This window comes from Pseudomonas sp. MPFS, assembly GCF_022537035.1.
GTDB classification, from domain to species: Bacteria; Pseudomonadota; Gammaproteobacteria; order Pseudomonadales; family Pseudomonadaceae; genus Aquipseudomonas; species Aquipseudomonas sessilinigenes.
Genome location: NZ_CP066123.1, coordinates 6,268,230 through 6,498,915 on the forward strand (window position 1 = coordinate 6,268,230; position 230,686 = coordinate 6,498,915).

The following is a 230,686-nucleotide window of genomic DNA, read 5'->3' on the forward strand; positions in this document are numbered from 1 at the left end:
CTTTCGACGACGAAGCTGTTGAAGCGGCCGACCACCAGGGCATAGCGGCCTTTAGGGGCGATGAAGGTACCTTCGATGGTCTTCAGGGTCATTCGACAAATCTCTTAAAGAGCCGGAGCGTGTCTAGTACACGCTCCTGAGTGATATTTGAACCGCGAATTTCAAGCTGGCGGCGGCCGGCTTTTATTCGGAGGGCACGTATTCTACAACTTCCAGGTCGAAACCGGATATCGCATTAAACTTCATCGGTGCGCTCATCAGGCGCATCTTGCGCACGCCCAGGTCACGCAGGATCTGCGAGCCGGCGCCCACGATGCTATAGGTGGTCGGCTTCTTCGCAGGCGCGTGCTCGGCGGTTTCCCGGATGTGCGCCAGCAATACGTCGCCATCCAGCGGATGACCCAGCAACAGCACCACGCCACTGCCGGCCTCGGCCACGGTAGCCATGGCCGCGCGTAGGCTCCAGCGCCCCGGTTGCTTGACCATCAGCAGGTCGCGCAGCGGGTCCATGTTGTGGACCCGCACCAGGGTCGGCTCCTCGGCACAGATCTCGCCCAGGGTCAGGGCCATGTGCACGTCGCCTTCCACGGAATCACGATAGGTCACCAGGTTGAACTGGCCCAGTTCGCTGTCCAGGGGCTGCTCGGCAATCCGCTGAACGGTACGTTCGTGGATCATCCGGTAGTGGATCAGGTCGGCGATGGTGCCGATCTTGATGCCGTGCTCGGTGGCAAACGCCTCGAGTTCGGTGCGCCGGGACATGGTGCCATCGTCGTTCATGACCTCGCAGATCACGCCACTGGGCTCGAAGCCCGCCATGCGCGCCAGGTCACAGGCCGCCTCGGTGTGGCCGGCACGGGCCAGGGTACCGCCGGGCTGGGCCATCAGCGGGAAGATATGGCCTGGGCTGACGATGTCCTCGGCCTTGGCGTCCTTGGCCGCGGCGGCCTGCACGGTACGCGCCCGGTCGGCAGCGGAGATGCCGGTGGTCACGCCTTCGGTGGCCTCGATGGACACGGTGAACTTGGTACCGAAGCCACTACCGTTGCGGGGCGACATCAGTGGCAGCTTGAGCATTTCGCAACGCTCGCGGCTCATGGGCATGCAGATCAGGCCACGGGCGTGCTTGGCCATGAAGTTGATGTGCGCAGCCGTGCAGCACTCGGCGGCCATGATCAGGTCGCCTTCGTTCTCGCGGTCTTCGTCATCCATGAGGATGACCATCTTGCCTTGGCGGATGTCTTCGACCAGTTCTTCGATGCTGTTGAGCGCCACTCGGCACCCCCCTTCTTTCAAAATTTGAGGTTCAGGATTTGAGATAGCCGTTAGCGGCCAGGAAGCTTTCGGTAATGGTGCTGCCCGAGGCCTCGGCGGCCTTGTCACCCAGCAGCAAGCGCTCCAGGTAGCGCGCCAGCAGGTCGACCTCGAGGTTGACCTGACGGCCCGGTCGGTAGTCGGCCATGATGGTTTCCGCCAGCGTGTGGGGCACGATGGTCAATTCGAACTCGGCGCCATTCACCGCGTTGACCGTCAGGCTGGTGCCGTCGACGGTGATCGAGCCTTTATGGGCGATGTACTTGGCCAGCTCCTTGGGAGCGCGGATGCGGAACTGGATGGCCCGGGCATTCTCTTCCCGGCCCACGACCTCGCCGACACCATCGACGTGACCGCTGACCAGATGACCGCCCAGGCGAGTGGTCGGGGTCAGGGCCTTCTCCAGGTTGACCCGGCTGCCGGCCTTCAACTGGTTGAAGGCGGTGCAATCCAGGGTCTCGCGGCTGACATCGGCCCAGAAACCATCGCCGGGCAATTCGACGGCGGTCAGGCAGACGCCGTTCACCGCAATGCTGTCGCCCAGCTTGACGTCGGCCAGGTCGAGCTTGCCGGTTTCTACATAAACCCGCACATCTCCGCCTTTTGGGCTCAATGCGCGAATGCTGCCGATGGATTCGATGATGCCGGTGAACATGGAGTCCTCCTCGAGAACAGGGCCGCCGGATAGGCGAAAGTCGGGAATTATACGCTCGCTGGCGGGGCCGGGATGGCAGTGACTCGCCAGTCATCGCCCACTGCGCGCATTTCGATGATCTTGAGCAATGGCGCCTCGCTCATCCGCGCCAGGGGCCAGTCCAGCAAAGGCCGGGCCGTGGACCCCAGGAACTTGCCAGCGACGAAGATCTGGTACTCATCCACCAGCCCTTGCCGGGCGAACGCTCCAGCTAGGCGCGGGCCGGCTTCCACCAGCACCTCGTTGACGCCGCGAGCGGCCAGCTCCTGGAGCAGGCGGTGCAAGTCCACCTGGCCATCGGCGCCAGGTACATTCAGGCACTCGGGACCATTGGCATGTTGCTCCTCGACAGCCGCACAGGTGGCTACCAGGGCGGGCCCGGCCTTGAAGAACGGAGCCCCCAGCGGCACTCGCAGGCGACCATCGACCAGGACTCGCAGCGGCGGCCGGCTCATGGCCAAGGCCGTCTGCTCGGGGTCCAGGCCCAGTTCGCCAGCGCGTACAGTCAACCGGGCATCGTCTGCCAGCACCGTGTCGGCACCGGTCAAGACCACACTGGACTCGGCGCGCAGGCGTTGCACCGCCGAGCGTGCCGCGGCTCCGGTGATCCACTGGCTTTCGCCGCTGTCCATGGCAGTACGACCATCCAGGCTCATGGCCAGCTTGACTCGCACATAAGGCAAGCCATGCTCCATGCGCTTGAGGAAGCCCTTGTTGATCGCTCGCGCCTCACTCTCCAGCACACCGCTCTGGACGGCAATGCCGGCCTCGGCCAGGCGTCGCATGCCACGACCGGCGACTTGCGGGTTGGGGTCTTGCATCGCCGCGACCACCCGCGCAACCCCGGCACCGACCAGGGCATCGGCACAAGGCGGGGTACGACCGTGGTGGCTGCAGGGTTCGAGGGTCACGTAGGCGGTGGCGCCACGGGCCTTTTCCCCGGCGGCGCGCAAGGCATGCACCTCAGCGTGAGGTTCACCGGCCCGCACATGCCAGCCTTCGCCCACCACTTCGCCGTCGCGCACGATGAGGCAACCGACACGAGGATTGGGATGGGTGGTGTACAAGCCCTTGCGCGCCAGTTCCAGCGCGCGGGCCATGTAGTGGGCGTCGAGGATCGCTTGTTCCGCTGGCTGGCTCATTGCTTGGCCGGCTCACGGGCAAGGCGATCGATCTCTTCGCGGAATTCGTCGAGGTCCTGGAAGCGCCGGTATACCGAGGCGAAGCGGATGTAGGCGACTTCGTCGAGCTTTTGCAGCTCGCCCATCACCAGTTCACCCACGACCAGGGACTTCACCTCGCGTTCGCCAGTGGCACGCAGCTTGTGCTTGATATGGGCCAGCGCCGCTTCCAGGCGCTCGACGCTCACCGGGCGTTTTTCCAGGGCGCGCTGCATGCCCGCGCGTAGTTTGTCTTCGTCGAAGGGCTGGCGGCTGCCGTCGGTCTTGATCAGACGCGGCATCACCAGTTCGGCAGTTTCGAAAGTAGTGAAACGTTCACCACAGGCCAGGCATTCACGCCGGCGACGAACCTGTTCGCCCTCGGCGACCAGACGCGAGTCGATGACCTTGGTGTCGTTGGCACCGCAGAAGGGACAGTGCATGGTGGCAGGCAACAAAAAAAGGGAGGGCCATGGTAGCGCATCCCACTGGCAAGACAAGCCATAGCCTTTACGGTATACAGACCGACTATTATGTTTCGCACATGGAAACCTGCCTTGTTGGAGCTTCAAATGCCGCTCAGACCGCTTGTTCTGCTCAGTCTTGTCAGCCTGCTGGTCGCTTGCAGCAGCGATGCCCCGAAACCCGCGGCGCCCACTTCCTCGCAGCAACAGTCGGTGAAAAAGAACCAGGAACCTGTCGATCTCGGCCCCTTGCCGGCCTATCAGCGCGAGTTGAGCGGCAGCCTTGACGGCGTACCAGCCGGCGCCGATGTCGAGCTGGCCCTGCTGGTGATCGATGAGCGCGGGCGTCCGCAACGCCTGCTGGCCAGTAGCAACCTCACCGGCACCAGCCAACCCCTGCCATTTCGCCTGCGCTTCGCTCCCGAGGCCTTTCCGGCCGGCGCCAGGGTCGAGCTGCGTGGCCGTGCCAGCCAATCCGGGCAGTTGATCCTGCACCTGCCGGCACGCCGTATCGACCAACCCACCACCCAGGCCCTGGGGCAATTGCAGCTCGTCAAAGCCCCATGAACGTACCGCTCGACCTACAAGACGCCCTCGGCGAGCTGCTGGGTGACTCACGATTGGTAGCTTGCGAATTGCCCGAGACCGAGCTCCGGCTCTGGCTGATCGATGCCCAGAACATGGACCGCGCCTTCACCCCCGAGGAGACCCGGCGCATCCTTCACGAACCGCCCTACTGGAGCTTCTGCTGGGCCAGCGGCCTGGCCCTGGCCCGCTACCTGGCGGCCCACCCGCATTGGGTGCAAGGCAAGCGGGTGCTGGACTTCGGTAGCGGCTCCGGCGTAGCGGCTATCGCCGCGGCCAAGGCTGGCGCGCTGGAAGTGGTGGCCTGCGACCTCGACCCCCTGGCCATTGCCGCCTGCCGGGCCAATGCCGAGCTCAATGAGGTGGAACTGGGCTACAGCACCGACTTTTTCAACGAAGCCGATCGCTTTGACCTGATCCTGGTGGCCGACGTGCTCTACGACCGCGCCAACCTGCCCCTGCTGGATGAATTCCTCAGTCGTGGCCGTGAGGCCCTGGTGGCGGACTCCCGGGTCAGGGACTTCCAGCATCCGCTGTACCAACGCCTGGAAATGCTCAATGCCCTGACCCTGCCGGACCTGGCCGAGCCCTGGGAATTTCGCAATGTGAGCCTGTACCACGCACAACGGCCATTGGCCCGGGCAACGGTCGCGCCAGCGATGGCGATCACCCCCGAGCACGCTTTATAGTGGCGCCATAACCGCATATTCGAGAGACCCAATGAGTCAGGACACGCCGTACATCTTCGATGCCCATACCGCTGATTTCGACCAGTCGGTGATCGAGAACTCCTTCCACAAGCCGGTCCTGGTGGACTTCTGGGCCGAGTGGTGTGCGCCCTGCAAAGCGCTGATGCCGATGCTGCAGCAAATCGCCGAGAGCTATCAGGGCGAACTGCTGCTGGCGAAGGTCAACTGCGACATCGAGCAGGACATCGTCGCCCGCTTCGGCATCCGCAGCCTGCCCACCGTGGTGCTGTTCAAGGATGGCCAGCCAGTGGATGGTTTTGCCGGTGCCCAGCCCGAATCGGCGGTCCGGGCCATGCTCGAGCCTCATGTGCAGATGCCCCCACCGGCGGCGGCCGATCCGCTGGAACAGGCCGAGACCCTGTTCAGCGAGGGCCGTATCGGCGACGCCGAAGCCCTGCTCAAGGCACTGTTGAGCGAAGACAACAGCAATGCCAAGGCCCTGATCCTCTACGCCCGCTGCCTGGCCGAGCGCGGGGAGCTGGGCGAAGCCCAGACCGTGCTCGATGCGGTCAAGAGCGATGAGCACAAGGCCGCCCTGGCCGGGGCCAAGGCGCAGATCACCTTCCTCAAGCAGGCCGCAAGCCTGCCGGATGCCGCCGACCTCAAGGCACGCCTGGCCAAGGACCCTCAAGACGACGAAGCGGCCTACCAACTGGCCATCCAGCAACTGGCCCGCCAACAGTACGAGGCCGCCCTGGAAGCCCTGCTCAAGCTGTTCGTGCGTAACCGCAGCTACAGCGAAGGCATTGCCCACAAGACCTTGCTGCAAGTCTTCGACCTGCTGGGCAACGATCACCCGCTGGTGACCACCTACCGGCGCAAGCTGTTCGCCGCGCTGTATTGATCCTGCCGGGGCCGACCGGCCAGCTGAAAGGCCTGGCCGGCCCGGTAATCCATACCCTTAGGGTACCCAATGGTAGATCGGGGTATCCGCGCCGCTGATCACCTTCACCTGGGCACAGTGGCGCAGGCGTACCAGCAAACGCTTGCCTGCCGCCGCGCTGCCAGTCAGCCCCTCCAGTTGCTCCAACAACTCCGGCCCGCTCATCTGGCCGGCCTGGCACAGCAGGTCCTTGGCGGTCTGCCACAGGGTGTCATCCTGGCTCGCAGGCTTGCTGGCCATGCCAGTGGCCACCGGTTGGGCCGCACTGCCGGCCTGCAATTGCCCTCCCAACTGCCCGGCCAGTCGCGCCCAATCGTCCTCGTCCAGCTCCAGGGTCAAATCCACCGGCCAGTCGCCGATGCTTCCGTGAATCCGCACCATCGCTGTGCTCCCAAAATTTTCTGACGAGCATGCTCCCACGCGTCTTGCGCAACGCCAAGCGGGCAGTCAAACTCTGCCGGCAATATCGTTATAAGATTACATAACATTTATTTCATCTTCGCCTCGGAGACTCGCCATGCGCCGCCTGCTACTCGCCTTGCCGTTCGCCCTGTTGCCACTGGTCGCTGCCCAGGCCGCGCAAGCCCATGAACACGAGCATGAACACGGCAGCCTCGGAACCCACGAACATGGCGTGGCTCGCTTGAACGCAGTGCTCGACGGCCAAGCCCTGGAGCTGGAACTGGAAAGCCCGGCGATGAACCTGGTGGGTTTCGAACACGCCCCGAGCACCGACGCCGACAAGGCCAAGGTGGCCGCCGCTCGCAAGCAACTGGAACAACCGCTGGCCCTGTTCAACCTGCCCTCCGCAGCCAGTTGCAGTGTGGCCAAGCAGGAGCTGGAAAGCCCGTTGTTCGGCGACCAGCCCGCCGCCGATCATGATGATGACGAGCACGAAGAAACCAACGACGGCCACGCTCATCACCATGAACACAGTGAGATCCACGCCCATTACCAGTTCACCTGCACCCAGCCGGGAGCCCTGAAGGACCTCGACCTGGCACAGGTCTTCAAGACCTTCCCCGCTACCCAGAAAATCCAGGTACAACTGATTTCGCCAAGCGGCCAGCAGGGGGTCGAAGCTACCGCCAAGGCCGCTACGCTGAAGTTCTGAGCGCCACTCCCGGCGATATCCACTTGCTGATCGGCTGAACATGACCCAAGCACTCATCGAACTGTCCGACCTGGGCTTCAACTGGCCCGGGCATCCACCACTGCTGGATATCCCGGCCTTTGCCCTGGAGGTCGGCGAAACGCTGTTTCTCAAGGGCCCCAGCGGGAGCGGCAAGACCACCTTGCTGGGCCTGCTCGGTGGCGTGCAGAAACCCAGCCGGGGCAGCATCCGCCTGCTGGGCCAGGAGTTGACCGAACTGTCCGCCGGCGCCCGCGACCGCTTTCGTGTCGATCACACCGGCTACATCTTCCAACAATTCAATCTGCTGCCCTTCCTTTCGGTGCGCGAGAACGTCGAGTTGCCCTGCCACTTCTCCAAACTGCGGGCCAGCCGCGCCGTGCAGCGCCACGGCAGTGTCGACCAGGCCGCAGCCACCCTGCTGGCCCACCTGGGCCTGAGCGATCCTGGCCTGCTCGGCCGCCGCGCCGATTCGTTGTCCATCGGCCAGCAGCAACGGGTCGCGGCGGCCCGGGCATTGATCGGCCAGCCAGAGCTGGTGATCGCCGACGAACCCACCTCGGCACTGGACCATGACGCCCGCGAGGCCTTCATCCAGTTGCTGTTCACCGAATGCCGCGAGGCCGGCGCCAGCCTGCTGTTCGTCAGCCACGACCAGAGCCTGGCTCCCCTGTTCGATCGCAACCTGTCGCTGGCCGAACTCAATCGCGCCGCCAAGCCTGCCGAGGTCTGAGATGTATCTGTTCCGCCTAGCCATGGCCAGCCTGGCTAACCGCCGTTTCACCGCATTCCTCACGGCCTTCGCCATCGCCCTTTCAGTCTGCTTGTTGCTGGCGGTAGAACGGGTGCGCACCGAAGCCCGGGCCAGCTTCGCCAGTACCATCAGCGGTACCGACCTGATCGTCGGCGCCCGCTCGGGCTCGGTGAACCTGCTGCTGTACTCGGTGTTTCGTATCGGCAACGCCACCAACAACATCCGCTGGGACAGCTTCGAGCACTTCGCCAGCAACCCGAAGGTGAAATGGGCAATCCCGATTTCCCTGGGCGATTCCCATCGCGGCTATCGGGTCATGGGGACCACCGAAGCCTACTTCCAGCACTACCAATACGGCCACCAGCAGAACCTGCAACTGGCGGTGGGCCGGGCCTTCGCCAGCGATCCATTCGAGGTGGTGCTGGGAGCCGAAGTCGCCGAGGCGCTGCACTACAAGCTGGGGGACCAGCTGGTACTGGCCCATGGCGTAGCGGCCATCAGCCTGGTCAAGCACGATGACAAGCCCTTTACCGTCGTGGGCATCCTCAAGCGCACCGGCACCCCCGTGGACCGTACCCTGCACATCAGCCTGGGCGGCATGGAGGCCATCCACATCGACTGGCACAACGGCGTGCCCGCTCGCGGCGAAGGACGCATCAGTGCCGACCAGGCTCGTAACATGGACCTCACGCCCCAGGCCATCACCGCGTTCATGCTTGGCCTGAACAGCAAGATCTCGACCTTCGCCCTGCAACGCGAGATCAATGAGTTTCGTGGCGAACCCATGCTGGCGATTCTCCCCGGCGTGGCCCTGCAGGAACTCTGGAGCCTGATGGGGACCGCCGAGAAGGCCTTGTTCGTGGTCTCGCTGTTCGTGGTTCTCACGGGCCTGATCGGCATGCTCACGGCGATCCTCACCAGCCTCAACGAACGCCGTCGGGAAATGGCCATCCTGCGCTCGGTGGGCGCCCGCCCCTGGCATATCGCGACCCTGCTGGTACTGGAAGCCTTTGCCCTGGCGCTGGCAGGCGTGCTGGCCGGGCTGGGCTTGCTCTACCTGGGCATCGCCCTTGCCCAGGGCTACGTGCAGTCGAACTACGGCCTGTACCTGCCGCTCTCGTGGCCGACCCAGTATGAGTGGACGCTACTGGGCGCTATCCTGATCGCCGCGCTGCTGATGGGTTGCGTGCCGGCATGGCGCGCCTACCGGCAATCCCTGGCCGATGGCCTGTCGATTCGTTTGTGAGCACCGATTGATGAAGAACCAACGCCTGTCGGGCCTGCTGCTTGCCCTGTCCTTGCTGGTCAGCCCACTGCTATGGGCAGGCGCCCCCCGGGACCTGACCTGGGTGGAAATGATCCCGGCCGACGCCCCGCCGGAAGTACCGAACATGAAGCCCCTGCATGACCTGTCCCAGATGAGCGATGCGCTGTCCGCCGAGTCGGCGCCCGCCGCCAAGCAGGAGTTGCCCGACGCCCCGGTGGTCAAGAGCCTCGATGGCCAGTCAGTGCGCCTGCCCGGCTACATCGTGCCCCTGGAGGTGAACGAAGAAGGCCGCACCACGGACTTCCTGCTGGTGCCGTACTTCGGTGCCTGCATCCATGTACCACCGCCCCCGTCGAACCAGATCGTCCACGTCACCAGCGAGCTGGGGGTCAAGCTCGATGAGCTGTACCAGCCTTACTGGATCGAAGGCGCCATGCAGGTCAAACCCTCCACCAGTGAACTGGCGGATGCCGGTTACCAGATGGCGGCACAGAAAATCTACGTCTACGAACTTCCGGAGTGACTACAACGGCGTCAAGGGCGAACGGCAAAAGAGTGCGGGGCAAAAGAATAGTTCAGGCGCTGGCTGGGGGTTCGCAATTTCATTGAGCTGAGTCAAGGCGATCAACTTGACGGTCCTTACCATTGGACATAGCCAATTTGAATCGTCCTTTGGAGCTCCCATGCACAAGTCACTGCTTAGCGCTTCCCTGATTGCGCTCGCACTCGCCGCCCCGATTGCCAACGCCCACGATGCTGGTGACATCATCGTTCGTGCCGGTGCGATCACCGTCAATCCAAAAGCCAACAGTTCCGACGTCAAGGTCGACAGCGGTCCCCTGGCCGGTGCCAACCTGGGCGGCAAGGCGACCATGAGCAGCGACACCCAGCTGGGTCTCAACTTCGCCTACATGGTGACCAACAACATCGGTATCGAACTGCTGGCCGCGACTCCGTTCGAACATGACGTGAAAATCAAGGACACTTCTCTGGCCCCGGCCAACGGCAAGCTCGGTACCCTCAAGCACCTGCCACCTACCTTGAGCGTGGTGTACTACCCACTGGACCACAAGTCGGCGTTCCAGCCTTATGTCGGTGCCGGTATCAACTACACCTGGATCTATGACGAACACGTCGGCAGCCGTGCCCAATCCGCAGGCTTCGACAACTTCCGCGCCAAGAACTCCTGGGGCCTGGCCTGGCAGGTCGGTGCCGACTACATGCTGACCGACAACATCATGCTCAACGCCCAGGTGCGCTACATCGATATCGATACCCGGGCCTATGTGGATAACAATGCCCTGGCCGCCGGCACTCGTGCCAAAGTCAACGTCGATGTCGACCCTTGGGTCTACATGGTGGGCCTGGGCTACAAGTTCTAAGCCCGGCAGACACGAAAAAGGCGCCTTTGCAGGCGCCTTTTTCATGACTGCGAAAAACCTCAGCGCCCGAGCAAGCGGGCCAGGCCGACCTTCATCGGAGTGGGCTCGGCAAAGGTAAAGCGCTGTAGCAACCGTTGGTTGTTGGCTCGCGAATGCCGAATATCGCCGGAGCGGGCCGGACCGTAGCTGATCGGGGGCAGCTCACCCACGACCTCGGCCAGGGCCGCGAGCATCTGCTTGAGGCTCAGCGCCTGGTTCAAGCCGACGTTGACGGCCCCCACTTCCAGCCGCGGAGCCTCGATGGCCTGCACCAGTACATCCACCAGGTCACCCACATAGACAAAGTCCCGGGTCTGCTCGCCATCGCCGAACACGGTGATCGGCAGGCCCTGCTCAGCCCGTTCGCTGAAGATGCTGATCACCCCGGAATATGGCGACGATGGGTCCTGGCGCGGGCCGAAGATATTGAAGAAACGGAAGACCGCAGGCTCCAGGCCATGTTGGCGCCGGTAGAAGTCGAAGTAGTGCTCACTGGCCAGCTTGTCCGAAGCATAAGGCGTCAACGGTGCCTTGGGCGTGTCTTCATCGATGGACTGGCCTTCGCCATTGTTGCCATAGACCGCCGCGCTGGAAGCGAACAACACCCGTTTCACACCATGCTGGCGCATGGCCTCGCACACATTCAGGGTGCCGATGAAGTTGCTCTGGTGAGTCTGTACCGGATCGTCCACCGAAGCCTGTACCGAAGCCACGGCAGCCAGGTGGGCCACCGCACTGCAGCCCTGCATGGCCCGGTTCACCAGGGCCGCATCGGCGACATCGCCTTCGATCAGTTCAACCCGCGGGTTATCCAGCGGCAAGTTGCTTGGTTTGCCAGTGGACAAGTCGTCCAGCACCCGCACCCGATAACCCTTGGCCAACAGGGCGTCGGTCAGGTGCGAACCAATGAAGCCGGCACCGCCGGTGATCAATACAAGGCCATCAGCCATGACGATAGAACCTATCCAGTAAACTCGGGAGCGCGGCACGCCAGGCCCGCGGCTTGATTCCGAAAGTGTGAAGAATCTTCTTGCAGGCCAGCACCGCATGCTGCGGCTCTTCGGCAGCATCGGCGAACGCCGCGTGGGCCTGCGCGGTGGGCGCCTCCACAGCCAGCGGACGCAATTGCCGTGCCTCGCTGAGCACCGCCTGGCCCAAGGCCAGGGGCGTGGTCGCTTCCTGGCCCGCGTAGTGGTAGGTGCCCCACAGAGGCGCAGCGCAGTCGAGTTGCTTGAGCACCGAAATGATCACCCTCGCAGCGTCGTCCACCGGCGTCGGATTGCCCCGGCGGTCATCGGCCATGGGCAACGCCTGCGGCGACTCGGCCAGGGCCAGGAAACGCCCGAGGATACCCTCGGCACTGTCATCCAGCAGCCAGCCGAAACGCAGCAGTACATGCTGCGGGCAGGTGGCGCGCACGCTTTGCTCGATGCGCCACAAGGCCTGGCCGTGCAACCCCAGGGGTACGGGCTCGTCCTTCTCGCTATAGGCCGTGGCCCGGGAACCATCGAATACCCGGTAGCTGGAAGGCTGCACAAGGATGATGTTGTGATGCTGGCAAAGCTCGGCCAGCCGTTCGACCGCCCGTTCCTGGCCGCCCAGGCGCTCCTCGCTCACGGCCTCCGCCTGAAACCAGTCGAAGTAGTAAGCCAGGTTGATCAAGGCATCCGGGCGGGTGTCATCGAGCAGTTGCGTGAGACTCGCGGCGTCCCAACCGTCTTGCGGGGGACGAGGCGCGAGGAAGTTGATGTCTTCCTCCGCACCCAGGCGAATCAGCGCCTGCCCAAGGGCATTTCCGCCGCCCAGTAACATAAGGCGCATTCGCATAGAGTCAGCAGGCCCAGTCTGTTCAGAACGATGGTTTGGATTGGCCGATCTTAGGGGATCGGCCGTCAAGAATTGCCAGAATCGTTGCATTTTGCGGGTTTGTGGCGCAACCGTCACTGAGAATGTGTCGATGCCTCCCAACGGCGATAGCCGCTGCTTGCAAGTTGCCCCGGACGGCCGCATAACTTCTGCCATGAACCTTGCCGAATCCGCGAACCTGGCACTGGACGGTTTTCACCCGGCCGTGCGTGCCTGGTTCCAGCATACTTTCGCCGCCGTGACCACGGCCCAGGCCCAGGCCTGGCCGCTGATCGCCCAACGGCGCTCGACCCTGATCGCCGCACCGACCGGCTCGGGCAAGACCCTGACCGCCTTTCTCGCGGTCATCGACGAGCTGGTGCGCCAAGGCCTGGACGCGGGCGGCCAACTGCCGGATGCCACCCTGGTGGTCTACGTCTCGCCGCTCAAGGCCCTGAGCAACGATATCCAGGTCAACCTGCAAGCGCCCCTGGCCGGGATCACCGAACAACTGCGCCTGATGGACCTGCCACAACTGGCCATTCGCACTGCCGTACGCACCGGCGACACCCCGCAGAAAGAGCGCAGCGCGATGCGCAAGAAGGCTCCGCAGATCCTCGTCACGACCCCCGAATCCCTCTATGTCCTGCTGGGCTCGGACTCCGGACGACAGATGCTGGCCACTACCCGCACCGTGATCGTCGATGAGATCCACGCGCTGGCCGACAGCAAGCGCGGCAGCCATCTGGCCCTGAGTCTGGAGCGCTTGCAGGCGCTCTGTAGCGAACCCTTGTTGCGCATTGGCTTGTCTGCCACGCAAAAACCCATCGAGGCGGTCTCGCGCTTTCTCGCCGGCCAGGGGCGACCCTGCGAAATCGTCGATATCGGCCATGCCCGTCCCCGGGACCTGGCGATCGAAGTACCACCGGTGCCGCTATCGGCGGTAATGGCCAACGATATCTGGGAGCTGGTCTACGAGCGCCTGTGCAGCCTGGCCCGGGCACATCGCACCACCTTGATATTCGTCAACACCCGGCGCCTGGCCGAACGCCTGGCCCGGCACCTGAGCGAGCGCCTGGGCAAGCAGGCGGTAGCCGCGCACCACGGTAGCCTGGCCAAGGAACAGCGCCTGGAAGCCGAGCAGCGGCTCAAGTCTGGAGACCTGCAAGTGTTGGTCGCCACGGCCTCCCTGGAACTGGGCATCGACATCGGCGATGTCGACCTGGTGTGCCAGATCGGTTCGCCGGGCTCGATTTCGGCGTTCCTGCAACGGGTCGGGCGCTCCGGGCACCAGGTAGGCGGCACGCCCAAGGGCCGCCTGTTCGCCCTGACCCGGGACGACCTGGTCGAGTGCACCGCCCTGCTCGATTGCGTGCGCCGGGCAGAACTGGACAGCCTGTCGATCCCCCGGGCGCCGCTGGACGTACTGGCCCAGCAGATCGTCGCCGAGGTCAGTTGCCAGGAATGGCCGGAAGCCGCCCTGCTGGACATGCTACGCCGAGCCACGCCCTACGCCGACCTGGACGCGCAGCACTACCAGGCGCTGCTGCGGATGCTCGCCGAAGGCTTCAATGCCCGCCAGGGCCTGCGCAGCGCCTACTTGCACAGCAATAGCGCCGAGCACATCCTGGTCCAGGCACTCCTGGATGCCCCGCTGTTCGGCGTGCGCTGGCGCTGGAATGCCGGTGTAGCCCTGGCCCTGCCGCGCTTCAGCGGCGGACGCAAGGTGGCGCCGCAGATCCAGCGGATGAAAAGCGAAGACCTGATCGCCAGCGTGTTTCCCGACCAGATCGCCTGCCTGGAAAACCTCGCCGGCGAACGACAGATTCCCGACCATCCGCTGGTGGAGCAAACCCTGGACGACTGCCTGCACCAGGCCATGGACTGTGAAGGCTGGCTCGGACTCCTGCGTCGCATGGAACAGGGCCAGGTCCGTCTGCTCAGCCGCGAACTGCCTGCTCCTTCGCCGCTGGCAGCCGAGATTCTCAACGCCAAGCCCTATACCTTTCTCGACGACGCCCCTCTGGAAGAACGCCGGACCCAGGCTGTGCTGGCGCGGCGCTGGAGCGATCCACAAGCCAGCGACGACCTCGGCGCCCTGGATGCCGACGCGATCAAGGCCGTGGCCGCCGAGGCCTGGCCGACACCAGGCAGTGCCGATGAAATGCACGAAGCCCTGATGAGCCTGGGTTGCATCAGCGCCACCGAGGTCCAGGCCAACCCCGGTTGGAACCAGTGGCTGGAAAGCCTGGCCAGCCAGGGCCGCGCCTGCGCCCTGCAACCGGACCCCGAGCACAGGCTATGGCTGGCCCTGGAGCGCATCAACTGCCTGCAAGCGGTCTATCCAGGGCTCCCTGTGCAACCGTCACTGCAACCGCTAGCGGGTTTCGACCAGGCCTGGGACGCGCAAGACGCGCTGGTGGAGGTGGTCCGCGCGCGGCTCAGTGGCTTCGCCCCACTGACCCTGGAGCAGATCGCCACGCCCCTGGGCCTGGCAGCCGGGGAAATCAGCCAGGCCCTGGTCCAGCTCGAGACTGAAGGCTATGTGCTGCGCGGTCGCTTCAACCCCGGCAGTCGCCAGGAACAATGGTGCGAGCGGCACCTGCTGGCGAGGATCCACCGCTATACGGTGAAGCGCCTGCGCCGGGAGATCGAACCCGTGGCCCTGCAAGACTTCATGCGGTTCCTGTTCGACTGGCAACGCCTGTCCCCGCACACCCAGGGCCAGGGCAGCGCCATGCTGGCCGAAGTGGTCGGCCAGCTCGAAGGCTATCCGGCCGCTGCCTCGGCCTGGGACAGCGACCTGCTGCCCATGCGCCTGAAGGACTACAGCAGCCGTTGGCTGGATGAGCTGTGTCGCAACGGCAAAGTGGCCTGGAGCCGGATCAACGCCAGTGGCAAGCCTGCCAGTGCGGCCTTGCGCAGCACGCCGATCGTGCTCCTGCCCCGGGCCCAGGCGCCTCTCTGGAACAGCCTGGCCAACCCCACCGGCGCCACGCTGTCGGCCAAGGCACAAAAGGTTCACGACGTGCTCGGCCAGCAGGGCGCGCTGTTCTTCGATGAACTGCTGCATGAAAGCCACTTGTTGCGCAGTGAACTGGAAAACGTGCTGCAGGAGCTGGTGGGCGCAGGCCTGGTCAACGCCGATAGCTTCGCCGGCCTGCGGGCCTTGATCACGCCCGCGAGCAAACGCCAGAGCCGCAGCGGCCGGCGTGGCCGTGGAGCCTTGATCGGCGGCATGGACGATGCCGGGCGCTGGGCGCTGCTACGCCGCTCATCGAGCCAGGACCCGGCGATCACCCTCGAGCATGTGGCCATGACCCTGTTGCGGCGCTACGGCGTGGTGTTCTGGCGCCTGCTGGAGCGCGAGGCCGATTGGCTGCCCACCTGGCGCGAACTGCTGCGCACCCTGCATCGCCTGGAGGCCCGGGGAGAAATCCGCGGCGGGCGTTTCGTCAGTGGCCTGGCCGGCGAACAGTTCGCCCTGCCAGAGGCCATTCCAGTGCTGCGCCAAGTACGCCACCGCCCCCACGATGGCAGCCTGGTAGCGGTGTGCGGCGTGGACCCGCTGAACCTGGCCGGGACCCTGCTGCCGGGCCCCAAGGTCCCGGCCTTGAGCGGCAACCGCCTGGTGTACCGCGATGGCCTGCCGGCCGCTGCCGAGATCGCCGGAACCCAGCACTTCTGGCTGGAACTGCCCCCCCAGGACGCCCAGGCCCTGCGCAACAAGCTGGTACGGCACGCCCTGTAGCCTCACCACCAACGGGGGCCAGGGCTCACTGCGGACGCGGTGCCTCGGGCAACAGCAGGGCCGACTCCTCCTGCTCCGGTTCATCCTCATGGCTGCGTCGCGCTGGCAACATCACCTGCTGTGGATAAGTCTGGGCGAAATGCACCCAGGGCGAGTTATCCACAAGCTTCTTCAAGCGCTGGTTGAACGCCCGGGTCACCGCGTACTGGCCGCCGGACACCGTACGAAACTGCGCCGTCAGCACCACGCCGTTGAGGTCCATCTTGTCCACCCCAAACACGTCCAGGCCGCCTTGCAGGCTGTACTTGAGGAATGGATCGTCGCTGATGGAGCGGCCAGCCTCGCGGATCAGCTCGATGGCCTTGTCGACATCGGAGTCGTAGGTGAACTGCACCGAGAAGAAGGCGAAGGCGAACTGCCGCGATTGATTGGTGACCGCCTTGATCTGGCCGAACGGCACCGAGTGCACGAAGCCCTTGCCATCGCGCAGGCGCAGCGTTCGGATGGTCAGGCCCTCCACCGTACCGGCATGGCCGGAATCCAGCACCACCCAATCACCGATGGACAGCGTGTCCTCGATGATGATGAACAGGCCGGTGATCACGTCCTGTACCAATTGCTGGGAACCGAAGCCAATGGCCAGGCCGACCACCCCGGCACCGGCCAGCAATGGCGCCACGTTGATCCCCACATTGGCCATGGTGGTGATCGCGCAGATCACCACCAGGATGATTTTGATCGCGTTGCGCAGCAACGGCAGGATGGTCTTGACCCGGGTGCTGGGCTGGCGCGCGGCGCGTTTGTTGAGGGGCGGCTTGAGGGCCTCCTGGATCGCGGTATCCAGCACCACCCACAAAAGCCAGGTCACCAGGAAGATCAGGCCGATGCTGCTCAACGAGTCGCTGATGGCGCGGCCCACGGCGTTGCGTTGGGCGAACTCGAACAGCGAGAGCCCCCAGATACGCCCGAGTATTTCAATGAAGGCAATCGCCATGACAATCCTGAGCAAGGCGTGTAGCAGGCTGAGGAAGCGCTCCTTGTAGGCGCTGCTGCGCTGGATCGCCGCGGCACTGCGCGACTTGAACACGTGTTGCAGCAGGGTGCTGAGAAAGACCGTGGCAATCAGCAAGGCGGTGGTCAGCAAGGCGCAGCGCAAGGTCTCCTGGCTGTCCTCTCCGGCGCCGATCAAATTGACCGCCGAGACCAGCACCATCAGCAGGATCGGCCAGTACCAGAGCCCGGAAAAGATCCGCAGCGACTCCTGCAATGCAGGTTGGCCAAGACGCTGGGACAGCGGACGGTTGCGAATCAGCTGCGCCACCGGTCGGCGCAAGCGGACCACCAGCATGGCGAAGAACACCGAAGCCAGGAGGCCGGTGGCCACCGCCACGCTGCTGGTGATGTTGCCGCCCAGTTGGCGAGCGATCTGTGGACTGGCCAGGGCATCGCTGAGGGCCGCAAGGAACCCCATGAGAAACAGCGGCTTGGGACAGTAGCCGCGGATCACCCGGACCGCCGGGCGCTTGTGCCCCACGTTGAACAGCACGATCAGGCACAACAGCACCGAGGTGGAGACGATCCCGCTGCTGGTGGCATAGGCCAGGCACAGCGCCAGGGCGCGCCCCACCGAACCTGCCAGTGAATGGCTGGCGTACAGCGTCAACGGCAGGCTGATCAACGCCGGCAAGGTGTAGGGCAACAGGTACTCCAGCAAGGCCCGGCCCCGTGGGCGCGCCAACAGCCAGTGCTGCTGCGCCAGCCGTCGTACCAGCCATCCTCCCGACAGGGTGAGCAGGGCGAAACTGGCCAGCCAGGCTCCGGACAGCACCAGGAAATCCCAGGCCACGCTCCAGCCCGAGCGGTCCGATGGCTGGCTGACCAGGCGCCCCACCTCATCGGCGGCACGGTCGGCCCGCAAACGCCAGGCATCGATCAGGTTCTGGTTGAGATCGAGCTTGTCCTGAACCTCATCGATGCTCGAACTGATGGCCCCCAACAGCCCGCCCTCCACCAGCAGCTCCGGCTTCTGCGGGGCTGGTACCGGGTCGGTTGCCGCAGGAGCGGCATCCAGCTCGCTGCTGCCCAGCAAGAGCAGCACCCCGAGCAGAATCGCGGTCTTGAAATTCAACACGACGCGGGGCTCCTTCAGCAGGGTCTGTAAGGAGCTGATCAAGAAATGGCCAGCAAGTTCGCATTTTTTTGCCCGGCCAAGTTCACCCCGGCATCACCGCCCCAGGGAAATACTTGATCAAGACGCAAATATCTTGTGCTGATAGGGCTATTTTTCCGCACGAGTCAAAACCGGACACTGCGCGCCATTCAACTTCAACCGGAGTCGCAGTGATGCCCATTGCCTTGCTCGCGCTGACCCTCAGCGCATTCGCCATCGGAACGACCGAGTTCGTCATCGTTGGCCTGTTACCCACTATCGGCGCCGACCTTGGGGTCAGCCTGCCATCCGCCGGGCTGCTGGTGAGCCTCTACGCCCTGGGAGTGGCCATCGGCGCCCCGGTGCTCACCGCGCTGAGCGGCAAGGTTGCGCGCAAGCTCCTGCTGCTGTCGCTGATGGTGCTCTTCACCCTTGGCAACCTGTTGGCCTGGAAAGCCCCCAGCTATGAATCCCTGGTGCTGGCGCGCATCGTCACAGGCCTGGCCCATGGGGTGTTCTTCTCCATCGGCTCGACCATCGCCACCAGCCTGGTGTCCAAGGAAAAGGCCGCCAGCGCCATTGCCATCATGTTCACCGGGCTGACGGTGGCCCTGGTCACCGGTGTGCCCCTGGGCACCTTTATCGGCCAGCACTTTGGCTGGCGCGAAACCTTCCTCGCCGTTTCCGCCCTGGGGGTGATCGCCTTTGTCGGCAGCCTGCTGTACGTGCCGAAGAACATTGCCCACAGCCGCCCGGCCTCGTTGGTGCAGCAGTTGCAAGTACTGAAACAGCCACGCCTGCTGCTGGTGTATGCCATGACGGCGGTGGGCTACGGCGGTTCGTTCATCGCCTTCACCTTCCTGGCGCCGATCCTCCAGGACATCTCCGGCTTCAGCGCCAGCACCGTCAGCCTGGTGCTCCTGATCTACGGTGTCTCGGTAGCGGCAGGCAATATCTGGGGCGGCAAGCTGGCCGACCGTCGCGGTCCGATCGGCGCGCTGAAGATCATCTTCACCCTCTTGGCCGGCGTATTGCTGTTACTCACCTTCACCGCCGGCAACCCGTGGCTGGCGCTGCTCACCGTGCTGGTATGGGGGGCAGTGGCCTTCGGCAACGTGCCTGGCTTGCAAGTCTATGTCGTGCGCCAGGCCGAGCATCACACGCCGCAAGCGGTGGACGTGGCCTCGGGCTTGAACATCGCGGCCTTCAACCTGGGGATCGCTGGCGGTGCCTGGCTGGGTGGCCTGATCGTCGCCCACCTGGGACTGATCCATACCGCCTGGATCGGCGCACTGGTGGTACTGGTGGCCCTGGCCCTCACCGCCCTGAGCGGGCGCCTGGATCGCCAGGACCCGGCATTCACCGCAACCGCCGACAACGCCCGGGGCCTGGCCAGTCACTGAGGCTGCAGGCCGGTCACTGGCCCCGGCTGGCGCCGAAGCGATTGCGGTATTCGCTGGGCGCCAGGCCGGTGATCTTCTTGAACAGACTGCGAAAGGTCGCCGGGTCCTGGTAACCCACGGTCCAGGCGATATGGTCGATGGTACCGTTGCTGAATTCGAGCATTTCCCGCGCCTTGCCCACCCGCAGGTGCTGGCAGTACTGGGTGGGCTTGAGGCCAGTGGCGGTGCGGAAACGCCGCAGCAGGGTGCGCTCTTCAAGTCCCGCCTCCCGGGCCATCGCCGCCAGCGAAACATCCACCGCACCGTTGGCCTGCAACCAGTGCTGCAGCTTGAGAATGGCGGCATCGCCATGGCTGAGGATCGGGGCGAAGTTGCTACCGCACTGGCTGGCGCTGTCGCTGTGCTCCATCACCAGAAAACGCGCCGTGGCCCTGGCCACACCCGGCCCCAACAGGCGATCCACCAGGCGCAACCCCAACTCCGCCCAGGCCATCAGCCCGGCCGTAGTGATCAGGTCGCCATCGTCGACTATGGGTTGGTCAGCCTCCAGCCGCACCTGTGGATAACGCTCGGCAAAAGCCTTGGCCGAGGTCCAGTGGGTGGTGGCGCTGCGCCCGTCGAGCAGGCCGCTTTCGGCCAGCAGGATCGAGCCCACGCACACGCCGCCCAAGGTCGCCCCGGCGGCATGTTGCTGGCGCAGCCAGGTGGCCAGCCCCACGCCGGACTGGCTGGTGCAAAAGCCGCCCAGCGAAGGAGGAATCACGACCGCCAGCAGACTTCCAGGAGGATGCACCAGGCTATCGTAGACCCGTACCGGAGCGTGCTCGCCGTCGGCCTGCCAATGGCTGACCCGCAACCTCGGCAATGGTGCCTCGGCTTGTTCGGCGGCCACGCGATTGGCCACTTCGAACAGATCGGTCAAGCCATGCACCGCCGCCATTTGCACACCTGGATAAAGCAGTACGCCCAGTTCGGCGACCGTGCCGTGAATGCCCACTGTCAGTTTTCCCCCTGTTTATGTCGGTGCGGCCAATCCTCGAAGCCACACGAGGTGCCGATACTGGCCTCCACATCGAACACTCACTTGGAGGCAACATCCATGGCCAGACAGGCGCTCATCGTAATCGATATCCAGAACGACTACTTCGCCGGCGGCAAATGGCCGCTGGTCGGGGTCGAGGCCGCGGCGGACAACGCCGCCCGGCTGATCCAGGCCTTCCGGCACAGGAGCACACCAGTGGTGCATATCCGCCACGAGTTCGGCTCCGACGACGCGGCCTTTTTCACCCCCGGCTCCGTGGGGGCGCAATTGCATGCCAAGGTCCGCAACCAGGGAGATGAGCCGGTGGTGCTCAAGCATTTCGTCAACGCGTTTCGCGAGACCGAACTGCAAGCGATCCTCCAGCAAAGGGAAATCGAGGAACTGGTGATCGTCGGCAACATGAGCCACATGTGCGTGGAGGGGACCGCCCGGGCCGCCGCCGACCTTGGCTATCCGGTCCGGGTGATCCATGACGCCTGTGCCACCCTGGACCTGGAGTTCAATGGACAACGAGTACCGGCGGCCCAGGTCCAGGGCGCCGTGATGTCGGCCCTGGCCTTTGCCTATGCCAGCGTCCAGTCCACCGAGGAATTCCTCGCGGCGAATTGAACCGGCACGTCCTGCCGCTTAACTTGCCGTACGCTTCGAAGGTTGCCTGGTAGTCGACGGGCAACCTGGCTCGAACACTCTCCCAACGCTCCTTGAACCGTCACGGGTCTAATGCTCATTGAACGCGCGATCAACTAACCGCAAACATTGCGAATGCTTCGCATTTATTTGAAGTGCAACTATAAACCAACATATTAGTTAGCAAATGTTTTCCAAAAAAATCAATCGAATAGCGTAAATACAAACAACAAACTCAATAGCCAACTAATAGTTAGTTAGGCCTTAATTCGCTATTTTAAAACTATCATTTGAATTCACTCCCCTCTGCCAACCCAACAGGCCCAAGGCACTTGTAACACTGGTGATACACTTTCCCAAGAGGCCAGAAAATTGCATTACGAGCCAGCTAACATGGCTCACTTGCAAAACCCGATGCCTTGACTAACTTGATAGCTACTCGCCACTGAAGTGCTCTTCAGCCGCCAGAAAACCAATAAAAAACAGTCGAGGGCTCAACTAACCGCACGCCTATCCGCCTTACTACGCTGACACCGACACGGAACTTGTCATATCAATCAAGAGGGATACTTGATGAAGCGCAGTGCGTTGCTTCGTGCCTTTTCGTTGAAGGGTACAGCCGAGAACTATTGGCTCTCGTTATTATTGTTTACAGCACTGGTCATCAGCAGTTTCCTGCTGTTCGAACAACAGATCCAACAGTTGCTCGAACACTTGGCCAACTTCCTTCCCAGCGATCCTCTGCAACGTACCAGCCTGGCCTTGCTCCTGGTCACTTTGTTGGCACTGGATGTACTGCTGCCAGTGCCATCCAGCCTGGTGGCCTTGCTGGCCGTCGCCGCCCTGGGTGCCGTTGGAGGTTATCTGGTGATCTTCGTCGGCCTGTGCCTGGGCGCCATCCTGGGCTATTGGCTGGGGGCCGGGTACTTCCGCTTGCTGTCCAACTGGCTCGGCCTGCGGAGCTGGCAACCCGGGCAGCTGGCTTATCGCCTCAGCACCCTGTCGCTGATCTGCCTGCGCGGTGTTCCGGTCCTGGCGGAAACCTCGGTGCTGGCCGCCGGCATGCAGCGCTATCCACTGCTCCAGTTCCTGTTGGTCACCACCCTGGCCAATGCCGGTCTGGCCCTGGCCTACGCGGCCATCGGCAGTCTTTTGGTGGAACAGGACGCCCTGCTGGCAACCCTCCTGGCGAGCATGGTGCTACCGGGGTTGTTCCTCGGTGCCCGCAGCCTGCTCAAGCCTCGCGCCGCACGCCCCTGCGCCGACCAGACACAGGCACTGCAGGGGCGCTTCGAAGTCAGCTACCACTACCCGGTGCTGTTCACTGAGCACATTTTCCAAGTCGATAACCCCTGCCTGTATCGCCAACTCCTGCAGCCCTCCGGGCAGGCCACGGTGCTGGTCTTCGCCGATGAGCACCTGCTGCTCTGCTGCCCGCAATTGTCCCAACAGATCGACGACTACTTCGCCGCCCATGCTGGCGAGCTGCACCTGAAGGCAGCGCCGATCCCGGTTCCGGCGGGCGAGCTGAGCAAGACTCCCGAGGTGCTCCAGCAACTGTATGCACAGATGCTCGAACACGGCCTGGATCGCCACTGCCATGTCCTGGCCCTGGGGGGAGGCGCCGTGCTCGATGCCGTGGGTTATGCCTGTGCCACCTTCCACCGGGGCATGCGCCTGATCCGCATCCCCAGCACGGTCCTGGCGCAAAACGACGCGGGCATCGGGGTGAAGAACGGCATCAACGCGTTCGCCCAGAAGAACCTGCTGGGAGCCTTCTACCCAGCCACCGCCGTGATCAACGACTTCCAACTGCTGCGCAGCCTGGGGCAACGCGACCAGATTGCCGGCCTGGCCGAAGCGGTGAAGGTCGCGGTGATCAAGGACGTAGACTTCTTCCAGTGGATGGAGCAACACGCCACCGCCCTGGCAAGCTTCGAACATGAGGCCAGCCGCTACGCCATCCACCGCTGCGCCGAGTTGCACCTGGGCCATATCACCGGGGCCGGCGACCCCTTCGAACGCGGTAATGGCCGCCCTCTGGACTACGGCCATTGGGCCGCCCACAAACTGGAGAACCTCAGCCAGCACCGGTTGCGCCACGGCGAGGCGGTAGCCGTGGGCATGGCCCTGGATGCGCTCTACGCCAACGCCATCGGCCTGCTGAGCGACGGTGAGGCCCAGCGCCTGCTGCGACTGCTCGAACGACTGGGCTTCAACCTGTGTCCTCCAGAACTGGGCCTGCGGGACACCCAGGGTCGCTCGCCGGTCCTGCAAGGGCTGGAGGAGTTCCGCCAGCACCTGGGAGGGCAGCTATCGATCCCGATGCTCAAGCGCCTGGGGCAATCCATCGACCTGCACCAGATCGAGTTGCCAGTGATGGAGCAGGCATTGCTGCGCCTGGCCAGTTTCGGCGGGCCGGATTTCATCTGGACCCAGGAGTGCGCGCGATGAGCCATGCCTCGCTGAACACCTGGCTGACCCTGGGACGGGTCTCCAACTTGCCGACGGTGTGGACCAATGCCATCGCCGCCGCCCTGCTGGCCAGCAGCGCCACCACCCTGGCACCGCCCTCCCCGCTGGTCTGGACCCTGCTGCTGGTAGCGCTCTCGGCGTTGTACCTGGCGGGCATGTTGCTCAACGACCTGCTGGACGCCGATTGGGATCGACGCCATCAGAATCCACGCCCCATCGTGCTGGGCCTGGTCAGCCATGCCCAGGTACGCCTTGCCACCCTGGCCCTGCTGTTGCTGGCGAGCCTGTCGGTACTCGGGCTCAGCCAGTTGATCAGCCAGCCCCACTGGTTGCTGGCCAGCGCCGGGTTGCTGTTGCTGTTCATCCTGGCCTACGACCTGCTGCACAAGAAGTACCCCCACAGCGTATGGCTGATGGGTGGCTGCCGCTCCGCCCTGTACCTGACCGCCGCCGCCAGCCTGGCCATGCCGCCCCAGCCGCTGTGGCTGTGCGCCGCCTTGTTGGGCACCTACATCGCCGGCCTGACCTACCTGGCCCGGCTCGAGCATCGCAACCAATTGCTCAGCCGCTTGCCGCTGCTGCTGATGCTCAGCCCACTGGCCCTGGCCGCCTACGCCGACAACGGCGCGTTCTGGCTGGTGCTGCTGCTCTGGCTGGGCTGGCTGGGCTGGCACTACCAACGCCACCTGGCCAACCCGCGGGAACGGCAGATCCGCGCCTTCATCGGGGCAGGCCTGGCGGCCCTGCCGTTGTTCGACGCCCTGGTGCTGGCCCTGGCCAACCAACCGCTGGGCAGCCTGCTGTGCGTACTGGTGTTCTTCCTGCTTCCCCACCTTCAACGCTGGATCAAGCCGACATGACCATGGACGTCACCGCCCCCTCGCCAACCCTCGTCATTCGCCATGAGGCCTTTGCCGAGCGCCGCCGGCTGCTGGAGCAGCCGTTGGACACCGATACCCGCGCCTGGTGGCAGCAGGCCCTGGAGCAACTGGCCGCCCAGCCATCGGCCAATACCCTGGTACTGCTCAGCAGCCAGTGCCGGCGCCGCCTTGGCGATATCCCTGTCAGCCCCGGCTGGAACCGCACCCAGCTGGCTCGCGCGGTACTGCTGGCCGAACTGCTGGAACACCAAGAGGTTGCCGGGCAACAGCCGCTGCTGCGCCAGCTGTTCCTGTGGGGCGACGATCAGGAAAAGTGCGTCCTGCTCAAGGTCCTGGACGACCTCGACAGCCAGGGCTGCTGCCTGGAGCTGGCTTTGCAGGCCGGGCGCACCAACAACCGAGAGGTGTTCGCCGCCATCGCCCTGGACAACCCCTTCGTCGCGCTCCACTACCAGGACCGGGCCTTCCACCAACTGCTGCTCAAGACCCTGGGCATGGGCCTGGACTGCGGCCGCATCGCCGGCCTGGAGCAGCGGCTCAGCGTCGACCTCAACCAACTGGCCCTGGAACACATGGAAGAGCACCTGGCAGCAGGGCGCAGCGTCAGCGACAGCCTGCCCCAGGCCATCGCCTTCGATTTGCTGAGCCAGGCCCAGCACCAGCGCCTGCGCGGGTTGTGCCAGCAACAACGCTTGCCGGCGCACTGGCTCGGGCATCTGCAACCCGGCACTTGAAACGCTCGCACCCGCGTTCAACGACATTCCACTACCACTAGCGCAAGGACTCACCATGGCGAAGTACTTCGATCCGCATATCCATATGGTCAGCCGTACCACCGACGACTACCAGAACATGGCCGCCGCCGGAATCACCGGTGTAATCGAGCCCGCCTTCTGGCAGGGCCAGGCGCGTACCAGCGTTGGCAGCTTCATCGATTACTTCGACACGCTGCTGGGCTGGGAGCGCTTTCGCGCCAGCATGTTCGGCATCCACCATTTCTGCACCATTGGCCTGAACCCCAAGGAAGCCAATGACCTGTCGGTGGCCAACGAGGTGCTGGAGATCCTGCCGCGCTATCTGGTCAAGGACGGCGTGGTGGCGGTTGGGGAAATCGGCTACGACGACATCACCCCGGAAGAGGACCGTTTCCTCGCCGCACAGCTGGAGCTGGCCAGGCAATTCAACCTGCCGGTACTGGTGCATACCCCGCACCGCGACAAGATCGGCGGCACCAAGCGCACCCTGGCGGTGATCCGCGAGGTAGGCATCGCCGAACACCTGGTGATCATCGATCACCTCAACGAACTGACCTTGCCGCTGGTACTGGACAGCGACTGCTGGCGCGGACACTCCATCTACCCCAACACCAAGATGTCCGAGCAGCGCATGGTGGCCCTGCTGCAGCAGTACGGCACCGAGAAGATGGTGGTCAACAGCGCCGCCGACTGGGGCATCAGCGACCCGCTGAAGGTGCCCAAGACCGGGCAGGCGATGCTCGCGGCGGGCTTCAGCGAAGCCCAGGTGGAACAGGTGCTGTTCCATAACCCAGTGGACTTCTTCGCCCAGAGCGGACAGTTGGACAAGCAACTGGTAGGCACTGCGCTGCCCATCGACCAGCGCCGCCAGTGGCAGGACAACTCGGCCCTGCGCGGCCAGGAACCGGTGGTCAAATGAGTCCCCAGGCTGGCTGGAGCGCCGCACAACTGGGCTACTGCGGCAACGTGCACCCGGCCCGGGACGTAGCGGCACTGCGCGCCTCGATCCAGGAGCAGTTCCAGGCCGTGCGCCGCCAGCGTGGGCTGGCGGTCCAGGACAGCGGCCTGTGGATCAGTGCCCAGGCGGCCGCCGAGTTGCAGCAGCCGGAGGTCCGCGAGGACTTCCTCGATCTGCTGCACGATTGCGGGTTGCGCCTGACGTCCCTCAATGGCTTTCCCTATGGCCAGTTCCATGAGGGCGCGGTCAAGGCCGAGGTCTACCGACCAGCCTGGGCCGAACCGCAGCGCCTGGAATACAGCCTGCAATTGGCACATCTCTTGGCCGCGGCCCTGCCCCTGGACTGCCACCAGGGGGTGATCTCCAGCGTGCCCCTGGGGTATGCCGCCACCTGGGATTCGACCCAGCAGCGGCTGGCCGAGGAGCAGCTGCGCCAACTGACTGCACAGCTTGCCAGCCTGCACCAGCAGACCGGCAAGAAGATCCAGGTGTGCCTGGAGATGGAGCCGGATTGCGTGCTGGAGAGTACCGCGCAGGCCATCGCCTTTTTCAAGCACTGGCGAGCCAGCGATCCCCACCACGGCTACCTGGCCTTGTGCTTCGATGTCTGCCACCAGGCCGTCATGTTCGAGGACTGTTTCCAGTCCCTGAAACAACTGCTGGAAGCCCGGGTCCCGGTGGGCAAGATCCAGCTGTCCAACGCCCTGATCTGCCAGTTGCCATTCGCCGACCGCCAGCGCCGCCGGCAGGTACTGCAAGCATTGGGCACCTTCGCCGAGGCCACCTACCTGCATCAGGTCAAGGCCCTGGATGCCCAGGGCCGGTTGCAGGCCTGGGACGACCTGCCCACGGCGCTGATGGCCGTGCAGGAGCACTGCGCCGAACTGCGGATCCACTTCCATGTGCCGCTGTTCAGCGAACAGTTCCTCCTGGACGAACTCAGCGGCAGCCAGCAGGCGTTGCTGCAAACCTTCGACTTCCTGGCCAGGCACCGGTACTTCCAGCCAGTGCTGGAGGTCGAGACCTATAGCTGGAACGTGCTACCCGGCAACCTGCGTCCGGACACCCAGCAAGCCCTGCTGCGGGGGATCGCCGCCGAGCTGCAGTGGGTCGAGGAACAGTTGCGCCAGCGCCATTTGCTGCGCACGCAGAACACCACCCTGGAGGCGTCTGCCCATGTCTACTAGGACCGTGCGCCAACCGTTGCTGCTGATCAACGTGGTCGGCCTGACCCCCAGCCTGCTGGGAGAGGCCACGCCGCGAATCAACGCCCTGCTGCAACGGGCGCAGATGGCCAGGCTGCTACCGGTGTTCCCGGCCGTGACCTCAACGGTACAGGCCTCGATCCTCACTGGGTTGCCGCCTTCGCAACATGGCATCGTCGGCAATGGCTGGTACTTTCGCGACCAGGCCGAGGTGCGCTTCTGGCTGCAACCCAATGCCCTGGTCCAGGGTGAGAAAGTCTGGCAAACCCTGCAGCGAGAAATCCCAGGCCTGCGCTGCAGCCAGTTGTTCTGGTGGTTCAACATGTACGCCGGGGTGGACGCAGCGATCACTCCGCGCCCCCACTACCCGGCCGACGGTCGCAAGCTGTTCGGCCTGTACTCCTCCCCCGCGGACCTGCACCAGCGCATCGAACAGCAGATCGGCGAATTCCCCTTCCCGGGCTTCTGGGGACCGGCCGCCGGGATCGCCTCCAGCCGCTGGATCGTCGACTGCGCCATGGCCGAGTTCCAGATCACCCGCCCCGACCTGCAACTGGTCTACCTGCCGCACCTGGACTACAGCCTGCAACGGGTAGGCCCCGAACATCCGTCCATCGCCGATGAAGTACGGGCCATCGACCATGAGGTCGGGCGTTTGCTGGACTTCGCCCAGGCCCAGGATGCGGCGGTGATGCTGATCTCCGAATACGGCATCGAGGCGGTGCAGCAGTCGATCTCCATCAATCGGGTGCTGCGCGAGGAAGGCTTGCTGCAAGTGCGCCACTCCGTGGCCTGGGAGCTGCTGGACCCCGGCGCCAGCGCCGCCTTTGCCGTGGCCGACCACCAGGTCGCCCATGTGTATGTGCGCCGTCCCGAAGACGTGGCCCGGGTCAAGGCCCTGCTCCAGCGCCAGCACGGTATCGAGCAGGTCCTGGACAAGACCGAACAACGGGCCTGGCAGCTCGACCACCCGCGCAGCGGCGAGCTGGTGGCGGTGGCCGCAGCGGGGTTCTGGTTCGATTACTACTACTGGTTCGACGACCGCCTGGCCCCCGACTTCGCCCGCACCGTGGATATCCACCGCAAGCCGGGCTACGACCCGCTGGAGCTGTTCGTCGATCCGGCAATCCGTTTTCCCAAGCTGCGAGTGGCGCGCCGCCTGCTGCAGAAGAAGCTCGGCTTTCGCTACTACATGGACCTGATTCCCCTGGACACCGGACTGATTCGCGGCAGCCATGGACGCTTGCCGAGCCACGCGCAGGTCGGGCCCCTGTTGATCACCGATTGCGATTTACCACTGCCGGAGCAGTTACCGGCCACTGCGGTAAAGCACCTGCTCCTAGCGCATTTCCTAGGGCGCCTCTATGACGATACGGCTCAGGCCAAGGAGATTCCATGCGGCGAACCATCCCTATAGCAGTGCTCGGTATGTTGGGTTGCCTTGCGCAAACCCAGGCAGCGAGCGCCTTCGACTGCAACGACTTCCTCAACTTCTCAGGTGACACGGCGGGCACCTACAAGAGCTTCCAGCAGAACCCGGACGCCATGGCCTGGAACTGGTTTGTATGCCTCAACAAACCCAATCCGTCGAAGAGCTCGCAAGTGGTCTGGGAGTCCTTCAAGCCGTCCGATGAGGTGTACCTGAGCAACGGCGGGCCACCCCTGCCGTACAACATGCCTGCCACCGTCCCGATCCAGGTGACCCAGGCAGCCCAGGGCATCCCTGGAATGGACCCCAATGGGCTGTTCCTGAACCTGGGCGACGACCGCGACGGCAGCACCAACAACGGTGTCCAGCAGGTCGATGGCCTGGCTCTCCACATGGGCAACAAGGTGCCGCCGGCACAGAATGGCCAGCCGGTACGCTTTCACTTGTTGATGGGCGAGCAGACCTACGACTACATCCTCAAGCAGAAGGTCTACAACCGTAACGGCCTCTCCGAGCTGACCCACGAACTGAGGTTCCCCGACACCGCTTGGGAGCTGAAGACCTCCTGGTTGTGGATCGGTAGCGACGCCGCCTTCAAGCAGCAGTTGATCGACCAGGGCTACTACATCGCCCAGGGCTATTACATCGACAAGGACAACAACTATCACACGGGGTTTGCCGGGCTCAGCGGCATGCATGTGATCAACCGGCTGACCGAAGGCTGGGTCTGGACCACCTTCGAAAACCGCCACAACCCCGACTACACCGTGACCAACCAGCCCAAGCCCCAGCCGATGACCAACAGCACCGGTCCGACCGAGGCCGCCAGCAAGGTGAACCCGCAGTTCCAACAGCAGAATCCGACCCTGGCCAACTACGAGCTCATCGGTGTGCAGTACAACCCTGACCAGCCAGCGCCCAAGCTGCTGGCCAACTCGCAGTTGGAATCGGCGTTCCAGGACAGTTCGTCGTGCCTGGCCTGCCACAACACCGCGGCCTATTCGCCGAAGAGCAACAGGTTCTTCTCCTTCAACCTCGATCAAAACGGCGGAATCCTTTACCCCACCACCGTACTGCCGGAAACCAACTTCATCGGTTATCAGAAACTGGACTACGTCTGGTCGCTCAAACGCGCCCAGTGGAAACGCTAAGGAGAGCAGATCATGAGCGTCTTGAACTTTCCCCGGATCTACCTCAACGGGTTCATGTACTGGAACCCACCGACCTTCAACAACAACGATTTACTGCCGCTGTACGACGCGGTGCAGATGCAGATGAACTGGCGCTTCCTGAACAAGTACGGGATCAACGAGCTCAATGCCTCCGAGACATTGATGCCGTGGGCCATCACCCCACTGGCCTATGACCAGATCCCGGACTATGTGCTACAGGTGCCGACCAACGGCAAGCAAGGCAACTTCCCCATGTTTCCCGCCGAATGGGACCTGTTCGGCGACAACTCCTGCGGCACCATCAACTACCAGCAGGCCCGCTCGGTGATCATTGGCGGTGAGACCACGGTCAACAGCTACATCGACACTGATCCACTGGTGAACAAGACCTACCAATTGCTGGGCAATCCATTCGGCAACCCGGCCCCCACTCCGGCACGCTTTGTCGATATCAGCCCCTGGCAGAACAACTTCACCGCGCTGTACTTCGACAAGATAGTGCTGGGCGATGCCGCCTGCGGCGTGACCCTGAAAAACGGCTGTCGCATGCTCAACCGCTTCCTGGACTTCAACTGGGCGGCGACATTCCACGGCCTGGTCTATGTAACGTGCACCTGGCAGTCCTGCTTTACCAAGGACCAGGTGGACTGGGTCATTGGCGGCTCACAGTTGCTGCAGAGCCTGCAGGATGAAATGAACAGTAATCCGGATGCCCAGGGGCTGATGCTCAGGTTCACCACTTACCTGACCGTCTATGACAAGAACGGTGTGTTCAATGACTACAAGGTGGTCGATAGCCACTCCCAGGCGCCCTGGGACATGTCCAGGCTGCAGATGCTGTACCAGATGGGCCTGGATAAGCCGACCGAGATCTTCTACAACCCGGCCCATAGCCGTACGTCCGGCATCCTGGGCCTGTGGCTGAAAAACGAGTTCCCCACTGCGCCAGCCGGCCAGCGCCTTGCGCCCAACAAGGATGTGAAGGTGCCGTACTACAAGGCGACACGGGGAGACATGGACAGTACTCCCGACAATCCGGCCACGGTCAACCTGGGAGTACTCAGCGCCGAGCTGCATGGCAATACCCTGTCCCTGGACCTGGGCAATACCTTCCCAATCTACCCGACGCCCCATGACGGGGCGGTCGACCCTGATCCGCAACGGCTGAACACCGGCCTTCCGGTGGCGGGCAAATTCAACGTTGGCGACTATGAACTGGGCGTGCTGGCCTCGGACGACAAAACGTTCACCCCCCTGGCCCGCTTCGGCTTCGAGCAGTATCAGCAGACGGCGTTCGACAAACGTTCCGGCCTGCTGGACCTGCCCCTGGACGCCGCGGCCCAGGCCAAGCTGCAACAGGGCAACCTGGCGCTGCGCCTGCAAGACACCGACACCTTCGCCGCCAAGCAGCAGTTGTGGACCGCTGAAGTGATGGAAAGCGGCAGCTTCATCGATGTGGGTGACAGCCGCACGCTGAACATCATGGTGCAGAAAAATGGCCAGCCCGCACCGGCCGGGACCACCCTGTGGGTCGCTGAGTACAACAACGCCTACATGCTGACCACCAGCGACTATTACCTGGCGTTCAACAACAAGGCGGACTTCTACCTGTTCAACAACTATCCGAAGGAAATGGGGCGGAACGAGTCGATCAAGCCGCAGTTCGTCGGAGCCCCACCGCAGGCCAATGTGCATCGGGTGGGCAGCGGCCGGACCCTGAACACCATCACCCGGAACCTTGAAAAGACAGACCCACCGGGCATGGAGCCTGTCAGCTACCAGAGCTACCTGTCATGTGCGGCGGCAGTGAATCTGCGACCCTGCCTGGCGTTCGATCAGGCCCAGGACAGGATCGGCAAGATCAATGACGATCTGGGCAGTACCGTCAGCTACACCGTGACCAGCATCCAGACCAATGCCGCCGGCATCGCCCAACTCACGGTGAGGGCGGTGGCGGCAGGTTTCCCCACCGTGCGTTTCTTCATCCAGGAAAACTCGCAGAACCCACCGCCCATTCCGTTCAGCTTCTCCTACACCGACGCCTTCACCGACTTCCTGTCGCCATTGCGGGTGCTGCCGCAGGATCCGCTGATACTCCCGGACTTCATCAGGACCTGGAACCAGATGTGCAAGGAAACTAACGCCAGTACGCGGATCTGGAACGAGTTCATCTTCCCGAAAATCCTCCGGCCCTTCTATTACCTCTACCCGATCATGAACAAGTTCATGCCGCTCGATTCCCTGCTACGCATCGAGGGCGCCATCGGACAGTTCATCACCCTGATCAGCAAGGAATACCAGGAGGCCAGCACCCTGGCCATGCCCATCACCCGGGACCTGCCACAGAGCCGTCGACAGGTACTGGAGATCTGGGCCAAGGACCTGGTGAGTGCTGGTTACCCGCCCATGCCGCTGGATATCAACAACTACTCACACAGTTGAGCAACCGCCCTGTAACGGCACGCCGGACGCCCCATGGCGCCCGGCTTTGGCCAAGGAGAGTCAGATGAACGCCAGTTTCCTCAAGCGCCTGCTGCTATCGGCCCTGCTGCTGTGCAGCAGCCAGGTACTGTGGGCCGACCAGAGCAGCGACAACGTGTATTTCACCATGGGCGTGCACAACGACAAGGGGTGCACCATTGCCAACAACTATTGCGTCGCCAAGCGCAAGACCGGCGAGCCTAGCGATCCGTCGTTCCCGGCCACCTGGATCAGCGACTGGACCATGTACCGGGTCTTCAACAACTACAAGGACAATCCACCGCCCTACAGCAACCCGCCCAGTACCCTGAAGCCGGCCGACTACACCGTGTCCAAGGGCAGCACCTACTACGACATCAGCTATGTGCCCAAGGACGGCGACGGCCAGGGCGCGATGATGGAGCACTACGAGAAGTATTGCCTGCCGATCTTCCCGATCAAGGACAACAACTACACCTGCTCCTTCGTCTCCCTGGGCAACAAGGCCTACTTCCTGACCTATCCCGAGGACCGTCCGAAGGACATGCCCGCCTGCTGCATGTTCTCGCCCATGAACCATCCGCCAGCCCAGGACTTCATCAGGCACCTGCCCTACGACGCCCGCCGCAGCCAGAACATCGGCGCCAGCGTGCAGGCCTATGCACTGGAGATCCCGGCCAAGAACAGTGCCCCCGTCCTGTTCGGCTATGCCTTCAACAAGCAGGCCACCAGCGACGGTTCCGGCCAGCCGGCGTTCCGCCACCCGCAGTCGTTCTATTTCTCCGGCGATGTCAGCGATGCCAATGCGCCGATCATCAGCCAGAACTACGTGAACTTCCGTGTCGCTAAGCCAGACCCGGCGACGACCTGGGACCAGGTGGCGCAGATGTGCCCGAACAATCCCCCGCCCTGCAAGTTGTTCAACCCGCCTTCCTCGCTGAGCAACGGCAAACGCGCCCAGTGGAACCAACTCACGCCCGAGGGCAAGTGACAGGAGCCTCCTCATGAAGAACTGGAGCCGTTGCACCGCCCTGTTGCTATTGGGTGCGGCCAGCTTGCCGGCCATTGCCCTGCAGCCCACGGCAGCGACCTCGCAGACCGTCGGCCAATGCCCACCGCTCCCAATGGTCCCTGCGGCCGGAGCGTCGCAGCAGGCCTTCGATCAATACAGCTGGCAGATGTTCATCGCCTTGAACTGGCCGGCCCTGGCCGGGCAGCGCGGCTCCCCGGATTGCAACAAGCCTTTGGGCAGCGCTGGCGATACCGTGTGGCAGAGCTACAAGAGCATCGCCGAGACCTTCCTGCCCGAGGGCCAGGACCCAGGCCCCTGGAACACTCCGTCCAAGACCCGGAACCTGAGCCTGATCAACATCGCCGCGGTGAAGAACAACCAGGTGGTGCAATCGGACCTGCAGGCCGTGGGCGGCTGGCTGATCGACCAGCGCCAGAACCCGACCTACTACGACATCGCCACCAACCAGGTGTCCTACAGCTACATCGTCGACAACCAGTTCTACAACGCCGATATCGTCGAGGCGGCCCAGAGCATCAAGTTCCCCAGCAACGCCACGGAGGTCAAGTCCAGCTGGCGCATCATGACCACCAACGACGACACCAGCCGCTACCTGACGATGCAGGCCCAGGTCACGAAGTTCGACGACCAGGGCAAGCCCATTGGCGTGATGGACGCCAACCTGGGGCTGGTGGGGCTGCACATCATCACCAAGGTGGATGGCTTCCCGCAGTGGGTCTGGTCGACCTTCGAGCAAGTCGACAACGTGCCGCCCAAGGTCCAGCAAGGGAACCAGTGGGTGGATCAGCCGGCAGCCGGCGTCTTCTACTCCTACTACGATGCTTCGGCCCCGGCGGACAAGGTCAACCAGTCGCCCTGCAACTGGCAGCCGGTGAGCTCGGGCATGGTGTGCCAGCCCAAGCCCGGCGCCAGCTTCAAGACCCCGGACCCGCTGAACCGCTACACCCCGATCACCGCTGATACCCAGCAGGTCAACGGCCAGTTCCAGAGCAGCCCGCCTGTGCAGTCCAGCGTGTTCAAGCACTACCAGCTGATCACTACCCAACGGCCGCAGCAGCCCAACAACCCGGGTAACCCGCAGGGCTCACCGACGCCGTCGCTGTCGGCCAACGTCACCATGGAGGCCTATATCCAGCCCAGCAGCAGTTGCATGAACTGCCACACCATGGCGACGCCGCTGAACAGCCTCAGCAAGAGCGATTTCTCCTACGTGTTCCGTTTCGCCAAAGCCCCTGCAACCGCCAGCCACCAGGCCAAGGAATAGACCATGAGCATATTGAACGGACCCCGGCTGAACTTCTGGGGCGGCATTTCCACCGATGTCAGCGTGCCCAACAACTCGCCGACGTTGCCCACCGGCGCGACCAGCACGATGGATCTGTTCGACCTCACGACCTCGATCATGTCCCCCGCCGCCAAGGACTACAGTGACGATCAGTTGTATGCGTTGATCAACGCCCCCGATCCCGAGATCGGTCCCCAGAGCCGCTACACCGCGGGCGGCTGGAATCACTACGGCGACCATGTGGTGAGCCTGCAGAATGCACGGATCAGCTCCCAGGGCACCCCGGGCAACATCGAGCCCAGCGGCGACCTGGTCGGCCAACCGGTGTACCTGCTCGGCTCCCTGGTCCCCGGCACCGGGCAAGGCCCCTACTCGGGGCCGATGATGGTCGACCTGGACCCGACGGCGACCACCACCACGCAGATTTTCGTCGGTGGCCTGCAGATCGGCGATGGCGACACACCCCAACTGCTGATTCGCTGGGACAGCGTGTGCAGCAGTTTCGACGTCAACACCCGGGTACTGCTGCCGCGCACCATGGACTCGCCCGGCTCCTTCCATGGCAGCGGCACCTTCCAGCTGACGTTCCCCCTGAGCAGCATCGTCAGCTACAACCACGCCAGCCCCGGGCTCAAGGCGCTGATCGAGGATCCACGCGCCACCGGCCTGGTCCTGCGCTTCGTGATGTTCGAAATGTGCCCGACCTTGACCACCGCGCAACTGAACGCCGACTACGCGGCCAATCAGTTCAGCCCCAACCCGAGCATTGGCCGGGTCATCGGCACGCTGGCCACCGCCTATGCCAACGAGCCGCAGATCTGCCCGCCAGGCCGGCAACTGGTCAATGCCGATGAGAACATCGGCAGCGTCGCCTATGCCGAGGTCGCCAACGACCTGCTGAGCCTGGACATGGTCAACCTGATCCCCAAGCAGACCTTCAGGGCCCGGCGCGACGACATCACCAGCCCCATAGGTCCCAATGTCAACTACGGCACCGTCACCATCGCGGCGGGCAACACTTCCCTGGCCATCTACCAGCCCGATGATCCAATGTTGCTCGACTACTACCTGTACGGGGGCATCATCGACGTGCCCCTGAACGCCACCTTGTTGCAGCAGGTCCAGAGCAATCCCTTGAACATCTCTGCCCCCGGGACGGCCGGCAGTGGAGCGCTGTCCGCCCCCGAGATTGCCTATCGGGTCTACACCGATCAGCGCAACAGCTACTTCGATCCCAACGACCGCAGCATCCAGGTCACCTTGCAAGCCCGCTATCTTGGCGGCCCGATGCCGGAGGACATTCAGATCGGCATCACGGCGGCGGCGACCAACACTTACCAGGGCAAGCGGTACTGGGATTTCCTGCAGTTCCCGAATTCGTTGACGGTTCCGGCTGGCCAGTCCTCGGTGAGCTTTAACATCAGTCCGCAGAGCGGTTCCAGCGGCCTGGCCGGTTTCACCACGCTGACCTACATCATCAACAACGACACCACTTATCCGACCTACAGCAACTTCCGCAAATACTCGCGCACCGATTTCGGCATCCCGGCCGGCAGCCAGGTCACCTGGGACCAGGTCTACGAAAACGTACTGCGCTTCCATTACCTGGCCTTCCCGGCCATGTCGCGCTACATCCAGCTCAACCAGCCCGACGCGGTAATGGGGGCCAAGCAGGCGATCCTCGCGCGGATCTCTCCCGACTACCAGAACACCACGCTGTACATGTCGGTGGTGCGCTCGATGTCGCCGAGCCAGCGCGCGTTGCTCACCGCCTGGCTCAACGGCACCCCATGGCAGCCTTGAAGGAGAAGACGCCCATGCCCGTTGCCCTGCATATCCCCGCACAGCCGGAACAGCATCTGCGCCCCAGCCGCATCGTGGCCCAAGGCCTGCTCAACCCTCGTGGCGCCTGCCTGCAGAAAGATGGCAGCCTGCTGCTGGCCGAAGCCGGCTCGGGGTTGCCCGAGCAGCCCTTCAGCGGTCGAATCAGCTGTCTGCGCCCGAACCCGCAAGCTCCCGGCGAATACTTGCCACCCGAGGTCCTGGCCCAGGGCTTTCGCTCGATGAACATGCAATCGCGCATGTTGCGCGATGAAATCATGGGCCTGTCGGACATCGCCCTCGGAGCCGGTCGCTGCCTGGCCAGCCAGACCGACTACGTCGCCGGCTCGAAGCTCATCGACCTGCAATACAGTCCGCCCGAGCCACTGTTCCACAGTCGCGGCAACCTCAACTCGCTGTGTTATCACCCCGGCCGCCAGAGCTGGCTGTCGGTCAAGCCCGATACCAATCAACTGGTGGAGTTCGCCGGTGATGGCGAACAGGTACTGGCCCAATTGCCCGACCTGGACCAGGGCCAGGAAGCGGTGCCTGTGACCCTGGTGTACGAACCACAGACCGGGGCGGTGCTGATCAGCCTGTTTTCCGGTGAACTGCGCCGCGATCCGGCACGCCAGGGGATCGAGTTCGCCGACAAGGCCGGCCAGGTGATCCGGGTATGGCCTGAAAACGGGCGGATCGAGGTGCTGGTACGCGGGCTGCAACTGCCCACCGGCCTGGCCCTGGACCCACAGGGACGGGTCCTGGTACTGGAGTTGTGCGACCGGTTGTTGCAGCCGTTGCAGCCCGACTGGGCAGGCGAGGCCTTGCATGGCGGGTTCGCCCGTTTCAGCGGGCGCCTGCTGCGCTGCGACCTGCGACAGCGCAGCGTGCAGGTACTGGCCAGCGGCCTGGATACACCCTCCAACCTGTGTTGTGTCGAGGGCGCGGTGCTGGTCAGCGAAGGCATGGGACTGAGTGGGCGGGCGATTCCCACGCCGGACCAGCGGGTGGTCGCACTGGATGGGCGCCTGCGGCGGGTGGCGTTATAGGGGCCCGGTCGGTCGGGCACCCGGGCTGGCCAAAGCCGTAAGCTGGCTGTGCGCTACGGTCGTCTTCAGGGGACCGTAGCGCACAACGCATCAACGAAATCGAGCGGCGATGGTCAAGGGATACAGCGCAAAGTTGACGATGAACGCCAGCAGGCTCAGGTGCCATTCGGGCTTGATCCGGTACAGCGCGGTGAAACCCGCTCGGGTGCGCCAGTACCAGGTGGCGAGGTCGCAAGGTCGCGGTCCATCCGCATTACGCGGCGAAACCGGGCTGCGCACCAGCGCGGTCAGGATCAAGGCCAGGATCACGGCGACGGCATTGAGCCAGAGCGTGCCCAGTACACCGAGCGGCCCCAACAGGATGCCGGCGGCCAGCGGTCCGATCAGTGCCGAGGAGGAGCCGACGAGGCTTCTCAGGCGCACGGCATCCGTGATTCGTTCAGCGGCGACCAGGCCGGGGGTCAGGCTCATCTGGACCGGCTCGCGAATACCGATGCTGATACCGGAAATCGCCAGGCAGATACCGATCGCCAAGGGCTGGTAGAGATCCAGCGTCCCCAGGCCTGCCAGCACCAGCGTCACGGCCGTGCTGACGGTGTAACAGCCAACCAGCAGGCGCTGGCGGTCATACTCATCGCCCAGCCAGCCGCACAAGGCCCGGGACAACACATCGGCGAAGGTGGCAATGGCAACGAAGACAGAAAACAACAGCGGATCGCCCGTCTTGTCCAGGACCCACCAGGCAATCGCCAACGGGCCGCAACGGGCCCCCACGGCATTCAGCAAGGCCGCGAGCTGGAGCAAATAGAAGCTGCGCCCCAGGCCACTGAACGACGATGCGGTCATCGCGCCTGGCGTCCGAGGGCGATACCGGTGTCCAGGCCAATCGCCAGATGGTGGCCTGGCGGCCCACCCACGATGCCCCCAGGCAGCCGCTTGCAGCGCCTCATGTAAGACCTCCATCCATAGTGTCTTGCTCAAGCCCCCGGAACACCTTGCCAGGTACCGCAGGTTGTATATCGGGCAAAAATGAAAACCCCCGCGAGGCGGGGGTTTCGTAGGAGACTTCAGTGAGAAGTTCCGGGGAGCGGCTTAGAACGGAATATCGTCATCGAAGCTGTCGAAGTCCGGTGCCGGCTGCGGCGCAGGCTGTTGTGGCGCTGGACGCTGTGGAGCCTGTTGCGGGCGTGGCGCCTGCTGGCGAGGTGCGGACTGCTGGTAGTTGTTGCCGCCGCCCTGTTGGTCGCCCTGTTGGGGACGGCCACCCAGCAGCTGCATGGTGCCCTGCATGTCGACGATGATTTCAGTGGTGTAGCGCTTGATGCCGTCTTTTTCCCACTCGCGGGTCTGCAGCTTGCCTTCGATGTAGACCTGGGACCCCTTGCGCAGGTACTCGCCGGCGATCTCCGCGACCTTGCCGAACATCGAAACGCGGTGCCATTCGGTGCGCTCGACCTTCTGGCCGGTTTGCTTGTCGGTCCACTGCTCGCTGGTGGCCAGGCTCAGGTTGGTCACCGCGTTACCGTTAGGCAGGTAGCGAACTTCGGGATCCTGGCCGCAAGTGCCGACCAATATGACTTTGTTAACCCCACGGGCCATAACGTTCTCCTAGGCTTCGCGCGGCGACGGAGCTGAATTGACCAGCTGCTCGAGGGTCGCGCGATCCAATAATTCGGTATCCAATTTGATGTAAATGGCAGCCTCCTCGGCCACCACCACGGCATCTGTTACTCCAACGACGGCCTTCAGGCGCTCGACCAGGCCGGCTTCGCGGATCGCTTCGGGCGATAACGGCAAGCGCAGGCTCGTCACATACGGAGGCTCGCGCATGGTAACAGCAAAGGTTAGCCAGAGTGCAGCCAGAGCTGCGCATCCGAGGAACACAACCGACAAACCGCCATGCTGGAACAACCAACCGCCGAGGATGCCGCCCAGTGCGGAACCCAGGAACTGGCTGGTGGAATACACCCCCATCGCCGTGCCCTTGCCGCCTGCCGGCGAAACCTTGCTGATCAGCGACGGCAGGGAGGCCTCCAACAGGTTGAAGGCGGTGAAGAACACCACCGTGCCGATCACCAGCGCCTGCAAGCTGTTGCCGAACTCCCAGAAGAATAGCTCGGTGAGCAGCAGCGTACCGACCGCGCCCAGCAGAACTCGTTTCATTTTGCGTTTCTTCTCGCCATAGATGATGAACGGGATCATGGCGAAGAAGGAAATCAGCAGCGCGGTCAGGTACACCCACCAGTGCTGGTCCTTGGGCAGGCCGGCTTTCTCCACCAGGGCCAGGGGCAAGGCGACGAAGCTCGACATCAGCATCGCGTGGAGCACGAAGATGCCCAGGTCCAGGCGCAGCAGGTCGGGGTGCTTGAGGGTAGGCAGCAAGGCCTGGCGGGCCACGCCGGACTCTCGATGCTGCAACGTACCGGTAGAGCGCGGAACCATGAAGGCGATGATCAGGATGCCCACCAGGGCCATGGCCCCCGTGGCCAGGAACAATCCAGAGAGACCGAAGCTACGGGTCAGCAGTGGACCGACCACCATCGCCACCGCGAAGGACAAGCCGATGGTCATGCCGATCATCGCCATGGCCTTGGTCCGGTGCTGCTCGCGCGTCAGGTCCGACAACAGCGCCATCACCGCCGCGGAAATGGCTCCTGCCCCCTGCAGGATACGTCCGGCAATCACGCCCCAGATCGAATCGGCGTTGGCCGCCAGCACGCTACCCAGGGCGAACACGATCAGCCCGAGGTAAATGACCGGGCGCCGACCGATGCGGTCGGAAATGATCCCGAAGGGAATCTGGAACAGCGCCTGGGTCAGGCCGTAGGCGCCAATCGCCAACCCGATCAGGGCCGGGGTCGCTCCTGCGAGATCCATTCCATAGGTTGCCAGGACCGGCAGGACCATAAACATGCCAAGCATACGGAAGGCGAACACCAGGGCCAGACCGCTTGCTGCGCGGGTCTCGCTACCGCTCATGCGTTCGCTGTGGGGATCGTGCATGGAAAAACCTCGTGTGAACCGGCGGCGATTCTACCAGTCCCATCGATAGAGGGGATATATGGCGACGCTTTGCCGCGCAGCCTCTTCCAGTGATCGAAAAAGCACCGCCAATAGTGTGCATCCATCCAGTGTTTAGTTTTATACTCCTGCCTTTACGCCCGCCGATCGAGGCCTCTTTTGGACAAGATTCTGATTCGTGGGGCCCGTACCCACAACCTGAAGAACATCGACCTGACCCTGCCCCGGGACAAGTTGATCGTCATCACCGGGCTGTCTGGGTCCGGCAAGTCGTCCCTGGCCTTCGACACGCTCTATGCCGAGGGCCAGCGCCGCTATGTCGAGTCGCTATCGGCCTATGCCCGACAGTTCCTGTCGATGATGGAAAAGCCCGATGTAGACACCATCGAAGGGCTCTCTCCGGCGATTTCCATCGAACAGAAATCCACCTCCCACAACCCTCGCTCCACTGTCGGCACCATCACCGAGATCTACGACTACCTGCGCCTGCTCTATGCCCGCGTCGGTACTCCACGTTGCCCGGACCACGACATCCCACTGGAGGCCCAGACCGTCAGCCAGATGGTCGATCTGGTATTGGCCCAGCCCGAGGGTAGCAAGCTGATGCTGCTGGCGCCGGTGATTCGCGAACGCAAGGGTGAGCATCTCTCGGTATTCGAAGAACTGCGCGCCCAAGGCTTCGTTCGTGCGCGGGTCGACGGCAAGTTGTTCGAGCTGGATGAAGTGCCGAAGCTGGATAAGCAGAAGAAGCACTCGATCGATGTCGTGGTCGATCGCTTCAAGGTCAGGGCCGACTTGCAGCAGCGCCTGGCCGAATCCTTCGAGACGGCGCTGGGCCTGGCCGACGGTATCGCCCTGGTGGCGCCGATGGATGATGAACCTGGGGAGGAGATGATCTTCTCTGCGCGCTTTGCCTGCCCGATCTGCGGTCACGCCATCAGCGAGCTGGAACCCAAGCTGTTCTCCTTCAACAACCCTGCCGGCGCCTGCCCGACCTGCGATGGCCTGGGGGTCAAGCAGTTCTTCGACGTCAAGCGCCTGGTCAATGGCGAGCTGACCCTGGCCGAAGGCGCGATCCGAGGCTGGGACAGGCGCAACGTCTATTACTTCCAGATGCTCGGGTCACTGGCCGCCCACTACGGCTTCAGCCTGGAAGTGCCGTTCAACCAGCTACCGGCCGACCAGCAGAAGGTCGTCCTCAACGGCAGCGGCACGCAGAATGTCGACTTCAAGTACCTGAACGACCGGGGCGATATCGTCAAGCGCTCCCATCCGTTCGAAGGCATAGTGCCGAACCTGGAGCGCCGCTATCGGGAAACCGAGTCGGCTACCGTGCGCGAGGAGTTGGCCAAGTTCCTCAGCACCCAACCTTGCCCGGATTGCCGCGGGACTCGCCTGCGGCGTGAGTCGCGACATGTCTGGGTCGGGGAGAAAACCCTGCCGGCGGTCACCAGCCTGCCCATCGGCGACGCCACCGATTACTTCGCCACCCTCAAGCTCACCGGGCGCCGTGGCGAGATCGCCGACAAGATCCTCAAGGAAATTAGCGAGCGCCTGCAGTTCCTGGTCAATGTCGGGCTCGACTACCTGACCCTGGACCGCAGTGCCGACACCCTCTCCGGCGGCGAGGCCCAGCGGATTCGCCTGGCCAGCCAGATCGGTGCCGGCCTGGTAGGGGTGATGTACATCCTCGACGAGCCTTCCATCGGCCTGCACCAGCGAGACAACGATCGCCTGCTCGGAACGCTCAAGCACCTGCGTGACATCGGCAACACCGTGATCGTGGTCGAGCACGACGAGGATGCCATCCGACTTGCCGACTACGTGGTGGATATCGGCCCGGGCGCCGGGGTGCATGGCGGCCAGATCGTCGCCGAAGGTACTGCCGCCGAAGTCATGGAGCACCCCGATTCCCTGACCGGCAAGTACCTGTCGGGCCGGGTGAAGATCGTGGTCCCGGCCAAGCGCACGCCACGCAACAAGAAGCTGTCCCTGACCCTCAAGGGTGCGCGCGGCAACAACCTGCGCAATGTCGACTTGGAGATTCCGATCGGCTTGCTGACCTGCGTCACCGGGGTCTCGGGCTCGGGTAAATCGACGTTGATCAACAACACCCTGTTCCCGTTGAGTGCCACTGCGCTGAACGGCGCCACCACCTTGGAGGCGGCTGCACACGACAGCATCAATGGGTTGCAGCACCTGGACAAGGTGGTGGACATCGACCAAAGCCCGATCGGTCGTACGCCTCGCTCCAACCCAGCCACCTATACCGGGCTCTTCACGCCTATTCGCGAGCTATTCGCCGGGGTACCGGAATCGCGCTCCCGTGGTTATGGCCCGGGGCGCTTCTCCTTCAACGTCAAGGGTGGCCGTTGCGAAGCTTGCCAGGGCGACGGCCTGATCAAGGTGGAGATGCACTTCCTGCCGGACATCTACGTGCCTTGCGACGTCTGCAAGAGCAAGCGCTACAACCGCGAGACCCTGGAGATCAAGTACAAGGGCAAGAGCATCCACGAGGTCCTGGAAATGACCATCGAGGAAGCGCGTGAGTTCTTCGATCCGGTACCGGCCCTGGCGCGTAAGCTGCAGACGCTGATGGATGTGGGCTTGTCCTACATCAAGCTCGGCCAATCGGCCACGACCTTGTCCGGCGGAGAGGCACAACGGGTCAAGCTGTCCCGCGAGCTGTCCAAGCGAGACACCGGCAAGACCCTGTATATCCTCGATGAGCCGACCACCGGCCTGCATTTTGCGGATATCCAGCAGTTGCTGGACGTCCTGCATCGCCTGCGCGACCACGGCAACACCGTGGTGGTGATCGAGCACAACCTGGATGTGATCAAGACCGCCGACTGGCTGGTGGACCTCGGCCCGGAAGGCGGCTCCAAAGGCGGCCAGATCATTGCGGTAGGGACACCGGAACAAGTGGCTGAGATGCCTCAGTCGCACACCGGGCATTATCTCAAGCCATTGCTGATCCGCGATCGGGCCTGACGGCCATGAAAAAGCCCCTGGTACCGTGTGGCACCAGGGGCTTTTTTTGTTTCTGGCATCCGCTGGGGATTCGCCAATGCGGCCTGCGATCAGAACTGCGATTGCAGGTAGTTCTCAAGGCCGATGGACTTGATCAGGCCCAGCTGCTTCTCCAGCCAGTACGTATGGTCTTCCTCGGTGTCCGCCAGCTGGACCCGCAGGATGTCACGGCTGATGTAGTCCTTGTGTAGCTCGCACAGCTCAATACCCTTGCACAGTGCGGCACGCACCTTGTATTCCAGGCGCAGGTCACTGGCCAACATGTCAGGCACCGTGGTGCCAGTATCCAGATCATCAGGGCGCATGCGCGGCGTACCTTCGAGCATCAGGATACGTCGAATCAAGGCGTCGGCGTGTTGCGCCTCTTCCTCCATCTCGTGGTTGATACGCTCATAGAGCTTGGTGAAGCCCCAATCTTCGTACATCCGCGAATGAATGAAATATTGGTCACGTGCTGCCAGTTCGCCCGTCAGCAACGTGTTGAGGTAATCGATTACGTCCGGGTGACCTTGCATCGCCCTACATCTCCCTGCTTGAAAGTGGATAGTTTGAACCAAGCTGACTCGCAGGTCACTTAAAAACAGCATGAAAAGTGAAGATTATCTGAGAAAAGCAGTACAAATAACGCAAAAACCGCCCAAATGAGGGCGGTTCTGCTTCTTATTTAGACTTAGTTGATCGATACACCCAAGGCCTTGGCGATACCTTCGCCATAAGCTGGGTCCGCCTTGACGAAGTGCTGCAACTGGCGCTGCACCACATCGGCGGTCACCCCGGCCATGGCGCCGGCGATATTGCTGATCAGCAGGGTCTTTTGTTCATCGTTCATCAGGCGAAACAGGGCTCCGGCATGGCTGTAGTAATCGCTGTCTTCACGATGGTCATAGCGATCGGCTGCGCCACTGAGGGCCAAGGCCGGCTCGGCGTAGCGTGGCGCCTGCTTTGGTGCATCGCTGTAGCTGTTGGGTTCATAGTTCGGAGCTGCACCACCATTGGCACCAAAGGCCATCGCACCGTCTCGCTGATAGCTGTTCACGGGGCTCAGCGGGGCGTTCACCGGCAATTGCTGGTGATTGGTACCAACGCGGTAGCGATGAGCATCGGCATAGGCAAATACCCGGCCCTGCAGCATACGGTCAGGCGACAGGCCAACGCCCGGAACCATATTGCTTGGACCAAATGCCGCCTGCTCGACCTCGGCGAAATAGTTCAGCGGGTTGCGGTTCAACTCCAGCTCACCAACCTCGATCAGTGGGAACTCTTTTTGCGACCAGGTCTTGGTCACATCGAAGGGGTTCTCGTAATGCGCTGCTGCCTGAGCCTCGGTCATGACCTGAATGCAAACGCTCCACTTGGGGAAGTCGCCACGCTCGATGGCACTGAACAGATCGCGCTGGGCATAGTCCGGATCGGTACCAGCCAGACGAGCAGCCTCTGCCGGAGCCAGGTTCTTGATCCCTTGCTTGGTCTTGTAGTGCCATTTGACCCAGTGCCGCTCGCCCTTGGCATTGATCAGGCTGTAGGTGTGGCTGCCGAAGCCGTGCATATGACGGTAGCCATCTGGAATACCCCGATCAGAGAAGAGGATGGTGACCTGGTGCAGGGCTTCTGGCGAATGCGACCAGAAGTCCCACATTGCCTGGGCGCTCTTCAGGTTGCTTTGAGGGAGACGCTTCTGGGTGTGGATAAAATCCGGAAACTTCAGCGGGTCGCGAATGAAGAACACCGGTGTGTTATTACCGACGATGTCCCAGTTGCCTTCCTCGGTATAGAACTTGAGAGCAAAGCCACGAGGATCGCGCTCGGTATCAGCCGAACCCCGTTCACCACCCACAGTAGAGAAGCGCAAGAAGGTAGGAGTCTTTTTACCTACTGACTCGAACAGCTTGGCACTGGTGTACTGCGTGATGTCTCGGGAAACCGTGAAGGTGCCATAGGCACCCGAGCCCTTGGCGTGCACACGGCGCTCAGGAATGTTTTCGCGGTTGAAATGGGCAAGCTTTTCGATCAGGTGGAAATCATCGAGAAGCAGCGGGCCACGTGGGCCGGCAGAGCGGGAATTCTGGTTGTCAGCGACAGGAGCGCCACTTGCGGTCGTAAGAATTTTGGTCTGGCTCATGCTCAATATTCCTCTGTCAGTCTGGGAACTGCCGGCTAATCGGCTGACAAAGAGTATTGACCATCAACATTACAACATCCAATGCATTACATTTCGAAACTCAATAGAAATTTGCAATGGATATAGAAACAAAAAACCGGGCACTAGGCCCGGTTCTTTGTTTCAGACTGACGTCTTACTCAGCGGATACAGCTTCGCCGCCGACAGCACGATCAACCAGTTCAACGTACGCCATAGGAGCGTTGTCACCAGCGCGGAAACCGCACTTGAGGATGCGCAGGTAGCCACCCTCACGGGTAGCGTAACGCTTGCCCAGGTCGTTGAAGAGCTTGCCAACGATAGCTTTCGAACGAGTACGGTCGAAAGCCAGACGACGGTTAGCAACGCTGTCTGTCTTGGCCAGAGTGATCAGCGGCTCGGCAACGCGGCGCAGTTCTTTGGCTTTTGGCAGAGTAGTTTTGATCAGCTCGTGCTCGAACAGCGACACCGCCATGTTCTGGAACATGGCCTTGCGGTGCGAGCTGGTGCGGCTCAGGTGACGCCCACTTTTACGATGACGCATGGTTCATTCCTTACCAAACACAACGTTCGGTGATTACGACGATCAGGCAGTCGCCTTGTCGTCCTTCTTAAGACTTGCAGGCGGCCAGTTATCGAGGCGCATGCCGAGGGACAGACCGCGGGAGGCCAGAACATCCTTGATTTCAGTCAGGGATTTCTTGCCCAGGTTCGGAGTCTTCAACAGTTCTACTTCGGTACGCTGAATCAGGTCGCCGATGTAGTAAATGTTTTCCGCCTTAAGGCAGTTAGCCGAACGTACAGTCAGTTCCAGATCGTCAACCGGGCGAAGAAGGATCGGATCGATCTCGTCTTCCTGCTCGACTACCACTGGCTCACTGTCACCTTTGAGGTCGACGAACGCAGCCAACTGCTGTTGCAGGATGGTTGCAGCACGACGGATAGCCTCTTCAGGATCCAGGGTACCGTTGGTTTCCAGATCAATAACCAGCTTGTCCAGGTTGGTACGCTGCTCGACACGGGCGTTTTCCACCACGTAGGCGATACGGCGAACCGGGCTGAACGAAGAGTCAAGCTGCAAGCGACCAATGCTGCGGCTTTCGTCTTCATCGCTTTGACGCGAGTCGGCCGGCTCATAACCACGACCACGAGCTACTACGAGCTTCATGTTCAGAGCGCCGTTAGACGCCAGGTTAGCGATTACGTGATCGGGGTTAACGATCTCGACATCATGATCCAGCTGAATATCGGCAGCGGTAACCACCCCCGAACCCTTCTTCGACAAGGTCAGCGTAACTTCGTCACGGCCGTGCAGCTTGATAGCCAGACCTTTAAGGTTCAACAGGATTTCAATTACGTCTTCCTGTACACCTTCGATGGCGCTGTACTCGTGGAGCACACCGTCAATCTCGGCCTCGACTACTGCACAGCCGGGCATTGAGGACAACAGGATGCGGCGCAGCGCGTTGCCCAGGGTGTGGCCAAAACCACGCTCGAGAGGCTCGAGGGTGATCTTGGCGCGGGTTGGACTGACAACCTGCACATCAATATGGCGGGGTGTCAGGAACTCATTTACCGAAATCTGCATGGATGCACCTATTTTCTAGCCCTTACTTGGAGTAGAGCTCGACAATCAGGCTTTCGTTGATGTCGGCGGACAGATCACTGCGAGCTGGAACGTTCTTGAAAACGCCCGACTTCTTCTCAGTGTCTACTTCTACCCATTCTACGCGGCCACGTTGGGCACACAGATCGAGAGCTTGGACAATGCGAAGTTGGTTTTTTGCTTTCTCGCGAACAGCAACCACGTCACCAGCACGAACCTGGTAGGACGGAACGTTAACGGTCTGACCGTTTACGCTGATCGACTTGTGCGATACCAGCTGACGGGATTCGGCACGAGTAGAACCGAAGCCCATGCGGTACACAACGTTGTCCAGACGGCATTCAAGCAGTTGCAACAGGTTTTCGCCGGTTGCGCCTTTCTTGCCAGCTGCTTGCTTGTAGTAGCCGCTGAATTGACGCTCCAGAACGCCGTAGATACGACGAACTTTTTGCTTTTCACGCAGCTGGGTACCGTAGTCGGATTGACGACCACGACGCTGGCCGTGGATGCCAGGAGCTGCTTCGATGTTGCACTTGGATTCGATAGCGCGCACGCCGCTCTTCAGGAAGAGATCGGTGCCTTCGCGACGAGCCAGTTTGCATTTTGGACCAATGTAACGAGCCATTCTTTACAATCTCCTGGATTACACGCGGCGCTTCTTCGGCGGACGGCACCCGTTGTGCGGGATTGGCGTCACGTCGGTGATGCTGGCGATCTTGTAGCCACAGCCGTTCAAAGCGCGGACTGCGGATTCACGACCTGGACCTGGACCCTTGACGTTAACGTCGAGGTTCTTCAGGCCATATTCCAGCGCAGCTTGGCCAGCACGCTCAGCAGCTACTTGAGCAGCAAACGGGGTGGACTTACGAGAACCGCGGAAACCCGAACCACCGGAGGTTGCCCAGGAAAGAGCGTTACCTTGACGGTCGGTGATGGTCACGATGGTGTTGTTGAAAGACGCGTGGATATGGGCGATGCCATCAACCACTGTCTTTTTGATTTTCTTACGAGGACGAGCAGCAGGTTTTGCCATGACTAAATTCCTGTCGATTCGCTGGTGCGATTACTTGCGGATCGGCTTACGCGGACCTTTGCGAGTACGCGCGTTGGTCTTGGTACGCTGACCGCGTACTGGCAGACCACGACGATGGCGCAGACCGCGGTAGCAGCCCAGATCCATCAAGCGCTTGATTTTCATGTTGTTTTCGCGACGCAGATCACCTTCAGTGGTGAACTTCGCCACTTCGCCACGCAGCTGTTCAATTTGCTCGTCGCTCAGATCCTTGATCTTCGCAGCTGGGTTTACCCCAGTCACTGCACAGATTTTGTGTGCAGTAGTGCGACCAACACCATAGATGTAGGTCAGCGAGATAACAGTATGCTTGTTATCTGGAATGTTAACGCCTGCAATACGGGCCATTCAGTGGGACTCCAATTGACAGCTACCTACGCCCCGGAAGCCAAGAAATAGGGCGCGAGATAATATCGCTGTAATAACAAATAATCAACCCGGCAGCGCACTAGCTGCCGGGCTTGAAGCACAATCACACTCAGCCTTGGCGCTGCTTGTGACGTGGTTCCGCGCTGCAAATTACTCGAACAACACCTTCGCGGCGAATAATCTTGCAGTTACGGCACAGCTTTTTCACCGATGCACGAACTTTCATCACCAACTCCTCGAACCTTATGGATTAACGCAGCATGCCGCTGCCGTAACCCTTCAGGTTGGCTTTCTTCATCAGGGATTCGTACTGGTGGGAAACGAGGTGCGATTGTACTTGCGACATGAAGTCCATAACAACCACGACCACGATCAGCAACGAGGTCCCGCCAAGGTAGAACGGAACGTTTGCAGCAACCACCAGGAACTGTGGCAACAGGCAGACGGCCGTCATATATAGAGCACCGAACATGGTCAAGCGGGTCAGAACGCCATCAATGTAGCGCGCCGACTGCTCACCTGGACGGATACCCGGAATAAAGGCACCGGACTTCTTCAGGTTTTCCGCTACGTCTTTCGGATTGAACATCAACGCCGTATAGAAGAAGCAGAAGAAAATAATCCCTGCACTAAACAGCAGAATATTCAACGGCTGACCAGGAGCGATCGACTGCGAGATGTCCTGCAACCAGCCCATACCTTCAGACTGACCGAACCAGGCACCCAACGAAGCCGGAAACAGCAAAATGCTGCTCGCGAAAATAGCAGGAATAACACCGGCCATATTCACTTTCAGCGGCAAGTGGCTGGTCTGCGCAGCAAACACCTTACGGCCCTGCTGACGCTTGGCGTAGTGAACAGCAATACGACGCTGGCCACGCTCAATGAACACCACAAAACCGATAATCGCTACTGCCAGCAAACCGATCGCAACCAGGGCAAAGATATTGATATCACCCTGACGTGCAGACTCGAAAGACTGCCCGATCGCTCTCGGAAGACCGGCGACGATACCTGCGAAAATCAACATCGAGATACCGTTGCCAACACCACGCTCAGTAATCTGCTCACCCAGCCACATCATGAACATCGCACCAGCCACAAAAGTGGATACCGCGACGAAATGGAAGCCAAAGTCACCAGTGAACGCAACGCCCTGCCCTGCCAGACCAACGGACATGCCGATGGCCTGAACCAAAGCTAGGACGACAGTGCCGTAGCGGGTGTACTGGCTAATCTTACGACGGCCAGATTCACCTTCCTTCTTCAACTGCTCCAGCTGTGGGCTGACAGCGGTCATGAGCTGCATGATGATCGATGCCGAAATGTACGGCATGATCCCCAATGCAAAAATACTCATGCGCTCCAGCGCACCGCCGGAAAACATGTTGAACAAGCTAAGAATGGTCCCCTCACTCTGTCGAAACAGGTCTGCGAGTCGATCAGGGTTGATACCTGGAACCGGGATGTGTGCGCCAATCCGATAGACGATAATCGCCATGAACAGAAAACGCAGACGAGCCCAGAGTTCAGACATACCGCCTTTGCCGAGCGCAGAGAGAGCACCTTGCTTAGCCATTTATTCCTCGAACTTGCCGCCAGCTGCTTCGATAGCCGCACGCGCACCTTTGGTGGCTGCGATACCCTTGATGGTCACAGCGCGAGTAACTTCGCCGGACAGCATGATTTTCACACGCTGAACGTTCTGGTTAATCACGTTGGCATCTTTCAGGGACTGCACGGTAACGATGTCGCCTTCCACTTTAGCCAGCTCGGACAGACGCACTTCTGCGCGATCCATGGCTTTCAGGGAAACGAAACCGAACTTCGGCAGGCGACGATGCAGCGGCTGTTGACCGCCTTCAAAGCCTGGAGCAATGGTGCCACCGGAGCGGGAAGTTTGACCTTTGTGACCACGGCCACCAGTCTTACCCAAACCACTACCGATACCACGGCCCGGACGATGCTTTTCGCGACGGGAACCCGGCGCTGGACTCAGATCATTGAGTTTCATCGATTAACCCTCGACACGCAGCATGTAGTAAGCCTTGTTGATCATCCCGCGGTTCTCGGGAGTATCCTGGACTTCTACAGTGTGACCGATGCGACGCAGGCCCAGACCCTTAACGCACAGCTTGTGGTTAGGGATACGGCCGGTCATGCTTTTGATCAGCGTTACTTTAACGGTAGCCATGATCAGATGATCTCCTGGACGCTTTTGCCACGCTTGGCGGCAATGGATTCAGGGGACTGCATTGCTTTCAAACCCTTGAAAGTGGCGTGAACCACGTTTACTGGGTTAGTCGAGCCGTAGCACTTGGCCAGAACGTTCTGAACGCCAGCAACTTCGAGAACAGCACGCATAGCGCCGCCAGCGATGATACCGGTACCTTCAGAAGCAGGCTGCATGTACACCTTCGAAGCGCCATGGGCGGACTTCATTGCGTACTGCAGAGTAGTGCCATCCAGATCAACCTGGATCATGTTGCGACGAGCAGCTTCCATTGCCTTCTGGATCGCAGCAGGCACTTCACGCGACTTGCCACGGCCGAAGCCAACACGGCCCTTACCATCACCAACCACGGTCAACGCGGTGAAAGTGAAGATACGGCCGCCTTTAACGGTTTTGGCTACGCGGTTAACTTGAACCAGCTTCTCGATGTAGCCTTCGTCGCGCTTTTGGTCGTTATTGGACATAACTTAGAACTCCAGCCCAGCTTCACGAGCAGCCTCAGCCAGCGCCTTGACGCGGCCGTGGTACTTGAAGCCAGAGCGGTCGAAAGCCACCTGCGAGACGCCAGCGGCTTTTGCACGCGTAGCGACCAGCTGGCCAACCTTAGTGGCCGCGTCGATGTTGCCGGTGGCACCATCACGCAGTTCTTTATCCAAAGTCGAGGCACTTGCCAGGACTTTGTTGCCGTCGGCCGAAATGACCTGGGCGTAGATGTGCTGCGAAGAGCGGAACACGCAGAGACGCACGACTTCGAGTTCGTGCATTTTCAGGCGTGCTTTGCGAGCGCGACGCAGTCGAGTAACTTTTTTGTCGGTCATTTGCTATGCCCTACTTCTTCTTGGCTTCTTTACGACGGACGACTTCGTCCGCGTAGCGCACACCTTTACCTTTGTAAGGCTCTGGTGGACGGAAGTCGCGGATCTCAGCGGCCACTTGACCTACCAGCTGCTTATCGATGCCCTTGATCAGGATATCGGTCTGGCTAGGAGTCTCAGCGGTAATGCCTGCCGGCAGTTCGTAATCCACTGGATGCGAGAAGCCGAGGGCCAGGTTCAGCACTGTGCCTTTTGCTTGTGCCTTGTAACCAACACCGACCAGCTGGAGCTTACGCTCGAAGCCTTGGCTTACGCCTTGGACCATGTTGTTTACCAGTGCACGGGTAGTACCGGCCATTGCGCGAGTTTGTTGGTCGCCGTTGCGAGCAGCGAAACGCAGCTCACCAGCTTCCTGAACAATTTCAACGGAGGCGTGTACGTTCAGTTCGAGAGTACCCTTGGCACCCTTCACCGAAAGCTGTTGGCCGGCGAATTTTACTTCGACGCCAGCTGGCAGCTTAACGGGGTTCTTAGCGACGCGAGACATGCTTATCCCCCCTTAGAACACAGTGCAAAGAACTTCGCCGCCGACACCGGCAGCGCGCGCAGCACGATCAGTCATCACACCTTTGTTGGTGGAGACGATAGACACGCCAAGGCCGCCACGTACTTTCGGCAGCTCTTCAACGGACTTGTACTGACGCAGGCCTGGACGGCTAACGCGCTTCACTTCCTCGATGACCGGACGGCCTTCGAAGTACTTCAGCTCGATGGACAGCAGAGGTTTGATTTCGCTGCTGATCTGATAACCCGCGATGTAACCTTCGTCCTTCAGGACTTTTGCTACAGCCACCTTCAGCGTGGAAGACGGCATGCTTACGACGGACTTTTCAGCCATCTGGGCATTACGGATTCGAGTTAGCATGTCCGCTAACGGGTCCTGCATACTCATGGGCTAGATGCTCCTGATACAAAAAGAATTAGCCTTGCGGCTACAACTATCGCCGAGAAATCCCGGGCAAAAAAACACGGGCTCAGGCGAGCCGGTCATTCTAGACACACCCCAGAAATGAATCAAGCCCCATAAGGGGCTTGATTCACACTCAAGACCACCGGCGATCGGGTTCTCTCGACCCCGACCACGGCAGCTTTGATGTCATTACCAGCTGGCTTTGACCAGACCTGGTACGTCACCACGCATGGCAGCTTCACGCAGCTTGTTACGGCCCAGGCCGAACTTGCGGTAAACGCCGTGCGGACGACCGGTCAGGCGGCAGCGGTTACGCATGCGCGATGCGCTAGCGTCACGTGGCTGCTTCTGCAGAGCGACAGTAGCTTCCCAACGGGCTTCTGGACTTGCGTTCAGATCCACGATGATAGCTTTCAGCGCTGCACGCTTGGCGGCGTACTTGGCAACGGTGAGCTGACGCTTCAGCTCACGGTTCTTCATGCTCTTCTTGGCCATTTTCCTACTCCAATCAGTTGCGGAACGGGAATTTGAAAGCACGCAGCAGAGCGCGGCCTTCGTCATCGTTCTTGGCAGTGGTGGTCAGGGTAATGTCCAGACCGCGGAGAGCATCGATCTTGTCGTAATCGATTTCCGGGAAAATGATCTGCTCTTTCACGCCCATGCTGTAGTTGCCACGACCGTCGAAGGACTTGGCATTCAGGCCGCGGAAGTCGCGAACCCGAGGCAGGGAGATCGACAGCAGACGATCCAGGAACTCGTACATACGCTCACGACGCAGGGTCACTTTGACACCGATCGGCCAGCCTTCGCGGACTTTAAAGCCAGCGATGGATTTACGAGCGTGAGTCACAACGACTTTCTGGCCGGTGATCTTTTCCAGGTCAGCAACAGCGTGTTCGATGACTTTTTTGTCGCCGATCGCTTCGCCCAGACCCATGTTCAAGGTGATCTTGGTAACGCGCGGAACTTCCATCACGTTCGAAAGCTTAAGTTCTTCCTTAAGTTTCGGAGCGATTTCCTTCCGGTAAATCTCTTGTAGTCGTGCCATGGTCTTCTACCTAGCAGTGTTCAAGCATCAACCGCTTTTTGGGTCGACTTGAAGACACGAATTTTTTTGCCATCTTCTACTTTGAAACCAACGCGGTCAGCCTTGTTGGTTTCGCTGTTGAAAATAGCGACGTTGGAAGCGTGCAGTGGCGCTTCTTTCTCGACGATACCGCCCTGTACGCCCGACATCGGGTTAGGCTTGGTATGGCGCTTGACCAGGTTCAGGCCACCAACGACCAGACGGTCGTCAGCCAGAACCTTAAGCACTTTACCGCGCTTACCTTTGTCTTTGCCGGCGATCACGATGATCTCGTCGTCACGACGAATCTTTTGCATGTCGGATCTCCTTACAGCACTTCTGGGGCGAGCGAGACGATCTTCATGAACTTCTCAGTACGAAGTTCACGGGTCACTGGCCCAAAGATACGGGTGCCGATCGGTTCTTGCTTGTTGTTCAGCAGAACAGCAGCGTTGCCATCAAAGCGGATGATCGAGCCATCTGCACGGCGAACGCCGTGACGAGTGCGGACTACGACAGCAGTCATCACTTGGCCTTTTTTCACCTTACCGCGAGGAATTGCTTCCTTGACGGTAACCTTGATGATGTCACCGATACCAGCGTAACGACGATGGGAGCCACCCAGCACCTTGATGCACATAACGCGGCGAGCGCCGCTGTTATCGGCCACATCGAGCATGGATTGAGTCTGAATCATATAATTTCTCCGACCCCTAGCCCTTAGACTTCCACAGCGCGTTCGAGAACATCAACCAGGGCCCAGGACTTGGTCTTGGCCATCGGACGAGTTTCACGAATAGTGACCTTGTCGCCGATGTGGCACTGGTTGGTTTCGTCGTGCGCGTGCAGCTTAGTCGAACGCTTAACGTATTTACCGTAGATAGGGTGCTTAACGCGACGCTCGATCAGAACGGTGATGGTCTTGTCCATCTTGTCGCTGACAACACGGCCAGTCAGCGTACGGACAGTTTTTTCGGCTTCAGCCATGATTACTTACCTGCCTGCTGGTTGAGCACAGTCTTCACGCGAGCGATGTCACGCTTAACTTGCGAGAGCAGATGAGACTGCCCCAACTGGCCAGTTGCTTTCTGCATACGCAGATTGAACTGGTCGCGCAGCAGGCCGAGCAGTTGCTCGTTCAGCTGCTGTGCGGATTTTTCACGAAGTTCATTCGCTTTCATCACATCACCGTCCGCTTAACAAAGGAGGTGGCGAGCGGCAGCTTTGCAGCAGCCAGGGCGAAAGCCTCACGCGCCAGCTCTTCAGAAACACCCTCGATTTCATACAGGACTTTGCCTGGCTGAATCTGGGCAACCCAGTATTCGACGTTACCCTTACCTTTACCCATCCGAACTTCGAGTGGCTTCTTGGAAATAGGCTTGTCCGGGAATACACGGATCCAGATCTTACCGCCACGCTTTACGTGACGGGTCAGGGCACGACGTGCCGACTCGATCTGACGAGCGGTGAGACGACCACGAGCAACAGACTTCAGCGCGAACTCGCCGAAGCTGACTTTGCTACCGCGCAGCGCCAGACCACGGTTGTGGCCGGTCATTTGCTTGCGGAACTTCGTACGCTTTGGTTGCAACATTTGGCGTACCCCTTACTTAGCAGCTTTTTTACGAGGCGCTGGTGCTTGTGGCTTCAGCTCTTCTTGGCGACCACCAATTACTTCGCCTTTGAAGATCCAAACCTTCACACCGATCACACCGTAGGTGGTGTGAGCTTCGTAGGTGGCATAGTCGATATCGGCACGCAGGGTGTGCAGTGGCACACGACCTTCGCGATACCATTCAGTACGTGCGATTTCAGCACCGCCGAGACGACCGCTCACTTGGATTTTGATGCCTTTGGCACCAATGCGCATGGCGTTCTGTACGGCGCGCTTCATAGCGCGACGGAACATTACACGACGCTCCAGCTGCTGAGCTACGCTCTGGGCAACCAGCATACCGTCGAGCTCCGGCTTGCGGATCTCTTCGATATTGATGTGCACAGGCACACCCATTTGCTTGGTCAGGTCCTGACGCAGTTTTTCAACATCTTCACCTTTCTTGCCGATCACGATGCCGGGACGAGCGGTGTGGATGGTGATGCGTGCAGTTTGAGCCGGACGATGAATATCGATACGGCTTACGGACGCGCTTTTTAGTTTGTCTTGGAGATACTCACGCACATTCAGATCTGCGAGCAAATAGTCCGCATAAGTCCGACCGTCTGCGTACCAGACGGAGGTGTGCTCCTTGACGATTCCCAGGCGAATGCCAATGGGATGTACTTTCTGACCCATCTCTTCGACTCCGTTACTTGTCAGCAACCTTGACAGTGATATGGCAAGACCGCTTGACGATGCGATCAGCACGGCCTTTGGCACGTGGCATGATGCGCTTCAGCGAACGCCCTTCGTTGACGAAAACGGTGGAGACCTTCAGGTCATCAACGTCTGCGCCTTCGTTATGCTCGGCGTTGGCTACGGCCGACTCCAGCACTTTCTTCATGATCTCGGCGGCTTTCTTACTGCTGAAAGCCAGCAGGTTGAGCGCATCGCCCACCTTCTTCCCGCGGATCTGGTCGGCGACCAAGCGGGCTTTCTGGGCGGAGATTCGAGCGCCCGACAACTTAGCGGCTACTTCCATCGTTCCTTACCCCTTAACGCTTGGCTTTCTTGTCAGCCACGTGCCCGCGATATGTACGGGTACCGGCGAACTCGCCCAGTTTGTGGCCGACCATGTCTTCGTTCACGAGAACTGGAACATGCTGACGACCGTTATGCACAGCAATGGTCAGACCGACCATTTGTGGCAGGATCATGGAACGGCGCGACCAGGTCTTAACTGGTTTGCGATCGTTCTTTTCCGCCGCCACTTCGATCTTCTTCAGTAGGTGAAGATCAATAAAAGGACCTTTTTTCAGAGAACGTGGCACTGTCGTATCCCTCTATTTACTTGCGACGACGGACGATCATTTTGTCGGTACGCTTATTACCACGAGTCTTCGCGCCCTTAGTCGGGAAGCCCCATGGCGATACCGGATGACGACCACCGGAGGTACGACCTTCACCACCACCATGTGGGTGGTCAACCGGGTTCATGGCAACACCACGAACGGTTGGGCGAACGCCACGCCAGCGTTTGGCACCAGCTTTACCCAGCGAACGCAGGCTGTGCTCGGAGTTCGAGACTTCGCCCAGGGTCGCGCGGCACTCAGCCAGCACTTTACGCATTTCACCAGAGCGCAGACGCAGGGTCACATAGACACCCTCGCGAGCGACCAGCTGAGCCGAAGCACCAGCGGAACGAGCGATTTGCGCGCCTTTACCCGGCTTCAGCTCGATGCCGTGTACGGTGCTACCAACTGGAATGTTACGCAGCTGCAGAGCGTTGCCCGGCTTGATCGGTGCCAGAGCACCTGCGATCAGCTGGTCGCCAGCGCTCACGCCTTTAGGGGCGATGATGTAGCGACGCTCGCCATCTGCATAGCACAGCAGGGCGATGTGAGCAGTACGGTTTGGATCGTATTCGATACGCTCGACGGTGGCAGCGATGCCATCCTTATCGTTGCGACGGAAGTCGACCAGACGGTAATGCTGCTTATGACCACCACCAACGTGACGAGTAGTGATACGGCCATTGTTGTTACGACCACCAGACTTCGATTTTTTCTCGATCAGCGGTGCGTGAGGAGCGCCTTTATGCAGCTCCTGGTTGACCACCTTGACCACAAAACGGCGGCCAGGGGAAGTCGGTTTGCATTTAACGATTGCCATGATGCGCCCCTTCCTTACTCAGCACTGCTGCTGAAATCGAGATCTTGGCCTGGCTGAAGGGAGATAACTGCCTTCTTCCAGTCATTACGCTTGCCCAGACCGCGAGCGGTACGCTTGCTCTTACCCAGAACATTCAGGGTAGTAACGCGTTCCACTTTCACGCTGAACAGGCTTTCGACGGCCTTCTTGATTTCCAGCTTGGTTGCATCGGTAGCAACCTTGAAAACGAACTGGCCTTTCTTGTCTGCCAGAACCGTAGCCTTCTCGGAAACGTGCGGGCCAAGCAGAACTTTAAATACGCGTTCCTGGTTCATCCCAGCAGCTCCTCGAATTTCTTCACGGCCGACACAGTGATCAACACTTTGTCGTATGCGATCAGACTAACTGGATCGGAACCTTGCACATCACGAACATCAACGTGCGGCAGGTTGCGAGCAGCCAGGTACAGGTTCTGATCAACAGCGTCAGACACGATCAGAACGTCGGTCAGACTCATGCCGTTCAGTTTGCCCAGCAGATCTTTGGTTTTTGGAGTTTCAACAGCGAAATCCTGAACCACGACCAGACGATCAGTACGCACCAGCTCAGCAAGGATGGAACGCATTGCTGCGCGATACATCTTCTTGTTCAGCTTCTGGGAGTGATCCTGTGGACGAGCTGCGAAAGTGGTACCGCCGCCACGCCAGATTGGGCTACGGATAGTACCGGCACGAGCACGGCCAGTACCTTTCTGACGCCATGGGCGCTTGCCGCCACCGGAAACGTCGGAACGGGTCTTTTGCTGCTTGCTACCCTGACGGCCGCCGGCCATGTAGGCCACGACTGCTTGGTGAACCAGCGTCTCGTTGAATTCGCCGCCAAATGTCAGTTCGGAAACTTCGATCGCTTGAGCGTCATTTACATTTAATTGCATGTCAGCTTCCCCTTAACCGCGAGCCTTGGCAGCCGGACGCACAACCAGATTGCCGCCAGTAGCGCCAGGAACGGCACCCTTGACCAACAACAGATTGCGTTCAGCGTCGACGCGCACTACTTCCAGGGACTGTACGGTCACGCGCTCAGCGCCCATATGACCGGACATTTTCTTGCCCTTGAATACACGACCAGGAGTCTGGCACTGGCCAATAGAACCCGGGACGCGGTGGGAAACGGAGTTACCGTGGGTGTTATCTTGACCGCGGAAATTCCAACGCTTGATGGTACCGGCGAAGCCTTTACCCTTCGACTGACCGGTAACATCTACCAGTTGGCCAGCAGCGAAGATTTCTGCATTGATCAGATCGCCAGCTTGGTACTCGCCTTCTTCAAGACGGAATTCCCAAACGCCACGACCGGCAGCAACGTTCGCTTTAGCGAAGTGACCTGCTTGAGCAGCAGTCACGCGCGAAGCACGACGCTCACCTACAGTGACTTGCACTGCACGATAGCCATCGGTTTCTTCAGTTTTGAACTGGGTGACGCGATTCGGCTCGATCTCAATGACCGTGACCGGAATGGAGACACCTTCTTCGGTGAAAATACGGGTCATACCGCATTTACGACCGACTACACCAATAGTCATGTTGTAAACCTCATGAGTGTACGGGGCTTTCACCCGCTATGGCCGCCCATTTCAGAGCGTTACACGACTAAGACCGAGTCTTAGCCGAGGCTGATCTGCACTTCCACACCTGCCGCAAGATCAAGCTTCATAAGAGCATCAACGGTTTTATCCGTTGGCTGGACGATGTCCAGTACACGCTTATGAGTACGGATCTCGTACTGGTCGCGCGCGTCTTTGTTGACGTGCGGAGAAACCAGAACGGTGAACCGCTCTTTACGAGTAGGCAGTGGAATTGGACCACGCACTTGAGCACCAGTACGTTTCGCGGTTTCCACGATTTCCTGGGTGGATTGGTCGATCAGGCGATGGTCAAAAGCCTTCAACCTGATACGGATTTGCTGATTTTGCATTGGATTTCAGACTCCAGGCTGCTATTCCCACCGGGCGCAATACGCCCGTTAAAAGGAGGCGCAATTCTATAGACGGCCCCACAGAGTGTCAACCCAATAAAAAAGCCCCCGCAAGCGGGGGCTTCTTTATGAGTCGTCGATTACTCGATGACTTTGGCTACGACGCCAGCGCCGACGGTACGACCGCCTTCACGGATAGCGAAACGCAGACCATCTTCCATCGCGATGGTTTTGATCAGAGTGACAGTCATCTGGATGTTGTCACCTGGCATTACCATTTCAACGCCTTCTGGCAGTTCGCAGTTACCGGTCACGTCAGTAGTACGGAAGTAGAACTGTGGACGGTAGCCTTTGAAGAACGGAGTATGACGGCCGCCTTCTTCTTTGCTCAGAACGTAAACTTCAGCGGTGAACTTGGTGTGCGGCTTAACGGTACCTGGCTTAACCAGAACCTGGCCACGCTCAACGTCGTCACGCTTGGTGCCACGCAGCAGAACGCCGCAGTTCTCACCAGCACGACCTTCGTCCAGCAGCTTACGGAACATCTCAACGCCGGTGCAGGTAGTTTTCTGAGTATCGCGCAGACCAACGATCTCAACTTCTTCCTGGATGCGAACGATACCACGCTCAACACGGCCAGTTACCACGGTGCCACGACCGGAGATCGAGAACACGTCTTCGATTGGCATCAGGAACGGCTTGTCGATAGCACGCTCTGGCTCTGGGATGTAGGTATCCAGAGTTTCTACCAGACGCTTAACAGCGGTGGTACCCATTTCGTTGTCGTCTTGGCCGTTCAGAGCCATCAGAGCCGAACCGATGATGATCGGAGTGTCGTCACCTGGGAAGTCGTAAGTGCTCAGCAGGTCGCGCACTTCCATCTCAACCAGTTCCAGCAGCTCAGCGTCGTCAACCATGTCAGCCTTGTTCAGGAAGACAACGATGTACGGAACGCCTACCTGACGGGACAGCAGGATGTGCTCACGAGTTTGTGGCATCGGACCATCGGCAGCCGAGCAAACCAGGATCGCGCCGTCCATCTGGGCAGCACCAGTGATCATGTTTTTTACGTAGTCGGCGTGACCTGGGCAGTCAACGTGCGCGTAGTGACGAATGTTCGAATCGTACTCTACGTGTGCAGTGTTGATGGTGATACCACGAGCCTTTTCTTCTGGGGCGCTGTCGATCTTGTCGAAGTCAACACGAGCCGAACCGAAAACTTCGGAGCAAACGCGAGTCAGAGCAGCGGTCAGAGTGGTTTTACCGTGGTCAACGTGACCGATGGTGCCAACGTTGACGTGCGGTTTGTTACGTTCAAATTTTTCTTTAGCCACGACAATTAACTCCTAGCCTAAAGGGGAGGCTGAATCAGCCTTGTTTTTTAACGAGAGCTTCGACGATGTTCGACGGAGCTTCGGCGTATTTGGAGAATTCCATGGAGTAGCTCGCGCGACCCTGAGACATGGAACGAACGTCGGTTGCATAACCGAACATCTCACCCAGTGGCACTTCGGCACGAATCACCTTGCCGGACACCGAGTCATCCATACCCTGGATCAGACCACGACGACGGTTCAGGTCACCCATCACGTCACCCATGTAGTCCTCTGGGGTTACTACTTCAACCTTCATGATCGGCTCAAGCACAACACCGCCACCCTTCTGGGCCAGCTGCTTGGTCGCCATGGAGGCCGCTACCTTGAACGCCATCTCGTTGGAGTCGACGTCGTGGTAGGAACCATCAAACACGGTAGCCTTCAGGCCGATCAGCGGATAGCCGGCAACGACGCCGTTCTTCATCTGCTCTTCGATACCCTTCTGGATAGCCGGGATGTATTCCTTAGGAACCACACCACCAACAACTTCGTTGGTGAAGACCAGGCCTTCGGTAATGTTGCCGTTCGCATCGACGTCTGGCTCCGAGAAACGGATCCAGCAGTGACCGAACTGACCGCGACCGCCGGACTGACGAACGAACTTGCCTTCGATCTCAACGTTGCTCTTGCTGATCTTCTCGCGGTACGAAACCTGCGGCTTGCCGATGTTGGCCTCGACGTTGAACTCGCGCTTCATGCGGTCAACGAGGATGTCCAGGTGCAGCTCACCCATACCCGAGATGATGGTTTGACCAGTCTCTTCGTCAGTCTTGACGCGGAACGACGGGTCTTCCTGAGCCAGCTTGCCCAGTGCAATACCCATCTTCTCCTGGTCCTGCTTGGTTTTCGGCTCTACAGCTACCGAAATCACAGGCTCAGGGAAGTCCATACGCTCAAGGATGATCTGCTTATCGAGATCGCACAGAGTGTCACCGGTGGTGACGTCCTTCATGCCGATCAGAGCAGCGATATCGCCTGCACGTACTTCCTTGATCTCTTCGCGTTGGTTGGCGTGCATCTGCACCATACGACCAACACGCTCTTTCTTGCCCTTGACCGAGTTGATCACGGAGTCGCCCGAGGTCAGGAAGCCCGAGTAAACGCGCACGAAAGTCAGAGTACCAACGAACGGGTCAGTGGCAATCTTGAACGCCAGAGCAGAGAACGGCTCAGCATCGTCTGCGTGACGCTCGTCGTAATCCGCGTCAACCAGCTCGTCCTTCGGCTTCTCAATGAGGTCCGGATGGATACCTTTGATCGCAGGGATCTCGGTAGGAGCAGGCAGGAAGTCGATGACAGCGTCGAGAACCAGGGGAACACCCTTGTTCTTGAACGAAGAACCGCAGACAGCAGGAACGATCTCGCTGGCCAGGGTACGAGCACGCAGACCGGCCTTGATTTCTTCGGCGGTCAGGTCACCTTCTTCAAGGTACTTGTTCATCAGCTCTTCGTTGGCTTCGGCAGCAGCTTCAACCATGTTGGAGCGCCACTCGTTGGCCAGGTCCAGCATATCGGCAGGAATTTCTTCCTCGCGATAGGTAGTACCCTTGTCGTCGTCGTTCCAGTAGATCGCCTTCATCTTGATCAGGTCGACCTGACCCTGGAAGTTATCTTCCGAGCCAATAGCCAACTGAACCGGAACCGGGGTGTGACCCAGGCGGTTCTTGATCTGGCCAACTACACGCAGGAAGTTGGCACCGGCGCGGTCCATCTTGTTCACGTAAACAACACGTGGGACACCGTACTTGTTGGCTTGACGCCATACGGTTTCAGACTGAGGCTCAACACCGGAAGTACCACAGAACACAACGACCGCGCCGTCGAGTACGCGCAGAGAGCGCTCTACTTCAATGGTGAAGTCTACGTGACCAGGGGTATCGATAACGTTTACACGATAGTTATCGTATTGGCCGCGCGACCCTTTCCAGAAGGTAGTAACAGCAGCGGAGGTAATGGTAATACCACGCTCCTGCTCCTGCACCATCCAGTCTGTAGTAGCCGCGCCGTCATGCACCTCACCCATCTTGTGGCTGAGACCTGTGTAAAACAGGATCCGCTCGGTAGTGGTAGTCTTGCCCGCGTCAACGTGAGCACAGATACCGATGTTACGGTAGCGGTTGATTGCTGTAGTACGAGCCATAAAGCCCTCGCAAATTGAATGATGCCGATATTAGAAGCGGTAGTGCGAGAAAGCCTTGTTGGCTTCAGCCATACGGTGAACGTCTTCACGCTTCTTAACTGCAGCACCTTTGCCTTCGGCAGCGTCCAGCAGTTCGCCAGCCAAACGCAGAGCCATAGACTTCTCGCCGCGCTTGCGCGCGAAGTCTACCAACCAGCGCATTGCCAGAGCGTTACGACGGGACGGACGAACTTCGACCGGAACCTGGTAAGTAGCACCGCCTACACGGCGCGACTTCACTTCGACCAGCGGAGCGATGGCGTCGAGAGCTTTCTCGAAGATTTCCAGGGGATCGCTGTTCTTGCGTTCTTTAACTTTTTCCAGCGCGCCATAAACGATACGCTCGGCAACGGCTTTCTTGCCGCTTTCCATTACGTGGTTCATGAACTTGGCGAGGATCTGGCTTCCGTATTTCGGATCGTCCAGAATCTCACGTTTGGCTGCTACGCGACGTCTTGGCATTGATAAGCCCTCAAACGGTCTTCAGGTTAGCTCGGGACAGCTACCAACAAAGGAGACGTGCCCGACCTTACTCTTATCGACTCAATATAAATAAAATCTGCAAAACGACCGATTACTTCGGACGTTTGGTACCGTACTTCGAACGGCCCTGGTTACGACCTTTAACGCCGGAGGTATCCAGAGAGCCGCGAACGGTGTGGTAACGAACACCTGGCAAGTCTTTTACACGGCCGCCGCGAATCAGTACGACGCTGTGCTCTTGCAGGTTGTGGCCTTCACCACCAATGTACGAGGAAACCTCGAAACCGTTGGTCAGACGCACACGGCATACTTTACGCAGTGCCGAGTTAGGTTTTTTCGGCGTAGTGGTGTACACGCGAGTGCACACGCCACGACGCTGCGGGCAGTTCTGCAGCGCAGGCACGTCGGATTTCTCGACGATACGCTTACGCGGCTGACGTACCAGCTGGTTGATAGTTGCCATCTACTAGCTCCACTGTTGTCTTTCGACATAAACAAAATGGCGAAGCATACACTCCACCAATTTTAGGGGTACAAGAGTCTAAAGAGGATCTTACCCCCAGTCAAGACAAGGCCCCGAACTCCCCGATCAGTGAACCTCAACAAGAATGTCGAGGTTCTCAGTCGGAGAAATCGGGGCCTAGTCTCAATCTATTACTGGCATCAGCTACCGCTGGAGTTCAGCGCTTCTGTCAGTGCTGCTTCGACTTCACTTGCACTTACGCGCAGAGGTTTGTCGGCATCACGACGACGCTTACGCTCGCTGTGGTAAGCCAAACCAGTACCGGCCGGAATCAAGCGACCCACGACCACGTTTTCTTTCAAGCCGCGCAGATAGTCGCGCTTGCCAGTTACCGCTGCTTCAGTCAGTACACGCGTGGTCTCTTGGAAAGAGGCCGCCGAGATGAACGACTCGGTAGACAAGGACGCCTTGGTAATACCCAGCAACACGCGGGTGAACTTGGCGATGAACTTGTCTTCGGTGCTCAGGCGCTCGTTTTCTACCAGTACCTGAGTCAGCTCCATCTGGTCGCCCTTGATGAAGCTGGAATCGCCAGATTCAGCGATCTCAACTTTACGCAACATCTGACGCAGAATCGTCTCGATGTGCTTATCGTTGATCTTCACGCCTTGCAGACGGTAAACGTCCTGGATCTCGTTAACGATGTACTTGGCCAGCGCACTGACACCCAACAGACGCAGGATATCGTGCGGATCGCTTGGACCGTCGGAGATAACTTCGCCGCGGTTCACTTGTTCGCCTTCGAAGACGTTCAGGTGGCGCCACTTTGGAATCAGCTCTTCATACGGATCGCTACCGTCGTTCGGGGTAATGACCAAGCGGCGCTTGCCCTTGGTTTCTTTACCGAACGCGATGGTACCGCTGACTTCTGCCAGGATCGACGCCTCTTTCGGACGACGAGCCTCGAACAAGTCGGCAACACGCGGCAGACCACCGGTGATGTCACGGGTCTTCGAGGTTTCTTGCGGGATACGAGCGATAACATCACCGATCGCAATCTGCGCACCGTCGGCAACACCAACCAGGGCGTTGGCCGGCAGGAAGTACTGGGCCGGTACGTCGGTACCTGGCAGCAGCAGATCCTTGCCATCCATGCCAACCATCTTCACAGCAGGACGAATGTCCTTACCGGCAGCCGGGCGGTCTTTGACATCGAGCACTTCGATGTTGGTCATACCGGTCAATTCGTCGGTCTGACGCTTGATCGTGATGCCTTCTTCCATGCCCACGTAGGTCACGGTACCTTTCATTTCGGTAACGATTGGGTGGGTGTGCGGGTCCCACTTGGCCACGATGGCACCAGCGTCGACCTTGTCACCTTCCTTCACCGAAATCACGGCGCCGTAAGGCAGCTTGTAGCGCTCACGCTCGCGACCGAAGTCGTCGGCGATCGCCAGTTCACCGGAACGGGATACCGCAACCAGGTGACCGTCGACACGCTCTACGTGCTTCAGGTTATGCAGGCGCACAGTACCGCCGTTCTTCACCTGGACGCTGTCGGCCGCCGAGGTCCGGCTTGCCGCACCACCGATGTGGAACGTACGCATGGTCAGCTGGGTACCCGGCTCGCCGATGGACTGGGCAGCAATAACGCCGACCGCCTCACCGATGTTCACCAGGTGACCACGGGCCAGGTCGCGACCGTAGCACTTGGCGCAGATACCGTAACGGGTTTCGCAGCTGATCGGCGAACGTACAACCACTTCGTCGATGCTGTTGAGTTCGATGAACTCAACCCACTTCTCGTCTACCAGGGTGCCGGCAGGAACGATGACGTCCTCGGTACCTGGCTTGAATACGTCACGGGCGATAACACGACCCAATACGCGCTCACCCAGAGGTTCTACTACGTCACCGCCTTCAATGTGCGGAGTCATCAGCAGACCGTGTTCGGTGCCGCAATCGATCTCGGTTACAACCAGGTCTTGCGCTACGTCTACCAGACGACGAGTCAGGTAACCGGAGTTCGCAGTTTTCAACGCGGTATCCGCCAGACCTTTACGAGCACCGTGAGTCGAGATGAAGTACTGGAGTACGCTCAAACCTTCACGGAAGTTCGCAGTAATCGGCGTTTCGATGATGGAGCCGTCTGGCTTGGCCATCAGACCACGCATACCGGCCAGCTGACGGATCTGTGCTGCGGAACCCCGCGCACCCGAGTCGGCCATCATGTACATCGAGTTGAAGGACTCTTGGTCGACTTCGTCGCCATTGCGGTCGATGACCTTCTCTTTCGAGAGGTTGGCCATCATCGCCTTGGATACTTCGTCGTTGGCCTTCGACCAAAGGTCGATCACTTTGTTGTACTTCTCGCCCTGGGTTACCAGGCCGGAGGCGTACTGGCTCTCGATCTCTTTCACTTCGTCGGTGGCAGCACCGATGATGCGGGCTTTTTCATCCGGGATAACGAAGTCGTTAACACCGATGGAAACGCCGGAAATGGTCGAATAAGCGAAACCGGTGTACATCAACTGGTCAGCGAAGATAACGGTCTCTTTCAGACCAACCACGCGGTAGCACTGGTTGATCAGCTTGGAGATCGCCTTCTTCTTCATCGGCAGGTTGACGACGTCGAACGACAGGCCCTTCGGTACAACCTGGAACAGCAGCGCACGGCCGACAGTGGTGTCGACGATACGGGTGGCGCTCACGCTGCCGCCATCACGATCGTTGACGGTTTCGCTGATACGAACCTTGATCTTGGCGTGCAGAGCAGCTTCGCCGGCGCGGAATACGCGGTCGACTTCCTGCAGGTCCGCGAACACACGACCTTCGCCCTTGGCGTTGATCGCTTCACGAGTCATGTAGTACAGACCCAGTACAACGTCCTGCGACGGAACGATGATTGGCTCACCGTTGGCTGGCGACAGGATGTTGTTGGTCGACATCATCAACGCACGCGCTTCCAGCTGGGCTTCCAGCGTCAGCGGTACGTGCACGGCCATTTGGTCGCCGTCGAAGTCGGCGTTGTACGCAGCACAGACCAGAGGGTGCAGCTGGATAGCCTTACCTTCGATCAGTACCGGTTCAAACGCCTGGATGCCCAGACGGTGAAGGGTCGGTGCACGGTTGAGCAGCACGGGGTGTTCGCGAATCACTTCAGCAAGAACGTCCCAAACTTCCGGCAGCTCGCGCTCGACCATCTTCTTGGCGGCTTTGATGGTGGTGGCCAGGCCACGCATTTCCAACTTACCGAAGATGAACGGCTTGAACAGCTCGAGAGCCATCTTCTTCGGCAGACCGCACTGGTGCAGACGCAGGGTCGGGCCTACGGTAATTACCGAACGACCAGAGTAGTCAACACGCTTACCGAGCAAGTTCTGACGGAAACGTCCCTGCTTACCCTTGATCATGTCAGCCAGGGATTTCAGAGGACGCTTGTTCGAACCGGTGATAGCACGGCCACGACGGCCGTTGTCGAGCAATGCGTCGACAGCTTCCTGCAACATACGCTTTTCGTTGCGCACGATGATGTCCGGAGCGGACAGGTCCAGCAGGCGCTTCAAACGGTTGTTACGGTTGATCACTCGACGATACAGATCGTTGAGGTCGGAAGTCGCGAAACGACCGCCATCCAGCGGAACCAGTGGACGCAGATCTGGCGGCAGAACCGGCAAAACGGTCAGCACCATCCACTCTGGCAAGTTGCCGGAACCCTGGAAGGCTTCCATCAACTTCAGGCGCTTGGACAGCTTCTTGATCTTGGTTTCCGAGTTGGTTTGCGGAATCTCTTCACGCAGACGGCCAATCTCGTGCTCCAGGTCGATAGCGTGCAGCAGCTCGCGGACAGCCTCGGCACCCATACGGGCGTCGAAATCATCACCGAACTCTTCCAGCGCTTCGAAGTACTGCTCGTCGTTCAGCAGCTGGCCCTTTTCCAGGGTGGTCATGCCTGGATCGATAACGACATAGCTCTCGAAGTAGAGAACGCGTTCGATATCACGCAGGGTCATGTCCATCAGCAGGCCGATACGGGACGGCAGCGATTTCAGGAACCAGATGTGGGCAACCGGCGAAGCCAGTTCGATGTGCGCCATGCGCTCACGACGAACCTTGGCCAGTGCGACTTCAACGCCGCACTTCTCGCAGATCACGCCGCGATGCTTCAAGCGCTTGTACTTACCGCACAGGCACTCGTAATCCTTTACTGGGCCAAAGATCTTGGCGCAGAACAGGCCATCACGCTCAGGCTTGAACGTACGGTAGTTGATGGTTTCCGGCTTTTTAACTTCACCGAACGACCACGAACGGATCATCTCAGGCGAGGCCAATCCGATACGGATGGCGTCGAACTCTTCGACTTGACCCTGGTTTTTCAGCAAATTCAGTAGGTCTTTCAAGGCCTTTCCTCCTGGCGGAGCAGGAAGCGGGCAATACCTGCCCCACTCCCCTTCGCGTCACGTGTTATTCGGTTTCCAGATCGATATCGATGCCGAGGGAACGAATTTCCTTGATCAACACGTTGAAGGACTCGGGCATGCCCGGCTCCATACGGTGATCGCCATCCACGATGTTCTTGTACATCTTGGTACGGCCGTTCACGTCGTCCGACTTCACTGTGAGCATTTCTTGCAGAGTGTATGCAGCACCGTATGCTTCCAGTGCCCAGACCTCCATCTCCCCGAAACGCTGACCACCGAACTGCGCCTTACCACCCAGCGGCTGCTGGGTAACCAGGCTGTACGAACCGGTAGAACGGGCGTGCATCTTGTCGTCTACCAAGTGGTTCAGTTTCAGCATGTACATGTAGCCAACGGTAACTGGACGCTCGAACTTGTTGCCGGTACGACCGTCGGTCAGCTGCATCTGGCCGCTTTCTGGCAGGTCCGCCAGTTTGAGCATGGCCTTGATTTCGCTTTCCTTGGCACCGTCGAACACCGGAGTGGCCATTGGCACACCGCCGCGCAGGTTGTTCGCCAGGTCCAGGATCTCCTGGTCGGAGAAGCTGTCCAGGTCTTCGTTACGACCGCCGATCTGGTTGTAGATCTCGTCCAGGAAGGTACGCAGTTCAGCAACCTTGCGCTGCTCTTCGACCATACGGTTGATCTTCTCGCCCAGACCTTTGGCCGCCAGGCCCAGGTGAGTTTCGAGAATCTGGCCAACGTTCATACGCGAAGGTACGCCCAGCGGGTTGAGGACCACATCGACCGGGGTGCCATTGGCATCGTGCGGCATGTCTTCAACCGGCATGATCACGGAGACCACACCCTTGTTACCGTGACGACCGGCCATCTTGTCGCCCGGCTGGATGCGGCGACGGATTGCCAGGTAGACCTTGACGATTTTCAGCACGCCTGGAGCCAGGTCATCGCCCTGCTGCAGCTTGCGCTTCTTGTCTTCGAACTTGTCGTCCAGCAGGCGACGGCGATCAACGATATAGGCCTGGGCCTTCTCGAGCTGCTCGTTCAGAGCATCTTCAGCCATGCGCAGCTTGAACCACTGCCCATGCTCAAGACCATCGAGCACTTCATCGGTGATTTCCTGACCTTTCTTCAGGCCGGCACCGCCTTCCACCTTATGACCGACCAGAGCGGAACGCAGACGTTCGAAGGTTGCACCTTCAACGATACGGAACTCTTCGTTCAGATCCTTGCGGATCTCGTCCAACTGGCTCTTCTCGATCGACAGGGCACGCGAGTCACGCTCTACGCCGTCACGGGTGAATACCTGTACGTCGATGACAGTACCTTTGGTGCCGGTTGGCACGCGCAGGGAGGTGTCCTTAACGTCGCTGGCCTTCTCACCGAAGATCGCACGCAGCAGCTTCTCTTCCGGAGTCAGCTGGGTTTCGCCTTTTGGCGTGACCTTGCCGACCAGGATGTCGCCAGCACCAACTTCAGCACCTACGTAAACGATACCGGCTTCGTCCAGCTTGTTCAGTGCAGCTTCACCCACGTTCGGGATGTCCGCAGTGATTTCCTCTGGGCCAAGCTTGGTGTCACGCGCCACACAGGTCAGTTCCTGGATGTGGATGGTGGTGAAGCGGTCTTCCTGAACCACGCGCTCGGAGAGGCAGATGGAGTCTTCGAAGTTGAAGCCGTTCCACGCCATGAACGCGATGCGCATGTTCTGACCCAGTGCCAGTTCACCCATGTCGGTGGACGGGCCGTCGGCCATGATGTCGCCACGCTGGACCTTGTCACCCTTGCTCACCAGCGGACGCTGGTTGATGCAGGTGTTCTGGTTCGAGCGGGTGTATTTGGTCAGGTTGTAGATGTCGACACCAGCTTCGCCGGTTTCAACTTCATCGTCAGCAACCCGAACAACGATACGGCTGGCATCGACGGAGTCGATCACACCACCACGGCGAGCCACGACGCACACGCCGGAGTCACGAGCAACGTTGCGCTCCATGCCGGTACCCACCAGCGGCTTATCGGCACGCAGAGTTGGTACAGCCTGACGCTGCATGTTGGAACCCATCAACGCACGGTTGGCGTCGTCGTGCTCGAGGAACGGAATCAGCGACGCTGCAACCGACACTACCTGCTTCGGCGAAACGTCCATCAAGGTGACGTCTTCCGGCGCCTTGACGGTGAATTCGTTCAGATGACGTACAGCTACCAGCTCGTCGATCAGCTGACCCTTGTCGTTCATGGTCGCCGAAGCCTGGGCGATCACGTGGTCAGCTTCTTCGATGGCGGACAGGAACACGATTTCATCGGTTACCAGGCCTTCTTTCACCACACGATACGGGCTCTCCAGGAAACCGTACTGGTTGGTGCGAGCGTAGGCAGCCAAGGAGTTGATCAGACCAATGTTCGGACCTTCAGGCGTTTCAATCGGGCATACACGGCCGTAGTGAGTCGGGTGTACGTCACGAACTTCGAAGCCTGCGCGCTCACGAGTCAGACCACCTGGGCCCAGTGCAGACACACGGCGCTTGTGGGTAATCTCGGACAGCGGGTTGTTCTGGTCCATGAACTGGGACAGCTGGCTGGAGCCGAAGAACTCCTTCACTGCCGCAGCCACGGGCTTGGCGTTGATCAGGTCCTGTGGCATCAAGCCTTCGCTTTCAGCCATCGACAGACGTTCCTTGACCGCACGCTCTACACGCACCAGGCCTACACGGAACTGGTTCTCGGCCATCTCGCCTACGCAACGTACGCGACGGTTACCCAGGTGGTCGATGTCATCGACGATGCCCTTACCGTTACGGATGTCGACCAGGGTCTTAAGAACAGCAACGATGTCTTCTTTGCACAGCACGCCCGAACCTTCGATCTCGGTACGACCGATACGACGGTTGAACTTCATCCGGCCAACGGCGGACAAGTCATAGCGCTCTGGGCTGAAGAACAAGTTGTTGAACAGGGTCTCGGCAGCATCCTTGGTTGGCGGCTCGCCAGGACGCATCATGCGATAGATCTCGACCAGAGCTTCCAGTTGGTTGCTAGTGGAGTCGATCTTCAGCGTGTCGGAAACGAATGGACCACAGTCAATGTCGTTGGTGTACAGAGTTTCAATGCGAACAACCTGGGCCTTGGCGATTTTTGCCAGCAGCTCGGTGTTCAGCTCGGTGTTGCACTCTGCCAGGATTTCACCAGTCGCTGGATGCACGATAGCCTTGGCGGTAGTGCGACCCAGAACATAGTCCAGAGGCACATCCAGCTCTTTGATACCGGCTTTTTCCAGCTGATTGATATGACGAGCAGTAATACGACGTCCTTGCTCGACAATAACCTTGCCCTTGTCATCCTGGATATCCAGAACGGCAACTTCACCGCGCAGGCGCTGAGGCACCAGCTCCAGGCTCAGGCTCTCGCCCTTCACGTGGAATACGTTGGTGGTATAGAACGCGTCCAGTACTTCCTCGGTGGTGTAACCCAGGGCGCGCAGCAGAACCGACGCTGGAAGTTTGCGACGACGGTCGATACGGACGAATACACAGTCTTTCGGGTCGAACTCGAAGTCCAACCACGAACCGCGGTAAGGAATGATGCGCGCGGAGTACAGGAGCTTACCGGAGCTGTGCGTCTTGCCACGGTCGTGGTCGAAGAATACGCCAGGGGAACGGTGCAACTGGGAAACGATTACACGTTCGGTACCATTGATTACGAAGGTACCGTTCTCAGTCATCAGGGGAATTTCACCCATGTAAACTTCTTGCTCTTTGATGTCCTTGATCGCTTTATTCGACGACTCTTTGTCGAAAATGATCAGACGAACTTTTACCCGCAAAGGTACGGCGTAAGTCACGCCACGCAACACGCATTCTTTGACATCAAACGCCGGTTCGCCCAGGCGATAACCGACATACTCCAACGCAGCATTGCCGGAGTAGCTGATGATCGGGAAAACGGATTTGAAGGCCGCATGCAGGCCCACGTCGCGGAACTGATCTTTAGTCGCTCCCGCTTGCAAGAATTCACGATACGAATCCAGCTGGATGGCCAGGAGGTACGGCACATCCATGACGTCCGGCAACTTGCTAAAGTCCTTGCGGATACGTTTTTTCTCAGTGTATGAGTAAGCCATCAGCGTTCCCCAGCTTGGTCACCTGCTTATTCGGCTCCTCCCGACGGGAGCAGCCAGAAAATCGTGCAAACCCTTTGGTTTGCGCCACCACTCAGGGTGGATTACAGCACGTTAAAGACGCCGACTCGATCGGTCGCCAATAACGGAAAAAGGCCGGTGGCAAAAGCCACCAGCCATCAGCCGTTCGCTCAACGCTTGGGCTGGAGACACAAAGTCGATGCTTACTTGAGCTCGACTTTAGCGCCTGCTTCTTCCAGAGCGGCTTTGGCTTTGTCAGCGGCTTCTTTAGCAACGCCTTCCAGAACCATGCCAGGAGCGCCGTCAACTACTGCCTTGGCTTCTTTCAGGCCCAGACCGGTCAGTTCACGTACTGCCTTGATCACGTTCACTTTCTTATCGCCAGCGTCAGCCAGGATAACGTTGAACTCGGTTTGCTCTTCAGCAACAGCAGCAACAGCAGCTGGGCCAGCAGCGGCAACAGCAGCGGTAACGCCGAAGGTTTCTTCCATCGCTTTGATCAGCTCAACAACTTCCAGAACGGTTTTCTGGCCGATAGCTTCGATGATTTGCTCGTTAGTCAGAGACATGACTATGAATTCCTGTATTGGGGTGACAGCTTACGCAGCCATCAAATTAAACATATGATTTTGAAAGGGCTTGCGGTGCCTTAGGCAGCAGCAGCTTCTTTCTGGTCGCGAATAGCCGCCAGAGTACGAGCCAGCTTGCTGGTAGCGCCTTGAATCACGCTCATCAGCTTCGCAATAGCTTCGTCGCGAGTTGGCAGCGAAGCCAACACGTCGATCTCGTTTGCTGCGAGGTACTTGCCCTCGAACGCAGCTGCCTTGATCTCGAACTTGTCCTGACCCTTTGCGAATTCCTTGAAAATACGAGCAGCAGCGCCCGGATGTTCTTTGGAGAATGCAATCAGGGTAGGGCCGACGAACGCGTCGTTGAGCACGTCATATTGAGTGCCTTCAACTGCGCGCTTGAGCAGAGTGTTACGTACGACACGTACATAAACACCAGCTTCGCGGGCCTCTTTACGGAGTCCGGTCATAGCGCCTACTGTCACACCACGGGCATCAGCCACAACAGCGGACAGGGCAACTTTGGCAGCCTCGTTGACTTCAGCGACGATGGCCTTCTTGTCTTCGAGTTTAATTGCCACGGGTTTAACTCCTGCTTGTTACCGTTTCATCCAACCTAGGCTGGATGTCGTTTTGGTGTCTGATTCGGTAAGGAACCGGGAGCACCATCTGCGTAGGCTTGTGGTTTAAGACTTACGTCGCCTACGGTCTTGGATAGCCCCCGCCAGGCAGGGACCCCAATTTTTTCAACAGGCGCAATCGCTTGCGCCCGCTCATGCTTATACGTCCAGCGAACCCTGGTCGATAACCAGACCTGGGCCCATGGTGGTGCTCAGGGTAACGCGCTTGACGTAGATACCTTTCGAAGAAGCAGGCTTGATACGCTTCAGATCAGCGATCAGGGCTTCAACGTTTTCCTTCAGCTTGACGGCATCGAAGCCGACCTTGCCAACGGAGGTGTGGATAATGCCGTTCTTGTCGGTACGATAGCGAACCTGACCAGCCTTGGCGTTCTTAACTGCCGAGGCTACGTCTGGAGTCACGGTACCAACCTTCGGGTTAGGCATCAGGCCACGAGGACCCAGCACCTGACCCAGCTGACCTACAACGCGCATTGCATCCGGAGAAGCAATAACAACGTCATAGTTCAGATCGCCGCCTTTCATTTCGGCAGCCAGATCGTCCATGCCTACGCGGTCTGCACCGGCAGCCAGGGCAGCTTCAGCAGCTGGGCCTTGGGTAAACACGGCCACGCGAACAGTCTTGCCAGTGCCATGCGGCAGCACGGTAGCGCTACGAACGACCTGGTCAGATTTACGTGGATCTACGCCAAGGTTTACAGCAACGTCTACGGACTCGCTGAACTTAACGGTCGACAGCTCGGTCAGGAGAGCAGCGGCTTCTACGAAGTTGTAGGCTTTGCCTGCTTCAATCTTGCCGGCGATAGCCTTTTGGCGCTTGGTCAGCTTAGCCATTACACACCCTCCACGTTAAGGCCCATGCTACGAGCAGAACCGGCGATAGTACGCACGGCTGCATCCATATCAGCTGCAGTCAGATCTGCGTTTTTGGTTTTCGCGATCTCTTCCAGCTGAGCACGGGTAACGGTGCCAACCTTAACGGTGTTCGGACGAGCGGAACCGCTAGTCAAACCAGCAGCCTTCTTCAGAAGAACCGAAGCAGGGGTGCTCTTGGTTTCAAAAGTGAAGCTACGGTCGCTGTAAACAGTGATGATCACAGGAGTCGGCAGACCTGGTTCAAGACCCTGGGTACGGGCGTTGAAAGCCTTGCAGAATTCCATGATGTTCACACCGTGCTGACCCAGAGCTGGACCAACGGGCGGGCTTGGGTTGGCCTGGGCGGCCTTAACTTGCAGCTTGATGTAAGCAGTAATTTTCTTAGCCATGAGGCACTCCAATTACGGGTTCAGACGCCTAAAAAGGCTCCCCGGTTACTTGCGCGTTTATCCCAGTGACGACAAAACCCCACAGCCTAAGGCTGCGGGGTTGGGATCTTCGTCCAGTTATGCCTTCTCGACCTGACTGAACTCTAGCTCTACAGGCGTAGAGCGACCGAAAATAAGCACGGCCACTTGGATCCGGCTCTTTTCGTAGTTAACTTCTTCGACCGTACCGTTAAAGTCAGCAAATGGACCGTCAGTAACACGGACCACTTCACCCGGCTCAAACAGCGTCTTGGGCTTGGGCTTGTCACTACCATCAGCGACGCGACGCAGAATCGCTTCTGCTTCCTTATCAGTGATAGGTGCCGGCTTGTCAGCAGTACCACCAATGAAACCCATGACTCGAGGGGTATCCTTGACCAAGTGCCAAGTACCCTCATTCATATCCATCTGAACCAGCACATAGCCTGGAAAGAATTTACGCTCACTCTTGCGCTTCTGGCCGTTACGCATCTCAACCACTTCTTCAGTGGGGACCAGAATTTCGCCGAAGCCATCTTCCATGCCTGCCAGCTTCACACGCTCGATCAACGAGCGCATTACATGCTTCTCGTAACCCGAGTAAGCATGCACAACGTACCAACGCTTAGCCACGGGACACCCTTAGCCAACAATCAAGGAAACAAGCCAACCGAGCAGGGAATCTAGCCCCCACAGCAGCAATGCCATAACCAGGACCACAGCAACAACGATCAGCGTGGTTTGAGTGGTCTCTTGGCGAGTCGGCCATACGACTTTACGAATCTCAGTACGAGCTTCCTTCACCAGCCCGAAGAACGACTTGCCCTTTGCAGTCTGCAAGCCAACAAAGGCAGCAACAGCAGCAATAACAAGCAACGCCAACACGCGATACAGGATCGGCAAACCAGAGTAATACTGATTGCCAACAACACCAACAACCACCAACGCGACCACAACGAGCCACTTCAGCAGATCGAAGCGAGAACCTTGAGCTTCAGCCTTAGGAGTCATCTATGAAGATCCTGTGAAAAGAAAGCCAGATACATTGAGAGAATCTGGCAGGTCAGGAGGGAATCGAACCCCCAACCTACGGTTTTGGAGACCGTCGCTCTGCCAATTGAGCTACTGACCTAAAACAAAATCAGGCCGACCATTATGCCGGCCCGATGGAGATATTGCAAGAACTTACTCGATGACTTTGGCTACGACGCCAGCGCCGACGGTACGACCGCCTTCACGGATAGCGAAACGCAGACCATCTTCCATCGCGATGGTTTTGATCAGAGTGACAGTCATCTGGATGTTGTCACCTGGCATTACCATTTCAACGCCTTCTGGCAGTTCGCAGTTACCGGTCACGTCAGTAGTACGGAAGTAGAACTGTGGACGGTAGCCTTTGAAGAACGGAGTATGACGGCCGCCTTCTTCTTTGCTCAGAACGTAAACTTCAGCGGTGAACTTGGTGTGCGGCTTAACGGTACCTGGCTTAACCAGAACCTGGCCACGCTCAACGTCGTCACGCTTGGTGCCACGCAGCAGAACGCCGCAGTTCTCACCAGCACGACCTTCGTCCAGCAGCTTACGGAACATCTCAACGCCGGTGCAGGTAGTTTTCTGAGTATCGCGCAGACCAACGATCTCAACTTCTTCCTGGATGCGAACGATACCACGCTCAACACGGCCAGTTACCACGGTGCCACGACCGGAGATCGAGAACACGTCTTCGATTGGCATCAGGAACGGCTTGTCGATAGCACGCTCTGGCTCTGGGATGTAGGTATCCAGAGTTTCTACCAGACGCTTAACAGCGGTGGTACCCATTTCGTTGTCGTCTTGGCCGTTCAGAGCCATCAGAGCCGAACCGATGATGATCGGAGTGTCGTCACCTGGGAAGTCGTAAGTGCTCAGCAGGTCGCGCACTTCCATCTCAACCAGTTCCAGCAGCTCAGCGTCGTCAACCATGTCAGCCTTGTTCAGGAAGACAACGATGTACGGAACGCCTACCTGACGGGACAGCAGGATGTGCTCACGAGTTTGTGGCATCGGACCATCGGCAGCCGAGCAAACCAGGATCGCGCCGTCCATCTGGGCAGCACCAGTGATCATGTTTTTTACGTAGTCGGCGTGACCTGGGCAGTCAACGTGCGCGTAGTGACGAATGTTCGAATCGTACTCTACGTGTGCAGTGTTGATGGTGATACCACGAGCCTTTTCTTCTGGGGCGCTGTCGATCTTGTCGAAGTCAACACGAGCCGAACCGAAAACCTCGGAGCAAACGCGAGTCAGAGCAGCGGTCAGAGTGGTTTTACCGTGGTCAACGTGACCGATGGTACCAACGTTGACGTGCGGCTTATTACGTTCGAACTTTTCCTTAGCCATCGAAATCACCCCTAGGAGAAGAATTAAGCAAGTCACCCAAGCCATTAAAACAAAGGCAGATATTTTCATATCTGCCTTGTTATATGGAGCTCTTGAGCGGATTTGAACCGCTGACCTCACCCTTACCAAGGGTGTGCTCTACCAACTGAGCTACAAGAGCGTAACACTTTGCAAAACCTGCAAACTTGGAGCGGGTAGCGGGAATCGAACCCGCATCATCAGCTTGGAAGGCTGAGGTTCTACCACTAAACTATACCCGCGGAGCCTGCAGCTCTCGCTAAATCTGGTGGAGGGGGAAGGATTCGAACCTTCGAAGTCGTAGACGTCAGATTTACAGTCTGATCCCTTTGGCCGCTCGGGAACCCCTCCTAAGCGAGGCAGCATTTTATACTAAGCCACCCTTCTGTCAAGCATTTTCTCAATTAAATCTTGAGGTTAGCTGCATGACGCTACTCTTTCACTTTGACTTCAAGAAGTCTTCGCTTCGGAGCGGGCGCCATTCTATGCAACCTAATCACCAGTTGCAACCCCCTCACAGGGCATTATTTTATGTTTTAACTCATTGAATTCCTTAGCAAGGTTTTGAAGCTGAACATCATCCAGTAAATGCCTGCTTTCAGGAGATATGCGCAACCAAAACCCGGGGGCTGATCCCGCACCCAAAGATTGCAACCGCGTCTCGACCCCGCTTCCCTTTAGGCGCTGCTCAAGCTGCTGAGCGACCTCTCGACGCAGGAAGCCTCCTAAATAGATACAACTAGCCTCAGTCTCCTCACCAACGGCGGTGACATCACGCCTTGCCACGGACTCAACGGACTCGCTCAATAAACGAATATCCTGTTGAGAACCACGATAGAGCGACAAAGGCATCACCTCTTTCGCGCGAAGCGGCGCCTCTTGCTGGTGCCAGACATAATAGAAACCATTGAGAACCAACAACAAAAGAAACAGCCAGCGCATATTCACCTCAGCACAGGGACAAGCCAGAGATAGCCAAACGAAGGCCAGACCAGGAACAATCCGCATCCGCAGCAACATCACTCCAGCAGGCAGGCCAGCGCTCCCCTTCGGTTATGAGGGAAGGCACGCCCCGCTCCCGATAGATATTCATCACCTTTAATTGAATCGTGAAGCAATACTCCACGACCTCAGTAACGATCGCGGGCTACTCAGCAGGGAGCCCATAGCTCACTGGCCAAGCAACTGCGCGTAATGCCGCCTGAAGCTCCTATCTAGACTGTTACCACCCCAGGGGGGGCTTTGACCGTCACAGCCGCGACATCGAGAAGTAACCGGGCAAAAGCCGTCCACACAGCTTCAGCCACCACCTAAACAGCACCACAACTCACCTGAGCGAAAGCCCCCACAGCTGTCCTGGACAGCCCCCCCTAGATCAACAGCCGCTCTCCTCACTCAGGATCATTGCGCAACCTCAGGCTGAGCTCGCCGCCGCTGTATACCTTTTCCTCACCATCGACGCTCAGGCGCAATGCCCCTCGATGATCAATGCCCAATACCACTCCATCAATATTGCTCGCACCCGCAATCAAGGAGACTGCACGCCCCTGCCAAAGATGACTCTCCTCCCATTCTTTTTGGATAGCAGAGAATCCTTGCAGGCGATGACGCTCCAGATAGAAAGCCAGGCAGTCATTGAGACGCGCAATCAACTGGTTGCGATCAACTGACTTACCGGATTCCAGCCTTACAGAGGTCCATGCCTGGTCGACTTCTTCGGAAGTTTGCATGTTTACGTTGATCCCAATACCGAGAACCACATGACATACATCTGCAGGATCACCCACCAACTCCAACAGAATTCCTGCAATCTTCTTCTGAGCGACCAGAACGTCATTTGGCCATTTCAGCCCCGCTCCAGGAACGCCACTCTCCCTGAGAGCACGCATAACGGACAGACCTACCACCAGACTAAGCCCCTCCAACTGGCGCATGCCACCGTCTATGCGTAGGACTAGGCTGTAGTAGATATTCTCCGCGAAAGGACTGGTCCACTTGCGACCTCGCCGACCACGCCCTGATGTTTGGCGCTCCGCCAAAACAAGAAGCGGGATAGAGGATCCACGCTCAACGGAGCGCAAGGCTTCGGCATTAGTCGAATCAATCGAGTCGTGGACCTGGATAAGCCAGGTCTTCTCAGATGACTGTCGGGCAATCTCTGCAGCATCCAATAAGGCAATAGGGGCAGCCAATTGATATCCACGCCCCCGAACCTTGTGAATGACCAGCCCCAGGTCAGCTTCAAGAAGCTGTAGCTGCTTCCAAACGGCACTACGACTGATACCCAGGATTTCCCCGAGGGCTTGCCCCGAGTGAAATCGTCCATCTTTAAGAAGCTCTAACAACGCTGACATGCTGATTCCGCCTCACAATGAGGCAGGAATGATAGCCATGCCCAGAGTCATTGCATAGAAACCGGCATGCATGGCTACAAAGGCAGCTCCTAGCAAAAAGCTCAATATTTTCGTCAGCGCAAAGACAAAACCCCAACTGCTTTCGCAATTGGGGTTTCGGAATTTAATCTTGACGATGACCTACTCTCACATGGGGAAACCCCACACTACCATCGGCGATGCATCGTTTCACTTCTGAGTTCGGGATGGGATCAGGTGGTTCCAATGCTCTATGGTCGTCAAGAAATTCTGTAGCTGAGCCGTTGTTTGGGCAACGTTCCAGCGAATGGGTATGCAATAGGTTTGTGTGCTGCAAACTTTCGGTTCGTGCGTCTTCACACACCGCAACTCGCTCTTAAGCAAATTGCTTGGGTGTTATATGGTCAAGCCTCACGGGCAATTAGTATTGGTTAGCTCAACGCCTCACAGCGCTTACACACCCAACCTATCAACGTCGTAGTCTTCGACGGCCCTTTAGGGGATTCAAGATCCCAGTGAGATCTCATCTTGAGGCAAGTTTCCCGCTTAGATGCTTTCAGCGGTTATCTTTTCCGAACATAGCTACCCGGCAATGCCACTGGCGTGACAACCGGAACACCAGAGGTTCGTCCACTCCGGTCCTCTCGTACTAGGAGCAGCCCCTCTCAAATCTCAAACGTCCACGGCAGATAGGGACCGAACTGTCTCACGACGTTCTAAACCCAGCTCGCGTACCACTTTAAATGGCGAACAGCCATACCCTTGGGACCGGCTTCAGCCCCAGGATGTGATGAGCCGACATCGAGGTGCCAAACACCGCCGTCGATATGAACTCTTGGGCGGTATCAGCCTGTTATCCCCGGAGTACCTTTTATCCGTTGAGCGATGGCCCTTCCATACAGAACCACCGGATCACTAAGACCTACTTTCGTACCTGCTCGACGTGTTTGTCTCGCAGTCAAGCGCGCTTTTGCCTTTATACTCTGCGACCGATTTCCGACCGGTCTGAGCGCACCTTCGTACTCCTCCGTTACTCTTTAGGAGGAGACCGCCCCAGTCAAACTACCCACCATACACTGTCCTCGATCCGGATAACGGACCTGAGTTAGAACCTCAAAGTTGCCAGGGTGGTATTTCAAGGATGGCTCCACGCAGACTGGCGTCCACGCTTCAAAGCCTCCCACCTATCCTACACAAGCAAATTCAAAGTCCAGTGCAAAGCTATAGTAAAGGTTCACGGGGTCTTTCCGTCTAGCCGCGGATACACTGCATCTTCACAGCGATTTCAATTTCACTGAGTCTCGGGTGGAGACAGCGCCGCCATCGTTACGCCATTCGTGCAGGTCGGAACTTACCCGACAAGGAATTTCGCTACCTTAGGACCGTTATAGTTACGGCCGCCGTTTACCGGGGCTTCGATCAAGAGCTTCGCTTGCGCTAACCCCATCAATTAACCTTCCGGCACCGGGCAGGCGTCACACCCTATACGTCCACTTTCGTGTTTGCAGAGTGCTGTGTTTTTAATAAACAGTCGCAGCGGCCTGGTATCTTCGACCGGCATGGGCTTACGGAGCAAGTCCTTCACCCTCACCGGCGCACCTTCTCCCGAAGTTACGGTGCCATTTTGCCTAGTTCCTTCACCCGAGTTCTCTCAAGCGCCTTGGTATTCTCTACCCAACCACCTGTGTCGGTTTGGGGTACGGTTCCTAGTTATCTGAAGCTTAGAAGCTTTTCTTGGAAGCATGGCATCAACCACTTCGTCACCTAAAAGGTAACTCGTCATCAGCTCTCGGCCTTAAGATCCCGGATTTACCTAAGATCTCAGCCTACCACCTTAAACTTGGACAACCAACGCCAAGCTGGCCTAGCCTTCTCCGTCCCTCCATCGCAATAACTAGAAGTACAGGAATATTAACCTGTTTTCCATCGACTACGCTTTTCAGCCTCGCCTTAGGGACCGACTAACCCTGCGTCGATTAACGTTGCGCAGGAAACCTTGGTCTTTCGGCGTGCGAGTTTTTCACTCGCATTGTCGTTACTCATGTCAGCATTCGCACTTCTGATACCTCCAGCAAGCTTCTCAACTCACCTTCACAGGCTTACAGAACGCTCCTCTACCGCATCACTTACGTGATACCCGTAGCTTCGGTGTATGGTTTGAGCCCCGTTACATCTTCCGCGCAGGCCGACTCGACTAGTGAGCTATTACGCTTTCTTTAAAGGGTGGCTGCTTCTAAGCCAACCTCCTAGCTGTCTAAGCCTTCCCACATCGTTTCCCACTTAACCATAACTTTGGGACCTTAGCTGACGGTCTGGGTTGTTTCCCTTTTCACGACGGACGTTAGCACCCGCCGTGTGTCTCCCATGCTCGGCACTTGTAGGTATTCGGAGTTTGCATCGGTTTGGTAAGTCGGGATGACCCCCTAGCCGAAACAGTGCTCTACCCCCTACAGTGATACATGAGGCGCTACCTAAATAGCTTTCGAGGAGAACCAGCTATCTCCGAGCTTGATTAGCCTTTCACTCCGATCCACAGGTCATCCGCTAACTTTTCAACGGTAGTCGGTTCGGTCCTCCAGTCAGTGTTACCTAACCTTCAACCTGCCCATGGATAGATCGCCCGGTTTCGGGTCTATACCCAGCGACTAAACGCCCTATTAAGACTCGCTTTCGCTACGCCTCCCCTATTCGGTTAAGCTTGCCACTGAATATAAGTCGCTGACCCATTATACAAAAGGTACGCAGTCACAGAACAAAGTCTGCTCCCACTGCTTGTACGCATACGGTTTCAGGATCTATTTCACTCCCCTCTCCGGGGTTCTTTTCGCCTTTCCCTCACGGTACTAGTTCACTATCGGTCAGTCAGTAGTATTTAGCCTTGGAGGATGGTCCCCCCATATTCAGACAAGGTTTCTCGTGCCCCGTCCTACTCGATTTCACTTCTAAGATCCTTTCGCGTACAGGGCTATCACCCACTATGGCCGCACTTTCCAGAGCGTTCCGCTAAAATCAAAGAAGCTTAAGGGCTAGTCCCCGTTCGCTCGCCACTACTAAGGGAATCTCGGTTGATTTCTTTTCCTCAGGGTACTTAGATGTTTCAGTTCCCCTGGTTCGCCTCTTACACCTATGTATTCAGTGTAAGATAACCATCTTATGATGGCTGGGTTCCCCCATTCAGAGATCTCCGGATCAAAGTCTGTTTGCCGACTCCCCGAAGCTTATCGCAGGCTACCACGTCTTTCATCGCCTCTGACTGCCAAGGCATCCACCGTATGCGCTTCTTCACTTGACCATATAACCCCAAGCAATCTGGTTATACTGTGAAGACGACATTCGCCGAAAGTTTGCAATATTTACAAACTTTACCTTAGCCTGATCCACTACCAGTGAAAGTAGTGTTCAGTCTATCTTTCTATCACATACCCAAATTTTTAAAGAACGATCTAATCAAAAGACTAGAAATCAACATTCGATTTGAATGCTCATTTCTAAGCTTTCAGAAGCAGTTTATGGTGGAGCCAAGCGGGATCGAACCGCTGACCTCCTGCGTGCAAGGCAGGCGCTCTCCCAGCTGAGCTATGGCCCCATAACAAAATTGGTGGGTCTGGGCAGATTCGAACTGCCGACCTCACCCTTATCAGGGGTGCGCTCTAACCAACTGAGCTACAGACCCAATTTCGAGCTTGTAACTGTTAGCTTGGAGCTATCAGCTTGGAGCTTAAAGCTGCTTCTATCGTCTTCTTCAATGAATCAAGCAATTCGTGTGGGAGCTTATGAAGCAGCTGATGTCGTCGATTAAGGAGGTGATCCAGCCGCAGGTTCCCCTACGGCTACCTTGTTACGACTTCACCCCAGTCATGAATCACACCGTGGTAACCGTCCTCCCGAAGGTTAGACTAGCTACTTCTGGTGCAACCCACTCCCATGGTGTGACGGGCGGTGTGTACAAGGCCCGGGAACGTATTCACCGCGACATTCTGATTCGCGATTACTAGCGATTCCGACTTCACGCAGTCGAGTTGCAGACTGCGATCCGGACTACGATCGGTTTTGTGGGATTAGCTCCACCTCGCGGCTTGGCAACCCTCTGTACCGACCATTGTAGCACGTGTGTAGCCCAGGCCGTAAGGGCCATGATGACTTGACGTCATCCCCACCTTCCTCCGGTTTGTCACCGGCAGTCTCCTTAGAGTGCCCACCATAACGTGCTGGTAACTAAGGACAAGGGTTGCGCTCGTTACGGGACTTAACCCAACATCTCACGACACGAGCTGACGACAGCCATGCAGCACCTGTGTCAGAGTTCCCGAAGGCACCAATCCATCTCTGGAAAGTTCTCTGCATGTCAAGGCCTGGTAAGGTTCTTCGCGTTGCTTCGAATTAAACCACATGCTCCACCGCTTGTGCGGGCCCCCGTCAATTCATTTGAGTTTTAACCTTGCGGCCGTACTCCCCAGGCGGTCAACTTAATGCGTTAGCTGCGCCACTAAAGTCTCAAGGACCCCAACGGCTAGTTGACATCGTTTACGGCGTGGACTACCAGGGTATCTAATCCTGTTTGCTCCCCACGCTTTCGCACCTCAGTGTCAGTATCAGTCCAGGTGGTCGCCTTCGCCACTGGTGTTCCTTCCTATATCTACGCATTTCACCGCTACACAGGAAATTCCACCACCCTCTACCATACTCTAGCTTGCCAGTTTTGGATGCAGTTCCCAGGTTGAGCCCGGGGCTTTCACATCCAACTTAACAAACCACCTACGCGCGCTTTACGCCCAGTAATTCCGATTAACGCTTGCACCCTCTGTATTACCGCGGCTGCTGGCACAGAGTTAGCCGGTGCTTATTCTGTCGGTAACGTCAAAACAGCAAGATATTAGCTTACTGCCCTTCCTCCCAACTTAAAGTGCTTTACAATCCGAAGACCTTCTTCACACACGCGGCATGGCTGGATCAGGCTTTCGCCCATTGTCCAATATTCCCCACTGCTGCCTCCCGTAGGAGTCTGGACCGTGTCTCAGTTCCAGTGTGACTGATCATCCTCTCAGACCAGTTACGGATCGTCGCCTTGGTGAGCCATTACCTCACCAACTAGCTAATCCGACCTAGGCTCATCTGATAGCGCAAGGCCCGAAGGTCCCCTGCTTTCTCCCGTAGGACGTATGCGGTATTAGCGCTCCTTTCGAAACGTTATCCCCCACTACCAGGCAGATTCCTAGGCATTACTCACCCGTCCGCCGCTGAATCCGTGAGCAAGCTCACTTCATCCGCTCGACTTGCATGTGTTAGGCCTGCCGCCAGCGTTCAATCTGAGCCATGATCAAACTCTTCAGTTCAATACTGCTTGGGTTTTTAAGAAACCCTAAACTTGGCTCAGCAATCTCAAATGACTATTTGATTTCTCGAATGGTCACTTGTGATGCTGACAATCTTTTTGACTATCAGTCTAACTACACAAGCACCCACACGAATTGCTTGATTCAGTTGTTAAAGAGCGGTTGGTTAAGATCTTTCGTCTCAACCGAGGCGCGCATTCTACAGCAGCCTCATTTGCTGTCAAGTGATTTTTTCAAGAAGCTTTCAAAGTTTCCTTTGTAACTTCAACCACTTGCGCTTTCGATCTCTCGTTAGCGGGAGGCGAATTCTACAGCGTTACACGCTGCTGTCAACACCTCTTTTTAACCGCTTTCGATCGAGAGGATCGAAACGCTAACAAGGCTACTTTCGCTGCCTTATCAGCTCCTTTCGGGCTTCGATGAACTGAAGCGTGACCGCTATCGAAATCTTCGTAACTCGTTGAATCTCAAGGAGTTTTCCGTTTCGACTGCGCCGGAAGTGGGGCGAATTATAGAGACATTAAACTCGCCGTCAACACTTATTTTCAGTTTTATTCGGCCTTAAGCGTAATGCGTGCAAAAGCCTTCTTGCCGGCCTGGCAAACATAGGTCGAACCCACTGTACATATAAAGGCACGATCTACTACCTGAGCATCAACACGCACACCACCAGAGTTCAGAAGGTCTCGAGCCACTGCCGAGTTCTTCACCAACCCTGCCTTATTAAGAACTGCAGCGATGGGCATGTCCTCGACAACAACCAACTCGACCTCTGGCAGATCATCCGGCAACTCACCTTCCTTCATACGGTTGCCCGCAGCACGATGAGCATTCGCAGCAGCCTCTTCACCATGGAAACGAGCCACGATCTCTTCGGCCAGCTTGATCTTGATATCGCGCGGATTCGCTCCTGCCTCTACATCAGCCCTGAAGGCATTGATCTCGTCCATCGAGCGGAAGCTGAGCAACTCGAAGTAACGCCACATCAGAGCATCAGGGATAGACACCAGCTTGCTGTACATCACCCCCGGGGCTTCCTGAATACCAACGTAGTTACCCAGGGACTTGGACATCTTCTTGACACCATCCAACCCTTCGAGCAGAGGCATGGTCAAGATGCACTGAGCCTCCTGGCCATAGCCACGCTGCAGTTCACGACCCATTAGCAGGTTGAACTTCTGATCAGTCCCTCCCAGCTCAACATCCGCTTGCAGAGCAACCGAGTCATAACCCTGCACCAGCGGATAGAGGAACTCATGGATCGCGATCGGCTGGTTGGTAGAGTAGCGCTTGTCGAAGTCATCTCGCTCCAACATGCGCGCAACGGTGTACTGGGAAGTCAGGCGAATGAAGTCTGCCGGCCCCATTTTGTCCATCCAGGTGGAGTTGAACGCCACCTCGGTCTTGGCCGGATCCAGGATCTTGAAGACTTGGCTCTTGTAGGTTTCGGCGTTGTCCAGGACCTGTTCACGAGTCAACGGCGGGCGCGTAGCACTCTTGCCACTGGGATCACCGATCATGCCGGTGAAATCGCCAATCAGGAAGATGACCTGGTGCCCCAGGTCCTGGAACTGACGCAGCTTATTAATAAGCACGGTATGCCCGAGGTGCAGATCCGGCGCAGTCGGATCGAAGCCCGCCTTGATACGCAGCGGCTCGCCGCGCTTGAGCTTCTCGACCAGCTCGGATTCGACCAACAACTCTTCCGCACCACGTTTGATCAGCGCTAGCTGTTCTTCAACCGACTTCATAACAGACCCGTAAGGCTCAGACTCAAAAAGGAACCAACCATACAAGATCACGCACTAATTACAAGTTTTGCCCGGCGTACGGAAACGACAGGAGAAGGGAGCGACCGCGCGCTTGCGTCACAGATGATTTGGTTATATTTTATACAGTTATTTCATCTTCATCATGTCATTCATCTTTTCCATTTCATCTTTTTCAAAGTCAAATTACCTATGAGCACCGAACCGCCTAAAGCGCCACCGCTTTATCCGAAGAGCCACCTGCTCGCCGCAAGTGGCATCGCCGCCCTTCTCAGCCTGGCCTTGCTGGTATTTCCCTCCAGCGATGTAGAGGCCAAAAAAACGACATTGAGTCTTGATCTGGAAAGTCCGATCGAACAACTGCGACAAGATCAAGACGCCGCATCTACCGAACAAGCCACAAATGAAGCGGTTGCCCCGCCATTCGCCCAGATCGATGACGCAACCCCAGCGCCTACAGAAAAAGCAGAGGTCGAATCGACTCCTGCCGTTGCAGAAGAGCCCAAGGCTCCAGGTCATCGCGAAGTCCTTGTCGCCAAGGGCGATACTCTCTCGACGCTGTTCGAAAAAGTTGGCCTGCCAGCAACCGCCGTCCACGAAGTACTGGCCAGCGACAAGCAGGCCAAGCAGTTTTCTCAGCTAAAGCATGGCCAGAAGCTCGAATTCGAACTGACCCCCGATGGCCAGCTGAACAAACTCCACAGCAAGGTCAGCGACCTTGAGACCATTACCCTCACCAAGGGCCCGAAAGGCTTCGCTTTCGCCAAGGTCACCACCAAGCCGGTGGTCCGCTCCGCCTATGTCCACGGGGTCATCAACAGCTCCTTGTCACAATCGGCCGCTCGCGCAGGGCTCTCCCACAGCCTGACCATGGATATGGCGAACGTCTTCGGCTACGACATCGACTTCGCCCAGGATATTCGCCAGGGTGACGAGTTTGACGTGATCTACGAACAGAAGGTCGCCAATGGCAAGGTAGTAGGCACCGGCAACATCCTTTCTGCACGCTTCACCAACCGCGGCAAGACCTACACCGCCGTACGCTATACCAACAAACAAGGCTCCAGCAGCTACTACACCGCTGATGGCAACAGCATGCGCAAGGCGTTCATCCGTACCCCGGTAGACTTCGCCCGCATCAGTTCGCGTTTTTCGGCCGGTCGCAAACACCCGATCCTGAACAAGATCCGCGCCCACAAAGGCGTCGACTATGCGGCCCCACGGGGCACGCCGATCAAGGCAGCCGGCGATGGCAAAGTCCTGTTGGCAGGTCGTCGCGGCGGTTATGGCAACACCGTGATCATTCAGCACGGCAACACCTATCGCACTCTCTACGGCCATATGCAGGGCTTCGCCAAGGGCGTCAAGACAGGTGGTTCGGTGAAGCAGGGCCAGGTCATCGGCTACATCGGCACCACCGGCTTGTCCACCGGACCGCACCTGCACTATGAATTCCAGGTCAACGGCGTCCATGTCGACCCGCTGGGTCAGAAACTGCCAATGGCCGACCCGATCGCCAAGGCAGAGCGCCCACGCTTCCTCCAGCAGAGCCAGCCATTAATGGCCCGAATGGACCAGGAAAAGGCCACCATGCTGGCCTCGAGCAAGCGCTAAGCCATGGCGCTCTATATAGGCGTGATGTCCGGGACCAGTCTTGATGGGCTGGACATCGCCCTGATCGAGCAAAGCCCGGCGATCAAGTTGGTCGCCACCCACTACATCCCCATGCCCTCATCCCTGCGCGCCGAGCTCCTGAGCTTGTGCGCCAGCGGCCCCGATGAGATCGCTCGCTCTGCCATTGCCCAGCAACATTGGGTCCGACTGGCAGCCGAAGGTATCCACAGCCTCCTGCAACGCCAGCACCTACAAGCCCGTGATATCCGCGCCATTGGTAGCCACGGGCAGACCGTACGCCACGAGCCGAGCCGTGGTTTCACGGTGCAGATAGGCAACCCGGCACTGCTCACCGAACTCACGGAAATCACTGTCGTCAGTGATTTCCGTAGTCGCGACGTAGCCGCAGGCGGACAAGGCGCCCCCCTGGTTCCTGCATTTCACGAAGCGCTGTTCGAACAACGCCCCGGCAACCGTGCGGTGTTGAATGTCGGAGGCTTCAGCAACCTGAGCCTGATCGAGACTGCCAAGCCAGTCGCAGGCTTCGACTGCGGCCCGGGCAACGTCTTGCTCGATGCCTGGATCCAGTTGCAACGAGGGGAAAGCTTCGATCGTGACGGTCAATGGGCGGCCAGCGGCCAAGTTGATGCCCCGCTACTGAAGACCCTGCTCAACGATCCGTTCTTCGCGACCCAGGGCCCCAAAAGTACCGGACGCGAAGTCTTCAATCTCCAGTGGCTGCAACAACATCTGGTACGGCACCCGGCAGTTCCGGCCGCGAACGTACAAGCCACCCTACTGGAGTTGACGGCCTTGACCATCGTCGAATCCCTACAGGCAGCCCAGGCCGAAACACAGGAACTGCTGGTATGTGGCGGCGGGGCCCACAACGCAGCCCTGATGCAGCGCCTGGCGGCGCTATTGCCTGGAGCCCAGGTCAACAGTACGGCGCTCTATGGTGTCGATCCAGACTGGGTCGAAGCCATGGCATTCGCCTGGCTAGCCCATTGCTGCCTGGAAGGCATAGCAGGCAATCGCCCCAGCGTTACTGGAGCCCGGGGCCCTCGTATCTTGGGCGCGATCTATCCAGCTTGAGTGCCAGACAGCAAAACGCCGCAGGACCATGGGTCCTGCGGCGCTAGAGAAAGCTTTTGCTGCCTGACTAGATCGAGAACGAAGACCCGCAACCACAAGTAGTCGTGGCGTTAGGATTCTTGATCACGAAACGCGAGCCTTCCAGGCCTTCCTGATAATCCACCTCGGCACCTGCCAGGTACTGGAAACTCATCGGGTCAACAACCAGGCTCACACCTTCGCGCTCAACGATGGTGTCATCCTCGGCTACTTCTTCATCGAAGGTGAAACCGTACTGGAACCCCGAACAACCGCCGCCCGTAACGAATACGCGCAGCTTCAAGCGATCATTCCCCTCTTCATCGACCAGGGTCTTCACCTTGTGCGCTGCACCTTGAGTGAATTGCAAAGCCGTGGGGGTGAAGGATTCAACGCTCATGCTGACTATCTCCCGGCGTTACGCCGCCATACTGCGTGATGACGCGCATTATCCGCTTCTCCCAGAAAAGCGGTCAACTATTGTTACGGTATATCAATAGTCGTACAGCAATGCCCATGACGCAAAAAGGCCCGTCAAACGGGCCTTTTTCTCCAGCGCAACAGCGACCTTAAGGCAGCATGCCCGCATGGGACAGGCCCAGGCGCTCATCCAGGCCGAACAGGATGTTGAGGTTCTGCACCGCCTGGCCAGAAGCTCCCTTGACCAGGTTGTCGATCACCGACAGCACCACTACCAGGTCGTCACCCTGCGGCCGGTGCACGGCAATACGGCAGACATTGGCACCCCGCACGCTACGAGTCTCCGGGTGGCTGCCCGCGGGCATGACGTCGACGAACGGTTCGTTGGCGTAACGCTTCTCGAACAGGGCTTGCAGATCGACCGACTTGTCCACGACGCTAGCATAAAGCGTGGAGTGGATACCACGGATCATGGGTGTCAGGTGCGGCACGAAGGTCAGGCCGACATCCTTCCCCGCCGCACGGCGCAGGCCCTGGCGGATTTCCGGCAGATGGCGATGCCCTTTGACGGCATAGGCCTTCATGCTCTCGGAGGTTTCGGAATACAGCGAGCCCACGCTGGCACCACGACCTGCTCCGCTGACACCCGACTTGCAGTCGGCGATCAGGCGGGACGTATCAGCCAGGCCGGCTTCCAGCAGAGGCAGGAAACCCAGTTGGGTCGCCGTTGGATAGCAACCCGGCACCGCAATCAGGCGCGCCTGCTTGATCTTTTCGCGATTGACTTCCGGCAAGCCATAGACCGCCTCGTCCAGCAGCTCGGGAGCGCCATGAGGCTGGCCATACCACTTGGCCCACTCATCGGCGTCTTGCAGGCGAAAGTCTGCCGACAGGTCGATGACCTTGGTTCCCGCCGCCAGCAGCTCGCCAGCCAAGGCATGGGCGACACCGTGGGGGGTGGCGAAAAACACCACGTCACAAGCGCCCAGGGTCTTGATATCCGGCACGCTGAAGGCCAGGCCGTCATAGTGACCGCGCAGGTTCGGGTACATGTCGGCAACGGCCAGGCCCGCTTCGGATCGCGAGGTGATGACCTCTACCCGTGCCTGTGGGTGTTGTGCCAACAGACGCAACAACTCGACCCCGGTGTAACCCGTGCCGCCGACGATACCGACCTTGACCATAAACCTTGCCCTCAACGAACCCACTGGAAAGCTGCCGATAATAGGGGCGGGAACCCCCTGCGACAACCGTCAAGGTGACGTATGGACGCTCTAGCCTCTACTATCGCGCAACCGTGAATCTGGGGGATAACCAAAAATGCTCTATCTATGGCTCAAGGCCTTTCATATCGTCAGCGTGGTCTGCTGGTTTGCCGGCCTGTTCTACCTGCCGCGCCTGTTCGTCTATCACGCCCAAAGCGAGGACAGCATCAGCCGCGAGCGTTTCTGCGTCATGGAGCGCAAGCTCTATCGCTTCATCATGGGCCCGGCAATGATCGCGGCACTGGTCTTCGGCATCGGGCTGATCAGCCTCAACCCCGGAGCCTACTTCAGCCAAGGCGGCTGGATGCACGCCAAGCTCACCCTGGTCGTGATCCTGATCGGCTACCACCACATGTGCGGCGCGCAGGTTAAGCGCTTCGCCCGTGGCGAAAACGCCCGCAGCCATGTCTTTTATCGCTGGTTCAATGAAGTACCGGTTCTGCTATTGCTGGCTATTGTAATTCTGGTCGTCGTCAGACCGTTCTAACTCTATCTAGCTGCTTTCCCGGGGGTATACCGATGTCTCTGCCCGCTTTGCTCGAACAACGCTTGCGCCTGCCCGTGGTGGCGGCTCCGATGTTCCTGATCTCCAATCCAGAACTGGTCCTGGCCTGCTGTCGCAACGGCGTGGTCGGTAGCTTCCCGGCACTCAACCAACGCGAAAGCAGCGGTTTCAAGGCCTGGCTGGAGGAGATCGAAGCGGGCCTGGCCATCCTGGAGAATCCCGCGCCCTATGCCGTGAACCTGATCGTGCACAACAGCAACCCACGGCTGCAGGCAGATCTGGAAATCTGCATCGAGCACAAGGTACCAATCGTCATCACCAGCCTCGGGGCAGTCAAGGAGGTGGTGGATGCCGTACATAGCTACGGTGGCCTGGTATTCCATGACGTCACCACTCGCCGCCATGCCGAGAAGGCCGCACAGGCCGGGGTCGATGGCCTGATCGCCGTAGCCGCCGGTGCCGGTGGCCACGCCGGAACCTGGAGCCCATTCTCGCTGGTGGCCGAGATCCGCCAGTTTTTCGATAAAACCCTGCTACTGGCCGGCTGCCTGAACCACGGCCACGAGATTCTCGCCGCCCAGGTCCTCGGCGCCGACCTGGCCTACCTCGGTACCCGCTTCATCGCCACCACCGAGAGCCACGCCCCCCAAGGCTACAAGGACATGCTGTTGGGCTCACAAGCCGCCGATATCGTGCACACCGCCGCAGTCTCCGGGGTGCCCGCCAGCTTCATGCGTCAAAGCCTGGAGAACGCCGGCTTCGATATGGCCGCACTGCAAGGCAAGGGTGAAATCAACTTCGGCTCCAAACTCAAGCCCATCAGCGATGAAGCCAAGGCCTGGAAAACCGTTTGGTCAGCCGGCCAAGGCGTCGGTGAGATCGGCGACCTGCCCAGCGTCGACCAGTTGATCCAGCGGCTGGACAAGGAATATCGCAACGCCCTGGAACGCTCGGCACAGCTACCCAAACGCTGGCCACGATAACCAGTTCTCATAGTTTTTTGGCCAGCCAGGGGGCGCTGGCCTTAAACTACGTGTCTTTGCTGTAAGCCTTCATTTCAAGTGACAGGGATGCCCCCATGAGCGAAACCCGCTACAAAATCGTCTTCGACGGCACATTGTTGCCAGGTGTCGAAAAAACCACGGCACAACTGAACCTCGCCGAGCTGTTCAAAACCGACACTGCCGCAGTGGAACGCCTGTTCAACGGGCAACCGGTAGAGCTCAAGCGCGACCTGACCCAGGCCGATGCACAGCGCTATCTGGAAGCCCTGAAAAACGCAGGGCTCGATGCCCGGATCGAAGCCGAACCGACCCTGGAGCTGAGCCTGGAAGCGGTCACCCCGGCAGCTCCTCGTCCAGCCACCGTGGCGGACTCGCCTTATGCACCACCACAAGCCTCGGTCGGCGATGCCATCCCTCAATACGCGATGCTCAACGTCTTCAGTTTCGAAGGGCGCATCGGTCGCCTGCGCTACCTGGCCTGGACCCTGGTACTGACCGTCGCCTTGCTGGCCGTGATCGGGGTCGGCGCGTTGTTCGGAGCGATCACCGCGACCCTGCTCAACTCCACGCTGCTCATGGGGCTGGGCATTTTCGCCGGGGTAATCGTATTCATCGGTTTCATCGTCGTCAGCATCCAGATCAGCGTTCAACGCCTGCATGACCTGGGCTGGTCGGGCTGGCTGTGGCTGCTGAACTTCGTTCCCATCGTCGGCAGCATCTTCCCTCTGGTACTGATGGTCAGCCCCGGCAGCAACGTGGCCAACCGCTATGGTGCCCCGCCGCCGCCCAACACCACGGCAGTGAAAGTCCTGTCCTGGATGTGGGTAGTACTGCTGCTGGTGATCATCGTCGGCATGGTGGCCGGCGGCCTCAGCTCCCTGGAAGACCGCTATAGCGAAACCAGCTACAGCGAGTCCTACGACTCCAGCAGTGACGAGGCCGAAAGCGCTGCGACTGATGCAGCAGCGGCCGCCGAAGAAGCCGCCGAGGCCGCGAGCCCTGTAGAATCCGACGAAGAATAGACGCGTCCAAGCCTGCGACCCTCCCTGTCGCGGGCCGTCGGCCGTTGCGATGGAGAACTGCATGACCCGTTACGCTCTGATCACTGGCGCTTCCAGCGGCATAGGCCTGGCCATGGCCGAAGCCCTGGCCCGGCGCGGCCGCAACCTGCTCCTGGTGGCCCGCCAGCGTGATCAGCTGGAAAGTATTGCCCTGGAACTGACCCAGCGCTTCGGCGTCGAGGTTCTGTTCCGCGCCTGCGACCTGGGCGAACCCCTGAGGCTGTCCGGCTTCCTGCTGGAACTGGAAGAAGGCGACCGGCAGATAGACCTGCTGGTCAACTGCGCAGGCATAGGTACCAGCGGCCCGTTCCTGGCCCAGGACTGGATGACCGAGCAGGACCTGATCGAGGTCAACATCCTCGCCCTCACCCGCCTCTGCCATGCGTTGGGCAACAGCATGGCACTGCTGGGCGGTGGCCAGATCCTCAACGTCGCCTCGGTCGCGGCCTTCCATCCGGGCCCCTGGATGAGTACGTACTACGCCAGCAAGGCCTACGTCCTGCATTTCTCCGAAGGACTGCGTGAAGAACTGAAAAAGTGCGCGGTAAAGGTATCGGTGCTCTGCCCTGGGCCGACCCGCACTGGCTTTTTTCATAACGCGCACATGGATACCCAGAAGCTCAAAGACAGCAAATTGCTCATGAGCCCCGAGGAAGTCGCGCTGTATGCAGTACGAGCCCTGGAAAAGGATCGCGCCATCATTATCCCGGGGCGCTTGAACCGCTGGATGAGCCTGGCCAACCGCCTGAGCTCGCGCTGGCTGACCCGCAAGATCGTCGGCTACGTCAACCGGGCCTACTGCCCACGCTAGAGACCATCCGGGCTGGGCGCAGGGCTTGCGCCTGAGTAAACTCAGCCCGGACCAACCCAATGGAGAAACAGCTGTGGATACTCTGTTCACCAAGATCATCAACAGAGAAATACCCGCGAAGATCATCTACGAGGATGACCAGGTTCTGGCCTTCCACGACATCGCCCCGCAAGCGCCGGTGCATTTCCTGGTCATCCCGAAGAAACCCATCCGCACCCTCAACGACCTCACCGAGGACGACAAGGCCCTGGCCGGACATATCCTGTTCACCGCACAGCGCCTGGCCAAGGAGCAAGGTTGCGAGGACGGCTTCCGAGTGGTGATGAACTGCAATGAAATGGGCGGCCAGACCGTCTATCACATTCATATGCATGTCCTGGGTCAACGCCAGATGAACTGGCCTCCGGGCTGATCGACCCTTCCGGCGCCCTTTCGCCCAACCGAGGCGAAGGTGCGCTGATCCAGCGCAGGTTTCACCCCATCGATTGGAGTAAACTGGCCGCCGTAATACTTCCCGGAGATAAGCATGACTACCCAACGTCACTACTCGCCGATTGACCGCCTGCTGCTGCAAGCCGACATGGCCATGCGTACGCTGCTGCCGTTCAGTGGCCAACCTTATCGCCCGTCGCCGGCCATCGTGCAGCCGGAAGCGCAGATGAGTGACGAGGATACCCGGCACGTCGCCGGCCTGATGCGCATCAATCACACCGGGGAAGTCTGTGCCCAGGCGCTTTACCAGGGCCAGGCCCTGACAGCCAAACTGCCGCAGGTGCGCCAGGCCATGGAACATGCCGCCGAGGAAGAAATCGACCACCTGGCTTGGTGCGAACAACGCATTCGCCAATTGGGCAGTCATCCCAGCGTGCTCAACCCGCTGTTCTACGGTCTCTCATTCGGGATCGGCGCTGCCGCCGGCCTGATCAGCGACAAGGTCAGCCTGGGGTTCGTCGCCGCCACCGAGGATCAGGTCTGCAAGCACCTGAACGATCACCTGGAGCAATTGCCTGCGGAAGATGAAAAGTCCCGGGCCATCCTCGAGCAAATGCGCATCGACGAGGAACACCACGCCGAAACGGCCCTTGAGGCTGGCGGCTTCCGCTTCCCGGCACCGGTGAAGTTCGGCATGAGCCTGCTGGCCAAGGTCATGACCAAGAGTACCTACCGCATCTGAAGCCGCACTCCGGACACAAAAAAGGGCGCTTGAGCGCCCTTTTATTTTGTCCACGAAACCTGCCGGCGCTCAGCCCAGCTCGACAATCTCGTAATCGTGGGTAATGGCGACGCCCGCAGCGCCAAGCATGATCGAGGCCGAGCAGTACTTCTCGGCGGACAGCTCAACGGCGCGCTTGACCTGGGCCTCTTTCAAGCCACGGCCCTTGACCACGAAATGCAGGTGGATCTTGGTAAAGACCTTCGGATCCTCGGTGGCACGCTCGGCCTCGAGGAAGGCCTCGCAGCTTTCAACTGCCTGGCGCGACTTCTTCAGGATGCTGACCACATCGAAGTTGCTGCAACCACCTACGCCCAGCAGAAGCATCTCCATCGGACGAACACCCAGGTTACGCCCACCGGCTTCGGGCGGGCCATCCATGACTACCACATGGCCACTGCCCGACTCCCCGAGGAACATGGCTTCGCCAGCCCATTGGATGCGTGCCTTCATCGCCCAGACTCCACTGCTTTTAAAAAGGGTCGCCAGCTTAGCACAGGGTTTTGCACTGGCTGTGAGCTCCATCGTGATGCCAAAAGCAGCCCACATGTAAGAAAATTCTTAAATCTGCATGGGATGTGTCTGTTAAGCTGACGCCAAATGAATGGCGCATCGCCAGCTTTCGACGCCGATGCTTTCCGCCCCATAAGAAACCACCCATACCGTGCAGGCTTTCCGGGATACAACCATGGTTGCCATTACCCCTACTCCCAAGATTAAAAATCTCGACAAGCTGCTGATGCATTGCCAGCGCCGTCGGTATCAGGCCAAAAGCAACATCATCTGCGCCGGTGATGTGGCCGACAGCCTGTACTTCATCATCAAGGGGTCGGTGACCATCCTCATCGAGGACGATGACGGTCGGGAAATGATCATCGCCTATCTCAACGCCGGGGACTTCTTCGGCGAGTTGGGGCTGTTCGAAGATCCCGGGCATGAACAGCTGCGCAGTGCCTGGGTGCGAGCCAAGGTGGAATGCGAAGTCGCCGAGATCAGCTACGCCAAGTTCCGCGAGCTGTCACAGAACGACCCCGACATTCTCTACGTCCTCAGCGGGCAGATTGCCCAGCGCCTGCGCAATACCACGCGCAAGGTCGGTGACCTGGCCTTCTTCGATGTAACTGGGCGAGTCGCCCGTTGCCTGCTGGAATTGTGCAAGCAACCGGACGCCATGACTCACCCGGACGGTATGCAGATCAAGGTCACCCGCCAGGAGATCGGCCGGATCGTCGGCTGCTCTCGGGAAATGGTCGGTCGCGTCCTCAAGGACCTGGAAGAACGCAACCTGGTACACGTCAAGGGCAAGACCATGGTGGTCTTCGGCACCCGCTAAACCGGCAGGAAGCCCCTGAGCATTTGCCGGTAGAGGCTGTCCAGGCGTGCGATCGCATCCGGGGCGGCAAAAGCCTCATGCAAAGCGATATGACTCTCGGCCCGACAACGCTGCTCCAGGCCGCAAGCCTGATTGAATGTATTGACCGCGCCCACCATCGACTCGCGCTCGTTCTCCAGCAGCAGCGCACCATGCACCAGGCCCACCGGCCTCTGGCCACCTTTGCTCTGGCGCCAGCGCTGGGCTGTACCGACCATCTTGCGGCCATCGAGATTGACGTTGAAGCGTCCGTCACAGAAGGCGCCGTCTACCTCTCCCAGCGAGGGGGTACCGCCCAGCTCAATGAGCAGGTCGCAGATCGGCTGGCACAAGCGGCGATAAGCGGTTTCGATCCGGCCCTGGTCCCCCTCGCTACGAGGCGGGGCATAGACCAATGCGATGTTCACCGTGGCGGCTGACTGAGGCACAGGCTCACCGCCGGTCTCGCGCAGCAAAACCGGCCAACCGTTAGCCTCCGAGGCCAGGCAGGCCTGTTCGAAACCGGGCAAGCGACTCAGGCGTCGAGGCATGACCAGCGCCCGATCGCTGGGCTGCCAGAACAGCAGGCCGAACTCCTGTTCGCCGGCACATACCTGGGCCAGCAGATCCTGCTCGGCCTGCAGGCCGGCTTCGACGCTAAGGGCAGTGGGTTGGATCATGGCAATGCAGATTCCTTGGCAATGGATATGAAAAAGCCGGCATCGCCGGCTCATTCATCGTCACAGTTTCAGTCCAGGGTCGACCCCGTGACCGGCAAACCACGCTCCGGGAAAAACAGGCGCTGCAACTCAGTACCCGGGTTCTCGGCACGCATGAAGGCTTCGCCGACCAGGAACGAATAGACATCGCTGATTTCCATCAGCTCGACATCGGCCCGGTTGAGAATACCGCTCTCGGTGATCACCAAGCGGTCGCGAGGAATCCGCGGCAGCAGGTCGAGAGTGGTTTCCAGATCGACATCGAAGGTGTGCAAGTTGCGGTTGTTGATCCCGACCAGCGGCGTATCCAGGGTCTTCAAGGCCCGTTCCAGCTCATCGCCGTCATGTACTTCCACCAGTACGTCCAGGCCAACGCCCTTGGCTACCGCCGCCAGCTCCGCCATCCGCACATCGTCCAGCGCAGCAACGATCAGCAGCACGCAGTCGGCACCCAGCGCCCGGGCCTCGACGATCTGGTACGGATCGATCATGAAGTCCTTGCGGATCACCGGCAGCTTGCATGCCGCCCGAGCCTGCTGCAGATAGCTATCAGCGCCCTGGAAGTAGTCCACATCGGTAAGCACCGACAAACAGGTGGCGCCGCCCTTCTCGTAGCTCCTGGCAATCTCGGCGGGAACGAAGTCCTCACGGATCACGCCCTTGCTCGGCGAGGCTTTCTTGATCTCGGCGATCACCGCAGGGTGCTTGAGCCTGGCCTGCTCTTGCAGGGCCCTGGCAAAACCTCGCGGGGCATCGGCCGCCCGCGCCAGGCTCTCCAGTTCGGCCAGGGTAGTGCGCGCGCTGCGCTCGGCAACCTCCTCGACCTTGCGGGCGAGGATCTTTTCCAGAACTGTCGGCACACTCATCCTTCATTCTCCTGCTTGAACACCGCGGTAAAGGCGCCCAGTTCCTCGAGCTTTTCCCGGGCCAGGCCGGTGTGCAAAGCGTCGTGGGCCAGGGCGACCCCTTCTTTGAGGCTACTGGCATGGTCCGCCGCATACAGGGCGGCGCCGGCATTGAGTACGATCATTTCAGCGGCCTTCTGGCCATGCTCGGTCTTGCGCCGCCCCAGGGCATCACGAATCAGCTCCAGGGACGCCGCCGGGCTTTCCACCACCAGGCCGAACAGGCTCTGGCTCTTGATGCCCAGGTCTTCCGGCTGCACCCAATACTCGGTGATCTGGTCGTTTTTCAGCTCCGCGACATAAGTCGGCGCCGCCAGGCTGAACTCATCCAGGCCATCCTGGGAATGCACCACCAGTACATGCTTGCTGCCCATGCGCTGCAACACTTCGGCCAACGGCCGGCACAGGGCTTGGGTGAACACGCCCACCACCTGGTGCTTCACACCGGCCGGATTCGTAAGCGGGCCGAGCATGTTGAACAGCGTGCGCAGGCCCAGGTCCCGGCGCGGGCCGGCGGCATACTTCATGGCGCCATGGTGGGATTGGGCGAACATGAAGCCGATGCCGACGTTATCGATGCAGCGTGCCACCTGCACGGGCGTCAGGTTCAAATAGACCCCGGCCGACTCCAGCAAGTCGGCGCTGCCACTCTTGCCAGATACGGCGCGGTTGCCGTGCTTGGCCACGGTGCAGCCCGCGGCCGACACCACGAAGGCAGAAGCGGTGGAGACGTTGAAGATGTTGGCACCGTCGCCACCGGTACCGACCACATCCACCACACCGTCGAGGGTCTTGAGCTCAACCTTGTCGGCCAGTTCGCGCATCACCGATACGGCACCGACGATCTCGTCGATGCTTTCGCTCTTCATGCGCATGGCCATCATGAAAGCGCCGATCTGTGCATCGGTGCATTGACCGGTCATGATCTGGCGCATGACATCGCGCATCTCATCAGTACTCAGGTCCAGGTGGCCGACGATACGGCTCAGGGCAGTCTTGATATCCATGAAAAGTCCTTAGCGCGTGCCGCCGCTCTGTTTGAGGAAGTTGGCGAACAGCTCGTGGCCCTGCTCGGTGAGGATAGATTCAGGGTGGAATTGCACACCCTCGATATTCAGTGTCTTGTGGCGCAGGCCCATGATTTCGTCGACCGAACCATCTTCCAGCTGGGTCCAGGCAGTGACTTCAAGGCACTCGGGCAAGGTCTCGCGCTTGACCACCAGGGAATGGTAGCGAGTCACGGTCAACGGCATGTTCAGGCCACCGAACACGCCCAGGTCGCGATGGAATACCGGGCTGGTCTTGCCATGCATCACTTGCCGGGCCCGCACCACCTGGCCACCGAAGGCCTGGCCGATGGACTGGTGGCCCAGGCAAACGCCCAGGATCGGCAGCTTGCCGGCGAAATACTTGATCGCCTCGAGGGAAACGCCAGCCTCGGTCGGCGTGCAAGGGCCAGGCGAAACCACGATGCGCTCGGGCTTGAGCGCTTCGATCTCGGCCACGGTCAGCTCATCATTGCGCACCACCTTCACCTCGGCTCCCAGCTCGCCCAGGTACTGCACGACGTTGTAGGTAAAGGAGTCGTAGTTATCGATCATCAGCAACATAAGTGGAAACTCCTCAAGCCTTGGATGCGGGGGATTGTTCAGCCAGTGCCACGGCACGGAACATTGCTCGACGCTTGTTCAGCGTCTCTTCCCACTCCAGGGTCGGTACCGAGTCGGCGACGATGCCGCCACCGGCCTGCACATGCAGCTCGCCATCCTTGATCACTGCCGTACGGATGGCGATGGCGGTGTCCATGTTGCCGTTCCAGGCAAAGTAACCCACGGCACCGCCGTAGACCCCGCGCTTGACCGGTTCCAGCTCATCGATGATTTCCATGGCGCGGATCTTCGGCGCGCCGGACAGAGTGCCCGCCGGCAGGATCGCCCGTAGTGCGTCCATCGCCGTCAGGCCTTCCTTCATTTGGCCGGTGACGTTGGAGACGATGTGCATCACGTTGGAATAACGCTCGATGACCATCTTCTCGGTGAGTTTCACCGAACCGATCTCGGAGACCCGCCCGGTGTCATTGCGGCCCAGGTCGATCAGCATCAGGTGCTCGGCGATTTCCTTGGCATCCGACAGCAGATCCTGCTCCAGGGCCTGGTCGGCTTCTTCGGTAGCACCCCGCGGGCGAGTACCGGCGATCGGGCGCACGGTGATCAGGTTGTCCTCGACCCTGACCAGTACCTCCGGCGAACTGCCCACAACGTGGAAGTCGCCGAAGTTGAAGAAATACATGTACGGCGTCGGGTTGAAGCAGCGCAGGGCCCGGTACAGGTCGATGGGCGCGGCGGTGAAGTCGATGGACATGCGCTGGGAGGGCACCACCTGCATGCAGTCACCAGCCAGGATGTATTCCTTGATGGTCTCCACCGCACGCTCGTAGTCGTCCTGGGTGAAACTGGAGCGAAACACCGGTTCGCCGGCAGGCGGTCGGTCCAGGTCCAGCCCACGGCGCGGCGCGATTGGCTGGCGCAGCTGCTCGAGCAGTTCTTGCAGGCGTGCCTGGCCAGACTCAAAGGCATCGCCCTGGCTCGGGTCGGCCAGCACGATCGTGTGCATCTTGCCCGCGAGGTTGTCGAACACCACCACGGCGTCGGAGACCATCAGCAGGATATCCGGCACGCCAAGCGGATCAGGGTTCGGGCACTGGCCCAGGCGCGGCTCCACATAGCGCACACAGTCATAACCGAAATACCCCACCAGGCCGCCATTGAAGCGTGGCAGGCCGGCGATGGTCGGTACGTTGTAGCGCGCCTTGAATTCTTCGACGAAGGCCAGCGGATCAGCTACTTCGCGGCTTTCGATCTCGACGCCATCATGGGTCACGCTGATCCGGTAGCCGTGCACCCGCAGCACGGTGCGGCACGGCAGGCCGATAATCGAATAACGCCCCCATTTCTCGCCCCCCTGCACCGACTCCAGGAGATAGGAGTTGGGCTGGTCGGCCAGTTTCAGGTAGATCGACAACGGGGTGTCGAAGTCGGCAAGGGTTTCGCAGGCCAGCGGGATACGGTTGTAGCCGGCTGCTGCCAGGCGCAGGAATTCTTCGCGAATCATGGGATGCCTCGTGGCTGAGGGTCTAACAGTCAGGTATGCAAACGTGCCGGCAGGGCCGGCCAGACAAAAATCAGGCGCGCCAACGCCAACGGGCCAAGGCCTTGATGACTTTCATCCAGAGTTTGCGAGTGACCACCACGATGGAATTTCCAGAAGGGGATGGAACAGCGTCGGGCAACGTTATCTCAGCGGCAGGTTCTAAGCAACCGGGGATCAGCGCCCGCAGATCGTCGATCACCAGAGCCGGCGACTCCTCGGCGATCGGCCGCCCGTGGTTGTAGCCGTAGCTCAGAGCCACACACTTGACCCCAGCCGCCTTGGCCGCCAATACATCACTGCGCGAGTCGCCGACGAACAGCGATTGCGAAGCCGGAATACTGGCCATTTTCATGACGAAAAACAGCGCCGCCGGGTCGGGCTTCTTCTGTGGCAGCGTATCGCCGCCGATGATCCAGCGGAAATAGCGACCGATGCGCATCTGATCCAGCAAGGGCGCGACGAAGCGCTCCGGCTTGTTGGTGATCAGCGCCAGCTCGACCCCTTGCTTGTACAGCCACTTGAGGGTTTCCCGGGCACCGGGATAGACCACCGTCAGCTCGTGGCTCCCCTCATAAGCCGCATTGAACAGCTCCAGGGCATGCTCGGCCTCAGCATCATCGATCCCCTGGGGGTCCAGGCTATTGGCCAAGGCCCGGCGGACCAGCATCGGAGCACCGTTGCCGACCCAGTTGCGCACGGCCTCGACTCCCGCCGCAGGCCGCCCCAGCTTGAGCAGCATCTGATCCACGGCGGCAGCCAGGTCAGGCACCGAGTCGACCAGGGTGCCATCCAGGTCGAACATCACCAGCCGTGGCAGGTTCCCGCAGAACAGCTGCTCGAATGCACTCATGATCGAGCCAGCGCCAGCTCGGCGCGCATTTTCTCGATCACTTCCTGGTAGTTGGGCGCATTGAAGATCGCCGAACCGGCGACGAAGGTGTCCGCGCCGGCTGCGGCGATCTCGCGGATGTTGCCGACATTCACGCCGCCGTCGATTTCCAGGCGGATATCCCGACCGGAGGCATCGATCAGCGCTCGCGCTTCACGCAGCTTGTCCAGGGTGCCAGGGATGAACTTCTGCCCGCCAAAGCCCGGGTTCACGCTCATCAGCAAGACCATGTCGACCTTGTCCATCACATACTTGAGTACATCCAGCGGAGTCGCCGGGTTGAACACCAGGCCGGCCTTGCAACCGCCTTCGCGGATCATTTGCAGGGAGCGATCCACATGCAGCGTGGCCTCCGGGTGGAAGGTAATGTAGGTGGCGCCCGCCTCGATGAAGTCGCCAATGATGCGATCCACCGGACTCACCATCAGGTGCGCATCGATAGGGGCGGTGATCCCGTACTTGCGCAATGCCGCGCAGACCATCGGGCCGATGGTCAGGTTCGGCACATAATGGTTGTCCATGACATCGAAGTGGACGATATCGGCCCCGGCGGCCAGGACATTGTCCACTTCCTCGCCCAGGCGGGCGAAGTCGGCGGAAAGAATCGACGGAGCAATAGCGAAGGGCTGCATGACGCACCTTTGTTGAGCAGAATCACGATGGCGCGCATTGTATACCTCATGCTTTGGAGCGCACACCGTAACCTCGATGATCAGTAGGCCGCCCGATAGATCTGCTCGATATCGGCGGGACTCAGCTTGCGCGGGTTATTGCGCATCAGCCGCTCGATACCCGCGGCCTCCTGGGCCATGCTCGCAAGTGCCTCCTCGGGCACGCCGAAACTACGCAAGCCCCTGGGTATCTCCACCGCGGCACACAGGGCACTCATCGCCTCCACCGCCCGGTCAGCCGCCTCGTTGGCACTCAAGCGCGCCGTACGCACCCCCATGGCTGCGGCGATATCCTGCATGCGCTCGACACAAGCCACCTTGTTCCAGGTCATGACATAGGGCAGCAGCAAGGCGTTGCTGACCCCATGGGACACGTGAAAACGCCCGCCCAGGGGATAGGCCAGGGCATGCACCGCGCCCACTCCGGCATTTCCGAAGGCCATGCCGGCCATCAAGCTGGCGGTCGCCATGTCTTCCCGAGCCTGCAGGTTGGAAGGATTGGCAAAAGCCTTGGGCAGGGCCTTGGCGATCAAGCGAATGGCGCCGATGGCCAGGGAGTCGGTGATCGACGAAGCATTGAGTGAAAGGTATGCCTCGACGGCATGCACCAGGGCATCGACACCACTGGCTGCGGTCACGCTGCGCGGGCAGGTCAGGGTCATCTGCGGGCTGACCAGGGCCACGTCCGGCAGCAGATAGTCACTGACGATGCCCTTTTTCAACTGCGCGGCCTTGTCCGAGAGGATCGCCACGTTGGTCACCTCCGAGCCGGTGCCGGCCGTGGTGGGAATGGCGATCAGCGGCGGCCCCTTGCGTGGCACCTGGTCGACCCCGAACAGATCCTGCAAGGCGCCGTGATACCCGGCATAGGCCGCAACACTCTTGGCGATATCGATGGCGCTACCGCCCCCCAGGCCGACCAGGCCGTCATGTCCCCCTTCGCGATAGACCTGCATGCAGTCCTCGACGATGGCGATTTCCGGATCAGGCCGCACCCGGTCGAAAATCTCGTAGTCACGCCCTCCCAGGTGCGCCAGCGCCATCCCCACCGTGCCGGACTCAAGCAGGATGGCATCGGTGACGATCAAGGGGTTATCCACATCCAGGCGGGTCAGTTCGGCGCCCAACTGTTCAATGGCGGTACTGCCGGTGAGCAGCTTATGGGCAATCTTGAAAGAGGAAATACTCATGTGCGCAGCCTCTTATATAAAGATGAAAGCTGGCACAAGCGTAGCTGGGGATTGCAAAACCGGGTCGCCGTGATGCCCGATCGGCATCACGACAGGGAAAGCCGGTGGTTCCTCGCTACGGCACGAGCCCTCACCATGGTCGGGCTGGAATGCCCCGCGCCCTTGCAGGCATCAGGCAATCCAGGTCCTTGGATGGAGCCATTGTGGTTTTCGGCGGCAACCAGACCCTTGCCGCAGATCAGGTTATCGCTCGGCCCAGGACTCAAACCTGGGCCGTACGCAGTTTTTCGCTGCGCCCACGCAGCCACTCCAGGGTCAGCAGCAGGATCACCGAGAAGGCGATCAGCAGCGTGGCCGCGGCGGCGATGGTGGGGCTGAGGTTCTCGCGAATACCACTGAACATCTGCCGGGGCAGCGTCGCCTGCTCGGGGCCGGCGAGGAACAGGGTCACCACCACTTCATCGAACGAGGTGGCGAAGGCGAACAACGCGCCACTGATCACCCCCGGGGCGATCAACGGCAGGGTCACCCGGCGGAAAGTGGTCAGCGGCGAGGCGCCCAGGCTGGCTGCCGCCCGCACCAGGTTGTGGTTGAAGCCCTGCAAGGTCGCCGAGACGGTGATGATCACGAACGGCACCCCGAGCACCGCGTGCACGATGATCAGCGACAAGAAGCTGTTGCCCATGCCCAGCGGGGCGAAGAACAGGTAGCTGGCGACCCCGATGATCACCACCGGCACCACCATCGGCGAGATCACCAGGGCCATGACCAGCGACTTGCCGGGAAAATCGCCGCGGGTCAGGCCGATGGCCGCCAGGGTGCCGAAGACCATGGCCAGCACAGTGGCCGCCGGGGCCACGATGATGCTGTTCTTCAGGGCGCGCATCCATTCGGCGGAGGCGAAGAAGTCCTGGTACCAGTGCAGCGAGAAGCCCTGCAGCGGATACACCAGGAAGCTGCCCGAGTTGAACGACAACGGGATGATCACCAGCACCGGCAGCACCAGGAACAACAGGATCAAGCCGCAGAGGATCCGCAAGCTGTAGAACCAGACCCGCTCGACGGGCGACATGTAGGGGCTCAGCATTTCGATTCTCTCCTTAGCTCAGGCGCAAGCGACTGGCGCCCACCAGCCAGCTGTAGATCAGGTACAGCACGATGGTCGCCAGCAACAGCAGGCCGCCCAGGGCGGTGGCCATGCCCCAGTTGATGCTGGTGTTGGTGTAGAAGGCCACGAAGTAGCTGACCATCTGGTCGTTCGGGCTGCCCAGCAGGGCCGGGGTGATGTAGTAGCCGATGGCCAGGATGAACACCAGCAGGCAACCGGCGCCGACCCCGGCATAGGTTTGCGGGAAGTACACCCGCCAGAAGCTGGCGAACGGATGGCAGCCCAGGGAGATCGCCGCGCGCATGTAGGTCGGCGAGATGCTCTTCATCACGCTGTAGATCGGCAGGATCATGAACGGCAGCAGGATGTGCACCATGGAGATGTAGACCCCGGTGCGGTTGAACACCAGCTCCAGGGGCTTGTCGATCACGCCCATGGCCAGCAAGGCGCTGTTGATCAGGCCGCCGGATTGCAGGAGCACGATCCAGGCCGCTACCCGCACCAGGATCGAAGTCCAGAACGGCAGCAAAACCAGGATCATCAGCAGGTTGCTCTTGCGCGCCGGCAAATTGGCCAGCAGGTACGCCAGGGGATAGGCCAGCACCAGGCAGATGGCGGTGATCACCAGGCCCATCCAGAAGGTCCGGGCGAAGATGTCCAGGTAGATGGCCTGGTCCGGGGTCGCCGGGGCCAGTTCGCCCAGGTCGTCGATCCGGTGGTCCAGCGCCGCCAGCAGATAGTAGGGAGTCAGGCTGCTGGTATTGCGCCGGATCGCCTGCCAGTAGGCCGGGTCGCCCCAACGCTCGTCCACGCCCTCCATGGCTTCTTTGTAGGATTCGGGCTCGGCCTTGAACGGCAAGGCGCGGGCGGTCTTGGTCAGCAGGCTGCGATAGCCGGCCAGTTCCATGTTCAGGCGCTTGGACAGGTCGCCCAGGCCCTGGTTCTTGCGAGCCTCGGCCAGGTCTTCGCTCAAGGCCTTGTAGGCGGCCTCGCCGGGCAGGCCGCGGCCGTCCCAGGCATTCACGGCCACCACCGTGCGCGGCATGCCGCCGACCACTTCCGGGTTGCCGACGCTCTTGTACAGCAGCGCCACGATCGGTACCAGGAACACCAGCAGCAGGAACAGCACCAGCGGCGCGATCAGGGCCTGGGCCTTCCAGCGGTTGACCCGCTCGGCACGGGCCAGTCGCTGCTTGAGGGTCGGGCCGGCGACCGCGTCCAGGGAAACGGTGATGGTCATGACAAACTCCGCGAATCGATCTTTCGAATACACCACCGACAGGAGCGGGCCAGCCCGCCCCTGCCACTAGCGATGGTTACTTGGCCGCCCAGGCGTTGAAGCGCTGTTCCAGCTGCTCGCCGTTGTCAGCCCAGAAGCTGACGTCGATCTGCACCTGGTTGGCGATGTTCTCCGGAGTGGTCGGCATATCCTTGAGGATGTCCTTGGCCAGCAGCGGCACGGCCTGGGTGTTGGCCGGGCCATAGGCGATGTTTTCCGAATAGGTCTTCTGCTGCTGCGGCTGCACCGAGTAGGCGATGAACTTCTTCGCCGCTTCGGCACGGGTCTTGTCCAGGCCCTTGGGGATGGCCCAGGCATCGAAGTCGTAGATGCCGCCGTTCCACACCACCTTCAGGTTGCTTTCCTTCTGCACCGCGGCGATCCGGCCGTTGTAGGCCGAGCTCATGACCACGTCGCCCGAAGCCAGGTACTGCGGTGGCTGGGCGCCGGCTTCCCACCACTGGATGTTGGGCTTGAGCTCATCGAGCTTCTTGAAGGCACGGTCCTGGCCATCCTTGCTGGCCAGCACCTTGTACACGTCCTTGGGCGCGACGCCGTCGGCCATCAGGGCGAATTCCAGGGTGTACTTGGCCCCCTTGCGCAGGCCGCGCTTGCCCGGGAATTTCTGGGTGTCCCAGAAGTCAGCCCAGCTGCCTGGCGGCGCCTTGAGCTTGTCGGCGTTGTAGGCCAGCACCGTGGACCAGACGAAGAAGCCCACGCCACACGGCTGGATGGCGCCCTTGACGTAGTCTTCGCCCTTGCCGAACAGCGCCGGGTCGAGGGGTTCGAACAGGTCTTCGTCGCAACCGCGGGACAACTCGGGGGACTCCACTTCCACCAGGTCCCAGGACACGCTCTTGGTGTCGACCATGGCCTTGACCTTGGCCATCTCGCCGTTGTATTCGCCGGCGACGATCTTGCCGTTGCCCGCCGCTTCCCACGGAGCGTAGAAGGCTTTGACCTGGGCCGCCTTGTTCGCCCCACCAAAGGACACCACGGTCAGGTCCGGTCCCGCCGCCAGGGCGTGCGCCGCCCCCAGCATGCCCAGCGTCAGGGCTGTGAGTTTCAGGGATCTCAGCATTTTATTGTGTTCTCCACGTGCAGGTTGGTGTTGCAGGGGGGGCGATCAATTCGCCTCTAGAAGCGGGTCGAGCGCACGAACGTGCTCGACTTGCCAGCCAAGCGGTACCACGTCACCCACCGCCAGCGCGGGATCGAGCTCGGCGATCGGCTGTTTCACGAAGAAGTCGCTCTTGCCGCAGACTTCCAGGCGTACCCGGACGTGGTCGCCCAGGTAGATGAACTCCGCCACCCGCCCGGAAAAGCGGTTGGCGCAGTGTTCGCTGGAACCGTTGAGGCTCACCCGCTCCGGGCGGATGGACAGGGTCACCGGGCCGCCGACCTGGCCGACGTTGACCGCCAATGCCTCGACTTTCTCGCCACGCCCCAGCTCCACCACGCAGCGCTCGCCGTCATGGCTGTGCAGGCGGCCGCTGAGGCGGTTGTTCTCGCCGATGAAGTTGGCGACGAAGGTGTTCTTCGGTTCTTCGTAGAGGGTCCGCGGCGGGGCGATCTGCTGGATCTCGCCCTGGTGGAACACCGCCACCCGGTCGGACATGGTCAAGGCTTCGCCCTGGTCGTGGGTCACGTAGACCACGGTCACGCCCAGGCGCTGGTGCAGGTGCTTGATCTCCATCTGCATGTGCTCGCGCAGCTGTTTGTCCAGCGCCCCCAGGGGCTCGTCCATCAGCACCAGCTGCGGCTCGAACACCAGGGCCCTGGCCAGGGCCACCCGCTGCTGCTGGCCACCGGACAGCTGCGCCGGATAGCGCTGGGCGAAGGAGTCCAGCTGGACCATGCTCAGCACGCGCTTGACCCGCTCGCTGATGTCGGTCTTGCCCAGGCCCCGTACCGACAGCGGGAACGCCAGGTTCTCGGCCACGGTCATGTGCGGGAACAGCGCGTAGTTCTGGAACACCATGCCGATATCGCGCTTGTGCGGCGGCACATTGTTGATCGAGCGTCCGGCCAGCTGGATCTCGCCGGCAGTCGGGGTCTCGAAACCGGCCAGCATCATCAGGCTGGTGGTCTTGCCGGAGCCGGACGGCCCGAGCAGGGTGAGGAACTCGCCCTTGCGAATTTCCAGGTTGAGGTCTTTGACGATCAGGTTTTCGCCGTCGTAGCTCTTTTGCACACCACGAAAGCTGACCAGAACATCATTGGCCCCAGCGCTTGAATCGACCTCGCTCATACCCGCACCTTTTTGTTTTAGACGGCTGTAGGGCAAGCCTAGTGCAGCCCACAAGGCCCGGAAATCGGGGGGTAGGAGAGATTCGCCTCAGCCGCCTGGAAGGTCGCCTGTAGGGATTGCCCTACAAGAATGGCGGAAACAGACAAGAGCAGAGGCCAGCTTGAAGCAACAAGCCGCAAGAACAGGCAAAGGCCGGGAAGTGGCGATGTCGTAAACGGATATGCCCCGCCAATGCCTTGGCCAGGACCATCGAGCTCGAGGCGTATCCATTGTGGCGGGGGAGCTGGCTCAGAGCAGCTTGTGTTCCATGGCGTACTTCACCAGTTCGGCCAGGGAGGTGACGTTGAGCTTTTGCATCAGCCGCGCCTTGTGGGTGCTGATGGTCTTGTTGCTCAAGGCCAGTTGCTGGGCGATGTCATTGACATTGGCACCCTGGGCCAAGCGCTCGAACACCGAGAACTCGCGCTCGGACAACAGCGAATGCAGTGGCCGGGCATCGGTGAGGCCGACCTCGAAGACCATGCGGTCCGCCAGTTCCGGATCGATGTAGCGCCCACCGGCGGCGACCTTGCGGATTGCAGTCAGCAGCAACGACGGATCACTGTCCTTGGTGGCGTAGCCGGCGGCGCCGATCTTCAGGGCTCGGGCGGCCATCTGCGCCTCGTCATGCATCGACAGCACCAGGATCGCCGGCGGATCGCTCAGGGCGCGGATCCGTGGGATGGCTTCCAGGCCGTTCACCCCGGGCATGGAGATATCCAGCAGCACCACCTCGCAAGGCACCTGGCGCAGGGTCTCCAGCAGTTGCTCGCCATTGCTCGCCTCCCCCACGACCGTCAGGTCCTTGGCCAGGCCGATCAGTTGCTTGATGCCTTCGCGGACAATGGTGTGGTCTTCGGCTACCAGTACACGAATCACGCGGTTCTCCTCGTTATTGTTGTAGGTCCAGGGGCACACGGACGGTCAGGCTGGTGCCCTCCCCCGGCTCGCTGTGCAGCGCCAGGCTACCGCCCATGATCAGCACCCGCTCGCGCATGCCCACCAGGCCAAAGGAGGTCGGGCGCGTGGCCTTGGTATCGAACCCCAGGCCATCGTCGCTGATGCTCATGCACAACTGAGGTCCGTCCAGCACCAGGGACAGCTCCACAGTATGCGCCTGGGCATGGCGCATAACGTTGGTCAGGGCTTCCTGGAGAATCCGGAACAGGCCGATGGCCTTGGCGTCGCTCAGGCGCGGCAGGTTATCCGGCACGTCCACCAGGCACGGGATCTGCGTGCGCGCCTCGAAACGCCGGGCCTGCCATTCAATGGCCGAGGCGATGCCGGCATCCAGGATCGGCGGGCGCAAGGCCGTGGCCACGTCCCGCACCAGTTGGAACAGTTGGGTGATCAGGCGCTTCATGCTGTTGAGGCGCTCGTTCAGTCCAGGGTCGAGCTGGGCGTAGGCCAGCTCGCACATGGAGGTCTCCAGCTTGAGCACAGTGAGCATCTGCCCCAGCTCGTCATGGACCTCCCTGGCAATGCGGGCCTTTTCCTCTTCCCGCACGCTCTCCAGGTGCGCCGACAGCTCACGCAGCTGCTCGCGGGAACTGGCCAGCTCCAATTCGATGCGCTTGCTCTCGCTGATGTCCCAGACAATGCCGTCCCAGACGTAAGTGCCGTCATCCAGTTGCCGGGTGATCGCCTTGATCTCGGCCCAGCGCTGCTGGCCCTGGCGGGTGAGGATGCGCCCCTGCCAGGACCAGTCACTGTCGGTGTCCAGGGCCTGGTCCTGGGTCTGGTGGTAACTGGCCTTGTCGTCCGGGTGCACCAGGCTGCGCAAGCCCTTGTCCCGGTGGGCCAGCACCGCAGGCGAATAGCCCACCAGGGTCTGGCTGCCCTCGCTGATGTAGGCGAAGTCGATCTGTCCGCTGACCGGCGCCCGCTCCAGGCGGAACACCAGGCCCGGTACGTTGGCCGCAATGCCCTGCAGGCGCGCTTCGCTCTCACGCAACGCGGCCAGGGCGCGACGGCGCTCGGTGACGTCGGTGAGGTAGACCACCAGGTACTCGCTCTGGCGAAAACGCAGGAAGCTCAGGGACACATCCGTCGGCAGGATGCTGCCGTCGGCCCGCACGCATTGAGTCTCGAAACTCTGAGCACCCTCCGCGCTGGCCCGGGCACGCCTCCAGAGATTGAGCCAGCGGTCCATGTGCAGGTTGGGCTCGAAATCGATCAGTGGCCGGTCGATCACCGCCCCCGGCGGATAACCGAGCATCTCCTCGGCGGCGCGGTTGGCGTAGCGTATGTGGCTGTCCCAATTGACCCAGAGAATGCCCACGGTGCTCTGGTCGATGGAAAACTGGGTCAGGCGCAGCGCCTCTTCACTGGCCGCACGCAGGGCAATGTCTTCGCGCGCGGCCAATAGCCGTTGCTCCAGCCCGCGCTGCTGGCGCCGCTGCCAGAACACCACCGCCAGGCTGGCCAACAGGCACAACGCCAGCAACAGGCTGAGACTACGCCAGTTGCCTGGAGACTCGCCCAGGCGCGAGTACTTGGGCTGCAACCAACGGTTATGCACCTGCTCCAGCTCCTTAGCCGGAATCGTCCGCAGGGCGATTTGCACGATGCTGGCCAGCTCCGGCCAGTCGCGACGGGTGGCGACCCGCAGCAACTGCGGCAGGCCGATATCCCCTACGACCGTCAACCCGGCGAACTCCGCTTGTGCCGATAAACGGCTGAGCTGGGCCTCATCCACCACCGCATAGCGGGCCTGCTGGCTGAACAGCAACTGCAACGCCTGGCGCTCCTGGGGCACGCCCTGCAAATTCAGGTTGGGGTAGGTCAGGCGCAGATAGTCAGCCACTGCACTGGGCATACGCACCGCTACCCGGGCCTGGGCGTCGAGTTTTTCCAGCTCCACCGCACCGGAACCCTTCTGCTCCCCCACCACCAACTGCGGGACGCGCATGTAGGGATCGCTGAATAACCACAGGCGCAGCCCCGCCGGGGTCTGGGTCAAGCCCGGGGCCATATCGATCTCGCCATCGTGCAGGGCTTGTTCCAGCTGGGCCTGGTCGGGAAAGTTACGCCAGCTCAGCTCGATGCCCAGGGTCCGGGCCAGGGCCTGCATCAGCTCGACGTTGGCCCCGGACAGCCGCTGCAGGCGCCGGTCGTATTGGGCGAAAGGCGCTTGCAGCACCAAGCCGACACGCAACTCGGGGTGCTGTTCCAGCCACTGGCGCAGCTCGTGGCCAAGCGGCGCGGTCGGCCCATGGGGCGCGGGTGCGGCCTTGCCTATCAAGGGAAGGCACAGGCAGCCGATAAGCAAAAGGCAGCGAAAGCGCATCATCCGAAGTCTCACACCCTGACAAATACTGACCAACCCATTAGGCTGCCGGAATTAATTCTGGCCTGGAATATCCGATGTCCCTTGTCCACCGCTCGGCACTGTCCGCATTGTGCCTGTCGCTGATCCTGCCTTGGACCTTTTCTGCACAAGCCGCCGATCCGGCTGAGCAGGCCAAGCCCACCGAGCCACAACCCGAGCAGCGCCAGCCGTTGCCCGAACGCAGCCTGGAAGAGGCCGCAGCCCTGGAGCGCCAGCTACCGACCCAGGAACAACAGCAGTTGCAGGCTGGCGCCAGCAGCTTCCTGGCACTCTGGAAACCGGCCAATACCAGCGAACCCAAGGGCGTGGTGATCATCATTCCCGGGGCCGGCGAAAGCGCGGACTGGCCGCAAGTCATTGCGCCGTTGCGCAACAAGTTGCCGGATACCGACTGGGGCAGCCTGAGCCTGACCCTGCCGGACATGCAAAGCGAAGCAGCCCAGCCACGGATCGTCGAGGCGACGCCGCCTGCGCCGGTCGATACAGCCAATACCGCCAAGGACGCCAGCACCGAAGCCAAACCCATCGAGCAAGTCGCCGGCGGTGAAGCCGAGGTGGCCGATCATCCGGTCGCCGAAACCACCGAGGAGCAGGTCAAGGCCGACGCCGAGCGTATCTTCGCCCGGGTCGACGCGGCCCTGGCCTTCGCCGAACAGCAGAATGCCCGCAGCATCGTGCTGCTGGGGCATGGCACCGGTGCCTACTGGGCCGCTCGCTACTTGAGCGAAAAACAACCATCCCAAGTGCAAAAGCTGGTGATGGTGGCCGCACAGTCACCGGCCAATGGCAAACCGCAACTGGTGGAGCTGACCCAGACCTTGAAGTTGGCCACCGCCGACTTTTTCTATGTCGACCAGGCCTCCGCGCGCAAAGCGGCCCTGGAGCGCCTGCAGGCCAGCAAGCGCCTGAAGCACTCGAACTTCAGCCAGATTGCCCTCAAGGCCCTGCCTGGCAACAACAGCGCTCAGCAAGAACAGCTGTTCCGCCGGGTGCGTGGCTGGCTCAACCCACAAAACAGCGAGAGCTGAAGACGCCGGGCCGCTGCCGGACAGGCAGCGGCCCTGGTGCATCGACCCTCAGCGAAAATCCCGGCGCTGGCGTACCAGCGCATAGGCGCTGTGCAGCTCCCGGGTCTTCTCCGTAGCCTCCCGTACCTGCTCCGGCGTAGCACCGCTGCCGGCGACCTTGTCGGGGTGGTGGCGGCTGAGCAACCGCCGGTAGGCACGCTTGATCTGCGCAGGCTCGGTGGTCGCCGCGACCCCCAGCAGGCGTAGCGCCTCTTGGTAAGTCATGGCGCTTTCGACCGGGTGTCTCCTGGCGGGACCATAGTCCTGGGCCAATGCCTGGATCTGCTCGCTGGTCCAACCCAGCCATTTGCCCCAGAGCTGGATCAGTTCGCGCTCCGCCGTACCCACTCGACCGTCGGCCCAGACCATGCGCCAGCAAGCGCGCAACACGCCTTCGGCGGCATGGGGCTGCTCTCCCAGGCGACGCAAATAACCGCGCAGGCGGTCATTGCCCGACTTGCCCCGATTGAATGCAGCAATCGCCCGGCGTTGCGCGACTTCGTTCATCTCCAGCGAGCGCATCTCCTGGCGCGCCTGCTGGATATGCCCGTCGCCCACTCGGCCGTCGCTTTTCGCCAGGCGCCCAAGCAGCACGAACAGCAATTCATCGTTGCGCAGCGCCGGTCGACCACCCAGGCGCTCGCGGACATGGGCCCAGTTGTACAGTTGCAGGCGCCGATCCAGCGCCTGCCCCAATAATGCACCGAGCATGGCCCCCGGAATGCTGGCAATGGCAAAGCCCGCCCCGGCTCCTATCAGAGTCCCTGGCCACCACATATCAGCGCCCCGCTTGCAGCAGGTCTTCGACCTGCGCCAGGCGCTCGACGGTTCCTACATCGATCCATTGGCCGTGCATGTGCTCGCCGCTGACCTGGCCCTGGGCCATGGCTTCACGCAGCAGGGGCGCCAGCTTGAAAGCGCCGCCAGCGCAGTGCCGGAACAGTTGAGGATGCAGTACCGATATACCGCTGTAGGTCAGGGTCGCCGCTCCTGGCTGGCCATCGTGCAGCAGGCCGTTCTCCAGGCAGAAGTCCCCCCGGTAGGGTGATGCGCCGGGTTGTCCACCATGACCAGATGGGCCAGGCCGGCCAGGGGGCGGCGCAGGGTGGCGAAGTCATAATCGGTCCAGATGTCGCCATTGACCACCAGGAAAGGCTCCTCGCCCAACAACGGCAACGCCTGGAAGATCCCGCCGCCGGTCTCCAGCGGCTGGCCTTCGGCCGAGTAACGGATGCTCAAGCCCCAGCGCTGGCCGTCGCCAAGAGCCGCCTCGATCTGCTCGCCGAGCCAGGCGTGATTGATGACGACCTCGCGAAAGCCCGCGGCCGCCAGGGCCCGCAGGTGATACTCAATCAGCGGTACGCCCGCCACCGGCAGCAAGGGCTTGGGCGTGGTCAGGGTCAAAGGGCGCATGCGCTCGCCCTTTCCAGCGGCCAGGATCATAGCCTTCATGCTTGGGCACCCCTTGGCTGCTCCAGGCTGCGCAGCAGTTGCCCCAACTCTGCCAGCTCGGGGCGACGGGCCAGAACAGCCTCTATATAAGCCAGGAAGCGGGGAACATCGACCAGGTAGCGGGGCTTGCCGTCACGGTGGCAGATCCGCGAGAAAATACCGATCACCTTCAGGTGACGCTGCACCCCCATCAGGTCGCTGGCCCGCAGGAACTCCTCGAAGTCTTCCTGGACCGGGATACCCGCTCCCCGCGCCTGGTTCCAGTAGGTGTCCAGCCAGCCGCGCACACGAGGCTCCGGCCAGCTGAGAAATGCATCCTTGAACAGGCAGGTGATGTCGTAGGTGACCGGGCCGTAGACCGCGTCCTGGAAGTCCAGCACCCCTGGGTTCGGCTGGCTGAGCATGAGGTTGCGCGGCATATAGTCACGGTGTACCAGCACCTTGGGCTGGGCCAGGGCGCTGTCGATCAGCAGGTCGCTGGCTCGTTGCCACTGCTGGCGCTGTTGCTCATCCATGACAATCCCCAGCTCACGGCCGACATACCATTCGGGGAACAGCTCCAGTTCGCGGCGCAGCAGGGCGACATCGTAGCTGGGCAGTGGCGCGCTCATGGGCAACTGCTGAAACGCCAGCAACGCCTGCAATGCATCCTCGAACAACCCATCGGCATTGTGCTCGTCGATCACATCCAGATAGGTCTGGTTGCCCAGATCGTTGAGCAGAAGGAACCCGCGCGTCAGGTCCTGTGCATAAATTTTCGGCACGTTGATGCCGGAACTCGCCAGCAAACCGGCGATATCGACGAAGGGCTTGCAGTTTTCCTGGGGGGGCGGAGCGTCCATCACCACAAAGCTGCGGTCAGCGCCCTGCCAACGGAAATAACGGCGGAAACTCGCGTCGCTGCTGGCCGCGACCAATGTAGCCGGGGGGACTTCACCCCAGCCCTGTGCTGCATAAACGATCGCCAACTGCTCATCGAGCCAAACTTTCAGGTGTTGCAAGCGTACATCTTGGTCAGGCATTACAAGGGTCTCCGACGGCCCTAGCCGTCAAGCGGGTCATGCTTTATTATCCAGCATCTTTTTCAGACCATCGAGAGGCGTGCGGCCCACACCGCGGGCAGATGGCACGCAGGAAGCCCGGACTAATAAGATGGCATTGAAATCCCCCGCGTTTCGTAAAAAATTCCCGTTGCTGGTTACCGGCAGTTTGCTGGCCCTGCAACCTCTAGCCACTTCCTTCGTGGTCGCCGCGGAACAGTATGACTGCTCGGTCTCTGCGTCCGGCGGCTGGGCCTGTGCGCCAAAAACCAGTGCAGCCCAACTGCCTCCGCGCCCGGTCCATGACGCCAATGCCATCAGCTCCAGCGAAAGCGGGACTGCAGGCGAGGTTGCCGGCGACAAGCCGGTCCTGGTGACCGAAGCCAAGGGCCGCGGCCTGAAGTCCCGCAGCGCGGACTACAGCCACCTCGACTGGGTACCGCGCGAGAAGCTCACCGCAGCGCAACTGGCCGAGACCGGTCCTTACTGCTCTGGTGCCTATATCGAACCAATTCGTCCTGGCATGAATGATTCGACGAAGAAAAGTGATGCTCCGACCTTCATCGGCGCCAAGGCTTCGCGTTACCAGCAGGAGCAGCAGGTGGCGACCCTGGCCGGCGACGTGGTCATGCGCCAGGGCAGCATGCAGGTCGAGGCCGACGAGGCCAACCTGTACCAGGCGGAGAACCGTGGCGAGCTGAGCGGCAACGTACGCATCCGCGACAACGGTACGCTGATGGTCGGCGACCACGCCGACGTGCAGCTGGACACCGGTGAGGCCAAGGTCGACAACGCCGAATACGTGATGCACAAGTCGCGGGTACGCGGTAGCGCGCTGTACGCCAAGCGTGCGGAAAACGCCATCATCCGCCTCAAGGACGGTACGTACACCACTTGCGAACCGAGCAGTAACGCCTGGCAGCTCAAGGGCAACAACATCACCTTGAACCCGGCCACCGGCTTCGGTACCGCGACCAACGTGACATTGCGAGTCAAGGACTTCCCGGTCCTCTATACCCCGTACATCTACTTCCCGATCGACGATCGCCGTCAATCCGGCTTCCTGCCACCAAGCTTCGGCACTGACAGCGATAGCGGCTTCACCCTGGTGACTCCGTACTACTTCAACCTGGCACCGAACTACGATGCCACGTTGTACCCGCGCTACATGGCCAAGCGCGGCATGTTGGTGGAAGGCGAATTCCGCTACCTGACCAAGAACAGCGAAGGCCAGTTCGGCGGCGCCTACCTGAACGACGAGAGCGACGATCGGAGTAAGCAGACCGACTCCGAAAAAACCCGCTACATGCTCAACTGGCAGCACAAGGGTGGGCTCGATTCGCGGCTAATGACCGAAGTCGACTACACCAAGATCAGCGACCCGTATTACTTCCAGGACCTGCAGACCGACCAGATCGGCGTGAAGTCCGCCGACTACGTCAACCAGCAAGGCGCCGTGACCTATCGTGGCGACAGTTACGTTGCACGCCTGAATGTACAGGCGTATCAGTTGGCCACCGTCTCCAACATCACACCGTACGATCGACTGCCGCAGATCACCTTCAATGGTGCCCTGCCTTACCATCCGCAAGGCCTGGACTTCACCTATGAAACCGAAGTGGTGCGCTTTGAGCGGGACCTGCAAACAGGCTATTTCAAGGATAAGGATGGCGGACCTTTCGACCCAGTTACTGGTACCTATGGCACTCTCCGTCTGGACGAAAACGTAACGGGCCTGGCTCGAGCCAATGGCAACCGCCTGAACCTCAAGCCCGGCGTCAGCCTGCCACTGAACTGGAGCTATGGTTACCTGACTCCGTCCCTCAAGTACATGTACACCCAGTACGACCTAGACTTGGATAGCAAGGGCAAACAAGGCATTGTCGCCGCGCGTAACTACGCAGCCTCGACCGGAACCCGCTATATCGGTGGAGACTACAGTCGCAACCAAAACCGCGGCGTACCGATCGCCAGCATCGATGGTGGCCTGTACTTCGACCGCCAGACCCAATGGTTTGGCAAGAACTACAACCAGACCCTGGAACCGCGCTTGTTCTATCTCTATGTTCCAGAGAAGAACCAAGAAGACATTCCGGTGTTCGACACCAGCGAATACACCTTCAACTATGCATCGCTGTTCCGCGACAACCGCTTCTCCGGTTCCGACCGCGTCGGCGACGAGAACAAGTTGTCCCTGGGCGTGACCAGCCGCTGGATCGAAGACAACGGCTTCCAGCGCCAGCGCATCAGCATTGGCCAGGCCCTGTACTTCAAGGACCGCACCGTCCAGTTGCCCGGCATGGATTATCGTGACCGCGATGATGCCAGGTCCAACGTCTCGCCTTATGCACTGGAATACGAATACCGCTACAACCGCGACTGGCGCACCACTGCCGAGTACAACTGGGACCCGGACAGCCGCAGCCCGCGTTCCGGCAGCGCTATGCTCCACTACCAGCCGGAAAACAACCCGAACAAGGTGGTCAACGTCGGCTATCGCTATCGCAACGACCAGGTTCGTTACAACCAGAACACCGGCAAATGGGAAATGGGCGGCAACTACGGAACTCCAGGTCAAGCTAACTACGTGAAGGACTACTACAAGATCCAGCAGCACGACTTCTCGGTGATCTGGCCGATCGTGCCGCAGTGGAACGTCATCAGCCGTTGGCAGTACGACTACAACCGCAACCGCACGCTCGAGGCCTTCGGTGGTTTCGAGTACGACAACTGCTGCTGGAAACTGCGCCTGATCAACCGTTACTGGGTCAAGTACGACGAGTTCAGTCAGAACGCTCCGCAAAACGAAAGTGGCGACCGCGGCATCTTCCTCCAAATTGTTCTGAAGGGTCTCGGTGGCGTCATGGGCACCAAGGTAGAGAGCTTCCTCGACAAAGGCATCCAAGGTTATCGTGAACGTGAAGACCAAGCTTTCTGATTGTCTGCGCCCGCTGATGCTGGGCGCGCTGTTCCTGAGCATGAGCACTGCGGCCAGCGCTGCGGTGCAGTCCATCGACAAGGTGGTGGCGATCGTCGACAACGATGTCGTCATGCAGAGCCAACTGGATCAACGAGTGCATGAAGTCCAGCAGACCATCGCCAAGCGTGGCGGTGGTGTGCCGCCTACCAGCGTCCTGGAACAGCAGGTCCTGGAGCGCCTGATCGTCGAGAACCTGCAATTGCAGATTGGCGAGCGCTCCGGCATCCGCATCACCGACGAAGAGCTGAACCAGGCCATCGGTACCATTGCCCAGCGCAACAGCATGAGCATCGAGCAGTTCCGCGCCGCCCTGGCCCATGATGGTTTGTCCTATGACGACGCCCGTGACCAGGTTCGCCGCGAGATGATCATCAGCCGTGTGCGCCAGCGCCGTGTGGCCGAACGCATCCAGGTATCGGAACAGGAAGTGAAGAACTTCCTGGCCTCGGACCTGGGCAAGATGCAGCTCTCCGAAGAACTGCACCTGGCCAACATCTTGATCCCGACGCCGGAAAGCGCCAGCTCCGAAGCGATCCAGAGTGCTGCCCGCCAGGCCATGGAGGTGTACCAGCAGCTCAAGCAGGGTGCCGACTTCGGCCAGCTGGCAATCGCCCGCTCCGGTAGCGACAACGCCCTGGAAGGCGGTGACATGGGCTGGCGTAAAGCCGCTCAACTGCCACCTCCCTTCGACCGTGAACTGAGTGCCATGGCCGTGGGTGACATTACTCAGCCAGCCCGTACTCCAGGCGGTTTCATCATCCTCAAGCTGCTGGACAAGCGTGGTGGCGGCAATCAGGTGCGCGATGAAGTGCACGTGCGCCACATCTTGATCAAGCCAAGCGAGATTCGCAGCGAAGAAGAGACCAAGCGCCTGGCGCAAAAACTCTACGACCGCATCAGCTCCGGTGAAGATTTCGCCGAACTGGCCAAGAGCTACTCGGAAGATCCGGGCTCGGCGCTCAACGGTGGCGACCTCAACTGGGTCGATCCGAACGCCCTGGTACCTGAGTTCCGCGAAGTGATGGCCAAGACTCCACAAGGCCAGCTGTCCAAGCCGTTCAAGAGTCCTTACGGCTGGCACGTCCTGGAAGTCCTTGGCCGTCGCGCCACCGACAGCACCAGTCAGGCTCGTGAACAGCAAGCCATGACCGTCCTGCGTAACCGCAAGTACGACGAAGAGCTGCAGACCTGGTTGCGGCAGATTCGCGACGAGGCCTACGTCGAGATCAAGCTGCCTGGCGCTGAACAGGCCGCGCAGTGAACCCCAGACGTTTTGCCCTGACACCCGGCGAACCGGCGGGTATAGGCCCTGACCTATGCCTGCTGCTCGCCTCGCAACCCCAGCCGCATCCCCTGATTGCCATTACCAGCCGCGACCTGCTCACCGAGCGGGCCGCGCAACTGGGAGTGGCCGTCAACCTGCTACCGGTGGACCCGAACCACCTACCGGACACCCCCGCTCCGGCAGGCAGCCTGTACGTCTGGGATACCCCACTGGGCAAGCCGGTGGTCAGCGGCCAGCTGGACCAGGCCAATGCGGCCTTCGTCCTGCAGACCCTGACCCGTGCCGGTCAGGGCTGCCTGGAAGGGCATTTTGCCGGAATGATCACCGCGCCAGTACACAAGGGCGTGATCAATGACTCCGGGATCGCCTTCTCCGGGCACACCGAGTTTCTCGCGGACCTGACCCACACCCAGCAAGTGGTCATGATGCTGGCCACCCGAGGCCTGCGCGTCGCCCTGGTGACGACTCACCTGCCGCTGCGGGACATCGCCGATGCGATCACCAGCGAGCGCCTGGAACGGGTCACGCGGATCCTGCATGCCGACCTGCAGCAAAAATTCGGCATCGCCCAACCGCGCATCCTGGTCTGCGGGCTCAACCCCCATGCCGGCGAAGGCGGCCACCTGGGCCGCGAAGAAATCGACATCATCGAACCCACCCTGGAGCGTCTGCGCCAAGAAGGCATGGACCTGCGCGGTCCGTTGCCGGCCGACACTCTGTTTACCCCCAAATATCTGGAGCATTGCGACGCAGTGCTGGCGATGTACCACGACCAGGGCCTCCCCGTGCTGAAGTACAAAGGCTTCGGCGCGGCCGTCAATGTGACGCTCGGCCTGCCGATCATCCGCACCTCGGTCGACCATGGCACTGCCCTGGACCTGGCCGGCAGCGGCAGGATCGATACCGGCAGCCTGCAGGTCGCCCTGGAAACCGCCTACCAGATGGCCGAGAACCGTATATGACCGAGCAATACCAGCACCGGGCGCGCAAGCGCTTCGGCCAGAACTTCCTGCACGACGCCGGCGTCATCGACCGCATCCTGCGGGCCATCAACGCCAAGCCCCTGGACCGCATGCTGGAAATCGGCCCGGGCCAGGGCGCCCTGACCGAAGGCCTGCTGGGCAGCGGTGCACAACTGGACGTGGTGGAACTGGACAAGGACCTGGTGCCGATCCTCAACCAGCAGTTCGCTGGCCGCGGCAACTTCAAGCTGCACCAGGGCGATGCCCTGAAGTTCGACTTCAACACCCTGGGTGCCGCGCCAGGCAGCCTGCGGGTGGTGGGCAACCTGCCCTACAACATCTCCACGCCGCTGATCTTCCATTTGCTGCACAACGCCAGCCTGATCCGCGACATGCATTTCATGCTGCAGAAGGAAGTGGTGGAGCGCCTGGCCGCCGGCCCAGGCGGTGGCGACTGGGGCCGCTTGTCGATCATGGTCCAGTACCACTGCCGCGTGGAACATCTGTTCAACGTCGGCCCTGGCGCCTTCAATCCGCCCCCGAAAGTCGACTCGGCCATCGTGCGCCTGGTGCCCCATGCAGTGCTGCCGCATCCCGCCAAGGACCACAAGCTGCTGGAGCGCATCGTCCGCGAAGCCTTCAACCAACGTCGCAAGACCCTGCGCAACACCCTCAAGGCGCTCCTGAGCAGCGCCGAAATCGAGGCCGCCGGCGTCGATGGCAGCCTGCGTCCCGAGCAGCTCGACCTGGCAGCCTTCGTGCGCCTGGCCGACCAGTTGGCCGATCAGGTCAAGCCCGCCGCCAACTGACAATTACCGGCAAGCGACAGCGGGCAGAACGCCAGCCAGGATGGCTGGTCTACTACCCGCTACTTGACCTAGACTGACCGGCGTCAGCTTCTATCCCGCGTCCGCTTTGCTCTAAAGGCCCTTTGCATGTCCGATCCTCGCTATCAGGTCGACGTCAGCGTCGTCACCCACTTTCTGGCCGACCAATCGCAACCCGAACAGAATCGCTTCGCCTTCGCCTACACCATCACCGTCCAGAACAACGGCTCGCTGCCCGCCAAGCTGCTGTCCCGGCACTGGGTGATCACCGATGGCGACGGCCATGTGGAAGAAGTGCGCGGCGCCGGCGTGGTCGGCCAACAGCCACTGATCGCCGCCGGCAAGAGCCACACCTACAGCAGCGGCACGGTGATGACCACCCAGGTTGGCAATATGCAGGGCAGCTATCAAATGCTGGCCGAGGACGGCAAGCAATTCGACGCCATCATCGCGCCGTTCCGCCTTGCGGTCCCCGGAGCGCTGCACTGATGGCCACCTACGCCGTTGGCGACCTGCAAGGCTGCCTGGAACCGCTGCAGTGCCTGCTTGAGCAGGTGGCCTTCGACCCTGCTCGGGATCGGTTGTGGCTGGTCGGGGATCTGGTCAATCGCGGCCCGCAGTCCCTGGAAACCCTGCGCTACCTGTACTCCATCCGCGACTCGCTGGTCTGCGTGCTGGGCAACCACGACCTGCACCTGCTGGCCGCCTGGCGCAATGTCGGGCGTCTGAAAAAGTCCGACACCCTGCGAGAAATCCTCGAAGCCCCGGACTGCGAGGAATTGCTGCAATGGTTGCGCCAGCAAAAGCTGATGCACTACGACGAAGCACGCAAGACCGCCCTGGTACACGCCGGCATCGCCCCCCAATGGTCACTGAAGAAAGCACAGAAATACGCCACCGAGGTCGAGCTCGCCCTGCAGGACGACAGCCTGTTCGAACCCTTCCTGGAGGGCATGTACGGCAACGACCCGGCGAAGTGGGACAACGACCTCAAGGGCATCACCCGCCTGCGAGTCATCACCAACTATTTCACTCGCATGCGCTTCTGCACCAGTGAAGGCAAACTCGACCTCAAGACCAAGGAAGGCCTGGACACGGCACCACCGGGCTACGCCCCCTGGTTCAGCCACAAGGAGCGCAAGACCCGGGAGATCAGGATCATCTTCGGTCACTGGGCAGCCCTCGAAGGCCAGAGCAACGAACCCGGGATCATTGCCCTGGATAGCGGCTGCGTCTGGGGCGGCTCCATGACCTTGATGAACGTCGACACCGGACTGCGCCTGAACTGCGACTGCGACGCCCATGGCCATGTGGCGCCCGCCTCCACCCAATCCCTGCCCGTCTGCTAGACGGAGCCGACCGACAAGCCAGGAGTCCGCCATGAGCGAATTCAAACGTATCCCCCCCGAACAGGCCCAGGCACTGCGCGAACAAGGCGCCGTTGTAGTGGATATCCGCGACCCGCAAACCTATGCCCTGAACCACATCAGCGGTTCGGTGCACCTGGACAACCACTCCATTTCCGATTTCATTCGCGCAGCCGACCTGGATGCACCGCTAGTGGTCGTGTGCTACCACGGCAACTCCAGCCAGAGCGCCGCGGCCTACCTGGTCAGCCAGGGTTTCTCAGACGTTTACAGCCTCGATGGAGGCTTCGAACTGTGGCGCAACATCTACCCGGCCGAAATCGCCCAGGGCAACGCCGAATAATTTTTTTCTACCGCTCTAGCCCGTGATCTACGCGGGCTGACGCAACACCAGACGAACGGTAGCGCGCAACTAATCCGCCATCCGCCCTTGACCTCTGCGATTCCGAACTATCCTTAGCCACAGGCCATCCAAATCAGGGGAGAGCCGGTACACCGGCGAGCGGGTCATCGGTACTAGCTTTCAAGCTCGATAGCTTTGAAAGTGTTCTGGGGGGTAAACAGCAACTGGAACTTCATCAGTTGCATGCCAGCACTTGACTGACTGATCCGTAGCCGGCTCCACGTATCGAGCGAGGTGACGTCATGAGTATTTTTAGCCACTTCCAACAACGCTTCGAATCCACGCGCCAGGAAGAGTTTTCCCTGCAGGAATACCTCGAACTGTGCAAGAAGGACCGCAGCGCCTATGCCTCGGCCGCAGAGCGCCTGCTATTGGCCATTGGCGAACCCGAACTGCTGGACACCTCGACCAACTCGAGGCTGTCGCGAATCTTTTCCAACAAGGTGATCCGGCGCTACCCGGCCTTTGAAGACTTCCATGGCATGGAAGAGTGCATCGACCAGATCGTTTCCTACTTCCGCCACGCCGCCCAGGGCCTGGAAGAGAAGAAACAGATCCTCTACCTGCTGGGCCCGGTGGGTGGCGGTAAATCGTCCCTGGCCGAAAAACTCAAGCAGCTCATCGAGAAAGTCCCCTTCTATGCCATCAAGGGCTCACCCGTCTTCGAATCGCCACTGGGGCTGTTCAACGCCACGGAAGATGGCGCCATCCTCGAGGAAGACTTCGGCATTCCCCGGCGCTACCTGAACACCATCATGTCGCCCTGGGCGACCAAGCGTCTGTCGGAGTTCGGTGGCGACATCAGCCAGTTCCGGGTGGTGAAGCTGTATCCGTCGATCCTCAACCAGATCGCGGTGGCCAAGACCGAACCTGGCGACGAGAACAACCAGGACATCTCGGCCCTGGTGGGCAAGGTGGATATCCGCAAGCTCGAGGAATTCCCGCAAAACGACGCCGACGCCTACAGCTATTCCGGGGCACTGTGCCGGGCCAACCAGGGCCTGATGGAGTTCGTCGAGATGTTCAAGGCGCCGATCAAGGTGCTGCACCCATTGCTGACCGCGACCCAGGAAGGCAACTACAACAGCACCGAGGGCCTGGGGGCGATCCCGTTCACCGGCATCCTGCTGGCCCACTCCAACGAATCGGAGTGGCACACCTTCCGTAACAACAAGAACAACGAGGCCTTCATCGACCGGATCTATATCGTCAAGGTACCGTACTGCCTGCGCGTGACCGACGAAGTGAAGATCTACGACAAGCTGTTGTTCAACAGCTCCCTGGCCAAGGCCCATTGCGCCCCGGATACCTTGAAGATGCTGGCGCAGTTCACCGTGCTCTCGCGCCTCAAGGAGCCGGAGAACTCCAACATCTACTCCAAGATGCGCGTCTATGACGGGGAGAACCTCAAGGACACCGATCCGAAGGCCAAGTCGATCCAGGAGTACCGCGACAGCGCCGGGGTCGATGAAGGCATGAACGGCCTCTCGACCCGCTTTGCCTTCAAGATCCTGTCCAAGGTCTTCAACTTCGACCCCCATGAAGTGGCGGCCAACCCGGTACACCTGCTGTACGTGCTGGAACAGCAGATCGAACAGGAGCAGTTCCAGGCCGAAACCCGCGAGCGCTACCTGCGCTTCCTCAAGGAATACCTGGCACCGCGCTACATCGAGTTCATCGGCAAGGAAATCCAGACGGCCTACCTGGAGTCCTACAGCGAGTACGGCCAGAACATCTTCGACCGCTACGTGCTGTACGCGGACTTCTGGATCCAGGACCAGGAATACCGCGATCCGGAAACCGGCGAGATCCTCAACCGCGTGGCGCTCAACGAAGAACTGGAAAAGATCGAGAAACCGGCAGGCATCAGCAACCCGAAAGACTTCCGCAACGAGATCGTCAATTTCGTGCTGCGCGCCCGGGCCAACAACAACGGCAAGAACCCCACCTGGCTCAGCTACGAGAAGCTGCGGGTGGTCATCGAGAAGAAGATGTTCTCCAACACCGAGGACCTGTTGCCGGTCATCAGCTTCAACGCCAAGGCCAGCAAGGAGGATCAACAGAAACACAACGACTTCGTCACCCGGATGGTGGAGCGTGGCTACACCGACAAGCAGGTACGCCTGCTGTCGGAATGGTACCTGCGGGTCAGGAAATCGCAGTAAAGCAGCTGCAAGCTTCTAGCTACAAGCTGCAGGAGAAAGGCCGTGAGCCTCGACTCGGGGATCTGACGGTGCTTTCACTTGCAGCTTGAAGCTTACGACTTGAAGCTCCCCGGAGGGGTCTATGAGCTACGTAATCGACCGACGCCTGAACGGTAAGAACAAGAGCACCGTGAACCGCCAGCGGTTCCTGCGGCGCTATCGCGACCACATCAAGAAAGCCGTCGAAGAAGCCGTCAGCCGGCGCTCCATTACCGACATGGAGCATGGCGAGCAGATCAGCATTCCCGGGCGCGATATCGACGAGCCGGTGCTGCATCACGGCCGCGGCGGCAAGCAGACCGTGGTCCATCCAGGCAACAAGGAGTTCACCGCCGGCGAACATATTGCCAGGCCCCAAGGCGGTGGAGGGGGTGGAAGTGGTCGCGGCAAGGCCGGCAACTCCGGCGAGGGCATGGATGAATTCGTCTTCCAGATCACCCAGGAGGAGTTTCTCGAGTTCATGTTCGAGGACCTGGAGCTGCCCAACCTGGTCAAGCGCAACCTGACGGGCACCGATACCTTCAAGACAGTGCGGGCCGGGATCAGCAACGAAGGCAACCCATCGCGGATCAACATCATCCGCACCCTGCGCTCTGCCCATGCGCGACGCATCGCCTTGTCCGGCAGCAGCCGCGCCAAACTGCGCGAGGCCAAGGAGGAGTTGGCTCGCCTGAAACGCGAAGAACCGGACAACTTCGGCGACATACAAGAACTTGAAACAGAAATCGAACGCCTGAGCGCGCGAATTCATCGCGTGCCATTCCTCGACACCTTCGATCTGAAGTACAACCTGCTGGTCAAGCAACCCAATCCCAGCTCCAAGGCAGTGATGTTCTGCCTGATGGACGTTTCCGGCTCCATGACCCAGGCCACCAAGGACATCGCCAAGCGCTTCTTCATCCTTTTGTACCTGTTCCTCAAGCGCAACTACGACAAGATCGACGTGGTCTTCATCCGCCATCACACCAGCGCCCGGGAAGTGGACGAGGAAGAATTCTTCTACTCGCGGGAAACCGGCGGGACCATCGTCTCCAGCGCCCTGAAGCTGATGCAGGAGATCATGGCCGAACGTTACCCGAGCAATGAATGGAACATCTATTGCGCCCAGGCCTCCGATGGCGACAACTGGAATGACGACTCACCCATCTGCCGCGATATCCTGATCAACCAGATCATGCCGTTCGTGCAGTACTACACCTACGTCGAGATCACGCCTCGGGAACACCAGGCCCTGTGGTTCGAGTACGAACGTATCGCCGAAGCCTTTCCCGAGACGTTTGCCCAGCAACAACTGGTTTCGGCCGGAGATATCTATCCGGTCTTCCGTGAACTCTTCCAGCGCAGGTTAGTGACATGACCGCCAGAGAGCAGAAACGCCAGCCCATCTCCACCGGCTCGGAATGGACCTTCGAGCTGATCCAGGCCTACGACCGCGAAATCAGCCGTATCGCGGCTCGCTATGCCCTGGACACCTACCCCAACCAGATCGAAGTGATCACCGCCGAGCAGATGATGGACGCCTATGCCTCGGTGGGCATGCCACTGGGCTACCACCACTGGTCCTATGGCAAGCACTTCCTCAGCACAGAAAAATCCTACAGCCGTGGCCAGATGGGCCTGGCCTACGAGATCGTCATCAACTCCGACCCCTGCATCGCCTACCTGATGGAGGAAAACACCATCTGCATGCAGGCCCTGGTGGTGGCCCATGCCTGCTATGGCCATAACAGCTTCTTCAAGGGTAACTACCTGTTCCGCACCTGGACCGACGCCAGTTCGATCATCGACTACCTGGTGTTTGCCAAGCAGTACATTTCCCAATGCGAGGAACGCCACGGCATCGACGCCGTGGAGGATCTGCTCGACTCCTGCCATGCCTTGATGAACTACGGCGTCGACCGCTACAAGCGCCCTTATCCGATCTCCGCCGAAGAGGAACGGCGCCGGCAGAAGGATCGCGAAGAGCACCTGCAGAAGCAGATCAACGATCTGTGGCGCACCATTCCCAAGGGTGCGGACAAAAATAGCGACAAGGACAATGCGCGGTTCCCGGCAGAGCCCCAGGAAAACATCCTCTATTTCATCGAGAAACACGCTCCGCTGCTCGAGCCCTGGCAACGGGAGATCGTGCGGATCGTGCGCAAGATCGCCCAGTATTTCTACCCACAACGCCAGACCCAGGTAATGAACGAAGGCTGGGCCACCTTTTGGCACTACACGCTGATGAACGACCTGTACGACGAAGGCCTGGTCACCGACGGCTTCATGATGGAGTTCCTGGCCTCCCATACCAGCGTGGTGTACCAGCCGGGATTCGATAGCCCCTACTACAACGGCATCAACCCCTACGCCCTGGGCTTTGCCATGTACCGGGACATCCGCCGCATGTGCGAAGAGCCCACTGAGGAAGACCGCCGCTGGTTCCCGGAACTGGCCGGCACCGACTGGCTGTCGAGCATCAAGTTCGCCATGAGCAGCTTCAAGGACGAGAGTTTCATCCTGCAGTACCTCTCGCCCAAGGTGATCCGTGACCTCAAGCTGTTCAGCATCATGGACGACGATCAGAAGGACGACCTGCTGGTCCCGGCCATCCATGACGAAAGCGGCTACCGCGTCATCCGCGAGACCCTGGCCGCTCAATACAACCTGGGCAACCGTGAACCCAACGTGCAGATCTGGAGCATCGACCGGCGCGGCGACCGCTCGCTGACCCTGCGCCACCAGCAACATGACCGCAAACCACTGGGAGAATCCACCGACGAGGTACTCAAGCACCTGCATCGGCTATGGGGCTTCGACATCCACCTGGAAACCCTGCAAGGCGACCAGGTGATGAAGACCCACCACGTGCCGCCCAAGAACGACCACGGGGAAAACGACTACGGGCGCCTGGACCTGGCAGTCATCCACCTCTAGGCGGCCCCACAAGCCTCCGTTAGGCCGCCACAAGGGGTATCCTGTCGCGCTAACGGAGGTTTTTTATGCGGATTTACAAAGTCGGCGGTGCGGTACGTGATCGCTTGCTCGGCAGGCCGGTTACCGATATCGACTGGGTCGTGGTCGGTGCGAGCGCCGAGGAAATGATCGACAAGGGCTTTCGCCCGGTCGGTGCGGACTTCCCGGTGTTCCTGCATCCCAAAAGTGGCGAGGAATATGCCCTGGCCCGGACCGAGCGCAAGAGTGGGCGCGGTTACGGCGGGTTCACCTTCCATGCCAGTCCCGAGGTCACCCTGGAAGAGGACCTGATCCGCCGCGACCTGACCATCAACGCCATGGCCGAGGACGAGCAGCAGGCCATCACTGACCCCTACAACGGCCAGAAGGATCTAGAAGACCGACTGCTGCGTCATGTTTCCCCGGCGTTCGCCGAAGATCCCCTGCGGGTTCTACGGGTTGCCCGCTTTGCTGCGCGCTATGCCGGGCTGGGTTTTCGCGTCGCGCCAGAGACCCTCGAACTGATGCACCAGCTCAGTCGTTCAGGCGAATTGCAGGCCCTGACGGCAGAGCGCAGCTGGAAAGAGATCTCCCGCGCCCTGCTGGAGGATCAGCCCCAGGTCTTTATCCAGGTCCTGCATGATTGCAGTGCCCTGGCAGAACTGATGCCAGAGGTCGATGCGCTATTCGGGGTTCCCCAGCCGGCGCTTCACCACCCGGAGATCGACACCGGGCTGCATACCCTGAGCGTCCTGCAACAAGCGGCCCTGCACCGGCAACCGCTGAGCGTGCGCTGGGCCTGCCTGCTGCACGATCTGGGCAAGGGTGTTACGCCGCAGGAAGAATGGCCGCGGCACATCGGTCATGAGCAGGCCGGCCTGGAGCTGATCAAGGCAATCAACGAACGCTTCAAGGTGCCCAGGGAATGCCAGGAGCTGGCAATGCTGGTGGGCCAATACCACACCCACGCTCACCGCGCCCAGGAACTCAAGGCCTCGACGCTGCTGGAGCTGCTGCAAAGCTTCGACGTCTTCCGACGCCCGCAACGCTTCGAGGAGTTCGTTGCCGCTTGCGAGATGGACGCACGCGGCCGGCTCGGCCTCGAGTCCCGCCCCTACCCGCAAGCCGACTACCTGCGTGGCGCAGCCAGCGCCGCTCGTGCGGTAGCGGTGCAGCCCTTGTTGGAACAAGGCTTCAAAGGGCCACAATTGGGAGAAGCACTGCGACTGGAGCGCCTGAAAGCACTCAAGGCCTACAAAGAGCAGTTCGCCCCTTGAAGACATGCGGACAAGGTTGCCTTGTCCGCATGGAATAAACCCCGGCCTAGAGGTCTGCCGGAGTCAATTGCACGCCACGCCACTCAAAAGCCACGGGCGCCAACACCTGGTCGATCTGCGCCTCTTCCCAGAGAGCCCCCAGGCTCTTGCCTGCTAGGGGATGCACTCGCTCTGGGGCCATCAGCGACAAAGGCCACAGCACAAAGGCGTTCTTCAGGATTTCCGCACGCGGCAAGACCAAGCCATCGAAGTTGCCGGTCAGGTCGCCGTAGAGCAGCACATCGATATCCAGCGGCAGCCCCTTGCGATCGGGGGCGTAGCGCCCGTTATCGGCCTCGATGAACTTCAAGCGACGATCCAGTTCGATCAGGGGCAGGTCGGTAAAAGCCGAGACCACCAGATTGAAGAATGGCCCGCTCTTGATTCCGACCGGTTGGCTTTCGAACACGGCCGAACAACGCATGTCCACCAGGAAGCCAGCCAATGCATCGAGTCCGGCCCGCAAATGGACTTCACGCTCGATATTGCTACCAAGTCCTAGAAATACCTGAGTCAGCGACATCCGCGCTCGATCTCCACGCCAACGCCCTTGGCGGCCGGGACGGCGCCGGGCTTGGTCAGCTTCAAATGCAGCCAGGGAATATTGAATTCGCCCATCAGCACCTCGGCCAGGCGCTCGGCAAAGGTTTCCACCAACTGATACTGGGCCTGCTCGGCAAACGCCTGGATCCGGGCCGATACGCTGGCGTAGTCCAGGGCCAGCGTCAGGTCGTCGCCAGCGGCGGCCGGGCGATTGTCCCAGGCAAAACTCAAGTCAAGGCGCAGGCATTGGCGAATGCCGCGCTCCCAGTCGTAGGCGCCAATCACGGTGTCGACTTCCAGTCCCTCGATAAACACTCTGTCCAAGCACTCTTCTCCGCAGCACGACAAGGGCGCAATGCGCCGTTAGAATCAGGGCGTCCTCGCCCGGAATAGTTAGCATGTTTTGGTCACTGGCGATTCTCGCCTACCTGCTCGGCTCTCTGTCCTTCGCTATCTTGCTCAGCCGCGTCACGGGCAATCCCGATCCGCGCATGAGCGGCTCCGGTAATGCCGGCGCCACCAACATGCTACGCCTGGCCGGCAAGAAGCTCGCGATCCTGACCCTGCTGGGGGACCTGTGCAAAGGCCTGGTCCCCGTGCTGATCGCCCATCTTGCCGGGCTGTCATTGCAACAACAGGCCTGGATCGGGCTCTACGCCGTGCTCGGGCACCTGTTCCCGCTGTACTTCCGCTTTCGTGGCGGCAAGGGTGTCGCCACCGCCGCCGGCATGCTGCTGGGGCTCTATCCCCCGGCCGCCCTGCTGGCCATCGCCGCCTGGGGACTGACCTTCTACCTGACCCGCACCAGCTCACTGGCCGCCTTGATCGCTACGCCCCTGACCCTGCCACTGCTGGCTTGGCAGGAACCCGAGGCGCTGTTGCCGATGAGCGTACTCACGCTGCTGATCGTCTGGCGCCACCGCGGCAATCTACGCGACCTGTTCGCCGGGCGCGAACGGCATTTTTGAATCCCACCAATGAAACGCTTCAGCGGGCGACCTCGGCGCTGGGCCCTCACAAGGCCGACAATTGCTCCATGGGCCAGCGAGCCTGGACGCTGATCGCCAAGTCTTCCTTTTGCCCCGCCTGCAACCGCTGGCAGCCAGCGTAGGCAATCATCGCTCCGTTGTCGGTACAAAATTCCGGCCGGGCGTAGAACACATGCCCCTTCATCTCGGCGAGCATGTTTTCCAGGGAAGCCCGCAAGGCCTTGTTGGCACTCACGCCACCGGCGATCACCAGGCTCTTGAGGCCAGTCTGCTTCAGGGCACGCTTGCACTTGATGGTCAGAGTGTCCACAACCGCCTGCTGGAAGGCGAGAGAGATGTCGCAACGGGTTTGCTCACCGTCGTCTCCAGCGCTGACGCATTGCTGCCAGGTGTTCAAGGCAAACGTCTTCAGGCCGCTGAAACTGAACTCCAGGCCTGGGCGGTCGGTCATCGGGCGCGGGAAGACAAAACGCCCCGGCACGCCCTGGGTCGCCAGGCGCGCGATCTCGGGACCGCCAGGGTAATTAAGGCCGATCAGCTTGGCGGTCTTGTCAAAAGCCTCGCCAGCGGCATCGTCCAGGCTCTCGCCCAACAGTTCGTATTGGCCGATACCGTCGACCCTGACCAGCTGGGTATGCCCACCGGACACCAACAAAGCGACGAACGGAAACTGTGGCGGTTGTGCCTCCAGCATCGGCGCCAGCAAATGCCCCTCCATGTGGTGCACCCCCAGGGCCGGAATCCCCCAGGCAAAGGCCAGTGCCTGAGCACAGGAGGCACCTACCAGCAGGGCCCCCACCAGACCGGGACCGGCGGTGTAGGCGATGGCATCGATCTCTGTGGGCACGCAGTCGGCTTGCGCCAGGACCTGGCGAATCAGGGGCAGCATGCGCTTGACGTGGTCACGGGACGCCAGTTCTGGCACCACGCCGCCATAGACGCGATGCAGGTCGATCTGGCTGAATAGCGCATCGGCCAACAGGCCTCGCTCGCTGTCGTAAAGCGCGACGCCGGTTTCGTCGCAGGAAGTTTCTAATCCCAGTACTAGCATGGGTTTGCGCCTTGCAGGGGCTGAATTCGAAGGCGCGCATGATAGTCGCCACTCCCTCGCCCGACCAGCGGTTTTCGATCAGAGGCTTTGCATTCCTGGCGGCGAGGGGTTAACATCCGCAACCCTTAAAAACCGACGATCTTAGCCGCGATTTTTTCACGACGAGAACGTTGACCCCGGTAATGAATGAAGGTAGCTCTGGATGCCAGCCGTCAAAGTTAAAGAGAACGAACCCTTCGACGTAGCTCTGCGTCGTTTCAAGCGCTCCTGCGAAAAAGCCGGTGTTCTGGCTGAAGTTCGTAGCCGCGAATTTTACGAGAAGCCGACTTCCGAGCGTAAGCGCAAAGCAGCTGCTGCTGTTAAGCGTCACGCCAAGAAAGTTCAGCGCGAACAGCGCCGCGCCGTACGCCTGTACTAATACACAGACGTTCGCTGCAAGCTTCTGCCAAGCCCGGCCTTCAGCCGGGCTAATGGCATTTGCGGATCACGCTTGATGCTTCACCGCCGAAGTCACCCTGGTGACCCAGGCAAATCTGCTTCATCACGTCAGACCTGGCTCTTGCCAGCGGTGCACGTCTTTTCTGACGAGCCTTCCAAGGCTACCGACGAGCACACCCTTACTGATTCCTGCGCCCAAGGCGCCCTCCCCGGTACTGGCCTGGTGAGCTTTGAAGCCCACTCGACGCTTGCTGTCGGAGCAACATCTTTCAGATACTCGAATACTGATTGAAGCTAACGTCAGTGGACGTTCGGCAGATACACTTCCCGACTGCGACCACGCCGAAGACCCGGGTCGAACCGCGCACGCCTCACGCCTCGCCCTAGATCTTTCGACGACATCGCCAGGGCTATTTTTCCCCGCAGTGATGACGAGAACGCCATGGCCGGGCTTATTCCCCAGAGCTTTATTGACGACCTTCTGAACCGCACCGACATCGTCGATGTCGTCAGCTCGCGCCTGCAGATCAAGAAGGCTGGCAAGAACTACACCGCCTGCTGCCCGTTCCACAAGGAAAAGACCCCCTCCTTCAGCGTCAGCCCCGACAAGCAGTTCTATTACTGCTTTGGTTGCGGCGCCGGCGGCAACGCCCTCGGCTTCATCATGGACCACGACAACCTGGACTTTCCCCAGGCCGTCGAGGAACTGGCGAAAGCCGCCGGCATGGAAGTGCCGCGCGAGGAAAGCGGCCGTGGCCAGCGCAAGCCTCGCCAACCCACCGACTCGCCCCTGTACCCACTGCTCACCGCCGCCGCCGACTACTATCGCCAGGCCCTGAAAAGCCACCCCGCACGCAAGGCAGCAGTGGATTACCTGAAGGGACGCGGGCTCACCGGCGAGATCGCCCGGGATTTCGGCCTGGGCTTTGCCCCTCCCGGCTGGGACAACCTGTTCAAGCACCTGAGCAGCGACACCCTGCAGCAGAAAGCCATGATCGATGCTGGCCTGCTGATCGAGAATGCCGAGACCGGTAAACGCTACGACCGTTTTCGCGACCGGGTCATGTTCCCGATCCGCGATACTCGCGGCCGGATCATCGCCTTCGGCGGCCGCGTGCTTGGAGACGACAAGCCCAAGTACCTGAACTCCCCGGAAACCCCGGTGTTCCACAAGGGACAGGAACTCTACGGCCTGTTCGAGGCCCGCAAGAACAATCGCAACCTCGACGAAATCATCGTCGTCGAGGGCTACATGGACGTGATCGCCCTGGCCCAGCAGGGCCTGCGCAATGCCGTCGCGACCCTGGGCACCGCCACCAGCGAAGAACACCTCAAGCGCCTGTTCCGCATCGTGCCCAATGTGCTGTTCTGCTTCGACGGCGACCAAGCCGGGCGCAAGGCCGCCTGGCGCGCCCTGGAGGCCACGCTATCCTGCCTGCAGGACGGACGTCGGGCACGCTTCCTGTTCCTTCCGGAAGGAGAAGACCCCGACACCCTGGTTCGCTCGGAAGGCACCGACGCGTTCCTTGCCCGGATCAACCAGCACGCACAACCGCTGGCCGACTATTTCTTCCAGCAACTGATCGAGGAAGCCGATCCACGCTCGCTGGAAGGCAAGGCCCACCTGGCAACGCTGGCAGCACCGCTGATCGAAAAGATTCCAGGGGCCAACCTGCGCATCCTGATGCGCCAGCGCCTCACCGAGATCACGGGCCTCAGCAACGAAACAGTCAATCAACTGGCCCACAATCCCGCGCCGCAAGCCTCGCCGAACTACGACGCCGGCATCGACTACGACGGCATGCCGGACTACGCCGACTACAATGAGCCGCACCAGGAAGCGTACGCCCCACAGCAGGAGTGGACGCCGAAGAAGAGCGGCGGCAAGAAATGGGAAAACAAGCCCTGGGACAAGAACGGCAAAGGCAAGCGCCAGGGCGATCGCGACCACCCCCGCGGCCCGCGAACGCCTGCAACAGTGGAGCCGCCCATCCAGTCAGCCCTGCGAACCTTGCTGCACCATCCTCAGCTGGCAAAAAAAGTTGAAGATGCCGGGCACTTTGCCGATGACGACAACACCAATACACAGTTGCTGGTAGCCCTGATCGAAGCCGTGCAGAAAAATCCTCAGCTACGCTCTATTCATCAGCTGATGGCGCGCTGGCACGGCACCTCGCAAGGAAATCTACTTAACGCACTGGCGGAAAAAGAGTGGTTAATCGACGGAGATAACCTTGAACAACAGTTTTTCGACACCATTAACAGCTTGTCAGCTCGCCAACGCGAGCGTGTTTTAGACCAACTTCTCAGGAAATCGCGTCAAAGCGAGCTCAGCAGCGATGAGAAAAAACAGCTGGTTGAGCTTCTAAAACGCAATGTTCCCGCATCAAACCCGACCTCAACTGGCGCGTGAGGTCATAGCTCGGGTATAATCCTCGGCTTGTTTTTTGCCCGCCAAGACCTTCAGTGGATAGGGTGTTATGTCCGGAAAAGCGCAACAGCAGTCTCGCCTCAAAGAGTTGATCAGCCGTGGACGTGAGCAGGGTTACCTGACTTACGCGGAGGTCAACGACCACCTGCCGGAGGATATTTCAGATCCGGAACAGGTGGAAGACATCATCCGCATGATCAACGACATGGGGATCAACGTATTCGAGAGTGCTCCGGATGCGGATGCCCTTTTGTTGGCCGAAGCCGATACCGATGAAGCAGCAGCTGAAGAAGCCGCCGCTGCGTTGGCGGCTGTGGAAACCGACATTGGTCGCACTACCGACCCAGTGCGCATGTACATGCGCGAAATGGGTACCGTAGAGCTGCTCACACGTGAAGGCGAAATCGAAATCGCCAAGCGTATCGAAGAAGGCATCCGTGAAGTGATGGGCGCGATCGCGCACTTCCCTGGCACGGTAGACCATATCCTCGCCGAATACGCTCGCGTCACCAGCGAAGGTGGCCGCCTGTCTGACGTCCTCAGCGGTTATATCGACCCGGACGACGGCATTACCCCGCCCGCTGCCGAGATTCCTCCACCTGTCGACACCAAGTCGGCGAAAGAGGACGACGACAGCGAAGACGAAGACGGTGAAGCCTCCGAAGACGAAGAAGAAGCCGAAAGCGGTCCGGATCCGGTCGTCGCCGCACAGCGTTTTGGCGCCGTCGCCGATCAGCTGGAAGTCACTCGCAAGGCCCTGAAGAAGCATGGCCGCGAGAACAAGCAGTCTATCGACGAAATGCTGGCCCTGGCCGAGCTGTTCATGCCGATCAAGCTGGTACCGAAGCAATTCGAAGGCCTGGTCGAGCGCGTACGCAGCGCCCTGGATCGTCTGCGCCAGCAGGAACGCGCCATCATGCAGCTTTGCGTGCGTGATGCCCGCATGCCGCGTGCCGACTTCCTGCGCCAGTTCCCCGGCAACGAAGTGGATGAAAGCTGGACCGAGGCCCTGGCCAAAGGCAAGAGCAAGTACGCCGAAGCCATTGCCCGCCTGCAGCCGGACATCGTCCGTTGCCAGCAGAAGTTGACTGCGCTTGAGACCGAAACCGGCCTTAAGGTCGCCGAGATCAAGGAAATCAACCGTCGCATGTCGATCGGCGAGGCCAAGGCCCGTCGCGCGAAGAAAGAGATGGTTGAAGCCAACTTGCGTCTGGTGATCTCCATCGCCAAGAAGTACACCAACCGCGGCTTGCAGTTCCTCGACCTGATCCAGGAAGGCAACATCGGCTTGATGAAAGCGGTGGACAAGTTCGAATACCGTCGCGGCTACAAGTTCTCGACCTATGCCACCTGGTGGATTCGCCAGGCGATCACCCGTTCGATCGCCGACCAGGCTCGCACCATCCGTATCCCTGTGCACATGATCGAGACGATCAACAAGCTCAACCGTATTTCCCGGCAGATGCTCCAGGAAATGGGTCGCGAACCGACCCCGGAAGAGCTGGGCGAACGCATGGAAATGCCTGAGGACAAGATCCGCAAGGTATTGAAGATCGCCAAAGAGCCGATCTCCATGGAAACCCCGATCGGTGATGACGAAGACTCCCATCTGGGCGACTTCATCGAAGACTCGACCATGCAGTCGCCAATCGATGTCGCCACCGTGGAAAGCCTCAAGGAAGCGACACGCGAAGTACTCTCCGGCCTCACCGCTCGTGAAGCCAAGGTATTGCGCATGCGCTTCGGCATCGACATGAATACCGACCACACCCTCGAGGAAGTTGGTAAGCAGTTCGACGTCACCCGTGAGCGGATTCGCCAGATCGAAGCCAAGGCGCTGCGCAAGCTGCGCCACCCGACGCGAAGCGAGCATCTGCGCTCCTTCCTCGACGAGTAAGCCCAAGACCCCCAGCCCTGCTGGGGGTTTTGCTTTTTGCCGCCCCTTCACCTTTCCCCGCCAAATACCCCGTCTACACTCGAAGCATTCATCCGCTCCATAACGAGACGGTTATGCCCAGACTGTCGGCCATGCTCCTGCTGGCGCTGCTTACCTGGACCGCAACGGCTGGCGCACTGACTCTCACCGACGAAGAACGTAGCTGGCTCAAGACTCACCCGGAACTGCGCCTGGGCGTGGATGCCTCCTGGCCACCTTTTGAGTTTCGCGACGAAGAAGGCCGCTACCAGGGCCTGGCGGCCGACTATATCCAGCTGATCCAGGAACGCCTGTCCATCAGCCTCAAGCCTATAGAACCTGCCAGCTGGACCGCCGTTCTCGAAGACGCCAAGCAAGGCAAGCTGGACCTGCTACCGGGGATCATGTCGATCCCCGAACGCCAGAGCTACATGGCCTTCACCCGCCCCTACCTCGACTTCCCCATCGTGATCCTGGCCCACAAAGGCGGGGCACAGCCCCGCAATCTCGATGACCTGTACGGCCTCAAGATTGCCGTAGTGGAGAACTACGCCCCTCACGAGCTGTTGCGCTCCCATCACCCGGACCTGAACCTGGTGGCCATGCCGAACGTCAGCTCGACCCTGCAAGCCCTGGCCACCGACAAGGTCGATGCCGTGGTCGGCGACCTTGCCTCCAGTGTCTGGAGCCTGCGCCAGCTCAAGCTCGAAGGTCTCTACGTCAGCGGCGAGACACCCTACCGCTACCAGCTGGCCATGGGCGTGCCTCGGGACAGCAAGATCCTGGTAGGCATTCTCGACAAGGTCCTGGCCGATCTCAGCCCAGACGAAATCAGCACGATCCAGCAACGCTGGGTGGGCAGTGTGCTCGATCACCGGACATTCTGGCGGGACGTACTGGTCTATGGCCTGCCTGGCCTACTGTCGCTGGTCACCGTGCTGGCCGTGGTCATTCGTATCAACCGTCGCCTGAGCTCGGAGATCTCCCGCCGAGTCGCCCTGGAGCAGGAGTTGCGCAGCAGCGAATACCACTACCGCAGCCTGGTCGAAAGCCTCTCTGCCATCGCCTGGGAAGCCAATATCAGCGACTTCACCTACAGCTACGTCTCGCCCCACGCCGAGCCGCTGCTGGGTTACCCCCTGGCCCATTGGTTGATCCCCGGGTTCTGGCGCAACATCATCCACCCCGCCGACCTGACCCGCGCCCAGGCGTTTTGCGATCTGGCGGTACAATCCGGACGCGACCACAGCCTCGATTACCGGGTGATCACCGCCGATGGCCGCTGCCTGTGGGTCCGCGACATCGTCAGCCTGATCGAGCACGGCCATGAGCCGGTGATGCGCGGCCTGATGATCGATATCAGCGAAGCCAAGCACACCGAAGAGGCCCTGCGCCTGTCCGAACAAAAGTTCGCCTCGGTGTTCCAGCAGTGCCCGGACATCCTGGTCATCGCCCGCTTGTCCGATGGCTGCCTGCTGGAGGTCAACAAGGCATTCGAGGAACAGATCGGCCTGAGCGCCGCCCAGGTGATCGGCCAGACAGCCACCCAGCTCAATATCTGGGGCATCCCGGACGTCGGCCCCAGCCTGTTGCAGCGCCTGCAAGCCGGGAGTATCCGCAACCTGGAAATGTCCTTTCGACGCCACAACGGCCAATTGTTCACCGGGCTGATTTCCGCCGAACCTTTTGACCTGGACACCACAGCGGCGCTGGTAGTGGTGGTCCGGGACATCAGCCAGCTCAAGGAAACCCAGCAGCGGCTGCAGACCTCGGAAGAAAAGTTCGCCAAGGCCTTCCACGCATCGCCGGACGGACTGCTCCTGAGCCGGCAGCAAGATGGCCTGCTGCTGGAGGTCAACGAGGGCTTCGGGCGCATCACCGGCTTCAACAGCGTCATGTCCCTGGACCGCTCGACCCTCGACCTGGGAATCTGGGTCAACCTCAACGAACGCAAGCGCATGCTCGAACTCTTGCAGCGGGACGGTTTCGTGCGTGACTTCACGTGCCATATCCGCCGCAGCGATGGCCAGATCCGCCTTTGCGAGCTCTCCAGCCGGCCACTCCCTATCGGCGATGACGACTGCATGCTGACCATCGCCCGGGACATTACCGATCGCCAGCTGATGCAGGAGAAACTGCAACTGGCTGCCACCGTCTTCGAAAGCACCGCCGAAGGCGTCATGATCACCGACACCCAGCAACGCATCAGTGCAGTCAACCGAGCCTTCAGTGAAATCACCGGCTACAGCGAGAAAGAGGCCCTGGGATATACTCCGCGCCTGCTGGCTTCAGGGCTGCATGACAGCGCCTTCTATGCGGCGATGTGGCACCAGCTGACCCTGGAAGGACACTGGCAGGGGGAGATCTCCAACCGGCGCAAGAACGGCGAACTCTACCCCAACTGGCTGACGATCAACGCCGTGCGCAACCAGGAACAGCAGATCACCCACTTCGTCGCGGTGTTCGCCGATATCTCCAGCCTCAAGCACGCCCAGGCAAAGCTCGACTACCAGGCCCACCACGATCCGTTGACGGGCCTGCCCAACCGCACCCTGTTCGAAAGCCGGTTGCTGGCCGCACTCAATAACCAACAGGACAACGGCGGCCAGGGTGCGGTGCTGTTCCTCGACCTGGACCGCTTCAAGCACATCAACGACAGCCTTGGCCACCCTGTGGGGGACCTGCTGCTCAAGGGCATTGCCGTACGCCTCAAGGAGCAGCTGCGTGACATCGACACGGTGGCCAGGCTGGGCGGGGACGAGTTCATCATCCTGCTGCCAGGCCTGCACCAAGCCAGCGACGCCGACCACATCGCCGGCAAGCTGCTGAACTGCTTCAACGCACCGTTCCAGGCCGGGGAGCACGAGTTCTTCATCAGTGCCAGCATCGGCACCAGCCTTTACCCCAAGGACGGCAGCGATGTCGCCACCCTGATCAAGAACGCCGATGCCGCGATGTACCGCTCCAAGGCCAAGGGGCGCAACCGCGTGGAACGCTACACCCGCGACCTGACCGCCCAAGCCAGCGAGCGCGTGGCCCTGGAACATGAACTGCGCCGGGCGATCGAGCGCAATGAACTGACCTTGTACTTCCAGCCCAAGATCAGCCTCCTCAACCACGAGCTGGTGGGCGCCGAAGCACTGATCCGCTGGCGCCACCCCAGCTTCGGCGAAGTACCGCCGGAACACTTCATCCCCCTGGCCGAAGAAAACGGCATGATCCTGCCAATCGGCGACTGGGTCCTGGAACAGGCCTGCCAATACCTGCACGACTGGAACCAGCGCTACGAGAACTTCGGACCGCTGTCGGTGAACCTGGCCGGCGCACAACTGCGCCAACCCAACCTGCTGGGGCGCATCGAGCAATTGCTGGACGACTACGACCTGCAACCTGGCCTGCTGCAACTGGAAATCACCGAAAACTTCATCATGAGCCAGGCCGAGGAAGCCCTGGAGGTCCTGCACCAGCTCAAGCGCCTGGGCGTGCAACTGGCCATCGACGACTTCGGCACCGGCTACTCGTCCCTGAGCTACCTCAAGCGCCTGCCCCTGGATTTCCTCAAGATCGACCAATCCTTCGTCCGCGGCCTGCCGGACGACCCCCACGACGTGGCGATCGTGCGCGCCATCATCGCCCTGGGCCGCAGCATGCAATTCACGGTGATCGCCGAAGGCGTGGAAAACCAGGAACAACAGACCTTCCTCACCCTGGAAGGCTGCGAACAGATCCAGGGCTACATCGTCAGCCTGCCCCTGGAAGCGGAGGAGTTCTGCGCCAGCTTCCTGCAGATCCGCGTTTCCGATTTTTCGGATAGCACAGCCGAGAAACCATCGTTATAATCCGCCGCCTACTGAGGGCCTATAGCTCAGTTGGTTAGAGCAGAGGACTCATAATCCTTTGGTCCACGGTTCAAGTCCGTGTGGGCCCACCATCTTCGAAGCCGCGCATTGCGCGGTTTTTTCATGCCTGAAATCTGCCTGCTTCACCCATGGCCACTGAATCGCCATCTTAAATCACGCTGTTTTCCCGCCGTCATATCGATGTCCAACCAGGACAAAAGACGCCTCGGGGTCTTTCACGATAAGAAAGGGATTTATCGATGGTTGAGATTACGCGCCGATCACTCATGGGGCTGGCATCCGCCCTGCCGCTGCTGTCACTGCCAGGCTGGAGCCAGGCTGCCGAACCCGCCCCATCGTCGGTATCGCCACCGGCCACCGATGTCCTGATCAACTTCAACGAGAGCCCCTGGGGCCCCTCTCCTGCCAGCCGCCAGGCCATGCAGCAAGGCATCGCCCTCAGCGGTCGCTATCCCTACAAGATCCAGTACCGGCTCAACGCGCTGTTCGCCCGCCAGCAGGGCATTCCCGAGGATCATGTGCAGAGCTTCTGCGGCTCCAAGGCCGCATTGCAGCACGCGGTCGTGGCTTTCACCCAGGACGCGAGCCTGGTCATGGCCACCCCCTCCTACGAGGCTCCCAGGGAAGCTGCCGAGGGGCGCCAGGCCAAGGTGCATGAGGTGCCTCTGGACGCCAACCACGCCCACGACCTGCAAGCGATGCTCGCCGTCGACCCGGCGCCGGGCCTGATCTACCTGTGCAACCCCAACAACCCCACCGGCACCCTGACGCCACGCCAGGCCATCGAGCAGGCACTGGCACGCCTGCCCAAGGGGGCGGTCATGCTGATCGACGAGGCCTACATCGACTTCTCCACGGCCAGCACCTGCATCCCGCTGGTCAAGGAGCACCCGCAGCTACTGGTGCTGCGCACCTTCTCCAAGATCTACGGCATGGCCGGGGCTCGCTTGGGGCTAGCCGTGGGCCAGCCGGCGCTGCTCGAGCGCCTGGAAACCTACGGCGGCTACAACGTGCCGGCGGCGTCGACCTTGCTGGGAGGGCTAGCCAGCCTGGAAGACCCGCACCTGCTGGCCGAGCGCAAGCGACACAACCAACAATTGCGCGACGCGACCATCGCCTGGTTGCAGCAACGCGGATTCAACTGCACCGCCTCCCAGGCCAACTGCTTCATGGTCGATGTCCGGCGCCCGGCCCAGGACGTGGTGGATGCCCTGGCGGCACGCCAGGTGAAGATCGGTCGGGTCTGGGACAGCTGGCCGAACTGGGCACGGGTCAGCATCGGCGACGAGCAGGACATGCAGCGCTTTCGCCACGCCTTCGCCCAGGTCATTCCCGCCTGAGCCCGCGTCGCCCAAAGGCAGCTCCCGGGCGACGAGCGGCGGGCCGTGGGAGGCGCTAACATGTGCGCTCCCCGACCACCGCGCTGGAGCCCATCTTGTCCGATAGCCGTCCTCCCGTTCTCGACGAAGTCGACCGTCAGCTGATCGCCGCCCTGCAAATCAACGCACGCGAAAGCGTGGCGATGCTGGCCCGGCAACTGGGCATCGCCCGTACCACCGTGACCTCGCGCCTGGCGCGCCTGGAAAAGGCCCGGGTCATTACCGGCTATGGCGTACGCCTGGGCCAGCGGGTGATCGATGGCGGGTTGCAGGCCTATGTCGGCATCAAGGTCCAACCGCGCTCCGGCAAGGAAGTCCTGCGCCGCTTGAGTGGCATGGCCCAGGTCCAGCAACTGTGCGCGGTCAGTGGCGAATTCGACTACGTGGCCTGGCTGCGCACCGAATCCCCGGAACAGCTGGATCAACTGCTGGACCAGATCGGCAGTGTCGACGGCGTGGAAAAGACCACCACCTCGATCATCCTCAGCAGCAAGATCGATCGCGGGCATGCGCTCTAGGACCTGGCAAGATTTCGTCAACATGCTCTAATAATTCGTCACATTGATAAATAACAATGCATAACGACGACAGTTTGCGTCTTATTTACGAGCACACCCCTCTCTAGAATGGCTGCCATCTTTTCCTATACTCAGCATTTCGCTGAGCCGCCCGCCAAGGTCAGCCATGAACAAGAACAATCGCCATCCTGCAGACGGCAAGAAACCGATCACCATCTTCGGCCCGGATTTCCCTTTCGCCTTCGATGACTGGATCGAGCACCCCGCCGGCCTGGGCAGCATTCCCAAGGCCCAGCACGGCGCCGAAGTGGCGATCGTCGGCGCCGGCATCTCCGGGCTGGTTGCAGCCTATGAATTGATGAAGATGGGCCTCAAGCCTGTGGTCTACGAAGCATCGAAAATGGGCGGCCGCCTGCGTTCGGAAACCTTCGAAGGCGCCGACGGCATCATCGCCGAGCTGGGTGGCATGCGCTTCCCGGTGTCCAGCACCGCCTTCTACCACTACGTCGACAAGCTCGGCCTGGAAACCCGTCCCTTCCCCAACCCGCTGACGCCAGCCTCGGGCAGCACCGTGGTCGACCTGGAAGGCACCAGCCACTACGCCGAGAAGATGGACGATCTGCCGGAAATCTTCCGCGAAGTGGCCCGGGCCTGGGCCGATGCCCTGGAAGACGGTGCACGCTTCTCACAGATCCAGGACGCCATCCGCGAGCGCGACACGCTCAAGCTCAAGGCCCTGTGGGACGAGCTGGTGCCCAAGTGGGACGACCGCACCTTCTATGACTTCGTCGCCACCTCCAAGGCGTTCTCGCAGTTGTCCTACCGCCACCGCGAAATCTTCGGCCAAGTAGGCTTCGGCACCGGCGGCTGGGACTCGGACTTCCCCAACTCCATGCTGGAAATCTTCCGCGTGGTGATGACCAACTGCGACGACCACCAGCACCTGGTGGTGGGCGGCGTCGAACAAGTGCCCCGCGGCATCTGGAGCCACATCCCGGAACAATGCGCCCACTGGCCGGCCGGTACCTCCCTGGCCAAGCTGCACAACGGCGCACCGCGCCCCGGCGTGAAGAAGATCGCCCGCGCCGCCGATGGCACCTTCGCCGTTACCGACTACTGGGGCGATACCCGCCACTACGCGGCGGTATTGGCCACTTGCCAGACCTGGCTGCTGACCACCCAGATCGAGTGCGAGGAAGCGCTGTTCTCGCAGAAGATGTGGATGGCCCTGGACCGCACCCGCTACATGCAATCGTCGAAGACCTTCGTCATGGTCGACCGGCCATTCTGGAAGGACAAGGACCCGCAGACCGGTCGCGACGTGATGAGCATGACCCTCACCGACCGCCTGACTCGCGGTACCTACCTGTTCGACAACGGCGACGACAAGCCTGGGGTGATCTGCCTGTCCTACTCCTGGATGAGCGATGCCATGAAGATGCTGCCGCACCCGGTGGAAAAACGTGTGCAGCTTGCGCTGGACGCATTGAAGAAGGTCTACCCGAAGGTCGACATCGCCGGCCACGTCATCGGCAACCCGATCACCGTCTCCTGGGAGGCCGACCCGCATTTCCTCGGCGCCTTCAAGGGCGCGCTGCCGGGCCACTACCGCTACAACCAGCGGATGTATGCACACTTCATGCAGGACGACATGCCGGCCGAGCAACGCGGCATCTTCATCGCCGGCGACGATGTGTCCTGGACCCCAGCCTGGGTCGAAGGTGCGGTACAGACCTCCCTCAATGCGGTGTGGGGCATCATGAAACACTTCGGCGGCGCCTCCCATCCGGAGAATCCGGGACCGGGCGATGTGTTCAACGAGATCGGCCCTATTGCCCTGGCCGATTGAGCCACACCGAGGCCGGCCGACCCGGCGCCTGCAAAGGCGCCAAACGGGCTTGGCCCGAGCCTGTGGTAGCGGCGAAGATAGCCGCCACCGCAAGTCAGAGGAGTGAAGAACATGCGTGTCGCCCTGTATCAGTGCCCTCCACAGCCGCTGGACGTAGCCGCTAACCTGCATCGGCTGCAGCAGGTGGCCACGCAGGCCAGCGCAGTCGACCTGCTGGTACTGCCGGAAATGTTCCTCAGCGGCTACAACATCGGCCTGGAGGCCGTCAGTGCGCTGGCCGAGCCCCAGGACGGCCCGGCGGCCCAACGTATCGCCGCCATCGCCCAGTCCACCGAGATGGCCATTCTCTACGGTTATCCGGAGCGCAGCGCCGATGGCCAGATCTACAACTCCGTGCAATTGATCGACGCCAGCGGCCAGCGCCTGTGCAACTACCGCAAGACCCATCTGTTCGGCGACCTGGACCATTCGATGTTCAGCGCCGGCGCAGACGACTTCCCCCTGGTGGAGCTCAACGGCTGGACGCTCGGCTTCCTGATCTGCTACGACATCGAGTTCCCGGAGAACGCCCGGCGCCTGGCCCTGGCCGGCGCCGAACTGATCCTGGTGCCGACGGCGAACATGATTCCCTACGATTTCGTCGCTGATGTCACGATCCGTGCCCGGGCCTTCGAGAACCAGTGCTACGTGGCCTATGCCAACTACTGCGGCCAGGAAGACCAGATCCGCTACTGTGGCCAGAGCAGCATCGCGGCCCCGGATGGCAGCCGCATCGCCCTGGCCGGGTTGGACGAGGCCCTGATCATCGGCACCCTGGACCGAGCACTGATGAACGAATCCCGGGCGCTGAATCGCTACCTGGCCGACCGTCGTCCCGAGCTTTACACGGCGCTGGGCAAGCGCTGATCCCGGGATATCCGCTAGCATGGGCACCTCTCTGTCCTGGATGTGCCCATGCCCGCGCCGAACCACCCCCTGCCCCACCTGGAAACCCTGGCCAACGGCCTGCAGGTTTCCGTGCGCCATGCCCCTCACCTCAAGCGTTGCGCCGCAACGTTGCGGGTCGCCGCTGGCAGTCATGACGTACCACCGGCCTGGCCGGGCCTGGCGCACTTCCTGGAGCACCTGCTGTTTCTCGGCACCGAGCGGTTTCCTGCCGAGCAGGGGTTGATGGCCTATGTTCGCGCCCAGGGCGGGCAACTGAACGCCAAGACCTGCGAGCGCAGCACCGAGTTCTTTTTCGAACTGCCGGCCCATGCCTTCGCCGCAGGACTGGAGCGCCTGTGCGACATGCTCGCCCGGCCCCGCCTGGACCTCGCCGAACAACGGCGCGAGCGCGAGGTGCTGCATGCGGAATTCCTCGCCTGGTCCCGGGATGCCACGGCCCAACGCCAGTTCGCCCTGTTCGACGGCCTGTCCGCGGCCCATCCGCTGCGGGCCTTCCATGCGGGCAATCGCTACAGCCTGAACCTGGCCAGCCCCGCCTTCCAGCAAGGCCTGCGGCAATTCCATGATGATTTCTACCAGGCCGGGCAGATGACCTTGAGCCTGGCCGGGCCACAGTCTGTGGCCGAACTCAGGGCCCTGGCCGAACTTTACGGCGCAGGCTTGCCAGCGGGCCAACGCCGGGAGCAAGCGCCCCCACCGCCTTTGCTGGCCACTGGACCCAACCCTTATCAACGATTGAACGGCCAGCGCCTGGACCTGGTGTTCGCCCTTGAAGAGTTGCCGCAGGGCGCCGATACGGCGCTGGACTTCCTCTGTACCTGGCTGCAATCGGGCAAACCCGGCGGATTGCTCGCCAAGCTCCAACAACAGTCACTGGCCCACAGCCTCAAGGCCCAGGCGCTGTATCAGTTTGCCGGCCAGGGGCTGCTGCACCTGGAATTGCAGTTGAACCAGGCAAGCCGCGAAGCGCAGCAACAGGTTCGCCAATTGTTGCTGGACTGGCTGGGGTTCTTCACCGCCCAGGGCGACTGGCCGCCATTGCGCGAGGAATACGCCCTGTTGCAACAACGTCGCGTGCAGGTCGGCAGTGCCCTGGAACTGGCACGCCGGGATAGCGGCCATACCGCCCAGGACCTGGACGACTGCGGGCTTGCAGCCCTCAAGGCCTTGCTGCGGCAAGTGCAGCCCCAGGCTGTGGACAGTTTCAGTGGCGATTGGCAGCTGCCACCTGCCAACCCCTTCCTGCGCAGCCCCGCAGAGGCGCCCCCGGCGGGCCTGATTCGCGGACAGAGCAGCAAACACCGCGGGTTGCGCACCTTCGCCCAGGACCGTAGCCGAGGCCGACGCGAGCACTCGGCCCTGAGCTACAGCCAGGCATTGCCCGCCGATAGCGGCGAAGGGCAATTACTGTTGCGCTGGCGCCTGGCCACACCAATCCCGAGCGGCTGGCACCAGCGCTTGCAGCGCAGCCTGGGGGCTCTGGCCGACGATGCCCGGCAAGCCGGGGTGGAGCTGAGCTTCACAGCCTCTGGCACAGACTGGCTACTGCAACTGCGCGGCCTGCACCAGCCCATGCCCGCAGTGCTGCAACAGACCTTGCAGCAGCTGGCACAACCCGTGCCGGCGTTCTGGCAGGCAGGCCAAGGCAACGACGAGACGCCGCCAATGCCCCTGCGCCAACTGCTCAAGGCCTTCGCCGAACAACCCCTGCCCGACAGTGGCGAAGCCTTGACCGCCGAGGCCCTGCAAGCACTGTGGGACCAGGCCCGCTGGGACGGATTGGCGGTCGCCGTGCCGGCCCACATGCAAGATGCACTGGCCCGAGCTCTACAACGAATGCCCGGCACCGCGGATACCCAGCTGAGCCAGGCGCTGCTGGCGCAAACCGGCCATGCCTGGCAGACGGTGTCCATGGACAGCGCAGAGCAGGCACTGCTGCTGTTCTGCCAAAGCCCATCGAGCCTGCTGGCCGACGAAGCGGCCTGGCGCCTGCTGGGGCAACTCTGCCAGACCCCGTTCTACCAGCGCCTGCGGGTCGAGCTGCAACTGGGCTACGGCGTCTTCAGCGCGGTGCGCCAACGCGATGGCCGCACGGGCCTGCTGTTCGGCGTGCAGTCGCCCAACAGCAGTCTCATCGAGATCCTGGGCCACCTGGAACAGTTCCTCCAGCAATTGCCCGAACGTTTGCAGGCTCTCGATGCCCAGGCCTGGGTCGAACAGCGCCAGGCCCTGGCCCAGCAGTTGCAGCCAGCCCAGCTGCCCCTGGAACAGGCGGCACAACTGCTGTGGCAAGCACGCCTGGCCGGCCATCCGTCGGACTATCTGCAACAACTGCAGGCCAGCATCGAAGCCCTGACGCCCACCGCGGTGATCCGGGCCGCCCAGCAATTGCAGCAGGCGGCCGGAGGCTGGAGGGCCCTGGCCAACGGCCCTTGCCCGGGTTCGCCCTGGCAAGCGGCAACATGATCATTACCGGCGTTGCAATAAGCTTTCTTGAAGAATTGCGGACAACCCATTATGGGAATTTAGTAAGATAGCCGCCTAAGCATCTGAACATCTCCGCCCGGAGGTGGACTATATGTATAGGCAGCACCCGTCCCACCCACCTCAATGGAGCACTTTCATGACTTGGTCCAAACCTGCTTACACTGATCTGCGCATCGGCTTCGAAGTCACCATGTACTTCGCCAGCCGCTGATTTCTGACCTCGGTCGGAACATCCAGCGCAACGCCTCGGCCCGTCCGGGGCGTTTTCATTTTCAGTCGTCCACAATCTTCAAGTCACAGCCCAGGGAGCGTCCATGTTTGTCCAGATTCTAGGTTCCGCCGCCGGCGGTGGTTTTCCGCAGTGGAACTGCAACTGCGTGAACTGCGCGGGATTTCGCGACGGCACCCTGCGCGCCCAGGCCCGTACCCAGTCGTCCATTGCAATCTCCGATGACGGGGTGAATTGGGTGCTGTGCAATGCCTCCCCGGATATTCGCGCCCAACTGCAGGGCTTTGCCCCCATGCAACCCGGCCGAGCCCTGCGCGATACCGGGATCAGCGCCATCATCCTCATGGACAGCCAGATCGACCACACCACCGGCCTGCTCAGCCTGCGCGAAGGCTGCCCGCATCAGGTCTGGTGCACCGACATGGTCCACGAGGACCTGAGCACCGGCTTCCCGCTGTTCAAGATGCTCAGCCACTGGAACGGCGGCCTGCAATGGAACCGCATCGAACTCGACCAGAGCTTCAGCGTGCCTGCCTGCCCCAACCTGCGCTTCACCCCGCTGCCCCTGCGCAGCGCCGCACCGCCCTACTCGCCCCATCGCTTCGACCCGCACCCGGGCGACAACATCGGCCTGATCGTCGAGGACCTGCGCACCGGCGGCAAGCTGTTCTACGCACCGGGCCTGGGCAAGGTGGACGCGCCGCTGCTGCAGATCATGGCCGCCAGCGACTGCCTGCTGGTGGACGGCACCTTGTGGGAAGACGACGAAATGCAGCGCCGTGGCGTCGGCACCCGTACCGGCCGGGAGATGGGCCACCTGGCGCAGAACGGTCCCGGCGGCATGCTCGAAGTGCTGGAACAGCTGCCACGCCAGCGCAAGGTGCTTATCCACATCAACAACACCAACCCGATCCTCGACGAAGACTCCGCCGAACGTGCCGAACTGGTACGCCGAAAGGTGGAAGTGGCCTACGACGGAATGAGTATTGAGCTGTAGGGCTGATCCCCCACAAGCTCGGCCCCAGCGCCCTGGGGCCGTTTGCGCAACCGCGGGCCCGCCCGCGACCAGGCCAAGCCCCGGAGAACCCAGATGACCGACACCCCGCTGTCCCCCGCCGAATTCGAACAGGCCCTGCGCGCCAAGGGCGCCTATTACCACATCCATCACCCCTACCACGTGGCGATGTACGAAGGCCGGGCCAGCCGCGAGCAGATCCAGGGCTGGGTCGCCAACCGCTTCTACTACCAGGTGAACATCCCCATGAAGGATGCGGCGATCCTCGCCAATTGCCCGGACCGGGAAGTACGCCGCGAGTGGATCCAGCGCCTGCTGGACCATGACGGCGCCCCCGGCGAGGACGGTGGCATAGAGGCCTGGCTGCGCCTGGGCCAGGCCGTGGGCCTGGACCCGGACCAGTTGCGCTCCCAGGAGCTGGTATTGCCGGGGGTGCGTTTCGCCGTGGATGCCTACGTCAACTTCGCTCGGCGCGCCAGTTGGCAGGAAGCCGCCAGCAGCTCCCTGACCGAACTGTTCGCCCCGCAGATCCACCAGTCGCGCCTGGACAGCTGGCCCCAGCACTATCCGTGGATCGACCCGGCCGGCTACCAGTACTTCCGCACGCGCCTGGGCCAGGCCCGGCGAGACGTGGAGCACGGCCTGGCCATCACCCTGCAGCACTACACCACCCGCGCGGGCCAGGAGCGCATGCTGGAAATTCTCCAGTTCAAACTGGACATTCTTTGGAGCATGCTCGACGCCATGAGCATGGCCTATGAACTGAACCGCCCGCCTTATCACAGCGTCACCGAGCAGCGGGTCTGGCACAAAGGGATCACCTTATGAGTTTCGATCGCAGCAAAACCCCACGCTGGCGCCCCGGCTACCGCTTCCAGTACGAGCCGGCGCAAAAGGGCCATGTCCTGCTGTACCCCGAGGGCATGATCAAGCTCAACGACAGCGCCGCCCTGATCGGCGGCTTGATCGACGGTGAGCGCGACGTGGCAGCGATCATCGGCGAACTGCAGGTGCAGTTCCCCGGGGTCGCCGAGCTCGGTGACGATATCGAGCAATTCATGGAGGTCGCCCGTGCCCAGCACTGGATCGAACTCGGCTGATTCCAACGTGCCCGCCAAGCCGGAGATCGGCCTGCCGCTGTGGCTGCTGGCCGAGCTGACCTATCGCTGCCCGCTGCAATGCCCGTACTGCTCCAACCCGCTGGATTTCGCGGCACAGGGCAAGGAGCTCGATACTGCCCAGTGGCTCAAGGTGTTTCGCGAGGCCCGGGAGATGGGCGCCGCGCAGCTGGGCTTTTCCGGCGGCGAACCGCTGGTGCGCCAGGATCTGGCCGAACTGATCGGTGAGGCGCGCAAGCTGGGGTTCTACACCAACCTGATCACCTCCGGCATCGGCCTCACCGAGCAGAAGATCAGCGACTTCAAGAAGGCTGGCCTGGACCATATCCAGATCAGCTTCCAGGCCAGCGACGAGCAGGTGAACAACCTCCTGGCCGGCTCGAAGAAGGCCTTCGCGCAGAAGCTGGAGATGGCCCGAGCGGTGAAGGCCCACGGCTACCCGATGGTGCTGAACTTCGTCACCCATCGGCACAACATCGACAAGATCGACCGCATCATCGAACTGTGCATCGCCCTGGAAGCCGACTTCGTCGAATTGGCCACCTGCCAGTTCTATGGCTGGGCCCAGCTCAATCGTGTTGGCCTGCTGCCAACCCAGGAGCAACTGGTGCGCGCCGAGCGCATCACCAACGAATACCGCGCCAAGCTGGAGGCCCAGGGGCATCCGTGCAAACTGATCTTCGTCACTCCGGACTACTACGAAGAACGCCCCAAGGCCTGCATGAACGGCTGGGGTAGCCTGTTCCTCACCGTGACCCCGGACGGTACGGCCCTGCCGTGCCATGGTGCCCGCCAGTTGCCGGTGCAATTTCCCAATGTGCGCGAGCACAGCATGCAGCACATCTGGTATGAATCCTTCGGCTTCAACCGCTTTCGCGGCTACGATTGGATGCCCGAGCCGTGCCGCTCCTGCGACGAAAAGGAACAGGACTTCGGCGGCTGCCGTTGCCAGGCGTTCATGCTGACCGGCGACGCCAGCAATGCCGATCCGGTATGCAGCAAGTCGCCGCACCACGGGATGATCCTCAAGGCCCGGGAAGAGTCCGAAACCGCCACCCAGACCATCGAGCAATTGGCATTTCGCAATGAACGAAACTCACGCCTCATCGCCAAGGGTTGAACCCTTCAGTGCCAGCCAGGCCACCGCCGCTGGCGTCGACTTCGCCGAACTGCAACTGACGCCCCAAGGCCTGTTCTGGAACGAATATCGCCCAGAAGATGCCAGTTGCCGGATCTGGCACTGGCATCAGGGCCAGGCTCGTTGCCTGATCCCACCCGGCTTCAGTGCCCGCAGCCGGGTCTACGAATACGGCGGTGGTGCCTTCTGCGTCGGCGCCGACAGCCTGCTGTTCGTCAACGACGAGGACCAGCAGCTGTATCGCCAGTCGCTAGCCGGTGGCACTCCCGTGGCGCTGACCCGGGGCGACTGCCGCTATGGAGATGTCCAGCATTACGCCGGCCAAGTCCTGGCCGTGGAGGAATGCGGTGACCGCCATCGCTTGCTGGCCATCGATATCGAAACCGGGCACCAGCATCTGCTGGCCGCCGGTGCCGATTTTTATGCCGCGCCCACCCTGAGCCTCAATGGCCAGCGCCTGGCCTGGATCGAATGGGACCGCCCCCATCAGCCCTGGACCAGCACTCGCCTGATGCTCGCCGAACGCCAGGCCGACGGTCGCTGGGGGACGCCGCGTTGCATGGCGGGCGACAACGCCCAGGAGTCGTTGCAGCAACCGCGCTTCGACCGCGATGACCGACTGTGCTGCCTCACCGATCGCCAGGGCTTCTGGCAACCCTGGATCGAGTCGGGCAACGGCCTGCGAGCCTTGCCCTGCGCAGCGGCGGACCATGCACCGGCCCCTTGGCAATTGGGTGGCTGTACCTGGCTGCCCCTCGGCGAAGAGACCTGGCTGGCCAGCTGGACCGAAGCAGGCTTCGGCCGCCTCGGCCTGCACCGAGCGGATGGCTCGCACGATGATTTCACTGGCGACTACAGCCGTTTTCGCAGCCTGGCGGTGGATGCACACCACATCTATTGCATCGCTGCCTCGCCCATCAGTCCCTCGGCGGTGATCGCCATCGACCGCGAGACTCACCAGGTCCAGGTGCTGGCCGGTGGCGTCGCCCCCTTACCGGCACACAGCATCAGTCGGCCGCAAACACTGTGCTACGCCAGTGGCGATGGCCAGGCCCATGGTTTCTTCTATCCGGCCATGAATGGCGTACAGCGCCCACCCCTGGTGGTGTTCATCCACGGTGGCCCGACGTCGGCCTGCTATCCGATGCTCGACCCTCGTATCCAGTTCTGGACCCAGCGTGGCTTTGCCGTAGCCGACCTGAATTACCGGGGCAGCACGGGTTATGGCCGAGCCTACCGCCAGGCGCTGCACCTGCGCTGGGGCGAAGTGGACGTGGAAGACGCCTGTGCCGTGGTAGCTCACCTGGCCGAGCAGGGCCTGATCGATCCGCGGCAGGCATTCATTCGTGGCGGCAGCGCCGGGGGCTATACCACCCTCTGCGCCCTGGCCTCGCGCCAGGTCTTCTGTGGCGGCGCCAGCTTGTATGGCGTCAGCGATCCCCTGGCCCTGGCCCGCACCACCCATAAGTTCGAAGGCGACTACCTGGATTGGTTGATCGGTGACCCCGAGCAGGATCGCGAGCGCTACCTGGCGCGTACGCCGTTGCTGCACGCCGGTCAGATCCGGGTGCCCGTCGTGTTCTTCCAGGGCGAGCTGGACGCCGTGGTGGTCCCCGAACAAACCCGGGTCATGCTCAGGGCCCTGCAAGAGCAGGGGCTTGCCGCCGAGGCCCATTACTACCCGGAAGAACGCCACGGTTTTCGCAAGGCCGCAAACCAGGCCCACGCCCTGGAACAGGAGTGGCTGTTCTACCGCAAGGTGTTGCAGGCGCAGCACTGAATATCAGGCCCGCCTGGAGCGGGCCTGATGCTTTCTAGCGCTTGGCGATGATGTACACCGCATGCACGATACCGGGGATGTATCCGCACAAGGTCAACAGGATGTTCAACCAGAAGGCGCCGCCGAATCCCACTTGCAGGAACACGCCAAGGGGCGGCAACAGGATGGCGAAGATAATGCGGATCAGATCCATGGATGGCTCCAGACAGAAACGGCTCGGATGAGCCCTACCTGCAATCGACCCTGGTCTCTGGCCAGGGTTCAGCCCAATTGCCAACCGGCCTATGGCCCGCTCAAACAAGGATCTCGCCCCTGTGTTTGTGCATGGTGCCCAGCAGCTTGAGGGCCAGGCCGCTGGGGTGTTTATTGCCATTCGGGTCTGGAAAAAACAGACACAAAAAAACGCCCCGTGCGAAAGATCGGACACGGGGCGATGCGTTATACCGCGAGACGGTTCAGGAATGCTGTTAGCGCAGGGTCGGGTGAGGTCCGGACAAATAGTCCAGCACCCGGAATAACGTCGGGGCCAGGCCGCTGCAATGAGGGATGCCAGCGAGGATCGCCTGGCGATCTTCGACACTCTCGGGGCCTGCATCCTGTTCGGCGCTCAACCACCCCTTGGGGCGCGACTGCAAGAGCGCCTCGATGCTTTGCAGGTCGCTCTGCAGCAAGCATTGCAAGCCAATGGCGCGCTCCTGCCAGATGAACCCCTGGTTGGCACAAGCCGCAGAGCGATACAGCGGCAAGGCGCCCTTGGGCAGATCGAAGCTCTCACCATGCCAATGGAACGCCATCAAGCGTTCCGGCAACGCCAGTCCCAGGGGCGAGTCCTGGGCGCTGGGGTACTTCTCCACGGGCCACCAGCCAATCTCGCTAGCAGCGCAGGGGCGGACCTGGGCGCCCAGGGCCTGGGCCAGGAGCTGGCCACCCAGGCCGATGCCCAGCACCCGTTTGCCGGCAGACAATGCCTTGCGCAGCAGGCGCTTTTCCGCAGCCAGCCAGGGCGCCTTCACCTCGTCATGGACACTCATGGGGCCACCCAGGAGGATCAGCAGGTCGAAGCTGTCCAGTCGCGGCAAACGGGCATGGGCATGCAGGTGGCAGATGTGTACCGCCGTGGCTCGCTCCAGCAGCCACTGACTGATACGGCCCGGGCCAGCGGCCGGGGAATGCTGCAGGATCAGTACACGCATCAGACGGCCACTCCCTTGCGACATTGCAATTGTGCGGTGCGGACCCGGGCAAAGGCCCTGGACAGGCGCAGCAGCATCTCGTCGATATTGCCCTTGCTCACGGTCAGCGCCGGAGTGAAACGCAGGCAGTCCGGTTGCACGGCGTTGAGCAGCAGTCCCTCCTGCAATGCAGCCTTGACCACCGCGTGCGCCGAATCGTCTGCCAGGCTCATGCCCCAGAGCAGTCCCTGGCCACGGACCTGGCCCTGGGCGTAACGGCTGGCCAGGCGAGCCAGCCCCTGCCCCAGATACTGGCCATGGCTGCGCACCTGTTGCAGGAACCCCTGCTCCTGGAGGCAATCGAGCACCGCCAGGCCGGCCGAAGTCATCAGGGCATTACCGTGATGGGTGCCGTCGAGTTCGCCATGTTCGAAACAGCAGGCCTTGCCCCGGGCCAGCAGTGCCGCCAGCGGCACTCCACCGCCCAGGCCCTTGCCCAGGGCGATGATGTCGGCACGCACGCCATACAACTGCTCGGCGAGCAAGGTGCCGCAACGGCCGATACCGGTCTGGACTTCGTCGAAGATCAACAGGATGCCCAGCTCACGGCACAGCCGCTCCACGCCCTTGAGATAATGCTCGGTGGCCGGTACGACCCCGGCCTCACCCTGGATCGGTTCAAGCATGATCGCCACGGTTTGTGCGTCCACCGCCGCATGCAGGGCTGGCAGGTCATTGAACGGTACCTGGCTGAAACCCGGCAGGCGCGGTTCGAAACGATTGCCCGCGGCGCCACCGCCTGCCGCCGACAGCGCGGCAAAACCTCGACCATGGCAGGCCTGGCTGGCCGTGATGATCCCCGCCGCTCCACCACGATGGAGCTGGCCCCACTTGCGGGCCAGCTTGATCGCCGCCTCGCAGGCCTCGCTACCACTGCCCAGCAGATAGGCCTGGTCGCTGCCGGTGCTGCGGCACAAGCGAGCGGCCAGCTTGAGCATGCCGCGGTTGTAGAACCCGGAGCCCGGGTTGATCAACGATTGCGCCTGGGCCGTCAGCGCATTGACCAGCACCGACGGGCTGTGGCCAAGGCTGTTGGCGGCTCCGGCCTGGGTGAAGTCCAGGTAGGTACGATCGTCGCTGTCCCAGAGCCAGGAACCCTGCCCCCGGACAAATACCGGCTGGGGGCGCTGGACGCTGGGCATCAGGCAATCGCTGGACAAGCTGTCGGCCATGGCGGCCGGGCTGGGGGCGATGGCCAGGTCGTCCAGGCTGGGCGGGGAACGGCGCAGGCTGAACAGGTTCATGCCGGCAGCCCCTGGAGCCACATCCCAGGTCGGCTGGCAACTGGACGTTTGTCGCGGTTACCGAGCTGAGCACGGCCCGTATTTTTTGCCTTGCCTATGTAAATGCCATCGACCCGAACGGTACTCATCGCCTTGCGCGGCCCTGTAAGCCTTGTGAATAGGCGCTAGACTAGGCTTCCACGGGGCTTCGGGCCATTTCGATTTTTAAGCTTTTTCGATAAGAAATACTTATGGATTTTAAGCAACTGCGTTACTTCGTCGCGGTGTATGAAGAAGGCCATGTAGGGCGTGCCGCCGAGCGTCTTTCGATCTCCCAACCGGCGCTCTCCCAGCAGATCCGCCAGCTGGAACAGCACCTGGATGTCAGTCTGTTCGAACGCAGTAGCAAGCGCCTGTTGCCGACCCTCGCCGCCCATACCCTGTACAACCACGCGCTGCCCCTGCTCGATGGCCTGCAACAGGCTCGCGAGGCCCTGCGCAACTTCAAGGGCCAGGCCCTGCGCACCCTGGCCATCGGCGTGCTGCAAACCGTGCACAGCAGCCTGGTACCACAAATGCTGGAACGGGTGCGCAAGGCCCAGCCACACCTGGTGGTGCAGATCTACGAATTGACCGGGCTGGAAATCGAACGGCGCCTGCTCAACGGTTCGCTGGACATCGGCATCAGCTATCTGCCACCGCGGCAACCGGGGCTGCATGGCGTTGCACTGTACGAAGACGAGCTGACCCTGGTCATCCCCGAGCAGCATCCCCTGCGCGAATTCAAGAAAGTATCCATGAGCCAGGCGGCCGAGCTACCGATGCTGTTGCTCGGGGAGGAATTCCAGATCCGCCAGATCTGGCAGGCACAACTGGCCAACCTGGGACGGCGTCCGCAGGTGCAAGCGGAATTGAATAATATGGCGGGGATTCTCGACAGCCTGCCTCATACCCGGCTGGCCACGGTCTTGCCGGGACGCTCCCAGCAGCAGCACGGCAACCGGGAATTGCTCTGGAAGCCCTTGAGCGAGCCCAGGGTGCCGCTGAAAGTCGGATTGGTGTGCCGTGACCTGCAGCGTCAGCAAGGAACGCTGGAATTGCTGCGTACGCTATTGGAGGACCCGCTGCATACCCAGGACGGACGCCTGGGTGGCCCGGCGCTGCCGGAAACCCTGGGCTGAAACAGCGAGAGGAAAAAATCCGGGCAAAAGAAAACCCCGCCGAAGCGGGGCTTTGCAGACTGTTTCCCTGACATCCATTTCACTCCACCATCCTGGCGGAATCCTACGTGTCCGTGTTGTTGCTTTGCGCTTCCTGCGCGACGTCCATGTAACGTAGATTAGCTGCACCCCTTATCCACCGATATGGGCGAACTGCAGCACGTGATGTAAGAGATGACTTACAGGCACTTTGCCCGATCAAAACTGCTCCGCAGGCAACAGGAACAGTGATTCGCTACCGGCCTTGACCGAAGCGCTCAGGGAATGAATACGCGGCAGCAGGCGAGCGAAGTAGAAACGCGCCGTTCCCAGCTTGCTGGCATAAAAATCATCGTCCTGCTCCTTGCCCAGGGCCGCCTTGGCCATCAGTGCCCACATGTAGGCATAGGCCGTGTAGCCGAATACCTGCAGGTACTCCACGGACGCTGCGCCAATCTCGTTGGAATTGGTCGCCGCGCGATCCAGCACCCAGGCGGTCAGCTCATCCAGGTTGTCCAGTGCCGCATTGAGCGGACGGACGAACTCACCCAGCGTGGCATCGGCGGTCGCGGTGAAGTGGCGGATCTCCTCGGCAAACAGCTTGTAGAACGCACCGCCGCTACCAACGATCTTGCGCCCTACCAGGTCCAGGGCCTGGATACCGTTGGTGCCCTCATAGATCTGGGTAATGCGCACGTCACGCACCAGTTGCTCCTGGCCCCACTCGCGGATGTAACCGTGGCCACCAAAAATCTGCTGGCCATGGACCGTGGTTTCCAGGCCCAGGTCCGTAAGGAATGCCTTGGCGACGGGGGTCAGCAGGGCCACCAGGCTCTCCGCACGCTTGCGGGTGTCGGTATCCTCGCTGAATTTGGCGGTATCCAGTTGCATCGCCACATAAGTGGAGAATGCCCGACCGCCTTCGTTGGCCGCTTTCATGGTCAGCAGCATGCGGCGCACGTCCGGGTGGACAATGATCGGATCGGCAGGCTTGTCCTTGGCTTGCGGGCCGGTCGGTGCACGGCTCTGCAGGCGGTCACGGGCGTACTCCACCGCGTTCTGGTAGGAACGCTCGCCAGTGGCCAGGCCCTGGATGCCCACCCCCAGGCGCTCGTAGTTCATCATGGTGAACATGGCCGCCAGGCCCTTGTTCGGCTCGCCCACCAGGTAACCCAGAGCCTGGTCGAAGTTCATCACACAGGTAGCGGAAGCCTGGATGCCCATCTTGTGCTCGATCGAACCGCAGCTCACCAGGTTGCGCTCGCCCAGGCTGCCATCGGCGTTGACCATGAACTTGGGCACCAGGAACAGCGAGATGCCCTTGGGACCAGCCGGTGCATCCGGCAGCTTGGCCAGCACCAGATGGATGATGTTTTCCGTCAGGTCGTGTTCGCCACCCGTGATGAAGATCTTGGTCCCGGTGATCGCATAGGCGCCATCGGCCCGTGGCTCGGCCTTGGTGCGGATGATCCCCAGGTCGGTGCCGGCGTGAGGCTCGGTCAGGCACATGGAACCGGCCCAGACACCGGCATACATGTTCGGCAGGTAAGTGGCCTTGAGCTCTTCGCTGGCGTGGGCGTTGATCGATAGGCACGCCCCGGCAGTCAGCATCGGGTACAGGCCGAACGCGAGGCTGGCGGAGTTGACCATTTCCTCGACCTGGGCCGATACCACCTTGGGCATGCCCATGCCACCGAACTCGGGATCACCACCGACCCCGACCCAGCCGCCCTCGGCGTAAGTCTGGTAGGCCTGTGGAAAACCTTCTGGAGTGGTGACCGCAGTATCGTTCCAGCGGCAGCCCTCTTCATCGCCACTGCGGCTCAGCGGGCCGATGCTCCTGGCGGTGACTTTGCCCGCTTCTTCCAGGATCGCCTCGACGGTCTCGGCATCCACCGTTTCTGCCAGCGCCGGCAACTGGCCCCAGAGTTTGTCGACCTCGAAGACTTCATTGAGGACGAAGCGCATATCGCGCAGGGGCGCTTTGTAGTCAGCCATGGCAAACCTCGCAAGATCTAAAGACAAGCGGGCCGGAGTGGGCCCATTTACGGAGAGTCGAGTGTACCCGAACAACTTTTGAGACACATAGGGTCATCTGGTGACCGCTCTGTAATTTTTAGTCAATAACTGGCAATAGCATGACAAGGCCGGCCGAGAGCGGGGCTTTTGACAGATGTGACCGTTTGTCTAACCGCTGAAAAGTGCTACCGGCAGACGGACCTTGGCCCTTGGCAGCAGTCGATGGAAATCAAGAAACGTGGGGGCCGGCCTGGCCAGCGCACGGTGGTGCTTGGCGCACCGGCATCGGCGTTTGCGGCAACAGGTCATTGCAACCTACTGCCGCCATCCAGGCCTGCCAATGATCGTACGGGCGCTGAATACGCCGCCATCACCTAACCTGCGGCCGCGTCCATCCGCACTGCGCCGCGCCGGTTCTGCCCAAAGGCCATCACGCAGTTACGCCCCGCGCCCTTGGCGCTATAGAGCGCCTGGTCGGCAGACTTGAGCACTTCCTCGGGAGTCCGGTGCTCCATCAGCCGCTCGGCAACGCCGATACTGATGGTCACCGACACGCTGGAAGCCCCTGCGGCGCCACGGCGCTGGCGACCTTGCTGGTCGTCCTGGGGACGATTTTCCTGGTTGCGCAGCTGGATGTTATAGCCGGCGATGATCTCGCGGATCATCTCCAGGTGCGGCATGCATTCATCCAGGCTCTTGCCGGCGAACACCACGGCGAACTCCTCGCCGCCATAACGATAGGCCCGGCCGCCACCGGTGACCTTCGACAACTTGCTGGCCACCAGGCGCAGCACCTGGTCACCCACGTCATGGCCATGGGTGTCGTTGAATTTCTTGAAGTGGTCGACGTCGGTCATGGCCAGCACGTAGTTGCGCCCCAGCCGCTGCATGCGTTCGTTCAGGGCTCGGCGCCCCGGCAGCCCGGTCAACTCATCGCGAAAGGCCATCTGGTAGGCCTCGTGGGCCACCGCAGAGGCAATCATCAACATCACCTGGCTGCACATGATGTTCAGGGTGAAGGGCAGGATGAACGTCTTGGGCAGCATCCAGAACAGCCCGAGCAAGCCCACCAGTTGTGCCGCATGCAGCGGCCGTGGGCTGCGCCAGTACTGGATCGCCAACAGCAGGAAGGCGGCGAAGAACACCGGATAGGACAACTGGATCAGGCTCATCCAGCTGCCATGCAGGGCTGGCCAGCGAATCTCTGCCAACCAGGCCAGCAGCGCCTGGGGATAACTTTGCTCCAGGCCCAGGGCCACGCTGCCGAAGGCGAGCAACACGGCGAAGCGCGCCACCATGTCCTGGAACAGATGCGTGCGCTCCTGCCAGGCAGCGAACAAACCGAACAACAAGGGCAGCAACAGGCAGCACAGGTGGAATACCACCGCGGCATCCTCACGGACCCGGCCATTGTCCCGGTAGAAGTCGGTCTGGGTATCGAGCAGGAAGTAGGCGATGTACACCGTGACCATCAGGAACAGCTCGCGCTGGCGTCGATACACCGCGCAATACGCCCCGCCGAGCAACAGCACCAGGGTCGGCAGCACGTTGAACAGCGAAGTGAAGAATACGTTGAGGTCCTTGACGTAGGCGGCCGCCAGCCCAGCAAGCAGAAGCAGTAAAGACGGAAGAAAGTGACTGAAACGTACAGCGGAAGAACGCGGCAAGGGTAAAACTCCAACCCGGCTTATCAGTAGATGGCATTGTGCCTTCATTGCAGAAGTTAAGCACATGCGATGTGACAGGCGTCACATTGCCACCTCTGTAACGGCAGGGAATCGCTTCAGCTTAGCGTTTTAGTCGGGAATTTTTACCGAAGGTCCGCAGATGCAAAAAAGCCGCTCGCCCCGAGGGGCGAGCGGCTTCGCAGTGGAGCCGGACAGGCTTAGTAAGCCAGGCCGAAATCCTCTTCCTTCATGTCCATCAGGTTGTTGGCGCCCGACAGCATGGTGGCGACATGAGTGCGAGTACGCGGCAGGATGCGCTGGAAGTAGAAGCGCGCGGTCTGCAGCTTGGCGGTGTAGAAGGCCTCTTCGGTGGTGCCGGCAGCCAGTTTCTCGGCCGCCAGGCGTGCCATGTCGGCCCAGAAGTAGGCCAGGCAGGCGTAGCCGGAGTACATCAGGTAGTCCACCGAAGCAGCACCGACTTCTTCACGGTCCTTCATCGCGGCCATGCCCACTTTCATAGTCAGCTCGCCCCATTCCTTGTTCAGTGCCGCCAGCGGTGCCACGAATTCCTTCACGGCTTCGTTGCCTTCGTTGTTCTGGCAGAACTTGTGGACGATCTTGGTGAAGCCCTTCAGCGCCTCGCCCTGGGTCATCAGCACCTTGCGGCCCAGCAGGTCCAGGGCCTGGATACCGGTGGTGCCTTCGTACAGCATCGAGATGCGGCTGTCGCGAACGTTCTGCTCCATGCCCCACTCGGCGATGAAACCGTGGCCACCGTAGATCTGCACGCCGTGGTTGGCGGATTCGAAGCCCACCTCGGTCATGAAGGCCTTGGCGATCGGGGTCATGAAGGCCAGCAGGGCATCGGCCTTTTTCTTCTCTTCTTCATCCACACCGTACTTGACGATGTCCACCTGCTTGGCGGTGAAGTAGACCATGGCGCGGTTGCCTTCGGCGAACGCCTTCATGGTCAGCAGCATGCGACGCACGTCCGGGTGCACGATGATCGGGTCGGCAGCCTTGTCCGGTGCTTTCGGGCCGGTCAGCGAGCGCATTTGCAGGCGGTCGCGAGCGTATTTCAGGCCACCCTGGAAACCGATCTCGGCGTGGGCCAGACCTTGCAGCGCGGTACCCAGGCGAGCGGTGTTCATGAAGGTGAACATGCAGTTCAGGCCTTTGTTCGCCGGGCCGATCAGGAAACCGGTGGCCGCGTCGAAGTTCATCACGCAGGTGGCGTTGCCGTGGATACCCATCTTGTGTTCCAGGGAACCGCAGCTCACGGCGTTACGCTGGCCGACAGAGCCATCGGCGTTGGGCAGGAACTTGGGCACGATGAACAGCGAGATACCCTTGGTGCCGGCCGGGGCGTCCGGCAGGCGAGCCAGCACGATGTGGACGATGTTGTCGGCCATATCGTGTTCACCGGCGGAGATGAAGATCTTGGTACCGGTGACTTTGTAGGAACCGTCGGCCTGAGGCTCGGCCTTGGTGCGCAGCATGCCCAGGTCGGTGCCGCAATGTGGCTCGGTCAGGCACATGGTGCCGGTCCACTCGCCGGTCACCAGCTTGGTCAGGTAGGCGTCTTGCTGCTCAGGCGTACCGTGGGCGGAAATAGTGTTCATCGCGCCATGGGACAGGCCTGGGTACATGCCCCACGACCAGTTGGCCTCGCCGACCATTTCGCTGACCGCCAGGCCCAGCGACTCAGGCAGGCCCTGGCCGCCGTGTTCGACGTCGTGGGCCAGGCTTGGCCAGCCGCCTTCGACGAACTGCTTGTAGGCTTCCTTGAAGCCGGTTGGGGTCTTAACGCCGGATTCACTCCAGGTGCAACCTTCCAGGTCGCCCACACGGTTCAGCGGCGCCAGCACCTGCTCACAAAACTTCGCACCTTCCTCGAGAATGGCGTCAACCATGTCCGGAGTGGCGTCCTGGCAAGCCGGGAGGCTCTGATAGTGCGCCTCATAACCAAGCAGCTCGTCACGAACGAAGCGAATATCACGCAAGGGGGCCTTGTAGTCAGGCATAGCGATAAACCTCTGCTGATGTAACCGGGAATGAACAACCGCGTTGAGTTTTTATAGCGGTCAAACAGTTGTTTGAAACATACGTTTACGCCCAAATCTTGTCAAGCGTCGGACAAATACCTTTCGTCATCGCCATGTAACACCCGCGTAGGCCAAGGCCCACGGCACTGCCATGAAGTGTAGAAGCCGGCTAGTCGGCAATCAGTCAGCGCAAGAATTCAGCCGAGGACATGGCATAAAGACAGGCATGAAAAAGCCCGGCCCCCGAAAACGGGGGCCGGGCTTCGACGAAAGGACAATCAGGCGTAGGTGTCGATCAGCGTACCGAGGGCTTCATCCGAGGCCTTGGCGACCTTGACGCCCAGTTCCACCTGGAACTTGCCGGCGGACATTTCCACCACGCTGCTGGCCACGTCCGACTCCTGGCTGCGGTCCACACCGCGCAGGCGGTTGACCTGAAGCTCCGACGACTGACTGCCCGCGGAGCGGTCGACAGCGGTGCTGGCAATCTGGCCAGCGGCTTGATCGACACGATTCTGCCCGGCCTGAATCGCGTTCAGCCCGGCGTAGAAAGCGCTGTTCCCGGAAATTTCCATGAGAGAACTCGACCTGGAAAATGAATGACGGGTGCCATTGAAGCAGACCCGTCAAGAAAACGCCCGTCAAAAACACTAATGGCCAAATGCCCTGCCATAGGCAAAATCTAGTCCAGCAGATCCAGTTGCAGGTGTTCGGCCACCGCCTCGGCCCCAGCCAGCCGGAGCCAGGGCACCTTACCCAGGCACGGCGCAGGAAGACGCTCGGCCAGGGTCGCCAGGTTCTCTTCCAGACGAGAGGTCTTCGGATCGACGATATTGGCCACCCAACCCGCCAGTTGCAGGCCGTCCCGGGCAATGGCTTCGGCAGTCAGCAAGGCATGGTTGATGCACCCCAGCCGCACCCCCACCACCAGGATCACCGGCAACCCCAGGGCCATGGCCAGGTCCGAGAGATTGTCCTGGCCCGCCAGGGGTACACGCCAACCACCTGCACCTTCGATCAGGGTGAAATCCGCGCCCTTGGCCAGGATGTGGCGCATGGGCAGCAACAATGACTGCACCGTCAATGCCACGCCCGCCTCGCGTGCGGCCAGGTGCGGAGCGATGGCCGGCTCGAAGGCGATCGGGTTGACCTCCTCATAGCTCAGCGGCAACGACGCCTGCGCTTGCAACGCCAAGGCATCGGCATTGCGCAGGCCCTTGGCCGTCAGCTCGCAACCGGACGCCACCGGCTTGCCCGCCGCCGTGCTCAGCCCGGCCAGGCGCGCGGCATGCAGCAGGCCAGCGGCGATGGTGGTCTTGCCCACCTCGGTGTCGGTGCCGGTGATGAAATAGGCAGGACTCATAGTGGTTTCTCCAATACGGCATGGACTACCTGGTAAGTCGCCGGCAGCCCCTTGGCCTGGCGAAAGCCCTCATAGGCCGCGATCAGCCCTGCGATCCGTGCCCGCCCAGTCAGGCCACCGGGGCGACCAGGATTGAGGTTGTGCGCGCCCAGGGCCTTGAGTTCATGGGTCAGGCTGCGCACGTCCGGGTAGTGCAGGACATGGGGTACCCGCTCCAGGCTCCGCACTCGCAAACCGCTGGCGTCGCACAATTGGCGATAGCGCTCGAACTCGCGAAAGCGATTGACGTGCACCTGCCCATCCAACTGTGCCCAGCTCTCGCGCAGCTCGTGCAAGGTGCCCACGCACAGGCTGGCGAAGGCCAGCACACCACCGGGCTTGAGGACTCGTCGCGCCTCGCTGAGCACCGCGGCGAAATCAGCGCACCACTGCACCGCCAGGCTGGAAAAGATCAACTCACAGCTGTCCGCCCGCAACGGCAGGCGCTCGGCGTCTCCCGCTATAAAATGCTCAGCGCCGCCCAGGGGCCTGGCATGCTCGAGCATACCCTCGGCAATATCCAGGGCCAGGCCCTGGCCATCAGGAAAGCGTGCGCCCAACGCCCGGCTGAAGTGCCCGGTGCCGCACCCCATGTCCAGCCAGCGTGCAGGGGCCCAGCCAATGGGCAAGCGCTCCAGCAATTGCTGGCCAACCGCTCGTTGCAACTCGGCAACGCTGTCATAGCTGGCAGCGGCACGGGAGAACGAGGCCGCAACCCGGCGCTTGTCAGGCAGGCCTGTAGGTGGGACGGGAACAGACAGGTCAGTCATCGCCGGACTCATGCAAGAAAGCCTGGATCGCACCCGCCACTCCATGGGGGTCCTCCAGGAGAAAACCATGGCTGGCCTGTTCAATCAGGCCAACCTCTACATCCGGCAACAATGCCAGCAACTCACTCGCCGCCTCGGCAGGCACCAGGCCATCGAGCCCGGCGAACAGATGCAACTGCGGCCCACGAAAACCCTGCAAGGCCTCACGGGTGTCGAGCTGCGCCAGCAACTCCAGGCCAGCCATCAACACCTCGGGCTGGGTGACCGGCGCGCCACCGAGCAGCAACCGGGACAAACCTCGCGGATCGCCAGCACCCTGGGCGCAAAGCAGCGAGAAGCGCTTGAGGGTGGCACGCGGATCGCCAGCGCAGCCCGCCAGGAACCCATCGAAGGTCTCCCCGGCCATCGCGCTGGCCCAGTGCTCATGGGCGACAAAACTGGGATTGCTGGCCAGGGTCAGCAGGCCGCAACAACGCTCGCCACGCCGTGCGGCCAACTCCGAGGCGAGCATGCCTCCCAAGGACCAGCCGCCCAGCCAGGCGTTATCGGGCAGGGCGTCATCGAGCTCATCCAGCCAGTCCGCCGGGTCGCTGGATACCAGTTCCGGCAACGGCTCGATCTCCACCCTCAGGTGCTCATCCAATCCTTGCAAGGCCGCTGCCAGGGGCTCCAGGGGTGACACGCCCAGGCCCCAGCCGGGCAACAGAATCAGTCGATCACGCATGGCTCGGTCCCGCCTGCCGTTCACTGAAGCAATCTGCCAATACGTCTAACAATAGCTGTACCTGACTTTCGCTGTGAGCGGCGGACAAGGTCACCCGCAACCGCGCGCTGCCGGCCGGGACCGTCGGCGGGCGAATGGCGGTGACCAGGATCCCGCGCTCGCGCAGCCTCTGCGACAGGCGCATGGCCCGGGCGCTGTCGCCGACCAGGATGGGCTGGATCGGAGTGAAGCTGTCCATCAGCGCCAGGCCGATCTGCTCGGCGCCCCGGCGGAACTGGCGGACCAGGCTCGCCAGGTGCTCGCGGCGCCAGTGTTCGCTGCGCAGTAGCTCCAGGCTCTTCAAGGTGGCACAGGCCAACGCTGGTGGCTGGCTGGTGGTATAGATGTAGGGCCGGGCGAACTGGATCAGGCTCTCGATCAATTCCTCGCTCCCTGCGACAAAGGCCCCAGCGGTTCCGAAAGCCTTGCCCAGGGTCCCCACCAGCACCGGCACCTCATCCAGGCCCAGGCCGTAATGTTCTACCAGGCCCGCGCCGTTGGCACCCAGGGGACCGAAGCCATGGGCGTCGTCCACCATCAGCCAGGCGCCTCGGGCCTTGGTTTCACGGGCCAGGACCGGCAGGTCGGCCACATCGCCATCCATGCTGAATACCCCGTCGGTGACCACCAGGGTATTGCCGGTAGCCTTTTCCAGGCGCTTGGCCAGGCTGGCCGGATCGTTGTGCAGGTAGCGGTTGAAACGCGCGCCACTGAGCAGCCCGGCATCCAGCAGCGAAGCATGGTTGAGACGGTCTTCCAGCACCGTGTCGCCCTGCCCCACCAGGGCCGTGACCGCCCCGAGATTGGCCATGTAGCCGGTACTGAACAGCAACGCCCGAGGGCGGCCGGTGAGTTCTGCCAAGGCCTCTTCGAGGGCGTGATGCGGGCCGCTATGGCCCACCACCAAGTGCGAGGCGCCACCGCCCACGCCCCAGCGACTGGCACCGGCGCGCCAGGCTTCGATCACTTGCGGATGATTGGCCAGGCCCAGGTAGTCGTTGTTGCAGAACGCCAGCAATGGCTGGCCGTCGACCACCACTTGCGGCCCCTGGGGGCTATCGAGCAGGGGACGCTGGCGATACAGGTGTTCGGCACGGCGCGCAGCGAGGCGCGCGGCAAGATCAAAAGACATGCAGGCCTCGATGATCAAAAGATGAGCCGTCGCCTCTGCCCCTGGCCGCGACAGGTGTACGAGATCGGGATGCACTCCTGATCCTCGCCCCCTTTCGGGTCGGTCGCGGCCTGTGGCAGCGGGCTACGGGTGGTCGGTCGCTCAGACGACAGCGTTGTAGAACTGCTCGCTGCTCTTTTGCTCCACCAGGGCCTGTTCGATGGCCGCCTGGTGCACTTCATCGGCATGCTCTTCGCGCGCTTCGGGCTGGATACCCAGGCGGGCGAACAGCTGCATGTCCTTGTCGGCCTGCGGATTGGCGGTGGTCAGCAACTTGTCGCCATAGAAAATCGAGTTGGCGCCGGCGAAGAAGGCCAGGGCCTGCATCTGCTCGTTCATGGCCTCACGGCCAGCGGAGAGGCGCACATGGGATTGCGGCATGAGAATCCGCGCCACGGCGAGCATGCGGATGAAGTCGAACGGGTCAACGTCATCGGCATTTTCCAACGGCGTACCGGCCACTTTCACCAGCATGTTGATCGGCACCGACTCCGGGTGCTCCGGCAGGTTGGCCAGCTGGATCAACAGCCCGGCACGGTCGTCCAGGGACTCGCCCATGCCCAGGATGCCGCCGGAACAGATCTTCATCCCGGCATCGCGCACATAGGCCAGGGTCTGCAGGCGTTCGCTATAGGTGCGGGTGGTGATGATGCTGCCGTAGAACTCCGGCGAGGTGTCCAGGTTGTGGTTGTAGTAGTCCAGGCCAGCCTGGGCCAGGGCCTCGGTCTGCTCCTGGTCGAGCTTGCCCAGGGTCATGCAGGTCTCCAGGCCCATGGCCTTGACCCCTTTGACCATCTCCAGCACGTAGGGCATGTCCTTGGCGGAAGGATGCTTCCAGGCCGCGCCCATGCAAAAGCGCGTGGAGCCGATGGCCTTGGCCCGGGCAGCCTCTTCCAGGACCTTCTGCACTTCCAGGAGCTTTTCCTTTTCCAGGCCGGTGTTGTAGTGACCGGACTGCGGACAATATTTGCAATCTTCCGGGCAAGCGCCGGTCTTGATCGACAGCAGGGTGGAAACCTGGACCCGATTGGCATCGAAATGCGCGCGGTGCACCGTCTGCGCCTGGAACAGCAAGTCGTTGAACGGCTGGGTGAACAGGGCTTTGACTTCAGCCAAAGTCCAGTCATGACGCAAGGTGGCGGTGGTGCTGGCGCTCATGGGCGGTTCCTTGATTATGCTTGGCAGGCGGTGCGGGACAGGGAAAGTCCACAGCCGCAACACGGATGTTCGGCATATTTAAGGAAGCCGCCATGCACTGTCAACCAGAAAGAAAACTACCGGTTTACATCTGGCTAAAAAACAAACAAACCTGTTTGCTCTGCGACGAACCCAGCGATTCAGCCATGGCCCTGTGCACGCCCTGCTTGCACGACCTGCCCTGGCTCGGGGCCCAGTGCCCGGTCTGCGCCCTGCCGTTGCCGGTCGCGGGATCGACCTGCGGCCAATGCCTGCAACGACCTCCGGCGTTCACCAAGGTCATCGCCCCTTGGCGCTACGACTTCCCGATAGACAGCCTGGTCAGCCGCTTCAAACACCATGAAAAGTGGCCTTTTGGCCGCCTGATGGCCGAGCTTCTCGGGCAGTTCCTGCATTATCGTTTCGACGAGGGGTTACCCCGGCCGGACTGCCTGGTGCCGGTGCCACTGTCCCGGCGCCGCCTGCGCCAGCGCGGTTTCAACCAGGCCGGCATGCTGGCCCACTGGTTGGGTCGGCAACTGCAACTACCGGTCGAGCCACAGTGGGTCCGGCGCACCCAGGACACGCCTGCACAACAAGGCCTGGGGGCACGGGCTCGCCAGGGTAACTTGCGCCGGGCGTTCACCCTGGCAAGCGATGCCCAGGTCAGGGGCCGGCACCTGGCGCTGGTGGACGACGTCCTGACCACCGGCGCCACCGCCCAGGCCCTGGCTCGACTGCTACTGGCAGCCGGAGCCCGCCAGGTGGACGTCTATTGCCTGGCCCGTACTCCCAGGCCCGAGGCCCCGGACTGACTTGACTCTCGTCGCTCAAGCCGCAAACTCCCAGTCCATCTTCCGTGCCCGAAGCGTCCCAGCCATGTCCCTGCCCACCCTGTTGACCCAACACATCGCCCGTCGCCCGCAGCGCATCGCGCTGTTGCAGCACATCGCCGAGCAGGGCTCCATCACCCGTGCAGCGAAAAGTGCCGGCCTGAGCTACAAGGCGGCCTGGGACGCCATCGACGAGCTCAACAACCTGGCCCAGAACCCGCTGGTGGAGCGCAGCGTTGGCGGCAAGGGCGGTGGCGGCGCCAGGCTGTCCGCCGAAGGTGAACGGGTCTTGCGCCTCTATCAGCGCCTGCAGGTGCTGCAGGCCCAGGTATTGGAAGCGGCTGAAGACGCCAGCGATTTCGACCTGCTGGGGCGCTTGATGCTACGCACCAGTGCGCGCAACCAGTTGCACGGCAAGGTCCATGAAATTGTCCCGCAGGGTTGCAACGACCTGCTCAGCCTGGAACTGCCCGACGGGGTCCAGCTCAAGGCGCAGATCACCCACGACAGCACCCAGCGCCTGGAACTGGCCCCCGGCACCGAGGTCGTGGCCCTGATCAAGGCGGGATGGCTGGACGTGCAGGCCGTCGGGGCCCCGGTAACAACTGGACACAATTGCCTCACAGGCACCATCGAGCGAGTTCTCGATGCCGAGGACGGCCCTTGCGAAGTCCGGATCGCCCTGCCCAATGGCCAGGTTCTCTGTGCCCTGGCCGAGCCGCTGCTGTTGAAAACCCTGGGGCTGGCGCAAGACCGGCCGGTCCAGGTGCAGTTCTCCCCCTCCCATGTGCTCCTGGGAACTCCGCTCTGACCCTGGCCCCAAGCTCCCGGACGCCCCTTTTCAAGGTCTTGGGCCTGCAACAAATTCGTCATCGGTGCTCATTAAGGTGGCTGCAAAAACCCGCAGGGAGCCTGATATGAGCCTGTTAGAAGAAGACCAACCCACCGACCTGGAACAGATCGTCGGCCTCAGCCGCCGGGGCTTCATCGGTGCCGGCGCCCTGTGCGGCGCAGCCCTGTTCCTGGGCGGCAGCCTGCTGAGCCGCAGCGCCCTGGCTGCCGGTGTCAGCGCCGGCAACGGCCAACTGCTGGGTTTTGCCAGCATCCCCAGTGCCACCAGCGACACCATCACCCTGCCGCCGGGCTACAAGTCCTCGGTGCTGATCAGCTGGGGCCAGCCGTTGCACAAGAACGGCCCGGCCTTCGACCCGAGTGGCAATGGCACCGCCCAGGCCCAAGAAGTGCAATTTGGCGACAACAACGACGGCATGAGCCTGTTCGCCTTCCCGGATGACCGCAACCGGGCCCTGATGGCGATCAACAACGAATACACCAACTACCGCTACCTCTTCCCCCACGGCGGCCTGCCACAGTCGGCCGAGGACGCACGCAAGGCCCAGGCCAGCGAAGGCGTTTCAGTGATCGAGGTGCAACGCAAGAACGGCCAGTGGCAGTTCGTCCAGGGCTCGCGCTACAACCGGCGTATCCACGGCAACACGCCGATCCGCCTCAGCGGCCCCGCCGCCGGCCACGCGCTGCTCAAGACCAGCGCCGACCCCAAGGGCAAGAAAGTCCTCGGCACCTTCCAGAACTGCGCCAATGGCAAGACCCCGTGGGGCACCTACCTGACCTGCGAAGAGAACTTCACCGACTGCTTCGGCAGCAGCAACGCCGAGCACAAGTTCGACGCCGCCCAGAAGCGCTATGGCGCCTCGGTGGCCAGCCGCGACATCAACTGGCACCTGCACGACCCGCGCTTCGACCTGGCCAAGACCCCCAACGAGCTCAACCGCCACGGCTGGGTGGTGGAGATCGACCCTTTCGATCCGCAATCGACCCCGATCAAGCGCACCGCCCTGGGCCGCTTCAAGCATGAGAACGCCGCCCTGGCGCAAACCCGCGATGGCCGCGCCGTGGTCTACATGGGCGACGACGAACGCGGTGAGTTCATCTACAAATTCATCAGCCGCGACCGCATCAACCACCGTCATCCCAAGGCCAACCGCGACCTGCTGGACCACGGCACGCTGTATGTGGCGCGTTTCGATGCAGGCGATGGCAACCCGGACCACCCCAAGGGCCAGGGCCAGTGGATCGAGTTGACCCATGGCAAGAACGGCATCGACGCCAGCAGCGGTTTCGCCGACCAGGCCCAAGTGCTGATCCAGGCCCGCCTGGCCGCCAGCGTGGTCCAGGCCACACGCATGGATCGTCCCGAGTGGATCGTGGTCAGCCCCAAGGATGGCCAGGTGTATTGCACCCTGACCAACAACTCCAAGCGCGGTGAAGACGGCATGCCGGTGGGCGGCCCCAACCCGCGGGAGAAAAACGTCTATGGGCAGATCCTGCGCTGGCGCACCGGTGGCGACGACCATGGCTCGCTGAACTTCTCCTGGGACCTGTTCGTGGTCGCCGGCAACCCTGGCGTGCACGCCGGCAAGCCCAAGGGTGGCTCCTCCAACATCACCCCGCAGAACATGTTCAACAGCCCCGATGGCCTGGGTTTCGACAAGGCCGGGCGCCTGTGGATCCTCACCGACGGCGACTACAGCAACAGTGGCGACTTCGCCGGCATGGGCAACAACCAGATGCTCTGCGCCGATCCCGACAGCGGCGAGATCCGCCGTTTCATGGTCGGACCGGTGGGCTGCGAAGTCACCGGGATCGCCTTCGCCCCGGACCACAAGACCCTGTTCGTGGGCATCCAGCACCCGGGGGAAAACGGCGGTTCGACCTTCCCCGAGCACTTGCCCAACGGCAAGCCGCGGTCCTCGGTGATGGCCATTACCCGGGAAGATGGCGGCATCATCGGCGCTTGATCCAAGCGCGTGCCGAGCCGGCGCTTGCCTCTGGCCGAGGCAGGCGCCATAGCGCCCTCCACCGGCCTGCCCGTCTGCGTTACCATGCTGGGCCGGACGCGGCAGCCTGCTGCGCGCAGGAGTAAGCATGTCGCACCCGTTTGATACCCTCACTCCCGACCTGGTCCTGGACGCCGTGGAAAGCATCGGCTTTCTCAGTGATGCCCGGGTCCTGGCCCTCAACAGCTACGAGAATCGCGTCTACCAGGTCGGCATCGACCAGGGCGAGCCACTGGTGGCCAAGTTCTACCGCCCCCAGCGCTGGAGCGACGAGGCCATCCTCGAAGAACACAGCTTCACCTTCGAACTGGCCGAGTGCGAGGTGCCGGTGGTGGCGCCGATCGTCCATGAAGGGCGCAGCCTGTTCGAGCATGCGGGGTTTCGCTTCGCCCTGTTCCCAAGGCGTGGTGGCCGCGCCCCGGAACCGGGCAACCTCGACCAGCTCTATCGCCTCGGGCAACTGCTGGGCCGCCTGCACGCCGTCGGTGCCAGCCGCCCGTTCGCCCACCGCGAGGCCTTGGGCGTACAGAACTTCGGCCACGACTCCCTGGCGACTCTGCTGCAAGGCAACTTCATTCCCAAGAGCCTGTTGCCGGCCTATGAGTCCGTCGCCCGCGACCTGCTCAAGCGCGTGGAAGCCCTCTATCAGTCCACTACGCACCAAAACATCCGCCTGCATGGCGACTGCCACCCGGGCAACATGATGTGCCGCGACGAGGTGTTCCATATCGTCGACCTCGACGACTGTCGCATGGGCCCTGCGGTGCAGGACCTGTGGATGATGCTCGCGGGGGACCGCCAGGAACGCCTCGGCCAGTTGTCCGAGTTGATGGACGGCTACAGCGAGTTTCACGATTTCAACCCTCGCGAACTGGCACTGATCGAGCCGCTGCGGGCCCTGCGCCTGATGCACTACAGCGCCTGGCTGGCCCGGCGCTGGGATGACCCGGCGTTCCCCCGCAGCTTCTCCTGGTTCGGTAGCGAACGTTATTGGGGCGACCAGGTACTGGCCCTGCGCGAACAATTGGCGGCGCTCGACGAAGAACCCCTGCGGCTGTTCTGAAGCCCCGGACGGGAACGGCAGGCCATGCACGGAAAAGCCAGGACAGGTATAGACAATTATCCTTACAATCGCGCCTTTGATAGTTGCCTAAGCAAGGATTCTCCATGCAAGCCGCCAACCCGCGCCGCGGGTACATCCTGGGCCTGACCGCCTACATCATCTGGGGTCTGTTTCCGCTCTATTTCAAAGCCATCGCCAGCGTGCCCGCCGTGGAAATCATCGTCCACCGGGTGCTCTGGTCAGCGCTGTTCGGCGGCCTGCTGCTGGTGGTCTGGAAGCACCCCGGCTGGTGGCGGGAACTGCGGGACAACCCACGGCGCCTGGCGATCCTGGCCCTGAGCGGCACCCTGATCGCCGCCAACTGGCTGACCTATGTCTGGTCGGTAAACAACGGGCGCATGGTCGAGGCCAGCCTGGGCTACTACATCAACCCGCTGATCAACGTACTGATGGGCATGCTGATCCTCGGCGAGCGCCTGCGCCGCCTGCAGTGGCTGGCGGTGCTGCTGGCGGCGGTCGGGGTGGCCCAGCAGGTCTGGCAGTTGGGTAGCCTGCCCTGGGTCTCGCTGGCCCTGGCGCTGAGCTTCGGTTTCTATGGCCTGATCCGCAAGCAGGCTCCAGTGAAGGCCTTGCCGGGGCTGGTGGTGGAAACCTGGATGCTGGTGCCCATCGCAATGGCCTGGCTGCTGTTGCACCCGGACGCCAGCAGCGCCCATGCGGCCTTCTGGACCAGCTCAGAAGCCTGGTGGCTAGTGGCAGCCGGCCCGGTGACGCTGATCCCGCTGGTGTGCTTCAACGCCGCCGCCCGGGACCTGCCCTACACCACCCTGGGGTTCCTGCAATACCTGGCCCCGACCCTGGTGCTGCTCCAGGCCGTGCTGCTGTTCGGTGAGCAACTCTCTTCCAGCACCCTGGTGGCTTTCATGTTCATCTGGGCGGGCCTGGCGGTGTACAGCGTGGATGCCTGGCTGAGCCTGCGCGGACGTAACTGATCAATAAACGATCAATCATCTGCAGGCCACGTCCCCTGTGGCCTGCGGCGGTTCTTCCCAAGCTTATCCACAGGCTGGTCCCCGCCGTTTGTGCACAAGCCCTTGAAATTGCCGGTTTTTTGATCAATTCACGGGAAGCCGCGACACCCCTGGGCCAGCGCCGGGTCTCTACAGGTTATCCACAGGCGCATGCACGCTTTACTGGGATAACCCATCCAACGGCCCTCAGCCTTCGCTGCGCAGCACCAACTCCACCATCAGGTCGTCCGCCAGGGTTTCCAGGCGTGCCTGCAAGACCTCCAGGGACAGGGTCAGGGGCACTGCCAGGATGGCCTCGGCATGGAACAGCGGCTCGCTGCTCATGGGCGCCGGCCGCACTTCCGTCACCAGCCGCTCCAGATTGACCCCCTGCTCCGCCAGCAAGCGGGTGATGTCCCGGACAATCCCCGGTCGGTCGTTACCCACCAGTTCCATGGCAATGGGTTTCCAGGTACAAGATTGCTCGATGCCGCTTTGCGCGATCAACACGCGGATGCCCTGGGCCGAAAGCCCCTGCAAGGCGTCCACCAGCTCATCGTAGGCTTCGGCCGGCACCGCCACCCGGAGAATGCCGGCGAACTGCCCGGCCATGCGCGACAGGCGGCTTTCCAGCCAGTTGCCACCGTGGGCGGCGATGCACTGGGCAATGCGTTCGACCTGCCCGGCCTTGTCCGCAGCGAATACCGTGAGAACGAGATGGTCCATGGCGCAGCCCTCTTTTACGGGTGGAAGAGCAATTATAGGCAGCCTCGCCAGCAGCGCCCGGTACCCCTGGTCGAGGCCAGGCAAATGGACCGGTAGCCCAAAAATACAAATCGTGTACAACTTTTTGTATTTATATGGAACAATCCATCGGCTTTTTGCGAACACCAAGCTTCCCAGCGTGACCGCACTGCATTATTGAGTCGCGAAACGACGTATTTAGTCTAATTTTCACAACCGCAATTCATCATGTAGTATGCCGCAGCGCGCACTACATAATGTTGGAACGATGTCTGCCAAGGCTTGATCACAACCCCCGCAATCCCCGTCAGCAAGGCTCCGCCGTTGATTGGAAGCACCCAGCCGCCAGCGATGGCATGTACTGGTGATCAGGGTTGTGCTTTAAATGGCCGCCGGCTTCATTGTTAATTTGAAGAGCTGAAAAGCGAAATAGCTGAGCAGAGTGAGGCAAGCAATGACTGAACACGTTCAAGTCGGTGGCCTGCAGGTCGCCAGAGTCCTGTTCGACTTCGTGAACAACGAAGCCATTCCCGGTACCGGCCTCACCGCCGACGCGTTCTGGGCCGGTGCCGACAAGGTCATCCACGACCTGGCCCCGAAGAACAAAGCCCTACTCGCCAAGCGCGACGACTTCCAGGCCCGGATCGATGCCTGGCACCAGTCTCGTGCCGGCCAGGCGCATGACGCCGTGGCTTACAAAGCCTTCTTGCAAGACATCGGTTACCTGCTGCCAGAAGCAGCGGATTTCCAGGCGACGACCCAAAACGTCGATGAAGAGATCGCCCGCATGGCCGGCCCGCAGCTGGTAGTGCCGGTGATGAACGCCCGCTTCGCCCTCAACGCCTCCAACGCCCGCTGGGGCTCGCTGTACGACGCGCTGTACGGCACCGACGCCATCAGCGAAGCCGATGGTGCGCAAAAGGGCAAAGGCTACAACAAGGTCCGCGGCGACAAGGTCATCGCCTTCGCCCGCGCCTTCCTCGATGAATCCGCCCCCTTGACCGCTGGCTCCCACGTGGATTCGGTGAGCTACAAGATCGTTGGCGGCAAGCTGGTGGCAGGCCTCAAGGGCGGCAGCAACAGCGGCCTGCGCAACGATGCCCAACTGATCGGCTACCAGGGCGATGCCGCGGCACCGACCGCGATCCTGCTCAAGCACAACGGCCTGCACTTCGAGATCCAGATCGACGCCGCAAGCCCCGTCGGCCAGACCGACGCCGCCGGGGTCAAGGACCTGCTGATGGAAGCGGCCCTGACCACCATCATGGACTGCGAAGACTCGGTCGCCGCGGTCGATGCCGACGACAAGGTAGTGATCTACCGCAACTGGCTGGGCCTGATGAAAGGCGACCTGGCCGAAGAAGTGGCCAAGGGCGGCAAGACCTTCACCCGCACCATGAACGACGACCGCGAGTACACCGGCGCCGACGGCAAGTCCGTGAAGCTGCATGGTCGCTCGCTGCTGTTCGTGCGTAACGTCGGCCACCTGATGACCATCGACGCGATCCTCGACCAGCACGGCAACGAAGTGCCGGAAGGCATCCTCGACGGCCTGGTCACCAGCCTCGCGGCGATCCACAACCTCAACGGCAACACCTCGCGCAAGAACAGCCGCACCGGCTCGGTGTACATCGTCAAGCCGAAGATGCACGGCCCTGAAGAAGCCGCGTTCACCAACGAGCTGTTCGGCCGCATCGAAGAGGTGCTGAACCTGCCGCGCAACACCCTGAAAGTCGGGATCATGGACGAGGAGCGCCGTACCACGGTCAACCTCAAGGCTTGCATCAAGGCGGCCAGCGAGCGCGTGGTGTTCATCAACACCGGCTTCCTCGACCGCACCGGCGACGAGATCCACACCTCCATGGAAGCCGGCGCCATGGTGCGCAAGGCCGACATGAAGGCCGAGAAATGGATCGGCGCCTACGAGAACTGGAACGTCGATATCGGTCTGAGCACCGGCCTGCAAGGTCGTGCGCAAATCGGTAAAGGCATGTGGGCGATGCCCGACCTGATGGCAGCGATGCTCGAACAGAAAATCGCCCACCCGCTGGCCGGTGCCAATACTGCCTGGGTGCCGTCGCCGACTGCCGCCGCCCTGCACGTGCTGCACTACCACAAGGTCGACGTATTCGCCCGCCAGGCCGAACTGGCCAAGCGCGCCCGTGCTTCGGTGGATGACATCCTGACCATCCCGCTGGCAGTCAACCCGAGCTGGACGCCGGAGCAGATCAAGAACGAACTGGACAACAACGCCCAGGGCATCCTTGGTTACGTGGTGCGCTGGATCGACCAGGGCGTGGGCTGTTCCAAGGTGCCGGACATCAACGATGTCGGCCTCATGGAAGACCGCGCCACCCTGCGGATCTCCAGCCAGCACATCGCCAACTGGCTGCGCCATGGCGTGGTGACCCAGGAGCAGGTGCTCGAAAGCCTCAAGCGCATGGCTCCAGTCGTTGACCGGCAGAACGCCGGCGACCCGCTGTACCGCCCACTGGCCCCGAACTTCGACAGCAACATCGCCTTCCAGGCTGCCCTGGAACTGGTGATCGAAGGCACCAAGCAGCCCAACGGCTACACCGAGCCGGTCCTGCACCGTCGGCGCCGTGAGTTCAAGGCCAAGAACGGCCTGTAACGGCGCAGCACCAGCAACAAAAAAGCCCCGGTCCATGACCGGGGCTTTTTCATTTCGGCTCGCTGCCCCCTTGGCGCTACAGCACCACGCCCAGCTCGTGCTTGACCAACGCCAACAGCTTGCCGGTGTCGATGGGCTTGAGCAGGAAGTCCACCACGCTCAGGTGCATGGCGGCGATGGCGTCGCGCACATCGGCATCGCCGGAAATGATGATGATCGGCAACGCCGCCCGTTCCGATTCACGCACCTGGCGAATCAGGTCCAGGCCACTGCAAGGTGCCATGCGCAGGTCGGTGATCAACAGGCCGATGGACTTGTTCGACTCGAGCATTTCCAACGCAGCCTTGCCACTGGCCGCGGTCATGCAACGAATGCCATCAAGACCGAGGATCTCCGAAAGCAATTCGCGGGCATCCTTGTCGTCATCGGCGATCAACACCCGCTGCGCCGGCAGATCGGGCTCCAGCATGACGGCACTCAGCGCCTCGCGCTCGGCATCGCTCAAGATATCGTGGTCGGACATACAGTTCTCTACAGGATCGAATCACCTAGCACAGTGGTCAGACATCGCCAGGCAGGCCTCCAATGTGCACTTCGTCGGAAAAATTGCCAAGAGCCTTGATCAGAGCTTTTTTGCATCGATGGCCTGTGGCTCAAAGCCAAATGTCCGGCCCCCGGTAGCCGAACCGGCCAAGCCCGAAGCAACGCGACCCAAGAGCACGGCAATAGCGAGGCGCCTCCTAGACTTACGTCCAATGGGCACCTGCCAGTCCCTGGGCCGACCATTGCCCTGATCCGAACACAACAAATCCAAAAAGCTTGCGGTAATCGTCATGAGTAAAGCGGACGCCTTCATCCAGGCAGGGAAGACCGCGGTGTTGCAGAACATCCAGGGCACTGTGCAGTTCCTGCAACGTTTCCCCCCTTTCAACCAGATGGAAAACCTGCACCTGGCCTATCTGGTAGAACAGTGCCAACTGCGCTTCTACGGCCCCGGCGACAGCATCATCAAGCCCGCCGACGGCCCGGTGGAGCACTTCTACATCGTCAAGCAGGGCCGTGTGGTGGGTGAGCGCACCCACGCCGCCAAGGGCAGCACCGAAACCACCTTCGAGATCACCACCGGTGAGTGCTTCCCCTTGGCCGCGCTGCTGGGCGAACGCGCCACCCGTACCGAACACCGGGCCGCCGAAGACACCTTCTGCCTGCAATTGAACAAGAATGCCTTCATCAAGCTGTTCGCCCTCTCGGCGGAGTTTCGCGACTTCGCCCTGCGTGGGGTCAGCAGCCTGCTCGACCAGGTCAACCAGCAGGTCAAGCGCAAGGCTGTCGAAACCCTCGGTACCCAATACTCGCTGAACACCCGCCTGGGCGAGCTTGCCATGCGCCACCCCGTGACGTGCTCCCCGGCCACGCCGCTGCGCGAAGCCGTGGCGCAGATGCATGAACAACAGGTAGGCAGCATCGTGGTGGTGGACGAACGCAAGGCGCCCCTGGGGATCTTCACCCTGCGCGACCTGCGCCAGGTGGTGGCCGACGGCAGCCAGGACCTCAACCAGCCTATCGAACGCCACATGACCCAGGCGCCGTTCTTCCTCAGCCCGGACCACAGCGCCTTCGACGCCGCCATCGCCATGACCGAGCGCCATATCGCCCACGTCTGCCTGGTCAAGGAGCAACGCCTGTGCGGCGTGGTGTCCGAGCGCGACCTGTTTTCCCTGCAACGGGTCGACCTGGTGCACCTGGCACGCACCATCCGCAACGCGCCGCGAGTGGAACACCTGGTGGCGCTGCGCGGCGAGATCGGCCAACTGGTGGAACGCATGCTGGCCCATGGCGCCTCATCGACCCAGATCACTCACATCATCACCCTGCTCAACGATCACACCGTGTGCCGGGTGATCGAGCTGACCCTGGCCGACAAGGGCGACCCCGGCGTGCCCTTCAGCTGGCTGTGCTTCGGCAGCGAAGGCCGGCGCGAACAGACCCTGCATACCGACCAGGACAACGGCATCCTGTTCGAGGCCCGGGACGCGGCCCACGCCGCCGAGATCCGCGGCAAGCTGCTGCCCATCGCCCAGCAGATCAACCAGAGCCTGGCCCTGTGCGGCTTCACCCTGTGCAAGGGCAACATCATGGCCGGCAACCCCGAGCTGTGCCTGTCCCGAGCCGAATGGGCCCGGCGCTTCGCCGCCTTCATCCGCGAGGCGACCCCGGAGAACCTGCTGGGCTCGAGCATCTATTTCGATTTGCGGGTGGTCTGGGGCGACGAGCAAGGTGCCGAGCAGTTGCGCCGCGGCATCCTCGACCAGGTGGCCGACAATCGCCTGTTCCAGCGCATGCTGGCAGAAAACGCCCTGCGCCAGCGCCCGCCGGTGGGGCGCTTTCGCGAGTTCGTACTGGCCAAAAAGAACGGCGAGAAAGCCACCCTCGACCTCAAGGTCCAGGGCCTCACGCCCTTCGTCGACGGTGCCCGGCTGCTGGCCCTGGCCAACGGCATCGGCGCCATCAACACCTTGGAGCGCCTGCGCCAACTGGTGTCCAAGCAAGTCATCGAGCCGCTGGACGGCGCCGCCTATGAAGAGGCCTACCACTTCATCCAGCAAACCCGCATGCAACAGCACCAGCGCCAGACCCGGGACAACCAGCCCTACTCCAACCGGCTCGACCCGGACAGCCTCAACCACCTGGACCGGCGCATCCTGCGCGAGTCCCTGCGCCAGGCCCAGCGCCTGCAGAGCAGCCTGGCCCTGCGGTACCAGCTATGAGCCTGTTCAACTGGTTCCGCCCTGCCGCCAGCGTCCTGGACAGCACCCAGCAACAGCGCCGCGATCGCCTGCCGGCATTCACCCCGCTGGATGAGCGCAGCCTGCGCGAACAACGCTGGGTGGTGGTGGACGTCGAGACCAGCGGCCTGAACCTCAATCGCGACCAGGTGCTGTCCATCGGGGCCGTAGTGATCGAGGACGGCGCCATCGACTTCAGCCAGCAGTTCGAACGCACCCTGCAGCGCGAGGGGCACAAGCTCAGCCCCAGCGTGCTGATCCACGGCCTGGGCCCCAGCGCCATCGCGGCCGGCAGCGATCCGCTGGAGGCCCTGCTGGACTTCATGGAGTTCGTTGGCGACAGCCCGCTGCTGGCCTTCCACGCCCCGTTCGACCAGCACATGCTTGGCCGCGCACTGAAGGACAGCCTGGGCTACCGCTTGCAGCACGACTTCCTCGATGTGGCGGACATGGCCCCGCTGCTCTGCCCACAAGCGCCTATCCGCGAGGCCGGCCTGGATGACTGGGTCGACTGGTTCAAGCTACAGGTGGTGGAACGCCACCATGCCGCGGCCGATGCCCTGGCCACTGCCGAACTGGCGCTGATCCTGTTCAACCGCGCGCAACAGCAACAAATCCACAGCCCCTTGAGCCTGCAACAGCGCCTGGGCCAGTGGAGACGCCGCCGGCAGGCTCCCTCCTTCTAGGTTTCGCGGGTGAGGGAGCTCGCGACCTCACCGCAACCGGCCCCACCCCATGGATCGATTGCCGACCAGCGTCAATTGCGCCACTGTTTCGCCTCTGCCACAATCGCGAATAATTCTCGTTATTTGAAACTTCCCCCTGGTGATTCCCGTTGTCGTCAGTCCAAAGTCCCCGCAATGAGCTGGTTGATACCCTGTATCGCGACCATCGTGGCTGGCTGCTGGCCTGGCTACGGCGCAACGTGGCCTGTGCACAACGGGCCGAAGACCTGAGCCAGGACACCTTCGTGCGCCTGCTGGGGCGCGATGAACTCAAGGCCCCCCGTGAGCCCCGGGCCTTCCTGGCGGCCATCGCCAAGGGCCTGCTGTTCGATCATTTCCGCCGTGCCGCCCTGGAGCAGGCCTATCTCAACGAGTTGCTGCTGATCCCCGAGGCCGAACAACCCTCGCCGGAAGAACAGCAAATGATCCTCGAAGACCTCAAGACTATCGACCGCCTGCTCGATAAACTGTCGAGCAAGGCCCGCGCGGCCTTTCTCTACAACCGCCTCGATGGCCTGGGCCACGCCGAGATCGCCACCCGCCTGGGGGTCTCCGTGCCCCGGGTCCGCCAGTACCTGGCCCAGGGCATCCGCCAATGCTACATCGCCCTCTACGGGGAGCCGACATGACCCCCATCAGTTCCAAGCCGGTGTCCGCCCGGGTGCTGGACGCCGCCATCGCCTGGCAACTGTCGCTGGACGGCGGCGCCAGCGCCCTGGAGCACGAAGAGTTCGCCAAGTGGCACTGCGCCCATGAAGAACACGCCCGTGCCTGGCGCCAGCTGGGCATGCTCGACCAGCGCTTCAACCTGGCTCCGGGCCCGGCCCGCAATGCCCTGGTGCAATCGCGCGAAGGCCTGCGCCGGCGCGTGCGCAAGCTGGGCCGCGGGATCGCCAGCGTGGTGCTGGTGGGAGGCCTGGGGCTGTTCCTCGAGCAGCACTACCTGCCGCTGGACTATTGGCTGGCCGACCAGCGCACCGGCACCGGCGAGCAACTCATGCTGCGCCTGTCCGACGGCACCCTGATCAACCTCAATACCCACAGCGCGCTGGACGTACGCTTCGACGACAAGCAGCGGCGCCTCATCCTGCAGGAAGGCGAAGTCCTGATCGAGACCGGACACGGCGACAGTCGCCCGTTCATCGTCGAGACCCGCGACGGCCGGCTACGGGCCCTGGGCACGCGGTTCCTGGTCAAGCGCGAGGACCAGGGCACGCGCCTGGGTGTGCTGCAGTCGGCGGTGGCGGCGCGGCCCCAGGAAGGCCAGGACGAAAAAGTCTTCAAGGAAGGCCAGCAGGTGCTGATGCAGCGCGATGGCCTGCAAGCGCCGCAGGCCCTGGCCATGGGTGCCGATGCCTGGAGCCTGGGCATGCTGGTGGTGGACAACGCCCGCCTGGGCGACCTGATCAAGGAACTGGGCCGCTATCGCCACGGCTACCTGGGCGTCGCCCCCGAAGTGGCCGACCTGCGCATCACCGGCAGCTTCCCGCTGCACAACACCGACCTGGCGCTCGACGCCCTGCTGCCGACCCTGCCAGTGCAGATCGAGCGGCGTACCGACTGGTGGGTCAACGTCGTCGCCAAGGCCGATCCCAAGCCCTGACATCTCTTTCCCCGCCGACTCCAACCTGCCTTGGAGCCGGCGGGCGACTGCCCTTCTTTCGCAAATCTAAATTATTTTCAATTCGCCCTATCACTTTTCGAATCTCATCCGGCTCATAGGCAATTGCGAAACATTTCCATCCAGGAGCCGCCGTATGTCCCGCCCGCTAGACACCCTGTTGCGCCCCAGCCTGCTGGCCATTGCCATTGCCCTGAGCGCCCCCCTGGCCAGCCCGTTGCTGATGGCGGCCGAGCAGTCCTCCAGCGTGCGCGCCTACAACCTGCCGGCGGCGCCCCTGGCCAGCACCTTGAACCAGATCGCCAGCCAGGCCGGCCTGGCCCTGAGCCTGAATCCGTCCCTGGCCGCCGGCAAGACCTCGGCCCCGGTCCAGGGCCAGTTCGACGCCGCTGGCGCCCTGCGCGAAGCCCTGCGCGGTACTGGCCTGCAACTGGAGCACAGCGGCGCCGGCACCTACAGCCTGGTGGCTGCACCGGACGGCGTCGTGGCCCTGCCGGAAACCAATATCAGTGGCCAGCAGGCCTATGAAAGTGCCTGGGGACCGGTGGAAGGCTATGTCGCTACCCGTACTGCCGCTGGCACCAAGACCGATACCTCGCTAGTAGAGGCGCCGCGTTCGATTTCCGTTGCTACCCGCCAGCAGATGGAGGACCGCAACGTCCAGAACCTCGACGACGCGGTGCGCTACATGCCCGGCATCGTCTCCGCCAGCTACGGCAGTGACACCCGTTACGACTGGATGCTGGTGCGCGGCTTCGAACCCACCCAGTTCCTCGACGGCCTGCCACTGCCACGGGGCGTGTACGCCAACCCGAAAGCCGAGACCTGGAACCTAGACCGCCTGGCCTTGCTGCGCGGCCCGGCATCCTCGGTCTATGGCCAGACGCCTCCGGGCGGCTTGCTGGACATGGTCAGCCGGCGCCCCAGTGCCGAAGCCAGCCACTCCATCCAGTTGCAATACGGCAGCGACAACTATCGCCAGCTCAACTTCGCCAGCACCGGCAAGATCGATGACGAAGGCCGGTTCCTGTATGGGCTCAGCGGTGTCATCCGCGATGCCGGGACCCAGGTCGACCACATCGATAACAAGCGCTACAACATCGCTCCCAGCCTGACCTGGAACATCGACACCGACACCAAGCTGACCCTGCTGTCGCAGTTCACCCGCGACGATACCGGCGCCACCAGCCAGTTCATGCCGATCCAGGGCACCAAGATCAAGTCACCGCTGGGCAAGGTCTCCCACCACAAGAACCTGGGCGATCCGGACTACGAGTTCTACGACCGTACCTACTACGCCTTGGGCTACGCCTTTGAACATCGCATCAACGATGTCTGGCAGTTCCGCCAGAACCTGCGCTACACCAAGTCGGAGCTGTCCTTCCAGCAACTGACCGTGGGCTCCTACGCCTACTCGCCAGCCGACGCGGCGGGCAACATCAGCCGGATCTCGACCAACGTCAACGAGGACATCGGCCAGTTCGCCGTGGATAACAACTTCCAGGCCGACTTCACCACCGGCGATATCAGCCACACCGTCCTGCTCGGGCTGGACCACCAGCGCTCCGACACCTCTTATCTGTCGATCTACGGCGACGGCGGCAAAACCAACATCTTCAACCCGATCTACGGCCAGCCGATCGTGCGCCCGGCGCGCTCCGGCGCCTATTACGACTACAACCAGAAAACCGTCCAGACCGGCCTCTACGTGCAGGACCAGATGGCCCTGGACAACTGGCGCCTGAGCCTCGGGGGGCGTGAAGACTGGGTTCACCAGGGCACCACCTACTTCAACAAGAAAGACGTGACCAACACGGATCGCAGCAAGAACTTCAGCGGCAACGCGGCGCTCAGTTATGTATTCGATTCAGGTTTCGTGCCGTACCTGTCCTATGCCGAATCCTTCCAGCCGGCGAGCAATGCCAGCGCCGACCCGCTCGAGTCGTACAAACCTACCGAAGGCAAGCAGTGGGAGCTGGGCATCAAGTATCAGCCGCCAGGCTCGAACACCCTGCTGAGCGCAGCGGTCTATGACCTGACCCAGAAGAACGTCCAGGTAACCAGTATCGGGGCAGGTGGCGAGTCGATCACCAGCCAGACCGGTGAAGTGAAGGTCAAGGGCCTGGAGCTGGAGGCGGTCTCCGACGTGACCGACAACCTCAAGGTCATCGCCGCCTATAGCCTGGCCAAGTCCGAGATACAAAAAGGCATCTACAAGGGCAACCGCCTGCAACGGGTACCGAACCAGCAAGCCTCGCTGTGGGCCGACTACACCTGGCACGACGGCGTACTGGATGGCTTCGGCATCGGTGCCGGTGCGCGCTATACCGGCAATACCTACGGCGACCAGGAAAACACCTGGCTGGGCAAGGCCAACGCCTACACCGTGTTCGATGCCGCCGTGCACTACGACCTCGGCCGCCTGGACAAGAGCCTGAAAGGGGCGTCGTTGAAACTCAACGCCACCAACCTGTTCGACAAGGACTACATCTCCACTTGCGATGGGTCGTACTGCTACTTCGGCGATCAGCGCAGCGTGGTCGCCAGCGCCACCTACCAGTGGTAACCCGCTGAGTTAACGACCGGGCCGTCCACCAGGACGGCCTTCGCGTGTCTGAAGGCTAATGAATGAAAAGCACAACCATCCGCCGCTGGTCCTTCATCCACACCTGGACCAGCCTGATCTGCACGGTGTTCCTGCTGATGCTGGCGCTCACCGGGCTGCCGCTGATCTTCCACCACGAGATCGACCACCTGCTGGGCAATGCCCCCGAGTTGCGGGAGATGCCCGCCGATACGCCGCGCCTGGACTTGCAGCAACTGGTCAAGGCCGCCGAGGCCCATCGGCCGGGCGAGGTCCTGCAGTACTTCGGCTGGGAAGATGACGAGCCCAACGGCGTGACCACCATCATGGCCAAGACCGCCGGCACCGACCCCAACCTCTCCTATACCTTCATGCTCGACGCCCGTACCGGCGAGGCACTGGAGACGCCCTCGGCCAACGACGGCCTGATGATGTTCATCCTGCGCCTGCACGTGGACATGCTCGCCGAGTTGCCGGGCAAGTTGCTGCTGGCCTTCATGGGCGTGCTGTTCGTGCTGGCGATCGTCTCCGGCACCGTGCTCTACCTGCCGTTCATGCGCCGCCTGAAATTCGCCACCGTGCGCCAGGACAAGTCCCGCCGCCTGCGCTGGCTCGACCTGCACAACCTGATCGGCGTGGTGACCCTGACCTGGGCCCTGGTGGTGGGAGTGACGGGGGTGATCAGCGCCTGTGCCGACCTGATCATCGCCGCCTGGCGCAACGACAGCCTCGCGGCGATGGTCGCACCCTATCGCGATGCGCCGCCGCTGCAAACGCTGGCGCCGGCCAGTCGCCTGCTGGACATCGCCCGGGACGCAGTCCCAGGCATGCAACCGGACTTCATCGCCTTCCCCGGCACGCGCTTCTCCAGCGAGCATCACTATGCAGTGTTCCTCAAGGGCGACAGCCACCTGACCTCGCACCTGCTGACCCCGGTGCTGATCGACGCCAGCACCCTGGAAGTCACTGCCGTGGCCGGCCGCCCCTGGTACATGGATGCCATGGGCATGTCGCAACCGCTGCACTTCGGTGACTACGGCGGCATGCCGATGAAGGTGCTGTGGGCCGTGATGGACGTGCTGACCATCATCGTCCTGGGCAGCGGCCTGTACCTGTGGATCGTCCGCCGTCGAGCCGCCAGGCCGTTACCGGAGGCGCGCCCATGAAACGCCGTCAAGCGAGCTTCTGGAAGGTCTTCGCCGCGCCCCTGGCCATCGGCCTGCTCAGCGCCGCCGGGCTGTTCGCGGCATTGTTGGGCGACGGCCTGTGGGACAGCCTGAGCTGGATCGGCCTGGGCCTGCCGGCGCTGATCGCCCTGCGTGGCCTGTTCAAGCGCCAGGGCGCGGCTTGACCCCGGCAGCCGGGAAACCGCGCCACAGGTACATGGACAGCACCAGGCCGACCAGCATCACCGGGATGAACCCGTGGTTTTCCTGCAGCGCCTCGATGGCCACCAGCACGCTGAACAGCGCCAGCCCCAGCAACGGTACATAGCTGGCCGCCAGGCCCCAGCGCCAGGGGCGGGTCACCCGGGCCGAGCCGCGCAGGCCCAGCAGGGCACAGCCCAGGGCCGGCAGCGTCAGCGCCGGCAAGGCCCAGTACCAGGCCATGTAGGCGAATGCCATGATCAGCTCCGGCTCGCCCTCGCCCTTGCGGCGAAACTCGTACTGCAGGGCCAGGTACACCGCCAGGGCCCCCAGCAAGGTCAGGGCCAGGCTGATCAGCCCGTGCCGAAGATAAGACCTGCGCATCCACTACTCCTTGTCCATAGCCCATGCACACCTGTGGCCTGTGCCACCGGCTGCGCTAAGATCCTCGGGCGAGAGCCTGTGCTCCCCTATCCACGAGGAATATTCATGTCCACCCCAAGCATGACGCTGTTCCACAACCCGGCATCACCCTATGTACGCAAAGTCATGGTGCTGCTGCATGAAACCGGGCAGCTGGATCGAGTCGCCCTGCACGACTGCCAGCTGACCCCGGTCAAGCCCGATGCCACGCTGAACCAGGACAACCCCCTGGGCAAGATCCCCGCCCTGCGCCTGGCCGACGGCCAAGTGCTGTACGACAGCCGGGTGATCCTCGACTACCTCGACCAGCAGCACGTCGGCAACCCGCTGATCCCCCGCGAGGGCTCGGCCCGCTGGCGGCGCCTGACCCTCGCGGCCCTGGCCGACGGCATCATGGATGCTTCGCTGCTGGTGCGCTACGAACTGATCCTGCGTGCGCCCGAACAGCAGTGGGAGCCATGGATCGAGGGCCAGCGCGACAAGATCCGTCGGGGCCTGGCAGAGCTCGAGGCCCACGCCATTGCCGAGCTGGCCAGCCACTTCGACATCGCCGCCATCAGCGTCGCCTGTGCCCTGGGCTACCTGGATTTCCGCCACCCCGACCTGGAGTGGCGCCAGGCCCAGCCCCGGCTCGCCGCCTGGTACGCCGAGGTCAGCGAACGCGCCTCGATGCTCGACAGCCAGCCGCGTTAATCGGTCAACCGGTCCGAACGGTAGCGGTGCCTTGCCATACGCACCGCCGGTTTGCCTAAGCCTGCCTGCTGGCGCTCCAGCCAGCAGGCATCCGGTACGAACAGGCCGGCAATCCGCAGCGCCAGGGTCTGCCCCAGGCGCTGGTCCTCACGCAAACCCAGCGACCTACTCACGGATCACCCCCAGGTCGAAGTGCAGCGGTTGCGCCTCCTTGCGCTGGCCAACGCCATACCAGTCCAGCTTGCGGGTCAGCACCATGAACACCCCCAGCAGGCCGAACAGCAGCAACGAGCCCATCAGCAGCGCGTAGTCCTCGGCGCTCAGCAAGCCGTAGAGCAGGCCGTACAAGGCAGCCAGGGCGCCTGCGAACATCGCGCCGTTACGCCAACTGCGCAGCACATGGCTGACATAGAAACCGATCAACCCCACACAGGCCGCAGCCGACACGCCATAGGCCAGCTCGAAGCCCAGGTGCTCGGACAACGACAGCAGCAACAGGTAGAAGAACGCCAGCGCCACGCCCACCAGGCCGTACTGTATCGGGTGCACCGCCAGGCTCTTGAGCACTTCGAAGAGGAAGAAGCCGGCGAAGGTCAGGCCGATGAACAGCAAGGCGTATTTGATCGCCCGGTCGCTCTTGAGGTACTGGTCCACCGGATCGATGAAACTCACCCCGAAGCTGCGGCTGTTGAAACCCTGGCACTGCGTGCCGGATGCGCAACGCTCCATGGCCTGTTCCAGGTTGGTGGAGAAGAACGAGGTCTGCCAGATGGCCGAGAAGCCTTTCTCGGTGACTTCCCGACGTACCGGCAGGTAGTTGCCGATGAAACTCGGGTGCGGCCAGTTGGCCGTCAGCAGGACCTTGCTGGTCTTGCCCACCGGCAGCACCGTCAACTGGCCGGTACCCTGCAGGCGCAGGTCGAAGGCGAAGTCCAGGCGACTGGCCTTTCTCAGGTCCAGAGGCGGCAGCATCACATGCACCCCTTCATCCAGCCAATTGACGAAAGTGCCCGGGGCAAAGTCCAGGACCTGGCCGTTGAGTTGCAGTTGCAGGGCATTCTCGATCCCACGGATATCACTGATGCCCACGGCCAGGAATGGCTGGTCGAACTGGTAGTCGGCAAAATCCTCCTTGATCCCGTATTGCTCGGGCACCACGAACTGGCCGCTGATGTGGTTGTCGGCGTGGAACAGCCGCGCCTCGTAGATACCCCGGGCGCGCAGCTCGGTCTGGACCTTGCCGTCCAGCTCGAACTGCTCCGGCAGGAAGAACAGGCGCCCCTGCTCTTCGCCCACCTCCTGATAGCGCTTCTTGGTCTTTTCGTCGGTCTTCCAGGTGCGCACGGTCTTGCGATAGTCCACCACCAGCACCGGGCCGCGAAGCTGCTGCTGGGTGCTGGAACTGCGGGCGATATCCTCGAGCACGCCATCGCGCAATTGCTGGCGTTCGCTGATCAGCCCGCTGATCATCAGCAGCGGTATCAGCAACAGCATGATCAAGAGGCCGATGGCCCCGAGCTTGAAAGTCAGATTGCGGTTCATGGGGCTCTCCCTGTGTGAATGCAGGAGAGTCTGGGCCCCCGCCATGGGGGTTTTATGGAGCCCGTGTGGAGACTCTGTGGAGAATCCCCAAGGCCTTTGTGGCAAGAGGGCTTGCTCCCTCGCCACATCCGCAGGTCAAGGCAGGCGCAACGTCACCTGGACACCACCGGGCACGTTGTCGATCCGTAGCTGGCCGCCATGCAGCTGCACCACCTCGTCGACGAAGTTCAGGCCCAGGCCCGTGCTCTTGCGCCCGCTGTCCGGGCGCGGCAGGGAGTAAAAGCGCTCGCACAACCGTGGCAGGGCGTAGTCAGGAATCGGCTCGCCCTGGTTGAACAGCGCCAGCTCCACACCCTCCTCCGTGTGCCGGGCCGCAAAGCGCAACACACCCTGGGCCGGGCTGAAGTCCAGGGCGTTGGCCAGCAGGTTGCCCAGGGCCTGGCGCAGCAGGAAGGGTTCGCCGGACCAGGCCAGGTCCGCCGGCACCTGTTGCTCCACCTGCAACTGCTTGCCTTCGATACGCCCGTGCTGGCTGTCGAGCAAGTCCTGGACCAGGGGCGCCAGCGGCACCTTGACCCGCTCCTCCAGGCCCTGGCGTTGCTCCACCTGGGCCAGGTTCAGCAGGCGCTCGATCAATTGCTGCATGCGTGCGCTTTCGCTGTCGATATTGCCGACGAAGCGCTGGCGCTGGGCCTGGGGCATGTCTTCCTGGAGCAGTTCCGCCGCGCCACGGATCGCCGCCAGCGGGCTTTTCAGTTCATGGGTCAGGGTGTGCACGTAGCGCTCGACGTAGGCCTTGCCCTCCAGCTGGGTGCGCATGCGCTCCACCGCCGTGGCCAGTTGCTCCATCTCGCCGCCGCGATAATGCGGCAACTCGGCCCGCCGCCCTTCGCTTACCGCCAGCGCATAACCGGTCATGCGCCGCAGCGCAGCACTCAACCACCACGACAGCAAAGCACCGAACAACAGGCCCATGGCGATCAGCCCGGCGCCGTACCACAGCAAGCGCCGCTCGGTACGGTCGACATAGGGCTGCAACGAACTGTTGGGCTTGGCCACCGTCACCACGCCGATGATCTGGCCGTTGTCGCGAATCGGCGCGCCCACGTGCATCACCGAAGAATTCGGGTCATCGGCCACCGCCCGTGACGAACGTGCGCCGTACTGCCCGCGCAGGGTCAGGTAGACGTCGTTCCAGCGTGAATAGTCCTGGCCCACCGCCAGGCCGCTGGAGTCCAGGACCACGATGCCCCGGGCATCGGTCACGTAGATCCGGTGGTTGACCTGGTTCTTCGGCAGGCCCCAGATGGTCGCCGCCGGCTGGCGCTCGCCGTAGGCCCGCAGCAGTTGCGGCCAGCGATTCTCGCTGAGGGTGCCGGCCTTGAAGTCGTCGCGCAGGATCTCCGCCAGCAGGTTGGCGGTGTCCACCAGGGTTTCCTCGGTGGACTGGCGCACCCCGGGACGGATCTCCTTCATCACCGTGCTCAGCACGAAATAACCGGTGAAGCTGATGAACAGCAGGTAGACCAGGAAGATCCGCAGGCCCAGGGTCATCAGGCGTGACTCGGGCTGTAGCTGTAGCCCAGGCCGCGATGGGTCTGGATCGGTTCGGCCTGGGGCGCCACCAGGCGCAGCTTGGCCCGCAGGCTCTTCACATGACTGTCGATGTTGCGCTCGTAACCCACGTCCGCCATCACCCCCAGGGCATCGAGCAGTTGCTCGCGGCTGAACACCCGCTCGGGTTGCTCCAGCAGGCATTGCAACAGGCGGAACTCATGCCGGGTCAGGCTCAGGGACTGGCCGCGATAGCTGATCTGCACCCGCTCGGGATCGATGGTGAACAAGGCCGCCGCTTCCGGCTCCAGTGCCGGGCGCGGCGCGATGCGCTTGAGGATGGCCTTGACCCGGGCCGCCACTTCCCGCGGGCTGAAGGGCTTGACCACGTAGTCGTCGGCGCCGATCTCCAGGCCCACCACCCGGTCGATCTCGCCATCCCGGGCGCTGAGGAACATCACCGGCACTTCGCTGAAGCGCCGCAGTTGCTTGCAGGTTTCGAAGCCGCTGATATCCGGCAGGCCGATGTCGAGGATGATCAGGTCCGCCGGGGTCGCCTGCTGGTACTCCAGGGCGGCATGCCCAAGGCTCAGCCAGGTGGTGCTGAAGCCTTCGCCCTGCAGGGCAAAAACCAGGGTGTCGGCAATCGCCGCTTCGTCTTCGACAATCAGGATATGGGGCATGGCATCCAAGCACGCAAATTCAATGGGCGAACGGTGCCGGATGCCTTATGGACAGTCAATCGGAGCTTGCACCGCCGCGCGCGGCAGCCCCATCAGCAGTCAGGCTTGTCGGCGGTGTAGCGCCGTGCCGGGTTCACTGCCGCGCCGAATTCGCGCAGGGCCTTGGCGCCGATCAGCAACGGATAGTTGAAGCTGCTGCGGTCGGTGAGGTTGACCTCCACCGTGCGCTTGACGTTGCCCAGGCACATTTCCAACTCCACCACCGGGCGCTTGGCCGCCTGGGGCTCCTCACGCTCGTCGTCTTCGTCGGAGCGGCTCTTGATCTTGCTGATCCGCGCCACCTTGTGTTCGTAGACCTTGTCGCCGGCATCCTTGGTGGCCAGGCGGAAGCGCACCCATGTCTGGCCATCGCGGGTGAAGGTCTGGATATCCCTGGCCGACAGCGACGCAGTCAGGGCCCCGGTATCCATCTTGGCCTGCAAGGTTTCGCCGATCTCCGGCAAACGGATGTTTTCGTAGCGACCGTACAGGGTCGGTTCGGCGGCCAGGACCGGCAACGCCACCAGAGACAGCAGAGCAAGGACGGATTTCACGACGCAGGATTCCTCGAGGAAAGGGACAGCGGGATTTTAGACCGCCGCCAAGTAATTGGTTCGCACGATATCGCGCTATCGCGGCAAACGTCTGTAGCCCCAGCCTGGGACTCTGCGGACAACGACTCCCCACCCACCGGATAGCCCGTCCCCCACCCCCGGCGCACCATTGACTGGCGCCGGCCAGCGCGTCCCGCTGCCTCGCTTACTCAATCGCAAAGGAACGACACCATGCAGACCGTGCACCTGAACGATGTCCTGATGACCTATACCGAAACCGGCGACCCCGAAGCCCCGAGCCTGTTGCTGCTCAGCGGCTGGTGCCAGGATCGCCGGCTGTTCAAGAGCCTGGCGCCACTGCTGGCCGAGCGCTTTCATGTGATGTGCCTGGACTGGCGCGGCCACGACCCGAAGCAGACCGACGGCGGCGACTTCAGCGCCCTGGACCTGGCCGACGACTTGCTGGCCTTCATTGACTTCAAGGGCCTGGACTCAGTGCGCCTGGTCTCCACGTCCCACGGCTGCTGGGTCAACCTGGAGGTCTGCGAACGCCTGGGTAGCAAACGCCTCCCCAAGACCGTGGTGGTCGACTGGCTGATGCAACCCCATGAGGGCTTCTGGCAGCAGCTCGCCCAAGGCCAGCACCCCACCGACTATGCCACCGGTCGCCAGAGCTTCTTCGACGAGTGGGCCGCCAGCACCGACAACGCCGATGTACTCGAGCACCTGCGCCACGAAATGCCCGGGTTCGACGGCGCCATGTGGCGCCGCTCCTGCCGCGAGATCGAGATCTGCTACCGGCGCTGGGGCAGCCCGTTGGAGCGCATGTCGAGCATCGCTGACAAGCCCCTGGTGCGGCATATCTATTCGCAACCGCTGGACCCGGGCTACCGACGCATGCAGCAGGACTTCGCCGCCGAACACAGCTGGTTCGACCCCTGCCACATCCCCGGCAATACCCACTTCCCGACCCTGGAGAACCCCCGGGCCGTGGCCCGGGCCATCGATGAATTCTTCTGCGCTTGAAGAGGAGCGATCCCATGAACAAGGGTTTCAACGCGATCATCGCCGGTGGTGGTTTTGGTGGTCTCGCCGCCGCCACAGCCCTGGCGCAACGAGGTTGGTCGGTGACCATTTACGAACGCCAGGCCGAACTGCGGGCCCAGGGTTCGGGCATCTACATCTGGGAAAACGGCCTGCGTATCCTCCAGGCCCTGGGCGTCAAGGCGATTGCCGCCGATGCCTTCCATGGCCGGGCCATGGAGCAGCGCGACGACGCCGGACGGATACTCGAGGCAGGCCAGCTACCGCCCGGGATACGCCTGGTGACAGTGGCCCGTAGCGCCTTGCTGGCGGGCCTGAGGGACGCGGCACTGGCCGCCGGGGTAAATATCCGCACCGGCTGCGAAGTGCTCGGCGCCAGCGCCGCTGGCGAATTGTTGTTCGCCGGTGCCCGACACGAGCAAGCGGACCTGGCCATCGGTGCCGATGGCGTGTGGTCGGTGGTACGACGAACGCTGGGGCTGGAACAGTTCCACCAGCAGACCGACGAAGGCGCCCTGCGCGCCATCATCCCCGGGACCCAGCAGGAACTCGGCCCGGACGGCCAGGGCAAGTACCTGGAGTGCTGGAGCGGCAACCGCCGCTTGCTGATCACCCCTTTGGACGGAAAACGCATCTACCTGGCGTTGACCTGCCAGAAGGACGACATCCGGGGCAAGGCCTCGCCGCTGGATCATGCGACCTGGTGCGAGGCCTTTCCGACCTGGGCGCACCTGATCGAACGGGTGGACGAAGTACTGCCCTGGGCGCAATACAGCATCGTCAAGGTCCGGGCCTGGTCGGCGGGGCACACGGCGCTGATCGGCGATGCCGCCCATGCCCAGCCACCGCACCTGGGCCAGGGCGGCGGGATGGCGATGCAAACCGGGCTGGCCCTGGCCCATTACCTGGAGGGCTTGCAGGATCGCCGCGATATCCCGGCACGCCTGGCGGCCTGGGAAGCCGGTGAGCGGGAGCTGGCCGAGCACTGCCAGCGCTGGTCGTGCCTGTACGGCGAGGTCTCGACCCTGCCGGACGAGGCCCGGCAGCGGGTGCTGCAACATGGCATGGGGGATGAGTGGGTACGCCGGCAGATCCTGCGGGCCGCGTGCAGCCAGCCAACGGGCACCCCGAGCTAGAAGCCCATCTGCCAGCGCGGCGCGGCGTTAGTGGCCGCCCCGCCGCGCCACCAGGCGTTGCAAGGTCGCGCTGGGCGTCTCGCCGAACAGCTTGCGGTACTCGCCAGAAAACCGCCCCAGGTGGAAAAATCCCCAAGACATGGCAATCGCCGAGATATTGCCCGGGCAACCATCCTCCAGCAGTTGCTGGCGCACGCCACTCAAGCGATAGCGCTTGAGGTAGATCATTGGCGGTACCCCCAGGTACCGGCCAAAACACTCGAACAACTTGGAGCGCGACACCCCAGCGGCCGCTTCGATCGCGTCCAGGTCCAACGCCTCCCGGGCATGGGCATGGATGAACTCCCGGGCCCGTACCAGGTAATGCGGCAAGTGGCGCTCCTGATCCTGGCGCAACCTGGCGCTGTAATTGTTCGGCTGGGCCAGGAGCAGGCCCTTGATCAATGCATGTTCCAGGTCCCGGGTGAACCCGGGCTGGTCATACAGGGCGATGCTGGTGCGCAGGTCCTGTACCAGATGCTCGACCATGCGCCACCAGCTGCCGGAGGCGCCCTGCACGGCATCGATCGAAGGCTCGAAGCGCAGCGGCTCCTGCATCGGTCGCTGCAGCAGATGCTCCAGGCCCTGCTCCATGGCCTGGCGCGGGATCGCTATGTGCAACTGCAGGCAATTGGCGGCGATATCCAGTTGCTGGGCCCCATAGGGCGAAAGAATCACCCCACGGTTGCGATCCGAGCCCAGGGTGCATCCGCCGACATTGACCTGCTGCTCGCCGCTCAAGGGCAGGCTCAGGCTGTAGCAGTCCAGGCCCACGCCATCTTCGATGCTGACACTGACCTCGGCACCGTGGTGCATCAGGCCCAAGGTCATGGCCGTCGAGCGCAGTACCGTACCGCGATGGCTGAAGCGCACCTGGCCAGGGCCACGAGAGCTCAACTCATGGGGCCCACAAATGGCGGTCATCCAATGCTGGGCGTAGGCAAGGTCGCGGCCCTCAGTGCAAATGTCTCGAATGGAATTGATGGTGTTCATCGCACGGCACCTTGGAATGCAAGATCGGACGCACGCTCTTGTGGCGTACTCCAGGTCGCTGAGGCACGCTCCATGCCAGCTTGGCCGGCACCCGTCGGCCAGGGCAGCCGGTGGATAACATTGGCGGTTTTTCCGGATAACTCGCGGGCGGGCAGCCCGCCTGCCGCCTTTGGCTCCCGTCGCCCGGCGTTACCGCCGGCAACGGGTGTTACCGCACGTCCAGCCCCATGAGCCGGCACAGCGCCTGGTAAAGCGGTGTACCGGGCTGGCCCAGTTCGAGCACCACATCGAAGTGGTTCTTGTGGGGCGCCGGTACCATCCGTCCGGTAAATCCGCTATCCCTCCAGGCCTTGAGAAAGCTTGCGGACTGCCAGGCGAACTCCGCGCTTTCCAGGCCCCCGTGGCTGATCACCAACTCCCCTGCACCACTGCTTGGCAAATGGAACAGCGGGCTGTTGCGCCGGGCATCCTCGACGCTCAACTGCATCCACTCATTGATGTGGGTACTGCGCAGCGGCTCCAGGTCGAACAGCCCGCTGATCGGCAGCGCACCACGCAGCACATCGTCCGGTACGCCCAGGCCAGCCTGCCAGCCTCCGGCCATCAGCATGCCCACCAGATGGCCACCCGCCGAACTGCCACTGGCATAGAGCCGCTGAGGATCGCCACCGAATTCGCTGGCGTGCCGGTAGAGCCAGGCCAATGCACGGCGGGCCTGGTCGACGATCTGGTCCAGGGTCACGGCGGGCGCCAGGTCGTAGTCCAGCACCACCACACAGGCCCCGGCAGCGGTGAGTGCCGGAGCCATGAACGCCGAGTCGGCCTTCGACAGCGCGCGCCAGTAACCGCCATGGATGAACAGCAGCACCGGTGCCCCGCTCTGCGCTGCCGGAAAGATATCCAGTCGCTCGTTGGCTCCACTGCCGTAGGCCACATCGCGATGACAAGGTGTACGGGCATGGGCGGCGTCCGATAGCGCTCGGTACAGGCGCGGGTACTGGGCATAATCGGCGACGCTGGCCCGGGCGTTGTATTGACTATCGAAATAGGCCGCCAGGGCGGCTGGGTCCAGGGGGCGGTTCATGGGACAGGCTCCGATTGAGGGTATCGGCCGATTAGGCGCCTGTGGCGAAACAGGGAAAATCCGTAAAGTCGGCAAAGGCTATCCGCTTCCTCGGGCACGATCGGCCCGTTCCGAGCGTTACTGTAAAAAGCTTGTCACAGCGCAGGTGAAACATTCGCCAGCACACTAGAATTTGGCCTGCTCGCCGAAGCTGCTTATCATTACGCGCCCCAAAAATTGTAAAGAGTGCCTTATGCGCCGACTGCTCACCGGCTGTCTCGTCACCCTGCTGCTTCTGCTCAACACCCTGGTGCTGTTCGGGCCCCTGATGGTGTTCGCCCTGCTCAAGCTGGTCCTGCCGGGCCGCCTGCGGGACTATGCCTCCGGCGCGGTGATGTGGATCGCCGAGACCTGGGCCGAGATCGACAAGCTGATCTTCGCCTCCTGCATCCCCACCCGCTGGGACATTCGCGGTGGCGAAGGCCTGCGTGAAGACACCTCGTACCTGGTGGTCAGCAACCACCAATCCTGGGTCGACATCCCGGCCCTGATCCAGACCCTCAACCGGCGCACGCCGTTCTTCAAGTTCTTCCTCAAGAAGGAACTGATCTGGGTGCCGTTCCTGGGCCTGGCCTGGTGGGCGCTGGACTACCCCTTCATGAAGCGCTACAGCAAGGCCTTCCTGGCCAGGCACCCGGAACTGCAAGGCAAGGACCTGGAGATCACCAAGGCCGCCTGCGAGCTGTTCAAGCGCCAGCCGGTGACCGTGGTCAACTACCTGGAAGGCACCCGCTTCACCCCGGCCAAGCGCGAGCAGCAAGCCTCGCCCTTGCGCCACCTGCTCAAGCCCAAGGCTGGCGGCGTGGCCTTCGTCCTGGCCGCCATGGGCGAACAGCTGGACGCCATGCTGGACGTCACCGTGGTCTACCCCCAGGAACGCATTCCCGGCTTCTGGGACTTGATCAGCGGCAACGTGCCCAAGGTGATCATCGATATCCGCACCCGTGAGCTGGACCCGGCCCTGTGGCACGGCGACTACGAGAACGACCCGGCGTTCCGCCAGCAGGTCCAGGACTGGGTCAACCAGCTGTGGACCGACAAGGACCAGCGTATCGACGCGTTGCTGGCCGGGGCCGACTGAGCCCCATCCCGCTACCCTGGGGGCGCCGCCCCTAGGGCTTGAGCACCTGCCCGAGGATCAACAACCCGGGAATCCAGCCGGTACCGATCGCGCACACCAGGGTCAACAACGCCACCTGGCGCTGGATCTTGCGCGACAGCCCCAGCAGCAGGAAGAAGGTGAACCACAGCAGGGTCCAGGCCAGCCAGTTGAGCGCGTTCCACACCCCGAAAGCCCCGCCCAGATCGCCCAGCGCCTGGATCGCCACCGTGGCCGCGGTGAGGCTGACGAACAGGCAGAACCAGCCTAGCCCCCGACCGTCGTTGCCCAGCCACTGGTTGGCCGCCACCCACAGGTAGGTGAACGCGAACAGCAGGGTCAGCGCCCCGCCCCGCACCTCGCCGGCGAGAAAGATCATGTACAGGGCCACCAGCAGGCTCAGGCTGCCGACCAGGGCATTGATCACCGCGACCTCCCTGCCACTGATGCGCTCCATCAGCCAGATGCCGTTGACGAACAGCACGGCGCCCACGTACAGCAGAATCAATCCAAGCAGCATGACGATACCCTCGCGTTATTGTTGTTCTTGGTTCATTTGTCCGGGTGCTGGCGCAACAGGTCCTGGGCGACCTTGAGAATCGGCTCCCGGGTCTTCATCGCCTCCTGGCAGAGGAATCCATGGGCCTGGCCTTCCTCCCAGCCGTGCAGTTGCATCAACAGCACCTTGGCCCGGTTGATATCCACCTGGCTGGCCAGGCGTTCCTGCAACTGCGCGTGCTTCTGCTTGAGCTTGAACAGCTCTTCGCTGACCCGGCGCGCGGCGACCAGCGCCGGCAGGATCTTGTGCGCGTCCAACAGCTGAAGGATCACCCCATGGCACTCCAGCTCGATGATCTGCGACAGCACCGCCGGGCTCTCGTACTCCACCAGGGCCACCACGGTGGTGCGCGGCGAGCCGCTGCCGACCAGCGCACTGATCTGCTCGTGGTGATGGTTCTGGAAGATGCCGGTGAAGATCACGTCCACCGGCACATCGAAGTGCTTGGGTGGCGGCCAGATCTGGCGCACCGAACAACCGATGCGGATCAGCTGCAACACCAGGGCATCGCTCAAGGCCCCGGGCGGGTTCAGCACCATCACCTGCAGCTCGCGCAGGGAACCGAGGATCGAGTTGGCGCTCATCGGTGCGAGTCCTCGCCCATGCTGGCGGACCAGTCGTCCAGGTTGTGCACCACCACGTAGGGGTCCGGCCGGATGGGCTCGGGGGATTGCCAGCGCACCTGGAACGTCCCGCGCGAATCGATCTCGGCGATGCGCGAGGTCAGGTGGCTGTGGTTGTTCTGCTGTTCCACCCAGATCGGCCCCTGGGGTGCGTCCAGGCGCTGGCGGTAAAGTTCGGGCTGCACCTGCTCCACCCGCCAGTCCTGGGCCGCCTGCATGGCCCGGCCGAGCATCAGGGTCTGGCAGTAGGCCGCCTCGGTCCACGCGGTGATGCTGACGTCCTCGGGAAAGAAGGCATTGCAGGCGCGAACGAACTCGCGGCTGGCCGGGGTATCGATGCTGGAGAAATACGGCGCGACCACCACATGCCCCTCGGCCACCTCGCTGCCCATCTTGGCGATCTCCGCCTCGCTGGTGGTCAAGCTGGCGATCCGGGGCCGGGGCGCGTCGCCATAGCGCCGGGCAATGGCCCGGTACAGCTCGGCGGTGCCGGTGCCCACCACGGTGGAGAACACCACGTCGGCCTGGGCCTTGACGATCAGGTCCACGGCTCGCGCCAGGTCCTCATCCGAGGGATACAGCGAGATGTAGATTTCCTCCAGCACTGTGCCGCCATGCTGGCGGTACAGGTGGCGCATCACATGGTTGCTCTCCCGGGGGTAGATGTAGTCCGAGCCGATGAACACCACCCGTTCCCCGTAGTGGCGGATCAGGTAGGCCGCCAGCGGCGCGCTGTTCTGGTTCGGGGCCGGGCCGCCGTAGATGATGTTCGGCGAATATTCGAAACCCTCGTAGGGCGTCGGGTAGCAGAGCAGCGCGTCGGTGCGCTCCACCACCGGCATCACCGCCTTGCGCGTGTGGGACATGTAGCAGCCCACCAGCAGGCGTATCCCGTGGTTGCGGATGAACTCATCGGCGTACAGCCGATAGCGATCCGGATCGCCGCCGGGGTCCCGCGCCAGAGCCTGGATCGGCTGGCCGGCCACGCCGCCCTGGCGGTTCAGTTGCTCAATGGCCAGCAAGGCGCCGTAGCGCTGCGAACGCTCGATGTCGGCGGTGACGCCGGTCTCGGAAAACAGCAGCCCGATCTGGGGCTGGTCCGGATGTGAAACCATGAATGACATCTCCTAATTCAACGCAGCTACTGGCGGCTGAACCCGATCCTGCCCTGCGCCATGTGCGCCGCATAGACCACCGGCGGCTCGCCCATGACCGGAGCGTGGTACTCCAGGAGGAATTCGGCCAGGGGCACTTCCAGATGCTGGCGCACGCTGCGGCGCAACGCACGGGCGCCGAACTGCCGGTCGAAACCGGCACGGGCCACATGGGCCAGCACCTGGGGCGTGGCCACCAGGCTGCAGCGGTGCTTCTCCAGGCGCCGGTTGAGCCGCTGCACCTCAAGCGCCACCAACTGCTCCACCAGGCCACGCTCGATCCAGTTGAAGGTAATGATGTTGTCGATACGGTTGACGAACTCCGGGGCGAAGGCCTTGAGCAAGCGAGCCCTGACCAGCTTCTCCACCGCCCGATGCCGTGAAGCCGCGGTGGAGGGCAACAACCAGCCCGGCCAGCCCTTGCGACGCTGGTCGTAGCCCTGGATCTCCCGGGCCGCGAGGTTGCTGGTCATGAAGATCAGGCTGTTGCGAAAACTGTAGCTGCGCTCGCCCGAGGCCACCGTGAGCATGCCGTTGTCCAGCACGTTGAGCAGGGCCTGGACCACCTGCGGGCTGGCCTTTTCCAGCTCGTCGAAGAGCACGATGCCGGGGCGCCCGAGGCTGCCGTCGAGCTTGTCCTGGTCGAACAGGGTGTTGCCCTCCTTCGCCCCCACGTAGCCGGGCGGCGCCCCGGTGAGCGCGGCGGCATAGTGCTCCTGGGACAGGGTGTTCATGTCGATGCGGCAAAAAGCATCGGCATCGCCATGCAGGGCCCGGGCCAGGGCCCGCACGATCTCGGTCTTGCCCACCCCGGTGGGGCCCAGGAACAACGCGGTGTAGAGCGGGCGGCGTGGATCGGTGATGTCTGCGCGCACCACCCGGAGCATGTCCTGGACACTGTGCAAGGCCTGGTCCTGGCCGAGGATCTCGGCGCGCAAACTGGCCATGATGGCCTCGATATCGAAACGGTAACGGCTGTGCAGCGCCGCCTGGCTGGCCAGGTGGGCCTGGGCCAGCGGCGCATCGGCGCGGTTCTCGCTGGCCAGGGCCTGGTCCTGGGCCTGGCGACGCTGCGACTGCTCCAGCATGTCGGTCAGGAAGGGCATGGGAATGACTCCATCTTGCGCAGGGAAGAAAAAGGACGCGGGCCGCCCGGCAGCAGCCCGCCGCTCAACCTGCAGCGCAGGTCAGGCCTCTTTCTCCAGCCCCTCGTAGGGCAGCCGCCCCACCGGGCACTGCGCAACGCCCGAGGTCGAGCGAGTGATCTTCTCGACGTTTTCCCGGGCCTTCTCGGCGTCGGTCACCCAGGTCTTGTAGAACTCGAAGGGGCACTCGGCCAGGCCACGATCGCCCTCGCCGGAGTTGTTCAAGCCGGTGTAGCCGCGATGGAGGATCTTGTACAGGTGGTTCTGCGACTGGTCGTTGGCCCGGGCATCGCGGATCTGCGAGATCGACAGCTGGGCGTACTGGATGCCCATTTCCTCCTCGCCGCATTCGCCGAGGGTACGGCCATCGAAGCCGATGATCGCCGAGTGGCCGAAGTAGGAATAGACGCCATCGAAGCCTGCGGCATTGGCCACCGCCACGTAGGTGTTGTTGGCCCAGGCCATGGCCTTGGCCATCAGCACCTGCTGCTCCTTGGCCGGGTACATGTAGCCCTGGCAGCGCACGATCAGCTCGGCGCCCTTCATCGCGCAATCGCGCCAGATCTCCGGGTAGTTGCCGTCGTCGCAGATGATCATGCTGATCTGCATGCCCTTGGGCCCTGTGCTGACGAAAGTCTGGCCGCCGGGGTACCAGCCCTCGATCGGGCACCAGGGGATGATCTTGCGGTACTTCTGGACCACCTCGCCCTTGTTGTCGATCAGCACCAGGGTGTTGTACGGCGCCTTGTTCGGGTGTTCTTCGTGGCGCTCGCCGGTCAGCGAGAACACCCCCCAGACGTTGGCCTTGCGACAAGCCCGGGCCAGCAGCTCGGTCTCGTCGCCGGGGATGGCGACCGCCGTCTCCATCATTTGTGCCGGGTCGTACATGATCCCCTGGAGGCTGTACTCGGGGAAAATCACCAGGTCCATGCCCGGCAGGCCCTGCTTCATGCCGACCACCATGTCGGCGATCTTCTGCGCGTTGGCCAGGACCTCGGCGCGGGTGTGCAGGCGTGGCATCTTGTAGTTCACCACTGCGACGCCAACGGTATCGTTGCTACTGGAAATATCGCCATGACGCATATCTGATACCTCTATTTTTATTTTTTGCGGACGAAAAAAAGCCCTCCCGGGGATAACCCCGGGAGAGCTCATTTGCTCTTTGGCATGTACGACCTGGATGGATCGGCGACATCGACGCTGATGCGCTTTTCCTGATGGGGCTTATCTAAGCGCCGCGCCAGAAACCTTGTCAAGCACCGCGCAACCCCCGGCGCGCCAGCAGGATCGGTCCATGCCCAAAAGAGCCCTCTAGCCCGGCACTTGCAGCGCCAGGCCTAGCGGGGATTTTTTTGTAAGCGACGACACGTCCCCGGCGAGGCGGTATCGGACAGGGTTCAGTCGAGGATCACATGGGGCAGGAAACGGCTGCTGTCCTTGGTGATCGGCGAATTGTCCTCGCGAATGCCGATCCCCGCCGGCCGGTCGCCGATCACCCAGCTACCGATCACGGTGTGGTTGCCGGCGAAGCTCGGCAACGGCTGGAACTGCTGGCGAATGCTCGGGCCCGCGCCGTAGGGCCCCGCCTCGCTCAACCGTTCGCCAGCGTTTGTGCGGATCTGCACATTGGCGCCCTCCCGGGAAAAGAACGGCTTGCGTACCCAGCCCGGTTGCAGGTCGCCGGCCGGCTGCTCGTCGATGAACGCCGGCAGCAGGTTCGGATGCCCCGGATGACGTTCCCAGAGCAGGGCCATGGCGCCCTTGTTGGAGAGGATCGCCTTCCATGGCGGCTCGACGAAGCCGGTGCGGCTAGCGGCGATGGCCCGGCCATAGTCTTCGTTGAACATCTGCTCCCACGGATAAAGCTTGAACAGGTTGTCGATGGGCGTGCCCAGCAGGTCGACGAAACGCCCGCCAGCATCGAGGCCGATGTCCTCGATATCGATCATCCGCGTGCGCAGGCCGGCCTGGCGGGCGATGTCGCGCAGGTATTCGACGGTGCCCCGGTCTTCCACCGAGCCACGGACCGAGGAGAAGTACAACGGCGAGCCGAAGCCACCCTGCACGAAGGCTTGCAGCAGCTTGTCCTCGATGCTGTTGAACTGGTCGCAACCCGCCGGCAGTTGGCCACACTGCATCTGCTGTTCGAGCCAGACGTACTGGAAGAAGCTCGCCTCGTACAGCGAGGTCGGGGTGTCGTAGTTGGTCTCCAGCAGCTTGGCCGGGCCGTGGCCGTCGTAGCACAGGTCCATGCGTCCATAGAGGTGCGGATCGCGGCGCTTCCACGAGCTGCGGACCAGCTCGTGGAACGCCTCGGGAATGGCCAGGCGCTGCAGCAGCTCTTCGCTCTCCACCACCTCGGCCACCAGCTCCATGCACAACTCATGCAGCGCCTGGGTCGGGTCCTCCAGGTGCTCCTCGATCTGCCGCAGGCTGAACTGGTAATAGGCCGACTCGTCCCAATAGGGCTCGCCATCGAAAGTGTGGAAGGCGAACCCCAGTCGCTGCGCCGTGGCCTGCCAGTCCGGGCGCGGCGTGCTGTGGACCCGCTTCAAGAACCGAACCCCCAGCTGCTGTGGCCGGAGCTGGAGCTGGAGCCGAAGCCGCCGCGACTGACCACCTCATGGGCACCGGAGAAGGAGCTGCCTGTGCTGGTGAAGTGCTCGGGGCTGGAGATAGCGAAACGTCCACTGCTGGCGCCGGGGAAGCGCTTGCCGCCCTCGACCTGCTGGGCGAGGGTCCTCAAGCGTTCACCGCCCTGGGCGTCACGCTCCTTGTACAGGCCTTCGGTGAAGTAGCGTGGCTCAGGCGTCGAGTCCAGGCCGATCCAGCGCCAGAAACTCGAACCCGAAGAGCTCGAACCGTGACCACCGCCGCCGCTGAACGAGCTGCTGCCGCCACTGGAGCCAGTGCTACTGGAGCTGCTGCTGGAACTATCGGTCGCCGCCTGCTGCTCGTCCTCTGGAGTAACCGGCACCGTGCGATCAGTGGTCAGGGCGAACCCGTAGAACATCGGCACATAGGCCCGGCCATCGCTGGAGAGGGTGCAAGCGCCCGGTAGGAAATCCGCCTCGCAACGCTTCAGGTCCCAATAACGCGGACCCTCCTCCTGGCCATATGCCCAGGCATCGTGACGGGCGTCCAGGCAGATATCCATGGGAACCTGCGCCTGGGCGCACTCCTCTGGGGTGCTGAAATGCTGGACCTGGCGCACGACCCGGGTCGCCTGGGGCTGGCCATCACAGGCCGCCAGGGCGAACGGCACGCTGCCCAGCAGTACCAGGCGCACGCTTCTACTGCGTTTCATCGCTGCGCCCTCAGGTCGATGGAGTCATGCAGGCCGCATTCAGCAGGCCGACACCGACGGAAACCGCAGCCACCAGGATCGCCGCGGCGTTCTCCTGGTCGACGATGCGCCGGGACAAGCCCTTGAGCGTCAGGCTTACGGCCAATAGCGCCAGCAACTGCACCACGGCGGCAATCACCGCCCAGAGCAGGAAGTCGATGATCGAGATGGAGTGGGAAATGGCGCTGGCCACCGGGATCGCGAAGCCCAGCAAGGCACCGGCCAGGGCGATGGCCGCCGCACTGTTGCCCTGGCGGATCAGGGCGAATTCGTTATGGGGCGTCAGGCGGGTGTAGATGAAGGCGTAGAGGGCGAAGACCAGGGCCGCGCCCAGCATGTAGAGGGTAAAACCAAGCACCGCATTGGCGGGCAGAGACATCTTCAGTGCATCCATGAACATCGCGTTCGGGCTTCCTTGGAAAACGGGGCGCGAGATATATCACAGGCCCGATTCGCCGAACACTGGAGGATTGGCCCCGGCGCGCTGGCACCGGGGCCCGTCGCCTTACTTGGCCACGCCCCAGATGCTGCTCAGGCTTTGCAGCAGCGAGCCGCCCACCCCTTGCTGGCCCAGGTACTGCAGGATCACCGGGGCGAATTGCCCGACCATGCCGCTGTCCATGCCCAGGGCGCCGAACGCATTGTTCAGGTCACTGGTGTTCTTGACGTTACCCAGGGCGTTGTCCAGCCCGGCGCTCTGGCCCGACGACTGGCCGAGCAGGCCGCCCAAGGCACCGAGGCTGCCCAGGGCATTGCTGCCCGACAGCTTGTCCAGGCCCGGCACGCTCTTGCTCAGTTGCGAGTAGTCGGAACCGCTCAGCTGGTTCTTCGCCAGGCCAAGCATGGCGCCGGTGCCGCCGATGGCTTGTTGGGGGGTGACATTGAGCTGCGAACCCAGGGCGCCGAGCAGGCCGGCGGTCTGCGAGGTCGGTGCCGCAGCGGCAGCCTTGTCGCCACCCTGCATGCTGGAAATGGCATTGGCCGCATCATTCAGGCTGAAACCGCCGGCAAAAGCCGAACCGGCTGCCAGGGTCATCAGGGTAGCCAGGGCGAAACCGCGTGGAATATTCATCGAAACAACCTCATGGGGCGAGAAACCACCCAGAATCGGGTGGCGGGAAAACAGCCGTTGGACTCATGGCGCAGACGAATGTTCCAAGCGACTTCAAGATCCATGGCTGCTTGAAATCTAGTCGAAAAAAGCTGCATCCAAGTGCCGGTGGTCTGCGTATACCCCACACGGGCAGAAATTGTCTGGCCGTACTCTCACAAGGATCACCATCATGAAGCGCCACTCGATCAAAGCCCCATTGATTGCCAGCCTGTTGAGCCTGACCTTGGGCACCGCCATGGGCCTGGCCAGCGTCCAGGCCGCCGAAATGAACCACGACACCGTCATGGTTGGCGGCCAGGCCATGCTGCCGACCAAGGACATCATCGACAATGCGGTCAATTCCGCCGATCACACCACCCTGGTAGCAGCGGTGAAAGCCGCCGGGCTGGTCCAGACCTTGAAGGGCAAAGGTCCGTTCACCGTGTTCGCCCCAGTCAATTCAGCCTTCGCCGCGCTTCCTGCCGGTACTGTCGACACCCTGCTCAAGCCAGAGAACAAGGCAGCCCTGACCCACGTGCTCACCTACCACGTGGTCGCCGGCAAGCTGGACATGATGGAGCTGTCCAAGCGGATCCAGGCGGGCGGCGGCAAGGCCGAACTGACCACCGTGTCCGGTGGCAAGCTGTGGCTGATGATGAATGGCCCGCACAACATCCAGATCAAGGATGAAAAAGGGGGTGTCGCCGACATCACCACCTATGACGTCAACCAGTCCAACGGCGTGATCCAGGTGATCGACAGGGTGCTCTTGCCCAAAGGCTGAGTCCCGAGTACCGGCCCCGTCCGTCGGGACCGGTACAGCCATGAGGTGGACGAAGGTGAATGGAACAACGACCGACCCTGGACTAACCTCAGGCTGCATGCCCTGTCGTCGGTCGTCATTTGCCCTCTTCCCGCTTGTCTGGAGAACCGCTATTTCCAGCCTCGATCCTGATCCTCTCAGACACTTGCTGGCCCAGTGTTCACTGGGAGACCGCCACGCTTTCGAGACGCTGTACCACAGCGTTGCTCCGCGCCTGCATGGCATTGCGCTGCACTTCATGGGGCGGCGGGACCTGGCCGAGGAGGTTCTTCAGGAAAGCTTCGTACGCATCTGGAACAACGCCACCCACTATCAGCCGCACCTGTCGGCCCCCATGACCTGGATGATCAACATCACTCGCAACCAGGCCATCGACCAGCTGCGTAAACAACGTGAACGCCCCTTGCAGGATCACGAAGAACAACAGTTGCTGGACGAGACGGCCTCGGCCCTCGACCAACTGGACAGTGCCCGACAAGCCAAGGCCCTGAACCGCTGCCTGGAAAGCCTAGAGGGGATGCAGCGCCAGTCCATTACCGTGGCCTATTTCCGGGGCCTGTCCAGCTCGGAGCTGGCCGAGTACCTGGCTGCGCCCCTGGGCTCGGTGAAGTCCTGGATTCGCCGTGGCATGGAACGCCTGCGCCGGTGCCTGGAATCATGAACTACCAAACCCCTGAGCGACGCCGTGCCCTGGCTGGCGACTACGCCATCGGCCTGATGCGGGGCGCTGCCCGGCGGCGTTTCGAAACGCTGTTGCTGGACGATCCTGCACTGCGCCAAGAGCTGGCGCAATGGCAGGAGAGCCTGGGCGCGCTAACGGACGCCTTACCGGAGAAGGATGTGCCGGAGCGTGTGTGGCACAACATCCAGGCACGCATCGAACCACAAGTGCTGCACCTGCCGAAAAAGAATCCATTGTGGATGCGCCTGCGCCTGGCTCTTGCCGCCTGTGCCGTGCTGGCAACCTTGTACATCGGCTTTATCCAGCAGCACGACCAGGTACGCTACAGCGCCACGTTGCTCAGTGCCGAGCAGCAACCGGCATTGCGCATCCTGGCCCACGCCCAGTACCTGCAAGTCGAGCCTTTGGCCCTCCCGGCGCTGGGTCTGGATCGTAGCCTGGAGCTGTGGGCGATTACCGCCGACGGCAAGCCAATCTCCCTTGGCGTGGTGCCGGTCGGAGGCAAGGGCAGGATCAACCTGAGCCAAGCCCAGCGCACTCTGCTGGGCGCGCCGATTGCCCTGGCCGTGAGCCTTGAGCCCTCCGGTGGCTCGCCGACCGGGCAACCGACTGGACCGGTGCTGTACCAGGGGCAGTTGGCAGCGCTCTGACGTGCCCCTGTACCGGCAGGGCCCCTTGTTGCATCCGGCTTGCCAGCAAAACGGCGCACGGTACACTTCGCACGCCAAAACCAGGGCCATGGTTCCATGTGCCTGGTTCCAGACTGGCCAACGCCGCACGGAAGCGCCCAATGAAACCCATGCTCTATTGCTGCACCCTGCTAGCCCTCACGGCATGCGTGGCCATCTGGCGCATCGGCACCCCGGTCGATAGCGCCTCATGCCCGGGGTCGCCCGTGGCCTCCGGCCCCTTGAGCGGCTTCATCGACCAGCATATCAACGACAGCCAGGGCGCCGACTGGCGAGACGACGGCGGCCCCTTGGGCATTCTTCAAGACCCGGCGGCCCAGGCGATCGTCCAGCATCCCGAGGCCTATTACTGCGAAGCGCTGGCGCTGCTGGCCGATCCGCAGCGCAGCGAGACGCAAAAGGTGCATGCCACGGCCTTGATGCTCTCGCTGCCCATCGATCACTACCTGGGCTGGATGGACGCCACCCACGGGCTGTACCAGCGCGGCGCCATCGACCAGGCCGTCATGCAGCTTGTGGTGTTCCCAAGGAGTACGGCGCTCGACTATTGGTGGCTGCCGCAATGGCGTTCGCGTTTCCAGCGCGATGCGCCGGGCTTGTATGACCCGGCCTTCGTCAGCCAGGCGCTCAACGGACAACACTGGTCCAGCTATCCCGGCCAAGGCTATTGATCCTGTGGCCGGAATGAACTGGCGACAACCTCGCTTCGTGTAGCCGCTGCCGCAGGCTGCGCACGGGCCGCCAGGCCTGAGTCCAGGGTGTGACTGATGCAACGCGGGGGATGGTTGGCGGGCGCTGCGCACTCGTACGCAGCCTCGCTGGTGCTCGACAGCGGCGACAGGGTTCGGCAACGACAAAGGGCGACCGAGGGTCGCCCTTTTTCGCTATCGCAGGGTTCAGGCGGCGCTGAACAGCTTGTGCGGATCGATGACGAATTTCTTCGGCACGCCGGCATCGAACTCGCCGTAGCCACGTGGCGCGTCGTCGAGGCTGATGACCTGCACGCCCACCACTTCGGCGATGTTGATCCGGTCCCACATGATGGCTTGCATCAACTGGCGGTTGTACTTCATCACCGGGGTCTGGCCGGTATGGAAGCTATGGGACTTGGCCCAGCCCAGGCCGAAGCGAATGCTCAGGCTGCCCAGCTTGGCGGCGGCATCCACCGCGCCCGGATCTTCGGTGACGTACAGCCCGGGAATACCGATCTTGCCCGCGACCCGCACCACGCCCATCAGCGAGTTGAGCACGGTGGCCGGGGCTTCGTGCTGGGCACCGGCATGGCCATGGCCACGGGCTTCGAAGCCCACCGCATCCACCGCGCAATCCACTTCCGGCTCGCCCAGCAAGGCGGCGATCTGCTCGTGCAGCGGGGTGTCCTTGGACAGGTCGGCGATCTCGAAACCCTGGGCCTTGGCATGGGCCAGGCGCACTGGGTTGACGTCACCGACGATCACCACTGCCGCTCCCAGCAGGCGCGCGGAAGCCGCCGCTGCCAGGCCCACCGGGCCAGCACCGGCCACATACACAGTGCTACCGGGGCCGACACCGGCGGTCACCGCGCCGTGGTAGCCGGTAGGCAGGATGTCGGACAGGCAGGTCAGGTCGCGGATCTTCTCCATGGCCTTGTCGCGGTCCGGCAGCTTCAGCAGGTTGAAGTCGGCATAAGGCACCAGTACGTACTCGGCCTGGCCACCGGTCCAGTCGCCCATGTCGACGTAGCCATAGGCACCGCCGGCGCGGGCCGGGTTGACGGTCAGGCAGACCCCTGTGTGCTGCTCCTTGCAGGAACGGCAGCGCCCGCAAGCCACGTTGAACGGCACAGAGACCAGGTCGCCGATCTTCAGGTTCTCGACATCGCTGCCCTTCTCGATCACCTCGCCGGTGATCTCATGGCCCAGCACCAGGCCGACCTGGGCAGTGGTGCGGCCACGGACCATGTGCTGGTCCGAACCGCAGATGTTGGTGGAAACCACGCGCAGGATGACACCGTGCTCGATCTTCCTGCCGCGTGGGTCCTGCATTTTCGGATAGTCGATCTTCTGTACCTCGACCTTGCCGCTGCCCAGATACACCACACCACGATTACCAGACATGTCATTCACCTCGCTGTTGTTGTTATGAAGAGAGTGGAACCAGCTTCGAACGGCAAGCTACAAGCCGCAAGAAGTATGCGGACCGCTTTTTCTTGCGGCTTGGAGCTTGCAGCTTGCCACTAAAGAACAACCGTGCGATTGCCGTTGAGGAACACCCGGCGCTCGATGTGGTAACCCACCGCCCGGGCCAGGGTCAGGCATTCGATATCGCGGCCCTTGGCGATCAGGTCCTCGGGGTAGTAGCTGTGGTCCACCACTTCCACGCCCTGGGCGATGATCGGGCCCTCGTCCAGGTCGTTGTTGATGTAGTGGGCGGTGGCCCCCACCAGCTTCACGCCCTTGTTGTAGGCCTGGTGGTAGGGCTTGGCACCCTTGAACCCCGGCAGCAGCGAGTGGTGGATGTTGATCGCCTTGCCGTCGAGCTTGCGGCACAGGTCCGGCGACAGCACCTGCATGTAGCGGGCGAGGATCACCAGCTCGGCGCCGGACGCCTCGATCACCTGCCACACCTGGCGCTCCTGGCCCGGCTTGTCGTTGGGATCGAGGGGGAAATGGTGGTAGGGAATCTGGTGCCAGTCGGCCAGGGGCTTGAGGTCCGGGTGGTTGGACACCACCGCCACCACGTCCATGGGCAACTGGCCGATGCGCTGGCGATAGAGCAGGTCGTTGAGGCAGTGATCGGCCTTGGAGACCATGATCACCACCTTTGGCCGGTCATGCGGGGCCGTCAGCTCGAAGTTCATCTCGAAGGCCCTGGCGCGCTCGGCCAGGCCCTCACGAAAGCCCTCCTCGTCGAGGCCATCGGGCTGGCGGAACTCCACGCGAATGAAGAACCGCCCCGAGAGCCGGTCGTCGAAGGAGTGGTGCTCGGTGACGTAGCAGCCCTGCTCGAACAGGAAGCGGGTCACCGCGTCCACCGTGCCGAGCACGCTGGGGCAGTCGGCGGTCAAGATCCATGTGTCGGGGGCGCGGCTCATGCTGGACAACTCCTGTTCTTGATAGGCAACCGCTACGCGGTCGAATCGCGGGCAAGCCTGGCTCCTACAATCCTGGCGCAGGCGCGAGGCATGCTGGCGACAAGGGTTCAGGCCTGAACGCTGAGGCCGTATTCGGCCGCGGCATCCTGCAACCACAGCCACCAGTAGTCGGAGAAGCTGCGGCGCACCAGCAGCTCCCAGGTTTCCTCGCCGGTACGGCGGATCACCAGCTGCGACTTGGCGAACACCGTGCCCACCGCCTTGCCCACCGGGAAGTTGCTGGGGTGCACGTCGTAACTGGTGGATTTCATCAGCACCCGGCGCACATCGGGGCCGGACAGCTCGAGGATCTGCTGGCCACCGCTGACGTTGACGATCTGGATATGCAACTCGCCCAGGGCCTCGCGCAGCTTCTGCTCGGCAGCGAACTCCTCGCCACCGGGCACGATCAACAGCCACTCGTCCGGCCCCAGCCATTGCAGGCTGGTCTCGCCCTTGCTCACCAGGGTCAAGGCGGCCGGCAGTTCCAGGCCCAGGGCCTTGTGCACCCCCGCGGCGAAGGCCGGGTCATGGCCATCGCCACGCAGGGTCAGGTGACCGAGGAGTTTTTTCTCGCGCAGGATCACCCCGGCGTTCTTGCGGCCCTTGCCCACCAGGCTCGGCAGGTCGGCGTGGTGCAATGGCGATTGCGCCTTGGCTTCGTCGTTCGGGCGCTGTTGGTAAACGTTGACTGCGGTCATAGAGCACCTGTCTTCAAATTCTTGCATCACACCCGTAGGAGCGGAGCTTGCCAGCGATGAGCACAACGCGCTCTGGCTGAGGCGCCGCGCCTATCGTTTCGCGGGCAAGCCTCGCTCCTACGGGATCTGGTTAGACGTTCTGCCGATCGCCCTTGGGATCGAAGAACACCGAAGAAACGATTTCCGCCTCGATCACCCGGCCATCGGCCAGGGGCGCGAAGACCCGCTCGCCCAAGCGCTTGAGGCCACCCTTGACCACCGCCAGGGCGAAGGAATACCCCAGGGAGTTGTGGGCGTAGCTGGAAGTCACGTGACCGACCATGCTCATGGGGATCGCCTGCTTGGGGTTGAACACCAGCTGCGCGCCCTCGGGCAGCCACTGGGTCGGGTCCAGCGGCTTGAGGCCCACCAGTTGCTTGCGTTCCTCGCGCACGCAGTCCTCGCGGTTCATCCCGCGCCAGCCGATCCACGAGAACGGCTTGGTACGGCCCACGCACCAGCCCATGTTCAGGTCGTCCGGGGTCATGGAGCCGTCGGTGTCCTGGCCGACGATGATGAAACCCTTCTCGGCCCGCAGCACGTGCATGGTCTCGGTGCCGTAAGGGGTCAGGTTGTACTTCTTGCCCGCCTCGACGATCTGCTCCAGCACGCCCATGGCGTAGTTGGCCTGGACGTTGACCTCATAGGACAGCTCGCCAGTGAACGAAATCCGGAACACCCGGGCCGGCACGCCGCCCACCAGGCCTTCCTTCCAGGTCATGAACGGGAAACCGTCCTTGTCCAGGTCGATGTCGGTCACTTCGCTGAGCAGCTTGCGGCTGTTGGGGCCGGACAAGGTCAGGGTGGCCCAGTGGTCGGTGACCGAGGTGAAGTACACCTTCAGGTCCGGCCATTCGGTCTGCTGGTAGATCTCCAGCCATTGCAGCACCCGGGCCGCGCCACCGGTGGTGGTGGTCATCAGGAAGTGGTTGTCGGCCAGGCAGGCGGTGACGCCGTCGTCGAAGACCATGCCGTCTTCCTTGCACATCAGGCCGTAGCGGGCCTTGCCCACGTCGAGCTTGGTCCAGGCATTGGTGTAGATGCGGTTGAGGAACTCACGGGCATCCGGCCCCTGGATATCGATCTTGCCCAGGGTCGAGGCGTCCAGCAGGCCGACGCTGTCGCGCACGGCCTGGCATTCACGCTTCACCGCGGCATGCAGGTCTTCGCCGTTCTTCGGGAAGTACCAGGGACGCTTCCACTGGCCGACGTCCTCGAACTCGGCGCCGTTCTGCACATGCCAGGCATGCAGCGCGGTAAAGCGCACCGGCTCGAAGATATGCCCGCAATGACGACCGGCCACGGCGCCAAAGGTGATCGGCGTGTAGTTCGGGCGGAACATCGTGGTGCCCATCTGCGGGATGCTGACGTTCAGCGAACGGGCGGCGATGGCCAGGCCGTTGACGTTGCCCAGCTTGCCCTGGTCGGTACCGAAGCCCAGGGCGGTGTAGCGCTTGACGTGCTCCACCGACTCGAAGCCCTCGCGGGTCGCCAGTTCGATGGCGGCAGCGGTGACGTCGTTCTGCAGGTCGACGAACTGCTTGGGCGCCCGTGCGGTGCCTTTTTCATGGGGCACCTGGAACAGCGCCAGGGTGGGCTCTTCATGCCGGGCCAGGGCCTTGGGCAACACACCCTCGACTACCTGGAACCCAGCCTCGCTGGCCGCGCGCACGCCGCCTTCGAAACCATCGGCCAGGGAGTCGCCCAGGCTGTAGACACCATTGATGCCGCCCACGCACACGCGTTTCTGCGGCGCTTCGCCCGGCACGAAACCGAGGATATCTTCGCGCCATACCGGCTTGCCGCCCAGGTGCGAAGCCAGGTGCACCACCGGGCTGTAGCCGCCGGAGCTGGCGATCAGGTCGCAGTCGAGCCACTCGCCGGGGCTGGTGACCTTGTGCGCCTTGACGTCGATGGCCGCCACCCGGGCGCCGGTCACGTGCTTGCTGCCGCGGGCCTCGATCACCGCGCTGGACGTCAGGATACGAATGCCCTTGGCCCGTGCTTCCTCCACCAGGGCTCCACGGGGGTTGTGCCGGGCATCGGCGATGGCCACCACTTGCAGGCTGGCGTCGAGCCAGTCCAGGGCCACGCGATAGGCATGGTCGTTGTTGGTGGACAGCACCAGCTTCTTGCCCGGGGCCACGCCGTAGCGGCGCACGTAGGTGGACACCGCGCCCGCGAGCATGTTGCCCGGTACGTCGTTGTTGCCGTATACCAGCGGCCGCTCGTGGGCGCCGGTGGCCAGCACCACACGCTTGGCCCGCACCCGGTGGATGCGCTGGCGCACCTGGCCGATGGGCGCACGGTCCCCCAGGTGGTCGGTGAGGCGTTCGTGAATGGTCAGGAAGTTGTGGTCGTGATAGCCGTTGACCGTGGCCCGTGGCAGCAGGATCACTTCCGGCAGGGCCTTGAGCTCGGCCAGGGCGCTGGCCACCCACTCGGCGGCAGGCTTGCCGTCCAGGCTCTCGCGGCTGTCCAGCAGGCTGCCGCCGAACTCTTCCTGCTCATCGGCGAGGATCACCCGCGCACCGCTGCGAGCGGCGGCCAGGGCGGCGGCCAGGCCCGCAGGCCCGGCACCGACCACCAGCACGTCGCAGTGGTGGTTCATGTTGTCGTAGCTGTCCGGATCGTTCTCGGTGGGCGAGCGGCCCAGGCCTGCGGCCTTGCGGATGTACTTCTCGTAGGTCATCCAGAACGACTGCGGATACATGAAGGTCTTGTAGTAGAAGCCCGGCGGCATCAGCTTGCCGCCGACCTTGCCGAGAATCCCCATCATGTCGTTGTTGACGCTGGGCCAGCCGTTGGTGCTGGTGGCCACCAGGCCCTGGTACAGCGCCTGCTGGGTGGCCCGCACGTTGGGGACCTGGGTCGCTTCGGTGGCGCCGATCTGCAGCACCGCATTGGGCTCCTCGCAACCGGCGGCGAAGATGCCCCGGGGCCGCGAGTACTTGAAGCTGCGGCCGATGATATCGACCCCATTGGCCAGCAGCGCCGAGGCCAGGGTGTCGCCCTCGAAGCCCTTGTAGCTCTGGCCGTTGAAGGTGAAGGTCAGGACCTTGTTGCGGTCGATGCGTCCGCCGTTGGACAGGCGATTGGTCTGGCTCATACCTTCTCTCCCGCAGCCTTGGCGGTGAATTGCGGCTTGGTACCGATCTTGTAGGTTTCGAGAATTTCGTAGGTCACGGTGTCGCGGGTGGCATTGAAGTACTGGCGGCACCCGGCGGCATGGATCCACAGCTCGTGGTGCAGGCCACGGGGGTTGTCACGGAAGAACATGTAGTCGCCCCACTGCTCGTCGGTGCAGGCATTGGGGTCCAGCGGCCGAGGGATATGGGCCTGGCCGGACGAATGGAATTCCTCTTCGGAGCGCAGCTCGCCGCAGTGAGGACAGAAGATGTGCAACATGGAGTTTCTCCTCTAAAGCGCCGTGAAAACGTAGCGAGCGAAGGCAAGACAAGGCAAAAACAGGGGAGAAAGCGGAGCTTAGTTTACTAAGTGAGCATTTCGAGCCTGTTTTTAACGCGGTATTGCCGAGCGCAGTAGTTTTCACGGGGCCTTTAGTTAGTGGGCGACGGCCGCAGCGCCATGTTCGTCAATGAGGGCGCCGTTGTGGAAACGGTCGATGGAGAACGGCGCGGCCAACGGGTGCATCTCGCCCTTGGCCAGGCTGGCGGCAAAGACGTTGCCCGAGCCCGGGGTGGCCTTGAAGCCGCCGGTACCCCAGCCGCAGTTGAAGAACATGTTCGGCACCGGGGTCTTGGAAATGATCGGGCAGGCATCCGGGCTGGTATCGACGATGCCGCCCCACTGGCGGTTCATGCGCACCCGGGAAAGGATCGGGAACATCTCGACGATGGCCTGGATGGTGTGCTCGATCACCGGATAGGAACCGCGCTGGCCATAACCGACCCAACCGTCGATGCCGGCGCCGATCACCAGGTCGCCCTTGTCGGACTGGCTGATGTAGCCGTGCACCGCGTTGGACATGATCACGCTGTCGATGATCGGCTTGATCGGCTCCGATACCAGCGCTTGCAGCGGGTGCGACTCGATCGGCAGGCGAAAGCCCGCCAGCTTGGCCATGTGCCCGGAGTTACCGGCGGTGACCACGCCCACGCGCTTGGCCCCGATGAAGCCCTTGGTGGTCTCGACGCCGATGCAGGCGCCGTTTTCCTTGCGAAAGCCGATCACTTCGGTCTGCTGGATCAGGTCCACGCCCAGGGCGTCGGCGGCCCGGGCGAAACCCCAGGCCACGGCATCGTGACGGGCCACGCCGCCACGGCGCTGGACGGTAGCGCCGAGGATCGGATAACGGGTGTTCTTCGAGCAGTCCAGGTAGGGAATCTCGTCCGCCACCTGCTGGGTGTTGAGCAGCTCGCCATCGATGCCGTTGAGGCGGTTGGCGCTGACCCGACGCTCGGAATCACGAATGTCCTGCAGGGTGTGGCACAGGTTGTAGACCCCGCGCTGGGAGAACATCACGTTGTAGTTCAGGTCCTGGGACAGGCCTTCCCAGAGCTTCATCGCATGCTCGTAGAGCTGCGCCGACTCGTCCCACAGGTAGTTGGAACGCACGATGGTGGTGTTGCGCGCGGTGTTGCCGCCGCCCAGCCAGCCCTTCTCCACCACCGCGACGTTGGTGATGCCGTGTTCCTTGGCCAGGTAATAGGCCGTGGCCAGGCCATGGCCGCCACCGCCGACGATGACCACGTCGTAGACCTTCTTCGGGGTCGGCGTGCGCCACATGCGCTGCCAGTTTTCATGGTGGCTCAGAGAGTGCTTGAAGAGGCCGAAGCCCGAGTAGCGTTGCATAGTCATTGCTCCAATGGCGGCTCTCAGCGGTAGACCGGGAAATCGGCGCACAGGGTCGTCACCTGGCGGGCGACATTGGCCTCGACATCGGCATCGCCGAGGTGATCGAGGATGTCGCAGATCCAGCCGGCCAGCTCGGTGCACTGGGCGACCTTGAAGCCACGGGTGGTGACCGCCGGGGTACCGATGCGCAGGCCGGAGGTGACGAACGGCGACTGCGGGTCGTTGGGCACGGCGTTCTTGTTCACGGTGATATGGGCGCGGCCCAGGGCGGCATCGGCATCCTTGCCGGTCAGGCCCTGGCGGATCAGGCTGACCAGGAACAGATGGTTATCGGTGCCGCCGGACACTACATCGTAGCCACGTTTGATGAACACGCCGGCCATGGCCTGGGCGTTGTCGATCACCTGCTTCTGGTAGGCCTTGAAGCCAGGCTCCAGGGCCTCCTTGAAGCACACCGCCTTGGCCGCGATCACATGCATCAGCGGGCCGCCCTGGGCGCCGGGGAACACCGCGGCGTTGAGCTTCTTCTCGATCTCCTCGTTGGCCCTGGCCAGGATCAGCCCGCCACGGGGACCGCGCAGGGTCTTGTGGGTGGTGGTGGTGACCACGTCGGCGAACGGGATCGGGTTGGGGTACAAGCCGGCCGCCACCAGCCCGGCAACGTGGGCCATGTCGACGAACAGCAGCGCCCCGACCTTGTCGGCGATCTGCCGGAAGCGCGGGAAGTCCAGGGTCTTGGAATAGGCCGAGAAGCCGGCGACGATCATCTTCGGCTGGTGCTCCACGGCCAGGCGCTCGACCTCGTCGTAGTCGATCAGCCCGGTGTTGGTGTCGATCCCGTATTGCACTGCGTTGTACAGCTTGCCCGAGGACGACACCTTGGCCCCGTGGGTCAAGTGCCCGCCGTGGGCCAGGCTCATGCCGAGAATGGTGTCGCCAGCCTGCAGCAAGGCCAGGTACACGGCGCTGTTGGCCGACGAACCGGAATGCGGCTGGACGTTGGCGTAGTCGGCGCCGAACAACTGCTTGGCCCGCTCGATGGCCAGGGCCTCGACCTTGTCCACATGCTCGCAACCGCCGTAGTAGCGCTTGCCCGGATACCCTTCGGCGTACTTGTTGGTCAAGCCGCTGCCCTGGGCCTGCATCACTCGCTTGCTGGTGTAGTTCTCCGACGCAATCAGCTCGATGTGGTCTTCCTGGCGCTGCTCCTCGGCATTGATCGCCACCAGCAGTGCATCGTCGTAGCCCTGGATCTGGTCTTGCTTGCTGAACATCACGTCTCTCCCAGCGGCGGCGCTGCGCCTTTCGTCTCGGTGAGGCCAGCCCTGAAGCTGCGCCCTTTGGATGCGATGGTATGACCGCCACGCAGAGCCCAGATGCCTATGGACGCCACGCAAAGATGCGTTTACGACATACCCCGACGCCCACAGACAAATGCACCGGACAAAGGCTCTAGCCCCAGCCTCCCACCCCCACACCCCACGGCCACTACGCGCCCGTACGCAGCCTTCGGCAGCGGCTACACGAAGCGATGCCAAACACGCACACCCCACCCGCGATGCGCCGCCCGGTAGGGCGCGCCGTACGCTGGTGATCTTGATTCACCCGCCCCCTGGGAAGGCCGAGTGCAGGTGCTTATCAGGGGAATGGCGCGCAGCGCCCCTCGACGCAGTCGAGGACATCGCTGGAAGCGATGCCCCCTGAGAAGTGCCGGAACGAGGGAACCCGAGCGCAGCGAGTGGCCGGACGTGGGGGCAAGCGTTTTTGGTTACTTTTTTGGCGTTTGAAAAAAGTGACCCGCCGTAAGGGCGGAACCATAAGCAAGCCACCCCACCGCCAACGGATATGTACTCCATCCCCAGAGCACCTGGCCGGCTACCAGGCCGCCAAGCCCCAAGGCCGATCCTACAAAACTTGCAGAACCGTCTAGCTTGCCACCCACACCCCCTCCCCCCATGCTCCCCATTCGCCCAAACGGCGACCGGGTTTGGCGACCTGGAACTCAGCTACGAACAGATACGCTTGCACCGCTTATCTACGACGGAGCCTTCGCCATGACTCATCAATACATCCCCATCACCGGCATCGACTGCACCATCCCCTGCCTGTTCATCGACAAAACCGCCCCACTGGACGTCCTCCACGCCAACGGCACCACCCGCCTGCTGGCCATCACCCAGCTGTTCGAAAGCCTCTCGCGCACCGAGCTGAAACACGCCGACCACACCGACCTGCAACACATCGCCCACGTCGCCGCTATCCTCCTGCGCGACAGTTGCGACCTGCTAGGCGTGATGGGCTGGCGGCTCCAGGCCTGAACCGAATACGCTCCGCCCCCGACAGGGTGCGGAGCATCCTCATGGCGCAACGCCCTCCAACACCTGCCTCACCCCCAACAACAACAAAAAATGCCCCGGATACAACCAATAGGCCCACCGCCGCATCGCCGGCACCCACCCTCCACCACGCATCCCCCGCAATAGCCACATCCCCAGCCCCGGCGCCAGCAGGCAAGCGACCAACCCCCAACCCGCCACCAGGTTACCCAGGCGCGCCGCCGCAAACAGCACCTCCCACTGATTGCCCGCCAGGCACACCACCCCCGGCAGCACGGCGAAATACCAACGCCGGCGCAGCACCAACAGCAAGGCCAATGGCAGCAGCACCCCGAACGCACCGAACATCAGCCACCGCGAAAACCCCACCGCCAGCCCCAGGGCTACCACCCCCAAAACCAGGTCAAGACCACTACGCCGCTGCCAGCCCCGCGCCACCAGCAACCCCAGGGCCAGGGTCGGCAGCACGTTCAGGGTGTCGGGCTCGGGAACGAACAACCGGTAGGGAATTTCACTGAGCCCGCTGAAGGCCAGCAGCCAACCCAGGTAGCGCCACTGCCCGAGCCGCCGCGCAGCGCCAACGCGCCAAAGATTGGCCGCCATCGCCAGGCAGAACCAGGGAAACGCCAGGCGTCCGGGCACATACAGCCAGTCCAGCTCCAGGCCCACATAGCGCAAGTGGTCCAGGACCATGCTCAACAGCGCCAGCCACTTCAGCGCATCCAGTGCGCCGTCGCGGTTCGGGGGAACAGGGGTCAATATCGCGTCACGCATAAATCCTCATGTGCCATGCATTATTACGCGCTAACAGAGCGTGTGCGGGGCCGTTATTCTTGGGTAAAGTGCGCACCATAATCGACCACGGAACCCTCTCATACGGAAGCCGGCCATGACCGACAAGAGCCAACAATTCGCCAGCGACAACTACTCCGGTATCTGCCCTGAGGCCTGGGCCGCCATGGAACAGGCCAACCATGGCCACGACCGCGCCTACGGCGACGACCAGTGGACCGCCCGCGCGGCGGATCATTTCCGCCGCCTGTTCGAGACCGACTGCGAAGTGTTCTTCGCCTTCAACGGCACCGCCGCCAACTCCCTGGCCCTGTCGTCGCTGTGCCAGAGCTATCACAGCGTGATCTGCTCGGAAACCGCCCACGTCGAGACCGACGAATGCGGCGCCCCGGAATTTTTCTCCAACGGCTCCAAGCTGCTGATCGCCGGCACCGAGAACGGCAAGATCACCCCGGCCTCGATCCGCGAAGTGGCCCTCAAGCGCCAGGACATCCACTACCCCAAGCCCCGGGTCGTGACCCTGACCCAGGCCACCGAGGTCGGCAGCGTCTACACCCCGCAAGAAGTACGCGCCATCAGCGACACCTGCAAGGAACTGGGCCTGAACCTGCACATGGACGGCGCGCGGTTCTCCAACGCCTGCGCCTTCCTCGGCTGCTCGCCCGCAGAGCTGACCTGGAAGGCCGGGGTCGATGTGCTGTGCTTCGGCGGCACCAAGAACGGCATGGCAGTGGGTGAGGCGATCCTGTTCTTCAACCACAAGCTGGCCGAAGACTTCGACTACCGCTGCAAGCAGGCTGGCCAGCTGGCCTCGAAGATGCGCTTCCTCTCGGCGCCCTGGGTCGGCCTGCTGGAGAACGATGCCTGGCTCAAGTACGGCCACCACGCCAACCACTGCGCGCAACTGCTGGCCAAGCTGGTGGAAGACATCCCCGGCGTGGAACTGATGTTCCCGGTGCAGGCCAACGGCGTGTTCCTGCAACTCTCGGAGCCGGCCCTGGCCGCGCTGACCGCCCGGGGCTGGCGCTTCTACACCTTCATCGGCAAGGGCGGCGCGCGCTTCATGTGCTCCTGGGACACCGAGGAAGAGCGCGTGCGCGAGCTGGCGGCGGACATCCGCACCGTGATGAGCGCCTGAGCCACGCGCCTGGCGAGGCAGCCCGCGCCTCGCTAAAAAGCCGGCCCCTGCGCGGGGCCGGCCATCAGTTCACAAATTCCTGAACTGATTATTTGCCTTCACTGATTCAACATCCGCGTCCTATATCAGAGACTCCGGGGTCGTCCTATAAAAACAAAGGCACCGCCCCATGACGACCACCTCCTGCGCTACCGCGAAAGCCCCGCCTGCGTCCCTCAAGATCGAAACCCGCTCCATCGACTATGTGCCGCGCAACGAGCGCCACGGCAAGGTCTGGCACCAGGGCCCGTTCTGGTTCACCGGCAACTTCGTACTCACCACCATGGTCACCGGCTTCACCGGCGCGGCCCTGGGCCTGGCCCTGCAATACGCGATCCTGGCCATCGTCATCGGCGTCTGCCTGGGCACCTTCTGCATGGCCTTCCATGCCAACCAGGGGCCACGCATGGGCCTGCCGCAGATGATCCAGTCCCGCGCCCAGTTCGGCCTGCGCGGCGCCATCGTACCCTTCACCGCCGTGGTGTTCGTCTACATCGGCTTCAACGTGTTCAACGTGATCCTGGCCACCGACGCCATCAACACCGTGATCCCCGGCGCACGAGCGCCCTGGTACTCGCTGATGATCGCCATCGCGGTGCTGATCGCGGTGGTCGGCCACGACCTGCTGCACAGCGTGCAGCGCTGGCTGACCTACGTGATGATCAGCGTGTTCGCAGTGCTCACCGTCAGCGCCCTGATGACCCTGCAAGCCGACTCGGCGGTGGCCGATGCGCACTTTTCCTGGTCGGCATTCCTGATCCAGCTGTCGGCCGCCGCCGGCTACCAGATCAGCTATTCGGTGTACGTCTCCGACTACTCGCGCTACCTGCCGCACCAGACGCCGTCGCGCCAGGTGATCTTCTGGACCTACCTGGGCGCCGCCGGCTCGGCCCTGTGGCTGATGTCCCTGGGCGCGTTCCTGGCCTCGGCCCTGCCCTCGCCGGACGCCATCGCCAGCGTGCGCGACGTCGGCAACCGGTTGATCCCGGGCTTCGGCACCTTCACCGTGCTGATCGCGGTGCCGGCGCTGGTGGGCATCATGGCGGTCAACTGCTACGGCGCCATGCTCACCGGCATCAGCGCCATCGACGGCTTCAAGTCGATCAAGCCCGACCTCAAGAGCCGGGTCGCCGGAATCCTGCTGGTGGCGGCGGTGATCTTCCTGATCGCCCTGAACATTCCCGAGAGCTACCTGGGCAGCTTCAACACCTTCGTGCTGCTGATGCTGTACTTCCTGGTGCCCTGGACCGCCGTGAACCTGGCGGACTTCTACCTGGTACGCAAAGGCCACTACGCCATCAGCGACATCTTCAACCCCGCCGGCATCTACGGCCGCTGGTCCGCCGCCGGGCTCACCGCGTACTTCCTCGGCCTGCTGGCGATGGTGCCGTTCATGTCCCTGAGCTTCTACCAGGGCCCGCTGGCCCTGGCCCTGGGCGGCGCCGACATCGCCTTCGTGATCGGCCTGGCGGTGGCCGGGCTGATCTACTGGGCCCTGACCCGCAACCTGGACCTGGCCGCTGAAGAACGCGCCATCCAGGCCAGCGAACAAACCCTGGAAGGAGCGGCCCGATGAATACCCCGAGCACCTTGAAAGTAGCCTGCCAGCAACTGGCGCCACGCATCGGCGAGCTGGACTACAACCGCGAGCTCGGCGCCACGGCGATCCGCCAGGCCGCCGCCCGGGGCGCCCAGGTGGTGGTGCTGCCGGAGCTGGTGCAGAGCGGCTACCTGTTCCACGACCGGCAGGAGGCCCTGGCCCTCTCGGAGACCCTGGACGGCCCCACCCTTAGCCTGTGGAAGGCGTTGGCCGAAGAGCTGCAGGTGGTGATCGTCGGTGGCTTCTGCGAGCGCCTGGAGCAAGGCCAGGTGGCCAACAGCGCGGCCCTGGTCGAGCCGGAAGGGGCTGTCACCCTTTACCGCAAGGCCCACCTGTGGGATGGCGAGAACCTGATCTTCACCCCTGGCAACGAGCCACCGCCGGTGGTGGCCACGCGCTTTGGGCCGATCGCCGTGATGATCTGCTACGACCTGGAGTTTCCCGAGTGGGTGCGCCTGCCGGCCCTGGCCGGGGCGGCGCTGCTGTGCGCGCCGGTGAACTGGCCCAACGGGCCGCGACCGGCCGGCGAACGCCCGGCGGAGATGGTCCGGGTGCAGGCCAATGCGGCGGTCAACCGGATGTTCATCGCCGCCTGCGACCGCTGTGGCGAGGAACGTGGAGTGGATTGGGTCGGCGGCTCGACCATCGTCGACGCCGATGGCTATCCGCTGGCCGGCCGCGAGCGCCAAGCCAGTGCACAGTTGCTGCTGGCGGAGCTAGACCTGGGCCAGGCCTGGCACAAGTCCATCAGCGAGCACAACCATGTGCACCTGGACCGCCGCCCGGCGTTGTATTGAGCGCAAGACCTGGTTGCGAGAGCAAGCTGCCTGTGGCGAGGCAGCTTGCTCCCGCGCCACGAAAGCCGATCAGAACTCCACGCGCACATCGCCCTTGGGCACGCTGCAGCACGACAGGATGTAGCCTTCGGCTTCGTCTTCCTCGGTGATCCCGCCGTTGTGCTCCATTTCCACCTCGCCCCCCAGCTTGAGCACCTTGCAGGTGCCGCAGATGCCCATGCCGCAGGCCTTGGGGATCATCAGGCCAAGCTTGGCCGCCGCCGCGTGCACGGTCTCCCCCGGGGCCACGCGGATGCTCTTGCCCGAGGCGGTGAACTCCACCTGGTGCAGGTCGGCGGCATCCACCTCCGGTGCCTCGGCGGCCTGTTCGGCCTGCTCCACCGCATCGGCCCGGGCATCGGCCGGCGTCGCGCCGAACGACTCCTCGTGGTAGCGGGTCATGTCGAAGCCGGCGGCCTCCAGCAGGCGCTTGACCGCGTGCATGTAGGGCGTGGGACCGCAGCAGAACACCTCCCGCTCGAGGAAGTCCGGCGCCATCAGCTCCAGCATCTTGTGGTTGAGATAGCCGCGATAACCGGCCCAGGGCTCGCCCAGGCCGTGGCGTTCGCAGATCAGGTGCAGGCTGAAGTTGTCGATCCGCGAGGCCATGTGCTCCAGCTCGCGGTGGTAGATGATGTCCTTGGGCGAGCGGGCGCTGTGGATGAACACCATGTCGACATTGGCGTTGGTGTCGTAGAACCAGCGCGCCATGGACATCACCGGAGTGATGCCGACCCCGCCGCTGAGGTAGAGGATCTTAGGGTTGGGGAAGTCGATGGCGTTGAACAACCCCACCGGCCCGTGTACCGCCAGCTCCTGGCCCTCGTGAAGGGTGTCGTGCAGGTGGTTGGAGACCTTGCCGCCGGGCACGCGCTTGATGGTCACCGAGAAGCTGTAGGGCACCGACGGCGAACTGGAGATGGTGTAGGAGCGCATCACCGGCTGGCCTTCGATCTCCAGCTCCAGGGTGACGAACTGCCCCGGCTTGAAGAAGAACATGATCGGCTGGTCGGCCATGAAGCAGAAGGTCCGTACGTCCCAGGTTTCCTGGATGACTTTGACGCAACGGACGATGTGACGACCATTGGCCCAGGTCTGGGTGGTTACCGGGTTGAGGAAGGTGTTGGACATGCTGTTCTCCACGGCCGACTGTCGGCGTCTTGCCAGCGATTCTGCGTAAGGCGCCCAGGGCCTGTTTACCTATCCGCGACATTCACATGCTTATCGCGACCAGGCCCCGGCTACAGGGCCTACGGCGTCGGGAACAGATTGGGCCATGTCGCCCATGGATAAGGTTCGCGGCGCCTGCGGACCCACACTCGGCCCCACGACAACAGCTGCTTTTTTCGTGACTTGCGTAGCACCGACCGTAGCCACTCCCTAATACGCCGGCCGCACCGAACGGCCATGAGGACCTGAACGATGGACGTCACCACCCTGAGCCTGGGCGATCCACTGGAACCCGCACGCAAGGCCACCGCGCAGATGCTGCAGGAACGCGAGCGGACCTTCTCCCTGCCGCAACCCTTCTACTGCGACCAAAGGCTGTTCGAAATCGACATGCAGGAGATCTTCCACAAGGAATGGCTGATCGCCGGCATGACCTCGGAGATTCCCACCAAGGGCAACTTCATCACCCTGCAAATCGGCAAGAACCCGATCATCGTCATCCGCGGCGCCGACGGCGTGGTCCACGCCTTCCACAACGTCTGCCGGCACCGTGGCTCGCGCTTGTGCACCAGCGACAAGGGCAAGGTGGCCAAGCTGGTCTGCCCCTACCACCAGTGGACCTACGAAGTGGACGGCCGCCTGCTGTTCGCCGGCACCGAGATGGGCGCCGACTTCGACATGAAGCAGTACAGCCTCAAGCCGGTGCAGGTGAAGACCGCCGGTGGCTACATCTTCATCTCGCTGGCCGAGAACCCGCCGGCCATCGATGACTTCCTGGCGACCCTGGCCCACTACATGGAGCCCTACGACATGGAGAACACCAAGGTGGCGATTACCACCACCTTGATGGAAAAGGCCAACTGGAAACTGGTGCTGGAGAACAACCGCGAGTGCTACCACTGCAATGCCTCGCACCCGGAGTTGCTCAAAACCCTGCTGGAATGGGACGACGTCACCGACCCACGGGCCGACCAGGCCTTCAAGGACCACGTAGCCGCCTCCGCCGCTGCCTGGGAAGCCGAGAAGATCCCCTACGCCCACGCCAGCTTCGGCCTGCGCAACCGTATCGTGCGCATGCCGCTGCTCAAGGGCACCGTGTCCATGACCCTGGACGGCAAGCAGGGCTGCAAGAAGCTCATGGGCCGGATCAAGAACCCGGACCTGGGTTCGATGCGCATCCTGCACCTGCCCCATTCGTGGAACCACTGCATGGGCGACCACATCATCGTGTTCACGGTGTGGCCGATCAGTGCCCAGGAAACCATGGTCACCACCAAGTGGCTGGTGCACAAGGACGCCGTGGAAGGCGTGGACTACGACGTGGAGCGCATGCGCCAGGTGTGGGACGCCACCAACGACCAGGACCGGCGCCTGGCCGAGGAGAACCAGCGCGGCATCAACTCCACCGCCTACCAGCCCGGGCCCTACTCCAAGACCTACGAGTTCGGCGTAGTCAACTTCATCGACTGGTACAGCGAGCGCCTGCTCAACAACCTCGGCGCCGAACCGGCGCCCTACCTCAAGGGCGTACCGGTCACCGGCTGAACTGCACCCGAGCGCAGATCCTGACGGCCTGGCAAGCTTGGCAGCGGCTACATGAAACCCATCGGTAGCCGCTGCTGAGCACCAGTGAAGCTGCGCACGACCGCAACGCGGGCGCCAACCCGCGATGTCAGGCCTTGGGCTTGAGCTTGGGCCAAGGCACCCCACCCTTCTCGTTCACGAACTGCTCGGTGATCTGCGCCCCCAGCAGCCTCACCCGGGCATAACCGTTGAACACCCGTAACGGATAGTTGGCATCGCCGGCTCTCTGGGTTTCCGACCACAACACCCCGGGCGCGCCATCCAGCTCGCTGGCATCGCCATAGGGGATCGCCCCGTGGCCGACGCAACGCCCATTCATCACCCCCATGCCCTGGGGATCGGTCTTGGGCGCGTAGAAAATACCGTTGTGCAGGTGCCCCCAGTACCAATAGTCCGGCACGCGATTGCCCAGGGCCTTGCACACCTGGCCGTACAGCGCGGTCGGGGTCTTGCCGGTGATGTCCAGGCCCTGGTGATGGCTGAGCAGGATGATCTTGCGGCCCTGGCCGTGGCTGGCCATCAGGTCGCTGAGCCATTGTTCCTGGACGGCATTGAGGTTGCCGTCCATGTACAGCTGCATCTCATCGGAGGCGTAGGCGCTGTCCAGGCCGATGATCAGCCAGTGGGTGTTGAACAGGGCGAAGTAGCTGGTGTTCTGCTGGTCCGGGAACAGCGTCTGGATCTCGTCGAAGTAGCCATGGGCGCCGCTGTACATCTCATGGTTGGAGTTGAGACTGAACGAGGCCTTGCTGCCCATGGGCCAGGACGCCAGGTTGTTTCTCTCGTCGCTGTCGGTACCGGCGTAGTACACATCGCCCAGGTGGATGGTCACGTGCGGCTGGTCCGCAGTGATCAGGTCGGCCACCCGCTGCGCCGCCGACTGGGGCTCGAAGTAGCCGGTGCCCCAATCCCCGGCCAGGTCCAGCAGGACCTCATCGGGGATCTGCAGCAACGCCGGGGTGGTGCCGAAGGTGGCGTGGTCGCGCAGGTTCTCGATCCAGGCCACCAGGGCTTCGCTCCACTTCAGGTCCAGCAGTTCCCACTTGCGACAGCCCAGCAGGCTGCCGTCCTTGAGCACCTGGGTCGCCAGCTGGTCCACCGATTGCGGCAGGGGCTGGGCCGTGCCCAGGTGCAGCACCGACATGCCATGGGCCAGCTCCCAGGGCACCGGGGGCTGGCCCGGCGGCAAGTCGCCGTGGGCGATGGCGTATTGCGCCTGGTCGTGGGCGCGCTGTACCAGGTCGAGAATGGCTTGCAGCTCCTTGGGCTCGAGTTGGTTGCGCAGATTCTTCCAGGCCAGGTCGAACCGGGCGATCAGGCCATCGACCCGGGCTTTCACCCGGCCGAACTCCTCCTCCACACTACTTGCCAGTGACATAGCGGTATCCCTCCTGATAGTCCTGCGGCGGCACGGGTTGCTCGCCTCACAGGGTCTTCATGTATTCGATCAACTGCCCTTTCTGCTGCTCGGAAAGCGGCGTGCCGGGAGGCTCAACCCAGGGCGGTCTTCTCCAGGTGCGCGAGGATCAGCGGGTACACATCCACTACCGCGTTCTGGCCGAAGATGCAGTCGATATGCCCGTAGCCCGGCACCACATGCCGACTGAACAGCTCGGGGCCATGCAGTTGGCACAGGCGCTCGTAGGTCTTCTGGGTACTCAGCGGCAGGTAGCACTGGTTGTCGGCGCCGCTGATGAAGCAGATCGGCAGCTTCAGCCGATCGAAATGCGGCATGTAGACGTCCTGTCCCTTGAAGTCCACCAGGTGGCCCTTGCGGCAGATCAGCGCCAGGTGCTCGAAGGTCTGGATATTGGACTCGCCGAACAGCTCGTGCAGGTTGTCGTGCAGGTTCTGGTTGAGGGTGTCGTGACGATACAACGAGGCGTACATGAAGGTGATGCGATGGCACACCGGGTTGGTGCAATAGCCCTGGGCCTCGATCCGCGCATAACCGTTGAGCGCCTTGTCGTAGAGCTTGTTGAACCAGCTTTCCTTGCTGTCGGCATAGGCCGTCAGCGACTTGATGCCGATGGCGTCGAGCATGCCCGGCAAGTGCAACCCGGCCTTGATCCCGGTGGCGGTGGCCACCACGGTGTCGGCGGCGATCTGCGAGCAGACCACCGAGCGCACATGCTCCAGGCCCGCCAACAGCGACATGAAGAAGGTGGTGGCGCCATAGCAGTGCACCACGCATTGCACGTCCCGGGCGCCGGTGGCCTGGCGAACCTGGGCGATGGCGGCCTTGAAGTCGTAGGCGGCGATCTGGTCGCCATTGCATTCCTGCTTGCTGGCCGGCAACAGGATGCTGACCCGGAAATCCAGGAGCCAGACGTCATAGCCGTACTTGCACAGGTACTCCAGCAAGTTGGTCTGGATGGTGTCGGTGGAGAAGATGTTGGAACCCACGCCCAGGCCATGGACCAGCATCACCGGGCCCTTGCCGCCGGCCCGGTAGCGGGTCAGGCGCAGTTGCACGCGGTCTTCGGTCTCGAAGAACTGCACGCTCGGCACCGGCGCGGCCAGCGGCCGCTTGACCCGCGGCGGAGCGTCGGGATTGAAGTAGATATCGCCGGCGAACACCCCACCGTAGCTTTCCCAGAGAATCCCGGCGAAGAACTGGCCGAAACGCGCCAGGGCCTCGATGCGCTCACGCTCGTTGCGGGCGTTGAGCACCTTCATGGTGGTCATCTGCCGGGCGAAATCCGCAGGCTGGATGTGCATCACTCCCGAGCCCAGCACCGGCCCATTCTTGTCCTGGCCCCGGTACAGGGTCACGTAGAGGGTGCTGGTATCGGGCCAGATGTTCAGCACACCGTGGTCCTCGGGCACGGTCTTGAAGGCGCTGAAGTAGTAGTCGCTGCCGTCCTCGGCGCAAAGGCGCATGTCGTAGTTCATGTGCCGCACGCCCACTTGCTGCTGGTATTGCTCGAACAGGTTGAACACCCCATGGCTGGCCACCAAAGGCTGAGGCGACAGCATCGGCGCCTCCAGGGTGCCCACCAGGGTCGCGGCGTGCTCGGGCTCCTTGATCATCCGGTTGAGATCGGCCGCGGTGATGGTCAGGGTGAACTCGATGGACGAGTTCTGTTCTTCGCCGCGCTTGGCCGCTGCTTGATAGAGCGCCAGGTCGGTGCCCTGGGGCTGGGTGAAGGCCGTGGAGAAGAAACCCTTCATGGTCTCGGTGAACTGCACGCCCAGGGTCGGCGCCGCAGCCGGCTTGCCAGGGGCCGAGGGCAGGCGGTAGTCGATCTTCCAGCCGCGATCCTCGGCCAGCAGTTGCATGGTGCGCTCGCTCACCGCCGAGATGGTCAGCAGTGGATTGACCGCCAGGGAGGTAGGGATCACCGCGCCATCGGCCACATAGAGCCCGGGATAGACATCGGTGCCCTGGGTGCCGCTGAACACCTGGCCCTTGTGGTTGACCACGCCCTGGCCCGCGTCCTCGCCCATCACGCAGCCGCCCAGGGGATGGACCGAGACGATGCTGTGCTTGAGCAGCTTGGTCCAGATCGGGTTCTCCACCCAGACCCCGCCCAGGGCCCGGGTACTCTGGTGCAGGCGCTCGTTGCCCAGCACCACGTTGGGTTGCTCGCCCACCCCCGGCCAGTCGATGCGCAACTGGTCCTGGGCGTCCAGCAGCATGCGCCCGCGACCGTTGTCGTGGCTCATGATCAGGTAGGTCTGCATGTTGTGCAGGGCGCCATGGTAGGGCCCGCGCAGGAAGCTTTCGGCCTCGCGTTCCTTGTAGCCCAGCTTGCCGCTCAAGCTGTTGTCGGTGGCCTGGCCCAGGGTGCTGGCGAACAGCGCCATGCTCGGCACCATGGCCTGGCCAAGGGCGCCGGGGATCGAGCCCTCCTCGATGACCATGCGGCTGGTGCGGTCGCCTTCGGTGCGCATGTCGATCACCGAGGTGATGCATGGGCCCACGGGTTTCAACTCGCTGGCCGGATGAG

At 61.8% G+C, this 230,686-nt stretch carries 211 protein-coding genes, 7 tRNA genes, 3 rRNA genes and 1 pseudogene (2 of these 222 only partly in view); 89 read left to right on the forward strand and 133 right to left on the reverse strand.

Annotated elements, in window-relative coordinates:
* The 5 genes from ribE to nrdR all read right to left on the reverse strand — a co-directional run.
* Positions 1-92: the beginning of a 6,7-dimethyl-8-ribityllumazine synthase gene (ribE, locus tag I9018_RS28785; RefSeq protein WP_022641271.1), read on the reverse strand. It extends 385 nt beyond the left edge of the window; 92 of the gene's 477 nt are visible here — the first part of the coding sequence; its start codon is at positions 90-92; the stop codon falls past the left edge of the window.
* A 91-nt stretch (positions 93-183) separates the two neighbouring features.
* On the reverse strand, positions 184-1,275 hold the full coding sequence (gene ribBA / locus I9018_RS28790) for a bifunctional 3,4-dihydroxy-2-butanone-4-phosphate synthase/GTP cyclohydrolase II (RefSeq protein WP_068579068.1): 1,092 nt from the start codon (positions 1,273-1,275) through the stop codon (positions 184-186).
* Positions 1,276-1,306: 31 nt separating this feature from the next.
* Positions 1,307-1,969: a riboflavin synthase gene (locus I9018_RS28795; RefSeq protein WP_068579070.1), complete on the reverse strand. Its 663-nt coding sequence runs from the start codon at positions 1,967-1,969 to the stop codon at positions 1,307-1,309.
* A 47-nt stretch (positions 1,970-2,016) separates the two neighbouring features.
* On the reverse strand, positions 2,017-3,150 hold the full coding sequence (gene ribD, locus I9018_RS28800) for a bifunctional diaminohydroxyphosphoribosylaminopyrimidine deaminase/5-amino-6-(5-phosphoribosylamino)uracil reductase RibD (protein ID WP_241108120.1): 1,134 nt from the start codon (positions 3,148-3,150) through the stop codon (positions 2,017-2,019).
* On the reverse strand, positions 3,147-3,611 hold the full coding sequence (gene nrdR, locus I9018_RS28805; protein ID WP_031320603.1) for a transcriptional regulator NrdR: 465 nt from the start codon (positions 3,609-3,611) through the stop codon (positions 3,147-3,149). Before nrdR ends, ribD begins: the two co-directional genes overlap by 4 nt.
* Before the next feature lie 129 nt (positions 3,612-3,740).
* Between nrdR and I9018_RS28810 the strand changes: the two genes are divergently transcribed.
* Genes I9018_RS28810 through trxA form a run of 3 tightly spaced genes read left to right on the forward strand, consistent with a single transcriptional unit; the run spans position 3,741 to position 5,810 of the window.
* Entirely contained in the window at positions 3,741-4,199 is a 459-nt protein-coding gene (locus tag I9018_RS28810; protein WP_068579073.1) for a YbaY family lipoprotein, read from the forward strand.
* Positions 4,196-4,906, forward strand: coding sequence for a 50S ribosomal protein L11 methyltransferase (locus tag I9018_RS28815; RefSeq protein ID WP_241108121.1), 711 nt, complete (start codon positions 4,196-4,198; stop codon positions 4,904-4,906). Before I9018_RS28810 ends, I9018_RS28815 begins: the two co-directional genes overlap by 4 nt.
* 31 nt (positions 4,907-4,937) lie before the next feature.
* Positions 4,938-5,810, forward strand: a complete 873-nt coding sequence (gene trxA, locus I9018_RS28820; protein WP_241108122.1) for a thioredoxin — start codon at positions 4,938-4,940, stop codon at positions 5,808-5,810.
* Between the two features lie 57 nt (positions 5,811-5,867).
* Here the strand turns inward: trxA and I9018_RS28825 are convergent, their stop codons facing one another.
* Entirely contained in the window at positions 5,868-6,230 is a 363-nt protein-coding gene (locus I9018_RS28825; RefSeq protein WP_241108123.1) for a hypothetical protein, read from the reverse strand.
* Positions 6,231-6,366: 136 nt separating this feature from the next.
* Between I9018_RS28825 and I9018_RS28830 the strand changes: the two genes are divergently transcribed.
* The 5 genes from I9018_RS28830 to I9018_RS28850 all read left to right on the forward strand — a co-directional run bounded on the left by I9018_RS28830 (position 6,367) and on the right by I9018_RS28850 (position 10,384).
* Complete coding sequence (locus I9018_RS28830; RefSeq protein WP_124347273.1) at positions 6,367-6,963, forward strand: DUF2796 domain-containing protein; 597 nt, start codon at positions 6,367-6,369, stop codon at positions 6,961-6,963.
* A 40-nt stretch (positions 6,964-7,003) separates the two neighbouring features.
* A complete protein-coding gene (locus tag I9018_RS28835; RefSeq protein ID WP_068579081.1) occupies positions 7,004-7,714 on the forward strand; it encodes an ABC transporter ATP-binding protein in 711 nt (236 codons plus the stop codon).
* Between the two features lies 1 nt (position 7,715).
* A complete protein-coding gene (locus I9018_RS28840; protein WP_124347272.1) occupies positions 7,716-8,981 on the forward strand; it encodes an ABC transporter permease in 1,266 nt (421 codons plus the stop codon).
* 25 nt (positions 8,982-9,006) lie between these two features.
* Positions 9,007-9,525 (forward strand): DUF3299 domain-containing protein, encoded by a 519-nt coding sequence (locus I9018_RS28845; protein ID WP_176719717.1) that lies wholly within the window; start codon positions 9,007-9,009, stop codon positions 9,523-9,525.
* Positions 9,526-9,685: 160 nt separating this feature from the next.
* Positions 9,686-10,384 (forward strand): OmpW family outer membrane protein, encoded by a 699-nt coding sequence (locus tag I9018_RS28850; RefSeq protein WP_068579088.1) that lies wholly within the window; start codon positions 9,686-9,688, stop codon positions 10,382-10,384.
* A gap of 59 nt (positions 10,385-10,443) precedes the next feature.
* On the opposite strand, the gene I9018_RS28855 is transcribed toward I9018_RS28850, so the two are convergent.
* Together I9018_RS28855 and I9018_RS28860 are read right to left on the reverse strand one after the other, a co-directional pair.
* Complete coding sequence (locus I9018_RS28855; protein ID WP_124347271.1) at positions 10,444-11,373, reverse strand: NAD-dependent epimerase/dehydratase family protein; 930 nt, start codon at positions 11,371-11,373, stop codon at positions 10,444-10,446.
* Positions 11,366-12,250 carry a sugar nucleotide-binding protein gene (locus I9018_RS28860; protein WP_068579091.1) on the reverse strand — a complete coding sequence of 295 codons (885 nt, stop codon included), beginning with the start codon at positions 12,248-12,250 and terminating at the stop codon, positions 11,366-11,368. Before I9018_RS28860 ends, I9018_RS28855 begins: the two co-directional genes overlap by 8 nt.
* A gap of 193 nt (positions 12,251-12,443) precedes the next feature.
* On the opposite strand from I9018_RS28860, the gene I9018_RS28865 reads away from it, so the two are divergent.
* Positions 12,444-16,019: a DEAD/DEAH box helicase gene (locus I9018_RS28865; protein WP_241108124.1), complete on the forward strand. Its 3,576-nt coding sequence runs from the start codon at positions 12,444-12,446 to the stop codon at positions 16,017-16,019.
* Between the two features lie 25 nt (positions 16,020-16,044).
* On the opposite strand, the gene I9018_RS28870 is transcribed toward I9018_RS28865, so the two are convergent.
* Positions 16,045-18,150 carry a mechanosensitive ion channel family protein gene (locus I9018_RS28870; protein ID WP_124347269.1) on the reverse strand — a complete coding sequence of 702 codons (2,106 nt, stop codon included), beginning with the start codon at positions 18,148-18,150 and terminating at the stop codon, positions 16,045-16,047.
* 212 nt (positions 18,151-18,362) lie between these two features.
* On the opposite strand from I9018_RS28870, the gene I9018_RS28875 reads away from it, so the two are divergent.
* Positions 18,363-19,571: an MFS transporter gene (locus I9018_RS28875; protein ID WP_068579098.1), complete on the forward strand. Its 1,209-nt coding sequence runs from the start codon at positions 18,363-18,365 to the stop codon at positions 19,569-19,571.
* Positions 19,572-19,584: 13 nt separating this feature from the next.
* On the opposite strand, the gene I9018_RS28880 is transcribed toward I9018_RS28875, so the two are convergent.
* The gene (locus tag I9018_RS28880; protein ID WP_241108125.1) at positions 19,585-20,568 is read right to left on the reverse strand and encodes a GlxA family transcriptional regulator; all 984 of its coding nucleotides are present in this window, start codon (positions 20,566-20,568) and stop codon (positions 19,585-19,587) included.
* A 102-nt stretch (positions 20,569-20,670) separates the two neighbouring features.
* Here I9018_RS28880 and I9018_RS28885 point away from each other — a divergent pair, with 102 nt between their 5' ends.
* The 13 genes from I9018_RS28885 to I9018_RS28945 all read left to right on the forward strand — a co-directional run bounded on the left by I9018_RS28885 (position 20,671) and on the right by I9018_RS28945 (position 37,763).
* Positions 20,671-21,222, forward strand: a complete 552-nt coding sequence (locus I9018_RS28885) for a cysteine hydrolase family protein (protein ID WP_068579103.1) — start codon at positions 20,671-20,673, stop codon at positions 21,220-21,222.
* Positions 21,223-21,813: 591 nt separating this feature from the next.
* Positions 21,814-23,694: a 3-dehydroquinate synthase gene (locus I9018_RS28890; protein ID WP_241108126.1), complete on the forward strand. Its 1,881-nt coding sequence runs from the start codon at positions 21,814-21,816 to the stop codon at positions 23,692-23,694.
* Positions 23,691-24,575 carry a UbiA family prenyltransferase gene (locus tag I9018_RS28895; protein ID WP_124347266.1) on the forward strand — a complete coding sequence of 295 codons (885 nt, stop codon included), beginning with the start codon at positions 23,691-23,693 and terminating at the stop codon, positions 24,573-24,575. The genes I9018_RS28890 and I9018_RS28895 overlap by 4 nt, the downstream gene beginning before the upstream one ends.
* Positions 24,572-25,330: an EboA domain-containing protein gene (locus I9018_RS28900; RefSeq protein WP_241108127.1), complete on the forward strand. Its 759-nt coding sequence runs from the start codon at positions 24,572-24,574 to the stop codon at positions 25,328-25,330. The genes I9018_RS28895 and I9018_RS28900 overlap by 4 nt, the downstream gene beginning before the upstream one ends.
* Positions 25,331-25,385: 55 nt before the next feature.
* Entirely contained in the window at positions 25,386-26,270 is an 885-nt protein-coding gene (locus I9018_RS28905) for a TatD family hydrolase (protein WP_068577521.1), read from the forward strand.
* Positions 26,267-27,496 carry a metabolite traffic protein EboE gene (gene eboE / locus I9018_RS28910; RefSeq protein WP_241108128.1) on the forward strand — a complete coding sequence of 410 codons (1,230 nt, stop codon included), beginning with the start codon at positions 26,267-26,269 and terminating at the stop codon, positions 27,494-27,496. The genes I9018_RS28905 and eboE overlap by 4 nt, the downstream gene beginning before the upstream one ends.
* The gene (locus I9018_RS28915) at positions 27,486-28,931 is read left to right on the forward strand and encodes a nucleotide pyrophosphatase/phosphodiesterase family protein (RefSeq protein WP_124347263.1); all 1,446 of its coding nucleotides are present in this window, start codon (positions 27,486-27,488) and stop codon (positions 28,929-28,931) included. The genes eboE and I9018_RS28915 overlap by 11 nt, the downstream gene beginning before the upstream one ends.
* Positions 28,910-30,094, forward strand: coding sequence for a hypothetical protein (locus I9018_RS28920; protein ID WP_241108129.1), 1,185 nt, complete (start codon positions 28,910-28,912; stop codon positions 30,092-30,094). Before I9018_RS28915 ends, I9018_RS28920 begins: the two co-directional genes overlap by 22 nt.
* Positions 30,095-30,106: 12 nt before the next feature.
* Positions 30,107-32,557 (forward strand): hypothetical protein, encoded by a 2,451-nt coding sequence (locus I9018_RS28925; RefSeq protein WP_241108130.1) that lies wholly within the window; start codon positions 30,107-30,109, stop codon positions 32,555-32,557.
* A 64-nt stretch (positions 32,558-32,621) separates the two neighbouring features.
* On the forward strand, positions 32,622-33,566 hold the full coding sequence (locus I9018_RS28930; protein WP_241108131.1) for a hypothetical protein: 945 nt from the start codon (positions 32,622-32,624) through the stop codon (positions 33,564-33,566).
* Positions 33,567-33,579: 13 nt separating this feature from the next.
* Entirely contained in the window at positions 33,580-34,872 is a 1,293-nt protein-coding gene (locus I9018_RS28935; RefSeq protein WP_241108132.1) for a hypothetical protein, read from the forward strand.
* Between the two features lie 3 nt (positions 34,873-34,875).
* On the forward strand, positions 34,876-36,696 hold the full coding sequence (locus tag I9018_RS28940) for a hypothetical protein (RefSeq protein WP_124347261.1): 1,821 nt from the start codon (positions 34,876-34,878) through the stop codon (positions 36,694-36,696).
* A 14-nt stretch (positions 36,697-36,710) separates the two neighbouring features.
* Positions 36,711-37,763, forward strand: coding sequence for a hypothetical protein (locus tag I9018_RS28945; protein WP_241108133.1), 1,053 nt, complete (start codon positions 36,711-36,713; stop codon positions 37,761-37,763).
* Positions 37,764-37,853: 90 nt separating this feature from the next.
* On the opposite strand, the gene I9018_RS28950 is transcribed toward I9018_RS28945, so the two are convergent.
* The 3 genes from I9018_RS28950 to I9018_RS28960 form a co-directional block, all read right to left on the reverse strand.
* Complete coding sequence (locus I9018_RS28950; RefSeq protein WP_241108134.1) at positions 37,854-38,609, reverse strand: MFS transporter; 756 nt, start codon at positions 38,607-38,609, stop codon at positions 37,854-37,856.
* 246 nt (positions 38,610-38,855) lie between these two features.
* Positions 38,856-39,362, reverse strand: a complete 507-nt coding sequence (locus tag I9018_RS28955) for a single-stranded DNA-binding protein (RefSeq protein ID WP_022641321.1) — start codon at positions 39,360-39,362, stop codon at positions 38,856-38,858.
* 9 nt (positions 39,363-39,371) lie between these two features.
* Positions 39,372-40,766 carry an MFS transporter gene (locus tag I9018_RS28960; RefSeq protein WP_241108135.1) on the reverse strand — a complete coding sequence of 465 codons (1,395 nt, stop codon included), beginning with the start codon at positions 40,764-40,766 and terminating at the stop codon, positions 39,372-39,374.
* Positions 40,767-40,943: 177 nt separating this feature from the next.
* On the opposite strand from I9018_RS28960, the gene uvrA reads away from it, so the two are divergent.
* Positions 40,944-43,778, forward strand: coding sequence for an excinuclease ABC subunit UvrA (gene uvrA, locus I9018_RS28965; RefSeq protein ID WP_068577541.1), 2,835 nt, complete (start codon positions 40,944-40,946; stop codon positions 43,776-43,778).
* Positions 43,779-43,867: 89 nt separating this feature from the next.
* Here the strand turns inward: uvrA and bfr are convergent, their stop codons facing one another.
* The 55 genes from bfr to tyrS all read right to left on the reverse strand — a co-directional run bounded on the left by bfr (position 43,868) and on the right by tyrS (position 87,210).
* Positions 43,868-44,332 (reverse strand): bacterioferritin, encoded by a 465-nt coding sequence (bfr, locus tag I9018_RS28970; protein ID WP_022641324.1) that lies wholly within the window; start codon positions 44,330-44,332, stop codon positions 43,868-43,870.
* Positions 44,333-44,487: 155 nt separating this feature from the next.
* Positions 44,488-45,936, reverse strand: coding sequence for a catalase (locus I9018_RS28975; RefSeq protein ID WP_068577543.1), 1,449 nt, complete (start codon positions 45,934-45,936; stop codon positions 44,488-44,490).
* 175 nt (positions 45,937-46,111) lie between these two features.
* Positions 46,112-46,498, reverse strand: a complete 387-nt coding sequence (rplQ, locus tag I9018_RS28980) for a 50S ribosomal protein L17 (protein WP_007955635.1) — start codon at positions 46,496-46,498, stop codon at positions 46,112-46,114.
* Positions 46,499-46,540: 42 nt separating this feature from the next.
* Positions 46,541-47,542 (reverse strand): DNA-directed RNA polymerase subunit alpha, encoded by a 1,002-nt coding sequence (rpoA, locus tag I9018_RS28985; protein ID WP_007970428.1) that lies wholly within the window; start codon positions 47,540-47,542, stop codon positions 46,541-46,543.
* Positions 47,543-47,564: 22 nt separating this feature from the next.
* Positions 47,565-48,185: a 30S ribosomal protein S4 gene (gene rpsD, locus I9018_RS28990; protein WP_011063772.1), complete on the reverse strand. Its 621-nt coding sequence runs from the start codon at positions 48,183-48,185 to the stop codon at positions 47,565-47,567.
* 18 nt (positions 48,186-48,203) lie between these two features.
* Positions 48,204-48,593: a 30S ribosomal protein S11 gene (rpsK, locus tag I9018_RS28995; protein ID WP_007924177.1), complete on the reverse strand. Its 390-nt coding sequence runs from the start codon at positions 48,591-48,593 to the stop codon at positions 48,204-48,206.
* A gap of 30 nt (positions 48,594-48,623) precedes the next feature.
* Positions 48,624-48,980, reverse strand: coding sequence for a 30S ribosomal protein S13 (rpsM, locus tag I9018_RS29000; RefSeq protein ID WP_022641369.1), 357 nt, complete (start codon positions 48,978-48,980; stop codon positions 48,624-48,626).
* A 130-nt stretch (positions 48,981-49,110) separates the two neighbouring features.
* Positions 49,111-49,227 (reverse strand): 50S ribosomal protein L36, encoded by a 117-nt coding sequence (gene rpmJ, locus I9018_RS29005; protein ID WP_002555468.1) that lies wholly within the window; start codon positions 49,225-49,227, stop codon positions 49,111-49,113.
* Positions 49,228-49,251: 24 nt separating this feature from the next.
* Positions 49,252-50,580, reverse strand: coding sequence for a preprotein translocase subunit SecY (gene secY / locus I9018_RS29010; RefSeq protein WP_068577545.1), 1,329 nt, complete (start codon positions 50,578-50,580; stop codon positions 49,252-49,254).
* A complete protein-coding gene (gene rplO / locus I9018_RS29015) occupies positions 50,581-51,015 on the reverse strand; it encodes a 50S ribosomal protein L15 (protein WP_007924183.1) in 435 nt (144 codons plus the stop codon).
* Between the two features lie 3 nt (positions 51,016-51,018).
* Entirely contained in the window at positions 51,019-51,195 is a 177-nt protein-coding gene (gene rpmD, locus I9018_RS29020) for a 50S ribosomal protein L30 (protein WP_003176408.1), read from the reverse strand.
* A gap of 2 nt (positions 51,196-51,197) precedes the next feature.
* Positions 51,198-51,698, reverse strand: a complete 501-nt coding sequence (gene rpsE / locus I9018_RS29025; RefSeq protein WP_022641371.1) for a 30S ribosomal protein S5 — start codon at positions 51,696-51,698, stop codon at positions 51,198-51,200.
* A gap of 3 nt (positions 51,699-51,701) precedes the next feature.
* Positions 51,702-52,052, reverse strand: coding sequence for a 50S ribosomal protein L18 (gene rplR, locus I9018_RS29030; RefSeq protein WP_022641372.1), 351 nt, complete (start codon positions 52,050-52,052; stop codon positions 51,702-51,704).
* Positions 52,053-52,062: 10 nt separating this feature from the next.
* Positions 52,063-52,596: a 50S ribosomal protein L6 gene (gene rplF, locus I9018_RS29035; protein ID WP_068577548.1), complete on the reverse strand. Its 534-nt coding sequence runs from the start codon at positions 52,594-52,596 to the stop codon at positions 52,063-52,065.
* Positions 52,597-52,608: 12 nt separating this feature from the next.
* The gene (gene rpsH, locus I9018_RS29040) at positions 52,609-53,001 is read right to left on the reverse strand and encodes a 30S ribosomal protein S8 (RefSeq protein WP_011063773.1); all 393 of its coding nucleotides are present in this window, start codon (positions 52,999-53,001) and stop codon (positions 52,609-52,611) included.
* A gap of 207 nt (positions 53,002-53,208) precedes the next feature.
* Positions 53,209-53,514 (reverse strand): 30S ribosomal protein S14, encoded by a 306-nt coding sequence (gene rpsN / locus I9018_RS29045; protein WP_022641375.1) that lies wholly within the window; start codon positions 53,512-53,514, stop codon positions 53,209-53,211.
* Between the two features lie 13 nt (positions 53,515-53,527).
* On the reverse strand, positions 53,528-54,067 hold the full coding sequence (gene rplE, locus I9018_RS29050; RefSeq protein ID WP_022641376.1) for a 50S ribosomal protein L5: 540 nt from the start codon (positions 54,065-54,067) through the stop codon (positions 53,528-53,530).
* Positions 54,068-54,087: 20 nt separating this feature from the next.
* Positions 54,088-54,402 carry a 50S ribosomal protein L24 gene (rplX, locus tag I9018_RS29055; protein WP_010443924.1) on the reverse strand — a complete coding sequence of 105 codons (315 nt, stop codon included), beginning with the start codon at positions 54,400-54,402 and terminating at the stop codon, positions 54,088-54,090.
* A gap of 11 nt (positions 54,403-54,413) precedes the next feature.
* Positions 54,414-54,782 carry a 50S ribosomal protein L14 gene (rplN, locus tag I9018_RS29060; RefSeq protein WP_002555479.1) on the reverse strand — a complete coding sequence of 123 codons (369 nt, stop codon included), beginning with the start codon at positions 54,780-54,782 and terminating at the stop codon, positions 54,414-54,416.
* A gap of 23 nt (positions 54,783-54,805) precedes the next feature.
* Complete coding sequence (rpsQ, locus tag I9018_RS29065) at positions 54,806-55,072, reverse strand: 30S ribosomal protein S17 (protein ID WP_003194644.1); 267 nt, start codon at positions 55,070-55,072, stop codon at positions 54,806-54,808.
* Positions 55,073-55,074: 2 nt separating this feature from the next.
* A complete protein-coding gene (gene rpmC, locus I9018_RS29070) occupies positions 55,075-55,266 on the reverse strand; it encodes a 50S ribosomal protein L29 (protein WP_002555481.1) in 192 nt (63 codons plus the stop codon).
* On the reverse strand, positions 55,266-55,679 hold the full coding sequence (gene rplP / locus I9018_RS29075) for a 50S ribosomal protein L16 (protein ID WP_003228729.1): 414 nt from the start codon (positions 55,677-55,679) through the stop codon (positions 55,266-55,268). Before rplP ends, rpmC begins: the two co-directional genes overlap by 1 nt.
* A gap of 12 nt (positions 55,680-55,691) precedes the next feature.
* A complete protein-coding gene (rpsC, locus tag I9018_RS29080; protein ID WP_007924192.1) occupies positions 55,692-56,378 on the reverse strand; it encodes a 30S ribosomal protein S3 in 687 nt (228 codons plus the stop codon).
* 13 nt (positions 56,379-56,391) lie between these two features.
* Positions 56,392-56,724, reverse strand: coding sequence for a 50S ribosomal protein L22 (gene rplV, locus I9018_RS29085; protein WP_003304070.1), 333 nt, complete (start codon positions 56,722-56,724; stop codon positions 56,392-56,394).
* A 13-nt stretch (positions 56,725-56,737) separates the two neighbouring features.
* Positions 56,738-57,013, reverse strand: coding sequence for a 30S ribosomal protein S19 (rpsS, locus tag I9018_RS29090; protein WP_002555486.1), 276 nt, complete (start codon positions 57,011-57,013; stop codon positions 56,738-56,740).
* 16 nt (positions 57,014-57,029) lie between these two features.
* A complete protein-coding gene (gene rplB / locus I9018_RS29095; RefSeq protein ID WP_058436290.1) occupies positions 57,030-57,854 on the reverse strand; it encodes a 50S ribosomal protein L2 in 825 nt (274 codons plus the stop codon).
* Between the two features lie 14 nt (positions 57,855-57,868).
* Positions 57,869-58,168 carry a 50S ribosomal protein L23 gene (gene rplW, locus I9018_RS29100; protein WP_002555488.1) on the reverse strand — a complete coding sequence of 100 codons (300 nt, stop codon included), beginning with the start codon at positions 58,166-58,168 and terminating at the stop codon, positions 57,869-57,871.
* The gene (rplD, locus tag I9018_RS29105; protein ID WP_068577550.1) at positions 58,165-58,767 is read right to left on the reverse strand and encodes a 50S ribosomal protein L4; all 603 of its coding nucleotides are present in this window, start codon (positions 58,765-58,767) and stop codon (positions 58,165-58,167) included. Before rplD ends, rplW begins: the two co-directional genes overlap by 4 nt.
* A gap of 12 nt (positions 58,768-58,779) precedes the next feature.
* Positions 58,780-59,415, reverse strand: coding sequence for a 50S ribosomal protein L3 (gene rplC / locus I9018_RS29110; protein WP_007924205.1), 636 nt, complete (start codon positions 59,413-59,415; stop codon positions 58,780-58,782).
* A gap of 80 nt (positions 59,416-59,495) precedes the next feature.
* Entirely contained in the window at positions 59,496-59,807 is a 312-nt protein-coding gene (gene rpsJ, locus I9018_RS29115) for a 30S ribosomal protein S10 (RefSeq protein WP_003186070.1), read from the reverse strand.
* Between the two features lie 140 nt (positions 59,808-59,947).
* Positions 59,948-61,141, reverse strand: a complete 1,194-nt coding sequence (gene tuf / locus I9018_RS29120) for an elongation factor Tu (protein ID WP_011063776.1) — start codon at positions 61,139-61,141, stop codon at positions 59,948-59,950.
* 34 nt (positions 61,142-61,175) lie between these two features.
* Entirely contained in the window at positions 61,176-63,323 is a 2,148-nt protein-coding gene (fusA, locus tag I9018_RS29125) for an elongation factor G (RefSeq protein WP_241108136.1), read from the reverse strand.
* A gap of 30 nt (positions 63,324-63,353) precedes the next feature.
* Positions 63,354-63,824, reverse strand: a complete 471-nt coding sequence (gene rpsG, locus I9018_RS29130; RefSeq protein WP_007925959.1) for a 30S ribosomal protein S7 — start codon at positions 63,822-63,824, stop codon at positions 63,354-63,356.
* A gap of 112 nt (positions 63,825-63,936) precedes the next feature.
* Positions 63,937-64,308 (reverse strand): 30S ribosomal protein S12, encoded by a 372-nt coding sequence (gene rpsL / locus I9018_RS29135; RefSeq protein ID WP_003186084.1) that lies wholly within the window; start codon positions 64,306-64,308, stop codon positions 63,937-63,939.
* A gap of 200 nt (positions 64,309-64,508) precedes the next feature.
* The gene (gene rpoC, locus I9018_RS29140) at positions 64,509-68,708 is read right to left on the reverse strand and encodes a DNA-directed RNA polymerase subunit beta' (protein ID WP_068577553.1); all 4,200 of its coding nucleotides are present in this window, start codon (positions 68,706-68,708) and stop codon (positions 64,509-64,511) included.
* 64 nt (positions 68,709-68,772) lie between these two features.
* Positions 68,773-72,846, reverse strand: coding sequence for a DNA-directed RNA polymerase subunit beta (rpoB, locus tag I9018_RS29145; protein WP_068577555.1), 4,074 nt, complete (start codon positions 72,844-72,846; stop codon positions 68,773-68,775).
* Positions 72,847-73,067: 221 nt separating this feature from the next.
* Positions 73,068-73,433, reverse strand: coding sequence for a 50S ribosomal protein L7/L12 (gene rplL, locus I9018_RS29150; protein WP_068577557.1), 366 nt, complete (start codon positions 73,431-73,433; stop codon positions 73,068-73,070).
* An 80-nt stretch (positions 73,434-73,513) separates the two neighbouring features.
* Positions 73,514-74,014: a 50S ribosomal protein L10 gene (gene rplJ, locus I9018_RS29155; protein ID WP_016968679.1), complete on the reverse strand. Its 501-nt coding sequence runs from the start codon at positions 74,012-74,014 to the stop codon at positions 73,514-73,516.
* A gap of 198 nt (positions 74,015-74,212) precedes the next feature.
* Positions 74,213-74,908, reverse strand: coding sequence for a 50S ribosomal protein L1 (gene rplA, locus I9018_RS29160; RefSeq protein ID WP_011063782.1), 696 nt, complete (start codon positions 74,906-74,908; stop codon positions 74,213-74,215).
* Complete coding sequence (gene rplK, locus I9018_RS29165) at positions 74,908-75,339, reverse strand: 50S ribosomal protein L11 (RefSeq protein WP_003176435.1); 432 nt, start codon at positions 75,337-75,339, stop codon at positions 74,908-74,910. Before rplK ends, rplA begins: the two co-directional genes overlap by 1 nt.
* A gap of 117 nt (positions 75,340-75,456) precedes the next feature.
* Entirely contained in the window at positions 75,457-75,990 is a 534-nt protein-coding gene (gene nusG / locus I9018_RS29170; RefSeq protein ID WP_002555501.1) for a transcription termination/antitermination protein NusG, read from the reverse strand.
* A gap of 9 nt (positions 75,991-75,999) precedes the next feature.
* Entirely contained in the window at positions 76,000-76,368 is a 369-nt protein-coding gene (gene secE, locus I9018_RS29175) for a preprotein translocase subunit SecE (protein ID WP_068577560.1), read from the reverse strand.
* A gap of 45 nt (positions 76,369-76,413) precedes the next feature.
* Positions 76,414-76,489 (reverse strand) — tRNA-Trp (locus tag I9018_RS29180).
* A gap of 53 nt (positions 76,490-76,542) precedes the next feature.
* Positions 76,543-77,736 carry an elongation factor Tu gene (tuf, locus tag I9018_RS29185; RefSeq protein ID WP_011063776.1) on the reverse strand — a complete coding sequence of 398 codons (1,194 nt, stop codon included), beginning with the start codon at positions 77,734-77,736 and terminating at the stop codon, positions 76,543-76,545.
* A gap of 84 nt (positions 77,737-77,820) precedes the next feature.
* A tRNA-Thr gene (locus I9018_RS29190) sits at positions 77,821-77,896 on the reverse strand.
* A gap of 26 nt (positions 77,897-77,922) precedes the next feature.
* Positions 77,923-77,996 (reverse strand) — tRNA-Gly (locus tag I9018_RS29195).
* Between the two features lie 24 nt (positions 77,997-78,020).
* A tRNA-Tyr gene (locus I9018_RS29200) sits at positions 78,021-78,105 on the reverse strand.
* A gap of 141 nt (positions 78,106-78,246) precedes the next feature.
* Positions 78,247-78,696, reverse strand: a complete 450-nt coding sequence (locus I9018_RS29205) for a hypothetical protein (RefSeq protein WP_241110207.1) — start codon at positions 78,694-78,696, stop codon at positions 78,247-78,249.
* 449 nt (positions 78,697-79,145) lie between these two features.
* Positions 79,146-80,108 carry a bifunctional biotin--[acetyl-CoA-carboxylase] ligase/biotin operon repressor BirA gene (gene birA, locus I9018_RS29210; RefSeq protein ID WP_241108137.1) on the reverse strand — a complete coding sequence of 321 codons (963 nt, stop codon included), beginning with the start codon at positions 80,106-80,108 and terminating at the stop codon, positions 79,146-79,148.
* A 167-nt stretch (positions 80,109-80,275) separates the two neighbouring features.
* Positions 80,276-80,391: ribosomal RNA gene (gene rrf, locus I9018_RS29215) — 5S ribosomal RNA — on the reverse strand.
* Between the two features lie 135 nt (positions 80,392-80,526).
* A 23S ribosomal RNA gene (locus I9018_RS29220) occupies positions 80,527-83,418 on the reverse strand.
* A gap of 218 nt (positions 83,419-83,636) precedes the next feature.
* A tRNA-Ala gene (locus I9018_RS29225) sits at positions 83,637-83,712 on the reverse strand.
* A 10-nt stretch (positions 83,713-83,722) separates the two neighbouring features.
* Positions 83,723-83,799, reverse strand: a tRNA-Ile gene (locus I9018_RS29230).
* A gap of 123 nt (positions 83,800-83,922) precedes the next feature.
* A 16S ribosomal RNA gene (locus I9018_RS29235) occupies positions 83,923-85,459 on the reverse strand.
* The 16S, 23S and 5S rRNA genes sit together here with 2 tRNA genes alongside, the layout of an rRNA operon.
* 551 nt (positions 85,460-86,010) lie before the next feature.
* Positions 86,011-87,210: a tyrosine--tRNA ligase gene (gene tyrS / locus I9018_RS29240; RefSeq protein WP_241108138.1), complete on the reverse strand. Its 1,200-nt coding sequence runs from the start codon at positions 87,208-87,210 to the stop codon at positions 86,011-86,013.
* 210 nt (positions 87,211-87,420) lie between these two features.
* On the opposite strand from tyrS, the gene I9018_RS29245 reads away from it, so the two are divergent.
* Both I9018_RS29245 and I9018_RS29250 read left to right on the forward strand, forming a co-directional pair.
* On the forward strand, positions 87,421-88,842 hold the full coding sequence (locus I9018_RS29245; protein ID WP_124348376.1) for a peptidoglycan DD-metalloendopeptidase family protein: 1,422 nt from the start codon (positions 87,421-87,423) through the stop codon (positions 88,840-88,842).
* 3 nt (positions 88,843-88,845) lie between these two features.
* Positions 88,846-89,937: an anhydro-N-acetylmuramic acid kinase gene (locus I9018_RS29250; protein WP_241108139.1), complete on the forward strand. Its 1,092-nt coding sequence runs from the start codon at positions 88,846-88,848 to the stop codon at positions 89,935-89,937.
* A gap of 67 nt (positions 89,938-90,004) precedes the next feature.
* On the opposite strand, the gene erpA is transcribed toward I9018_RS29250, so the two are convergent.
* The gene (gene erpA / locus I9018_RS29255) at positions 90,005-90,355 is read right to left on the reverse strand and encodes an iron-sulfur cluster insertion protein ErpA (RefSeq protein ID WP_011063789.1); all 351 of its coding nucleotides are present in this window, start codon (positions 90,353-90,355) and stop codon (positions 90,005-90,007) included.
* Positions 90,356-90,524: 169 nt separating this feature from the next.
* Entirely contained in the window at positions 90,525-91,559 is a 1,035-nt protein-coding gene (argC, locus tag I9018_RS29260; protein WP_241108140.1) for an N-acetyl-gamma-glutamyl-phosphate reductase, read from the reverse strand.
* Between the two features lie 136 nt (positions 91,560-91,695).
* Between argC and hemJ the strand changes: the two genes are divergently transcribed.
* The 6 genes from hemJ to coq7 all read left to right on the forward strand — a co-directional run bounded on the left by hemJ (position 91,696) and on the right by coq7 (position 96,195).
* On the forward strand, positions 91,696-92,127 hold the full coding sequence (gene hemJ / locus I9018_RS29265) for a protoporphyrinogen oxidase HemJ (RefSeq protein WP_053137565.1): 432 nt from the start codon (positions 91,696-91,698) through the stop codon (positions 92,125-92,127).
* 32 nt (positions 92,128-92,159) lie between these two features.
* Positions 92,160-93,128 carry a nitronate monooxygenase family protein gene (locus tag I9018_RS29270; protein ID WP_124347253.1) on the forward strand — a complete coding sequence of 323 codons (969 nt, stop codon included), beginning with the start codon at positions 92,160-92,162 and terminating at the stop codon, positions 93,126-93,128.
* A 95-nt stretch (positions 93,129-93,223) separates the two neighbouring features.
* Positions 93,224-94,171 (forward strand): DUF805 domain-containing protein, encoded by a 948-nt coding sequence (locus I9018_RS29275; RefSeq protein ID WP_241108141.1) that lies wholly within the window; start codon positions 93,224-93,226, stop codon positions 94,169-94,171.
* 61 nt (positions 94,172-94,232) lie between these two features.
* A complete protein-coding gene (locus I9018_RS29280; protein WP_068575549.1) occupies positions 94,233-95,021 on the forward strand; it encodes an SDR family oxidoreductase in 789 nt (262 codons plus the stop codon).
* Between the two features lie 73 nt (positions 95,022-95,094).
* A complete protein-coding gene (locus I9018_RS29285; protein ID WP_022641395.1) occupies positions 95,095-95,433 on the forward strand; it encodes a histidine triad nucleotide-binding protein in 339 nt (112 codons plus the stop codon).
* Positions 95,434-95,547: 114 nt separating this feature from the next.
* Positions 95,548-96,195, forward strand: a complete 648-nt coding sequence (coq7, locus tag I9018_RS29290) for a 2-polyprenyl-3-methyl-6-methoxy-1,4-benzoquinone monooxygenase (RefSeq protein WP_068575551.1) — start codon at positions 95,548-95,550, stop codon at positions 96,193-96,195.
* 69 nt (positions 96,196-96,264) lie between these two features.
* Here coq7 and I9018_RS29295 read toward each other — a convergent pair whose 3' ends face one another.
* Positions 96,265-96,687 carry an OsmC family protein gene (locus I9018_RS29295; RefSeq protein ID WP_058434063.1) on the reverse strand — a complete coding sequence of 141 codons (423 nt, stop codon included), beginning with the start codon at positions 96,685-96,687 and terminating at the stop codon, positions 96,265-96,267.
* Positions 96,688-96,922: 235 nt separating this feature from the next.
* On the opposite strand from I9018_RS29295, the gene crp reads away from it, so the two are divergent.
* On the forward strand, positions 96,923-97,567 hold the full coding sequence (gene crp / locus I9018_RS29300; RefSeq protein WP_068575553.1) for a cAMP-activated global transcriptional regulator CRP: 645 nt from the start codon (positions 96,923-96,925) through the stop codon (positions 97,565-97,567).
* On the opposite strand, the gene I9018_RS29305 is transcribed toward crp, so the two are convergent.
* The 14 genes from I9018_RS29305 to I9018_RS29370 all read right to left on the reverse strand — a co-directional run bounded on the left by I9018_RS29305 (position 97,564) and on the right by I9018_RS29370 (position 113,078).
* A complete protein-coding gene (locus I9018_RS29305; RefSeq protein ID WP_241108142.1) occupies positions 97,564-98,265 on the reverse strand; it encodes a lipoate--protein ligase family protein in 702 nt (233 codons plus the stop codon). The two genes, crp and I9018_RS29305, sit on opposite strands and share 4 nt — an antisense overlap.
* 68 nt (positions 98,266-98,333) lie before the next feature.
* A complete protein-coding gene (gene trpC, locus I9018_RS29310; RefSeq protein ID WP_068575557.1) occupies positions 98,334-99,170 on the reverse strand; it encodes an indole-3-glycerol phosphate synthase TrpC in 837 nt (278 codons plus the stop codon).
* Positions 99,167-100,216 carry an anthranilate phosphoribosyltransferase gene (gene trpD / locus I9018_RS29315; RefSeq protein ID WP_068575558.1) on the reverse strand — a complete coding sequence of 350 codons (1,050 nt, stop codon included), beginning with the start codon at positions 100,214-100,216 and terminating at the stop codon, positions 99,167-99,169. Before trpD ends, trpC begins: the two co-directional genes overlap by 4 nt.
* A 9-nt stretch (positions 100,217-100,225) precedes the next feature.
* Positions 100,226-100,819, reverse strand: coding sequence for an aminodeoxychorismate/anthranilate synthase component II (locus I9018_RS29320; protein ID WP_068575560.1), 594 nt, complete (start codon positions 100,817-100,819; stop codon positions 100,226-100,228).
* Positions 100,820-100,832: 13 nt separating this feature from the next.
* Positions 100,833-102,320 carry an anthranilate synthase component I gene (gene trpE / locus I9018_RS29325; RefSeq protein WP_241108143.1) on the reverse strand — a complete coding sequence of 496 codons (1,488 nt, stop codon included), beginning with the start codon at positions 102,318-102,320 and terminating at the stop codon, positions 100,833-100,835.
* Positions 102,321-102,390: 70 nt separating this feature from the next.
* Positions 102,391-103,209, reverse strand: a complete 819-nt coding sequence (locus I9018_RS29330; protein ID WP_241108144.1) for a phosphoglycolate phosphatase — start codon at positions 103,207-103,209, stop codon at positions 102,391-102,393.
* Positions 103,206-103,880: a ribulose-phosphate 3-epimerase gene (gene rpe / locus I9018_RS29335; protein ID WP_022641405.1), complete on the reverse strand. Its 675-nt coding sequence runs from the start codon at positions 103,878-103,880 to the stop codon at positions 103,206-103,208. Before rpe ends, I9018_RS29330 begins: the two co-directional genes overlap by 4 nt.
* 80 nt (positions 103,881-103,960) lie before the next feature.
* Positions 103,961-105,109, reverse strand: a complete 1,149-nt coding sequence (locus tag I9018_RS29340) for an iron-containing alcohol dehydrogenase (RefSeq protein ID WP_241108145.1) — start codon at positions 105,107-105,109, stop codon at positions 103,961-103,963.
* 262 nt (positions 105,110-105,371) lie between these two features.
* Positions 105,372-106,196: an ABC transporter permease gene (locus I9018_RS29345; protein WP_068575567.1), complete on the reverse strand. Its 825-nt coding sequence runs from the start codon at positions 106,194-106,196 to the stop codon at positions 105,372-105,374.
* Positions 106,197-106,209: 13 nt separating this feature from the next.
* Positions 106,210-107,457, reverse strand: a complete 1,248-nt coding sequence (locus I9018_RS29350) for an ABC transporter permease (RefSeq protein WP_241108146.1) — start codon at positions 107,455-107,457, stop codon at positions 106,210-106,212.
* A gap of 76 nt (positions 107,458-107,533) precedes the next feature.
* A complete protein-coding gene (locus I9018_RS29355; protein ID WP_022641412.1) occupies positions 107,534-108,577 on the reverse strand; it encodes an ABC transporter substrate-binding protein in 1,044 nt (347 codons plus the stop codon).
* A 45-nt stretch (positions 108,578-108,622) separates the two neighbouring features.
* On the reverse strand, positions 108,623-109,747 hold the full coding sequence (locus tag I9018_RS29360) for an ABC transporter ATP-binding protein (RefSeq protein ID WP_068575571.1): 1,125 nt from the start codon (positions 109,745-109,747) through the stop codon (positions 108,623-108,625).
* A 288-nt stretch (positions 109,748-110,035) separates the two neighbouring features.
* Entirely contained in the window at positions 110,036-110,665 is a 630-nt protein-coding gene (locus I9018_RS29365; protein WP_068575573.1) for a response regulator transcription factor, read from the reverse strand.
* 13 nt (positions 110,666-110,678) lie between these two features.
* On the reverse strand, positions 110,679-113,078 hold the full coding sequence (locus tag I9018_RS29370) for a sensor histidine kinase (protein ID WP_241108147.1): 2,400 nt from the start codon (positions 113,076-113,078) through the stop codon (positions 110,679-110,681).
* A gap of 74 nt (positions 113,079-113,152) precedes the next feature.
* On the opposite strand from I9018_RS29370, the gene I9018_RS29375 reads away from it, so the two are divergent.
* Positions 113,153-114,145 (forward strand): alpha/beta hydrolase family protein, encoded by a 993-nt coding sequence (locus I9018_RS29375; RefSeq protein ID WP_241108148.1) that lies wholly within the window; start codon positions 113,153-113,155, stop codon positions 114,143-114,145.
* A gap of 48 nt (positions 114,146-114,193) precedes the next feature.
* On the opposite strand, the gene I9018_RS29380 is transcribed toward I9018_RS29375, so the two are convergent.
* From I9018_RS29380 to I9018_RS29390, 3 genes and pseudogenes are all read right to left on the reverse strand, one after another.
* Entirely contained in the window at positions 114,194-114,961 is a 768-nt protein-coding gene (locus tag I9018_RS29380) for a TerB family tellurite resistance protein (RefSeq protein WP_241108149.1), read from the reverse strand.
* A 1-nt stretch (position 114,962) separates the two neighbouring features.
* Positions 114,963-115,636: pseudogene (murU, locus tag I9018_RS29385) on the reverse strand (N-acetylmuramate alpha-1-phosphate uridylyltransferase MurU).
* Positions 115,633-116,658, reverse strand: a complete 1,026-nt coding sequence (locus tag I9018_RS29390; RefSeq protein ID WP_241108150.1) for a phosphotransferase — start codon at positions 116,656-116,658, stop codon at positions 115,633-115,635. The pseudogene murU and the gene I9018_RS29390 overlap by 4 nt, the downstream one beginning before the upstream one ends.
* 130 nt (positions 116,659-116,788) lie before the next feature.
* Here I9018_RS29390 and I9018_RS29395 point away from each other — a divergent pair, with 130 nt between their 5' ends.
* The 11 genes from I9018_RS29395 to I9018_RS29445 all read left to right on the forward strand — a co-directional run bounded on the left by I9018_RS29395 (position 116,789) and on the right by I9018_RS29445 (position 130,915).
* Positions 116,789-119,614, forward strand: a complete 2,826-nt coding sequence (locus tag I9018_RS29395; protein ID WP_241108151.1) for an LPS-assembly protein LptD — start codon at positions 116,789-116,791, stop codon at positions 119,612-119,614.
* Positions 119,595-120,917 (forward strand): peptidylprolyl isomerase SurA, encoded by a 1,323-nt coding sequence (gene surA, locus I9018_RS29400; RefSeq protein ID WP_241108152.1) that lies wholly within the window; start codon positions 119,595-119,597, stop codon positions 120,915-120,917. Before I9018_RS29395 ends, surA begins: the two co-directional genes overlap by 20 nt.
* A complete protein-coding gene (gene pdxA, locus I9018_RS29405; RefSeq protein ID WP_241108153.1) occupies positions 120,914-121,903 on the forward strand; it encodes a 4-hydroxythreonine-4-phosphate dehydrogenase PdxA in 990 nt (329 codons plus the stop codon). Before surA ends, pdxA begins: the two co-directional genes overlap by 4 nt.
* Positions 121,900-122,712, forward strand: coding sequence for a 16S rRNA (adenine(1518)-N(6)/adenine(1519)-N(6))-dimethyltransferase RsmA (gene rsmA, locus I9018_RS29410; RefSeq protein ID WP_241108154.1), 813 nt, complete (start codon positions 121,900-121,902; stop codon positions 122,710-122,712). Before pdxA ends, rsmA begins: the two co-directional genes overlap by 4 nt.
* 126 nt (positions 122,713-122,838) lie before the next feature.
* Complete coding sequence (gene apaG / locus I9018_RS29415; protein ID WP_068575592.1) at positions 122,839-123,219, forward strand: Co2+/Mg2+ efflux protein ApaG; 381 nt, start codon at positions 122,839-122,841, stop codon at positions 123,217-123,219.
* Entirely contained in the window at positions 123,219-124,079 is an 861-nt protein-coding gene (locus tag I9018_RS29420) for a symmetrical bis(5'-nucleosyl)-tetraphosphatase (RefSeq protein ID WP_241108155.1), read from the forward strand. The genes apaG and I9018_RS29420 overlap by 1 nt, the downstream gene beginning before the upstream one ends.
* A gap of 31 nt (positions 124,080-124,110) precedes the next feature.
* A complete protein-coding gene (glpE, locus tag I9018_RS29425; RefSeq protein WP_068575596.1) occupies positions 124,111-124,440 on the forward strand; it encodes a thiosulfate sulfurtransferase GlpE in 330 nt (109 codons plus the stop codon).
* 302 nt (positions 124,441-124,742) lie between these two features.
* On the forward strand, positions 124,743-126,665 hold the full coding sequence (locus I9018_RS29430) for a PrkA family serine protein kinase (protein ID WP_011063831.1): 1,923 nt from the start codon (positions 124,743-124,745) through the stop codon (positions 126,663-126,665).
* A gap of 121 nt (positions 126,666-126,786) precedes the next feature.
* Positions 126,787-128,061, forward strand: a complete 1,275-nt coding sequence (locus I9018_RS29435) for a YeaH/YhbH family protein (RefSeq protein ID WP_241108156.1) — start codon at positions 126,787-126,789, stop codon at positions 128,059-128,061.
* The gene (locus I9018_RS29440; RefSeq protein ID WP_241108157.1) at positions 128,058-129,620 is read left to right on the forward strand and encodes a SpoVR family protein; all 1,563 of its coding nucleotides are present in this window, start codon (positions 128,058-128,060) and stop codon (positions 129,618-129,620) included. The genes I9018_RS29435 and I9018_RS29440 overlap by 4 nt, the downstream gene beginning before the upstream one ends.
* 65 nt (positions 129,621-129,685) lie before the next feature.
* The gene (locus tag I9018_RS29445) at positions 129,686-130,915 is read left to right on the forward strand and encodes a multifunctional CCA addition/repair protein (protein WP_241108158.1); all 1,230 of its coding nucleotides are present in this window, start codon (positions 129,686-129,688) and stop codon (positions 130,913-130,915) included.
* 46 nt (positions 130,916-130,961) lie between these two features.
* On the opposite strand, the gene folK is transcribed toward I9018_RS29445, so the two are convergent.
* Together folK and folB are read right to left on the reverse strand one after the other, a co-directional pair.
* Positions 130,962-131,477, reverse strand: a complete 516-nt coding sequence (gene folK / locus I9018_RS29450) for a 2-amino-4-hydroxy-6-hydroxymethyldihydropteridine diphosphokinase (protein WP_068575601.1) — start codon at positions 131,475-131,477, stop codon at positions 130,962-130,964.
* Positions 131,468-131,821, reverse strand: a complete 354-nt coding sequence (folB, locus tag I9018_RS29455) for a dihydroneopterin aldolase (RefSeq protein ID WP_068575603.1) — start codon at positions 131,819-131,821, stop codon at positions 131,468-131,470. Before folB ends, folK begins: the two co-directional genes overlap by 10 nt.
* 74 nt (positions 131,822-131,895) lie before the next feature.
* Between folB and plsY the strand changes: the two genes are divergently transcribed.
* Positions 131,896-132,465, forward strand: coding sequence for a glycerol-3-phosphate 1-O-acyltransferase PlsY (plsY, locus tag I9018_RS29460; RefSeq protein WP_068575605.1), 570 nt, complete (start codon positions 131,896-131,898; stop codon positions 132,463-132,465).
* A gap of 46 nt (positions 132,466-132,511) precedes the next feature.
* On the opposite strand, the gene tsaD is transcribed toward plsY, so the two are convergent.
* Positions 132,512-133,537 (reverse strand): tRNA (adenosine(37)-N6)-threonylcarbamoyltransferase complex transferase subunit TsaD, encoded by a 1,026-nt coding sequence (tsaD, locus tag I9018_RS29465; RefSeq protein ID WP_068575607.1) that lies wholly within the window; start codon positions 133,535-133,537, stop codon positions 132,512-132,514.
* A 202-nt stretch (positions 133,538-133,739) separates the two neighbouring features.
* Here tsaD and rpsU point away from each other — a divergent pair, with 202 nt between their 5' ends.
* From rpsU to I9018_RS29545, 16 genes are all read left to right on the forward strand, one after another.
* The gene (gene rpsU / locus I9018_RS29470; RefSeq protein WP_002551877.1) at positions 133,740-133,955 is read left to right on the forward strand and encodes a 30S ribosomal protein S21; all 216 of its coding nucleotides are present in this window, start codon (positions 133,740-133,742) and stop codon (positions 133,953-133,955) included.
* A 462-nt stretch (positions 133,956-134,417) separates the two neighbouring features.
* Positions 134,418-136,388, forward strand: a complete 1,971-nt coding sequence (gene dnaG / locus I9018_RS29475; protein WP_241108159.1) for a DNA primase — start codon at positions 134,418-134,420, stop codon at positions 136,386-136,388.
* 67 nt (positions 136,389-136,455) lie between these two features.
* A complete protein-coding gene (rpoD, locus tag I9018_RS29480; RefSeq protein ID WP_124347239.1) occupies positions 136,456-138,303 on the forward strand; it encodes an RNA polymerase sigma factor RpoD in 1,848 nt (615 codons plus the stop codon).
* A gap of 113 nt (positions 138,304-138,416) precedes the next feature.
* On the forward strand, positions 138,417-142,160 hold the full coding sequence (locus I9018_RS29485) for an EAL domain-containing protein (protein ID WP_241108160.1): 3,744 nt from the start codon (positions 138,417-138,419) through the stop codon (positions 142,158-142,160).
* 15 nt (positions 142,161-142,175) lie between these two features.
* Positions 142,176-142,252: transfer RNA gene (locus I9018_RS29490), tRNA-Ile, on the forward strand.
* Positions 142,253-142,420: 168 nt separating this feature from the next.
* Positions 142,421-143,521 (forward strand): pyridoxal phosphate-dependent aminotransferase, encoded by a 1,101-nt coding sequence (locus tag I9018_RS29495; protein ID WP_241108161.1) that lies wholly within the window; start codon positions 142,421-142,423, stop codon positions 143,519-143,521.
* A 95-nt stretch (positions 143,522-143,616) separates the two neighbouring features.
* Positions 143,617-144,078, forward strand: a complete 462-nt coding sequence (locus I9018_RS29500; protein ID WP_068575617.1) for an Lrp/AsnC family transcriptional regulator — start codon at positions 143,617-143,619, stop codon at positions 144,076-144,078.
* 166 nt (positions 144,079-144,244) lie between these two features.
* Positions 144,245-145,927 (forward strand): NAD(P)/FAD-dependent oxidoreductase, encoded by a 1,683-nt coding sequence (locus I9018_RS29505; protein ID WP_068575619.1) that lies wholly within the window; start codon positions 144,245-144,247, stop codon positions 145,925-145,927.
* A gap of 111 nt (positions 145,928-146,038) precedes the next feature.
* On the forward strand, positions 146,039-146,833 hold the full coding sequence (locus I9018_RS29510) for a carbon-nitrogen hydrolase family protein (protein ID WP_241108162.1): 795 nt from the start codon (positions 146,039-146,041) through the stop codon (positions 146,831-146,833).
* 48 nt (positions 146,834-146,881) lie between these two features.
* Positions 146,882-149,341, forward strand: coding sequence for a pyrroloquinoline quinone biosynthesis protein PqqF (pqqF, locus tag I9018_RS29515; RefSeq protein ID WP_241108163.1), 2,460 nt, complete (start codon positions 146,882-146,884; stop codon positions 149,339-149,341).
* A gap of 157 nt (positions 149,342-149,498) precedes the next feature.
* Positions 149,499-149,573 carry a pyrroloquinoline quinone precursor peptide PqqA gene (gene pqqA, locus I9018_RS29520; protein ID WP_003194766.1) on the forward strand — a complete coding sequence of 25 codons (75 nt, stop codon included), beginning with the start codon at positions 149,499-149,501 and terminating at the stop codon, positions 149,571-149,573.
* A 103-nt stretch (positions 149,574-149,676) separates the two neighbouring features.
* The gene (gene pqqB / locus I9018_RS29525) at positions 149,677-150,588 is read left to right on the forward strand and encodes a pyrroloquinoline quinone biosynthesis protein PqqB (RefSeq protein ID WP_241108164.1); all 912 of its coding nucleotides are present in this window, start codon (positions 149,677-149,679) and stop codon (positions 150,586-150,588) included.
* A gap of 93 nt (positions 150,589-150,681) precedes the next feature.
* Positions 150,682-151,434 (forward strand): pyrroloquinoline-quinone synthase PqqC, encoded by a 753-nt coding sequence (gene pqqC / locus I9018_RS29530; RefSeq protein WP_053137658.1) that lies wholly within the window; start codon positions 150,682-150,684, stop codon positions 151,432-151,434.
* The gene (pqqD, locus tag I9018_RS29535; RefSeq protein ID WP_022641451.1) at positions 151,431-151,706 is read left to right on the forward strand and encodes a pyrroloquinoline quinone biosynthesis peptide chaperone PqqD; all 276 of its coding nucleotides are present in this window, start codon (positions 151,431-151,433) and stop codon (positions 151,704-151,706) included. The genes pqqC and pqqD overlap by 4 nt, the downstream gene beginning before the upstream one ends.
* Positions 151,678-152,844 (forward strand): pyrroloquinoline quinone biosynthesis protein PqqE, encoded by a 1,167-nt coding sequence (pqqE, locus tag I9018_RS29540; RefSeq protein WP_124347235.1) that lies wholly within the window; start codon positions 151,678-151,680, stop codon positions 152,842-152,844. The genes pqqD and pqqE overlap by 29 nt, the downstream gene beginning before the upstream one ends.
* Positions 152,810-154,642, forward strand: a complete 1,833-nt coding sequence (locus I9018_RS29545) for a S9 family peptidase (RefSeq protein WP_241108165.1) — start codon at positions 152,810-152,812, stop codon at positions 154,640-154,642. The genes pqqE and I9018_RS29545 overlap by 35 nt, the downstream gene beginning before the upstream one ends.
* 34 nt (positions 154,643-154,676) lie before the next feature.
* On the opposite strand, the gene I9018_RS29550 is transcribed toward I9018_RS29545, so the two are convergent.
* The 3 genes from I9018_RS29550 to I9018_RS29560 form a co-directional block, all read right to left on the reverse strand.
* A complete protein-coding gene (locus I9018_RS29550) occupies positions 154,677-154,835 on the reverse strand; it encodes a YqaE/Pmp3 family membrane protein (RefSeq protein WP_011063854.1) in 159 nt (52 codons plus the stop codon).
* A gap of 274 nt (positions 154,836-155,109) precedes the next feature.
* Positions 155,110-155,835: a type 1 glutamine amidotransferase gene (locus tag I9018_RS29555; RefSeq protein WP_124347233.1), complete on the reverse strand. Its 726-nt coding sequence runs from the start codon at positions 155,833-155,835 to the stop codon at positions 155,110-155,112.
* Positions 155,835-157,118 (reverse strand): aminotransferase class III-fold pyridoxal phosphate-dependent enzyme, encoded by a 1,284-nt coding sequence (locus I9018_RS29560; protein ID WP_241108166.1) that lies wholly within the window; start codon positions 157,116-157,118, stop codon positions 155,835-155,837. Before I9018_RS29560 ends, I9018_RS29555 begins: the two co-directional genes overlap by 1 nt.
* A 230-nt stretch (positions 157,119-157,348) precedes the next feature.
* Here I9018_RS29560 and I9018_RS29565 point away from each other — a divergent pair, with 230 nt between their 5' ends.
* The gene (locus I9018_RS29565; protein WP_241108167.1) at positions 157,349-158,278 is read left to right on the forward strand and encodes a LysR family transcriptional regulator; all 930 of its coding nucleotides are present in this window, start codon (positions 157,349-157,351) and stop codon (positions 158,276-158,278) included.
* A gap of 237 nt (positions 158,279-158,515) precedes the next feature.
* Here the strand turns inward: I9018_RS29565 and I9018_RS29570 are convergent, their stop codons facing one another.
* From I9018_RS29570 to bioB, 9 genes are all read right to left on the reverse strand, one after another.
* Positions 158,516-160,294, reverse strand: a complete 1,779-nt coding sequence (locus I9018_RS29570) for an acyl-CoA dehydrogenase C-terminal domain-containing protein (protein WP_241108168.1) — start codon at positions 160,292-160,294, stop codon at positions 158,516-158,518.
* A gap of 395 nt (positions 160,295-160,689) precedes the next feature.
* Positions 160,690-161,982: a GGDEF domain-containing protein gene (locus I9018_RS29575; protein WP_068575639.1), complete on the reverse strand. Its 1,293-nt coding sequence runs from the start codon at positions 161,980-161,982 to the stop codon at positions 160,690-160,692.
* A 218-nt stretch (positions 161,983-162,200) separates the two neighbouring features.
* A complete protein-coding gene (locus tag I9018_RS29580) occupies positions 162,201-164,006 on the reverse strand; it encodes a phenylacyl-CoA dehydrogenase (RefSeq protein ID WP_053137672.1) in 1,806 nt (601 codons plus the stop codon).
* Between the two features lie 299 nt (positions 164,007-164,305).
* Positions 164,306-164,602, reverse strand: a complete 297-nt coding sequence (locus tag I9018_RS29585; protein ID WP_068575641.1) for a pyrroloquinoline quinone biosynthesis protein PqqE — start codon at positions 164,600-164,602, stop codon at positions 164,306-164,308.
* Between the two features lie 107 nt (positions 164,603-164,709).
* Positions 164,710-165,390: a dethiobiotin synthase gene (gene bioD / locus I9018_RS29590; RefSeq protein ID WP_124347229.1), complete on the reverse strand. Its 681-nt coding sequence runs from the start codon at positions 165,388-165,390 to the stop codon at positions 164,710-164,712.
* Positions 165,387-166,199 carry a malonyl-ACP O-methyltransferase BioC gene (gene bioC, locus I9018_RS29595; protein ID WP_241108169.1) on the reverse strand — a complete coding sequence of 271 codons (813 nt, stop codon included), beginning with the start codon at positions 166,197-166,199 and terminating at the stop codon, positions 165,387-165,389. The genes bioD and bioC overlap by 4 nt, the downstream gene beginning before the upstream one ends.
* A complete protein-coding gene (locus tag I9018_RS29600) occupies positions 166,192-166,923 on the reverse strand; it encodes an alpha/beta fold hydrolase (RefSeq protein WP_068575648.1) in 732 nt (243 codons plus the stop codon). Before I9018_RS29600 ends, bioC begins: the two co-directional genes overlap by 8 nt.
* The gene (bioF, locus tag I9018_RS29605) at positions 166,916-168,094 is read right to left on the reverse strand and encodes an 8-amino-7-oxononanoate synthase (RefSeq protein WP_241108170.1); all 1,179 of its coding nucleotides are present in this window, start codon (positions 168,092-168,094) and stop codon (positions 166,916-166,918) included. Before bioF ends, I9018_RS29600 begins: the two co-directional genes overlap by 8 nt.
* A gap of 141 nt (positions 168,095-168,235) precedes the next feature.
* Positions 168,236-169,291, reverse strand: a complete 1,056-nt coding sequence (gene bioB, locus I9018_RS29610; RefSeq protein ID WP_068575651.1) for a biotin synthase BioB — start codon at positions 169,289-169,291, stop codon at positions 168,236-168,238.
* A gap of 92 nt (positions 169,292-169,383) precedes the next feature.
* Between bioB and I9018_RS29615 the strand changes: the two genes are divergently transcribed.
* The 5 genes from I9018_RS29615 to rarD all read left to right on the forward strand — a co-directional run bounded on the left by I9018_RS29615 (position 169,384) and on the right by rarD (position 175,055).
* A complete protein-coding gene (locus I9018_RS29615; protein WP_241108171.1) occupies positions 169,384-170,124 on the forward strand; it encodes a ComF family protein in 741 nt (246 codons plus the stop codon).
* Between the two features lie 64 nt (positions 170,125-170,188).
* Positions 170,189-170,953: a TOBE domain-containing protein gene (locus tag I9018_RS29620; protein ID WP_241108172.1), complete on the forward strand. Its 765-nt coding sequence runs from the start codon at positions 170,189-170,191 to the stop codon at positions 170,951-170,953.
* Positions 170,954-171,059: 106 nt separating this feature from the next.
* Positions 171,060-172,961: a PhoX family phosphatase gene (locus tag I9018_RS29625; protein ID WP_241108173.1), complete on the forward strand. Its 1,902-nt coding sequence runs from the start codon at positions 171,060-171,062 to the stop codon at positions 172,959-172,961.
* A gap of 127 nt (positions 172,962-173,088) precedes the next feature.
* The gene (locus I9018_RS29630; RefSeq protein WP_241108174.1) at positions 173,089-174,063 is read left to right on the forward strand and encodes a serine/threonine protein kinase; all 975 of its coding nucleotides are present in this window, start codon (positions 173,089-173,091) and stop codon (positions 174,061-174,063) included.
* Between the two features lie 104 nt (positions 174,064-174,167).
* Positions 174,168-175,055, forward strand: a complete 888-nt coding sequence (gene rarD, locus I9018_RS29635; RefSeq protein WP_068575660.1) for an EamA family transporter RarD — start codon at positions 174,168-174,170, stop codon at positions 175,053-175,055.
* A 225-nt stretch (positions 175,056-175,280) separates the two neighbouring features.
* Here the strand turns inward: rarD and I9018_RS29640 are convergent, their stop codons facing one another.
* Complete coding sequence (locus tag I9018_RS29640) at positions 175,281-175,799, reverse strand: glycine cleavage system protein R (protein WP_124347224.1); 519 nt, start codon at positions 175,797-175,799, stop codon at positions 175,281-175,283.
* A gap of 472 nt (positions 175,800-176,271) precedes the next feature.
* Here I9018_RS29640 and I9018_RS29645 point away from each other — a divergent pair, with 472 nt between their 5' ends.
* Positions 176,272-178,449, forward strand: a complete 2,178-nt coding sequence (locus I9018_RS29645) for a malate synthase G (RefSeq protein WP_241108175.1) — start codon at positions 176,272-176,274, stop codon at positions 178,447-178,449.
* A 76-nt stretch (positions 178,450-178,525) separates the two neighbouring features.
* Here the strand turns inward: I9018_RS29645 and I9018_RS29650 are convergent, their stop codons facing one another.
* Positions 178,526-178,972: a response regulator gene (locus I9018_RS29650; protein WP_068575666.1), complete on the reverse strand. Its 447-nt coding sequence runs from the start codon at positions 178,970-178,972 to the stop codon at positions 178,526-178,528.
* 310 nt (positions 178,973-179,282) lie between these two features.
* On the opposite strand from I9018_RS29650, the gene I9018_RS29655 reads away from it, so the two are divergent.
* The 7 genes from I9018_RS29655 (at position 179,283) to I9018_RS29685 (ending at position 187,516) form a co-directional block, all read left to right on the forward strand.
* A complete protein-coding gene (locus I9018_RS29655; RefSeq protein ID WP_322708448.1) occupies positions 179,283-181,217 on the forward strand; it encodes a putative nucleotidyltransferase substrate binding domain-containing protein in 1,935 nt (644 codons plus the stop codon).
* Positions 181,214-181,921, forward strand: coding sequence for a 3'-5' exonuclease (locus I9018_RS29660; protein ID WP_124347221.1), 708 nt, complete (start codon positions 181,214-181,216; stop codon positions 181,919-181,921). Before I9018_RS29655 ends, I9018_RS29660 begins: the two co-directional genes overlap by 4 nt.
* Positions 181,922-182,070: 149 nt before the next feature.
* Entirely contained in the window at positions 182,071-182,589 is a 519-nt protein-coding gene (locus I9018_RS29665) for an RNA polymerase sigma factor (protein ID WP_124347220.1), read from the forward strand.
* A complete protein-coding gene (locus I9018_RS29670; RefSeq protein ID WP_068575674.1) occupies positions 182,586-183,563 on the forward strand; it encodes a FecR family protein in 978 nt (325 codons plus the stop codon). Before I9018_RS29665 ends, I9018_RS29670 begins: the two co-directional genes overlap by 4 nt.
* Positions 183,564-183,717: 154 nt before the next feature.
* On the forward strand, positions 183,718-186,147 hold the full coding sequence (locus tag I9018_RS29675) for a TonB-dependent siderophore receptor (protein WP_124347219.1): 2,430 nt from the start codon (positions 183,718-183,720) through the stop codon (positions 186,145-186,147).
* A 62-nt stretch (positions 186,148-186,209) separates the two neighbouring features.
* On the forward strand, positions 186,210-187,331 hold the full coding sequence (locus tag I9018_RS29680) for a PepSY-associated TM helix domain-containing protein (RefSeq protein WP_068575679.1): 1,122 nt from the start codon (positions 186,210-186,212) through the stop codon (positions 187,329-187,331).
* Positions 187,328-187,516 carry a hypothetical protein gene (locus I9018_RS29685; protein ID WP_022641477.1) on the forward strand — a complete coding sequence of 63 codons (189 nt, stop codon included), beginning with the start codon at positions 187,328-187,330 and terminating at the stop codon, positions 187,514-187,516. The genes I9018_RS29680 and I9018_RS29685 overlap by 4 nt, the downstream gene beginning before the upstream one ends.
* Here I9018_RS29685 and I9018_RS29690 read toward each other — a convergent pair.
* Positions 187,494-187,916 (reverse strand): hypothetical protein, encoded by a 423-nt coding sequence (locus I9018_RS29690; RefSeq protein ID WP_241108176.1) that lies wholly within the window; start codon positions 187,914-187,916, stop codon positions 187,494-187,496. The two genes, I9018_RS29685 and I9018_RS29690, sit on opposite strands and share 23 nt — an antisense overlap.
* Positions 187,917-188,021: 105 nt before the next feature.
* Between I9018_RS29690 and I9018_RS29695 the strand changes: the two genes are divergently transcribed.
* Positions 188,022-188,648, forward strand: coding sequence for a glutathione S-transferase (locus tag I9018_RS29695; protein ID WP_124347217.1), 627 nt, complete (start codon positions 188,022-188,024; stop codon positions 188,646-188,648).
* Here I9018_RS29695 and I9018_RS29700 read toward each other — a convergent pair.
* From I9018_RS29700 to I9018_RS29720, 5 genes are all read right to left on the reverse strand, one after another.
* Complete coding sequence (locus tag I9018_RS29700) at positions 188,645-188,821, reverse strand: hypothetical protein (RefSeq protein ID WP_164487256.1); 177 nt, start codon at positions 188,819-188,821, stop codon at positions 188,645-188,647. The two genes, I9018_RS29695 and I9018_RS29700, sit on opposite strands and share 4 nt — an antisense overlap.
* Complete coding sequence (gene creD, locus I9018_RS29705) at positions 188,814-190,190, reverse strand: cell envelope integrity protein CreD (RefSeq protein ID WP_124347216.1); 1,377 nt, start codon at positions 190,188-190,190, stop codon at positions 188,814-188,816. The genes I9018_RS29700 and creD overlap by 8 nt, the downstream gene beginning before the upstream one ends.
* A gap of 135 nt (positions 190,191-190,325) precedes the next feature.
* Positions 190,326-191,744 (reverse strand): two-component system sensor histidine kinase CreC, encoded by a 1,419-nt coding sequence (gene creC / locus I9018_RS29710; RefSeq protein ID WP_068575689.1) that lies wholly within the window; start codon positions 191,742-191,744, stop codon positions 190,326-190,328.
* The gene (gene creB, locus I9018_RS29715) at positions 191,744-192,427 is read right to left on the reverse strand and encodes a two-component system response regulator CreB (protein ID WP_241108177.1); all 684 of its coding nucleotides are present in this window, start codon (positions 192,425-192,427) and stop codon (positions 191,744-191,746) included. Before creB ends, creC begins: the two co-directional genes overlap by 1 nt.
* 92 nt (positions 192,428-192,519) lie before the next feature.
* On the reverse strand, positions 192,520-193,020 hold the full coding sequence (locus tag I9018_RS29720) for an ATP-dependent zinc protease (RefSeq protein ID WP_068575691.1): 501 nt from the start codon (positions 193,018-193,020) through the stop codon (positions 192,520-192,522).
* A gap of 231 nt (positions 193,021-193,251) precedes the next feature.
* Between I9018_RS29720 and I9018_RS29725 the strand changes: the two genes are divergently transcribed.
* Together I9018_RS29725 and I9018_RS29730 are read left to right on the forward strand one after the other, a co-directional pair.
* Complete coding sequence (locus I9018_RS29725; RefSeq protein ID WP_241108178.1) at positions 193,252-194,046, forward strand: alpha/beta hydrolase; 795 nt, start codon at positions 193,252-193,254, stop codon at positions 194,044-194,046.
* Positions 194,047-194,060: 14 nt separating this feature from the next.
* On the forward strand, positions 194,061-195,200 hold the full coding sequence (locus tag I9018_RS29730; RefSeq protein ID WP_241108179.1) for an NAD(P)/FAD-dependent oxidoreductase: 1,140 nt from the start codon (positions 194,061-194,063) through the stop codon (positions 195,198-195,200).
* A gap of 27 nt (positions 195,201-195,227) precedes the next feature.
* Here the strand turns inward: I9018_RS29730 and I9018_RS29735 are convergent, their stop codons facing one another.
* Entirely contained in the window at positions 195,228-196,232 is a 1,005-nt protein-coding gene (locus tag I9018_RS29735) for an AraC family transcriptional regulator (RefSeq protein WP_241108180.1), read from the reverse strand.
* Between the two features lie 208 nt (positions 196,233-196,440).
* Positions 196,441-197,316 carry an alpha/beta hydrolase gene (locus I9018_RS29740; protein ID WP_241108181.1) on the reverse strand — a complete coding sequence of 292 codons (876 nt, stop codon included), beginning with the start codon at positions 197,314-197,316 and terminating at the stop codon, positions 196,441-196,443.
* A gap of 232 nt (positions 197,317-197,548) precedes the next feature.
* Here I9018_RS29740 and I9018_RS29745 point away from each other — a divergent pair, with 232 nt between their 5' ends.
* Positions 197,549-198,436 (forward strand): acyltransferase, encoded by an 888-nt coding sequence (locus I9018_RS29745; RefSeq protein WP_068575700.1) that lies wholly within the window; start codon positions 197,549-197,551, stop codon positions 198,434-198,436.
* Positions 198,437-198,467: 31 nt separating this feature from the next.
* Here I9018_RS29745 and I9018_RS29750 read toward each other — a convergent pair whose 3' ends face one another.
* The 9 genes from I9018_RS29750 to I9018_RS29795 all read right to left on the reverse strand — a co-directional run bounded on the left by I9018_RS29750 (position 198,468) and on the right by I9018_RS29795 (position 206,353).
* On the reverse strand, positions 198,468-198,974 hold the full coding sequence (locus tag I9018_RS29750; protein ID WP_068575702.1) for an AmiS/UreI family transporter: 507 nt from the start codon (positions 198,972-198,974) through the stop codon (positions 198,468-198,470).
* A gap of 32 nt (positions 198,975-199,006) precedes the next feature.
* Positions 199,007-199,597 (reverse strand): ANTAR domain-containing protein, encoded by a 591-nt coding sequence (locus I9018_RS29755; RefSeq protein ID WP_068575704.1) that lies wholly within the window; start codon positions 199,595-199,597, stop codon positions 199,007-199,009.
* The gene (gene amiC, locus I9018_RS29760; RefSeq protein WP_241108182.1) at positions 199,594-200,751 is read right to left on the reverse strand and encodes an aliphatic amidase expression-regulating protein AmiC; all 1,158 of its coding nucleotides are present in this window, start codon (positions 200,749-200,751) and stop codon (positions 199,594-199,596) included. Before amiC ends, I9018_RS29755 begins: the two co-directional genes overlap by 4 nt.
* Before the next feature lie 26 nt (positions 200,752-200,777).
* The gene (locus I9018_RS29765; RefSeq protein ID WP_241108183.1) at positions 200,778-201,896 is read right to left on the reverse strand and encodes an AAA family ATPase; all 1,119 of its coding nucleotides are present in this window, start codon (positions 201,894-201,896) and stop codon (positions 200,778-200,780) included.
* An 81-nt stretch (positions 201,897-201,977) separates the two neighbouring features.
* Entirely contained in the window at positions 201,978-203,018 is a 1,041-nt protein-coding gene (locus tag I9018_RS29770) for an aliphatic amidase (protein WP_068575710.1), read from the reverse strand.
* 314 nt (positions 203,019-203,332) lie between these two features.
* Positions 203,333-204,490: a glutathionylspermidine synthase family protein gene (locus I9018_RS29775; RefSeq protein WP_241108184.1), complete on the reverse strand. Its 1,158-nt coding sequence runs from the start codon at positions 204,488-204,490 to the stop codon at positions 203,333-203,335.
* Complete coding sequence (locus I9018_RS32765) at positions 204,487-205,242, reverse strand: DUF1190 domain-containing protein (protein ID WP_277398081.1); 756 nt, start codon at positions 205,240-205,242, stop codon at positions 204,487-204,489. The genes I9018_RS29775 and I9018_RS32765 overlap by 4 nt, the downstream gene beginning before the upstream one ends.
* A gap of 10 nt (positions 205,243-205,252) precedes the next feature.
* Positions 205,253-205,681, reverse strand: a complete 429-nt coding sequence (locus I9018_RS29790) for a DUF350 domain-containing protein (RefSeq protein WP_241108185.1) — start codon at positions 205,679-205,681, stop codon at positions 205,253-205,255.
* A gap of 105 nt (positions 205,682-205,786) precedes the next feature.
* Positions 205,787-206,353 (reverse strand): DUF2780 domain-containing protein, encoded by a 567-nt coding sequence (locus I9018_RS29795; RefSeq protein WP_241108186.1) that lies wholly within the window; start codon positions 206,351-206,353, stop codon positions 205,787-205,789.
* A gap of 211 nt (positions 206,354-206,564) precedes the next feature.
* Between I9018_RS29795 and I9018_RS29800 the strand changes: the two genes are divergently transcribed.
* From I9018_RS29800 to I9018_RS29815, 4 genes are all read left to right on the forward strand, one after another.
* The gene (locus I9018_RS29800) at positions 206,565-207,158 is read left to right on the forward strand and encodes a fasciclin domain-containing protein (protein WP_083235772.1); all 594 of its coding nucleotides are present in this window, start codon (positions 206,565-206,567) and stop codon (positions 207,156-207,158) included.
* 97 nt (positions 207,159-207,255) lie between these two features.
* Complete coding sequence (locus I9018_RS29805; RefSeq protein ID WP_177409184.1) at positions 207,256-207,858, forward strand: sigma-70 family RNA polymerase sigma factor; 603 nt, start codon at positions 207,256-207,258, stop codon at positions 207,856-207,858.
* The gene (locus tag I9018_RS29810; protein WP_241108187.1) at positions 207,855-208,529 is read left to right on the forward strand and encodes an anti-sigma factor; all 675 of its coding nucleotides are present in this window, start codon (positions 207,855-207,857) and stop codon (positions 208,527-208,529) included. The genes I9018_RS29805 and I9018_RS29810 overlap by 4 nt, the downstream gene beginning before the upstream one ends.
* A 140-nt stretch (positions 208,530-208,669) precedes the next feature.
* Entirely contained in the window at positions 208,670-209,239 is a 570-nt protein-coding gene (locus I9018_RS29815; RefSeq protein WP_241108188.1) for a hypothetical protein, read from the forward strand.
* A gap of 225 nt (positions 209,240-209,464) precedes the next feature.
* On the opposite strand, the gene fdhA is transcribed toward I9018_RS29815, so the two are convergent.
* The 7 genes from fdhA to I9018_RS29850 all read right to left on the reverse strand — a co-directional run bounded on the left by fdhA (position 209,465) and on the right by I9018_RS29850 (position 218,512).
* On the reverse strand, positions 209,465-210,664 hold the full coding sequence (gene fdhA, locus I9018_RS29820; RefSeq protein WP_031320644.1) for a formaldehyde dehydrogenase, glutathione-independent: 1,200 nt from the start codon (positions 210,662-210,664) through the stop codon (positions 209,465-209,467).
* A 119-nt stretch (positions 210,665-210,783) separates the two neighbouring features.
* Entirely contained in the window at positions 210,784-211,641 is an 858-nt protein-coding gene (gene purU, locus I9018_RS29825; RefSeq protein WP_241108189.1) for a formyltetrahydrofolate deformylase, read from the reverse strand.
* A gap of 107 nt (positions 211,642-211,748) precedes the next feature.
* Complete coding sequence (gene soxG / locus I9018_RS29830; protein WP_068583186.1) at positions 211,749-212,381, reverse strand: sarcosine oxidase subunit gamma family protein; 633 nt, start codon at positions 212,379-212,381, stop codon at positions 211,749-211,751.
* Positions 212,382-212,511: 130 nt separating this feature from the next.
* Positions 212,512-215,529, reverse strand: coding sequence for a sarcosine oxidase subunit alpha (locus I9018_RS29835; RefSeq protein WP_241108190.1), 3,018 nt, complete (start codon positions 215,527-215,529; stop codon positions 212,512-212,514).
* Positions 215,526-215,828, reverse strand: coding sequence for a sarcosine oxidase subunit delta (locus I9018_RS29840; protein WP_022641500.1), 303 nt, complete (start codon positions 215,826-215,828; stop codon positions 215,526-215,528). The genes I9018_RS29835 and I9018_RS29840 overlap by 4 nt, the downstream gene beginning before the upstream one ends.
* A 156-nt stretch (positions 215,829-215,984) precedes the next feature.
* Complete coding sequence (locus I9018_RS29845) at positions 215,985-217,235, reverse strand: sarcosine oxidase subunit beta (protein ID WP_022641501.1); 1,251 nt, start codon at positions 217,233-217,235, stop codon at positions 215,985-215,987.
* Between the two features lie 23 nt (positions 217,236-217,258).
* Complete coding sequence (locus I9018_RS29850; protein ID WP_241108191.1) at positions 217,259-218,512, reverse strand: serine hydroxymethyltransferase; 1,254 nt, start codon at positions 218,510-218,512, stop codon at positions 217,259-217,261.
* A 780-nt stretch (positions 218,513-219,292) separates the two neighbouring features.
* Here I9018_RS29850 and I9018_RS29855 point away from each other — a divergent pair.
* On the forward strand, positions 219,293-219,556 hold the full coding sequence (locus tag I9018_RS29855) for a hypothetical protein (protein ID WP_053134083.1): 264 nt from the start codon (positions 219,293-219,295) through the stop codon (positions 219,554-219,556).
* A 39-nt stretch (positions 219,557-219,595) separates the two neighbouring features.
* On the opposite strand, the gene I9018_RS29860 is transcribed toward I9018_RS29855, so the two are convergent.
* On the reverse strand, positions 219,596-220,348 hold the full coding sequence (locus tag I9018_RS29860) for a TraX family protein (RefSeq protein ID WP_241108192.1): 753 nt from the start codon (positions 220,346-220,348) through the stop codon (positions 219,596-219,598).
* A gap of 115 nt (positions 220,349-220,463) precedes the next feature.
* On the opposite strand from I9018_RS29860, the gene I9018_RS29865 reads away from it, so the two are divergent.
* The 3 genes from I9018_RS29865 (at position 220,464) to I9018_RS29875 (ending at position 223,940) form a co-directional block, all read left to right on the forward strand.
* Positions 220,464-221,504 carry a low specificity L-threonine aldolase gene (locus I9018_RS29865; RefSeq protein WP_068583155.1) on the forward strand — a complete coding sequence of 347 codons (1,041 nt, stop codon included), beginning with the start codon at positions 220,464-220,466 and terminating at the stop codon, positions 221,502-221,504.
* A gap of 169 nt (positions 221,505-221,673) precedes the next feature.
* Entirely contained in the window at positions 221,674-223,119 is a 1,446-nt protein-coding gene (locus I9018_RS29870) for a cytosine permease (RefSeq protein ID WP_124347204.1), read from the forward strand.
* A complete protein-coding gene (locus I9018_RS29875; RefSeq protein WP_068583149.1) occupies positions 223,116-223,940 on the forward strand; it encodes a nitrilase-related carbon-nitrogen hydrolase in 825 nt (274 codons plus the stop codon). Before I9018_RS29870 ends, I9018_RS29875 begins: the two co-directional genes overlap by 4 nt.
* 69 nt (positions 223,941-224,009) lie before the next feature.
* Here I9018_RS29875 and gbcB read toward each other — a convergent pair whose 3' ends face one another.
* Positions 224,010-225,110, reverse strand: coding sequence for a glycine-betaine demethylase subunit GbcB (gene gbcB, locus I9018_RS29880; protein WP_022641507.1), 1,101 nt, complete (start codon positions 225,108-225,110; stop codon positions 224,010-224,012).
* Positions 225,111-225,401: 291 nt separating this feature from the next.
* Between gbcB and gbcA the strand changes: the two genes are divergently transcribed.
* Entirely contained in the window at positions 225,402-226,694 is a 1,293-nt protein-coding gene (gene gbcA, locus I9018_RS29885; RefSeq protein ID WP_022641508.1) for a glycine-betaine demethylase subunit GbcA, read from the forward strand.
* Between the two features lie 127 nt (positions 226,695-226,821).
* On the opposite strand, the gene I9018_RS29890 is transcribed toward gbcA, so the two are convergent.
* Together I9018_RS29890 and I9018_RS29895 are read right to left on the reverse strand one after the other, a co-directional pair.
* The gene (locus I9018_RS29890) at positions 226,822-228,111 is read right to left on the reverse strand and encodes a metallophosphoesterase (protein ID WP_241108193.1); all 1,290 of its coding nucleotides are present in this window, start codon (positions 228,109-228,111) and stop codon (positions 226,822-226,824) included.
* Positions 228,112-228,224: 113 nt separating this feature from the next.
* A protein-coding gene (locus I9018_RS29895) for an alpha/beta fold hydrolase (protein ID WP_241108194.1) crosses the window boundary here: on the reverse strand, positions 228,225-230,686 show its 3' portion. 991 nt of this gene lie beyond the right edge of the window; 2,462 of the gene's 3,453 nt are visible here — the last part of the coding sequence; its start codon lies off the right edge, out of view; its stop codon occupies positions 228,225-228,227.

Bases quoted from the DNA above. Each gene is read 5' to 3' on its own strand.
- I9018_RS29495 (WP_241108161.1), top strand. From the start codon at position 142,421: ATGGTTGAGATTACGCGCCGATCACTCATGGGGCTGGCATCCGCCCTG.
- trpD (WP_068575558.1), bottom strand. From the start codon at position 100,216: ATGGATATCAAGACTGCCCTGAGCCGTATCGTCGGCCACCTGGACCTG.
- I9018_RS29445 (WP_241108158.1), top strand. From the start codon at position 129,686: ATGCGGATTTACAAAGTCGGCGGTGCGGTACGTGATCGCTTGCTCGGC.
- I9018_RS28955 (WP_022641321.1), bottom strand. From the start codon at position 39,362: ATGGCCCGTGGGGTTAACAAAGTCATATTGGTCGGCACTTGCGGCCAG.
- I9018_RS29750 (WP_068575702.1), bottom strand. From the start codon at position 198,974: ATGCTGCTTGGATTGATTCTGCTGTACGTGGGCGCCGTGCTGTTCGTC.
- pqqC (WP_053137658.1), top strand. From the start codon at position 150,682: ATGACCGACACCCCGCTGTCCCCCGCCGAATTCGAACAGGCCCTGCGC.
- rplE (WP_022641376.1), bottom strand. From the start codon at position 54,067: ATGGCACGACTACAAGAGATTTACCGGAAGGAAATCGCTCCGAAACTT.
- rarD (WP_068575660.1), top strand. From the start codon at position 174,168: ATGCAAGCCGCCAACCCGCGCCGCGGGTACATCCTGGGCCTGACCGCC.
- secE (WP_068577560.1), bottom strand. From the start codon at position 76,368: ATGACTCCTAAGGCTGAAGCTCAAGGTTCTCGCTTCGATCTGCTGAAG.
- I9018_RS29840 (WP_022641500.1), bottom strand. From the start codon at position 215,828: ATGTTGCACATCTTCTGTCCTCACTGCGGCGAGCTGCGCTCCGAAGAG.
- I9018_RS29555 (WP_124347233.1), bottom strand. From the start codon at position 155,835: ATGCGTGTACTGATCCTGCAGCATTCCCCGGCCGCTGGCCCGGGCCGT.
- I9018_RS29725 (WP_241108178.1), top strand. From the start codon at position 193,252: ATGCAGACCGTGCACCTGAACGATGTCCTGATGACCTATACCGAAACC.
- I9018_RS29670 (WP_068575674.1), top strand. From the start codon at position 182,586: ATGACCCCCATCAGTTCCAAGCCGGTGTCCGCCCGGGTGCTGGACGCC.
- rplW (WP_002555488.1), bottom strand. From the start codon at position 58,168: ATGAACCAGGAACGCGTATTTAAAGTTCTGCTTGGCCCGCACGTTTCC.
- bioB (WP_068575651.1), bottom strand. From the start codon at position 169,291: ATGAGCGCCAGCACCACCGCCACCTTGCGTCATGACTGGACTTTGGCT.
- I9018_RS29560 (WP_241108166.1), bottom strand. From the start codon at position 157,118: ATGAACCTGTTCAGCCTGCGCCGTTCCCCGCCCAGCCTGGACGACCTG.
- ribD (WP_241108120.1), bottom strand. From the start codon at position 3,150: ATGAGCCAGCCAGCGGAACAAGCGATCCTCGACGCCCACTACATGGCC.
- I9018_RS29550 (WP_011063854.1), bottom strand. From the start codon at position 154,835: ATGGATCTGATCCGCATTATCTTCGCCATCCTGTTGCCGCCCCTTGGC.
- I9018_RS28860 (WP_068579091.1), bottom strand. From the start codon at position 12,250: ATGCGAATGCGCCTTATGTTACTGGGCGGCGGAAATGCCCTTGGGCAG.
- I9018_RS29875 (WP_068583149.1), top strand. From the start codon at position 223,116: ATGAATACCCCGAGCACCTTGAAAGTAGCCTGCCAGCAACTGGCGCCA.
- rpsC (WP_007924192.1), bottom strand. From the start codon at position 56,378: ATGGGTCAGAAAGTACATCCCATTGGCATTCGCCTGGGAATCGTCAAG.
- I9018_RS29650 (WP_068575666.1), bottom strand. From the start codon at position 178,972: ATGTCCGACCACGATATCTTGAGCGATGCCGAGCGCGAGGCGCTGAGT.
- I9018_RS29485 (WP_241108160.1), top strand. From the start codon at position 138,417: ATGCCCAGACTGTCGGCCATGCTCCTGCTGGCGCTGCTTACCTGGACC.
- rplD (WP_068577550.1), bottom strand. From the start codon at position 58,767: ATGCAATTAAATGTAAATGACGCTCAAGCGATCGAAGTTTCCGAACTG.
- rplN (WP_002555479.1), bottom strand. From the start codon at position 54,782: ATGATTCAGACTCAATCCATGCTCGATGTGGCCGATAACAGCGGCGCT.
- crp (WP_068575553.1), top strand. From the start codon at position 96,923: ATGGTTGCCATTACCCCTACTCCCAAGATTAAAAATCTCGACAAGCTG.
- rplA (WP_011063782.1), bottom strand. From the start codon at position 74,908: ATGGCTAAGCTGACCAAGCGCCAAAAGGCTATCGCCGGCAAGATTGAA.
- I9018_RS29345 (WP_068575567.1), bottom strand. From the start codon at position 106,196: ATGCTGAGCCCCTACATGTCGCCCGTCGAGCGGGTCTGGTTCTACAGC.
- I9018_RS29690 (WP_241108176.1), bottom strand. From the start codon at position 187,916: ATGCGCAGGTCTTATCTTCGGCACGGGCTGATCAGCCTGGCCCTGACC.
- I9018_RS29800 (WP_083235772.1), top strand. From the start codon at position 206,565: ATGAAGCGCCACTCGATCAAAGCCCCATTGATTGCCAGCCTGTTGAGC.
- I9018_RS29685 (WP_022641477.1), top strand. From the start codon at position 187,328: ATGAAACGCCGTCAAGCGAGCTTCTGGAAGGTCTTCGCCGCGCCCCTG.
- hemJ (WP_053137565.1), top strand. From the start codon at position 91,696: ATGCTCTATCTATGGCTCAAGGCCTTTCATATCGTCAGCGTGGTCTGC.
- I9018_RS29740 (WP_241108181.1), bottom strand. From the start codon at position 197,316: ATGAACCGCCCCCTGGACCCAGCCGCCCTGGCGGCCTATTTCGATAGT.
- rplC (WP_007924205.1), bottom strand. From the start codon at position 59,415: ATGACTATTGGTGTAGTCGGTCGTAAATGCGGTATGACCCGTATTTTC.
- rpmJ (WP_002555468.1), bottom strand. From the start codon at position 49,227: ATGAAAGTTCGTGCATCGGTGAAAAAGCTGTGCCGTAACTGCAAGATT.
- I9018_RS28855 (WP_124347271.1), bottom strand. From the start codon at position 11,373: ATGGCTGATGGCCTTGTATTGATCACCGGCGGTGCCGGCTTCATTGGT.
- I9018_RS29585 (WP_068575641.1), bottom strand. From the start codon at position 164,602: ATGGAAATTTCCGGGAACAGCGCTTTCTACGCCGGGCTGAACGCGATT.
- I9018_RS29655 (WP_322708448.1), top strand. From the start codon at position 179,283: ATGAGTAAAGCGGACGCCTTCATCCAGGCAGGGAAGACCGCGGTGTTG.
- dnaG (WP_241108159.1), top strand. From the start codon at position 134,418: ATGGCCGGGCTTATTCCCCAGAGCTTTATTGACGACCTTCTGAACCGC.
- rpmD (WP_003176408.1), bottom strand. From the start codon at position 51,195: ATGGCTACCGTTAAAGTAACGCTGATCAAAAGCATGACCGGCCGTATC.
- pqqF (WP_241108163.1), top strand. From the start codon at position 146,882: ATGCCCGCGCCGAACCACCCCCTGCCCCACCTGGAAACCCTGGCCAAC.
- I9018_RS29205 (WP_241110207.1), bottom strand. From the start codon at position 78,696: ATGCGCTGGCTGTTTCTTTTGTTGTTGGTTCTCAATGGTTTCTATTAT.
- I9018_RS29245 (WP_124348376.1), top strand. From the start codon at position 87,421: ATGAGCACCGAACCGCCTAAAGCGCCACCGCTTTATCCGAAGAGCCAC.
- rpsG (WP_007925959.1), bottom strand. From the start codon at position 63,824: ATGCCAAGACGTCGCGTAGCAGCCAAACGTGAGATTCTGGACGATCCG.
- I9018_RS29835 (WP_241108190.1), bottom strand. From the start codon at position 215,529: ATGAGCCAGACCAATCGCCTGTCCAACGGCGGACGCATCGACCGCAAC.
- creB (WP_241108177.1), bottom strand. From the start codon at position 192,427: ATGCCCCATATCCTGATTGTCGAAGACGAAGCGGCGATTGCCGACACC.
- I9018_RS29295 (WP_058434063.1), bottom strand. From the start codon at position 96,687: ATGAAGGCACGCATCCAATGGGCTGGCGAAGCCATGTTCCTCGGGGAG.
- trpE (WP_241108143.1), bottom strand. From the start codon at position 102,320: ATGATTCGCGAAGAATTCCTGCGCCTGGCAGCAGCCGGCTACAACCGT.
- I9018_RS29565 (WP_241108167.1), top strand. From the start codon at position 157,349: ATGGATTTTAAGCAACTGCGTTACTTCGTCGCGGTGTATGAAGAAGGC.
- secY (WP_068577545.1), bottom strand. From the start codon at position 50,580: ATGGCTAAGCAAGGTGCTCTCTCTGCGCTCGGCAAAGGCGGTATGTCT.
- I9018_RS29695 (WP_124347217.1), top strand. From the start codon at position 188,022: ATGTCCACCCCAAGCATGACGCTGTTCCACAACCCGGCATCACCCTAT.
- glpE (WP_068575596.1), top strand. From the start codon at position 124,111: ATGAGCGAATTCAAACGTATCCCCCCCGAACAGGCCCAGGCACTGCGC.
- I9018_RS29435 (WP_241108156.1), top strand. From the start codon at position 126,787: ATGAGCTACGTAATCGACCGACGCCTGAACGGTAAGAACAAGAGCACC.
- I9018_RS29890 (WP_241108193.1), bottom strand. From the start codon at position 228,111: ATGTCACTGGCAAGTAGTGTGGAGGAGGAGTTCGGCCGGGTGAAAGCC.
- I9018_RS29620 (WP_241108172.1), top strand. From the start codon at position 170,189: ATGTCCCTGCCCACCCTGTTGACCCAACACATCGCCCGTCGCCCGCAG.
- I9018_RS28935 (WP_241108132.1), top strand. From the start codon at position 33,580: ATGAAGAACTGGAGCCGTTGCACCGCCCTGTTGCTATTGGGTGCGGCC.
- I9018_RS29270 (WP_124347253.1), top strand. From the start codon at position 92,160: ATGTCTCTGCCCGCTTTGCTCGAACAACGCTTGCGCCTGCCCGTGGTG.
- I9018_RS28895 (WP_124347266.1), top strand. From the start codon at position 23,691: ATGAGCCATGCCTCGCTGAACACCTGGCTGACCCTGGGACGGGTCTCC.
- rplQ (WP_007955635.1), bottom strand. From the start codon at position 46,498: ATGCGTCATCGTAAAAGTGGGCGTCACCTGAGCCGCACCAGCTCGCAC.
- I9018_RS28945 (WP_241108133.1), top strand. From the start codon at position 36,711: ATGCCCGTTGCCCTGCATATCCCCGCACAGCCGGAACAGCATCTGCGC.
- I9018_RS29770 (WP_068575710.1), bottom strand. From the start codon at position 203,018: ATGCGTCATGGCGATATTTCCAGTAGCAACGATACCGTTGGCGTCGCA.
- I9018_RS29420 (WP_241108155.1), top strand. From the start codon at position 123,219: ATGGCCACCTACGCCGTTGGCGACCTGCAAGGCTGCCTGGAACCGCTG.
- I9018_RS29810 (WP_241108187.1), top strand. From the start codon at position 207,855: ATGAACTACCAAACCCCTGAGCGACGCCGTGCCCTGGCTGGCGACTAC.
- I9018_RS29755 (WP_068575704.1), bottom strand. From the start codon at position 199,597: ATGAGCGCCAACTCGATCCTCGGTTCCCTGCGCGAGCTGCAGGTGATG.
- I9018_RS29340 (WP_241108145.1), bottom strand. From the start codon at position 105,109: ATGAGTATTTCCTCTTTCAAGATTGCCCATAAGCTGCTCACCGGCAGT.
- tuf (WP_011063776.1), bottom strand. From the start codon at position 77,736: ATGGCTAAGGAAAAGTTCGAACGTAATAAGCCGCACGTCAACGTTGGT.
- soxG (WP_068583186.1), bottom strand. From the start codon at position 212,381: ATGACCGCAGTCAACGTTTACCAACAGCGCCCGAACGACGAAGCCAAG.
- purU (WP_241108189.1), bottom strand. From the start codon at position 211,641: ATGAGCCGCGCCCCCGACACATGGATCTTGACCGCCGACTGCCCCAGC.
- I9018_RS29870 (WP_124347204.1), top strand. From the start codon at position 221,674: ATGACGACCACCTCCTGCGCTACCGCGAAAGCCCCGCCTGCGTCCCTC.
- pqqD (WP_022641451.1), top strand. From the start codon at position 151,431: ATGAGTTTCGATCGCAGCAAAACCCCACGCTGGCGCCCCGGCTACCGC.
- fusA (WP_241108136.1), bottom strand. From the start codon at position 63,323: ATGGCTCGTACTACAGCAATCAACCGCTACCGTAACATCGGTATCTGT.
- fdhA (WP_031320644.1), bottom strand. From the start codon at position 210,664: ATGTCTGGTAATCGTGGTGTGGTGTATCTGGGCAGCGGCAAGGTCGAG.
- I9018_RS29600 (WP_068575648.1), bottom strand. From the start codon at position 166,923: ATGCGTGATCGACTGATTCTGTTGCCCGGCTGGGGCCTGGGCGTGTCA.
- I9018_RS29440 (WP_241108157.1), top strand. From the start codon at position 128,058: ATGACCGCCAGAGAGCAGAAACGCCAGCCCATCTCCACCGGCTCGGAA.
- rplB (WP_058436290.1), bottom strand. From the start codon at position 57,854: ATGGCAATCGTTAAATGCAAACCGACTTCCCCTGGCCGCCGTTTTGTG.
- I9018_RS28885 (WP_068579103.1), top strand. From the start codon at position 20,671: ATGGCCAGACAGGCGCTCATCGTAATCGATATCCAGAACGACTACTTC.
- I9018_RS28840 (WP_124347272.1), top strand. From the start codon at position 7,716: ATGTATCTGTTCCGCCTAGCCATGGCCAGCCTGGCTAACCGCCGTTTC.
- bioC (WP_241108169.1), bottom strand. From the start codon at position 166,199: ATGACTGACCTGTCTGTTCCCGTCCCACCTACAGGCCTGCCTGACAAG.
- I9018_RS29865 (WP_068583155.1), top strand. From the start codon at position 220,464: ATGACCGACAAGAGCCAACAATTCGCCAGCGACAACTACTCCGGTATC.
- apaG (WP_068575592.1), top strand. From the start codon at position 122,839: ATGTCCGATCCTCGCTATCAGGTCGACGTCAGCGTCGTCACCCACTTT.
- I9018_RS29815 (WP_241108188.1), top strand. From the start codon at position 208,670: ATGAAACCCATGCTCTATTGCTGCACCCTGCTAGCCCTCACGGCATGC.
- folK (WP_068575601.1), bottom strand. From the start codon at position 131,477: ATGTCGCTGACTCAGGTATTTCTAGGACTTGGTAGCAATATCGAGCGT.
- rpsD (WP_011063772.1), bottom strand. From the start codon at position 48,185: ATGGCTCGTTACATTGGTCCAAAATGCAAACTGGCTCGTCGCGAAGGC.
- I9018_RS28850 (WP_068579088.1), top strand. From the start codon at position 9,686: ATGCACAAGTCACTGCTTAGCGCTTCCCTGATTGCGCTCGCACTCGCC.
- rpsU (WP_002551877.1), top strand. From the start codon at position 133,740: ATGCCAGCCGTCAAAGTTAAAGAGAACGAACCCTTCGACGTAGCTCTG.
- rpoD (WP_124347239.1), top strand. From the start codon at position 136,456: ATGTCCGGAAAAGCGCAACAGCAGTCTCGCCTCAAAGAGTTGATCAGC.
- birA (WP_241108137.1), bottom strand. From the start codon at position 80,108: ATGTCAGCGTTGTTAGAGCTTCTTAAAGATGGACGATTTCACTCGGGG.
- rplP (WP_003228729.1), bottom strand. From the start codon at position 55,679: ATGTTGCAACCAAAGCGTACGAAGTTCCGCAAGCAAATGACCGGCCAC.
- I9018_RS29275 (WP_241108141.1), top strand. From the start codon at position 93,224: ATGAGCGAAACCCGCTACAAAATCGTCTTCGACGGCACATTGTTGCCA.
- I9018_RS29510 (WP_241108162.1), top strand. From the start codon at position 146,039: ATGCGTGTCGCCCTGTATCAGTGCCCTCCACAGCCGCTGGACGTAGCC.
- I9018_RS29320 (WP_068575560.1), bottom strand. From the start codon at position 100,819: ATGTTGCTGATGATCGATAACTACGACTCCTTTACCTACAACGTCGTG.
- I9018_RS29675 (WP_124347219.1), top strand. From the start codon at position 183,718: ATGTCCCGCCCGCTAGACACCCTGTTGCGCCCCAGCCTGCTGGCCATT.
- argC (WP_241108140.1), bottom strand. From the start codon at position 91,559: ATGGTCAAGGTCGGTATCGTCGGCGGCACGGGTTACACCGGGGTCGAG.
- rplF (WP_068577548.1), bottom strand. From the start codon at position 52,596: ATGTCTCGCGTCGCTAAGAACCCCGTTAAGCTGCCAGCTGGCGTCGAA.
- I9018_RS28930 (WP_241108131.1), top strand. From the start codon at position 32,622: ATGAACGCCAGTTTCCTCAAGCGCCTGCTGCTATCGGCCCTGCTGCTG.
- pqqB (WP_241108164.1), top strand. From the start codon at position 149,677: ATGTTTGTCCAGATTCTAGGTTCCGCCGCCGGCGGTGGTTTTCCGCAG.
- creC (WP_068575689.1), bottom strand. From the start codon at position 191,744: ATGACCCTGGGCCTGCGGATCTTCCTGGTCTACCTGCTGTTCATCAGC.
- I9018_RS29370 (WP_241108147.1), bottom strand. From the start codon at position 113,078: ATGATGCGCTTTCGCTGCCTTTTGCTTATCGGCTGCCTGTGCCTTCCC.
- I9018_RS29625 (WP_241108173.1), top strand. From the start codon at position 171,060: ATGAGCCTGTTAGAAGAAGACCAACCCACCGACCTGGAACAGATCGTC.
- erpA (WP_011063789.1), bottom strand. From the start codon at position 90,355: ATGAGCGTTGAATCCTTCACCCCCACGGCTTTGCAATTCACTCAAGGT.
- rpsE (WP_022641371.1), bottom strand. From the start codon at position 51,698: ATGTCCAATAACGACCAAAAGCGCGACGAAGGCTACATCGAGAAGCTG.
- bfr (WP_022641324.1), bottom strand. From the start codon at position 44,332: ATGCAAGGTCACCCGGACGTAATCGATTACCTCAACACGTTGCTGACG.
- I9018_RS28810 (WP_068579073.1), top strand. From the start codon at position 3,741: ATGCCGCTCAGACCGCTTGTTCTGCTCAGTCTTGTCAGCCTGCTGGTC.
- rpsK (WP_007924177.1), bottom strand. From the start codon at position 48,593: ATGGCAAAACCTGCTGCTCGTCCTCGTAAGAAAATCAAAAAGACAGTG.
- rpsH (WP_011063773.1), bottom strand. From the start codon at position 53,001: ATGAGTATGCAGGACCCGTTAGCGGACATGCTAACTCGAATCCGTAAT.
- rpmC (WP_002555481.1), bottom strand. From the start codon at position 55,266: ATGAAAGCGAATGAACTTCGTGAAAAATCCGCACAGCAGCTGAACGAG.
- eboE (WP_241108128.1), top strand. From the start codon at position 26,267: ATGAGTCCCCAGGCTGGCTGGAGCGCCGCACAACTGGGCTACTGCGGC.
- I9018_RS29570 (WP_241108168.1), bottom strand. From the start codon at position 160,294: ATGGCTGACTACAAAGCGCCCCTGCGCGATATGCGCTTCGTCCTCAAT.
- rplL (WP_068577557.1), bottom strand. From the start codon at position 73,433: ATGTCTCTGACTAACGAGCAAATCATCGAAGCTATCGGCCAGAAAACC.
- I9018_RS29645 (WP_241108175.1), top strand. From the start codon at position 176,272: ATGACTGAACACGTTCAAGTCGGTGGCCTGCAGGTCGCCAGAGTCCTG.
- I9018_RS28830 (WP_124347273.1), top strand. From the start codon at position 6,367: ATGCGCCGCCTGCTACTCGCCTTGCCGTTCGCCCTGTTGCCACTGGTC.
- I9018_RS28940 (WP_124347261.1), top strand. From the start codon at position 34,876: ATGAGCATATTGAACGGACCCCGGCTGAACTTCTGGGGCGGCATTTCC.
- I9018_RS29735 (WP_241108180.1), bottom strand. From the start codon at position 196,232: ATGAACACCATCAATTCCATTCGAGACATTTGCACTGAGGGCCGCGAC.
- rplO (WP_007924183.1), bottom strand. From the start codon at position 51,015: ATGAAACTCAATGATCTGAGTCCAGCGCCGGGTTCCCGTCGCGAAAAG.
- rplX (WP_010443924.1), bottom strand. From the start codon at position 54,402: ATGCAAAAGATTCGTCGTGACGACGAGATCATCGTGATCGCCGGCAAA.
- I9018_RS28960 (WP_241108135.1), bottom strand. From the start codon at position 40,766: ATGCACGATCCCCACAGCGAACGCATGAGCGGTAGCGAGACCCGCGCA.
- I9018_RS29355 (WP_022641412.1), bottom strand. From the start codon at position 108,577: ATGCTGAGATCCCTGAAACTCACAGCCCTGACGCTGGGCATGCTGGGG.
- I9018_RS28920 (WP_241108129.1), top strand. From the start codon at position 28,910: ATGCGGCGAACCATCCCTATAGCAGTGCTCGGTATGTTGGGTTGCCTT.
- gbcB (WP_022641507.1), bottom strand. From the start codon at position 225,110: ATGTCCAACACCTTCCTCAACCCGGTAACCACCCAGACCTGGGCCAAT.
- plsY (WP_068575605.1), top strand. From the start codon at position 131,896: ATGTTTTGGTCACTGGCGATTCTCGCCTACCTGCTCGGCTCTCTGTCC.
- trpC (WP_068575557.1), bottom strand. From the start codon at position 99,170: ATGAGTGTGCCGACAGTTCTGGAAAAGATCCTCGCCCGCAAGGTCGAG.
- I9018_RS29730 (WP_241108179.1), top strand. From the start codon at position 194,061: ATGAACAAGGGTTTCAACGCGATCATCGCCGGTGGTGGTTTTGGTGGT.
- rpsJ (WP_003186070.1), bottom strand. From the start codon at position 59,807: ATGCAAAATCAGCAAATCCGTATCAGGTTGAAGGCTTTTGACCATCGC.
- I9018_RS29790 (WP_241108185.1), bottom strand. From the start codon at position 205,681: ATGTTCATGGATGCACTGAAGATGTCTCTGCCCGCCAATGCGGTGCTT.
- I9018_RS29250 (WP_241108139.1), top strand. From the start codon at position 88,846: ATGGCGCTCTATATAGGCGTGATGTCCGGGACCAGTCTTGATGGGCTG.
- I9018_RS28900 (WP_241108127.1), top strand. From the start codon at position 24,572: ATGACCATGGACGTCACCGCCCCCTCGCCAACCCTCGTCATTCGCCAT.
- I9018_RS29660 (WP_124347221.1), top strand. From the start codon at position 181,214: ATGAGCCTGTTCAACTGGTTCCGCCCTGCCGCCAGCGTCCTGGACAGC.
- I9018_RS29630 (WP_241108174.1), top strand. From the start codon at position 173,089: ATGTCGCACCCGTTTGATACCCTCACTCCCGACCTGGTCCTGGACGCC.
- rsmA (WP_241108154.1), top strand. From the start codon at position 121,900: ATGACCGAGCAATACCAGCACCGGGCGCGCAAGCGCTTCGGCCAGAAC.
- I9018_RS28975 (WP_068577543.1), bottom strand. From the start codon at position 45,936: ATGAGCCAGACCAAAATTCTTACGACCGCAAGTGGCGCTCCTGTCGCT.
- I9018_RS29860 (WP_241108192.1), bottom strand. From the start codon at position 220,348: ATGCGTGACGCGATATTGACCCCTGTTCCCCCGAACCGCGACGGCGCA.
- I9018_RS29505 (WP_068575619.1), top strand. From the start codon at position 144,245: ATGAACAAGAACAATCGCCATCCTGCAGACGGCAAGAAACCGATCACC.
- I9018_RS29845 (WP_022641501.1), bottom strand. From the start codon at position 217,235: ATGCAACGCTACTCGGGCTTCGGCCTCTTCAAGCACTCTCTGAGCCAC.
- creD (WP_124347216.1), bottom strand. From the start codon at position 190,190: ATGAACCGCAATCTGACTTTCAAGCTCGGGGCCATCGGCCTCTTGATC.
- I9018_RS28925 (WP_241108130.1), top strand. From the start codon at position 30,107: ATGAGCGTCTTGAACTTTCCCCGGATCTACCTCAACGGGTTCATGTAC.
- I9018_RS29615 (WP_241108171.1), top strand. From the start codon at position 169,384: ATGCACTGTCAACCAGAAAGAAAACTACCGGTTTACATCTGGCTAAAA.
- rplR (WP_022641372.1), bottom strand. From the start codon at position 52,052: ATGACCGACAAAAAAGTTACTCGACTGCGTCGCGCTCGCAAAGCACGC.
- I9018_RS29745 (WP_068575700.1), top strand. From the start codon at position 197,549: ATGCGCCGACTGCTCACCGGCTGTCTCGTCACCCTGCTGCTTCTGCTC.
- rplK (WP_003176435.1), bottom strand. From the start codon at position 75,339: ATGGCTAAGAAAATTACTGCTTACATCAAGCTGCAAGTTAAGGCCGCC.
- I9018_RS29855 (WP_053134083.1), top strand. From the start codon at position 219,293: ATGACTCATCAATACATCCCCATCACCGGCATCGACTGCACCATCCCC.
- rpsM (WP_022641369.1), bottom strand. From the start codon at position 48,980: ATGGCCCGTATTGCAGGCGTTAACATTCCAGATAACAAGCATACTGTT.
- I9018_RS29395 (WP_241108151.1), top strand. From the start codon at position 116,789: ATGGCATTGAAATCCCCCGCGTTTCGTAAAAAATTCCCGTTGCTGGTT.
- I9018_RS29390 (WP_241108150.1), bottom strand. From the start codon at position 116,658: ATGCCTGACCAAGATGTACGCTTGCAACACCTGAAAGTTTGGCTCGAT.
- trxA (WP_241108122.1), top strand. From the start codon at position 4,938: ATGAGTCAGGACACGCCGTACATCTTCGATGCCCATACCGCTGATTTC.
- I9018_RS29360 (WP_068575571.1), bottom strand. From the start codon at position 109,747: ATGAGCGAGGTCGATTCAAGCGCTGGGGCCAATGATGTTCTGGTCAGC.
- I9018_RS29280 (WP_068575549.1), top strand. From the start codon at position 94,233: ATGACCCGTTACGCTCTGATCACTGGCGCTTCCAGCGGCATAGGCCTG.
- I9018_RS29375 (WP_241108148.1), top strand. From the start codon at position 113,153: ATGTCCCTTGTCCACCGCTCGGCACTGTCCGCATTGTGCCTGTCGCTG.
- I9018_RS28825 (WP_241108123.1), bottom strand. From the start codon at position 6,230: ATGGTGCGGATTCACGGAAGCATCGGCGACTGGCCGGTGGATTTGACC.
- I9018_RS29640 (WP_124347224.1), bottom strand. From the start codon at position 175,799: ATGGACCATCTCGTTCTCACGGTATTCGCTGCGGACAAGGCCGGGCAG.
- I9018_RS29380 (WP_241108149.1), bottom strand. From the start codon at position 114,961: ATGTGGTGGCCAGGGACTCTGATAGGAGCCGGGGCGGGCTTTGCCATT.
- I9018_RS29680 (WP_068575679.1), top strand. From the start codon at position 186,210: ATGAAAAGCACAACCATCCGCCGCTGGTCCTTCATCCACACCTGGACC.
- rpoA (WP_007970428.1), bottom strand. From the start codon at position 47,542: ATGCAGATTTCGGTAAATGAGTTCCTGACACCCCGCCATATTGATGTG.
- I9018_RS29545 (WP_241108165.1), top strand. From the start codon at position 152,810: ATGAACGAAACTCACGCCTCATCGCCAAGGGTTGAACCCTTCAGTGCC.
- I9018_RS29580 (WP_053137672.1), bottom strand. From the start codon at position 164,006: ATGCCTGACTACAAGGCCCCCTTGCGTGATATTCGCTTCGTTCGTGAC.
- coq7 (WP_068575551.1), top strand. From the start codon at position 95,548: ATGACTACCCAACGTCACTACTCGCCGATTGACCGCCTGCTGCTGCAA.
- rpsL (WP_003186084.1), bottom strand. From the start codon at position 64,308: ATGGCAACTATCAACCAGCTGGTACGTCAGCCGCGTAAGCGTATCGTC.
- I9018_RS29805 (WP_177409184.1), top strand. From the start codon at position 207,256: ATGCCCTGTCGTCGGTCGTCATTTGCCCTCTTCCCGCTTGTCTGGAGA.
- tsaD (WP_068575607.1), bottom strand. From the start codon at position 133,537: ATGCTAGTACTGGGATTAGAAACTTCCTGCGACGAAACCGGCGTCGCG.
- gbcA (WP_022641508.1), top strand. From the start codon at position 225,402: ATGGACGTCACCACCCTGAGCCTGGGCGATCCACTGGAACCCGCACGC.
- I9018_RS28915 (WP_124347263.1), top strand. From the start codon at position 27,486: ATGTCTACTAGGACCGTGCGCCAACCGTTGCTGCTGATCAACGTGGTC.
- I9018_RS28890 (WP_241108126.1), top strand. From the start codon at position 21,814: ATGAAGCGCAGTGCGTTGCTTCGTGCCTTTTCGTTGAAGGGTACAGCC.
- I9018_RS29795 (WP_241108186.1), bottom strand. From the start codon at position 206,353: ATGAATATTCCACGCGGTTTCGCCCTGGCTACCCTGATGACCCTGGCA.
- tyrS (WP_241108138.1), bottom strand. From the start codon at position 87,210: ATGAAGTCGGTTGAAGAACAGCTAGCGCTGATCAAACGTGGTGCGGAA.
- I9018_RS29430 (WP_011063831.1), top strand. From the start codon at position 124,743: ATGAGTATTTTTAGCCACTTCCAACAACGCTTCGAATCCACGCGCCAG.
- I9018_RS29305 (WP_241108142.1), bottom strand. From the start codon at position 98,265: ATGATCCAACCCACTGCCCTTAGCGTCGAAGCCGGCCTGCAGGCCGAG.
- I9018_RS32765 (WP_277398081.1), bottom strand. From the start codon at position 205,242: ATGAAACGCAGTAGAAGCGTGCGCCTGGTACTGCTGGGCAGCGTGCCG.
- rplV (WP_003304070.1), bottom strand. From the start codon at position 56,724: ATGGAAGTAGCCGCTAAGTTGTCGGGCGCTCGAATCTCCGCCCAGAAA.
- I9018_RS29765 (WP_241108183.1), bottom strand. From the start codon at position 201,896: ATGCCCTTCCTGACCGACATGCTGGAGCAGTCGCAGCGTCGCCAGGCC.
- I9018_RS28865 (WP_241108124.1), top strand. From the start codon at position 12,444: ATGAACCTTGCCGAATCCGCGAACCTGGCACTGGACGGTTTTCACCCG.
- I9018_RS29330 (WP_241108144.1), bottom strand. From the start codon at position 103,209: ATGAGTGCATTCGAGCAGCTGTTCTGCGGGAACCTGCCACGGCTGGTG.
- amiC (WP_241108182.1), bottom strand. From the start codon at position 200,751: ATGGTTTCACATCCGGACCAGCCCCAGATCGGGCTGCTGTTTTCCGAG.
- I9018_RS28835 (WP_068579081.1), top strand. From the start codon at position 7,004: ATGACCCAAGCACTCATCGAACTGTCCGACCTGGGCTTCAACTGGCCC.
- I9018_RS28905 (WP_068577521.1), top strand. From the start codon at position 25,386: ATGGCGAAGTACTTCGATCCGCATATCCATATGGTCAGCCGTACCACC.
- bioD (WP_124347229.1), bottom strand. From the start codon at position 165,390: ATGAGTCCTGCCTATTTCATCACCGGCACCGACACCGAGGTGGGCAAG.
- nrdR (WP_031320603.1), bottom strand. From the start codon at position 3,611: ATGCACTGTCCCTTCTGCGGTGCCAACGACACCAAGGTCATCGACTCG.
- bioF (WP_241108170.1), bottom strand. From the start codon at position 168,094: ATGTCTTTTGATCTTGCCGCGCGCCTCGCTGCGCGCCGTGCCGAACAC.
- I9018_RS28795 (WP_068579070.1), bottom strand. From the start codon at position 1,969: ATGTTCACCGGCATCATCGAATCCATCGGCAGCATTCGCGCATTGAGC.
- rpe (WP_022641405.1), bottom strand. From the start codon at position 103,880: ATGCAGCCCTTCGCTATTGCTCCGTCGATTCTTTCCGCCGACTTCGCC.
- I9018_RS29350 (WP_241108146.1), bottom strand. From the start codon at position 107,457: ATGACCATCACCGTTTCCCTGGACGCGGTCGCCGGCCCGACCCTCAAG.
- rpsN (WP_022641375.1), bottom strand. From the start codon at position 53,514: ATGGCCAAGAAGAGCATGAAGAACCGTGAGCTGAAGCGTCAGCTCACC.
- rpsQ (WP_003194644.1), bottom strand. From the start codon at position 55,072: ATGGCTGAAGCCGAAAAAACTGTCCGTACGCTGACTGGCCGTGTTGTC.
- rpoB (WP_068577555.1), bottom strand. From the start codon at position 72,846: ATGGCTTACTCATACACTGAGAAAAAACGTATCCGCAAGGACTTTAGC.
- I9018_RS28815 (WP_241108121.1), top strand. From the start codon at position 4,196: ATGAACGTACCGCTCGACCTACAAGACGCCCTCGGCGAGCTGCTGGGT.
- I9018_RS28875 (WP_068579098.1), top strand. From the start codon at position 18,363: ATGCCCATTGCCTTGCTCGCGCTGACCCTCAGCGCATTCGCCATCGGA.
- I9018_RS28950 (WP_241108134.1), bottom strand. From the start codon at position 38,609: ATGACCGCATCGTCGTTCAGTGGCCTGGGGCGCAGCTTCTATTTGCTC.
- I9018_RS29850 (WP_241108191.1), bottom strand. From the start codon at position 218,512: ATGTTCAGCAAGCAAGACCAGATCCAGGGCTACGACGATGCACTGCTG.